Origin of the sequence: Neorhizobium sp. CSC1952 (assembly GCF_030378245.1) — a bacterium.
GTDB classification, from domain to species: domain Bacteria; phylum Pseudomonadota; class Alphaproteobacteria; order Rhizobiales; family Rhizobiaceae; genus Neorhizobium; species Neorhizobium oryzae_A.
This window is the reverse complement of record NZ_CP128416.1, coordinates 3,010,819-3,233,564: the sequence shown is the minus strand read 5'-3', so window position 1 is coordinate 3,233,564 and position 222,746 is coordinate 3,010,819. Positions and strand designations below refer to the sequence as shown.

Here is a 222,746-nt window from a genome sequence, read left to right as displayed (position 1 = left end):
AGATCGTATTGCGCAGCCGGTTCCACTTGACGTAGGTGCCGCCGATGCCGCCGCCGACATAGGGGGTGAAGTAGCCGTAGGTGCCGAGATCGACATAGACGTTGGCCATCAGCGAATAGGCCTGCATGTCCGACCGGTCGCTCGACGTACAGGTGACGCCGCCGCAGATGCCCGTCGTTCCGCCCGAGAACTTGGACTTCGTGAAATAGTCGAAGGTCACGTCGGTGCGCAGGTAGCTGTTGATCTGGTAGCCGACACCGCCGCCGAGCGTGAAGCTGTCGCGAAGCGAGGAGCGCGTGAAATCGGCGAGCGCGATGCCCGGGGTTGCGGAACCCTGGTAGAATTCGACGCCCCGCGACCTCTTGAAGGAATAGCCGACATCGCCGCGCAGATACCAGCCGCTCGCCTCCTGGACGGTGACTTCCGGTGCGTCCAGGATCGGCTCGGGCTGCGGCTCATAAAGATCGGCGGAACTTGCGGTATTCGCCGTCAATGCCAGCGCGAACGCACCGGCCAGGAACTTTCTCATTGCCCCATCTCCACAAAGCTCATCACGTAAGGCAGGCACGACGCGCAGCCAAAGGGTTGATCCGCGACGGATGATGGATGAGAAAGGTTAAGCGCCGCTTAACCATGCTTGTTTACCGGCCGTTTTCCTTAAATTAGCAAAAGATAACAAACCGGAGGCCAGCTTTCACGGAACCCGGCCGGCGCGGCGGCTCCCATTGGCAAACGCTTCCGCAACGTTTAAGGAATCGGCATGCCCGACAACGTCATCAAGTTCCAGCGCCCGCCGACACCCAAGCCCCCGCGGCAGACGCCCCCATGGCTGAAGCGCCTGCTGACCGCTCTCGGGATCGCCGCCTTCTTCGTGGCCGCCTTCGCCTATTTTTCGCTGACGGGTTCGACGCAGCAGTAACGCGGCATATTCGACGGCTCCACAATGCGCGGCGCTCTGCTTCTACCCCCTCTGCCCTGCCGGGCATCTCCCCACAAGGGGGGAGATCGGATAGACGCTTGCTCAACGCTTTCCCTCCAGCGTCCCGAAATCCGCAACGGAATTAGACCCCGGAGACCGTGCCGCTTGTGATCTCCCCCCTTGTGGGGGAGATGCCCGGCAGGGCAGAGGGGGTAAAGGCAAAAGCAGTACGTCGGATACGGAAAGCGGCTCAGGCCGCGTTGCGCACGTTGGCGATGACGCCGACGAGGCCGTCGACGATGCGCTCGATCTGCGTGCGGTCGTCGCCTTCGGCCATCACCCGGATCAGCGGCTCGGTGCCGGACGGGCGGATGACCAGGCGCCCGCGGGAGGCGAGCTCCGCCTCCGCGTCGGCGATAGCCTGACGCACGATCGCGTCCTCCAGAGGCTTGCCGCCCTGGAAGCGGACGTTCTTCAGAAGCTGCGGCACAGGCTCGAAACGGCGGCAGACTTCGCTGACCGGCCTGTCGAGGCGTTTCACGCGCGCGAGAATCTGCAGCGCGGCGACCAGGCCGTCGCCCGTCGTGCCGAAATCGGACAGCACGATATGGCCGGACTGCTCGCCGCCGATATTGATATCGTGGTTGCGCATGTGCTCGACGACATAACGGTCGCCGACCTTGGTGCGGTGAAGGGCAAGCCCCCTGCCATCGAGGAACCGTTCCAGGCCGAGATTGGACATGACGGTGGCGACGATGCCGCCGCCCCTCAGCTTTTCGTCCTCGGCCCAGCTTTCGGCGATGACGGCCATAAGCTGGTCGCCGTCGACGATCTCGCCGCGCTCGTCGACGATGATGACGCGGTCGGCGTCGCCGTCCAGAGCGATGCCGATATCGGCGCGCACCTCGTGCACCTTCTTCTGCAGCTTCTCCGGGCTCGTGGAGCCGCAATCGAGGTTGATGTTCGTGCCGTTCGGCTCGTTGCCGATCGTCACCACCTCGGCGCCGAGCTCCCAGAGCGCGAGCGGCGCCACCTTGTAGGCCGCGCCGTTGGCGCAGTCGATCGCAACGCGCAGGCCGTGCAGCGTGACGTCGCGCGGCAGCGTGCGCTTGGCATGCTCGATATAGCGGTAGATGTCGCCCTCGACGCGCTTCGCCCGGCCGATATCGCCGGACTTGGCGAGCTGCGTGTGCGGGTCCTTGTCCAGCAGGTCCTCGATCTGCATTTCGAGCTCGTCGGAAAGCTTGTAGCCGTCCGGACCGAAGAGCTTGATGCCGTTGTCCTCGTAAGGATTGTGGGAGGCGGAGATCATCACGCCGATGTCGGCGCGCAGCGAGCGGGTGAGCATGGCGACGGCCGGCGTCGGGATCGGGCCGAGCAGGAAGACGTCGAGGCCGGCAGCGGTGAAGCCGGCCACCATGGCGTTTTCCAGCATGTAACCGGAGAGGCGGGTATCCTTGCCGATCACCACGCGATGGCGATGGCTGCCGTTGCGGAAGATCGTGCCGACGGCAATTCCGACGCGCATCGCAAGGTCGGGCGTCATCGGGAAGATATTGGACTGTCCGCGGATGCCGTCGGTGCCAAAGTAGCGGCGGGTCATGTAAGCTCCTTCATCGCGCCTGACATGGCGCGGTCCTCGCAGCGATAGAACTGCGGCCATTCTCTAACGGCAAACCAGCCGGAAAGCCCGGCTCATGCCATAGTTCGAATGCCCAGGCACGTAAATTAGCGTCAAAATCGATTATATCCCGTTACCAAATAAGGTTACACCGCTCACTCATAGGACTGGACCGGCAAGCAAAAACCGCCGCGGATCGCTCCGCGGCGGTTTTAAAAGCATCATGCCGGCCGATCAGTGCGGCTGCGGTTCGAGGCCGCTTTCGGGCTCGCCGCCCTTCGGCTCGTCCTTCTTGGAACCGCCGGCGGACGGAACCGCCGAACCACGGGCGGGCGGCGCGTCGTCGCCGAGATCGCGCGACGGCTTCTGGCCCTTGAGCAGCGCCTTGATCTCGTCGCCCGACAGCGTCTCGTATTCGAGCAGGCCTTCGGCGAGCGTTACGAACTCGTCGTGCTTTTCGGTCAGGATGCGGCGGGCCTCGGTATAGGCCTCGTCGATGAGACGGCGAACCTCGACATCGATCTTCTGGGCCGTCGCCTCGGAGACGTTCTTCGACTGCGAGACGGAATGACCGAGGAAGACTTCCTGCTGGTTCTCGCCATAGGCGACCTGGCCGAGCACATCGGAGAAGCCCCACTGGGTCACCATCGCGCGGGCAAGCTTGGTGGCCTGCTCGATATCGGAAGACGCGCCGGAGGTGATGTTCTCCTTGCCGAAGGTCAGTTCCTCGGCGACACGTCCGCCCATCATGATGACCAGACGGGACACCATCCACTTGTAGCTCATCGAATAGCGGTCGCCTTCCGGCAACTGCATCACCATGCCGAGCGCACGGCCGCGCGGGATGATCGTCGCCTTGTGCAGCGGATCCGCGACCGGAACGTTGAGCGCGGTGATGGCGTGGCCGGCTTCGTGATAGGCGGTGAGCTTCTTCTCCGCCTCGGTCATGGCCGAGGAACGGCGCTCCGCGCCCATCATGATCTTGTCCTTGGCGTCCTCGAACTCCTGCATGGTGACGAGACGCTTGTTGCGCCGCGCCGCCATCAGGGCAGCCTCGTTGACGAGGTTCATCAGGTCGGCGCCGGAGAAGCCGGGCGTACCGCGGGCGAGAACCTTGAGGTCGACATTCGGCGCCAGCGGCACGTTGCGGGCGTGAACCTTCAGGATGCGCTCGCGGCCGACGATATCCGGGTTCGGCACGACGACCTGGCGGTCGAAACGGCCGGGACGCAGCAGCGCCGGGTCGAGAACGTCCGGACGGTTGGTCGCGGCGATCAGGATGATGCCTTCGTTCGCCTCGAAGCCGTCCATCTCGACGAGGAGCTGGTTCAGCGTCTGCTCGCGCTCGTCGTTGCCGCCGCCGAGACCGGCGCCGCGATGGCGGCCGACCGCGTCGATTTCGTCGATGAAGATGATGCAGGGCGCGTTCTTCTTCGCCTGCTCGAACATGTCGCGGACGCGGCTTGCGCCGACGCCGACGAACATTTCGACGAAGTCGGAACCGGAAATCGTGAAGAACGGCACGTTCGCTTCGCCGGCGATGGCGCGGGCGAGCAGCGTCTTACCGGTGCCGGGCGGGCCGACCAGCAGCACGCCGCGCGGGATTCGCCCGCCGAGGCGCTGGAACTTCTGGGGATCGCGCAGAAATTCGACGATCTCCTCCAGGTCCTGCTTGGCTTCATCCACGCCGGCGACGTCTTCGAACGTCACGCGCCCGTGCGCCTCCGTCAGAAGCTTCGCCTTGGACTTGCCGAAACCCATGGCGCCGCGCGAGCCGCCCTGCATCTGCCGCATGAAGAACAGCCAGACGCCGAGAATCAGGAGCATCGGCAGCAACGTGCCGAGATAGCTCAGGAAACCCGAAGACCCGTCCGTTTCCGGACGGGCCACGATGGTGACGTTCTTTTCCTGCAGCCTGGACATCAGGCTGTCGTCAATGACCGGCGAATAGGTCTGAAATCCCGAGCCGTTCTCGGTATAGGTACCGAGCACCCGGTTGCCTGTGACGACGACATCCCTCACCCGCCCCGAATCCACATCCCGCAGGAATTGCGAGTACGGAATCTCACGCGAGCTGGTCTGCGTCGGTGCCGTCTGGAACATGCTGAACAATGCGACCAGCAAGAGGGCTATGATGACCCAGAGGGCGATATTACGAAAGTTTGGGTTCATTGAACTCCCCGGACTACGACGACCAGCTTCTTCAGGCGGCCGCCTTGCTTGCCGCATAACATAGGGTTGCGGCACGTGCTTGCCAAGGCGAACCGGAGCCGCTGCCTACCTTTTCCGCGCGGAATCCTTAATTGGCAGCGGGGGAAAAACGTCGCATCCGAGCAAAACCGCGAACTCACGCCCAAGATTAAGATCGAACTGCGGCAAAAAACGGTCGAAGGGCGCGAGCGTGGGGGTGATGCGGATCTGGCTGGCGGTGGAAGCGATGCCCCTCATCCGGCTGCCGCCGCCTTCTCCCCGCACGCGGGGAGAAGGAAGGATGCCGCTTCGCTCGGCGGCACTCTCCCCGCGAGAGGGAACGGCAGCAGCGCGGCGAACCTCCTTCTCCCCGTCAGATGGGGAGAAGTGCCGAGCGGAAGCGAGGCGATGAGGGGGCGGGACGCCGATACGCTCCTCGTTCCCCTCTTTCGCTTCTCCCCCCTCATCCGACCCTTCGGGCCACCTTCTCCCCGCCGGGGAGAAGGGAGAATTTGCCTCCACGCACGGCATCACCGCCATCGCCCGCATGGCGACAGCCGGCGGTGCGTCCGGAAACAGGGCCAGGGCCTCGTCCCGATCGGGCGCGGTCGGGCCGGCGACGATTTCGGAAGTCCCGTCGTTGACGATCCGGTAGCGGCCGTCCCAGACCGCCGCCTCGCCAGGCGGGATATGCAGCGGGACGAGGCCGCGGTTCTCGCGGGAGAGATAAAGTCCTTCGCGGCGCAGGTCGAAGATCACCCTGCCGGCCGTGATGCGGCCGGGCCGGCCGCCGTCGAGGAAGGCCATCACCCGGTCCATGCTCGCGCGCGCCGGCGCATGCGCCCTCCCCCCGAGCACGGCCGCCAGCAACGACAGCACATGGCGGCGCACGGCCGCCTCGCCTTCGAGCCCCGCCGGAGCAAGATGCGCAAGAACGCCATGGCGGACCGTCAGGTGATCGCGGACGAGACGCGCCGCGGCGTCGGACAAGGCCGTCCGCCTTTCGACCGACCGCGCCAGGGCGGCCCCGTCGAACCGGCTTTCGGCCGCAAGCCGCCCGCGCACCCTCACCCGTTCGTAATGCGGATCGAGGTTGCTGGGATCGTCGATCCAGCCCTGCCCCTCCGCGGTGAGGAAAGCACGGATGTCGGCGCGGCGGGTCTTGAGGAACGGCCGCAGGAGCCAGCGCCGCCGTTCCAGAAGCACGGCTTCGGCCATGCCGGCGAGGCCGAGATTGTCCTCTCCCTCGCTTCGGGCGGCACGCATGAAAACGGTCTCCGCCTGGTCGTCGAGCGTGTGGCCGGTGAGGATCGCGGTCGCGTCGACCTCGTCGGCGACCTCCAGCAGAAGCCGGTAGCGCGCCTCGCGGGCGGCGGCCGAGAGCCCCGTCTTCGGCTTCTCGCCATCCCAGCGGCGGATGACATGCGGGATGCCGATCCTGCCGCAAAGGGCGGCGACGGCGCGCGCCTCTTCGGCCGATTCGGGCCTCAACGCGTGGTCGACGGTCGCCGCGAAGATCAGCACGCCGGAGCCGGAGGGATTGGTTTTCGAAAGGGAGAGAAGGAGGCCGGTCGAATCGCTGCCGCCGGAAATGGCGACGAGAAGGCGGGCCGGTTTCGAAAGATCGTCAAGGAGGCGCCGCACCGCCTCTACGGGCGGCAGGATGGGGGCGCCGGCGGTCACGGGAACGCCGCCTTCAATCGCAGCTCAGGCGCTTCTCTTCGCTGCCGACCTTGGAAAGCACGGCGCGCGGCGCGCTCGGATAGCGCTTGGTCACTTCGCGCAGCGTGGCGCAGGCGGTTTCGGTATTGTCGAGGGCGGCGAGCGACATGCCGAGCTTCAGCAGCATTTCCGGCGCCTTCGCCGATTTTCCGTAGGTCTGGTGCGCGTTCAGGAAAGTCTTCGCGGCCTCGGCGTATTTTTCCTGGGAATACTGCGCCTCGCCGAGCCAGAAATTCGCGTCGGCGATGCGGGCGCTCTTCGGATAGGCCTGGATATAGGCGGCGAACTCCCTCTCCGCGAGCGAATAGTCGCCGGCGAGCACATGGTTGTAGGCGCCCTGATAGGAATCGTTCTCGTTACCGAGCGAGGCGGTCTGCTGCGGATCGGTCCTTGCGGGAGCGGCCGGCCGGCCGGGAACCTGGGCACCCGTGTCCACGCCAGGAAGCCCGGCGGCATTGTTGGCCCGGTCGTTGCGGCTGGCGCCGCGCGGATTGCCGTTCTGGTCGAAATCGATGGAGCCGAGCGTGGTCGGCGGCGGCGCCGTCCGGCTGCCGGCGGACTGGTCCCCGCCGATACCGCCGTCGGAGGGGGACTCGATGATCCTCGCGACATCGTCGGACGACTGAACGGGCGGGGCGGATGGAGCGGCCGGGGCGCGATTGGACGCCACGGCCGGTCTCCCGGCCGTGGTATCGATTTCGCTCCTCTTGTTCTTCTCCAGATCCTGGAAGCGGAATTCGTTATCTTCCTGCGTCTTGCGCATCTGCTCCTGCATCTGCAGCAGCTGATAACTCATTTCCTCGATCCGGCCGTTCAATTGCCGGACCTCTTCCTGGAGTTGCTGGACGCGAACGGCATCGGTGCTCTGCGCGAGAATCACCGGCCGGTCGTCGGCCGAGGGTCTCTCCGCAGCACTCTGATGGCCCTGGAAGAGTTTCGGCAGCGAGAAGGCCCCCGCCGGGCCGCCCGTCGCCATGAGCCCCAGCATCGCTGCCAAGACAAGTTTCCTCATGAGTGTCCGTCCTGCTCTCTTTAATTGCGCCCAATCGGCGCAGGAGGGATTTTTCCAATCTGCCGCCTGAAAAAGCAACCAAGTCGGCGATCAAAAATCCCCGAAATCGGGGCCAAACTATGGAAAAAACAAAAAGGCGGCTCAGAAAGCCGCCTTTTAATGCCGGATCGGTGGCCCGTATCAGGAGCCGGCGCCGCCGAGAACGGTGACGGCGCGGCGGTTCTGCGACCAGCAAGAGATGTCGTCGCAGACCGCGACCGGACGTTCCTTGCCGTAGGAGATGGTCCGGATGCGATTCGCCGGAACGCCGCGGGAGGCGAGATATTCCCTCGCGGCAGCGGCGCGGCGGGCGCCGAGCGCGAGGTTGTATTCACGGGTGCCGCGTTCGTCGGCATGGCCTTCGACGGTGATCGCGTAGTTCGGATAGCGCTGCAGCCACTGGGCCTGGCGGTCGAGCGTCTGCTGGGCGTCGGCGCGGATCGAGGACGAGTCGGTGTCGAAGAAGATGCGGTCGCCGACATTGACGGTGAAGTCCTGCTGCGAACCGGGCGTTGCCGAACCGGCGCCGCCGAGGCCGAGCTCGCCGGCGCTGTTGGGAAGGTTCTTCTTGTTGGCGCAGCCTGCGAGCGCGAGTGCCAGCGTGAGGGCGATGACGGCGGGATTACGGGCGAGGTTCTGCATGCGGCTCATCGCCGGGGTATCGATGCGGCTCATGGCCGGTCTCTCCTTGATCAATAAATTCCGAAATTTCAGAGTTGCCAGACTCTAACCGGGCTCGGTTAACCATGACCAAACACTTATGGTTAACGGAATATTACAGTGTCCCTTATCGAGCCCCTTTCCCAGCAGATTCGGGCGCAAAAGAGGCGAAAAGCCGCCCATCCCCCGGTCGTCCGCCCCTATTCGAGGAGCGGCGACCAGGCCGGGTCGGAGGCATAGGCCGGGGTCTTGATCTGGATCTCGTTGTAGCCCGTCAGGTCGATCGAATAGAGCTGCGGGCCGCCCGCCCCTGCGGGCTGGCGGAAGAACATCAGCACGCGGCCGTTCGGCGCCCAGGTCGGGCCCTCGTTGTGGAAGCCCGTGGTCAGGATGCGCTCGCCCGACCCGTCCGGCCGCATCACGCCGATCGAGAACTTGCCGCCCGACTGCTTGGTGAAGGCGATGAGATCGCCGCGCGGCGACCAGACCGGTGTCGAATAGGAACCGTCGCCGAAGGAGACGCGGGTCTGGCCCGAACCGTCGGCATTCATGACGTAGATCTGCGGACGGCCGCCGCGGTCGCTTTCGAACGCGATGCGCGCCCCGTCCGGCGAATAAGACGGCGAGGTGTCGATCGCCTGCGTCGAGGTGAGCCGGGTCGTGGTGCGCGAACGCAGGTCCATCGTGTAGATGTTGGAATTGCCGTCCTGCTGCAGGCTCATGATCACCTTCTGGCCGTCCGGCGAAAAGCGCGGCGAGAACGTCATGCCCGGGAAATTGCCGACCACCTCGCGCTGCCCGGTCTCGAGCTGCAGCAGGTAGACGCGCGGCTGGTTGCCCTCGAAGGACATGTAGGTGATTTCCTGCCGGCTCGGCGAGAAGCGCGGCGTCAGCACGATGTCCCTGGTGTTCGTCAGCATGCGGACGTTGAAGCCGTCCTGGTCCATGATCGCGAGCTGGCGCTGGCGGGCGTTCTTCGGACCGCTTTCGGAGACGAAGACGACGCGGGTATCGAAATAGCCTTCCTCGCCGGTGATCTGCTTGTAGATCGCGTCGGCGATGATATGGGCCACGCGGCGCCAGTTCTCCGGCTGGGTGTAGAACTGCTGGCCGGTCATCTGCGAGCCCGCGAACGTGTCCCAGAGGCGGAACTCGGCGCGAAGCCGCCCGTCGCCCTCGCGGGTCACGCGGCCCGTCACCAGAGCCTGCGCGTTGATGACCTTCCAGTCCTCGAAGCGCGGCGCGCGGTTGGGATCGGAAATCTTCTCGATGAAGGCGTTCCTGTCGATCGGCGCAAAGAGGCCCGAGCGCTGCAGGTCGGCGGCGACGACTTGCGAAATCTGCGCGCCGAGATCGTTGTTCGACAGGAAATCCGTCACGGCGATCGGCAGCGGCTCGACATTGCCCTTGTTGATGTTGATCTCGACGCGGGCCTGGGCCGGCGCGGAGAACATCACGGCCATGCCGGCGAGCGCGATCATGAGACGGATGAAAGAGCGTTTCATCATGGTGTTAAGGCCTTTCAAAGCAATTCGCTCGGATCGAAGTTGACGACGACTTCGCTCCAGGCGTCGTATTTGTCGGCGGGCAGGTTCTTGAAGGGCGAGGACCGCATGACGGCGCGAAGCGCGCTGCCCTCCAGCGTGCGGCGGGCGGAATCCGAACCGCCGGAGGCCCTGACCTCCGGCCGGCCGACGATCGCGCCGGATTCGTCGAGCTTCATGGTCACGGTGATGATGACCCCGTCGGCGCCCTCGATGCCGGCGATGACGGACCAGTTGTTCTGGATCTGGCCGCGCAGCGCGTCCATCTCGCTCTGGGTGAGCTTCGAACCGCCCGTATCCCGCTTGCCGCCCATCGCCGCCGGCGCGGAAGAACGCTTCGCGCCGCCGCCGGAGGATTCCTGCTTGTTGAGCAGCGCCGCGATTTCGTCGGCGTTGAAATCGCTCTGCTTGGAAGACGAGGATTTGGCGGTCTCCTGCTTCTTGCCTTCCTTCTTGTCGGTCGGCTTTTCCGCAACCTTCGCGGTCTCCGCCGGCTTCGGCGTCTCGGGCTTCTTCTCGGCCGGTTTCTCGACGGGCTTGGCCTCTTGCTTCGGCGGCTCCGGCCTCGGCCGGGCGGCAGGGACCGGCACGGCATCCGGCAGCGGGATTTCCTCGGCCTGCGTTTCAGCCGGCGCGGGTGTCGGATTTGCCTGGGGCTGGGGTTGCGGCTGCGGCGTCGGCTCCGGCTTGGGCGGCGTCACCTCCGGCTTCGGTTCCGGCAGCGCGGCAACCTCGGTCGGCTTCGGCGCGGTCTCCTCCGGCACGATGTCCTTGACGTCGTTTTGCTCCGGCGTGGGCGTCGGCACCGGCTTTTCGACCGGCTTCGGGGCGGCCGCGGCTTCCGCCTGAACAGGCTTCTTTGCGGGCGTCGGCGGCGTCTTCAGGTCGATGTCGTTGTCGCCGCTATTTTCGGCGTTCTCGACGATGTTCGGCTTGGCCGTCGGCTTCGGCGCGGCCTTTTCGGCGACCGGCGCCGTCTTGTCGCCCTGCTGGATCTGGGTGATCGATTCCACCGGGATGATGTCGACCGGCAGCGCTTCCACGTCGGCCACCTCGAAGGAGGCGGGCGCGCTGATGGACACCAGCGCGTAACCGAGCACCAGTGTGTGGAGGACCAGCGATGTGCCGAGACTACCCTTCATGGCGCCCGATCACTTCTCCTGTTCCTGAAGCGTGACGAGGCCGATATTCTTGTAACCGGCGGCGGAAATGCGCGCCATCACCTTCATGACGACGCCATAAGCGGCGGTCGTGTCGCCGCGCACGTAGATGCGCTCGTTGTAGCCCGTGGTGGCGATCGCCTGCAGCTTCGGGACGATCTCGTCGATGCCGATCGGCGTTTCCTGCAGATAGATTTCGCCGGACGGATTGACCGAGACGGTGATCGGCTGGGTGTCCGCATTCATGGCCCGCGCCTGCGTTTCCGGCAGGTCGATCGGCACGCCGACGGTCATCATCGGCGCCGCCACCATGAAGATGATCAGGAGCACGAGCATGACGTCCACGAGCGGCGTGACGTTGATCTCGCTGATCGCACCGTTGCGCCGGCCGCGCCTGCGGCGCCCGCCACCCGATGCCTTTGCTCCTCCGGCCGACATACCCATGATGCGTACTCCTTGGCCTTGCTGGAATTATTGCGCCGCCTGGCGCGGCTGCAGCTTCTCGTCGATCTGGCGCGACAGGATGGCGGAGAACTCGTCCGCGAAACCCTCCATGCGGGCCGAAAGCTTGCCGGCATCGGCGGTGAACTTATTGTAGGCGATAACGGCGGGGATGGCGGCCACAAGACCGATCGCGGTCGCCAGCAGCGCCTCGGCGATACCGGGTGCGACGACCGCGAGATTGGTGGACTTCGAGCCGGCGATCGCCTGGAACGAGGTCATGATGCCGACGACCGTGCCGAAGAGACCGATGAACGGACCGGCCGAGCCGATCGTCGCCAGCGATCCGAGACGGGCCTCGTAGCTCTCGCTCTCGCGCGCCATGGTGACGTCCATCGCCCGGTCGATGCGCATCTGCAGCCCGATCGGCGAGCGCGCGCCGCGCTCGAAGCTCTTCTTCCATTCGCGCATGGCGGCGACGAAGATCGCGGCAAGCCCGTTGTTCTGACGTTCCGAAAGCGTGCGATAGAGCTCTTCAAGCGACTGGCCGGACCAGAAGACCTGCTCGAACTGGTCGAACTGGCGCTTGGCCTTGCCGAAGCTCACGTATTTGTCGATGACGATCGCCCAGGTCCAGACCGACGCGCCGATGAGACCGATCATGACCAGCTTGACGATCAGCCCGGCCTGCATGAACAGCGCCCACAGACTGACATCGTGTGTCGCCGCTTCCAAACCTATCTGTTCCATCTATTCACAATCCCCGAATCCAAACGCCCGGTTTTTTAAGGACCGGGCGGGTTCAAAAGCGCGCTTTCGCGAGAATGTCTTTGATCGCTGGATGCGCTTAGCCTTAACCCCAAGATGCCCTGAGTTTCCAGCTTGGCTTCTCGCTTTCAATTTTGGTCAAAGGAAGGCGTGCGTTGCACAAATTCCTCATGGACCAGTAAGACATCATTATCGTTAAGAATATGTTACAAGCCCTGAATGCACGCGATCCGTAGGGCAGCCATTGTCTGCTCTATGCTCTATTGCCGATATCTGGTGCCGGGGAAGTTTTTATATGAAGGAATCCGACTTGCCTCTCATTTTTAAAGCTGAAGATGAGGGCGACTTTCGCAAGAAAGTCGAAGAAGCCCTGGAAGCCGCTAGCCGAGGCGAGCAGCTGTCGGCGGAGGAGGTTGAGGCGCATTTTGCTGTACGTCGGGCCGAGACCCGGCGCAAACTGGAAGCGAAAGATCCAGAGTAATCTGCCGCTAAAGCGGGTGTCCCAAAAACTTCTCCGCCACGGCCTCCGGCAGCCGGCGCGGGCGGCCGTGCTTGTTGATGACCGCGATCACCACGCGTGCCGCGATGAGCAGCGTTTCGCCGCGGCGGATCTCTTGGTTGAGCACCATCTTGGCGCCGCCCGCCTTCTCCGTCACCGTGTGGATGACGAGGATATCGTCCATGCGGGCCGGCTGCTTGAAGTCGATCTCCATGCGGTGGACGACGAAGACGAGGCCCTCCTCGTCGGTGACGAGAAGCGCGCTCTGCTCGCAGCCGAGGCAGCGCAGATAGTCGGTGCGGCCGCGCTCCAGGAAGTGCAGATAGCGGGCGTGATAGACGAGGCCTGAAAAATCCGTGTCTTCATAATAGACGCGCTGGGCAAGCCTGTGGCCGCCTTCGATCAATTCGCCCGATAACAAAAAATTGTGTTCCTGCATGGCCTTGCCTTGGAAAATTATCGCTGTGCTCTGGATAGTTGTGGAATGCTGACCCAGTTTCGAAGTTCTGTCACACATCCTCCCTATCAGGAAACGTCTCGAAAACCAGCGGAGAGTAGATCATGAAGATTGCAGTCCTGGGCGGCGACGGTTTCGTCGGCTGGCCGACCTCGCTTCACCTGTCCGATGCCGGTCACGAGGTCCATATCCTCGACAATCTCTCGCGCCGCTGGATCGATACCGAGCTCGGCGTGCAGTCGCTCACCCCGATGGACAGCATCCAGGAACGCACCCGAATCTGGCATGCCGAGACCGGCCGGCGCATCCATTTCCATCTCATCGACCTCGCCAGGGATTACGAGCTTCTGAAGGGCTGGCTCGCGAAACACCGGCCGGACGCCATCATCCATTTCGCCGAGCAGCGTGCTGCGCCTTACTCCATGAAGAGCGACCGGCACAAGAACTACACGGTCAACAACAACGTCAGCGCCACCCATAACCTCCTGAACGCGCTGGTCGAGCTCGATCTCGACGCGCATCTCGTCCATCTCGGCACGATGGGCGTCTACGGCTATTCGACCGTCGGCGCGGCGATCCCCGAAGGTTACCTCCCGGTCGGCATCGAGACCGCAGACGGCCGGGCGGTCTCGCAGGAAATCCTCTACCCCGCCAATCCCGGCTCGATCTACCACATGACCAAGTGCCTGGATCAGCTCCTCTTCCAGTTCTACGCGAAGAACGACGGATTGCGCATCACCGACCTGCACCAGGGCATCGTCTGGGGCACCCATACGGAACAAACGCGCCGCCACATGCAACTGATCAATAGATTCGATTATGACGGGGATTACGGGACCGTCTTGAATCGGTTTCTCATCCAGGCGGCGATCGGTTATCCGCTCACCGTGCACGGCACCGGCGGCCAGACGCGCGCCTTCATCCATATCCAGGATTCGGTCCGCTGCATCGAGATCGCGCTGAAGAACCCGCCCGACCGCGGCAGCCGCGTCGAGATATTCAACCAGATGACCGAGACGCACCGGGTGCGCGACCTCGCCGAGATGATCGCGAGGATGACCGGTTCGAAAATCGCCTGGCTGCCGAACCCAAGGAAGGAAGCGCCGGAAAACGAGCTGATCGTGAAGAACGAGAAGTTCCTGGGCCTCGGCCTCGAACCGACCACGCTCGGCGAAGGCCTGCTCGGCGAGATCGTCGACGTTGCGAAGAAATACGCCTATCGCGTTGACAGGACTCGTGTTCCGGCCGTTTCGGCCTGGACGAGAGACATCGCCGCGAAGGTGGAACACGACCCGGAAGGCAAGCGGCTGAAATCGGTCTCGTGAGGAAACACAAGACTTGAGCGCCATTGCATGGTTGTGTCGGACGCGCCCCCTCATCCGCCTGCCGGCACCTTCTCCCCGAGGGGAGAAGAGACTCGCGGATCCGCCTCACTCCACTTGCCCCTGTCTCTGGTTGAGGGAAATGTGTGCAGCATGCTTCTTCTCCCCACCGGGGAGAAGGTGCCGGCAGGCGGATGAGGGGGCGCGCCGAACAATGACTTTTGCCTTGTGGACTCCCATCCTATGACACCCGCTCGCAACGCTTTCGTCACCCTCGTGACCAACCCCGACTACGCGATGGGCGCCACCGCGCTCGCGCGTTCGATCCGGCGGACGGAGACGGCGGCGGACATTGTGGTTCTGCATACGGGTGGGGTTTCCAAAGACGACCTTGCATCACTCGTAACGCTCGATTGCCGCTTGGTCGAGGTCGATCACCTGCCGCTGTCCGACGCGTTCAACGAGCGGCATGCGCGGAAAAACCTGCATGGCGCAGCGCCCTTCACCAAGGGCCGCAAGCCGGACTTCCACACGCCGCTCGACAATTTCTGCAAGCTGCGGCTCTGGCAGCTCACCGAATACGACAAGGCCGTCTTCATCGATGCCGATGCGCTGGTGCTGAAGAACATCGACAAATTGTTCGGCTATCCGGAATTTTCCGCCGCTCCGAACGTCTACGAAAGCCCCGCCGATTTCCACCGGCTGAACTCGGGCGTGTTCGTCGCCAAGCCATCCCCGCAAACCTTCGCACGAATGCTCGCGGCGCTCGACCGGCCGGACGCCTTCTGGCGGCGGACCGACCAGACCTTTCTCGAACACTTCTTTCCGGACTGGCACGGCCTGCCGGTCTTCATGAACATGCTGCAATATGTGTGGTTCAATATGCCGGCGCTCTGGGATTGGAGAAGCATCGCCGTGCTGCACTACCAGTATGAGAAGCCCTGGGAGAGGGATCACCCGAAGGCGGACCGGCTGCGGCCGCTGATCGACCTCTGGCACGCCTTCCATGAAGGCCGGGATATTCCCGACCCCGCCTCGCTGCCGAACCCGGGAGAGCCCGCATGAACGTGCTGGTCTCCGGCGGGACGGGACTGGTCGGCCGCTATATCGTCGAGGGCCTGCTGAGTGCCGGATACCAGGTGATCGTCGGCGGGCGGATGCCGCCTGCCCCGCACCTCTTTCCGAAGCCGGTCCGGTTCGTGCCGCTCTCGCTCGATCCCGATCTCGACCAGATCGAAGCCTTCGACGACGCCTATTTCTTCGTGCACGCCGCGTTCGACCACCTGCCCGGAAGATATCGCGGGGGAGAGGGCGACGATCCCGCCCGCTTCCGCCGGCTGAACCTCGACGGCACGGTGAAACTTTTCGAGACGGCGAAAAAGGCAGGCACGCGGCGCGCGGTCTTCCTCTCCAGCCGCGCGGTCTATGACGGGATGCCGGGCGGAACCCGGCTGACGGAAGACCTCGTCCTCAGGCCGGAAACCCTCTACGGAGAAATCAAGCTCGACGGGGAGCGGGCGCTGGCCGCCCTTTCCGGTCCGGGCTTCGGCACCGCGAGCCTCAGGCTGACGGGTGTCTACGGCCATCTCCGCCCCAACAAATGGGACGCGCTCTTCGGCGATTGTCTTGCAGGCAGGCCGGTGCCGCCGCGGGCCGGCACGGAAGTGCACGGCAGCGACGTCGCCAGCGCCGTCCGCCTGATGCTGGAAACCGAGACGGGGAGGATCGGCGGCCAGGTCTTCAACGTCTCCGACCTCCTGACCGACACGCGGGAAATCCTGGGCTTTCTGCCGGCCTGCCCGCACGAACTGCCGCCGCCGGCGGACCGCGGCGCGGTCAACGTCATGGCAACGGAGAAGCTGGAAGCGCTCGGCTGGAGACCGGGCGGCGTCGCGCTGCTACGGCAGGCGGTCAGGGATTGGGCGGAATTTCCTCCCGCGACCGCTTGAAGCGCCGCATCCTCGCGTCCTGCTTGGCCCTTTCGATCGCCTTCTTGTGCTCCTCGGCCCATTTCCGGCCCGGATCGCCGCCCCAGAGCAGCCAGGCGATATAGCCCGTCGACGGATTTTCCTCGTCGCCGAAATTTTCGGCCCGCTTGTCCGCCTTGTGGCGGTGGAAGTAGCTCACCATCTTCCGGACCGTCTTGTCGGACAGCGGCTTGCGGTTCTTGAGGTCGCGGGCCCGCGCGATGCCGGCCGTCGTCCCGCCGCGGCGGAATTGCGCCCGAAGCTTCAAACCCTTTTCAGCCTCCGCCGCCACCTCGGCGGGCGGAATTCGCTCCGGATGCTCCCGGACCTTGTCGCCGTATTGCATGGATGCCTCCTTCGGCGGGAAAACCGAAAGAAGCCCCGCGAGGTTCCGAAGGGGTCAGGATTTCAGCTGGAGATCCCCGGCTTATTCGTCGTCGAAAGTCATCCGGAACTGCGCCGCTTCGAGATCCTTCGGCGGCTGCATTCCGAGATGTTTCCAGGCGTTGGCTGTCAGGACGCGGCCGCGGGGCGTGCGCTGGATGAAGCCCTGCTGGATCATGTAGGGCTCGATGATGTCCTCGATCGCGTCGCGGGGTTCGGAGAGGCCCGCGGCGATCGTCTCGATGCCGACCGGCCCGCCGCCGAAATTCACCGCGATCATGTTGAGATAGCGCTTGTCGAGCTGGTCGAGGCCCATGTTGTCGACGAGGAGACGGGTGAGCGCCTCGTCGGCGATCTCCTTCGTCACCGCCTCGGCCTTCGCCACCTCCGCGAAATCGCGCACCCGCCGCAAGAGCCGGCCGGCGATGCGCGGCGTGCCGCGAGACCGCCTGGCGATCTCCCTTGCCCCCTCGTCGGTCATGCCGAGCCCCATCAGCCGCGCACCGCGCCGGACGATCAGATCGAGCTCCTCGACCGTATAGAAGGAAAGCCGGACCGGAATGCCGAAACGGTCGCGCAGCGGCGTCGTCAGCAGGCCGAGGCGGGTGGTGGCGGCGACCAGCGTGAATTTCGACAGGTCGATCTTCACCGAGCGCGCCGCAGGCCCCTCCCCGATGATGAGGTCGAGCTGGAAATCCTCCATGGCGGGATAGAGGATTTCCTCGACCGCCGGATTGAGCCGATGGATTTCGTCGATGAAGAGCACGTCGCGCTCTTCGAGATTGGTGAGCAGCGCCGCAAGATCGCCGGCCTTGGCGATGACCGGACCGGAGGTGGAGCGGAAATTGACGCCGAGTTCCTTCGCCATGATCTGCGCCAGCGTCGTCTTGCCGAGGCCGGGCGGACCGACGAACAGCACGTGATCGAGCGCCTCGCCGCGGTTCTTCGCCGCCTCGATGAAGACCTTGAGATTGGCGCGCGCCTCCGCCTGGCCGGTGAACTCGTCCAGCGATTGCGGGCGCAGCGTCACGTCCAGGTCCTCGCCCCGCTTTTCCGGTGATATCAGTCGGGCGGCTTCACTCATGCAAGAAGTTCCATTCCGGGTAGGCGGCTCGCAGCCTTTTTGTCGAAGGTCTTGATGGACTTGCATCCCTCCTCAAGCGAGCGGGCCGCTATGAGGGCATCTGCGAAATCCACGTTCGTGTTTTCAACCTGCCAAAGCGCGGCAACAACAAGCGCATGACTTTCTATGACAAGCCCTCGCGTCCGCAGCAACTTCCCTATGGCAAGTACGACCTCCTTTTTCTTGAAGCCGTACTGCGAACGGAGGGCCCAATCGAGTTCGAGCAGGCTGATGAGGGTTACAAACGCGGTATATTCCCGGCCCAGCCTTTTTCCGAACTCCGCGGCTGCGGTCACCTGCTGCGGGTTATCTCCAACCAATGTCCGCAAGATAACGTTGGTATCCAGCCCCAACATCATCATTCTGCGGCATCCGCTTGCTCATCGTCCCCGGTATCGAGGACGTTGGCTCCCGCTGCGGCCACGATAGCGGCGTCGATTTCCTCCAGTGACGCCGGCCCGTTCGGCGGTTTTCCGAGAAGGCCGGCCAGATCGCCGAAATCGATATTCTTCGGCGTGATGACCAGTTCGTCATTCACGATGGAATAAACAACCTCGTCCCCCGGGTGCAAATTGAGAGCTTCTCGCAAGTCTTTCGGAATAGTCAGCTGCCCCTTGGCAGAAAGCGTCAGCGTCCAACTCATTACAGAATTCTCCGACAAATTTCCGATTGGCGGAAAATATACGACAATTCCGACAAGACGGCAAATCGCCCACTCACCGCGCCAGCTCCTTCAGCCCCAGCCGGATGAGCTTGGCGCTGTCGGCGCCTTCGCCGCCGTTCTTGAGGGCCGCGGCGACCGCATTGGCCGCCTGATCGCGCGAATAGCCGAGGTTGGTGAGCGCCGAGACGGCATCCGACACCGGTGCGGAGGCGACACCCTCGCCGATCTCCTGCTTGAGGCCGATATTGGTCGAGGCCTCGCCCGCAAATGCCGGCGCCTTGTTCTTGAGTTCGGTGACGATGCGCATCGCGACCTTCGGCCCGACGCCCGGGGCGCGCGACACGGCGGTGCGGTCCTGCAGCGCGATCGCATTGGCGAGTTCCGAGGGCGTCAGGGTCGAGAGCACCGCAAGCGCCACCTTGGCGCCGACGCCCTGGACGCTCTGCAACAGGTTGAACCATTCGCGCTCCAGCGCGGTCAGGAATCCGAAGAGCTTGAACTGGTCCTCGCGGACATAGGTCTCGATGAACAGAACCACCGCCTCGCCGAGAGAACCGATCCGCGAAAGGACGCGGGAGGAGCAGAAGACCTCGTAGCAGACGCCATGCACGTCGACGAGCACATAGTCGTCGCCGATCTCGTCGATGGTGCCTTTGAGCTTGCCGATCATGGAAAACAGTCCGCCAACAATAGGTTATAAGGGATGGGTTTCGGGGGAGATGAGCGAAAGCAGAGGAAAATAGGTGCGGTATCGGGCGGTATCGCGGCTCAACAGCTTATGCCCCCTCACCATCGCGTGGGCGCCTATGTAGAAATCCGGCAACGGAGAGCGCTTGTCCCCACCCGTGCGGCGATACTGCAGAAAGGCGTGCCCCGCGGCATAAGCGGCATCCCAGGGGAGTTCCTCCCGCTGGAAGAGCCCCGGAGCGAGTGCTGCATCCAACTCGGTTACGGTCGCGTAACCGGCCGCCATTTCCGCGTATATCAGCGGGTTAATCAACAGCGGACCTTCGAAACGCGCAGCTTCCAGTCGCGCCAGCGACCAATCGGTATAGGTGCCTCGCGTGTGGAAGACGTCAATGAGCACATTGGTATCGATCAGCGTCGCCATGACAATCAATCCCGCAGCAGGCGATAGAATTCCTCGCCGCTCATGTCCCCGAGAGACATCGACCCCTGCTTGCGGCGAAGATGATCGACAAGAACCTGCACCTCGCGCTCGACCTCGTCGCGCGAAGGTTCAACGAGCCGCAACACAGCCTCGCCATCGCGAAGGACGAACTCAACCTCGCTTCCCGTCTCGATGCCGAGATTGGAGCGAACGTTCTTCGGAATCGTAACCTGGCCTTTTTCAGTGACTCGCATGGTAATACCTCTGAGGTATTACTTATGGGCCAAACAAGAACAAGTCAAGAACAAACTAGCCTGCGAGCGCTGCGCGCATGCGGTGGCCGCCGCGATTGTGGGCGTGACAGATGGCGATCGCCAGAGCGTCGGCCGCGTCGTTTCCCTTGAAATCCGCCTTCGGCATCAGGATCTTCAGCATCATGTGGATCTGCTGCTTCTCGCCGTGGCCGACGCCGATCACCGATTTCTTGACGGCGTTCGGCGCATATTCGGAAACCGGCAGCCCGGCCCGCGCCGGCACCAGCATGACGACACCCCTCGCCTGACCGAGTTTCAGCGTGGCCACCGCATCCTTGTTGACGAAGGTCTGCTCGACGGCCGCCTCGTCGGGCTTGTAGGTGTGGACGACATCCGCAAGCCCGTCATGGAGCTGGCAGAGGCGCGAGGCAAGGTCCATGTCGCCGTCCGAGGTCACCGTGCCCGATGCGACGAAACGAAGGCTGTTGCCGAGCGTTTCGATGATGCCCCAGCCGGTGCGGCGAAGCCCCGGGTCGATGCCGATGATGCGAATCGTCTCTGTCATGCGCGCGACCTTAGCGCTTTGCCCTGCGGGGCGCCATGCCGCGGGGTGCCATGCCGGCCCGTTTCAAGGGGCGTCGCTCGAAGGGATCGGCTCCCCCGGCATCGTTAACCATGTCTGAAAGCTTTTGGGTAGAACCGCGCCAAACGGAGCAACCACCTTTCTTTCACCGCGTTGGCTCGCCAGAAAGGGGGGAAGCCGAAGCGTGAAGGAGCCGCCCGAATGATACGGGATCGAGATCGGAATGAACTGGAACTGCGGCATATGCGCACCGTCGTGGACGCGTTGGACGGCGGGTTGAGACGGTTTGCCGCCGGAGATTTGAACGCAGCGGTCGATACGCCCTTCCCCGCCCCGTTCGAAGGCATGCGGCGGGATTTCAACCGGGGCGTCGGCGCATTGGGCGGCACCTTGGACGCCCTTGTCGGAGATGCCCTCGTTCTGCGCAGCGAATCCGATACGCTGCGGAACGCAATGAACGAGAACGCCGCCAACAATGCCGAGGATAGCGATCGTCTTTCCAGGGCAGCCGCAAGCATCGGCCTCATGAGCCAGCATCTTCGCGAGCAGAAAACGCGCGCCCAGCATGCAGCGACGATCGCCTATAACGCCAGGCTAGACATGCGGCGCCCGAAAGAGGCGGTTGCGGCCGCGCTGAAGACCATTGAGGCCATAGGGCGGAAGCCGGACGGACCGGCATCGAAAGCCGATCTGGAAACCCTGTCCCTCGGAACAGAGCAGATCGGCCGCGAACTGGACGCACTCTGCCTCTATCTGGACGCGCTGAACGACCAGCTCGGCATTCTTTCCGAGATGGCCGGAGAACAGGCCGAAATGGCGTCCTCCACATCCGAGGACGTGAAGGACGTCTCCAGGGCGCGGCATGCCGCCAAGCTGAAAACCGACATGGCGACGCTTGCGCTGGACCGCATGGACCGGCAGATCGCGGACATCGACCGGAAAGCCGGCCGCTTCGTACGCGTCAGCGTCGTCACCGAACCGCCGCACGATCCGGCACCGCATGATCCCGGAGCCCGGGGCTCCCATCTGCGGCTCGTCAAGTCGTAATCCGCAAAACGGTCCTGCCGCGGTTTGGCGAAGGGGTCGTATTCATGGACACGGCTGCCTAAATAGGGCGGGATACTTCGTCACCCATCCCGCCCCAAGACAAGACAAGCCGAGACAAGCCGATGATCCCCTTTTCCATCCTCGATCTTTCGCCCATCGGCGAAGGTTATTCCGTGCGCGACGCGCTCGACCAGTCCCGCCGCATGGCGATCAAGGCCGAGGAGCAGGGCTACAAGCGCGTCTGGCTCGCCGAGCACCATGGCATGCCCGGCATTGCGAGCGCCGCCACGTCGCTGGTGATCTCGCATGTGGGCGCCGCGACAAAGACGATCCGCGTCGGCTCGGGCGGCATCATGCTGCCCAACCATTCGCCGCTCGTCATCGCCGAACAGTTCGGCACGCTGGAAGCCCTGCTGCCCGGCCGCGTCGATCTCGGCCTCGGCCGCGCGCCGGGAACCGACATGCGCACGGCAAGCGCGCTGCGCCGCAACCTGGAGGCCGGAGCGGAGAATTTCCCGCACGACATCCTCGAACTGCAGCGCCTGCTCGACGCGCCGGAGAAGGATCAGGGACTGCTCGCCGTGCCGGGCATGGGCGCGCATGTGCCGATCTGGCTGCTCGGCTCCAGCCTCTACAGCGCCCATCTCGCGGCAGCCCTCGGCCTCCCTTATGCCTTCGCCTCCCACTTCGCGCCCGACATGCTGATGGATGCGATCGCCATCTATCGCGAACGCTTCCAGCCCTCGGTGGATCTCGAAAAGCCCTATGTCATGGTCGGCGTCATGGGTGTTGCGGCGGAAACCGACGCGGAAGCCGAACGGTTCTTCACCTCCTCGCAGCAGCAGTTCGTGAACCTGCGCAAGAATGTCCGCACGCCCTTCCCCAAGCCTCTCGACAGCATGGAAGGCTTCTGGACGCCGATGGAGAAGATGAGCGTCGAGCATACGTTGCGCTACGCGGCCGTCGGCTCGGTCGCGACGGTCACGGCGAAGCTCAAGGATTTCCTCGAAGAGACCCAGGCCGACGAGCTGATCATCTCCATGCCGATCCACGACATCGACGCGCGCCTGCGCTCGGTCGAGCTGTTCGCGACGTTGCCGATGATGGAGAAGGTGAAGACGTAAATTTGCAGAATGAGGGCTATTGCCCCTCATCCGCCTGCCGGCACCTTCTCCCCGCTTGCAGGGAGAAGGAAACATGCCGCACCGTTTTCCTCACCCAAAACGCTGCTTAGGGCACGTCCCCTCTCCCCGCTTGCGGGGAGAGGGTTAGGGTGAGGGGCAAAACAGGATCATCAAGCCGAGAGCTTGGCCATGATCTCGTCGGAGACTTCGAAGTTCGAATAGACGTTCTGCACGTCGTCGTCGTCTTCCAGGTTGTCGATGAGCTTGAGGAGCGACTGGGCTCTTTCCTCGTCGACCTCGATCGTGTTCTGCGGCTTCCAGATCGCCTTGACCGTCTCGGCCTCGCCGAGCGAAGCTTCGAGCGCCTTCGAGACTTCGCCGAGGCTTTCGAAGGCGCAGATGATCGTGTGGCCTTCCTCGTCGGAAGTCACGTCGTCGGCGCCCGCTTCGATCGCCGCGTCCATCACCTTGTCCGCGTCGCCGGCGCTCGCCTTGTAGGTGATCTCGCCCACGTGGTCGAAGGAGAAGGAGACCGAACCGGTTTCGCCGAGCGCCCCGCCCGCCTTGGTGAAGATCGAGCGGACGTTGGAGGCCGTGCGGTTGCGGTTGTCGGTCAGCGCCTCGACGATGATCGCCGTGCCGCCCGGGCCGTAACCTTCGTAACGGACGGAATCGTAGGTTTCCGCATCCGCGCCGGACGCCTTCTTGATGGCCCGGTCGATATTGTCCTTCGGCATCGACTGCGCCTTGGCGTTCTGGATTGCCAGACGCAGCGCCGCATTCATGGCCGGGTCGGGAAGGCCCTGCTTGGCGGCAACGGTGATTTCGCGCGCGAGCTTGGAGAACAGCTTCGACCGGATCGCATCCTGGCGACCCTTGCGGTGCATGATGTTTTTGAACTGTGAATGGCCAGCCATGGCACCCCTGATGCTTTAGCTTGTTTGGGAATGGCGCCTTATAATTTCGAAGCCCAGCACGTTCAAGGTTTTTCCGTTCAGGGCATTTTGCTTGAGGCTTTCCGGCCCGCCGGTCCCGGAACAAAGCCAACGGCTTGCCGTTTGTTCAAGAAACGACCAACCAAGGAGACAGCTCATGGCAAGCCTCACCGAAGCCCGCGAAGCACCGGAACGCCAGCTCTGGGACGAGATCAACAGCATTCACGCCGGCATGCTCGGCATCGAAGGCTCGCACATGCATTTCCAGCCGATGGCGCCCAATGCCGACCCGAAAACCGGCACGATCTGGTTCTTCACCAAGACGGATACGGACCTGGTGCGCGCCATCCGCCCCGGCACGCGGGCGCATTTCTGCGTCGTCGGCAAGAACCACGATTATCACGCCTGCCTCGCCGGCACGCTGGAGGTACGCAGGGACCCGGCCAGGATCGACGAATACTGGAGCGCCGTGACGGCCGCCTGGTACGAGAACGGCAAGGAAGACCCGAAGCTCACCATGCTCGCCTTCCGGGTCGACGATGCGGAGATCTGGGCCTCCACGGACAGCTCGCTGAAATTCGGCTGGGAGATCGCCAAGGCCAACCTGAGGGACGAGAAGATGCCGGAGGTCGGCGTCAAGCAGCACCTCGCCTTCCCCCAGCTTCACTGATCCAGGCGGCGGGCGCGGGACGCTCAAAGCCCCTGCGGCACCAGGATGGTCGGTTTCTTCGGCAGGCTGCGCATCGAGACCCGGATGACCGGTTCCTTTGCATAGGCTATGTCGAACCGGCCGTCGAACATGGCGAGGAAATTGTCGAGCGGCGGTCCCCACCGGTGCATCGGCAAGATCAGCGAGGAACGCAGCCGTTGCACGACGCGGCTCATGCTGTCCGCTCCCATCGTCAGCCCGCCGTCGACCGGCACCATCAGCACGTCGAGACGGCCGATCTCCGTATACTGCTCCTCGGTGAGTTCGAAATGCAGGTGGCCGAGATGGCCGATGCAGAGGCCGGCGACCTCGAAGATGAAGATCGAATTGCCGTTTTCCTCCAGTCCGCCGCCCCAGGAGCGGATGTCGGAGACGACGTTGCGGATATAGACATCGCCCACTGTCAGGCGATGCTCCGCCTTTTCGCCTGGCACATCGCTCCAGCCGTGCAGGACATGCTCGATGCCGGGATCGGGGCTCAGCGTATAATGGGTGGAATGGGCCTTGTTCATCGTGACCACGTCCGGCAGCCGCGACGGCTGGTAGGCGCCGCTGTAATCCGTAGCGATCCCGACCCCTTCTGGCGTCTCGATGAAATAGGTGGAGTGGCCGACGAAGGTGATCTTCACCTCTTCCCGTTCGGCCAGCGAAAGCTGCCGGCCGGCCTGAGCAAGCTGCAGGCCGGCCGGTTCGAAGCTCGCGAACATGACGCCGGGCAGCCGGCTCGCGATCGCCTGGCACTGGCTGACGGGGAGACCCGCACCCTGCGCCAGCACCGCGACGGCCGAAAGAAAAAGGCAGGAAAGACCGAATGCGAGAGCCCGTAGCATCATGCTAATCCCAAGAACTGCGCCTATGCTCATTCCGGGCGAGAAGATGCGGCAATGCGAAAAACCGGTCCAGCCGGAATTGTCGGGGCCGGCCTCACAATTCCGTCATTGTGAGGATGGTGGAATTAATGATTGAAAAAGGCGGCCGCCGCCCGAAATGAGGTCGCCGGCATCTGGATCTGGCGCGTGCGGAAAGGATATTTCGATGAAGCAGGATATTGAGATCAGGACGGTGGACGGCACCGCCGGGGCCGCGGTCATCAAGCCGGAAAACGGCGCCGCGCCCGACAGGGGCGTCATCATCTACATGGACGCCTTCGGCCCTCGCGAAGCGCTGTACCAGATGGGTCAACGGATCGCCGATGCCGGCCATGTCGTACTCGTTCCCGATCTTTATTACCGCTCCGGCTCCTATGAACCCTTCGACGCGAAGACCGCCTTCAGCGATGAGGCCACGAAGACGAAACTTCGCGGCATGATGCAGGCGACCTCCCAGGAGCTGACCGCCCGCGACGGCGCAGCCTTCATCGACGCCCTGACGAGGGAAGGCGCCACGGGCGCGATCGGCACCGTCGGCTATTGCATGGGCGGCGCCCGCGCTCTCACCGCGGCGGCGCGCTACCCGGACCGCATCAGGGCGGCCGCGAGCTTTCACGGCGGCAATCTGGCGAGCGACGCGGAAGACAGCCCGCACCGGCTGGCCGACAAGATCAAGGCAAGGGTTTATGTCGGCGTCGCAGGCGTCGACAACTCGTTTCCCCCGGAACAGTCCGCCCGCCTCGCCGAAGCGCTGCGCATCGGCGGCGTCGACCACACGATCGAAAACTATGTCGGCATGGCGCATGGCTGGACGGTGCCGGACCACGGCGTTTACGACAGGACCGGTTCGGAACGGCATTTCAAGCGCCTGCTGACCCTGCTTGAGGAAGCGCTTTAAGAGAGAACAGGATGGGCCGCGCGATGCGGCCTATTGCTCGAAGGCGGGCGCGAATTTCAGGACGCCGGACGGTGCCTCGCCCCGGAGCACGATCCTCTGGACGAACTTCGGGTCGATATCCGCATAGCGCAGGCGGCCGTCGCTTTGGAAGCCGACGCGGCGGTATATTTCCGGGCTGCCGACAAGGGCGCAACCTGCAGCGCCCCTTTCCCTGAGGAGGTCCAGGCCTCTCAGGATCAGCGCCTTGCCGATGCCTTGCCGTTGCCGGTCGGGTTTCACAGAGATCGGCCCGAGCCCGAACCATCCGCCATGGACGCCATCCACCGCAACCGGGGAGAAGGCGACATGGCCGACGACTTCGCCATGCTCTTCGGCAACGAGCGATATCGTCAGGTCTCCCGAGGCGCGCAGATCGTCCACGATGCGGGCCTCAGTGTTGCTGCTGAACGGCATCGGCTCGAAGGCCGCCCGCGTCAGATCGCGGATGGCGTCCACATCGGCGGCGTTCTCGTATCTGATCAGCACGGGCCTCTCCTTCAACACGCGTTTGGGAATGCAGGACCGGCGCCGGCTCCAAGCCGGTTCAACTCCAGAACGCCGGAATCGTCTCCGCAAGCCTTGGGCCGATCCTGAGCGGCGCGATCTTTTCCGCAAGGCCCGTGGCGTCGGAAATCTCGACGCCGAGGCCGCAGAGGGTGGCCGGCCCGGTCGCCGCCTCGAAACGGCCCTTCGGCATTTTCGAGATGAAGCGGTTGAGCGGCTCCTCCTTGTCCATGCCGAGCGAGGAATCGTAGTCGCCGCACATGCCGGCATCCGACATGTAGCCCGTGCCGCCGTTCAGGATCTGGCAATCGGCCGTCGGCACATGGGTATGCGTGCCGACCACGAGGCTGGCGCGTCCGTCCACGAAATGCCCGAAACACTGCTTTTCGCTGGTCGCCTCCGCATGGAAGTCGAAGACGATCGCATCCGCCTGTTCCTTCAGCGGGCAGGCATCGAGGATCGCCTCGGCGCTCTTGAACGGATCGTCGAGCTCCGGATGCATGAAGACGCGGCCCATGATGTTGGCGACCAGCACGCGCGCGCCGTTGCGGGCGTAATAGAGCCCGGAGCCCCGGCCCGGCGTGCCGGCCGGATAGTTGGCGGGCCTCAGGAACTGGTCATGGCGGCCGGCGAAACCGACCGCATCCTTCTGGTCCCAGACGTGGTTGCCGGTCGTCACCACGTCCGCGCCGGCATTGACCGTCTCGAGGAAAATCTCTTCCGTGATGCCGAAGCCGCCGGCGGCATTCTCGCCGTTGACGATGACGAAATCGAGCTTCAGGTCGGCGACGAGGCCGGGCAGCTTTTCCCAGACCGCCGTGCGGCCGGACTTGCCCACCATGTCACCCAGGAACAATAGGCGCATTCTTATCCAATCTCTACGCGATCCCGGCTTCAGGACCCATCGAACTGCCGGTAGCCGCTTTCCGTGAGAACCGCCTCAAGTCTGATATCGTGCGGCTCGAAGGGAACAGATGCCACTTCCTGGCAGTCGAAGGCAATGCCGATCAGCTTCGGCCGCAGGCCTTTTTGATGCAGACGGTGGATAGCACGGTCGTAATAACCGCCGCCATAGCCGATCCGGTGGCCTGCCGCATCGAAGGCCGCAAGCGGCATCAGCATGATCTCGGGATCGAGTTCGGCCGCGTCCGGACCCGGCGCGAACGTGCCGAAAGTGCCGGGCACCAGCTCGGCGCCGCGGACGAGCTCCCGAAAGATGATCGTCCGCTTGTCGAGGATGACGGGGACGCAGAGCCGGGCGCTGCGGTCCCTCAGATGAGCCATCAGCGGCCGCGGGTCGACCTCCGAACGGATCGGCAGGAAGCCGGAGACGGTCGCGCCGGCGTGAAGATCGATCGCGGCCGCTCCATGGGAGGCGATCGCAAGGCTCTTCTCGATCCGCTCGACGGGCGGAATGGCATCGCGGGCGGCAAGCCGCTCCGCGCGCAGTTCCGCCTTGCTCCTGCCGCCGTCCGTCACGCCTTTTCCACCGCCTTCTTCACGAGCAGCTTGTCGATGCGACGGCCGTCGAGATCGACGACCTCGAAAGTCCAGCCATGGGTGGAGAAGCTCTCACCCAGTTCCGGCAGATGTTTCAGCTCATCGAGAACGAAGCCCGCCACGGTCTCGTAGCCGGGGTCTTCTCCGATCGGAACGCCCATCTGCTCGGCGAATTCGTCGACCGGCATCCAGCCGGCGACGAGGAACGAACCGTCGTCGCGCGGCACGATCGCGGGCTCCTCCTCCTCGTCCTCCTGGAAGACGCCGGTGATGGCCTCCAGGACATCGCCGGACGTTATGATGCCTTCGAAATGACCGTACTCGTCATAGACGAGCACCATGTGGGCCGGAGCGCGGCGCAGCGCCTCGATGACATCGAGCGCGCCCGTGAGGTCGGAGACGACCGGCGCCTCGCGCATCAGCGCCTTGATGTCGAAATTCTTGTCGCCGGCGATGAACCCGTAGGCGTCCTTGACGAAAAGCACGCCGAGGATCTCGTCGGAACTGCCCTTGCGCACCGGCAGGCGCGAGCGCTGGGTGGCACGAAGCTGCGTGCGCAACTCCTCCAGATCGTCCTCCGTATCGATGACTTCGACCTCGCGGCGCGGCGTCATCAGGCCGCGCGCGGTACGGTCCGCAAGCCGCATGACGCCGGAGATCATGGCGGACTCCTCCGTCTCGATCACGCCGGCGCTCTGCGCCTCGGCAAGCACGGTGCGGATTTCCTCGTCGGTCACCCGGTCACCCGACTCTCCCTTCTGGCCGAGTATGCCGAGCACGGCGCGGCCGGAAATATCCAGAAACCAGACGATCGGCGCGCCGATCTTCGAAAGCAGCATCATCGCCGGGGCGACGCGGGCGGCGACCGCCTCGGGCGCACGCAGCGCGATCTGCTTGGGAACGAGCTCGCCGACGATCAGCGACAGGTAGGTGATGGCGACAACGACGGTGCCGACGCCGAGCGCATCGGCGACATTGCCGGACACGCCCTGGGCGGCCAGCCAGCCGGAAAAGCGTGCGCCGAGCGTGGCGCCGGAAAAGGCGCCCGACAGAATGCCGACCAGGGTGATGCCGATCTGGACGGTGGAAAGGAAGCGGCCGGGATCTTCGGCGAGGCGCATGGCGGTTGCCGCCCCCCTGTTGCCCTGTTCGGCCATGACCTTCAAACGAACGGGGCGGGATGAAACGACGGCGAGTTCCGACATTGCCAGGACACCGTTCAGAACGGTGAGTGCAATGACGATGATGATTTCGGTTAACAAAAGGGGCTCTTTAGCTAGGACAATATTCCTGCATGCGAAACGGAATGCACCGCCTTTGAGAGCGGCAGCCTGGACACGACCGCGCAAAAAGCGCTTCGCCGGCAAAGTTTCGCGCACAGCTCGAAAAACCGGGACCGGTTCTCGGAGCTGTGCACCTTCACTTGCAACGGGAAATCATAGGGGCCTGTTCCATCCATTGCAATGGCTGGAACAAAATCATGCGGAAGCATCCGGATTTTTCAGGTCAGGCTGACCTTCAGCTCGGCGCGGGTGCCGGAAACATTCGGCACGTACTGGATCGTCGAGCCGAGCGTCGCGGCCATGGATTTGACGATACGGCTGCCGAGCCCCGTGCCCTTCGGCTGGTCGCCCTCGCGCCAGCCGATCCCGTCGTCCTCGACCGCCAGAAGCGCGCTCTCCTCGTCCTGACGTTTGAAGAACACCCGCACCTCCCCCTCGACACCCGTCGGATAGGCGTATTTGAGGGCGTTGGTGAGGAGTTCCGTGACGATCATGCCGATGGAGACGGCCCGGTCGGACGTCAGCGATACCGGTTCGGCCTCCAGCCGGATCGACGGCCTTTGCTGGTCGTTGACCGTGTCCTGAACCTCGCGCACCAGCGTGCCGAGATATTTGTCCATCTCCACGTGGCGGACGTCGTCGGACGTATAGAGGCTGCGATGCATGCCGGCGATCGCCGTGATGCGGGCCTGGGTTTCGGCGAGCGCCGCCTTCACGTCCTCGTTCCTGCTGCTCGAAACCTGCAGGCGGATGAGCGCCGCGACCAGCGCCAGACTGTTCGCGACCCGGTGGTTGACTTCCGCAAGCAGCACTTCGGCGCGCTCCTTGCCGAGGCGGATTTCCCGTTCGGCCTTCTCCTGGGCGCGGCGCAGATCCGCCGTGGCGATGCCCTGCCGGATCGCGCTTTCCATCAGCGGCCAGAACTCGTCGCCGACCGTCTTGATGACATAGTCGGAGGCGCCGCTCTTCAGCGCGTCTATGGCGATCGTCGCGTCGCTGGACCCGGTGACGTAGATGACGGGAACGTCCGAGCCCTGGTCCTTCAGCCGGTGCAGGATGTCGAGCCCGGTACCGGCCTTGAGATAATGGTCGAGCACGACCGCATCGATGCCGCCTCTTTCCATCGCCTCCATCGCCGATGCCTGGTCCGTGGCGTGGACGACCTGGTAGCCGGCACGCCCGAGGTGACGTTCGGCAAGTCTCGCAAGGGCAAGGTCGTCATCGACGTAGAGAATGGTTTGCGGCATCGCGTCTCGTCATTGTCCGGGTATCTGCATCACGGCAAAGAACAGCCCGAGCTGTCTGATGGCATGCGCAAAACTGTCGTAATCGACCGGTTTGGTAATGTAAACGTTGGCGCCGAGGTCGTAACAGCGCTGGATTTCGCGTTCGTCGTCCGTGGTCGTGAGGATGACCACCGGCAGACGTTTCGAGTGGGCGTTGGACTTCACCTTTTCCAGGATGTCAATACCCGACATGTCAGGCAGATTGAGATCGAGAAGGATCAAGAGGTAGCGGTCGTGGTTGGCCATGCCCGAACGGTCCTTGCCGAGGATATAGTCGAGCGCCTCGTTGCCGTTGGTGAAGGGGACGATCTCGTTGTTGACGCCGGCGCGGCGCACGTTCTTCTCGATCAGACGCGCATGGCCCTCGTCGTCCTCGATCATGACGATGGTGACTTCTTTTCCGGCAGCTTTCATTGCCCGTGACTCCTTACATACTGGGACAAATCCGTGGGCAGACGGATGACGAACGTCGCTCCGCCGCCCAATGTGGACGTCACCGTAATTTCGCCCCCTAAATTTCTGACTAACGAACGTACATGCGCAAGGCCTATCCCCTCGCCCGGCATGTTCTGGACACCGGACCGGCGGAAGAGCTCGAATACCCGCTCGTGATCCTCGGGCGCGATCCCGCGGCCGTTGTCGGCGACTTCGATGCGGATCGAATTCCTTCCGGCCGGCATGCTCTTCACCGACAGCACCAGGGGGCGATCCGGGTGCTTGTATTTGACCGCGTTGTCGAAAAGATTGCCGAAAATCTGTTCCATCGAAAATCGGTCGGTAGTAAGGCCGCGCGCCGCGCCGACCGAAATTTTTATCTCGCCGCCCGCCTCGCTGACCTGGTGATAGATGCTGGCGGCCGTTGCATCGAGGAGATCCTGAAGATCGACCCTCTCCGGCTTCAGTTCGCGGCGGCCGTCGCGCGAGATCTTGAGGATCGCGTTGATGAGCCCGTCCATCTTCTTGGTCGAGGAGCGGATGAAGGCGATCGCTTCCGGCAGGTCCTCCTCGACCGCCTGGCGCGCCTCCATCACGTCGCTCTCCGTCAGCGCGGCACCATCGGCCAGCACAAAGGTGGAAACCGCCTTCAGCGTCGCATCGAGCTCGCTCGTGAAGCCCATGATGTTGACGAGCGGCGCGCGCAGGTCGTGCGAGACGATATAGGCATAGCGCTGGATTTCGCGGTTCGCCTGGATGAGGTCCTCGGTGCGCTCGTTGACGCGCTCCTCCAGGCTGGCGTTCAGTTCCTCCACCTCGGCACGCGCCCGCTGCAGCTCGCGGACGTGCTGCGCGATGACCGCGATCGCGCCGCCGAGCACCAGGATGATGAGGATGCCGCCGCCGATCGTGAGCCACTGCAGCGACGAGGCCGAATCATGGAGTTCCTCGATGCCGGAATTGAGCCGGCCATCCATGTCGCGGATCACCTGGCTGAGGATGGCGCTGACGCCGTCCATGACCTGGCGGCCGTAGGCGCCCTTGACGATCGCGACGGCGCCGGCGAAATCGCCTCGTCTGCCGAGAGCGACGGTTCCTTCCATCTCCTGGCGTTTTTCGTCGATCAGGCGACCGAGCTGATCCAGGGGCACGCGGACGGAATCCTGCGCCCCCACCGCCGCTTCGAAGCGTTGCCGCAGACGGGGAAGATTGGCGGCGGCATTCGTATAGAGGGTCAGGAACTGCTCGTCCTGGGTCAGGAGATAGCCGCGCTGGCCGGATTCGGAGGCGCGCAGGTTGAGCAGCACGTCCGAAGCCGCGCTGCGGACATCGCGCAGCTTCACCACGTCCTGAAAATAGGTCTGCGTCATCCGCGCCAGGAAAAAGGAGGAGAGCACGATCGCCACCAGGACGGCGCTGCCGATCACAAGCATCAGGAGCGACGACCGGGCAAAGGTTGTATTCAGAAAACGCATGCGGAGAAGCCGGTAATTGGACGGGACGGCAAGAACTTGGTGGTATGACGCGAGTTGTCAAGCACCCTGACAAGACAAGATGCCCCGCCGAGCGGCCAGGTTTTCGAAAAAACAGGCTGGAAGAGAAAGAGCGCGATCCACGGCGACCGATGGATGTTTACGATCCTGGGCGCCTACAAACGTAGGTGGGCACCGTGTGTCCAGGCCCACGGGCCTGGTCAGGGACAGCTCCCTTTGGATCGAGTATGGCCCCAGGGATTGTGGTTCCTGTCGGGAAGCGCAGACCGCGACCGCCAATATAGGAAGGAAACCGGATTCGCGCCAGTGGCGGTGAGTCTTTTTCTCGACCCGTCAATTCAACGAGGCCGGCGCGCGGCCGTTGAGCCTTGCCGTCAGGTTCTCGAGCCGGGAGGCGAGTTCGCCGAGCGCCGAGACCACGACCTGCTCGTTGTGCTGCTGGGTTTCGAGCGCCCCGTCGCTGTTCGCCTTGAGCGCTGCGACCTCCGCTTCGAGCTTGCCGATCTTGCGCGTCGCCTCCGACAGCTCGTCCATGATCATGATGCCGGCCATGACGGTGATCCTCAGATCGCCGATCTCGCCGAACTGGCCCTTGAGGTGCCCGACATAGCGGTCGAAGCGCGCGGCAAGCTCGGTCAGGTGGTCTTCCTGGCCCTCTTCGCAGGCCATGCGATAGGCCTTGCCGTCGATCGTCACCGTTACCTGGGCCATGGCATTCCCTTCCGATCCAGTTGCCGCATCAGCGGTCGAGCACGGCGCGGATGGTCTCCATCGCCGTCACCAGGCGCCGCGAAACCTCCCGATTCACCTCTTCCAGGCGGTTGGCGCGGAATTGCGACTGGTCGAGCTCCTGGGCAAGCCGCGCCCGGTCCGCATGCACCCGCCGGACCTCGCCTTCCACATCCTGGGCTTCGCGCTGGCGTTCGATCCGCGCGTCGACGGCGCTTTCAAGGTTGCCGATCGCCGCCCTGAGCTCCGAGATCACCGTCTCGATCGTCTTTTCCGCCGGCATGAAAAGCCTTCCCGTCTCCGTGAAGGCAATCGAATCGCATCGACCGCCTTCCCAATAAGCACCGCAGATTATTCGCGGGTCGCGGGCCGGTCAATCAATCCGGGCGGACCCGGCCTGTTCTAGCTGTGGATCGTCTGCCGCCTTTCCCGCCCGTTTCCGGCTGCGGCGGGGTCTGCACGGAATTCGGGCAGAGGCTGCGGGAAACTTCATCATCATGGCGCGATCGGGCCCGTGCTTTTGTTGACTTGCGCGTTGCACCTGCTAAGGATCAGCCGCTCCCCGATGGTCCCTGGTCCACCCCCTGGTGGAACCGGCAGGATCGTGACCGACACTCGGAAAAAGCGGATTAGCTATGACCTCTCGCGACAAACATAACCGGATGGCGAATGCGATCCGATTCCTTGCCATGGATGCTGTGGAAAAGGCCAATTCCGGCCACCCCGGCCTGCCGATGGGCGCCGCCGACATCGCGACCGTGCTCTTCACCCGCTATCTGAAATTCGACCCGAAGAACCCGCTCTGGCCGGACCGCGACCGCTTCGTGCTGTCCGCCGGCCACGGTTCCATGCTCCTCTATTCGCTCCTCTATCTCACCGGCTACGAGGACATGACGATCGAGGACATCAAGCAGTTCCGCCAGCTCGGCTCCAAGACCGCCGGCCACCCGGAATACGGCCATGCCTCCGGCATCGAGACGACCACCGGCCCGCTCGGCCAGGGCATTGCCAACGCCGTCGGCATGGCGATCGCCGAACGCAAGCTGGAGGAGGAGTTCGGTTCCGACCTGCAGAACCATTATACCTATGCGCTCTGCGGCGACGGCTGCCTGATGGAAGGCATCAGCCAGGAGGCGATCGCGCTTGCCGGCCACCTGAAGCTCAACAAGCTGGTGCTCTTCTGGGACAACAACAACATCACGATCGACGGCCCGGTCAGCCTTGCGGACTCGACCGACCAGGTGATGCGCTTCAGGGCCGCCCACTGGAACACGATCGAGATCGACGGCCACGACACCGACCAGATCGCCGCGGCGATCGAGGCCGCCCAGAAGTCCGACCGCCCGACCTTCATCGCCGCCAAGACGATCATCGGCTTCGGCGCTCCGAACAAGGCCGGCACCCACAAGGTGCACGGTTCGCCGCTCGGCGCCGAGGAAATCGCCGCCACCCGCAAGGCGCTGAACTGGGAAGCGGAAGCCTTCGTGGTTCCCTCCGACGTTCTCGATGCCTGGCGGCTGGCCGGCCTGCGCTCGACCACGACCCGCAAGGAATGGGAAGACCGCCTCGCCGCCGCTAACGCCGAGAAGAAGGCGGAGTTCGTCCGCCGCTTCGCCGGCGATCTGCCCGGCAGTTTCGACAGCGCCATCGACGCCTTCAAGAAGAAGATCATCGAGAACAATCCGACGGTCGCGACCCGCAAGGCTTCCGAAGACGCGCTCGAAGTCATCAACGGCTTGGTTCCGGAAATGCTCGGCGGCTCCGCCGACCTGACGCCGTCGAACAACACCAAGACCAGCCAGATGAAGGCGATCACGCCGACCGATTTCTCCGGCCGCTACATGCACTGGGGCATCCGCGAGCACGCGACGGCCGCGGCTTTGAACGGGATCGCGCTGCACGGCGGCCTGATCCCCTATTCCGGCGGCTTCCTGATCTTCTCGGACTATTGCCGCCCCTCGGTCCGCCTTGCCGCTCTCATGGGCATCCGCGTCATTCACGTCTGGACGCATGACTCGATCGGCGTCGGCGAAGACGGCCCGACCCATCAGCCGGTCGAACACCTGGCATCCCTGAGGGCGATCCCGAACCTGCTCCTCTTCCGCCCGGCCGACGAGACCGAGACGGTGGAATGCTGGCAGATCGCGCTCAAGGAAAAGCACCGCCCGTCGGGCCTGGCGCTCACCCGTCAGAACCTCGCGCCGGCCCGCAAGACCTATGAAGAGAAGAACCTCTGCGCCAGCGGCGCCTACGAGCTCGTCTCGGCCGCCGATGCCAAGGTGACGATCTTCGCGTCGGGCTCCGAGGTCGAGATCGCGCTGAAGGCCCAGGCCGCGCTCGACGGCAAGGGCATCGCGACCCGCGTCGTCTCCGTTCCCTGCGTCGAGCTTTTCCTGGACCAGCCGGAAGACTACCAGAACGCCATCATCGGCAATGCGCCGGTCAAGATCGCCGTCGAAGCGGCCGTCCGCGAGGGCTGGGATCACTTCATCGGTCCGAAGGGCATCTTCATCGGCATGAAATCGTTCGGCGCCTCCGGCCCGGCCAAGGATCTCTTCAAGCATTTCGGCATCACCGCGGAAGCGGTCGTCGAAGCAGCCGAGAAAGAGCTCGCCTGAGCCTGAGCCATTCACCAGAGACCTGTAAAAGCGGGAGTATCAAGAAATGACAGTCAAGGTTGCCATCAACGGGTTCGGCCGCATCGGCCGCAACGTTCTGCGCGCCATCGTGGAATCCGGCCGCACCGACATCGAAGTCGTCGCCATCAACGACCTCGGCCCCGTCGAGACCAACGCCCACCTGCTGCGCTACGATTCCATCCACGGCCGTTTCCCCGCCGAAGTGAAGGTCGAGGGCGACACGATCACGGTCGGCGGCGGCAAGCCGATCAAGGTGACGGCGATCAAGGACCCGGCGACCCTGCCGCACAGGGAACTCGGCGTCGACATCGCGATGGAATGCACCGGCATCTTCACCGCCCGCGAGAAGGCCGCCGCGCACCTGACGGCCGGCGCCAAGCGCGTCATCGTCTCGGCTCCGGCCGACGGCGCCGACCTCACCGTCGTCTACGGCGTCAACCACGACCAGCTCACCAAGGATCACCTGGTCATCTCCAACGCGTCCTGCACCACGAACTGCCTGGTTCCGGTCGTCAAGGTTCTCGACGACGCCGTCGGCATCGACCACGGCTTCATGACGACGATCCATTCCTACACCAACGACCAGCCGTCGCTCGACCAGATGCACAAGGATCTGTACCGCGCCCGCGCTGCCGCCCTCTCGATGATCCCGACGTCGACCGGCGCCGCCAAGGCCGTCGGCCTCGTCCTGCCGCATCTGAAGGGCAAGCTGGACGGCACGTCGATCCGCGTGCCGACCCCGAACGTCTCGGTCGTCGACTTCAAGTTCGTCGCCAAGAAGGCGACCACGGTCGCCGAGATCAACGAGGCCATCAAGGCTGCCGCCAACGGCAAGCTGAAGGGCGTCCTCGGCTACACGGAAGAACCGCTCGTCTCGCGCGACTTCAACCACGACAGCCATTCCTCGATCTTCGCGATCGACCAGACCAAGGTCATGGAAGGCAATTTCGTGCGCATCCTCACCTGGTACGACAACGAATGGGGCTTCTCCAACCGCATGTCGGACACGGCGGTCGCGCTTGCGAAGCTGATCTGAGGCAGGAAGTCAGCCCTAACCTTCGCCAAAACCCACGTCGCATCACCCCCTTCTTTCAAAGGAGGGGGTTTTCTTTTTGGCTACCACCAACCATTAGGTCCGGAGCGACCCAAGCCCCCCTCTGCCCTGCCGGGCATCTCCCCCACAGGTGGGGAGATCACAAGCGGCAAGCTCTTCCCATCAAGCGGGCCTAATTCCGTACAGCTACGGCTGTTGTTTGGGAAAGCCGGTGCGCCCAGCCGATCTCCCCACCTGTGGGGGAGATGCCCGGCAAGGCAGAGGGGGGGCCGAAACGGCACGTCTTCAAAAAATTCCCGCCTTCGGCACCAAGGGATGCGTCCACCTTTTTCCTACCCTGCCCTTCTCTTGCCGGAATTGTTCCTCCCTAATCAAACGGTTGTATCGATTCGCCCGGCCTTCGGCCGGGATCTGCCCCATTCTTGCAGAGCCGCATCGCGGCACGGCACAGTTCCGGCTTGCGGGACTGCGGGCGAGGATCGTGCGAGGTGCGAGAGAGGAAGGAACCGCGTAGGTGGAGGCGTTCTACATCATCCTGCTGGTCGGCACGGTCCTCGTGCTGGCAGCTGCGCTTTCGAGCCTCCTCGCCTTCCGCTTCGGCGCCCCCCTCCTCCTGGTCTTCCTCTCGATCGGCCTTGTCGCCGGCGTCGACGGGCTCGGCATCAATTTCGAGAACTATCCCTTCACGTTCATGCTGGGATCGGTGGCGCTGGCGATCGTGCTCTTCGATTCCGGCTTCATGACGCCGGTACATTCCTTCCGCATCGCCGCCGCGCCGTCGCTGACCCTTGCCTCGGTCGGCGTCCTGCTGACAGCCGGCATTTTCGGTCTTGTCGCCGCGCTTTTCCTCGGCTTCTCCTGGCTCGAGGGCCTGCTCCTGGGTTCGATCGTCGCCTCCACCGATGCGGCGGCGGTCTTCTTCCTGCTGCGCATCGGCGGCATCAACATCCGTGACAAGGTACGCTCGACGCTGGAGGTGGAATCCGGCACCAACGATCCGATGGCGATCTTCCTGACGGTGGCGCTTTCCGAACTCATCGCCACCGGCCAGGGCTTTTCCGGCCTCGACCTGCATTTCCTGCTGGGTTTCATCGAGGAAATGGGGCTCGGCCTGATCTTCGGCCTGCTCGGCGGCATGATGATCGTATGGGTGCTGAACCGCTTCACCTCCGACCGTGGCCTTGCGCCGATCTTCGTGCTGACGCTGGCGCTGCTCGTCTTCGCCTTCACCGGCGTCATGGGCGGCAGCGGCTTCCTCGCGGTCTACGTCGCCGGCATCTATTCCGGCAACCGCAAGATGTTCGCCAAACCGCAGATCGTCCGTTTCAACGAGGGGCTGACCTGGCTTGCCCAGATCATCATGTTCCTGGTGCTCGGCCTGCTTGCCACGCCGTCGCAGTTCCCGGCCATCCTGCTTCCGGCGATCGGGCTTGCGGTTTTCCTGATCTTCGTCGCCCGGCCGATCGCGGTCTGGCTGAGCCTCCTGCCCTATGACTTCACGCAGCAGGAGATCGGCTTCGTCGCCTGGGTCGGCCTGCGCGGCGCGGTATCGATCCTGCTCGCGATCATGCCGATCCTGAGCGGCGTCGAGAACGGGCATCTCTATTTCAACACGACCTTCATCATCGTGCTCGTCTCGCTTCTGGTGCAGGGCTGGACGATCAGGCCGGTCGCCGAAAGGCTCGGCCTCATCATCCCGCCGCGCATGGGGGCCGTGGACAAGGTCGAGCTCGACCTGCCCGGCAAGGCGACCCATGAACTGATCTCCTACCGCGTCATGAAGGACAGCCCGATCCTGCAGGGCGAGCGCATTCCCCGCTGGGCCATGCCTTCCCTCGTCATCCGCGACGGCCGCAGCATCCGCTACCAGTATGCCGGACGGCTGAAGGAAGGCGACCAGGTCTATCTTTTCGTCGCGCCGAACTACACCAAGCTGCTCGACCGCACCTTCGCGAGCCAGGTGCCGGTCGACGAGGACGACGCGGAATTCTTCGGCGCCTTCGCGATCTCGCCGACGCGGCCCGCCAAGGAGCTCGACGCGGCCTACGGCCCCGGCCTGCTTTCCCCCAACGAGCAGAACATGACGGTCGGCGACCTGATAACCTCGCGGCTCGGCGGGCGGGCGGATTATGCCGACCGCATCCGTTTCGGCTCGATCGTGCTGATCGTCCGCGAACTCGACGAGCACGAACATATCCGCAGCATCGGCATTTCGCTGGAGCCGGTGGAGCCTGCGACAAACCTGCCGATCTTCATCAACATGCGCGAGATCGCCCACCGCATCCGCGACCTGATCCGCAGATATCGCGGCAGGCCGGCGCCGGAAAACGGAGCGACGCCCCCGAAAGGCCCGACGCCCGCGGCGTGAGGCGTGCCGCCGTCGGCGCGAATATGCGCAAGTTCCACCTGGCGCCTTGCGTCATCGGTCAGGCATAGTATGGTCCGCTCGAACTTTCCTTAAAGCAAGTGGATCAGCATCATGGCGGCCTTCAAAACCCTTGACGACCTCACCGATATCGCAGGCAAGCGCGTTCTCGTGCGCGTCGACCTCAACGTCCCCGTCGCCGGCGGCAAGGTAACCGACACGACGCGTATCGAGCGCGTGGCGCCGACGATCCTCGAACTTTCCAAGAAGGGCGCCAAGGTCATCCTGCTCGCCCATTTCGGCCGCCCCAAGGGCGAGCCGGTCGCCGACATGTCGTTGTCCCTGATCGTCACGGCCGTCAACGAAGTGCTCGGCCGCAAGATCATCTTCGCCTCCGACTGCATCGGCCCCGAGGCCGAGCAGACGATCGCCGGGATGGCGAACGGCGATATCCTGCTGCTCGAAAACACCCGTTTCCACAAGGGCGAGGAAAAGAACGAGGCGGCCTTCACCGAAGCGCTCGCCAAGAACGGCGACATCTTCGTCAACGACGCCTTCTCGGCCGCCCACCGCGCGCATGCCTCGACCGAGGGCCTTGCCCATCACCTGCCCGCCTATGCGGGGCGCACCATGCAGGAAGAGCTGGAGGCGCTGGAAAAGGGCCTCGGCAATCCGGCCCGCCCCGTGGTGGCGATCGTCGGGGGCGCCAAGGTGTCCACCAAGATCGACCTCCTGATGAACCTCGTGAGACAAGTCGACGCGCTGGTGATCGGCGGCGGCATGGCCAATACCTTCCTCGCCGCCAAGGGCGTCAATGTCGGCAAGTCGCTCTGCGAGCACGATCTCGCCGACACGGCCAACCAGATCATGATCGAGGCGGCGTCTGCGGGCTGCGCCATCGTGCTGCCGGTCGACGGCGTCGTCGCCCGCGAGTTCAAGGCGGGCGCGGCCAACGAGGTGGTCGATATCGACAAGATCCCGGCGGACGCCATGGTTCTCGACGTCGGTCCGAAATCGATCGAGGCGATCAACGACTGGATTTCCCGCGCCGCGACGCTCGTCTGGAACGGCCCGCTCGGCGCCTTCGAGATCGAGCCGTTCGACAGGGCGACGGTGGCCGCGGCCAGGCATGCGGCGGACCAGACCAAGGCCGGCAAGCTCACCTCCGTCGCCGGCGGCGGCGATACGGTGGCGGCGCTGAACCATGCCGGCGTAGCCGACGACTTCTCCTATGTCTCGACGGCCGGCGGCGCCTTCCTGGAATGGATGGAAGGCAAGGAACTTCCGGGCGTCTCCGTTCTCTCGAAGACGGCCTGATCGTCGTATGCCTGCCACGAAGCGCACCTATATAGGGCGGCGCGCTTCGTTATTAACCGCCTTGAAAATATTCAGATATTTTAAACGATTGAAATAATTTCAATCGTTTAAACATTTTAATCGAGGATTTCCCTTTAAAAAAACTTCTGTTATCCGCGAATGGCAGCTTAGGGAGATATGCGCGCGTTTGGCGCCAACTTTAGGGACAGGAGTGTAGTATGGTGGACGCGAAGATGTTGAACAAGATGAGTTCTGCGCCCGGATTTATCGCGGCGCTGGACCAAAGCGGCGGTTCAACACCTGGAGCGTTGCGTCTTTATGGCGTGTCCGAGACCGACTATCAGGGCGACGAGGAGATGTTCCGCCTGATACACGCCATGCGCGTCCGCATCATGACCGCGCCCGCCTTCAAGGGCGACAAGGTCATCGGCGCCATCCTGTTCGAGCGGACCATGGACGGCGACGTCGATGGTGAGCCCGTTCCGTCCTATCTCTGGGAAAAGCGCGGCGTCGTGCCTTTCCTCAAGGTCGACAAGGGTCTCAATGCCGAGGAAAACGGCGTTCAGACGATGAAGCCGATGCCCGATCTGGATGCTCTCCTGATCCGCGGTCGCGAAAAGGGTATCTTCGGAACCAAGATGCGCTCGGTGATCGCCCATGCCGACAAGGCCGGGATCGCCGCCGTCGTAAAGCAGCAGTTCGAGGTAGCGCGCCAGATCATCGCCCAGGGCCTCATGCCGATCATCGAGCCTGAAGTTTCCATCAAGAGCCCGACGAAGGAACAGGCCGAAACCATTTTGCGCGACGAGATCGCGCAGCAGCTGGACAAGCTTCCCGCAGGCGAGACGGTCATGCTCAAATTGACGATCCCGACGGTCGCCGATTTCTACGCATCTCTGGTCGCCCACAAATCGGTCGTCCGCGTCGTCGCCCTTTCCGGCGGCTACAGCACCGCGGACGCCTGCGAAAAGCTCAGCCATAACCACGGCATGATCGCGAGTTTCTCGCGCGCGCTGGCGGAAAACCTGCGCGTCTCCATGAGCGACGCGGAGTTCAATGCGAGCCTGGCCGAAACGATCGATCAAATCTACGCAGCAAGCGTCAACAAGTCCTGATGCGATCCCGATGACCGGTTGTGCGCCTTCTCGCGCCGCGCGGAGATCGACAGCCCGACCGCCGCTTCTTCACGGAAACGAAAGCCGCTCCGGCAACGGGCGGCTTTTCGTTTTGGGACCGGCCGGACCGGCAAGCCGCGATGAACCGGATTGGCCGCACAGCGTTCCTTCGGGTGATGGAGGTGAAGCCATGACAGACTTGGAAACGACGGTCCGCGAATTCTTCAACGACTACGGCAGGATCAGCAACGATGCGCTCAAGGATGAGTCGCTGGTCGACATCGACAGGATCACGGCTTTCTTCGCCGCGTATTTTGTCGGTTCGACGCCGCAGGCGGTGTTCGGCGGAGCCAATGACGAAAAACTTCGCGAAGCGATCCCGCAGGGATTTGCGCGCTATCGCGAGGTCGGCGGCAGGCAGATGCTGATGACCGGAATGAAGGTCTCGCCGCTCAACGATCTTCATGCGGTCGCGGAGGTCGGCTGGGATTTCGTCTATGTCGGCAAGGCCGGCGAAAGCGGCAATATCCGCTTCACCAACTTCTACTTCGTGACCCTCGCCGGCGGTCAGCCCAGGATCTTTGCCTATGTCACCGGCGACGAGGAGAAGGCGATGAAGGATCACGGCCTGATCTGACCGGTTGCGAGGCTTCGGTTTTATTGATCGGTGGATCAGAAAGATTGGCTGGCGCCGGGAAAGTTCGTCGGTTAACTAACTAACGAACCAATTCCGGGAGCGCCGCCATGCCGACCGCCGATTTCGTCACCGTCGATGTCTTCACGAGCGAACGCTTTGCCGGCAATCCGCTCGCCGTCGTCCCCGACGCGCGCGGCCTGACGGACCGGCAGATGCAGGCGATCGCCGCGGAATTCGGCTATGCCGAAAGCACCTTCGTGCTGCCGCCGGAGAGAGCGGACAACACGGCCCGGGTGCGCATCTTCACGCCGACGATGGAAATCCCCTTTGCCGGTCATCCGAATGTCGGCACCGCCTTCGTGCTCGGCCGGCAGGCGGAGCTTTTCGGCAGACCTCTCGGCGACAGTCTCCGCTTCGAGGAGATCGCCGGCCTGGTGGAAATCGAGCTCCTCCGCGAGGAGAACACCGTGGTCGGCGCGACGATCCGCGCGCCGCAGCCGCTGACCGTCGGCGACGAAGTGGCGCTGGAACTGATCGCCGGATGCGCCTCGATCAAAACCGGGAACATCCGCACGTCCGGCCACAAGCCGGTGGTCGTCTCGGTCGGCCTTCCCTTCGCCGTCGCCGAACTCGAAAGCCTCGACGCACTGGCCGCGGCAAGGCCGAACATCACAGCTTTCCATGAGGCCGCCGCCCGGCATGCGCGGCCGGACGGCGATTTCTCGCTCTTCCTCTACGTCCGCAGCGCCGAGACCCCGTGGCGTATCCGCGCCCGCATGTTCGCCCCGCTCGACAATGTCATGGAGGATCCGGCGACCGGCAGCGCCTCGGCGGCACTCTCCGCCTTTCTCGCCACCCGCGCAGCGGATGCCGATACGAACGTGCACGTCACCATCGAACAGGGCGTGGAAATGGGCCGCCGCAGCGTGATCGAACTCGATGTCGTGAAGGCCGGCGGCGTGGCCGGCGATGTGCGCATCAGCGGCCGCTGCGTCTCCGTCATGCGCGGCAGCCTGGAGCTCTGATTACATCGTCGTAAATTCCCTGAGGATCAGGGCAACGCTCCAGATCGCGAAGGCGAAGAGCGCCAGCTTCCAGAAATCGCCGCGGCGCCTCAAGCCCGGCAGGCCGAGCGGCTTGACGATCTGGACCAGCATGGCGAGGATCAGCAGGACCGAAATGGCTTTGGTCATTTAACGACGCATCTCCGGACCTTGCGTATCGCGCCACAGGCTGGACATTTTTGCACTCCACCACAGATAGCCATGAACGGATTCGGGGGCATCCGAAAATCCGCTTCGCCTTCGTTAACGCCCGGTTCATCGGCGTGCAACAATGCTTGCGTGCAGGATTCTCCGATTGGCCGCATTCGAAAGATGAGCTGACAGTACCGAAAATGAGACGAAACCTCCTCCCCGTCCTCGCCCTTCTTTGCGGTACGCTTTTCCTCTTCCTGGGCAACGGCCTGCAGGGCCTGCTCCTGCCGGTGCGCGGTTCGCAGGAAGGCTATTCCAACGAGGTGCTCGGCCTGCTCGGCACGACCTGGGCCGCCGGCTTCGTGATCGGCTGCTTCGTAGCGCCGAACGTGGTGCGCCGCATCGGCCATGTACGCGCCTTCTCCGGGTTCCTCTCTCTCATCTGCCTCAACGTGCTGCTGACGGGGCTCATGGTCGACCAGAATACCTGGCTGGTGCTGCGCGCCATAACCGGCTTCTGCACCGCCGGCACCTCGATGATCATCGAAAGCTGGCTGAACGAGCGCGCCACCCCCGAAAGCCGCGGCACGATCTTTTCCTTCTATATTTCCATCACGCTCTTCGGCGTGGTCGGCGGCCAATTGATGGTGCCGTTCGGGGATGTCGCCACGCCGGCGCTCTTCATGGTCTGCGGCATTCTCTACAGCATCGCGGCGCTGCCGACGACGCTTTCGAGGGCCGCCTCCCCGCAACCGCTGAAGCGCGCCCGGCTGGATCTCCCCGCGCTCTTCCGCAATTCGCCGATCTCCTTCGTCGGCATCCTGCTGATCGGCATCGCCAACGGCGCCTACGGCACGCTCGGCGCCGTCTTCGCGACCCGTGCGGGTCTGGACCACGGCGCGGTCGCCGCCATGGTCTCGATCACCATCTTCGCCGGCGCGATCATGCAGTTCCCGGCCGGGCGCCTCTCGGACCGGATGGACCGCCGCCACGTGCTCGCCGCCCTTTCGGCCGCGGCGGCGCTCGCGGGGCTTGCCGTCTTCATCATCCGCCCGCTGGACGTCTACGGCATCGTCGTGCTGGTGGCGATCTATGGGGCGGCCGCCAACGCGCTTTATCCGATCGCCGTCGCGCATGCCAACGACTTCGCCTCCTCGGAGGATTTCGTCAAAGTGTCCGGCGGCCTCCTCCTCCTTTACGGAATCGGCACCATCATCGGCCCGACGCTCGGCGGTCCGGTGATGACCTGGGCGGGCCCGCATGCCCTTTTCGCGGTCACCGCGATGGCCCATATTCTGGTGACGGCCTACGCCATCATACGCAGCCGCAGGCGGGCGCCGGTCCCGGTCGAGGAACGCGAGGCCTACCAGACCGCGCCGGCCTCGACCGCGCCGCTGGCGACGCCGGAAAGCCTGTCGCTCGACCCGCGCGCCAACGCGGAGGCCGCGGCAGAAACCAGTGCCAGGAAGGAGGCATCATGAGCTTTCTCGATGACGATCGCCCGAAGAAGCCGACACCCCATGAGATCGGCTCGGACCTTTCACTGCTCTCCGTCGACGAGCTCGATTCCCGCATCGGGCTGTTGAAGGAGGAGATTGCGCGGCTTGAAGCGGAAAAGGAGAGGAAGGCTGCCGGCAAGCGGGCCGCCGACAGCTTCTTCCGAACATGAAACCCAGGATGCCGCGAGAATGGCAAGTATTTTTCGCTCGTCCTTAAGACGATATTAATCATTAACGGAGAATATAAAAAGCGTTCAGGCCTCCTGGACTCAGACAGTTTCACCGTTCGGCGAATGGTCTGATTTCTCCCTGTTTTACCTTGAGAGCCGCCTTCCGCGGCTCTTCTTTTTCACCCCGCAACGACCTTCCTGAAAGCCGTATCGGGCCGCTGGCGACGGCAGTATTCGCCGGCGAAAATACCTCTCCTTTTCGAGGAGATCGCGGATATTTACCACTTCTTGTGGGTATTAACCCTTCCTTAAGAAACGCCTTGCGGATTTCCGCTATAAGTATCATGTTCAGTCTGGTCAGAACGGCGGCGGAACTTTTAACCGCTGTCTCCATTGCCTGAATGTGATTGCGTTAGCAGGATGAGTTCGATGTCCGAACAGGGATTGAATACCGTCAGTTTTGCCGGCCGCGCCGCTGCCTCGTCGCAGTTCAAGGCGCTTTACTCGGAAGGCATGGCGCTGGTCGAGGAAACCGCGAGCTATCTCGACGGTCCGGGCCGTGCCGCCTCGAAGGTGCTGCCGCGCATGGCGTCCGTCCTCTACGCCGCCGAGTCCATGCGGCTCACCACCCGCCTGATGCAGATGGCTTCCTGGCTGCTCCTGCAGCGCGCCGTCAACAACGGCGAGATGAGCCGCGACCAGGTCCTGTCCGAAAAGAGCAAGGTGCGCCTCGACGGCTTCAATGTCGATCGCAACGCGCCGGGCTGGCTCGACCTGCCGGAAGGTTTCCGCGATCTCGTCGAACGGTCGCTGCGCCTGCAGAACCGCATCGCCCTTCTCGACCGCGAAATCTACCGCCCGTCCGACGCCGCCGTCCTGCCGGACAACGAAAACAGCGTCCGCGCCCAGCTCAACCTGCTGCGCACGGCTTTCGGCAGCTGATTATCCGTTTTGATCGGGCATCGGTGAGCTTTGGAGTCCCTCTTAACTTCAAATCGACGGTGCAACGCGGTTCTCTTTTAAATCGAGCACCGATGTTCCGGGCCGACTTCTGCTCGCTCAACCGCGTCGATGACGACATCAGGCGCATCGGCCGTTCGATGCGCCCGTTGCGCTGCGGCCTGCAACCAGTCGTAAGATCGGTCGAGATCGCCACTAATTCGCTCCGCCTGTGCCGCGTGATCTCGACTGGCTGGCGCTGGATCTGATGTCGATAGTTTAGACATCACACAACACTCTCCCCATACGATGGAGCGTAGTCGGTAAGTTTGGCTGGTTTTCCATTCCGCGCTTCTCCCCCCTATACCGAAAACAAAAAAGCCCGGCTTTCGCCAGGCTCTTCGTTTGGTCCGCCGTGAGGCGACTTAGAGGCCGAGGCCGCCGAAACGCTTGTTGAACTTGGAGACGCGGCCGCCGCGGTCCATGAGCTGCTGGTTGCCGCCCGTCCAGGCCGGGTGGGACTTGGGATCGATTTCGAGGTTCATGGTCGCACCTTCGGAACCCCAGGTGGAGCGGGTCTCGTATTCGGTGCCATCGGTCATGACGACCTTGATCATGTGGTATTCGGGATGAATGTCAGCCTTCATGTCGATATTCCTGCTCTTCGCGAGGTCCATTTGTCGCAATTGCGAGCAAGAACCCTCTTTAATAAATGAAGCCGCAGACCGGTCCGGTCACGGCTTCCCAATTTGATGCGGAGCCTATACAGGAAGGTCGCCGGAAGTACAAGTACCCGCGCGCCCTGAAAAGTGCCACGATATCCGAGGGAAAAATTGGCCGAAGCCCGAGAAACCCAGCCTGGAGAAGCTCAGCCCGGAGAATCCCCGCAAAGAGGCAAAGCGCTCAGACCGCTCGCAAGGCTCCTTCCCTATCTCGCCCGCTACCGGCCGATGGTCGCCGCGGCCGTCTTCTTCCTCGTGGCTGCCGCCGCCACCACGCTGGCGCTGCCGCTTGCCGTGCGCCGCATGGTCGACCACGGCTTCGCCTCGTCGGACGGCCATTTCATCAACAACTATTTCGGCATGCTTCTGGTGCTCGCAGCACTACTGGCCGTCGCCAGCGCCATGCGCTACTACTATGTCATCACCATCGGCGAGCGCGTGGTGGCGGACCTGCGCCGCGAGGTCTTTTCCCATATCACCCGGCTTTCACCCTCCTTCTACGACGTCAACCAGTCGGGCGAGATCGTCTCGCGGCTGACGGCGGACACGACGCAGATCAAGTCCGCGTTCGGCTCGGCCGCGTCGCAGGCGCTGCGCAACACGATCCTCTGTCTCGGCGCCATGGCGATGATGATCTACACGAGCCCGCGGCTTTCCGCGCTGGTGCTCGGCGCGATCCCGCTCATCGTCTTCCCGCTGGTCGGGTTCGGCCGGTCGGTCAGAAGGCGCTCCCGCGCCGCGCAGGATACGCTTGCCGAAACCTCCGCCTTCGCTGCGGAGACGATCGGCGCCACCCGCACCGTCCAGGCCTTCGGCGGCGAAGCGGCAGCCGGCGGCCGCTATGGCGGCGCGGTGGAGAACGCCTATGCCGCCGCCCGTTCGGCGATCAGGGCCCGCGCGCTGCTCACCGGTTTCGGCATCCTGCTCGTCTTCGGCAGCGTCGTCGGCGTGCTCTGGTATGGCGCCCAGAGCGTTCTTGCCGGCACCATGACGGCCGGAACGCTCGGCCAGTTCGTGCTCTATTCGGTGATCGCCGCAAGCTCGCTCGGCCAGCTCTCGGAAGTCTGGGGCGAACTGTCCGCCGCCGGCGGCGCGGCGGAGCGCCTGACCGAGCTCCTGCACGAAGTGCCGGCGATCCGCGATCCCGAAAGTCCTGTCGCCCTTCCCTCGCCGGCACGCGGCGAGGTCGCGTTCGAAAAGGTCTCCTTCGCCTATCCGGCCCGCGTCAGCGCCATCACGCTGAACGCACTTTCCTTCCGCGTGAAGCCGGGAGAGACGGTGGCGATCGTCGGACCGTCCGGCGCCGGCAAGAGCACGATCTTCTCGCTGCTCATGCGCTTCTACGATCCGTCCGCCGGAGCGGTGAAACTCGACGGCGTCGATCTTCGGCAGGCAAGGCTTGCCGATCTCCGCTCCCGCCTGGCGATCGTCCCGCAGGACGTGACCATCTTCGCCGCCTCCATCCACGACAACATCGCCTTCGGCGCACCCGATGCCAGCCGCGAAGCCGTGCGGGCAGCGGCGGTGGCTGCGCAGGCGGACGAATTCATCTCGAAGCTCGACAACGGCTACGACACGCTGGCCGGCGAGCGGGGCATCACGCTGTCCGGCGGCCAGCGCCAGCGCATCGCGATCGCCCGCGCCATTTTGAAGGATGCGCCGGTCCTGCTGCTCGACGAGGCGACATCGGCGCTCGACGCGGAAAGCGAAACCCTGGTGCAGAAGGCGCTCGACGGGCTGATGCAGAACCGCACGACGCTGGTCATCGCCCATCGGCTTGCGACCGTGCTGAAGGCCGACCGCATCCTCGTCCTGGAGGAGGGGCGGATCGTCGAGGAAGGCACGCATCAGAGCCTGATCGCGGCAGGCGGACTCTATGCCAGGCTCGCCCGCCTTCAATTCCACGATATCGAACGGCAGAGCGCGACCGCGCTCTGATCCTTCACGCCAAAGTGTTTCTTATCGGTTTGCGGTCGAAGTGAATCCGGCGCTTCGAGCGCTTACTTAATCTCACCCGTTGCGCGCAAAGCCTAGGATCATGAATTTCAATTCCCCTTCCTCGTCCTCCCTCGAAGACTGCCTCGAACAAGTCCAGGCCCGAACGTTCCGGTTCTTCTGGGACGGTGCGCATCCGGAAAGCGGCCTGCCGTTCGACAAGTGCTTCGTCTCGGGCGATCCCTCCCCCGACATCGTCTCGGTCAGCGGCACCGGCTTCGGCATCCTCGCCATTATCGTCGCCACGGAACGGCATTGGATCAGCCGCGCGGCCGCCTTGGAGCGGCTGACGACCATCTTGCGGCATCTGGAACGCTCGCCGCGCTTCCACGGCGCCTTCGCCCACTTCATCGACGGCGCGACCGGCGCCGCCATGCATTTTTCCGAAAAGGACAATGGCGGCGATCTGGTCGAAACAGCCTTCCTGATGCAGGGCCTCATCTGCGCCCGGGAATATTTCCAGGCCGCGACGAATGAGGAAGAGAAGCTCAGGGCTTGCGTCGACCGGCTGTTCGGCGCCGTGGAATGGGATTGGTACACGCGCGGCGAAAACGGCGCGCTCTACTGGCACTGGAGCCCCGATCACGACTGGATCATGAACCTGCCGATCCGCGGCTGGAACGAGGCGCTGTCGGCCTACGTGCTTGCGGCCGGCTCCGGGACCCACCCGATCGGGCCGGAAAACTACCATAAGGGTTGGGCACGCTCTGGCGAGATGCGCAACGGCGCGAGCTATCTCGGCACCGTGCTTCCGCTCGGCGAGCCTTATGGCGGCCCCCTCTTCATCTCGCATTACAGTTTTTGCGCGCTGGATCCCTGCGGACTGAGCGACCGGTATTGCAGCGACTACCGGGCGCAGGCCGTGGCGCACACGCGCATCAACCACGACTATTGCATGAGCGTGCCCGGCTACCGCAAAGCCGGTGTGTGGGGCCTGACGGCATCCGACGGCCCGAAAGGCTACGGCGCCTTCTCGCCCGCCTACGACAAGGGCGTCATCGCGCCGACCGCCGCGCTGTCGAGCTTCCCCTTCCTCCCCGCCGAGGCGGAGAGCGCCCTGCGGGCCATGCTCGCCTATGAAGACGGCAAACTGCTCGGCCGGTTCGGCTTCGCCGATTCCTTCGTACCGAAGACAGGCTGGGTGGCCGGCACCTATCTCGCCATCGACCAGGGCCCGATCATCGCCATGATCGAGAATTTCCGCTCCGGCCTGTTATGGCGGCTGTTCATGAAGGCGCCGGAAGTGCGCCGCGGGCTCGCGCGGCTTGGCTTTGCGTCCACCACCCATTCTATCGCGCCGGATGCATTAGTTTAGTTCGAACCGCTACCTGGCGCGCTCGAAGACCCATTTCACGACATACTTGCCGTTGCGCTTCATCTTGGTCTTGGTGCGCACCTCGACCGGTCCTCCAAGGAGAGCTTCCGCATTCTCGAAGGCCTGGCGCGCCTCGGCGATCGCCTTGTGATAGGCGCTGTTGTCGCGCCTGGGACTATCGGCGACCGCCTTGAGAATCGCGCTCATGTCCGGCTTGTCATCGGCCATGGATCACCGCTCGGTCAGCTTCAGCTCGATGCGGCGGTTCTGCGATTTCGCCTCCGGCGTATCGCCGGGCGCGATCGGCTGGAACTCTCCGAAACCGGCGGCGACGAGCCGGTTGGCCGGCACGCCCCTGGAGATCAGATATTTGACGACCGACGTGGCGCGGGCGGACGAAAGCTCCCAGTTGTCGCGGTAGCGGCCAATGCCGGACAGCGGCGAATTGTCGGTGTGGCCGTCGACGCGCAGCACCCAGTTGATCTCCGCCGGAATTTCCTTGGCAAGGTCGAGCAGTGCTGCCGCCAGCTTGTCCATCTCGGCGCGGCCGGCATCGTCCAGCTCGCTGCCGCCGACGGGGAAGAGCACTTCCGACTGGAAGACGAAACGGTCGCCGACGATGCGGATATTCTCGCGGTCGGAGAGGATTTCGCGCAGGCGCCCGAAGAAATCGGACCGATAGCGGTTCAGTTCCTGCACGCGCTGCGCCAGCGCCACGTTGAGGCGCCGGCCGAGATCGGCGATCTGCGCCTGGGAGGAGGCATCCTTGGCCTCGGAAGCCTGCAGCGCCTGCTCGATGGCGGCGATCTGGGCCCTGAGCGCGGCGATCTGCTGGTTCAGAAGCTCGACCTGGCTCGCGGCGCGGGCGCTGAGCTGCTGTTCCTGGTTGAGCTGGGTCGTGAGCTCGCCGATGCGGGCATTGGCGGCGTCGCTGCTGCCGGCGCCCTGGCTCAGCAATTGCTGCAGCCGCGATCGCTCGGCCTCGGAAGACGCGAGCGAGGATTGCAGGTTGGCGAGCTGGTCTTCCACATCCTGGCTGTTGCTCTTTTCGAGCGCCAGAAGTTCGGTGAGCTCGGCGATCTGGCTGTTCAGCCGGTTCAGCACCTCGTCGCGGCCGGAAATCTCGCGGCTCAAGAGAAACTGCGCCAGCACGAAGACCGTCAGCAGGAACATGATCGCGAGCAGAAGCGTGGAGAGCGCGTCCACGAAGCCCGGCCAGTAGTCGACACCCCGCTCGCGACGGCGGTTCTTGGCGAGCGCCATCGCTTACTTTCCTCCGATCTTGTCGGAGAGCCGGTCGAGCGTGCGGCGCATGGCCTTGGCTTCTTCCTGCTGCGCCTCGATCCAGTCGCGCAGCATCTGCTGCTCGTTGCGCATGTTCTTGACGAGCCCCTGGATGCCTTCGGCGAGATTGGCCATGGCCGAGAGCGAACGCTCGTTCTGCGGCCCGTCGGGTGCTCTCGATTGCGCGGAGGCAAGCGCCCGGAGCTGTTCGGTAAGCGCCCTTATGTCCTCGGAGGAGCCGTGGGCGATCGTCTCCGCCACCACCGGCATGTCCGAGCCGAGGTCGGTGACCGAGGAGAGCCAGTTCTCGAGCTCCGTGTAGAACCGGTTCTGGGCGCGGCCGGCCTGCAGGTCGAGGAAGCCGAGGATGAGCGAGCCCGAAAGGCCGAGCAGCGAGGACGAGAAGGCCGTGCCCATGCCGGCGAGCGGCTGGGCGAGCCCGCTCTTGATGGCGGCGAGGATGTCGTTCGAATCGCCGGAATTCGGATCGAGAGCGCCGATGACGTTGCTGATCGAGCCGATCGTTTCGATGAGGCCCCAGAACGTGCCGAGCAGGCCGAGGAAGACGAGCAGGCCGATCAGATAGCGCGAAATGTCGCGCGATTCGTCGAGGCGCGTGCCGATCGAATCGAGAATGGAGCGGAAGGCCGTGGTCGAGAGCGCCATCTTGCGGCGGCTGCCGATCAGGGTCCGCATGGGCGCCAGCAGCCGCGGCTCGCGGCCCACCTTGTCGGCGCTGCCGGCGGCGCGGAAGGAATTGAACCAGCGCACCTCCGGAATGAGGCCGACGACCTGGTTGAAGACGAGGATGATGCCGATCAGCAGAACGCCGAGGATCAGCCCGTTGAGGCCCGGATTGGTCTGAAACGCGTGCTGCGCCTGACGGTAGAGGATGGAAGCGACGAAGCCGACGATGATCAGGAAGATCACCATGGTCCACAGGAAGGACGCCGGATTGGAGAGCTTGTAGGCGTAGCCGCTGCGCGTTTCAGCCTCGTCCAGATCGTCCACTCTCGCATTCGCCATGATACGCCTTCCGCCTCCGGTATCCGTCGCGCCGGAGGCTAGTGTAAAATTGCGACGAATTGAAGTGCGGAAGCCGTGGAAAACAGCCGGCTATCCAGCCGTTGTTCGTATAAGCGGCCGGCGATGCGGCAATGCCTCAGCGCGTCGGCACCGGCCGGTTGGCGGCTTCGAGCAGCGCCTTCTGGATCAGCTCGTTGCCGGCGACGATGTTGCCGCTGCCGAAAATGTCCGTCGTGCCCTTCATGTCGCTGACGAAGCCGCCCGCCTCGCGGATGAGCAGGATGCCGGCCGCCATGTCCCAGGGCGAAAGATCGGTTTCCCAGAAGCCGTCCAGGCGCCCGGACGCCACATAGGCGAGGTCGAGTGCCGCGGCGCCGAAGCGGCGGATGCCGGCGACCTCGCCCATGACATGCCTGAGTTCGACGAGGAATTTTCCATGGTTGCCGCGGCCGAGATGCGGCACGCCGCAGCCGATGACGCAGTCGGACAGCACGCGGCGGGCGGCGACCCGGATGCGGCGGTCGTTCATGAAGGCGCCGCCGCCCTTCTCGGCCGTGAAGAGCTCGTCGGTCGCCGGGTTGAAGACGACGCCCGCGACGATCTCGCCGTTGCGTTCAAGCGCGATCGAGACGGCGAACTGCGGAATGCCGTGCAGGAAATTGGTCGTGCCGTCGAGCGGATCGACGATCCAGCGATGCGCCCCGTCCGTGCCCTTCACCTCCTCGCTTTCCTCGCCGAGGAAACCGTAGGTGGGGCGCGCCTTCATCAGCTCGTCGCGGACGATCTTCTCGGCGCGCAGATCCGCCTGGGAGACGAAATCGCTCGGGCCCTTCACCGAAACCTGCAGGTTCTGCACCTCGCCGAAATCGCGGCCGAGCGACTTGCCTGCCTTGAGGGCAGCCTGAACCATGACATTGAGAAGGGCGGAGCGGGCCATGCGGGAAATCCTTGGGCGTTGTCCCGGATTGCATCTGCGCGGGACGGCGTTTTCTGAGCTTTTCTTGATGGGCGGCTTCAAGACCACAAAACAGCGGGAAATTCAAGTCATCCGCGGGAAAGCGGCCTATTGTCGCCGTCGGCTGTGTCTGCGAAACTCCCGAGACCGCCTCGATATTCCGCTGAGGAGCCCGAAATGAGGATCACGCTGCCGCTGACATTGAGCATCGCGCTCACCGCGACCATGGCCGCCGCGTCGCTTACCGCCTGGTCTTCGGTGCCGTCAGGGGCGGAGCTTCCCGTGCATTTCGGTTTCGACGGCACGCCAAACCGATACGCGCCCGCATCTTTCGCACTTTCGGTCGTACCGATCGCGACACTTGCCGCAACGCTGATCTTCGCGCTCGCTCCGCGCCTCGACCGCAAGGTCGAGGCTTTTCCGATCCGCTACACGGTGCTCTGGCTCGTCGTGATCGCCGCGCTGGCGGTAGGCCATTTCCAGATCGTCGGCTACGCCCTTGCGAACTGATCGGAGCGGGCTTTCAGGTGGATATTGATCTGCCGCGCCGTCTCCCGGCCCTTCGCTTGCGCTCCGGGCGTTCGTCGCTGAAATCGATTCACCGGATCGATTTCTCCGGCTTCGCCGGACCGCTCCTCACCCCCGCCGGAATCTGTTTGCTGCCTCGATCGCCTGCTTCCGCGTTTCCTCGCTGATGCCGAGGTAGAAATCCTCGAGCGCGGGGTCCTGCAGGCCCGCCCGGCGCGACAGCACGTACCATTTGGCGGCCTCGACCGGGTTCGGCCGCGTGCCGAGCGCATTGATGTAAAGATGCGAGAGCTTGTTCTGGGCCGCCACGTTGCCGCGATGGGCGGCGATCCGCATCCATTCGAAGCCCTTGTCGTAATCCCGCTCGCCGCCAATGCCGTTGACCAGCCAGACGCCCATGTCGAGCTGCGCGGTGTCGAACCCCGCCTTGGCGGCGCGCTCCAGCCATTCGCGGGCCTTCGCCTTCTTCTCCTGCGGCAGGTCCTTCAGCGCCACGTAAAGCTGCGCCACCGCATATTGCGCGTCCGCGACGCCCTGGCTGGCGGATTTCTCGTAGAAGGGCAGAGCCAGATGCAGGCCCTTTTCGCCCGGATTGTCGGAAACGACGATCTGCGCCCAGTTGAACTGCGCCGAGGAATTGCCGGCCTCGGCCGCCTTGCGCATGAACTCGTCGGCCAGTTTCTTGTCGCGGGGAACGTCGCGGCCGCTCATCAGGAGCAGCGCATACTGGAACATGGCGGCCGGATCGCCGCCTTCCGCCGCCTGCCTGTACCAGAAAGCGGCGGTCTTCGCGTCGCGCTTGATCCCGAGCCCCTTGGTCATCATCTCGGCGACGAGCGTCTGCGCCGCCGCATCGCCCGCGCCGGCGCGAGTCAGCGCCTTGTCGAGCGCGGTCACATAGAACCCGCGCTGATAGGCCCCGTAAGCCTCGTCGATCGGACCGTTATAGGGTTTTTCCGGCGGCGCGGGCGGCAGCGCCGCTCCCATGCGCTGGTAGAGCTCGACGCCGCCTGAGGGTACGATCCCGTCCGGCTGGGTCTGCTCCTCCGCCGCCCCTTGCGCATTTCCTTCCGCCGGCTGCGTCTCGACCCGATCCTTCTTCATCGGCTGGGTATCCGGCTCCAGCGGCCGCGTGACGGCTCTCGTGTTCGCCTGCGCGAGCGCGAAGGACGGCAGCGCCGCCGAGGCGAGAAATGCCGCCAGCAGCCCCTTCAGAATCACGCGATGAAATCGGTTCGAACCCATGGGGAGCCATCAAGCCTCAAACCGTGGCGCTTTTTCGTCCAGGATCGCGTTGACCTCCGCGACAACGGCGGCCGCACCTTTCGGGTTCGAAAAGACCGCCGCCCGGAGCGCCGCGAATTCCGCGCCGGTCTCGGCAACGGCGAGCGCCGAGACCGGATCGCTGCCGCCCATGACGATGCAGGGGATTTCCACCATGGAAGCCCACCATTCGCCAAGCGCGAGGTTCTTCGGATGCGCCTCCGGCTTGATGTCGCCGTCGAGCTTGCCGAAGAAGATATAGTCGGGCCTGAGTTCGCCGATCTCCAGCGCCTGGTGCCTGTCCGCCGCACCGCCGGCGCCGACGATCAGCTTCGGCACGAATTTCCCGATCGCCTCTTCCAGCTCCGTCAGCGTGCCCGCGAGATGCAGCCCGTCGGCCTTCACCCGGCCCGCGACGCGGCTGTCGCCGGCGATCAGGGCCGCGGCACCCGCCGCCTGGACGATCGGCACCAGCGTTTCGGCCCGCTTCTGGAACGCCTGGTCGTCGAGACCGTATTGGGGAAGAACGACCGACGCCACGTCGCCGCCCGAAAGCGCCTCTTCGAGCTGCCTTGCAATCTCTGCGGCATCATCGCCCTCCGGCACGATCAGTACGAGGCGGCAACGGTCTTCCAGTCCGGTCATAATCTTGTCCTGTCAGGCGGATGTTCATGAAATCCGCACTCGTCTTCTGTCCGCAAATTCGATAGACCGGACCGACCGAAGGATCAACCGCCCCGCCTCATCGAACTCTTCATGCCCGATACGCTCAGCCTCGCCTTTTTCGCAGCCGCCATTCCGGCCGTCCTCCTCGTCGGCCTTTCGAAGGGCGGCATCGGCGGCGCGATCGGGCTTCTCGGCGTGCCGCTCATGTCCATGGCGGTCGATCCCGTCAAGGCGGCCGCGATCTTCCTGCCGATCCTGATCGTCATGGATATCGTCGCGCTCTGGTCCTGGCGCAACCACAACGACTGCAAGACGCTTCTGATGATCCTGCCGGGCGGCATCATCGGCATTGCGCTCGGCTGGGCGACGTCGGCTTACGTTTCCGACGATGCGCTCCGCCTCGTCATCGCCACCGCGACCATTCTCTTCACGGTCCGTTATTTCTGGCAGGTCTACGGCCCCCGTTCGGATAGATTCGCGGCGCCCCTGCCCCACCGTCCCGTGGCCGCCACCTTCTGGGGCGCGCTTTCGGGATATGCGAGCTTCGTCGCCCATGCGGGCGGCCCGCCCTTCCAGATCTACGTCCTGCCGATGCGGCTCGACCCGAAATCCTATACGGGCGCCAGCATCCGCTTCTTCGCGATCGTCAATGCCGTGAAGGTCATCCCCTATTTCTTTCTCGGCGCGCTGGACCGCGAGAACCTGACGATCTCCATGACGCTCCTGCCGGTGGCGCTGGCCGCCACCATGCTGGGCGCCGCGATCGTCAAGCATCTGAAATCGGAAGTGTTCTATCCCATGACCTATGGGCTGGCCTTCCTCGCCGGCCTGAAGCTGCTCTGGGACGGCCTGCCCTTCTGACCGGATCCGGCACTCGCGCGATCGCTAAAAAAGCAACGTAAAAATAAGGCGGGGGACTTTGCTGCAACGCACAATAAATCTTGCCGTTACCATGCGTTTACCGTAAGTTCGGTGCATGACGACCGTTGACCCCTTCGCAGCCATCGCTGATCCGAACCGGCGCTATCTGCTGGAAGAATTGCGGCGCGCGCCGAAAACCGTCAACGAGCTCGCCCAGGGCCTGCCGATCAGCCGGCCCGCGGTGTCGCAGCATCTGAAAGCGCTGCTCGACAGCAATCTCGTGACGGTGACGGCAGAAGGCACGCGGCGCATCTATTCCGTCAATGCCAAAGGCTTCGACAGGCTCAACCTGTGGCTGGATCAGTTCTGGTCGTGACGTTGAGGTTTGCAAGTCACATGTGGGATCAACGGACCACGACCAGAACCTAATTTTCAATGTTTCTGGATTGTTTTGCCGCTTCCTGAAATGCCCCTTACTGATCGTTACCGAGGCGTGCGGCGCATTCTCCTGTTTTGGGAATTAGTGACGCGTAGAGGCTTTTAGCCGTTGCATCTCATCTTTGATGCGCAACTTGCGGCGCTTGAGTTCGGCGATTTCACGGTCGTCGGCGGAGGGGGACGCGAGAATTGCCTGGAGCTCCTCCTCCAGAGCGCCGTGCTTCCTTTCAAGCGATGCGATATGAGCCTGGACGGTCATGTGGCATGTTCCTTCCTTGGTCACCTGCCCCGGCTTTTACCCTTGGCCGAGGCTTCAGGTTTGCGACGGAAGTGTGACACGATCGGCCGCGTTTGTCGAAGGAGAAATCATGGTTAGAACGGGGCAAATTCGTGACTTTGTCTAACTAGCCGTTAACGCGGTTTGGTGGTAGAGGCTTGCGGACATTGCCGGCCGCCGCTGATATGGCCGGGCGCGAGAATGGGGACTAAGATGGCTGATCAGGAACAGGCGGATATCCGGCTGGCGCTCGCAAAGCTCCGTCAGGAGCACGAAGATTACGACGCCGCCATCAACGCCATGATCCAGGTCGGCTGCGATGCGCTGAGGGTTCAGCGCATGAAGAAGAAGAAGCTGGCGATCAAGGACAAGATGAGCCAGCTCGAGGATCAGATCATCCCCGACATCATTGCATGAGGGTTACCGATATGGCCGAAAGACCCGCCGTCGCGATCATCATGGGCAGCCAGTCCGACTGGGAGACCATGAAGAATGCCGCCGATACGCTGGATGCGCTCGAGATCGACTACGAGGCGCGCATCATTTCGGCGCACCGCACGCCGGAGCGGATGATGGAATTCGCCAGGGGCGCCCGCGCCGAAGGCTTCCAGGTCATCATCGCCGGCGCCGGCGGTGCCGCGCACCTTCCCGGCATGACCGCCGCCGTGACCCCGCTGCCGGTCTTCGGCGTGCCGGTGCAGTCGAAGGCGCTGTCCGGCCAGGACAGCCTGCTGTCGATCGTCCAGATGCCGGCCGGCATCCCGGTCGGCACGCTTGCGATCGGCAAGGCCGGCGCCATCAACGCAGCGCTGCTCGCCGCGGCCGTGCTGGCGCTCAACGACGACGAGATCGCCGACCGGCTGGACGAATGGCGCGCCCGCCAGACCGCCGCCGTCGCCGATTACCCGATGGACGAGGCCCCATGACGGTCCGCACGATCGGCATCATCGGCGGCGGGCAGCTCGGCCGCATGCTGGCCATTGCCGCAGCCCGGCTGAACTTCCGTACGATCATCCTGGAGCCGCAGGCGGACTGTCCGGCCGCCCAGGTCGCGAACGGACAGATCGTCGCGGCCTATGACGATCCGGCGGCGCTCGCCGAACTCGCCGGCCGCGCGGACGTGGTGACCTACGAGTTCGAGAACGTGCCGGTCTCGGCCGCCGAGGCGCTGCAGCGCTCCGTTCCGGTCCATCCGCCGGCGAAAGCCCTCGACGTCGCGCAGGACCGCCTGACAGAAAAGCGCTTCCTCAACGGCTGCGGCATCGAGACCGCCAGATTCCATGCCGTCGACAGCCAGGCCGACCTCGAAAAGGCGCTCGTCGATTTCGGCGGCAAAGGCGTGCTGAAGACCCGCCGGATGGGTTACGACGGCAAGGGGCAGCGCGTCTTCCGCTCGCCCGGCGAGAGCCCGGCCGGCGCTTACGACGCGCTCGGCGGCGTGCCGCTGATTCTCGAAAGCTTCGTCCCCTTCGAGCGCGAGGTCTCCATCATCGCCGCAAGATCCGCGGACGGCACGGTCCTCTGCTACGATCCGGCCGAGAACGTCCACCGGAACGGCATCCTGCACACCTCCACCCTTCCCGCCCGCATTTCCGATGCGACGGCTAAGACGGCGCGCGAATCGGCCGGGAAACTGCTCGCAGCGCTCGGCTATGTCGGCGTCATCGGCATGGAGTTCTTCGTGATGGCCGACGGCAAGCTGATCGCCAACGAGATCGCTCCGCGGGTCCACAATTCCGGCCACTGGACGGAGGCCGCCTGCGTCGTCTCGCAGTTCGAGCAGCATATCCGCGCCGTCGCAGGCCTGGTCCTCGGCAGCTCTTACCGCCATTCCGACTGCGTGATGACCAACCTCATCGGCGACGACATTCTGCAGGTTCCGGCGTGGCTCGCGAAGAAGGACGTGCTCGTCCATCTCTACGGCAAGACGGAATCCCGCCCCGGCCGGAAAATGGGCCATGTGACGGAATTGAAAGGCCCGAAAACATCGTCACAAGGTTGACATGCAGATTGGCTCGGGTTATCTGCACGGCCAACTTGAGAGCGCGCCCCTCCAAGAAACAGGCGGCGCGCTTTTGATTGATAGGACAAGCGGCTCTCAGAGCCCACAGACTGCTGGACCAGAACAATGAAGATCAAGAACTCGCTCAAGGCGCTGAAGGCCCGTCACCGCGATAACCGCCTGGTTCGCCGCAAGGGCCGCATCTACATCATCAACAAGCAGAATCCGCGCTTCAAGGCTCGTCAGGGCTGATACGGCTGCGGCCCCGACATCCGCGGGGCCGATCAAATTGTCGATAGCGCGATAAATCGGGTTTGAACTTCGGCGCAGGCGGATTACCTTATCCGCATGCGCTATTTTCGTTTCAGCCCCCTCGTTGTCGCCGCGACGCTCGCCGCTTCCTCCGCTCTCGCCCAGACGGCTGCGCCTTCGCCGCCGGCCGCAGCCCCGCCCGCAGGAATCCAGGCCGCCCCGGCATCCGCTCCGAAACCGGCCAATCCGCTCGACCCGCTGTTCGAGGCGCTGAAGCGCGAACGCGATGCGGACAAGGCGCGCGGCATCGCGACCCAGATCATGACCGACATGAACCAGTCGGGAAGCGCCACGGTCGATCTTCTCATGCAGTGGGCGGCGACCGCGATCAAGGAGAAGCGCAATGCCGCAGCGCTCGACTTCCTCGATCAGGTGACGCTCCTCGATCCCGCCTATCCGGAGGGCTGGAACCGCCGCGCGACGCTGCACTACACCATGGGCAACAGCCGCAAATCCATGGCCGACATCGCCGAGGTGCTGAAGCGCGAACCGCGCCATTTCGGAGCGATCGCCGGCATGGCGGGCATCCTGATGGAGAACGGCAGGGACGAACTGGCGCTGAAGGCCTGGGAAGATTACCTCGCCGTCTATCCGGCCGACCGCGATGCCCAGGAAGCCGTGACGAAACTCTCCGAAAAGATCGCCGGCAACCGGACCTGACCAGGGTCGGCAATCGTTCATGGTGATCCTGCCACTCGCCATCATCGGCATCGTCGCCCTGGCTTTCGGCTTCACCGCCTGGAAGGCCAAGGCGATCGAGACGGAATTCCCCAACACCGGCGAACTGATCGATGTCGGCGGCTTTCGTTTGAACTCGCTGCATGTGCCGAAGCCGCCCGGCGCCGACCTGCCGGCGATCGTCTTCATCCACGGCGCCAGCGGCAATCTCCGGGACCAGGAGACAGCCTTCCGCAGAGCGCTCGACGGCCGCGCGGAAATGCTCTTCGTGGATCGGCCGGGCCATGGCTATTCCGAACGCGGCGGCTTAAAGAACGGCTTTCCCGACGGCCAGGCGGACGCCATTGCGCGGCTCATGGAAAAGCGCGGCATCGGGAAGGCCGTCATCGCCGGCCATTCGTTCGGCGGCGCGATCGCCGCAAGCTTCGCGCTTTTTCACCCGGAAAAGACCGCCGGGCTCCTGCTTCTGTCACCCGCCACGCATCCCTGGCCGGGCGGCGTCGACTGGTATTACGATATCGCCGCGAAACCCGGGATCGGCTGGCTTTTCACCCGTCTCTTCAGCCTGCCGGCCGGCCTCATGCTGATGGAGAAGGCCACCAGGGCCGTATTCCATCCGAATCCGCGCCCGGAAAAGTATCTGCAGGAAGGCGCGCCCGCCCTCGTGCTGCGCCCCGAAAACTTCCGCAGCAACGCCGTCGACTGCGTCAACCTCAACGCTTACCTTCACCGCACGGCGCTGCGCTATCGGGAGATCGGCGCACCGACGGTGATCGTCACCGGCGACAGCGACGCGATCGTTTCCACGGAAATCCACTCGCATGGTTTCGCTAATGCCGTCGCCGGCTCGGAACTCGTCGTCATCCGTCATCTCGGCCACAAGCCGGATTACATGGCGACCGACGTGGTGATCGCGGCGATCGAGAAGCTCGCCGGTCTTCCGCGCGATCTTGAGGCCGCCGCGCATATGGCGGAGGCCCGCCTCATGCCGCAGGCGGAGGACGCGCCGCCGGAACTGGACCTGTCGATCGAGAAGACCTGACCTTCCCCGCGAGGTTCCAGCCTGAGGCAAGCCCGTCGCCCCACCCTCTTCGCAGGATGGAATCGGAGCGGGATGCGATGGAGATCGGCGGTATCGGCAGGAACTATCCGGCGCGTCCGGCCAGGGCGGACAGTGCATCCGCATCGACGGATGCGGCCTCTGCCGCCGACGCGCAGAAGACCCCCGTAGAGGAACAATACGACCGCCTGACCCATGGCCTGACGACCCTCAAGAAAGCGACGGACGAGGCCGACGAAGAGGCGAAGGCGCGTGCCAGGAAGAAACTGGAGGAGGCCAAGGAGCAGCTCAAGTTCCTGCAGCGCTGGAATTTCGATCCGGAAACCGTCGCCCGCCAGGCGGCCCTGCTGGGCGTCGTCGTAGCCGGTGCCGCCCGCGAGTTCACCGAGGCCCTGACCGAAGACGGCGCGACCTTCCCCTCCTCCACGAAGAATCGACAGGCATTGACCGACGAGACACAGCAAGCCGGAGCCGAAGACATGTCGAACGAGGAGAAGCCCTATTCGCAGGCAGAACGGGCCTATATGGACGTCATGGACGACGGCGGCTCTGCGGACGAGAAGCCCACGCTGTCTCCCGGCGATATCAGGACGGCAGCGGAATTCAGTGCGGTGGCCCGACAGATCAAGGCGCTTCTGGAGGAAGCCGCGCGCAAGCTGCGGGACGACAGGAATGCCGGCGCCGCTACGAATGCCCAGGGTCTCGACGCTGCCGTCAGCGCGCTCGCAGGCACCGTCTCCAGCATGCCGGCCGTCAGCGTCAGCATCACCGTCTGACCCGCATGCGCCGCAGCCTCAGCGCTGAGAGCGCCGAGCGTCCAATTGGACGCACCAAGGACGCTCTAAAGCATTGAATCTGCTGCGTCGTGCTTTCCGAAAACCGATTCCGGCTTTCGGGCCGATGCAGTAGGATGCCTGTAAACGAGGTCCGCCGGATCTTCGCGAGGCGCCGAGATATCCGGTTCCGCGCCGAGACGCTCCGCCAGCCGGCGGGAACGGATGTTGTCGGGATGGATATAGCTGACGAGCGTCTTAAGGCCGCGCACATCGAAGGCCCAGTCCCGCAGCGCCTTCGCGGCTTCGTAGGCATAGCCCTTCCCCTCGGCCTCCGGGTAGACGAGCCAACCGAGCTCATGCTCGGGAAACAGCGGTCCAGCATTGATGCCGACCTGACCGAGACACAGGCCGGTCTCGCGATGCTCCATCATCAAGGCGCCGTGTCCCATCAGCGCCCATTGGGCGATATCGTGGCAGAACATTCCCCAGGCAGCATGCAGCGAATGCGGCCCTCCCATATAGAGGGCGCGGTCGGAGAGCATCAGCTCCGCATAACGGGGCCAGTCTTCCATCCGTTGCGGACGAAGCAGCAGCCGTTCGGTCTCGATCGTCGGTATTTCGGACATCCGGCTTCGACACCCTGTCTGTTTTCGGCGCAGGCAAATCGGCCGCGGAAATTCAGAATCCTGCGGCCGGTTTTCATGACCGACGGGAACTCCGCATCCGGTGGAGAAACCGCCCGGATGCACTACCGTTCCCTAAACCCCTCAGACGCCCGTCTGCCCGTCCGAGCCGATATAGGCGATGCGCAGCATGTTGGTAGCGCCGGGCGTGCCGAGCGGAACGCCGGCCGAGATGATGATGCGGTCGCCGGGCTTGCCGAAACCTTCCGACACGACGATGCGGCAGGCGCGGTTCACCATATCGTCCAGGTCCGTCGCGTCATGGGTGACGACGCAATGCATGCCCCAGCAGACGGAAAGCCGGCGGGCGGTCTGGATGATCGGCGAAAGCGCGATGATCGGCACTTGCGGACGTTCGCGGGAGGCGCGCAGGCCCGTCGTGCCGGACGACGTATAGGTGACGATGGCCGAAAGCCTGAGCGTTTCGGCGATCTGGCGGGCTGCGAGCGAGATCGCGTCGGCGCCGGTCGCTTCCGGCGTGGCGCGCTGCGCGTAGATGATGGTCGGATAAAGCGGATCCTGCTCGACCTCGCGGGCGATCGACGCCATCATCGAGACGGCCTCGACCGGATATTGGCCGGATGCGGATTCGGCCGACAGCATGATCGCGTCGGCGCCTTCGAAGACGGCGATCGACACGTCGGACACTTCCGCGCGGGTCGGTACCGGCGAGGAGATCATCGATTCCAGCATCTGGGTCGCGACGACGACCGGCTTGCCGGCACGGCGACAGGCGCGGGTGAGTTGCTTCTGGATGCCGGGGACGGATTCGATCGGCATCTCGACGCCGAGGTCGCCGCGCGCCACCATCAGCGCGTCGGAGAGCTCGATGATCTCGTCGATCCGTTCCAGCGCCTGCGGCTTCTCGATCTTCGACATCAGGCCGACGCGGCCGCGGGCGATCTTGCGCACCTCGGCAAGGTCGTCGGGGCGCTGCACGAAGGAAAGCGCGATCCAGTCCACTTCCTCGGTCGCCAGCGCCGCATCGAGATCGACACGGTCCTTGTCGGTCAGGGCGCCGACGGGAAGCAGCGTGTCGGGCAGGCTGACGCCCTTGCGGTCGGATATGCTGGTGCCGGCGATCACGGTGCAGACGATGGTCTTGCCGTCGGCCTTCTCCGCCTTCAGCGCCAGCTTGCCGTCGTCGATCAGCAGGCGGTCGCCGGGCTTCACGGCCTGAAGGATTTCCGGATGCGGCAGGAAGACGCGGGTCTCGTCGCCCGGCTCGTCGCGGTTGTCGAGCGTGAAGGTCTGCCCCACCTTGAGCGTCACCTTGCCGGCCGCGAACTTGCCGACGCGCAGCTTCGGACCCTGCAGGTCGCAGAGGATGCCGATCGGCCGGCCGGAGCGGGCTTCGACGGAGCGGATGCGGGAGATCAGCATGCGCATCACGTCGTGGCTGGCATGGCTCATGTTGATGCGGAAAAGGTCGGCCCCCGCCTCATGCAGCTTCTGGATCATCTCCTCTTCGGACGACGCCGGTCCGAGGGTGGCGAGGATCTTAACTTTGCGGTAACGCCTCATCAATTCTGGCCTTCTTGTGTGCCAGGCGTATCCGAAAGCTGGACCATCCAGCTCCCCTGACGGCCCGTGTCGTATTCCTTGAAGCCCATGCGCTGAAAGCCACGGGCGAAACAATCGTTGACGCCGACGATCTTGAACTCGTTTTCGGCGACGCACATGTTGATGTTGCCGGTCCAGCGGCCGCCGCGGGCCGCATCCTCGGCATAGAGATAGTAATAGCGCGACTGCAGCTCGCCCTCGATCAGCGTCGCGCAGGTGGAGGCGGGCACCTGCCACCAGCCCTCCGTGGTCCAGCCTTCCGCCGCGCGGTAGCCGATCGCCACGCCGACGAGGTTCTGGGTGCCGTTGCAGACGCGGAAATCCGCATGCGCCGAGCCCGCCGCGAAAAGCGGTACGCCTGTAGCCACGATGGCGATGAGCGCCGGAGCGGAAACGAGAGAGCGAAGATAGGCTGTGGGGGATTTTTTCGACACGGTTTCCGTCAGGACTCCATGGTTATTCGTGAAGCACTTTCTTCGCGCGGCAGAGTCGGAAAGTCAACGAAAGTCTAATCGATTAGTCCTCTTCCCACCGGCAACCTTCGACCGTCGGCAGCCGACGCGGCTTGCGCCGGACGCCTCCCCATGCGATCAACGACCTACCCCCGGAGGACACGAGGGGTACTCCGCAAGAAACCATCCGATTTTCCGACAGCGATGCAGGACTTCATACCTTTCGAAATCATAGAAGGCGATTATGACAGCGGCATGGTGCTCCTGGCAGACCATGCGATGAACCGCCTGCCCGCCGCCTATGGCAGCCTCGGCCTGCCGGAAAGCGCCTTCCGCCGCCATATCGCCTTCGATATCGGCGTCGAAGGCCTGACCCGCAGCCTTGCCGCCATGCTGAACGTTCCGGCCGTGCTCGGCTGTTTCTCACGCCTCTTGATCGACCCGAACCGCGGCGAGGACGATCCGACGCTGATCATGAAGATCTCCGACGGCGCGATCGTTCCCGGCAATCATCCGATCACCGAGGAGGAATGGGATTTCCGCCTCGACGCCTATCACCGGCCCTACCACCGCGCGGTCGAGCGCACCATCGCCAAGGCCGGCGCCTCCGGCCGCGCGCCGCTCGTGCTTTCGCTGCATTCCTTCACGCCCTTCTGGAAGGGCGTGCCGCGCCCCTGGCATGCGGCCGTGCTCTGGGACAGCGACCATCGCGCCGTTCTTCCGTTCCTCGAACTCCTGAAAGCACCGGGCGACATCACCGTCGGCGACAACGAGCCCTATGACGGCGCGCTGAAGGGCGACACCATGTATCGCCATTGCATGATGTCCGGCACGCCGCATGCGCTTCTCGAAGTGCGTCAGGACCTGATCGGCGACGAAGCCGGCATCGCCGCCTGGGCGGAAAGGCTGGCGCCGATCTTCAAGACGCTCAACGCCGACCCCACATTGCACGAATACAGGATTTTTCCCTCGCGCACCGGCCCCTACCCAGGCTGACGCGCATATCAGGAGGTGTTCCGATGACCGAACTCACCAGGGAACAGCAGACGGAATTCGAGGCCGCCGCCTTCCGCCGGCTCGTCCAGCATCTGCGCGAGCGCGCCGACGTGCAGAATATCGACCTGATGAACCTCGCCGGCTTCTGCCGCAACTGCCTTTCCAACTGGTATCGCGAGGCGGCCGAGGAGGCGGGCATCGACCTTTCCAAGGATCAGTCCCGCGAGATCGTCTACGGCATGCCCTATGAAGACTGGAAGAATCTGCATCAGGCGGAAGCCAGTGATGCGCAAAAAGCCGCATTCGACGTGAACAAACCCGCCCATGGTTGATCAACGGCCCGATTAGGCTTGACCTCGGTCTTCCTTTTCGGCAGTTGACGACCACTCATTGAAATTTTCTACGATCAGGAGGCCCCGATGTCTGATGCTCATGGCGTCGCCCGCGACCAACTCCGCGCATTTGTCGAGCGCATCGAAAGACTGGAAGAAGAAAAGAAGACGATCGCCGACGACATCAAGGACGTCTACGGCGAAGCCAAATCCATGGGCTTCGACACCAAGATCCTCAAAAAGGTCATTGCGCTGCGCAAGAAGGACGATCAGGAGCGTATGGAAGAGGACCTCATCCTCGATACCTACCTGCAGGCGCTCGGCATGATCGAAGGTCCGTCGGAGCAGGACGCCGCCTGATTTCGCAAGGCAGCCCGGCCATGAAAAAACCCGCCAATGGCGGGTTTTATTTTGCTCATCGATCCGCGGATCATCTGGCCGGGCCGCTGAAGCGGCCGGGATCGACCGCCGCGGCCGCGGTGACCGGCTTGAACCCGCCGCCGGAATAGGCGGCCGAATATTCGCTGTTGAGCGTGCGGCTGACCACGCGCGGCGCCTTCATCGAGGCGGCCGCATCGGGGCGGTTGTTGTTGAGGGCCCATTTCGCCAGCATGTCGCCCGTCAGGGCGCCGGCTGCGGGCTTTGCGGCGGCAGGCTGAGCCGTCCGTCCGCCCTTGCTGGCGACCGGAGCCACGGATGCGGCAACCGGCGCCTTCGGGGCATCGAAACCGTCGCCGAACTGCATGGCCCTGCCCGCGGAGGGATGGATGACCTTCGGAGAGACCGCAGCCGTTTCGACCGGCCGCTGAGCCGGCGCGGGTTTGGCCGCTGCTGTGGCGGGCGGCTGCGGAACCGGTGCCGTCGCTGCAAGCGCAGGCCGGGCCGGCGGCACGATGGGACGCGTTTGCTCGACGCTCTGCGCCAGGGCCGCGACGAGGGCCGGCGTCAGTTCCTGCTCTTCTTCCGTACCGGGCGAGGCCGCGGCAAGCGCCGCAGGAGTGTCGGGACGATGGGCCGGCAGCGGGATGGAGGCCATGTTCTCGAGCACCGGCATCGGATCGACGGAAGCCGTCATCACGCCGTTTTCGGCATCCCCCTTGAGCCCGCGCGGCCCGAGCAGCGTCGGTACCGGAATATTATAGCCGGAAAGATCGGCGAAGGTTTCCGCGCCGGGCTGCTGGGGCGCATTGGCAGGCGCGGATGTCTGCATGGCGAGCGCTTCCTGCGCCGCGTTGCGCGCCGGCGAATAGAGCGCCGTCGCAAGCCCGCCGCCAGGCGCGGCATCCGACCGGAAGGCCGGGCGCGAAAGCGGCACCGGTGCGGCGATGTTCTCGGGCTGCTGCTGCGGAGAAGCGGAAGCGACCATAACCGGCGCAGCGGCATCCTCGTCTTCCTGCGCGGCCGGCCTCTGGGCCGGCGCCGGACGCTGCGCCACGGCGGGCGCGCTGCTTTCCGCGTTGTCCTCTTCCTCGTCGGCACCGCCGCCGCCGAACAGGAAGGCGAGCAGGTTCGGCTGCCGCTTCCGCTCGCTGTCGCCGCGGATGCTGCCGCCGGCCGTGCTGGCGACCTGGATCGAGCTGGAGCTGACGCGCTTCTTGTAGTCCGCCAGCGCCTGTTCGTAGCCCGGCAACGGCTTGCCGTCGGCCGGAAGATGGATCGTGTTGCCCTTCGGGAAGATCTGCACGAGTTCCTGGCGCGTCATGCGCGGCCAGGCGCGCACGCCGCCGACATCGAGATGCACGAAAGGCGAGCCGGACCGCGGATAATAACCGACGCCGCCCACCTGCATCTGCATGGCGAGCGCCCTGAGCGTCGAAAGCTTCACGCCCGGGATGTAGAAATCCATGGCCTTGCCGAGCATGTGCTGGCTGTTCTTGGCGACACCGGTATTGCGCGAGCGGGTGCGCAGCATGTTGTTGGTGGCGGGAGAACGGTAGGCCGAAACCACATGGATATAGTCGGAGGCGCCCGACCGGCGGTAGACTTCCCAGACGAGATCGAAGAGCCGCGGGTCCATCTTGGCCGGCTCGTTCTTGCGCCAGTCGCGCAGGAACTGGTTGATCTGCGCCAGACCTTTCTGGTCGTATCTGCCGTTCCGCTTGAAGGTGATGACCGCCTTCTCGCCGGTATGGACGAAGTAGAGCTTGAGGCTTCTGGTTTCGGCGGCAGCTTCCGCTGCGGAAAGGGAAAGGGCCGGCAGCGCCGTCAGGACCAGCAGGGCGGCAGCTGCAACGCGTCTGGCGAGAGTTTTGAAGAGCCCGGCTTTGCCGCCGCGCGCCTTCTCACCCGAAGGCGTTTCTTTTGCATATTGATCCGGCAAAACGATCCCCGTCCGGTCGACAACGTCCCACGTTGCCTCAAATGACTGTCAAATGCGGTGACACGATGGCAAATGTGCCACACATGTACAAGCTTCTCCCTTATAGTCAACAAATGACTAACCGGAGATTGACAGAAGCTGACAGGACTTCCTTGCGTGAAGGTTAACGATTGCTAATGCACGGCGCCAAATACGAAATCTGTTCTGGCTCAAGGGCATCGGCGGATATCCTGAGACATGGGATGCGCCGCTCCGGTTCGTTTCCGGCGCGACGCGCTCCCTCCGGAAAGTTAACGGTTTATTTCATGCGGCTTCCTTGAGCGGATCGTCGGGATCGATGCCATAATCCTTGAGTTTCCGGTAAAGCGTCGAGCGTCCGATGCCGAGTTTGCGGGCAACCTGGCTCATCTGGCCGCGATAGAACTTCAGCGCGAAACGGATCAGCTCCTCTTCGACATCGGCGAGCTTTCTCACCTCGCCCGCCTCGTCGGTGCTGACGATGACGTTTTCCGAAGGATAGGCGGCGGCGAGCATCGCTCTCGCATCCGGCTTGGCGGCATTCATCCTGCTATCGCTGTTGGCGAAGACGGGTGATTCGGCGAGCGCCTCCCGCACCGCCTGTTCCGATGCCGCAGCCGGCGTCGGCGCCACGGCGGTGGCGGCAAGCTCTGCCGTGCGGAATTCGGGAAGCTGTGCGGCGATCTGCGGGAAATCCGCCTCCGTCAGCTCGTCGCCTTCGGAAAGCACCACCGCGCGGAAGACGGCGTTTTCGAGCTGGCGGATATTGCCCGGCCAGTCGTAGGCGGTGAGAAGCGCCAGCGCGCCGGCCCCGACGGTGAGCGTCCTCGGCAGCTTCTGCTCCACCGAGAAGCGCTCCGCGAAGACGCGCGCCAGGTGCGGAATGTCCTCCTTGCGGCGGCGCAGCGCCGGAATGGTGATCGGGAAGACGTTCAGGCGGTAATAAAGGTCCTCGCGGAAGCGGCCGGCGCGCACTTCCTCGATGAGGTCCTTGTTGGTGGCCGAGATCAGCCGGACATTGACCTTCTGGACGCGTGCCGCGCCGACGGTCTCGATCTCGCCCTGCTGCACCGCGCGCAGGAGCTTCACCTGGACTTCGAGCGGCAGGTCGCCGATCTCGTCGAGGAAGAGCGTGCCTCCGTCGGCCTCCACGAACTTGCCGGTATGGCGTTCGGTGGCTCCGGTGAAGGCGCCCTTCTCATGGCCGAAGAGAATGCTTTCCACAAGATTATGCGGGATCGCGCCGCAGTTGACCGTGATGAACGGCTTGCCGGCACGGTCGCCGTTCGACTGGATCGCGCGGGCGATCATTTCCTTGCCGACGCCGGATTCGCCTTCGAGCACGACCGGAATATTGGAATGGGCGGCGCGCTGTGCGAGGTCGATGACGCGCAGCATGTCGGGGCTCGCCGAAACGATATCGCCGAAACCGACGGCGCCGGCGCGCTGGCGGCGGCTGGTGCGAGACCTCGATTCCTTCTGGTCGAGCTTCAGCGCATTGGCGATCGACGTTCCGATCCGCTCCGGCGACACCGGCTTGACGACGAAATCGAAGGCGCCGGCGCGCATGGCCTGCACGACCGATTCGATACTGCCCTGTCCTGTCTGGACGATGACCGGGATGTCGATCCCGAGCTCGCGGATGGCGCCGAGGAAGGTGAGACCGTCCATCTCCGGCATCATCAGGTCGAGCACGATGACATTGATGTCGTTTGCGGTGCGCTTCAGGAACTCCAGCGCAACAAGGCCGTTTTCGGCGAGGTGTGCGGCGTGGCCATAACGCTCTACCGCATTCTTCAGCAGGCGACGCTGAATCGGATCGTCATCAACGACAAGGATGTGCGCAATCATGCTCTGCTCCCAGCAACGTTCATCGTGCCCCCTTTTCGGGCTTTTACGCTGACGGTTGTCTCAGAAAGGCTTGAACATCCCCTTTTGAGAAAAGCTTGCATTTTAACGGCTGGCGAGGAAAACAGTCCGTCATGACGAAAGCCGGCAATCGAGAAGGAAAGAACCGATGAGACCGTCCGCACCCGCGATCCTGGAAATTCCTGCCGCGACCGATGCTGCCGCCGCCGCGACCGATCCGGCGCTCGGGCTTCTGCCGGTCTGGAAGCTTTCCGATCTCTACCCGGCCAAGGACGCTCCCGCCTTCACCGCGGACATGGCGAAGGCGGAAAAGCTCGCGATCGCCTTCGAGGAAAAGTGGAAGGGCAGGCTTGCCGAGGCCGCGGCGAAAACCGGCGCGGGCGGCATCGGCGAGGCGCTCGGGGAATACGAGGCGCTCGACGATCTTCTCGGCAAGATCGGCTCCTTCGCCGGCCTCACCTATTTCTCCGACACGTCCAGCCCCGCAAACGGCAAGTTCTATGGCGACGTTCAGGCGAAGCTCACCGACCTCTCCTCGCATCTCCTGTTCTTTTCGCTGGAACTCAACCGCATCGACGATGCGGTGATGGACGCCTGCATGGACCGCGATCCGGCGGCCGGGCACTACCGCCCCTGGATCGTCGATCTCAGGAAGGACAAGCCCTTCCAGCTCGAGGACAAGCTCGAACAGCTTTTCCTTGAAAAATCGATGACATCGGCGGCCGCCTTCAACCGTCTCTTCGACGAGACCATGGCGGAGCTGCGCTTCGAGGTGGACGGCGGGAAGCTGCCGCTCGAAGTGACCCTCAACATGCTGCAGGAACCTGAGCCGGAAGTGCGCGCCAAGGCTGCCGCGGCACTTTCGAAGACGTTCGGCGAAAACCTGCGCGTCTTCACGCTGATCACCAACACGCTCGCCAAGGACAAGGAGATTTCCGACCGCTGGCGCGGCTTCGAGGACATCGCCGATTCGCGCCATCTCGCGAACCGCGTCGAGCGGGAAGTGGTCGATGCGCTGGCGGAGGCGGTCAAGCAGGCCTACCCGCGCCTCTCCCACCGCTATTACGCGATGAAGGCGAAATGGCTCGGCATGGAGCAATTGAATTTCTGGGACCGCAACGCGCCCCTGCCGGAAACCCCGACCGCGCTCATCCCCTGGACCGACGCAAAGGAAACGGTCCTTTCCGCCTATCGCGGCTTCGCGCCGGAAATGGCCGACATTGCCGGGCGCTTTTTCGACGAGGAATGGATCGACGCGCCGGTGCGTCCCGGCAAGGCGCCGGGCGCCTTCGCCCATCCCGTTGTGCCCTCCGCCCACCCCTATGTGCTCGTCAACTACATGGGCAAGCCGCGCGACGTGATGACGCTCGCCCACGAACTCGGCCACGGCGTGCACCAGGTGCTTGCCGGCGGCCAGGGCGCCCTGATGTGCCAGACGCCGCTGACGCTCGCCGAAACCGCCTCCGTCTTCGGCGAGATGCTGACCTTCCGCGCATTGCTCGAAAAGACCAGGGACAAGCGCGAGCGCAAGGCGATGCTCGCCCAGAAGGTCGAGGACATGATCAACACGGTCGTGCGCCAGGTCGCCTTCTACCAGTTCGAGCGCAAGGTCCACACGGCCCGCAAGGAAGGCGAGCTCACCGCCGAGCAGATCGGCGAGCTCTGGCTATCGGTGCAGGGCGAAAGCCTCGGCCCGGCGATCAGGATTTCCGAAGGCTACGAGACGTGGTGGACCTATATCCCCCACTTCATCCACTCGCCCTTCTACGTCTATGCCTATGCCTTCGGCGACTGCCTGGTGAATTCGCTGTACGCGGTCTACCAGAACGCGGCTCCGGGCTTCCAGCAGAAGTATTTCGAGCTGCTCAAGGCCGGCGGCACCAAGCATCATTCGGAACTCCTGAAACCCTTCGGTCTCGATGCCACCGATCCGTCCTTCTGGTCGAAGGGGTTGTCGATGATCGAAAGCCTGATCGATGAACTGGAGGCTCTGGATAGGGCATAGCTGAAGCGGAGATAGCGCCCCTCATCCGCCCTGCCGGGCACCTTCTCCGCGCACACGGCGGGGCAACCGCACATGAGGAACCGGGCAGGTTCGGCTTGCGCCCTCTTCTCCCCAGCGGGGAGAAGTGCCGAGCAAAGCGAGGCGATGAGGGGGTGCACACGCGGCAAACGCATCGCCCGATGGTGGCTTCGCCCCCTCATCCGGTCCTGCGGACCACCTTCTCCCCGCTGGGGAGAAGGGGAGAGCGTCCTGCCGTCAGAACCGGAAGAGGGTTGGGGTGAACGGCAAGACAAGAGACAGGCAGAAGCCGAAACGGACATGGCAAAACATCAACCCTATGCGCTCTTTCGCGACGATCCCGCCGGACGGAGCCTCGTCTTCGACCGGCCGAAGGAGATCGTCGCCGCACATGAGGCCGACGAGGTCCTGCCGGCGCTGCGCCGGCTGGAGGAAGCCCGCCGCGCCGGCCACTGGCTGGCTGGCTATATTTCCTACGAGGCAGGGCACGTCTTCGAGGAAAAGCTTCGCCCCCTGATCGTACCCCACCGGCCGACGCCCCTGCTCGCCATGGGGATATTCGACGCCCCCGCCGGCCATGAACACCCCCTCGCCCTTCCGGCGCCTGCGGAAAACGAAGAGCCCTTGCTGAGCGAACCCCATGCCGCCTGGGATTTTGCGACCTACCGGGAACGCTTCGACAGGCTCCACCGGCACCTGCGCCGGGGGGACTGCTACCAGGCCAACCTGACCATGCCGATCACCGCCCGCTGGCGGGGCGATCCGCGCGCGGCCTTCTGGTCCCTCGTCGCGCGCCAGCCCGTGCATTACGGCGCGCTCATCGACTTCACCGGGGATATCGGCGGTCCGATCGTCCTGTCGCGGTCGCCGGAGCTTTTCTTCTCGGTCGATGCCGGCCGTTTCATCGAAACCCATCCGATGAAGGGCACCGCCCCGCGCGGCGCAACGCCGGAGGAGGATGAAACGATCATCGGGGAAATGCTGGCCGACGAGAAGACGCTGGCCGAGAACCGCATGATCGTCGACCTGCTGCGCAACGACATCTCCCTGATCAGCGAGGTGGGGACGCTCTCCGTTCCGAAGCTCTTCGCCATCGAGACCTATCCGACCGTCCATCAGATGGTCAGCCATGTGCGGGCGAAGCTTCTACCGGAGATCGGTTTTCCCGAAATCCTCGCGGCTCTTTTTCCCTGCGGCTCCATTACCGGTGCGCCGAAAATGTGGGCCATGAAAATCCTCGGCGCGCTCGAAACCGGGCCCCGCGACGTCTATTGCGGCGCGATCGGCTATTGTGACCCGGCCGGCCCGATGCGGTTTTCTGTGGCGATCCGCACGATCGCGCTTTTCAACGACGGCAAGGCCGTTTTCAATGTCGGCGGCGGCATCGTCTTCGACTCGACGGCGGAGGCCGAATATGACGAGTGTCTCCTGAAGGCACGGTTTGCGGTGGGCGACCAATGGATTTCTCGCTGATCGAAACGATGCGCTGGGAACCGGACGCAGGCTTCCTGCGCGTGGCGCAGCATCTGCGCCGTCTCAGCCGGTCGGCCGATGCGCTGGGTTTCCGCCAGCCGCCGCCCGATTTGCTGACGCAGCTCGAAGCGGCAGTCTCCGGCGAGGCGGCTCTGCGCGTGCGCCTCGTCATGACCTATCGCGGCAGGATTGAGATCACCACGACGCCCTTCACCCCCTTCCCGGCCGATACCGTATGGCGCGTGCGCGTCGCGGAAACGAAACTCCCGTCCGACGATCCCCTCTTCCGGCACAAGACCTCGCGCCGGGAACTCTACGAAGCCGCGCGCGCCGAATTCTCTCCCGAGGAGGCGGACGAGGTCCTGCTTCTCAACGAGCGCGGCGAACTTTGCGAAGGAACGATCACCAACGTCTTCGTCGCGGAGGCCAATGGCAATCTCGTGACGCCGCCGCTGACGAGCGGGCTCCTGCCCGGGATATTGCGGGCCGAGCTGATCCGAGAGCGGAAGGCGCACAGCCAGGTCCTTCGCCTTGCCGACATAGAGAACCGCCGTTTTTTCGTCGGCAATTCCCTGCGCGGCCTGATCGCGGCGGAACTTGTGGGCCTACCGGAGCACTCGCGGTCATTCATTGCCGCCGACCATGGAGTTGGAGGATCCGGATAATGGCCGAAGCACAATCCCTTGCCGAACACCTGCTCTCGCTTGAAACCGCGTTGCAGAGCCCGGAGATCCGCAGCTCCGAAACGAAGCTGCGTGAGCTTCTGGCTCCCGGTTTCCGCGAATTCGGCCGCTCCGGCCTCAGCTATACATTCGACGACATCATCCCGCGCCTGACCGCCGAGGTCGGACCGAGCAACACCGCGATTGCCGATTTCGCCGTTTCGCTTCTCAGCGATACCGTCGCGCTGGCGACCTATCGCGGCATCCGCGTCGATGACGATGGCGGCAAGCTCTTCACCAACCGCAGCTCGATCTGGCGGCTCGATGCCGATGGCCGATGGCGCATGGTCTTCCACCAGGGCACGCCGGCCGCATGACGACGGCCCCGCTCAGCATTTCCCCATAGGATAATACTGAAACCGTTCCGGATCGCATCCGTCGGGGGAGGCCACCTTGGCTGCCATGGTGCATCCGGCGAGGAACACCATCCAGAACAGGAGCCAGATCGGCCAGTCGTTGCGATTGTTCAAGCCTTCCTGCTGCAGAAGTGAAAGCCGCGTCCAGGCCCTCAAGGCGATCTCCCGCGATCCCTTTGTCTTGAAGGCCGTTCCGACGGCGACATAAAAGGCCCTGCTGATCAATTTCATCAGATTCCCGCCCCGCATGTTGCATTGCGAAATAATTTGTAGGGCGGCGGCGGCGTGTTCCAAGTCTCCGGCGGCGATTTTTACAAGTGGGTGAATTTGGCTTAAACCGATCCTGAAACGGCACATCCTGGACAGCATGAACGACAAGACGCTCACCTACACGCCCTACGACGGCTCTTCGAAGCCGTTCACGATCGGGCTCCTGCAGCTCGATCCGGCCCGCTGGATCGAGCCGGACGGCGATCTCGCCTATCACCTGGCGGAAAAGAGGCGGCTGTTTGCCGAGCATGGCGGTCAAGTGTTCCGCGCCGAGCCGGGCACCGAGGAAGCCCAGCAGGAAATCCTCGATGCGCTCGTCGACTATCTCCCGTCGCATCATCCGGCGATCTATCGCCGCGCCGGCAACGTGATGGAGATGGCGGGCCAGCGCGTCGGTCTCTCGGATGACGCCCTGCCGCCGCTTCTCCGCGCCGGGCTTCTGGTTCAGGACGACCTCGTCGTCATGCGCAAGGGGGAGAAGGGCTGGCGCCTCGCCGCCGCCTTCCTGGCCTTCCCCTCCTCCTGGTCGCTTTCGGAGAAGTTCGGCAAGGTGATGGACGAGATACATGCGCCGGTGCCGGATTTCGAAGGCGGCAGCCGCAATGCCGGCCTCATCAGCCGCATGTTCGACAATCTTCCGCCGGACCGGTTCGTGGTCCGCTGGAACTGGTCGGTCAACTGGGGCTACAGGCTCTATCGCCCGGCCTCGCAGCCGGCGTCCGAAACGAAGGACATCCCGCCGGAAGAGGCTTTCATCCGCGTCGAGCGTCAGACGCTGCGGAAAATGCCGGTCTCGGGCGACATTCTCTTCACCATCCGCATCTATCTCGATCCGGTGACGGCGATCATGGGCCAGCCGAACGTCCCGGAACTGGCCGCCTCGCTTGCCGACCAGCTCGAAGCGCTCAACCCCGCGCAGACCGACTACAAGGGCCTCTCCGCCAAGCGCGCCGAACTCGTGGCGCTGCTGCGGAAATCCGCCGATGCACGCGTTACGATCGAATAAAGCTCATGATTCTGCCTCGAAAAACAGCAGGCTCTTTATTGTGACGACGTTTTATGGTTAGAGCCGGTCACTTCGCCCAGTCATTCGCAATGCCTGCGGCACTCAGAAGAATTCTTCAGGCTGAACGCCTTCGTTCCCTTTCCAAGGAGAAAAGAATGACGGAACAGAACTATCCGGTGTATGGCGAAATCACCGGCCCGATCGTGATGATCGGCTTCGGTTCGATCGGTCGCGGCACGCTGCCGCTGATCGAACGCCATTTCAAATTCGACAAGAGCCGGATGGTCGTCATCGATCCGAGCGACGATCACAAGGATCTCCTCGAGAAGCACGGCGTCCGCTACATCCAGGAATATGTCACCAAGGAAAACTACAAGGACCTGCTGAAGCCGCTGCTGACCGCCGGCGGCGGCCAGGGCTTCTGCGTCAACCTTTCGGTCGATACCGGCTCGCTCGACATCATGAAGCTGTGCCGCAAGCTCGACGCCCTCTACATCGACACCGTCGTCGAGCCCTGGCTCGGCTTCTATTTCGACAAGGACCTGAAGAACGCCGACCGCACCAACTATGCGCTGCGCGAAACCGTCCGCCACGAAAAGAAGAAGAATCCGGGCGGCGCGACGGCCGTTTCCACCTGCGGCGCGAACCCCGGCATGGTCTCCTGGTTCGTCAAGCAGGCGCTCGTCAACCTCGCCAAAGACACCGGCCTGAAGTTCGACGAGCCGGACCAGCACGACCGCGAAGGCTGGGCCAAGCTGATGAAGAAGCTCGGCGTCAAGGGCATCCATATCGCCGAGCGCGATACGCAGCGCACCAAGCACCCGAAGCCGCTCAACGTCTTCTGGAACACCTGGTCCGTCGAAGGCTTCATCTCCGAAGGCCTGCAGCCGGCCGAGCTCGGCTGGGGCACGCATGAAGAGTGGATGCCGAAGAACGCCAAGAAGCACAAGAAGGGCTGCCAGGCCGCCATCTACCTGGAACAGCCGGGCGCCAACACCCGCGTCCGCAGCTGGTGCCCGACCCCCGGCCCGCAATACGGCTTCCTCGTCACCCACAACGAATCCATCTCGATCGCCGACTATTTCACGGTCCGCGACAAGGATGGAGAAGTGACCTTCCGCCCGACCTGCCATTACGCCTACCACCCGGCCAACGACGCCGTGCTTTCGCTGCACGAGATGTTCGGCAACGGCGGCACGCCGCAGCCGGTCCACCACGTTCTCGACGAGGACGAGCTGGAGGACGGCATCGACGAACTCGGCGTCCTGCTCTACGGCCACGAGAAGAACGCCTACTGGTACGGTTCGCGCCTGTCGGTCGAGGAAACCCGCCGCATCGCGCCCTACCAGAACGCCACCGGCCTGCAAGTGACCTCCGCCGTGCTCGCCGGCATGGTCTGGGCGCTTGAAAACCCGAAGGCCGGCATCGTCGAGGCCGACGAGATCGACTACAAGCGTTGCCTCGAAGTGCAGCTTCCCTATCTCGGCCCGGTCGAAGGCCACTATACCGACTGGACCCCGCTCGACGGCCGCCCGGGCCTCTTCCCGGAGGACATCGACGAGAAGGACCCCTGGCAGTTCAGGAACATTTTGGTCCGCTGAGACCAGCCGGACGACCTGTCGAACGACCGCCTGCCCCCCGGCAGGCGGTTTTTGTGTGTTGAAAGCCCCTGCCTTTTCAAGGCCACATCTTGCGTTACATAGGGTCGAGGCGGCATGTTTGTGCCCCCAGGGACGGACCGAATCGCGGGAGACACATCATGAAACTGAAAGCGAGCCTTGCGCTCATCGCCGCAGCCAGCCTTACCGCCTGCGTTTCCGCGCCGCCGCCGCGCCAGCTTCCCCAGCCGACGCAGCCCCGCGGCGTCGAGGGCTCCTGGGTCGATCCGAACGGCATCGTCTCCAGCTTCCAGGGGGGCACGTTCAACACCCGCTCCAGCGACAGCAACACGCTGCTGGCGTCCGGCACCTACGTCAATCTCTCGCCGACGCTCGTCGAGATCAGCATGACCTCGCTCGTGAGGAAGACGCAGTCGCGCGTCAACTGCTCGCTCGTCACGCCGAACCAGCTCAATTGCACGCAGGACAGCGGCGCCCAGTTCTCGCTGATGCGCCGCGGCTGAGAAACCCGGAAAACCGGCATTTTTGAAAACCCCGCCCCGGCGGGGTTTTCGCGTTCTGCGCGCATGAGCTCAAAGCGCGCACCATTGTCATATTTCCCTTGAAACGGCTTTCTCTTGGTGAAAACATGCGTCGCACAACGATTGTCACGGTGGGACAGTAGAACAATCGGAGCAAGGCGGCAGGGACCTGCCGATAAAAACAGGGCCGATAAAAACAGGAGAGAGACCAGATGATGAAGACATTGAGGTTCGGGCTGATGACCGCTTCGGTCCTGGCCCTTTCAGGCGGCGCGGCGCTCGCCGATTTCGAGCTCAATATCCTGCACATCAACGACTTCCATTCGCGCATCGAATCCATCAACAAGACCGATTCCACCTGCTCGGCGGAAGAGGAAGGCAAGGGGGAATGCTTCGGCGGCGCCGCACGCCTGCTCACCGCCATCAACCAGACGCGCGACGGCCTGAAGGCCCAGAACAAGAACGTCATCCTGCTGAACGGCGGCGACAACTTCCAGGGCTCGCTCTTCTACACGACCTACAAGGGCGCCACCGAAGCCGAAATGCTGAACGCCATGAAGTTCGACGCCATGACCGTCGGCAACCATGAATTCGACGACAGCGACGACGTGCTCGCCACCTTCCTCGACAAGGTGCAGTTCCCGGTCGTGACCGCCAATGTCGTGCCGAGCGCTGCCGCCAAGATCGGCGATCGCATCAAGCCTTCGATCGTGCTTGAGGTCGGCGGCCAGAAGATCGGCATCGTCGGCGCCGTCACCAACGACACGCCGGAAATCGCCAATCCCGGCCCGAACATCACGATCGCCGACGATGTCGCCAAGATCACCGAAGCGGTCCAGGCGGTGAAGGCGCAGGGCGTCGACAAGATCATCGCGCTCACCCATGTCGGTTACCCGCGCGACCTCTCGGCCATCGCCAAGATCCCGGATGTCGACGTGGTCGTCGGCGGCCATACCCACACGCTGCTCTCCAACACGGTCCAGAATGCCGAAGGCCCCTACCCGACCTGGGTCGACAATCCCGGCGGCTACAAGGTTCCCGTCGTCCAGGCCTACCAGTACTCCAAATATCTCGGCGACCTGAAAGTCGTCTTCGACGACAGCGGCGTCGTGAAGAGCGCCGAAGGCGAACCGATCCTCGTCGATGCCAAATTCCAGCCGGATCAGGCCATAGCCGCGCGCATCAACGAGCTGAAGGCGCCGATCGAAGAGCTGAAGAAGAAGGTCGTCGGCGCCTCCGACGCCGTCATCGACGGCGACCGCCGCAGCTGCCGCGCCAAGGAGTGCTCGATGGGCAACCTCCTCGCCGACGCGCAGCTCGATCGCGTCAAGGGCCAGGGCATCACCATCTCGATTCAGAACGGCGGCGGTCTGCGCGCCTCGATCGACGCCGGCGAAGTCACCATGGGCGAAGTCTTGACGGTCCTGCCGTTCCAGAACACCATCGCCACCTTCCAGATCAAGGGTTCCGACATTGTCGCCGCCCTCGAAAACGGCGTCAGCCAGATCGACGACGGGGCGGGCCGCTTCCCGCAGGTCGCCGGCCTGAAATTCTCCTTCGACAAGTCGAAGCCCGCCGGCAGCCGTGTCAGCGACGTTCAGGTCAAGGAGGGCGACGGCTTTGCCCCGATCGACCCGAACAAGGTCTACGGCGTGGTCACCAACAACTATGTCCGTTCCGGCGGCGACGGCTATAAGATCTTCGCCACCGGTGCGCAGAACGCCTACGACTACGGTCCGAACCTCGAACAGGCTGTCGCCGATTATCTCGGCGCTCACAATCCCTACAAGCCCTATACGGACGGCCGCATCACCGACCTGACGCCGGCAAGCTACACGCCGCCGGCAAAGCCCGCGCCTGCCGCTCCGCCGGCTGCTCCCGCCGCGTCCCAATCGGCCCAGGCGACACCGGCACCTGCAGCGCCGGCTGCGCCAGCTCCCGCTGCTCCCGCGGCTCCTGCTCCTGCCGCACCGGCCACCCCTGCACCGGCAGCTCCGGCAGCTCCGGCGGCACCGGCGGCACCGTCCGCATCGGCTCCGGCCGGCCCGACCAAGTACACGGTCGTGAAGGGCGACTCGCTCTGGAAGATCGCCGAGGCTCACTACGGCAACGGCGAGGAGTGGACGAGGATTGCCGAGGCCAATGCGCTGCGCAACCCGAACATCATCCATGTCGGCGCCGAACTGGAGCTCCCGGCAAGGTGAAACGGCAGGCATGCCGCCTGCAAGCGGGGACCGATTTCGCGCGGCGGCACGCATGGACGGATGAGAGAAGGACAATTTGTCCCGCTTCTTGCGCCGGCCCGGGGTTTCCCGGGCCGGCTTTTCTTTCTAAATAATCCGCAGCCTCACACGCGTGAACGCACCGGCCTCTTCAATCTGAAAGTGTTCCATGAACCCGACCTCCGTCCCCCTGCCCTCCGACCGTCCGAAGGCGAGCCTCGGCAAGGTCGGCGTGCTGCTCGTCAATCTCGGCACGCCTGACGGCACGGATTACTGGCCGATGCGGCGCTATCTCGCCGAATTCCTCTCCGACCGGCGGGTGATCGAGTGGTCGCGGCTCTACTGGTATCCGATCCTCTACGGCATCGTCCTGAACAAGCGGCCGCAGAAGGTCGGCAAGGCCTATGAGGCGATCTGGAACAAGGATCTGAACGAGAGCTATCTGCGCACCTATACCCGCAATCAATCCGAGCTGATGGGCGGGCGGCTGAAGGATCTGCCGAATGTGGTGGTCGACTGGGCGATGCGTTACGGCCAGCCGTCGATCGCCTCGCGCATCGACGCACTGAAGGAAAAGGGCTGCGACAAGCTCCTGATCTTCCCGCTTTACCCGCAATATTCCGCCTCCACGACCGCCACCGTCAACGACAAGGCTTTCGAGCACCTGATGAAGCTGCGCTGGCAGCCGGCTCTGCGCACCGTGCCGCCCTATCCCGACGATCCCGCCTATATCGAGGCGCTCGCCGCCTCCGTCCGGCAGAAGCTTTCGACGCTCGACTGGGAGCCGGAAATGCTGCTCGCCTCCTTCCACGGCATCCCCCTTTCCTATTCGCAAAAGGGCGATCCCTATCGCGAGCAATGCGAGGCGACCGGCCGCCTGCTGCGCGATGCGCTCGGCCTTTCCGAAAAGAACTTCATGGTCACCTTCCAGTCCCGCTTCGGACCGGAGGAATGGCTGCAGCCCTATACGGACAAGACGGTCGAAAAGCTTGCCGGGGACGGGGTCAAACGCATCGCGGTGATGAACCCCGGTTTCGTCTCCGACTGTCTGGAAACGCTGGAGGAGATCGCCGGCGAGGCCGCCGAAACCTTCCTGCATCACGGCGGCGAGAAATTCGTCCACATCCCCTGTCTGAACGACAGCGAGGGCGGCATGGCGGTGCTGGAAACGGTCGTCCGCCGCGAGCTTCAGGGCTGGGTCTAGGCGCTATCGCACCTCTTCTGCCCTGAACCCTTCGGTCGCCGTCTTCCAGAAATCCGGGTCCTCGTAATCCGTCGGGTCCTCGACGCCCGCCAGATGAAAGGCCTCGCGCCTTTCGACGCAGGTGCCGCAGCGTCCGCAATGGCGTTCGCCGCCCTTGTAGCAGGACCAGGTTTCCGCAAACGGCGTGCCGTGGCGCGCGCCGTCTGCGACGATATCCGCCTTCGAGCCGTCGACGTAAGGGGCGAGCAGCCGGACCGAGGCATACCCGTCGAGCGCATGGTCCTGCATCGTCTGGAAAGCGTCGATGAAGCCCGGGCGGCAATCAGGATAGATGAAGTGGTCGCCGCCATGGACCGCGATCGCCACCGCATCCGCCTGCCTTGCCGCCGCGACGCCGAATGCGACGGAAAGCATGATCGCATTGCGGTTCGGAACGACCGTGATGCGCATCGTCTCCTCGGCATAGTGCCCGTCCGGCACGTCGACGTCGTCGGTCAGAGCCGAACCGGAAAGCTCCCTGCCGATCGATCGCATGTCGATGATCTGATGGAAAACGCCGAGACGCCTGGCGCAGGCGCCTGCGAAATCGAGTTCCTTGCGGTGCCTCTGGCCATAGTCGAAGGAGATGAGGCCGAGGAGTTCATGCTCCGCCACGATCTTATGGGCGAGGGAAACGGAATCCAGTCCGCCGGAGCAGACGACGATGATTTTCATGGGGCTTGTCCTTGTTTTGACCGGGTAGGCTGCGACCGGGTTTCACGCCTGCTATGTAAAGCGGTGAGGCGCCTGTGAAAAGACGTGCCGCGCGACGGGAGCGCGATCGGCGCGGCTGTCATTCCTTCCTTGCGGAGAACGTGCTACTCACGATTTCGATGGGTGGCGCTCGGCGCCGGAAGATGGAGGAAATTCATGGTTCTGGGTGGCTTTGATATCGTCGTTATCGCCTTGGTCATTCTGGTCATCCTGATCCTGTTCGCCGGGATCAAGACCGTGCCGCAGGGCTACCGCTACACGGTGGAGCGCTTCGGCCGCTATACCCGCACGCTGGATCCCGGCCTCAACCTGATCACGCCTTTCATCGAGCGTGTCGGCGCGCGCATGAACGTCATGGAACAGGTGCTCGACATTCCGACCCAGGAAGTCATCACCAAGGACAATGCGAGCGTCTCGGCCGATGCCGTCGCCTTCTATCAGGTACTGAACCCGGCGCAGGCGGCCTACCAGATCTCCAATCTGGAAAACGCCATCCAGAACCTCACCATGACCAACATCCGCTCGGTCATGGGCTCCATGGATCTCGACGAACTGCTTTCCAACCGCGAGGTCATCAACGAGCGGCTGCTGCGCGTCGTCGACGAAGCCGTCGGCCCCTGGGGCATCAAGGTCACCCGCGTCGAGATCAAGGATATCCAGCCGCCGGCCGACCTCGTGGAATCCATGGCCCGCCAGATGAAGGCGGAACGCGAGAAGCGCGCCCAGATCCTGGAGGCCGAGGGCTCCCGCAACGCGCAGATCCTGCGCGCCGAAGGCGCCAAGCAGGCCGCCGTGCTGCAGGCCGAGGGAGAGCGCGAGGCCGCCTTCCGCGAGGCGGAGGCGCGCGAGCGCCTGGCGGAGGCCGAAGCCAGGGCGACGCAATTCGTCTCGCAGGCGATCGCCGCCGGCGACGTGCAGGCCATCAACTATTTCGTGGCGCAGAAATATACCGAGGCGCTGGTCGAGATCGGCAAGGCGACGAATGCCAAGATCGTGCTGATGCCGCTCGAAGCCTCTTCCATCATCGGTTCGCTCGGCGGCATCGGCGCCATCGCGAAGGAGGTCTTCGGCGACGGTTCAGGCCCCGTCGTCCAGCCCCGCCCGCCGGCATCGCCGCGCGCGCCCCGCACCACGCCGGCCGTCAATCCGGCCGCTCCTCCCCTGCCTTCGTCCGAGACCTGAGCCATGCTGCAAGATGCGACAAGCAGCCTCGGCCCCTGGAGCTGGTGGATACTCGGCCTCATCCTGCTGGCTGCCGAACTCGCCGCGCCGGGCGTCTTCCTGATCTGGATCGGCGCCGCCGCGATCGTCGTCGGGGCGCTGTCGCTCATGTTCTGGGATACGGGCTTCTGGAGCTGGCAGATCCAGTTCCTGGTCTTCGCGGTGCTGGCGATCGCCTTCGCGCTTGCCGGCCGCCGCTTCTATGCCAGCCGCAAGGAGACAAGCGACGAGCCGCTGCTGAACCGCCGCGGCGAAAGCCTGGTCGGACGCACGGCGACACTCAGCGAGCCGATCACCGAAGGGCGCGGACGCATCCGCCTGGACGACACCTGGTGGTCGGTGATGGGGCCGGACCTGCCGGCCGGAACGCGGGTGAAGGTAGTAGCGTCAAGCGGCCGCGATCTGACCGTCGAGGCGGCCTGACCCGGCGAACCGGCACGGCGTCAGGCGACGCCGATCCGCAGGAGATCGTGGAAGTGGACGATGCCGACCGGCCGGCGGTCGCCGTCGACGACCATCAGCGCCGAGATATTGTGCTTGTTGAGCACGGCCATGGCTTCCGTCGCCAGGGTTTCCTTGCCGACCGTCTTGGGGTTCTGGGTCATGATGTCGTCGACGACCATCTCACCCAGGTTGAGATTGAGGCCGCGCGCCAGGTCGCCGTCGGTGACGATGCCGCAAAGCCGTCCTTCGTCGTCCAGCACGCCGACGCAGCCGAACCTCTTTTCCGACAGCGTCATCACCGCGACCGGCAGCGGCGTGCCCTTCTCGACAAGCGGAACGCGATCGCCGGTATGCATCAGGTCGCTGACATGGGAGAGCATGGCGCCGAGCTTGCCGCCCGGATGGTAGACGCGGAAATCGGTGGCCGCAAACCCCCGCGCTTCGAGGAGCGCGACGGCGAGCGCATCGCCCATCGCAAGCTGCATCAGCGTCGAGGTGGTCGGCGCAAGCCCGTGCGGGCAGGCTTCCTGCTCCTTCGGAAGCAGGAGCACCAGATCGGCCTCGCGGGCAAGCGTCGAAAGCGCGCCGGAGGTCATGGCGATCAACGGAATGGAGAATCGCCGCGTGAAGGAGACGATGCCCTGCAGCTCGGCGGTCTCGCCGCCCCAGGAAAGCGCCAGCACCACGTCGCCCGCCGCGATCATGCCGAGATCGCCGTGATTGGCCTCGACGGGATGGACGAAGAAGGCGGGCGTGCCGGTCGAGGCAAGGCTTGCTGCGATCTTGCGACCGATATGGCCGCTCTTGCCGACACCGGTCACGATGACCCGGCCATCGATGCCACCTATGATTTCGGCGGCTTTGCGGAAGCTGTCGCCCAGACCATTCCGAAGGGCGATATCCAGCGCGTCAAGCCCTTGTTTTCCAAAGGCAATCGTCCTCAGAGCGGAGTCGACGACATCATGTTCGACGAGTTGCAGGGCTCTCTTGATCATGGCGAAGCCTTAGCGCCTTTCGTCCGTCAAGTCCATCGGCTTCGACTATATCCTGCGAAGTTCCACACCCGACGCAAGACCGAAACCAAACATTAACCACATGGCTTTACGTTTGGGTAAGTATTTCCGATCGGTCCCGGCAGGCTCATGAAGATCATCACAGCGACAGGCAGGACGCGTGGGCGGCGCCGGACGGCGCTCGGCTTCATGCTCGCCTGTTCGGCCCTCGCCCCCCCGGCCGCCGCGCAGACCGCGAGCCCCTTTCCGCCGCAGAGCGGCTCGCTGCCTTCCCTGACCGATGCGACCGCCTCCCCATCTTCGACCGGCCCCTCCTCGACAGGCCCATCTTCGACTGGCCCATCTTCAACTGGCCCGTCTTCAACTGGCTTGAGAGACACGACATCCGCCCAATCGGCAACCGATACGGCCGGCGCCGCGGCGGACCGGAACCAGACGGACCCCAGCGCCACGACCGGCACGATTCCGGCAACCGGGGCAATTCCCGCGAACGGCCCGACCGCAGGCGTGGAGCAGCCCTACGAGGAGGACCTGAACCAGCCGTACGAACAGCCGCTCGATCCCGGCGCCGAACCGATCGACGGGCAGGAGCAGCCGCGCGAGCCCGTCGATCCGACCGGCATCCGCCTCGGAACCTTTCTGCTGCGCCCCTCGGTCAACCAGGGCATCGACACCGAGATCACCCGTTCCAGCGGGAGCCGCACCCGCCGCGACTATCTCTCGACGACGTTCCGGGGCACGCTGTCGTCCGACTGGTCGCGCCATTCGTTGACGGTCACCGGCGAGGGCAGGCTGGAGCGCAATATCGGCGGCAACGCCGAGGGAGAGCGGCCGGAAGCCAATATCGGCGCGGATCTTCGGCTCGATCTCGCCGACGACACGATCGCCCATATCACGGGCGGCTACAGCTTCACCCGCGAGAACGACTACGATCCCAATGCGGTGGGCGGCGCGGCGACCCAGTCGGGGGTCAACGAGTTCACCGGCGGCGTGTCCGTCGAGCGCGATCTGGGCAAGGTGCACGGCACCGTGGCACTCGAACTCTCCCGCACCACCTATACGGACGCCGAGCTTTCCGACGGCACCGTCCTCAGCATGAAGGACCGCAACCGGACAGGCATCGACGGACGGCTGAGGCTCGGCTACGAACTGTCGCCGGCCTTGATCCCCTATGTGGAAGTGGCCACCGGCCATACCTTCTACGACCAGAAACGCGACAATTCCGGCTACGCCCGTTCCTCGCAAAGCTATGCGGCGCGAACGGGCGTGGAATTCGACCTCGGCGAAAAGCTGCGCGGCGAGATCGGCACCGGTTACGAGTTCGTCGACTACGAGGACGGCCGCCTGAAATCGGTGGATGCGATCACCTTCAACGGCAACGCGACCTGGTCGCCGCGGCGCGGCACCGACGTCGATCTCGGCCTGCGCACCACGATCCAGGATTCGACCACGCCCGGCCAGAGCGGCTGGGTGGAATACCAGCTCACCGCCGCCCTCGCCCACGAGATGCGCGACAACCTCGTCGCCCGGCTCACCGGCGGCACCACCTTGCGGGACTTCTCCAGCGGTCAGAGCAACGAAACCGTCTGGGTCGCCGGCGCGGGCATTTCCTGGGCGATCAACCGCTACCTCGACCTGACCGGCGACGTGGAATACGAGCGGGCGAGCGGCGGCGGCGCCGACGACCGCATCCTCCGCGCCGGCGTCGGGCTGACGCTGAAACGGTGACGCCGCAGCGGATGCGATCTATCATCTGATCGCGTCCGCCCCTCATCCGCCCTGCCGGGCACCTTCTCCCCGCAAGCGGGGAGAAGGGATATGCCGCACCGGCTTCCCCAATCTCGAAGGCACGGCGTGGCACATCCCCTCTCCCCGCCTGCGGGGAGAGGGTTAGGGTGAGGGGCTGTTACGCGTTATTTCAACGACGAAATGAGCGCCTTGAGCGGCTCTTCGATCGCGGGGCGGATATCGGCGCGCTGCAGCGCGAATGCGAGGTTCGCCAGAATGAAGCCGTCCTTGGCGCCGCAATCGTAGGTCTCGCCCTTGAAGTGGTAGGCGGCGAATTCCTGGGTCTTGGCAAGCGCCAGCATGCCGTCGGTGAGCTGGATCTCGTTGCCGGCGCCGCGTTCCTGGGTTTCCAGGATCTTGAAGATCTCCGGCTGCAGGATGTAGCGGCCGTTGATGTAGAAGTTCGACGGCGCGGTCCCCTTGGCGGGTTTTTCGACCATCTGGGTGATCTTGAAGCCCTCTCCGACGGCCTCGCCCACACCGACGATACCGTATTTGTGCGCCTGGTCCGGATCGGTTTCCTGCACGGCGAGCACATTGCCGCCGGTCTTGGCATAGAGATCGACCATGCCCTTGAGGCAGCCCTTTTCCGCCGACATGATCATGTCGGGCAGGAGCACCGCAAAGGGCTCGTTGCCGACGATGTCGCGGGCGCACCAGACCGCGTGGCCGAGGCCGAGCGGCACCTGTTGGCGCGTGAAGCTTGCCGTGCCCGCCTTCGGCAGGAGGCCGGCAAGCAGCGTCAGTTCGGCATTCTTGTTGCGCTCGCGCAGCATCTGCTCCAGTTCGAACTGGATGTCGAAATAGTCTTCGATGACGGCCTTGCCGCGGCCGGTCACGAAGACGAAATGCTCGATCCCCGCTTCCGCCGCCTCATCGACCACATATTGGATGACCGGCTTGTCGACCACGGTCAGCATTTCCTTCGGCACAGCTTTGGTCGCGGGCAGAAAGCGCGTACCCAGACCTGCTACCGGAAAGACTGCCTTACGGATCTTTTGTTGTTGTGCCACTCATGCCTCCTGAAAGCACATCCCTGAAAGCACATTTATTGTGCGAATGAAAGTCTACCGGCGTCTAGCCGCCAATTGCTACCGTTTTGCAAAGACTGCCCTCGGCCGGATTTCCATGGTAAAGAATTTGTTGACCCTATTTTGTTATTACATCGTTAAGCCGCATGCCACTCTTGCCTCAGGGCTTGGTTAAAAAGGATGGACACGACTGCCGATGAAGACATTTCGCACCAACCTCTTGCGCGGGTTCGCATTCTTTCTGCTCGCCGGGCTGGCCACGGCGACAATGCCGATAGATGCCCGGGCCGATGCCGGTTTCAAGGCCTGGATCGTACAATTCTACCAAACGGCCGCGAAGAGCGGAATCAGCCGCTCCACCTATGAGAAAGCCTTTGCCGGCATTACCGAACCCGATCGGGACGTGCTCGAGAAAGCCCGTTACCAGCCGGAGTTCAAGTCGAGGATCTGGGATTATCTCGACAGCCGCGTGAACCCCTACACCGTCCGCATCGGCCGCGAAATGAAGGCGCGGCACGGCTCCACGCTGGCCGCTCTGGAGCGGCATTATGGCGTCGACAAACATATCCTGCTTGCCATCTGGTCGATGGAATCGAACTACGGTGCGGTTCTCGACAAGCCCGATCGGCTGCATTACGTGCCGCAGGCGCTTGCAACCCTTGCATGGGGCGATCCGAAGCGCGCGAAATTCGCCCGCAACCAGTTGATCGCCGCGTTGAAGATCCTTCAGGCCGGAGACATTACCCCGAAACACCTGACCGGCTCCTGGGCCGGCGCCATGGGGCACACGCAGTTCATCCCGACCAGCTATCTTCTCTACGCGGTGGATGCCGATGGCAACGGCCGCCGCGATATCTGGAGCTCCATTCCCGACGCGCTTGCGACATCCGCCAACCTGCTCGCCAAGAACGGCTGGCAAGCCGGCAAGACCTGGGGCTATGAAGCGGCCGTCCCGTCCGGCGGCTCCAAATATGAGGGCCAGACCAAGACGCTGGCGCAATGGGCAGCTCTCGGCTTCACGCGTCCCAACGGAAAGGGCTTCCCGCGCGGCTCCGACCGTGCCGAGTTGAAGATGCTGGCCGGTTCCGGCGGCCCGGCTTTCCTGATGCTGAAGAACTTCTTCGTGGTCAAACGCTACAACGCAGCCGACAGCTACGCTCTCGCCGTCGGTCTCCTGGCCGACGAGATCGCCGGCTATGGCGGCGTCCATCAGAGCTGGCCGCGCCCGGAAGGCACGCTCGACATCAGGCAGAAATTCGAGCTGCAGACGCGCATGAAGGAACTCGGCTATTACGACGGCGAGGTCGACGGCAATTTCGGCTCCGGCTCGAAGGCGGCGATCTCCGCGATCCAGAAGCGGCTCGGCATGCAGCAGAGCGGCGAACCCTCGCAGAAGCTTCTCGAAGCTTTGCGTTGACAAGAAGGGGCGATGCCCCACATCGTTCCCCGGATCAGCGCCCGAAGGGCGCGCAGGGCGTCGAAGGCATGAGGACTTTGCGGAATAACGGCGGACAAGGAAGATGGGCTCGTCTGGGCGCAGCCCTTCTCACCCTTCTGCTTGCCCTGCCGGTCCTTCCCACGCCGGCGGGCGCCCAGGAGCCGGCCCCGCGCCGCAACCTCTTCGATTTTCTGTTCGGTGGCCCGCGCTACGAGCGTTACGAACGCTATGACCGTTACGAGCCTTATGAGCGCCCGCCTCGCCGCCGCTACGACCGCAGGGATTCGGTCATCCAGATGGCGCCCCGCCCGCGCAGCAACCGCAGCACGGTCCGGGCCGCCCCGCCGCGCCCTCAGCCTCCGGTCGCCCCGCCCGCGCCGGAGCCCGTCGCCAAGCTCGAGAATGCCAAGCAGATCCTGGTGGTCGGCGATTTCATGGCCGGCGGCCTCGGGGGAGAACTGGAGGCGACCTTCGCCACATCTCCGGGCATTGCGGTCACCCAGCGCAGCGACGGTTCGTCCGGCCTCGTGCGGGAGGACCATTTCGACTGGCCCGCCGAACTGCCGAAGATGCTGGGCGAGGTCAAGCCCGCCGTCATCGTGGTGATGATCGGCGCCAACGACCGCCAGCAGATGGATATCGGCAGAACGAAGGAGAAATTCCGCAGCGACGCCTGGTTCAAGGAATACGAGGCGCGCGTCGCCAGGCTCGTCGACATCGTCACCTCGCAAAAGCTGCCGCTGCTCTGGGTCGGCCTGCCGTCCTTCCAGTCACCGTCCATGATGGCCGACGCGGTGACACTCAACGCCATCTACAGAAACCAGGTGGGCAAGGCAGGCGGCGAATTCGTCGACATCTGGGACGGTTTCGTTGACGAGGACGGCAAGTTCGTTCTCACCGGCTCCGACGTCAACGGCCAGCAGGTGCGGCTGCGCGGGTCCGACGGCATCACCTTCACCAAGGCCGGCAAGAAGAAGCTCGCCTTCTACGTGGAAAAGCTCGTCCGCCGCCATGTCGGCGACATGGCAAGCCCCGACCTCGTCAAGCTCGACGGCAGCAACCTGCCGGCGCTGTCGATCCTTCCGGGCACGCCCGACCAGGCGATACCCACCCAACCGATCAGCCTGTCCGACCCGGAACTCGACGGCGGCAAGGTCCTGCTCGGCGCAGCGCCCCCGCCCACCGTCCTGGTGGAAACGCCGCGCGACAAACTGGTCAGGCGGGGAGAACTCGCCCCCGCTCCTGCCGGCCGCATCGATGATTACCGGGTGCAGACGACGCAGTAGCCCACATCCGGCTGCCGCAGTTCTTGCAGGGATTGCCAAGGGCTTCATCTTGTGGCTTCGGAGTGTGTCGGCCCCCCTCTGGCCTGCCGGCCATCTCCCCCACGGGTGGGGAGATCACAAGCGGCTCGGCTTTCCTACCAAGCGGGCCTTGCGCCGTGTAGCTGCGGTGTTGCTTGGGGAAGCCTGCGCGCCCATCCAATCTCCCCACCTGTGGGGGAGATGGCCGGCAGGCCAGAGGGGGGCGGGCTGGCGCCAACGTTATCGAATTCCGCCCCCCAAATTTGCCAAGCCAGTGGATAAGCCCCCTCACCGCGGCAGGACGGAGCTTCCCATCAGCGCCTCGTCGATCGCGCGCGCCGCCTGGCGGCCTTCGCGGATCGCCCAGACGACCAGCGACTGGCCGCGGCGCACGTCGCCCGCCGTCCAGAACTTGTCGATCGAGGTCTTGTAGTCCCGGTCGTTGGCGACGACGTTGGTCGAGCCGCGGCGGTCGACATTGAGTTCGAGCTTGCCGTCGAGTTCCGTCAGCACGCCCTCCTTCAGCGGACCGGAGAAGCCGATGGCGATGAAGGCGAGATCCGCCTTGATGATGAATTCCGTGCCGGCGATCGGCTTGCGGCGATCGTCCACCTCGCAGCAGCGCACGCCGGTGAGCTGGCCGTCCTCGCCGATGAATTCGAGCGTCGCGACCTGGAATTCGCGCACGGCGCCCTCTGCCTGCGAAGAGGAGGTGCGCATCTTGGTCGCCCAGAACGGCCAGACGGCGAGCTTGTCCTCCTTTTCCGGCGGCTGCGGACGGATGTCGAGCTGCGTCACCTTTACGGCGCCCTGCCGGAAGGCCGTGCCGACGCAGTCCGACGCCGTATCGCCGCCGCCGACCACGACGACATGCTTGGCGCCGGCGAGAATCGGCTCGGCCGCCCAGGCGACGCTGTCGATGTTCTCGCGGCCGATGCGGCGGTTCTGCTGCACCAGATAGGGCATGGCGTCATAGACGCCGTTCAGATCGGCGCCGGGAATGCCGGCCGGGCGCGGGGTCTCCGAGCCGCCGCAGTAGAGCACGGCGTCATGCTCGGCGATCAGCTTCTCGGCCGGGATATCGACACCGATATTGGCGCCGTAATGGAAGGTCACGCCTTCGCCGGTCATCTGTTCGACGCGGCGGTCGATGAAGTTCTTCTCCATCTTGAAGTCCGGAATGCCGTAGCGCAGCAGGCCGCCTGCCTTGGACTCGCGCTCGTAGACATGCACTTCGTGACCGGCGCGGGCGAGCTGCTGCGCAGCCGCCATGCCGGCGGGGCCCGAACCGATGATGGCAACGCGCCTGCCGGTCTTCACCGTCGCCGGCTGCGGCACGATATGGCCGAGTTCATAGGCCTTGTCGGCGATCGCCTGCTCCACGGTCTTGATCGCGACCGGCATGTCTTCGAGGTTCAGCGTGCAGGCTTCCTCGCACGGCGCCGGGCAGACGCGGCCGGTGAACTCCGGGAAGTTGTTGGTGGAATGGAGGTTGCGGATCGCCTCCTCCCACTTGTTGTTGTAGACGAGATCGTTCCAGTCCGGGATCTGGTTGTGCACCGGACAGCCGGTCGGACCATGGCAATAGGGAATGCCGCAGTCCATGCAGCGCGCCGCCTGCTTGGTGACTTCCGCATCCGACATCGGAATGGTGAATTCGCGGAAATGGCGGATGCGGTCGGAAGCCGGCTGATACTTCGCCACGCTCCGGTCGATTTCCAGGAAACCCGTTACCTTGCCCATGTCTAAACCCTTATTCCGCTGTCGCCAGCCAGTTCTCGATCTTCAATCCCGAAATTCGGGAAAACTCACCTTCGTTCGCAGTCACAAGGACCGCGCCCACAGCCAATGCATGCGCCGCGATCCATAGATCGTTCGGCCCGATACCTGCACCTGCTGCTCTCAGCTGATTACGGATATCGCCGTATATTTCCTCAGCAGGTTCTTCCAGCGGCCAAACTGGAATCGCCGAGAGCAGTCGGTCGAGGCGTTCCCTGCCCCGTACGGACCCATTTTTCTTGAGCCCATACACAATTTCGCCTTTTACGATCACGCTGGTTCCGATTTCATCTCCATGCATCGATCGTAACTTGCGCTCTGCCTTACCACCGGAGTTCCGCACGACATCCGAAATGATGTTGGTGTCGAGAAGATACCGGCTCATAGTTTGGGCTCGTCGAGTGGAAGTAGGCCTTCGTCACCTGGATCCTCTGGGAATTCCCCTTCATCCAACGGCTCCTGCTCGGCTAACCAGTCCAACACCTCGACCAACGTCATTTTCTTCTGCGCCGGCCGGATATGAATGATGCCATTCTCATCCTGCGACATGAGCACGCTCTCACCTTCGATCTCAAATTCAGCCGGTATGCGAACCGCTCGGCTGCGTCCGTTACGGAAGATGCTAACTTCTTTCTCAATGGCTTCCATTGGCGCCTCCATCACGTGATATGACATTGTCATATCACGACATCAGCCAAAACCCAATTCACTCCGCCGCGATACCCATCCGCATCCGTTCCATCTCGACCAGCGCGCGGCGGTATTCGACCGGCATGACCTTGCGGAACTTCGGGCGGAACTCGCTCCAGCGGTCGAGGATTTCCTTGGCGCGGTTCGAGCCCGTGTAATGCATGTGGTTGGAGATGAGCTGGTAAAGCCGCTCCTCGTCGTGCCGCGTCATGTCCTCGGAAACGTCGACACGTCCCTTGTGCATGATGTCGCCGCCGCGGTGATGCAGCTTCTCCAGCATGTCGTCCTCTTCCGGAACCGGTTCGAGTTCGACCATCGCCATGTTGCAGCGTTTGGCGAAATCGCCCTTCTCGTCGAGCACGTAGGCGACGCCGCCCGACATGCCGGCCGCGAAGTTGCGGCCCGTCTCGCCGAGCACCACGACGATGCCGCCGGTCATGTATTCGCAGCCGTGGTCGCCGACGCCCTCGACGACGGCGATCGCGCCGGAGTTGCGTACCGCGAAGCGCTCCCCCGCCACACCGCGGAAATAGCACTCGCCGGTGATCGCGCCGTAGAGCACGGTGTTACCGACGATGATCGAGTTCTCCGCGACGAGCCTGGAGTCCTCCGGCGGGCGCACGATGATGCGGCCGCCCGAAAGGCCCTTGCCCACATAGTCGTTGCCGTCGCCCACCAGGTCGAAGGTGATGCCGCGCGCGAGGAAGGCGCCGAACGATTGTCCTGCGGTGCCCGTCAAGGTCACATGGATCGTATCGTCCTTCAGGCCCTTGTGGCCCCAGCGCTTGGCAAGCGCGCCGGAAAGCATCGCGCCGGCGGAACGGTCGACGTTCCTGATCGGCACTTCGAAGACCACCGGCTCCTTGCTTTCGAGCGCAGCTTGCGACTTCTCGATCAGCTTGCGGTCGAGGATGTCGTCGATCGGGTGCTTCTGGCGCTCGGTCCAGTAGGTCGCTTCCTTCGGAGCCTCCACCTTATGGAAGATCTTCGAGAAATCGAGGCCCTTCGACTTCCAGTGCGAGATCGCCTCGTCCTTCTCCAGCAGCTCGGACATGCCGATGATGTCGTCGAACTTGGTGAAGCCGAGCGAGGCGAGGATCTCGCGCACTTCCTCGGCCACGAAGAAGAAGTAGTTGATGACGTGTTCCGGCGTGCCCTTGAAGCGCTTGCGCAGAACCGGATCCTGCGTCGCGACGCCGACCGGACAGGTGTTAAGATGGCACTTGCGCATCATGATGCAGCCGGCGGCGATGACCGGAGCCGTCGCGAAACCGAACTCGTCCGCGCCGAGCAGCGCGCCGACGATGACGTCTCGGCCGGTCTTGAGGCCGCCATCGACCTGCAGCGCGATGCGCGAGCGAAGCCCGTTCAGCACCAGCGTCTGCTGGGTTTCGGCAAGGCCGATTTCCCAGGGGCTGCCTGCATGCTTCAGCGACGTGAGCGGAGAAGCGCCCGTGCCGCCGTCGAAGCCCGCGACCGTGATATGGTCGGCGCGCGCCTTGGCGACGCCCGCGGCAACCGTGCCGACGCCCACTTCCGAGACGAGCTTGACGGAAATGTCCGAGGTCGGGTTGACGTTCTTGAGGTCGAAGATGAGCTGCGCCAGATCCTCGATCGAATAGATGTCATGGTGCGGCGGCGGCGAGATGAGGCCGACGCCCGGCGTCGAATGGCGGGTCTTGGCGACCGTCGCATCCACCTTGTGGCCGGGCAGCTGACCGCCCTCGCCGGGCTTTGCACCCTGCGCCACCTTGATCTGCAGCATGTCCGCGTTGACCAGATATTCGGTCGTCACGCCGAAGCGGCCGGAAGCGACCTGCTTGATCGCCGAGCGCTCGGGGTTCTGCGAACCGTCCGGCAGCGGCATGTAGCGGTCGCTCTCTTCGCCGCCCTCGCCGGTATTCGACTTGCCGCCGATCCGGTTCATGGCGATGGCGAGCGTCGTGTGCGCCTCGCGGCTGATCGAGCCGAAGGACATGGCGCCCGTCGAGAAGCGCTTGACGATGTCCGCCGCCGGCTCGACCTCGTCGATGGAGACGGGCTTGCGGCCGATCGCGTCCGCCGTCCTGATCTTGAAGAGGCCGCGGATCGTGTTCATCCGAAGCGCGCTCTCGTTCACCATCTCGGCGAATTCCCGGTAGCGCTCCTGGCTGTTGCCGCGAACGGCGTGCTGCAGCGAGGCGACCGCATCCGGCGTCCAGGCATGGCTTTCGCCGCGCATGCGATAGGCATATTCGCCGCCGATATCGAGCGTCGAGGCCAGAACCGGATCCTTGCCGAAGGCCGCATGATGGCGGCGGACGGTCTCTTCGGCGATCTCGTTCAAGCCCACGCCTTCGATCGAGGTCGCGGTACCGAAGAAATACTTGGCCACCAGTTCCGACGACAGGCCGACGGCGTCGAAGATCTGCGCGCCGCAATAGGACTGGTAGGTCGAAATGCCCATCTTGGACATGACCTTGAGGATGCCCTTACCGACCGCCTTGATATAGCGGTAGACGACTTCCTGGGCGTCGACCTCTCTCGGGAACTCGCCGCGCATATGCATGTCGGTCAGCGTGTCGAAGGCGAGATAGGGGTTGATCGCCTCGGCGCCGAAGCCCGCGAGACAGCAGAAGTGGTGGATTTCGCGCGGCTCGCCGGATTCGACGACGAGGCCGACCGAGGTGCGGAGCCCCTTGCGGATCAGGTGATGGTGAACCGCGGCCGTCGCCAGAAGCGCGGGAATGGCGATGCGGTCCGGGCCGATCTGCCGGTCGGAGAGCACGATGATGTTGTAGCCGCCCTTGACCGCGGCCTCGGCGCGCTCGCAAAGCCGGTCGAGCATTTCCGGCATGCCTTCGGCGCCACGCTCGATGTCATAGGTGAAGTCGAGCGTCTTGGTGTCGAACCGGTCTTCCGTATGGCCGATCGAACGGATCTTTTCGAGGTCGCCATTGGTCAGGATCGGCTGGCGCACTTCCAGACGCTTGGCGTTCGCCATGCCTTCGTGGTCGAGAATGTTCGGGCGCGGGCCGATGAACGACACGAGGCTCATGACGAGCTCCTCGCGGATCGGGTCGATCGGCGGGTTGGTCACCTGCGCGAAGTTCTGCTTGAAATAGGTGTAGAGCAGCTTCGACTTTTCCGACATGGCCGAGATCGGCGTGTCGGTGCCCATCGAGCCCACGGCTTCCTGGCCGGTGGTCGCCATCGGCGACATCAGGATCTTGGTATCCTCGCTCGTGTAGCCGAAGGCCTGCTGGCGGTCGAGCAGCGAAACGTCGCGGCGCAGCGCCCGCGGCTCCACCGGCTTCAGCTCTTCGAGGATGAGCTGCGTGCGGTCGAGCCACTTCCCGTAGGGATGCTTGGTCGCGAGTTCAAACTTCAGCTCGTCATCGGAGATGATCTGGCCCTTCTCCATGTCGATCAAGAGCATCTTGCCCGGCTGCAGGCGCCACTTCTTGACGATGCTCGCCTCCGGCACCGGCAATACGCCCGCTTCGGATGCGAGGATGACGCGGTCGTCGTCGGTGACGAGATAACGGGCCGGACGGAGACCGTTGCGGTCGAGCGTGGCGCCGATCTGCTTGCCGTCGGTGAAGCAGACGGCGGCCGGACCATCCCACGGCTCCATGAGAGCCGCATGGTATTCGTAGAACGCCTTGCGCTCCTTGGACATCGACTGGTTGCCCGCCCATGCTTCCGGGATCAGCATCATCATGGCATGCGCCAGCGAATAGCCGCCGCGCACGAGGAATTCGAGCGCGTTGTCGAAACAGGCCGTGTCCGACTGGCCTTCGTAGGAGATCGGCCACAGCTTGGAAATGTCGTCGCCGAAGAGCGGCGAGGAAACCGACGCCTGGCGCGCCGCCATCCAGTTGACGTTGCCGCGCAGCGTGTTGATCTCGCCGTTATGGGCGACCATGCGGTACGGGTGCGCGAGCTTCCAGGACGGAAATGTGTTGGTCGAGAAGCGCTGGTGGACGAGCGCCACCGCCGTCTCGAAACGCGGGTCCGACAGGTCCCGGTAATAGGCGCCGACCTGATAGGCCAGGAACATGCCCTTGTAGACGATGGTGGAGGAAGAGAGCGACACCGGATAGAAGCCGGTCTCCTGGCCGCCGAACTGGTCGTAGATGCGGTTGGAGATCACCTTGCGAACCAGGAAGAGCTTGCGCTCGAATTCGAGGTTCGTCGCCGCATCGCGGCCGGCGCCGATGAAGACCTGCAGGTGATAGGGCTCGGTGGCGGCGATGTCCGGCGCCTTGGAGAGCGAGGAATTGTCGACCGGCACGTCGCGGAAGCCCAGGAACTGCTGCCCCTCTTCCGCGATCACGTCGACGATGACCTTCTTGAAGTGCTCGATCTGTTCGGCATCGCGCGGCAGGAAGAAGTGACCGACCGCGTATTCGCCGGCCTTCGGCAGGGTGACGCCCTGCGCCGCCATCTCCTCGCGGAAGAAGCGATCCGGGATCTGTACGAGAATGCCGGCCCCGTCGCCCATCAGCGGATCGGCGCCGACAGCGCCGCGATGGGTGAGGTTTTCGAGGATGAAGAGGCCGTCCTTGACGATCTGGTGCGACTTCTTGCCCTTCATATGGGCGATGAAGCCGACGCCGCAGGCATCGTGCTCGTTGCGGGGATCGTAGAGCCCCTGGGTAGCCGGAATGCCGGAGGCCATGAACGGAACGCGCGCCTTCGTCTCGTCGGACATCGGGGCTCCGGCACCGGACATCTCGGAGATCATCTTCGTCATCGTCATTCCTCCTGTTGGCCGTTTCCATGAAACGGGCAAAGTGGCTCTTCATTGTCTCTTTCGGATGACAGACTGCGCGCCATCCCTTATCCATGCGATGGCGCCGCTCCAGCGTCAGCTGCAGCTTTGCAGCGCAGCATAACCCGGATCGGCGTCCACGTCAGCGGAAAAGAGAGGCGGATCGGCCATTCATTTCCGAAAATTAGGACAGCACTTCTGTCCTAATTCTCACTTTCTATCGCACAGTTGCGGATGCTCCACAAGGGCGCATTCCGAAAAATTCATGGCAATCGCGACAGGAGATTGCGGGGATCTCCGTAAGCGCGAAATTTAATTGCCGGAAAGGCTTTCGCTTATTCGATTGATTGCCGCCGATATAGGTCCGCCACGTGACCACGCCTTTCCCGTTGATTGCCGGCTCAAAACGCTTAATCTCCTGACGCTTCTCAAAAAATCTCCCAAGGTGTCACTTCATGTTTTTCGCTTCCGACAACTGGGCCGGCGCCCATCCCGCCATCAATGACCGTCTCTCGAAGGAATCGACCCGGTTCGCGGCGGCCTATGGCAACAGCGACCTCGACAAGGCGGTGGAAGCCCGCTTCAACGAGATCTTCGAGCGCCAGGTGTCGGTCTATTTCGTCTCCACCGGCACGGCGGCCAATTCCCTGTCTCTGGCGAGCATCGCGCGCGTCGGCGGCGTCGCCTTCTCCCATTCGGAAGCCCATGTGATCGAGGACGAATGCGGCGCGCCGGATTTCTTTTCCGGCATGCGCATGGTTCCTGTCGAAGGTGAAAACGGCAAAATGGACCCGGCAAAGCTCGCGTCCCGCATCGCCGGCTTTCCACAGGATTCGCTGCATCACGGCCGCGCCGCCGCCGTCACCCTCACCCAGGCGACCGAGACCGGCACCGTCTACTCGCTCGACGAGATCGACGCGCTTGCGAAAGTCGCCAGGGCGAACGGCCTGCCGGTTCACATGGACGGCGCCCGCTTCGCCAATGCGCTGGTCGCGCTCGGCTGTACGCCGGCGGAAATGACCTGGAAGCGCGGCATCGATATTCTCTCCTTCGGCGGCACCAAGAACGGCTGCTGGTGCGCCGAGGCGATCGTCTTCTTCAATCCCGAGCTTGCGAAGGATTTTGCCTTCATCCGCAAGCGCGCCGCGCAGCTCTTTTCGAAGACCCGCTTCATCTCCGCCCAGTTCGAGGCCTATCTGCAGGACGATCTCTGGCTCTCCATGGCAAGCCATGCCAACGCCATGGCCGACCGGCTGCGCGCCGGCATCCGTTCGCTGAACAGCACCCGGCTTGCGTGGGACACCACCTCCAACGAGGTTTTTGCCGTGCTCAACAAGGCCTCGGCCGAAGCCGCCCAGGCAGATGGCGCCAAGTTCTACGATTGGCCGGCACCGTCGAACATGCCGGAGCCGGTGAAGGACGACGAGACCCTGATCCGCCTCGTCACGTCGTTCGCCACGACCGAGGACGACATCGACCAGTTCCTGGCGATCTGCAAGGCTGGATAATCCGCGGGCGGAAGCGGGCCGGAACCTCGAACTCCCTTCCCCCGCTTGCGGGGGGAGAAGAAGCGGGCTTGGCATCGTTACGGCGCGATCCGCGCCGCGATCAGGCTCGACAGCGCTTCCGTGAGCGCGGCGTCCGCGCCGCGCCGGGGGATGAGCACGAATTCCACATCCTCCAGAACCGGCAGCCGGTCGGCCGGGATTTCCTTCAGGCCCGAAGGCGCCATGCTGCGCGGCTGCACGAGAACGCCCATGCCGGCCCTTGCTGCGGCAGTAAGGCCGCTGAGGCTGCCGCAGGTGCAGACGATCCGCCATGCCATCTTCTCCCGGTCGAGCGCCTCCTGCGCCACCCGGCGGGTGATCGAGGGTGGAGGAAAGGCGATCAGCGGCAGCGCATCGCCGCGCGACAGCACGAGGTCCGGATCGCGCGCCAGCCAGACGAGCGGCTCGCGATAGAGCAGGCGCCCATGGGTCTCGCCGATATGCCGCTTCGCCAGCACCAGGTCGAGGTGGCCGGCATCCTGCATCTGGTAGAGCACGGCGGAGAGCGCCACGTTGAGTTCCAGGTCGACCAGCGGATAGAGCCGGATGAAATCCTCTAGGATGGAGGTCAGCCGGCTGGCCACCACGTCTTCCGACACACCGAGCCGCAGCCGCCCGCGCAACCGGCTTTCCCCGAACAGCGAGGCGACCTTGCCGTTGAGATCGAGCATGCCGCGCGCATAGCCGAGCAGCGCCTCGCCCTCCGCCGTCAGCCTGACCTGATGCGTATCGCGGAAGACGAGCCGCCGGCCGAGCACCTTTTCGAGCCGCTGGATATGCTGCGTGACGGTGGATTGCCCGATGCCGAGCCGTGCCGCCGCTTCCGTGAAACTGCCGGTCTGCTGCAGCATGACGAAGCTGTTCAGATGCGCGAGGTTGAGCATGGCTATCCGCTTTCATGATAACTGTTAGTGTTTGCATTCTGCTTCATGATAAGCGATGCACAAAGCCTCATTTTCAGGAACTCCGCCCATGAGCCGTTTTCTGCCGGACCGTTTTACGGTTCTTCTGATCTGCACCGTCATTCTCGCCTCGCTCCTGCCGATCCATGGGGATTGGGCCGAGTGGTTCGGCATCGCGACCGACATCGCCATCGGCCTGCTCTTCTTTCTGCATGGCGCGCGGCTCTCGCGCGAGGTGGTGATCGCGGGCATCCTGCACTGGCGCCTGCATCTGACGATCCTGCTGGTGACGTTTGCGGTCTTCCCGATCCTCGGGCTCGCGATCGGCTTCATCCCGGAGGAAATCCTCCCCTCGCCGCTCTATGCTGGCATCCTCTTCCTCTGCGTGCTGCCGTCGACCGTCCAGTCCTCGATCGCCTTCACCTCCATGGCGGGCGGCAACGTCCCGGCGGCGGTCTGCGCCGCCTCCGGCTCCAATATCCTCGGCATGTTCCTGACGCCGCTGCTGGCCGGCCTGCTGCTTTCGACCACCGGCGACGGCGGTTTTTCGTGGGACGCGCTGGAAAGCATCCTGCTGCAGCTTTTGGCACCCTTCGTGGTCGGCCAGATCCTGCAGCCCTGGATCGGCGACTGGATACGCTCGAAGAAGAAACTGCTGGCGCCGGTCGACCGCGGCTCGATCCTGATGGTCGTCTACCTCGCCTTCTCCGAAGCGGTGATGGAAGGCCTGTGGCACACCTTCTCGGCAACCGACATCGCCGTCGTCATCGTCCTCGACATGGCGCTGCTCGCGGTCGTCCTGTGCCTTACCGTGTTCGGCAGCCGGGCACTCGGCTTCTCGAAGGAAGACGAGATCACCATAACCTTCTGCGGGTCGAAGAAGTCGCTGGCGAGCGGCGTGCCGATGGCGAACGCCATCTTCGCCAACCAGTCGTCGTCGATCGGCGCGATCGTGCTGCCGCTGATGCTCTTCCACCAGATCCAGCTCATGGCCTGCGCGGTGATCGCCCAGAAATACGCCAACCGGCTGAAGGAAAAGGAAGCCGCCGCGGAACCGGCCGCGGCGTGAACGGGCGGCGCGGTCAGGGTTTTCCGATCAGCGCCGCGGCTTTCGCTCTTACTTCGCCAAGCTCATGGTCCGAAACACGCCCCTTGCGCTGGGCATTGCGCGCCCGCCAATCCAGGCTTTTGACTTGGTCAGCCAGAACGACGCTTTCCCGATCGCCGGCAATCGCGACCTCGAAGGGATATCCCTTGCGCTTGGTCGTCATGGGACAACACAGCATGAGCCTGAAACGGTTGTAGCTCGCGGGGGTGAGCACGACAGCGGGCCGATGACCGACCTGCCCGTGCCCGGCCTGAGGCGAAAATTGCAGCCAGACGATATCGCCCGCATCCGGAACATAGGATGCCGACGTCATAGGGTTTCCTTGCCGACCGGCCCACCGAAATCGACTTCCTCATGCAGGTTCTCGGGCGTGATGCCCGCAATGAGCTTGTCGAGGTCGAATTCCGCATCCCGTATCGGCTCGATGACGATCCGGCCATTCTCCTCGGATACGTCCACCACCGCGTCGACCTCCAGCCGGGCAGCCTCCATCACCGCTGCAGGAATCCGCACGGACGCGCTGTTTCCCCACTTTTTCACGGTGACGCGCATGATCGCCCTCTATGTAGAAACATTGTCGATACAATAGAGCGCCGACGGTTCAGCGTCAATTCACTCAAACAAAAACGGCCCTTCCCCCAAGAGGAAGGGCCGCGGGCTCGGCTTGCTTCGTCGGCTGGCCGCTTGCGCGGCGCCGGCGCCGAGGGTTAGTTGACCTGCTGCGGGGCGACCTGAGCCTCGATCGTCTTCGCCACGCCGCCGGCTTCGGCAGCGATCGCGATGCGACGGGGCTTCATGGCTTCCGGAATGTTCCGGATAAGGTCGATATGGAGCAGGCCGTTCTTCAGCGAAGCGGACTGGACTTCGACGTGATCGGCGAGCTGGAAGCGGCGCTCGAAGGCGCGCTTGGCAATCCCGCGATAGAGATATTCGCTCTCTCCGGCGGTCTCTTCTTCGCTCTTTTCACCTTTCACGGTCAGGACATGGGCCTGGGCTTCGATCGAAAGTTCCTTTTCGTCGAAACCGGCGACGGCCATGGTGATGCGATAGGTGTTATCGCCGGTCCGCTCGATGTTGTACGGCGGATAGCTCGGCGTCTGATCGGCAACGCTACGGCTGTCGAGCAGGTTGAAAAGGCGGTCGAAACCGACGGTGGACCGGTAAAGCGGGGAAAAATCGACGTGACGCATGGTGTCCTCTCTTGAAGCGACGTTGCGGTTTTCGGTCTGGCTTCCGCATCCCTTTCCGGCGATGGCGGAGCCGTTCAGCGGACCCTTTTCGGCGCCCGCAACCGAAAGATGGGAATTGCGTTTTGCCGCTTCAAGACCCTGTCGGAGAAAGCCTTTTTCCAGCCTGAACTCCGTATGAACGCGCCATTCCGGCTGCGTTCAGGCGGCATCCGATAGAACGGGATCATGGGAAGGCGGACTGCCTCCTAAAGACTGAAGGTCTCTCGTCCCTTCACTTCAGTCCCCGCTCGCCGGAGCCGGACGGTTTCCCCGAACTGCCGGTTCCGGCTTCTTTTTTCTTGACGTCCCGCCACCCTCGCCTATCGCTATCTCATGACCGAAGCGGCAGATTCCATGGACGACGTTCTTCATTCGACCCCCGGCAATCCGTTACCGAAGAATTATACGGCCGGCTATTTCACCGGCCATCGCGGCACGAAGCTGCGCTACGGTCTGTTCCGCTCCGAACGGTCTCCCGCCGTCGGCACCGTGGTGCTCATGCAGGGGCGCAACGAATTCATCGAGAAGTATTTCGAAACGATCCGCGATCTGAACGCCATGGGGCTTTGGGTCGCGACCTTCGACCTGCGCGGCCAGGGGGGCTCCGGGCGCCTGACGAAGGACCCGCGCAAGGGGCATGTGCGCCGCTTCTCCGATTACGAGCGGGACCTTGAAACCTTTCTCGAGCAAATCGTTCTGCCGGATGCCCGCCTGCCCTTCTTCCTCGTCGGACATTCGACCGGGGCGCTGATCGCCCTTTCCGCCGCCCCGCGGCTGTCGAACCGCATCCATCGCATGGCGCTCGCCGGTCCCTATATCGCCCTGACCGGGCAGAGCGTGCCGGAAGGCGTCATCCGCACGGTCGCTCGCCTTGCTTCCTGGACGGGTTTCGGCCGCACCCAGCTCGGCAAGGATCAGAGCCGCCGCCCCTTCGAAGGCAATCCGCTCACCTCCGACATCGAGCGCTTCAAGCGCAATGCGGAGATCATCGCCGCCCATCCGGAACTGACGGTCGGCGCGCCGACGGCCCGCTGGCTGCACGAGACCTTCAAGGCCGCAAGCCGCGTCTCGAACCAGGCGCATCTGACGCAGATCACCATTCCGACGCTGATCCTCGCGCCCGTGCTCGACGGCATCGTGCCCTACCGGGCGCAGGAGGAACTGTCGCGCAATTTCCGGGCCGCCCAGCTCGTCACCGTCAACGGCGCACGCCACGAGCTTTTCCACGACAAGGACATCTACCGGGCCCAGGCACTTGCCGCAATCGAGGCCTTCATGCCCGGCCAGGACGGCGGCTACGGCCTTTCCGAAAGCGCCGCCTGATTCTGGCTCACATGCCCGAGAGAAGCTTCAGCGCCTCTTCGTGCACCGCCCTGCTGCCGGCTGCGACGATGCTGCCGCCATTCTCCGGCCGCCCGCCCTCCCAGGTGGTGATGAAGCCGCCCGCCTGCTCGATGAGCGGGATGAGCGCGCCGACGTCGTAGGGTTTCAGCCCGTTCTCGACGACGAGATCCACATGGCCGGACGCGAGCAGCGCATAGGCGTAGCAGTCGCAGCCGTAGCGGAAGAGCCGCACCTGGCTTTCGACCGCGCGATACCTCTCCCCGTCGCCGCCGACGAAAAGATGCGGCGAGGTGGTGAACAGGATCGCATCGCTTAAGGTTTTGCAGTCGCGGGTGGCGATCTGCCGCTCGCCATCGGGGCCGCGATACCACGACCGCGTGCCGTCCGCGAAATAGCGCTCGCCGGTGAACGGCTGGTCCATCAGCCCCATCGCCGCCCGCCCGTTCGACTGGAACCCGATCAGCGTGCCCCAGACGGGTAGGCCGGAAATGAAGGCGCGCGTGCCGTCGATCGGATCGATCACCCAGATATGCTCGCGGTCGAGGCCTATATTCTCGTGCTCCTCGCCCAGAATGCCATGCTCCGGGAACCTCTCCGCGATCAGCGCCCGGATCGCCGTTTCCGCAGCCCGGTCCCCCTCCGTCACCGGATCGAACCCGCCCTCCATCTTGTTCGTCACATAGGCGCCGGTACGGAAGCGCGGCAGCGTTTCGGCCTTGGCCGCATCGGCCAGCGCATAGAAGAAATTGCGATCGGGAAGCATCGGAGAAATCCCCTCGTGGATTGGAGATTTCTTCTAAATCAGCAAGCAGAGAGTGGGAACCGCTTTCGGCCGGCTGCCGGCAGAAAAACTCTCTGCCGCAAATAGCGCCATCCCGCCTAAAAATGACGCAAATTTAGTCAATCAAAATCGTTGCTTGACAATTGTGCAGCGCACTACTACCGTTTGAGGCACAGTCTTTGACTGTAAATACCCTCCTTGGGTGTTTCCTCCCTAGACTTAGCCGCGCCCACAAGCGCGGTTTTTTTTGCCCTGCGGACAGGCGGGCAAACGTCGAAATCGGGCCTGTGGATAACTTACGGCTTACTCCGCGGCGAGCGCGCTGCCGCTGCCGGAGAAGTCGGTGACGAACTCCGCCATCTGCCGCATGAAGGTGGAGAGCGCCGCGGCGATCATCGGGAATTCCGGTTTCTTGTCGAGCGTCACCTCGTCCACGTAGAGCGAACGGTTGATCTCGATCTGCAGCGCGTGCAGGCCCCTCACCGGGCGGCCGTAATGTTCGGTGATGAAACCGCCGGCATAGGGCTTGTTGCGCACCGCCGAGAAACCCATCGCGTCCAGGAACTGCAGCGCGGCGCGCGAAAGCTCGGCCGAAGCACTGGTTCCGTACCGGTCGCCGATGATGAAATCCGGCCGGATATCGGAACCGGAAAGCCTTATATTGCCCGGCATGGAATGGCAGTCGATGAGGACGGCGAGCCCGAAATGCGCGTGGGTGCGGGCGATCAGCTTCCTCAGGCAGGCGTGATAGGGCTTGTAGATCGTCTCGATGCGGGACATTGCCTCTTCGACGGACAGCCGGCGGCGATAGATCTCCATGTTTTCCGCGACGATGCGCGGAATGGTGCCGAGGCCGCCGGCGACCCGCATCGAGCCGATGTTGACGAAGGGCGGCAAGGGCCCGTCGAACATGCGCGGATCGAGCTCGTAGGGCTCGCGGTTGACGTCCAGATAGGCGCGCGGGAAATGGGCGGCGAGCAGCGGTGCGCCGAGCTCCGGCGCGTCGCCGAAGAGTTCGTCGACATAGTGGTCGGCGGAGCGGCGGATGGCGAGCGCGTCGAGATTGGCCTCGGCGAGGAAGGTAGGCGGATAGCGGCGTCCGCTATGCGGCGAATTGAAGACGAAAGGAATGGTCTGCGTGGCGGGCTCCCTCACGTCGAAATGCTCAAAATCGCCCGCGCTGCAATCCATTCTGCCTTTACCATGTCACGAACTTGTTCGGGAGGTCATGTTGCCAGTTGCCCGGCATGAAGTCCATACTGTCCGGAGCGTCGGATGTTCATTTGAATTCGATTCCGTCGGCTCGAGCCGGTTCGTTCACGAGGAAAAGGGCGCCTTTCGGTCATCGGGTCGGCGATGCCTTTCGGTGACGTGAGCGGCCGGATCGAGCCAGCTCCGGTAAAGCTGGATTTTCGCCACGATCTTCGGCCTTTGCTTCGGACGTACCGGAAGGTATGCCTATGGTAAAGGCGTCGGTTCCGGTAAAAATTCGCTGGCATGGAATGGTTCCAAATGAACGCCCGACGCTCTATATGCCTATCAAACGCTTTCACACACTATTAAACGGATATTTACCGGGTCTTGGCAGTGTGAAAGGCCTCTAAACACTTGAAATCTGCATTGGTGACGGTCCCCGGAGATGATTCAGAAAATCCTTCTCGCCGAAGATGATAACGACATGCGCCGTTTCCTGGTGAAGGCGCTCGAAAAGGCGGGCTACAAGGTCGCTTCCTTCGACAATGGCGCAAGCGCCTACGACCGGCTGCGCGAGGAACCGTTCTCGCTGCTCCTGACCGACATCGTCATGCCCGAAATGGACGGCATCGAGCTTGCCCGCCGCGCCACCGAACTCGACCCGGACTTGAAGGTCATGTTCATCACCGGCTTTGCGGCGGTCGCGCTCAACTCCGATTCCAAGGCTCCGAAGGACGCCAAGGTGCTTTCCAAGCCCTTCCACCTGCGCGATCTGGTGGACGAGGTGAACAAGCTGCTCGCGGCCTGAAGCCGGAAAGCCCGGAAACGCAAGGCCTTCAAAAAACCTTCGCATTTCATGGCAAAAACCAGTTGACGGCCCGACCAGTCCATGGTTTATCCGCCGCCATCGGATGGGCGTGTAGCTCAGCGGGAGAGCACTACGTTGACATCGTAGGGGTCACAGGTTCAATCCCTGTCACGCCCACCATCCTGTTTCCTTGATAGTCGAGATGTCGAAGGCGCCACGCGGCGCCTTTTGCATTTTTACCAAGAAGTTGGCTGAATGGCACCGACCGTTCTCTCGATCATTCAATTTTAGGGACTCCGGCCTTATCTCTTGCGCAGGAAGGGGTTGCATGCTTTAGCTCAGCCAAGGGACGAGAAAGGAAGAGCATGAAAAAGAAGTTTCTCGTGATTGCTCAATGGGACGAAGACGCTGGACTGTGGGTAGCCACCAGCGACGACATTCCCGGTCTCGTGACAGAAGCCAAAAGCATGGATGACTTGATCAAGCGGGTCATGGCGATATCTCCCGAGCTGATTGAGGACAATCTCGGCGGTGCGGGCGAGATGGACGACCTTCTCGAAGTCTGCGTCCAATCCTCCTTCAACCTCCAAGGGACCGCTCTGCATTAAGGGTTCGCGGCTTTTACCAGGACATAGCAGCCGTCTTGAAATCCAAAGGCTGTTATTTCGTCCGGTATGGAAAAGGCGACCATGAAATCTGGCATAGCCCGATCACCGATCGGAACTTCAGCGTCGACAAGAGCTGCATGTCCAGGTTCACGGCCAATGCCATCATAAAGCAGGCCGGAATAGATCATAAGTTCTGAAGTTACCCAAGGACCGGCGAGCCACGACGCCAGCCCTGCGCGCCTCCGCACATTCGCAAATTTCTTTCATCGAGCGTACCGAATCTCCCCGAACCGGCCTCGCGAAGCGACAAAAAATATGCCAGATGCGACCTGCCCGCGTTTTTTGAGTGAGCGCGGATTTTTTCCCCAACTTGCCCTGCTGCGTTGAACGGCAGGGCTTTTTCTTTTCCAGTCGGAGAGTTCGGAGATAACCGGTAGCCCGGGGACCGTGTCCCGTGATCGTCCCGGGACGTCGCAATTGGTTCTGATCCGGTCACATCACCGCGCTGCCGGCCATGAGCGCCAGCACGAGGAAGACCAGGAAGACGACGAGGAAGATGAAGAAGAGGAATTTCGCGATCGTGGCCGTGGCCGCGGAGATGCCGGAAAAACCGAAAAAGCCGGAGATCAGCGAGATGACCAGAAAGATGAGAGCCCATTTCAGCATGGAACTTGTTCCTTCACGTTGATGGCGGGATAACGTGAAGAAAGGTTCCCGGGTTCCAAACTACTGGCGAAAGAGGTGCGCCTTGCCCGAAACGCCGATCGTCACCTGGTCGCCGGCGGCAAGCGCCTCGCGGCTTGGAATGTCGAGCCGGATGGAGATATCCGTGCCGCCGAGCGCGATCCGCACGTCCGAGGTGGGGCCGCAGAAACTGATTTCGGCGATCGTTCCCGACACGCCATTCCCGCCGCCGCCCGTAACGGAGATCTGCTCCGGCCGGAGCATGATCTCGGCACGTCCCCGATAAGCGGCGTCATCCACCGGCAGCACGCCCAGCGGACTTTCCGCCCGCCCCCCGGCGACCGCGGCCGGCAATACGATCGCCTCGCCGAGAAAAGCGGCCGTCGCAGGATCGACCGGCCTGGAATAGACCTCGCGCGGCGAGCCGACCTGCGCGAACCTTCCGGCCCGCATCACCGCCACCTGGTCGGCGAAGGCGAGCGCTTCCGCCTGGTCGTGGGTGACCAGAAGCGTGGTGATGCCGGCCGCCGTCAGCACGTCCGTCACCGCCTTGCGGGTCGCGGCGCGCAGGCCGGTGTCGAGTGCGGAAAACGGTTCGTCGAGCAGCATCAGGCGCGGCTTGCGGGCGAGCGCGCGGGCGAGCGCCACGCGCTGCTGCTGGCCGCCGGAAAGCTGGTCCGGCTTGCGCGACAGCATGGCGCGGTCGAGGCCCACCATGTCCATCAGCTCCGCCGCGCTCGCTTCCTTGACCGCCCTTTCCGCCTCCATCCCGAAGCCGATGTTCTGCGCCACCGTGAGATGCGGGAAGAGGCAGCCGTCCTGCGCCACGATGCCGATGCCGCGCTTGTGGGCCGGCACCTGGAAGGCGCCGTCCGCCAGCACCCGGCCGCCGAACACGATGCTGCCCGCATCCGGCTGGTCGAAACCGGCGACCAGGCGCAGGAGCGTGGTCTTGCCGCAGCCGGAAGGCCCGACGATCGCCGTGCGGCTGCCGGCCGCGACGGAAAGGCCGACGCCGTCGAGCGCGGCGACCGTGCCGTAATGTTTGCGCAAGGAGGTCAGTTGGAGAAGCGTCATCGCCCGGCGATCTTTTTGGACTGGGAATAGAGAAGCCATGTGAGCGGCATGGAGAAGACGACCATCAGCAGTGCATAGGGCGCCGCCCCCGCATAGTCGATCTCGCCGGTCAGCGCCCAGAAGGCCATGGCGAGCGTGCGCGTGCCGTTCGGCGCCAGCATCTGGGTGGCGGTGAGCTCGTTCATGATGCCGAGCGAGGCAAGCGCCACGCCGGCCGCCGCACCCGGCGCCGCGAGCCTCACCGTCGTCGCCCAGAGCGCATTGCCCGGCGAGCGGCCGAGGCTCGCCGCCGCCTGTTCGAGTTCCACCGGCACCTGCGCGATACTGGCGCGCAGGCTCACCAGCGCCCGCGGCAGGAACATCACGACATAGGCGAGCACGATGGTCGCCACCGTCTGGTAGAGCGGCAGCATGACCCGCACGGTGACGGTGACGAGCGCCAGCGCCACGACCACGCCCGGCATGGAGCTTGCGAGATAGTAGCAGCCTTCGAGGAAGCGGCTGGCCCTGGTCGGCCGGCGCACGGAGAGCCAGGCGATCGGCACGGCGGCGGCGGTCGTCGCGATCCCGCCGATCAGGCAGATGACGAGCGTCTGCCAGAGCGCCAGCCCGATCTCGTCCATCCGCCAGATGCCCGCACCTCCGGCGATCAGCCAGCGGCCGAGGGTGAGCGCCGGAATGCCGAGCGAAAAGGCGGCGACCACAAGCGGCAGCAGCAGGCAAAAATATTTCCAGCGGCCGAGCTTCGTGATCTTCGGCCGCCGCGCGACGCCGGGGCCGAGCCGCGCATAACGGCGGCTGCCGCGAAGCCCCGCCTCAAGGCCGAGGAGCACGAAGCAGCAGAGCACGAGCACCAGCGCCAGCATATGAGCGGCAACGCCGTTATAGGTCGACTGGAACTGGTCGAGGATCGCCGTCGTGAACGTGTCGAAGCGGATCATCGCATAGAGCCCGTATTCTGCGAGCAGATGCAGGCCGATCAGCAGCGCCCCGCCGCAAAGCGCCAGCCGGAGCTGCGGCAGCACGACGCGCCGGAAGACGGCGAAAGGCGCGAGCCCCAGCGACGCCGCCTGGTCCTCCAGCGCCGGATCGAGCAGCCGGAAGGCGGCGGAGACGGGAAGATAGAGGAAGGGGAAATAGGCGACCACCGAGATCGCCACGCCGCCGGAAAGCCCGTGAAGGCCCGGCCACAGGCCGATCCAGGCATAGGAATGCACGAAGGCCGGCACGGCGAGCGGCGCCACCGCAAGCCAGGACCAGAGCCGCGCCCCCGGCAGGTCGCTGCGCTCCGTCAGCCAGGCCAGCGAAACCGCGAGCATCGCGCAGACCGGGATGGTGAAGACGACGAGCAGGACGGTGTTGATCATCAGGTCGCCGACCCGCTGGCGGAAGATGAGCTGGAACGCCGTCTCCCAGCCCGTCGCCACGGTCGCCCAGAGCACGAAGCCGAGCGGCAGCAGCGCTGCCAGGGCAACCGCGACCGCGATGGTCAATGTCCAGGACGATGCCGCCGGCAGACGCCGCGGCACGACTGGAACGCTGGTTTCGGCGATGGAACTCATGGAAGACCCGAGAAGCATGAGACATCGCAGGTACGCCCTGCAATGTCTCCGCGCAACATGTTTTGAACCCTCTTAAAGCAGGCCGGCCGCGGTCATCATGTCGGTGACCTTGGCGTTGTTGAGCGTCGAGGCCTCGACCTTCGGCGCCTGCAGGTCGGCGAGCGGAACCAGCGCCTTGTTGGAAGCCTCGCCCTTGCCGACGGCATATTCATAGGACGTGCCGTCCCGCAGCACGGCCTGGCCGCCCTTGCCGGTCACCCATTTCAGGAAGGCCTGGGCCTGTTCCTTGTGCTTGGAGGAGGCAAGGATGCCGCCGCCCGAGATGGAGACGAAAGCGCCCGGATCCTGGTTCTTGAAATAGTGCAGCGAGACGTTGCCGCTGTTTTCGCCGGTCTTCGCCTGATCGCCGAAATAATAGTAGTGATAGATCAGCGCGCCTTCCGTCTGGCCGGCATTGACGGCCTTCATGGCGGTCGAGTTGCCGCGATAGGCGGTGAAGTTCTCCTTCATGCCCTTCAGCCATTCCGCCGTCGTCTCCTCCCCCTTGAGCTGCAGCAGCGCGCCGACGATCGCCTGGAAATCGGCGCCTGACGGAGACGCCGCCCAGCGGCCCTTCCATTCGGGCTTGGCCAGGTCCAGCATGGATTTCGGCAGCTTGTCGGCGGAAAGCTTGGTCTTGTCATAGGCGAAGACGGTCGAACGGGCGGCGATGCCGATCCAATGGCCGTTCGCGGGACGGAACTGTTCCGGAACCTGGTCGAGCGTCGCCTGATCGACGGGCTCGAAGAGGCCCTTGCCGTCGACCAGCGCCATGGCGGGCGAATTTTCGGTGAGGAACACGTCGGCCGGCGAATTGGCGCCCTCCTGGACGATCTGGTTGGCGAATTCGAGGTCGGAGCCGTTGCGCACGGTCACAACGATGCCCGTCTCTTCCGTGAAGGCATCGACCCATTCCTTGGTCAGTCCCTCGTGCTGGGCATTGTAGATCGTGATGCTGTCGGCGACCTGCGCCAAAGCCGGCGTCGAAAGGGCGAGAACGGAAAAGGCGAGCGCGGCAATGCCGGCCGGCAGGGTGGATGAAGTCTTCAAGATCGCCTCCAGGACAAGATTGACGAAGCGTCATTACGAAATGGGGAGAATAGCGGTCAAGTTAAGGCAGGGCCAAAGACGTACCCAAATGCGTGAATGCAGGCGATGGAATGCGAATCAGCTATTGCTCGTTCGAACGCATCGGGAACAGGCCCAATCGAGAGCGGCCATTGGGAACGGGGCATCGGGAATGGGCCAACGGGAACAGGAATGCCAGCAGTCGCCTATCTGGAGAAACTGAACGACGCGCAGCGGCGCGCTGTGGAGCACGGTTCGGATGTGCCGAAGGGCGGTCCGGCCGGCCCTTTGCTGGTGATCGCCGGCGCGGGCTCCGGTAAAACGAATACGCTCGCCCACCGCGTCGCGCACCTGATCGTCTCAGGCGCCGATCCGCGCCGTATCCTGCTGATGACCTTTTCCCGCCGCGCGGCTTCCGAAATGGGGCGCCGCGTCGAGCGCATCTGCGCGCAGGTGCTCGGCAAAAATGCCGGGATCATGACCGATGCGCTTGCCTGGGCCGGCACCTTCCACGGCATCGGCGCCCGGCTCTTGCGCATGCATGCCGCTGAAATCGGCCTGGACCCGGATTTCACCATCCACGACCGGGAAGATTCCGCCGACCTGATGAACCTCGTGCGCCACGAGCTCGGCTTCTCGAAGACGGAAAGCCGCTTTCCCACCAAGGGCACCTGCCTCGCGATCTATTCCCGCGCGGTGAATTCGCAAATGCCGCTCGACGGGGCGCTGAAATCGCATTTCCCCTGGTGCTCCGCCTGGGAAAGGGAGCTTCGCGAACTCTTCGCATCCTACGTGGAAGCCAAGCAGGTGCAGAACGTCCTCGATTACGACGACCTGCTCCTCTACTGGGCGCAGATGATGAGCGAGCCGTCGATCGCCGAGGATGTCGGCGGCCGCTTCGACCATGTGCTGGTCGACGAATATCAGGACACCAACCGCCTGCAGTCGTCCATCCTGATGGCGATGAAACCCGGCGGACGCGGGCTGACGGTGGTCGGCGACGACGCCCAGTCGATCTATTCCTTCCGGGCAGCGACGATCCGCAACATCCTCGATTTCCCCGGCTCCTTCGATCCGCCGGCCGATATCATCACGCTCGACCGCAACTATCGCTCGACCAACACGATTCTTGCGGCCGCCAACGGCGTGATCGAGCTTGCCCGCGAGCGCTTCACCAAAAATCTCTGGACCGAGCGCCAGTCGGAGGAGCGCCCGCGCCTCGTCGCCGTCCGCGACGAAAACGAGCAGGCGAATTACATCGTCGAGAAGATCCTGGAGAACCGCGAGACGGGCATGACGCTGAAGCAACAGGCGGTGCTCTTCCGCTCCTCGCATCATTCCGGCCCGCTGGAAGTCGAACTCACCCGCCGCAACATCCCCTTCGTGAAATACGGCGGCCTGAAGTTTCTGGACAGCGCCCATGTGAAGGACATGCTGGCGGCGCTGCGCTTTGCCCAGAACCCGCGTGACCGCGTCGCCGGTTTCCGGCTGATGCAGCTCATCCCCGGCGTCGGGCCGCAGACGGCCGGAAAGATCCTCGATGCCATCGCCGCCGACCCCGAACCCCTGGCGGCCCTCCAGGAAATCCCCGCCCCGCCGCGCTCCGGGGCCGACTGGCCGGCCTTCGTCGACATGCTCGGCGCGATCCGCAGGGGTGAAGGCTGGCCCTCGGAGATCGGCCTTGCCCGTGAATGGTACGAGCCGCATCTCGCCCGCATCCACGAGGACGCCGAAACCCGCAAGGCCGATCTCCTGCAGCTCGAACAGATCGCCGCCGCCTATACGTCCCGCGAACGCTTCCTCACCGAACTGACGCTCGATCCGCCGGATGCGACGAGCGCGGAATCCGGCACGCCGCTGCTCGACGAGGATTATCTCATCCTCTCGACCATCCATTCGGCCAAGGGGCAGGAATGGCGCTCGGTCTTCCTGCTGAACTGCGTCGACGGCTGCATCCCCTCGGACCTCGGGGTGGGCTCGACTGCCGAGATCGAGGAAGAACGCCGGCTCCTTTATGTCGCGATGACCCGCGCCAAGGATTACCTGCACCTCGTCACCCCGCAGCGCTTCTTCGTACACGGGCAGGTCTCTCAGGGCGACCGCCACGTCTATGCCGCCCGCACCCGCTTCATCCCCGCGACGCTCCTGCAGTTCTTCGAGACGACCTCCTGGCCCGTCGTCGCCCCCATGTCGGACGCCGAACGTCAGGCCCGCCACCAGATCCGCATCGACGTCACCGCCCGCATGCGCGGCATGTGGCGGTAAGGCGGACGGCCCGAGGCGCGTCGCATCGTCATAAGACTCTAACATGACTGTGGAATGAGCTGTCGTCCGACCGATGAACCGGCTGAGACAGGCGGCTCGGACCGAGCCAACACCTTGAGGACGGAACCCTATGGACGATATCCATGTGTTCGACGGGCATAACGACGCAGTTCAGTTCATGTCGGACTACAAGCCGGCCGGCCGGGATTTCCTCGCCCGGTCGGAAGCAGGCCATCTCGATCTCCCCCGCGCCATCGAAGGGCGCCTGGCCGGCGGCCTGTTCGCACTGCATGCCTACCCGGAGCGTAAGCCTGAAAACGATCTCACCATCACCAGCGACGGATACGAGGTCCGTTATGCCGACGCCGTGCCTTTGGACCACGCCCGCCGGCAGATCGACGGCCAGCTTTCCGCCATGCGAGCATTGATCCGGCGTTCCAACGGACGGATGCGCATTGTGGCCAGCGTGGATGAGATCAAGACCGCTCGCGCCGAATCCACCTTTGCCGTCGTGCTTCACATGGAAGGGGCCGAGGCGATCGATCCCGATCTCGACTATCTCCATGTCCTGCACGAAGCGGGTCTCCGATCTCTCGGCCTGGTCTGGAGCCGCCCGAATATTTTCGGCTACGGCGTCCCCTTCGCCTATCCGAGGTCGCCCGACACAGGCCCCGGGTTGACCGATCTCGGCAGGAATCTCGTCAGGACCTGCAACGCTCTCGGAATCATGATCGATGTTTCGCATCTGAACGAACGCGGGTTCTGGGACGTGGCGGCATTGAGCACCGCTCCGCTCGTCGCCACCCATGCCTGCGCTCACGCCGTATGCCCATCGACCCGAAACCTCACCGACCGGCAGCTCGACGCCATTCGCGATACGGAGGGGGTGATCGGCTTCAACCTCGCCGTCAACGACATCCGCGCCGACGCCCATCTCGATGAAAACACCCCGCTCGACGTCGTGGTTCGCCATATCGACTATCTCATCGACCGCGTGGGCGCGGAAAGGGTGGCCCTGGGGTCGGACTTCGACGGCGCCGTCGTGCCGCGCCAGATCAGGGATGCGAGGGGCCTGCCGCGTCTCCTGGACGCCATGCGCAAGGCCGGCTTTGACGAAGAAACGCTGCGAAAATTCGCCTTCGACAACTGGCTCCGCGTCTTCGGCCTGACGTGGCCGGCCTGACATGATCCGCTTGACTGTCCGATTGGCCGCCCTGTCCCCTCGCCTGTCGCATTGACTTGGCTCCTGCCTGATGGAACAACCTCGGCATGTTCTGGTGTCGAGGGAGGGGAAGATGGCCGGCCGCAGGATCGTATTGGTGCAGGGCGCCTGGGGTTCGAGCGCCAGCTGGACGCCGGTGGCGGATATCCTGCGCGGGCTCGGCCATCAGGTCTTCGTGCCGAGCCTGACCGGTCTTGGCGAGCGCACGCACCTCTTTTCCGGCGCGATCAATCTCGATACCCATATCGCCGACATATCGGGTCTGATCGAAGCCGAAGGTCTTGAAGAATTCGATCTCGTCGGCCACTCCTATGGCGGCATGGTGATAACCGGCGTCGCCGACCGGTTCGCGAGCCGCATCCGCAGCCTGATCTATCTCGACGCCTTCCTGCCGTCGGACGGCCAATCGGCGCTCGATCTGCTCGGCCCGGAGGTCGCGCTCGCCAATCTTGCGGCGGCCGGAGAACTGGGCGGCTTCGCCGTCCCGCCGCCTGCCCGCCATGCGACCCGGGTACCGGAGCACCTCAGGCATTACATGGCCAACCGTTCGCCGCACCCGATCGCGACGATGATCCAGAAGATCAGGCTCACCGGCGCCCACAAGGACATAAAAAAACGTCTCTACGTCTCGGCCAGTATCGATCAGTCGGCGATCTTCTCGGGCATCTACGGCAGGGTGAGCACCGATCCCTCCTGGCAATCCCTGGAAGTGCCGAGCGGCCACATGCTGCAGCTCGAAATGCCGGAAGAGGTCGCCCGCATCATCCACGACTTCATCGGGTAACTCTCGCCTGTTCCAGCTTGCGAGTGCGCCACCCCCCTCTGCCCTGCCGGGCATCTCCCCCACAAGGGGGGAGATCGGCAAGAAGTGCAGCCTTCCCCGAACAACAAGCGCTGCTGTTCGGCACACCGTCAGCTTGGCGGGAAAGGTACGCCGCTTGTGATCTCCCCACCTGTGGGGGAGATGGCCGGCAGGCCAGAGGGGGGCCGGCTGCCACCAGCGTCGGTGAGTGAGCCCCCCTAACTCCTGTCCCGCCGCTCCAGCAACTCGATCTGGATCTGCTGGAGTTCCGCCAGCCGCTCCCATTGCCTGGCCATCTGATGGTCGATCTTTTCATGGAGCTGGCGGATTTCGAGTTCGGCGCGCAGGTTGATCATGTAGTCGTTCTCGGAACGCAACCGGTCCTTCTCCTCCTGCCGCCGCTGGCTCATCATGATCACCGGTGCCTGCAGCGCCGCGAGGCAGGAGAGCACGAGGTTCAGCAGGATGAACGGATAGGGGTCGAAGGGCTGCGAGAACAGGCCGATGACATTGATCCCCATCCACATCACGAGGATCGCGATGAAGGTGAGAATGAAGGTCCAGGAGCCGCCAAACGAGGCAACCTTGTCCGCCACCCGCTCCCCGAATGTAGGGTTGCGGTCGAGCAGGTTGGCGGCGCTCGTCTGCACCGTCGAGGCGCCCTTCTCGAAATTGTCGAGCACCTGCCGGTCGAGTTCGGAAAGCTCGCCGCGCTCCTCCTCGAGAAGCTTCTCCACATAGCGGCGACGATAGCGGGCCAGGTCCTCGTCGCAGATCAGGCTGTCGGCGAGGCAGTCCTTCACCTCCTCGCAGATCATCTCGAAGAGATGCGGCCTGAGCTGCCCGACCTTATGCAGCCGTGTCAGCGGAAATGTCCGGCCGCAGACGATGCACTGCCCCGTTTTCAAAGCCGAATGCCTGCCCATCTCACGCCTCTTCCTTCTGGGGTTCCGCAGGCGCCGCAAGCGGTGCCAGATGGAAGAGCCGCGGCGAGAATTTTCTCGAAAACTCCTCCGAGCGGCCGATATAGACCAGCGTCGAGCCTTCGAGGCCGGCAAGCACATCCACGAGCCGCTCGCGCGTTTCGGGCTCCAGCCCCTCCAGCACGTCGTCCATGATCAGCCAGCCCGGCTTGCGCAGCACCGCATTGGCGACCGAAAGCGATGCCTCTTCCTCCTTGTCGAGCAGCCGGTCCCAGCGCTCCACCTCGTCCAAGCGGTGGACAAGGCGCTCCAGTCCGACCTTTTCCAGCGCCCGGATCAACGCGCCGTCGTCCACGTCCGGAAGCCCGTTCGGATACGTCATCACCTCCCGCAGCGTCGCCGTCGGGAGATAGTTTTCCTGCGGCATCAGGATCATGCCGTCGGAAAGCGGCAGGCCGATCTCGCCGTGACCCCAGGGCCAGATGCCCGCAACCGCCTGGAAGAACAGATGCCGGTCGGCGCCCGGATCGCCGTTGATCATCACCCGCTCGCCCGGCCGGATGAAACACTCGCCCTCCCTGACGCGGATGCCGTGCCCCTTCTCGCCGCGATCCGGCTCACCGTAGACGCTGACCCCGCAAAGGCTCATCCCCTCCTCCGCCTTCGCCTCGCGATAGGCGATGACCTCGCCTTCCTTCGCCGGGGTGTCCATGGCAAGCAGCGCGTTGCGGAAAGAAGAAACGCGCGTCAGCGTCGCCCGCCAGTCGGCGATGACGCTGAAATTGACGACATACCAGCGCAGCGCCTGGTTGACCTGGTTGAAGGCCCCCACGGCCATCATCAGCCCGCCGAAGGAAAGCTCCCCGGAAAAATACATGGGCGAGGCGATGATGATCGGCGCGACCAGTGCCAGCCAGCCGAACCCGGCCGAAACCCAGGTGAGGTTGGCGAGCGCCCAGGCGAGCTGGCGGAGCATTTCCAGCACCCCGTCGATCGCCCCGTGGACGCGCTCGCGCTCGTTCGCCTCGCCGCGCGCCAGCGTGATCGGCTTCAGGTTCTCGTTGGCGCGGACGAGCGCGGCCCGCAGGTCCGCTTCCCGGGCGTAACGCTCCGCGTTCAGCCGCGGCAGCCGGGCGCCGACCACATTGCTCAGCACCGAGCCCAGAAGTGCATAGAGGATCGTCGCCCAGACCATGTAGCCGGGGATCGAGATGGTGCTGCCGCCGAGATGGAAGACGAAGTCCGACGAGATCGCCCAGAGCACGCCGATGAAGCTTGCGAGCAGGATGGTGGAGTTGACGAGCCCGATCGCCAGCGCCGTCGTGTTCTCCGCCAGGATGCGGGTATCCTCGTGCAGCCGCTGGTCGGGATTGTTGGCGATCGCTCCTGCCCCGCCGAGCTTCAGCGCCCGCCCCGGCACGAGCCAGACGTCGGAAAGGTCGCGCGCCAACCCTTCGCGCATGCGCATCGCGGTGATCTGGTTCAGCCATTGCTGGATGACGTTGAGCAGCGTCAGCGAGAAGGCGATGACGGCGAAGACGACGAGCTGGTTCAGGAATTCGGGCATGTCGCGCCGCTCCAGCGCGTCGTAGAACGGCCCGTTCCATTCGTTCAGCCGGTATGTCGCGTAAGTCGTCGCGAAGATCACCGCGAGCAGAGCGACCGTCAGCACCAGCACGCGGTTGCGCACGGGCGCATTCCAGAAGGCGCCGCCCATCATGCGGAGCTGGCTGCCCAGGGAAAGCTCGTAAGTCTCAGGCACAACCATACCGTCCGCCATCCTCTGCCTCATTGATAAACCGGAGCCTCGATAACCCGGGCGCTGTAAGATTTAACATAGGAACTCATCTTTACCGCCGCCGCCCCTACCACTGTCCTAATCCTTTTTGTTTGCAAAAAGGCCAATTCGTGATAATGACCGACCAGTCAGTCATAAATGAGAGCCCAAGGAATGGCCGAGAGGAAGAGAGAGAAACGCGATCCGCAGCAGCGCCGGGCGGAAATCCTGGCGGCCGCCTTCGCCTGCTTTGCCGAACGGGGTTTCGCGGCCACCCGCATGGAGGATGTCGCCGCCCGCGCCGGCATCGCCAAGGGCACGGTCTACCTGCACTTTCCGGACAAGGAACGGCTTTTCACCGAACTCGTCTCCGGCATCGCCACGCCCATTCTCGGCGAGATCGACGGACTGGTGCGGAACGAGGCGGTTCCGGCACGCTTCGCGATCTCGATGTTCTACACGCTTTTCCGGCGCGAAGTGCTGGAGACGGAGCGCCGCCACCTCCTTCGCCTGATCCTCGCCGAGGGGCCGATGTTCCCGGCCGTCACGGAATTCTACCACCGCGAGATCATCTCCAGGGGGCTCGGCGTGCTGCGCATCCTCATGAAGCGGGCGGCCGATCGCGGCGAACTCCGCAATCCGGCGCTCGCCGAAATGCCGCAGATCGTCGTTTCGCCGGCCCTCATGACGATCATCTGGACGACGCTCTTCGAGCGTTACGAGCATCTCGACACGCAAAAGCTCTTCGAAACCTTCCTCGATACCCTCTTCGTGCCGGCTGAGAACCCGCCATCGGAAGGAGGCGCGAAATGAAACGGATCCTCGTCATCGTCATCCTGGCCGGAGCAGCGCTGGCCGCCCTTCCCTTCCTGTTTTCCGGCAATGGCCAGCGCCCCTACCGGGGCTGGGTCGAGGCGGATACGCTGTTCATCGGCGCCGAAAGCGCCGGCCGGCTCGAAAGGCTCGACGTCGCCGAAGGCCAGGCGGTCGCGGCCGGCGCGCCGCTCTTCAGGCTGGAAGCATCGGGCGAGGAAGCAGCCGTCGCCGCAGCCCGCGCAGCGCTTGCCCGTTCGCAGGCGGAGCTCGATCTTGCCGAAGCGGCCCAGAAGCGGCCGGAAGAGATCGACGTCCTGCGCGCCTCCGAGCGCGAAGCGGCCGCCCGCCTCGAACTCGCCAAGCAGGACCTCGACCGCACCCGCGTGCTGGTCGAGCGCGGCACCGCCACGCAGGCGAGCCTCGACACGGCAACCGCCACCGAAGCCGCCAACCGCGCGGCACTCGACAACGTCCGCAGCCAGATCATCCTCGGCAACCTGCCCGCCCGGGACGAGCAGCTCCGCCAGGCGAAGGAGGCTCTCGCAGCCGCCAGGGCAGACCTCGCCTCCGCCGAGGCCGCGCTTGCCCGCCGCTCCGTGGCGGCTCCGGGCGAAGGCAGCATCGAGACGGTCTATTATCGGACGGGAGAGGTCGTACCGACCGGCCGGCCGATCGTGGCGCTGCTGCCGCCGCACAATATCCGCATCCGCTTCTTCGTGCCGGAAACCGAGATCGCGAGATTTTCGCTCGGGCAATCCGTCCGCGTCGCCTGCGACGCCTGTGAGCCCACCGAGGCGAAGATCAGCTTCATCGCGAAAAATGCCGAATTCACCCCGCCGGAAATCTACAGCCTCGAAGAACGGGCCAAGCTCGTCTACCGCGTCGAGGCCATCCCGGCGGGTCCGAAGGCGTTGCGCCCCGGCCAGCCGGTCGATGTCTTCGCGGGGGCGCGGCCATGACGGAGACAGGCATAGCCGCCGAACCCTACAGGGTTGACGCCCCCGAAACGGTGATCGACGTCCATCACCTGACGAAGAGCTTCGGCGGCCGCAAGGTGGTCGACGACGTCTCCATGTCCGTGAAGAAAGGCCGCATCCACGGCTTTCTCGGCCCCAACGGCTCAGGCAAGACGACGACGATCCGCATGCTCTGCGGCCTCCTGACGCCCGACAGCGGCGACGGCACCTGCCTCGGCTTCGACATCCTCACCGAAAGCGACCGCATCCGCCGGCGCGTCGGCTACATGACCCAGAAATTCTCGCTCTATCAGGACCTTTCGATCCGCGAGAACCTGGAATTCGTCGCCCGCGTCTACGGTCTTCCCGATCCCCGCGGCAAGGCGAGCGCCGCAATCGAACGCCTCGGCCTCAAGGGTCGCGAGAAGCAGCTTGCGGGAGAACTCTCCGGCGGCTGGAAGCAGCGCCTCGCACTCGGCGCCTGCATCCTGCCCGAACCCGCGCTGCTGCTCCTCGACGAGCCGACCGCCGGCGTCGATCCCAAGGCGCGCCGCGACTTCTGGAACGAGATCCACGCGCTCGCCGCCGAAGGCCTCTCGGTTCTCGTCTCCACCCACTACATGGACGAGGCGGAGCGCTGCCACGAGATCGCCTATATCGCCTATGGCAAACTTCTGGCCGAGGGCACTGTGGACGAGGTGATCGCAGGCACCGGCCTTGTTACCTGGACCGTTTCCGGCCCGGACGTCCATCGTCTCCAGACCGAACTCGAAACGGTGCCGGGCGTCGACATGATCGCACCTTTCGGCACCAGCCTGCATGTCGCCGGCCGCGACGCTGACGCGCTGGAGAAGGCGATCGCGCCCTATCGCGACCGTCCCGGCCTCAGATGGGAAAAAGGCGAAGCGACGCTGGAAGACGCCTTCATCGACCTGATGCGCCGCTCGGAGGACAATTTCCAATGACGGGCACCGCGGCAAACGGCAATGGCAACAACGGCTCCTTCGGCCGCTTCTGGGCGATGACGGTCAAGGAATTCATCCAGATGACCCGCGACCGCATCACGCTCGCGACCATGGTCATGCTGCCGATCATGCAGCTTTTCCTGTTCGGCTTCGCGATCAACACGACGCCGCACAACCTGCCGACCGCGGTGCTGATGCGAGAGAACACCGATGTCGGCCGCTCCATCCTCGCGGCGCTCGAAAACACCGATTTCTTCCGGATCGAGACGGTGATTACCCGCGCCGAAGACATGGACGAGCTGCTGCAATCCGGCAGGGCGCTCTTCGTCGTCGAAATCCCCGAAGGCTTCGAACGGTCGCTCCGCCGCGGCGATACGCCCTCGCTGCTCGTTGCCGCCGATGCGACCGACCCGGTCGCCTCCTCCTCGGCGCTCTCGGCGCTATCCGGCATCGTCACGACCGCGCTTGCCAACGACCGGCAGATCGAATTTTCCGAACCCACGAAACCGGCCTTCTCGATCGTCCAGCACCGCCGCTACAATCCGGCCGGCTCCTCGACGCTCAACATCGTCCCCGGCTTGCTCGGCACGATCCTGACGATGACGCTCCTGATCTTCACCGCGCTCTCCGTTACCCGCGAGGTGGAGCGCGGCACGATGGAAAACCTTCTTTCCATGCCCATCAAGCCGCTGGAGATCATGCTCGGCAAGATCGCCCCTTATGTGCTGATCGGCCTCGTCCAGGCGCTGCTCATCATCGCCGCGGGCTTCCTCGTCTTCCGCGTGCCGATCCTCGGCGATCCGGCGTCGCTCACCGCGGCGACCGCCCTCTTCGTCGTCACCAATCTCTCGATCGGCTACACCTTCTCAACCATTGCCGCCAACCAGCTCCAGGCGATGCAGATGGCGATGATGTTCTTCCTGCCGAACATATTGCTTTCAGGCTTCATGTTTCCCTTCGCCGGCATGCCCAACTGGGCGCAATGGATCGGCGAGGCCCTGCCGCTTACCCACTATATCCGCATCGTCCGCGCGGTCATGCTGAAGGGCGCGAACATCGAGACGCTCGCCTATGACACGGCGGCGCTTGCCGCCCTGATGGCGATCGCCATGCTGATCGCGGTGCGCCGCTTCCGCCGCACGCTGGATTGATTTGCCGCCTCCTCCGCCCAAGATAAACCGGGCCAAGATAAAGCTGGATTGCCGAGGAGGTTGCCATGCCGAAGATCGATATCGCCGCCGTGCCTCAACGCAAGGGCTCCGGCTATCCGCCGCCTTTCGACGCCCCCTGTGCCGACCGGGTGCGGCAGCGGCTGGGCGATGCGGGCGGGCTGACCGATTTCGGCATCAATCTCATGCACCTGCCGCCCGGCAACTGGTCGAGCCAGCGCCATTGGCATTCCCACGAGGACGAGTTCGTCTATGTGCTCGAAGGCGAGCTGACGCTGGTCGAAGATGGTGGCGAAACGCTGCTTCGCGCCGGCGATTGCGCCGCCTTCCCGAAAAATTCGGGCAACGGCCATCACATGATCAACAGGTCGAACGCGGTGGCGGTCTATCTGGAAATCGGCTCGCGGCAGCCCGACGACCTGACCACCTGCTCCGACATCGACATGATGAGCGCCAATGCCGACGGCCGCTTCGTGCACAAGGATGGCACGCCCTACACCGATCCCGCCTGACGCGGAACCGTCACCCCGTCTGCCGCAGCTCGCCATGCTGCGGGATAGGCTTCAAATCCGCCTTGCATTATTTTCGTGCAGCGCACAAAATCCTTGCAATCATCATCGATCGGCCCTGGGCTGAAACCCTTCGAACGGCCGGCAAGGGGAACTATGTCGATCAAGGCGAGCATCTATCACCTCACCCATTACAGATACGACAAGCCAGTCCGCCTCGGACCGCAGATCATCCGGTTGAAGCCCGCCGCCCATTCCCGCACCAAGGTCTTGAGCCATTCGCTGAAGGTCACGCCTTCGAACTATTTCGTGAACCTGCAGCAGGATCCCTACGGCAACTACCTCGCCCGCTACGTCTTTCCCGACCCCGTGACCGAATTCAAGATCGAGGTCGACCTGATCGCCGACATGACGGTCTACAACCCCTTCGACTTCTTCGTCGAGGAAGAGGCGACCAAATGGCCGTTCGCCTATCCGGAAACGCTGGTCGAGGACCTTTCCATCTACCGCAAGCCGGAGCCGGCAATGCCGCGCCTCAGAGCCTTCCTCGATTCGATCGACACCTCACCCGGTCAGCCGACGGTCGACATGGTGGTTGGCCTCAACGCCCGCCTCCAGCGGGAGATCGGTTACGTGATCCGCATGGAGCCGGGCGTGCAGGAGCCGGAAGAGACGCTGACCGTCGCCAAGGGCTCCTGCCGCGACACGAGCTGGCTGCTCGTGCAGGTGCTGCGCCATCTCGGTTTCGCCGCCCGGTTCGTTTCGGGCTACCTGATCCAGCTCACGCCGGACCTGAAGGCGCTCGACGGCCCTTCCGGCACGGAAATCGACTTCACCGACCTGCATGCCTGGGCGGAAGTCTATCTCCCTGGCGCCGGCTGGGTCGGCCTCGACCCGACCTCCGGACTGCTCACCGGCGAAAGCCATATTCCGCTGGCCGCCACGCCGCACTACCGCAATGCGGCGCCGATCTCCGGCGGCTATTACGGCGAGGCCGAGACCACGTTCGCCTTCGACATGAAGGTGTCGCGCGTCGCCGAGCACCCGCGCATCACCAAACCCTTCTCCGACTCTTCCTGGGAAGCCCTGAACGAGCTCGGCGGGGAAGTCGACCGCGTGCTGCAGGCGCAGGACGTTCGCCTCACGATGGGCGGCGAACCCACCTTCGTCTCGATCGACGATTTCGAATCCGACGAGTGGAACACCGCCGCGGTCGGCCCGACCAAGCGCGAGAAGGCCGACATCCTCATCCGCAGGCTTCGCGAGCGCTTCGCGCCGGGCGGCTTCCTGCATTACGGCCAGGGCAAATGGTATCCGGGCGAAAGCCTGCCGCGCTGGACCTTCTCGCTCTACTGGCGCAAGGACGGGGTGCCGATCTGGCGCAATCCGGACCTCGTGGCCGAGGAAGGCCGGGACCATGGCGCCACGGAAGACGACTCCGGCAGGCTTCTGACCGCGATCGCCGGGGAACTCGGCATCGACGCCGAGATGGTGGTTCCGGCCTTCGAGGACCCGGCGGAATGGATCATCAAGGAAGGCAGCCTGCCGGAAAACGTCGATCCGTCGAATTCGAAGCTCAAGGACCCCGAGGAGCGCAGCCGCATCGCCCGCGTCTTCGAGCGCGGCCTGACCCGTCCGACGGGTCACGTCCTGCCGGTGCAGGCCTGGAATGCGCAGGCCGGCGGCCGGCGCTGGGTGAGCGAGAAATGGAAAACCCGCCGCGGCCGCATCTTCCTCGTGCCCGGCGACAGCCCGGTCGGCTACCGTCTGCCGCTCGGCACATTGCCCTATGTGCCGCCGTCGCAATTTCCCTATATCCACGAAGCCGATCCCTCGATCCCACGGAAGCCCCTCCCCGAGGCGATCGTTCCGGCGGGGCGCGCCATGCCGGAAGCGTCTTTCCAGGCGGATGAAACCGTCATCCAGGATCGTGTGGAACAGACGCTCGGCGAGATCGGCGGCGCCGTGCGCACCGCGATCTCGGTCGAGCCGCGCGATGGTCGTCTGTGCGTCTTCATGCCGCCGGTGGAACGCATCGAGGACTATCTCGAACTGATCGCGGCGGCTGAAAACGCCGCTGCAGAACTCGGCCTGCCGGTGCATATCGAGGGCTACGCGCCGCCCCATGACGAGCGCATCAACGTCATCCGCGTGGCGCCCGATCCCGGCGTCATCGAGGTGAACATCCACCCGGCTTCGAGCTGGAAGGAAACGGTCGACGTCACCACCGCGCTTTACGAGGAGGCCCGCCAGAGCCGGCTCGGCGCCGACAAGTTCATGATCGACGGCCGCCACACCGGCACCGGCGGCGGCAACCACGTGGTGGTCGGCGGCGCCAATCCGAGCGACAGCCCGTTCCTGCGCCGCCCGGACCTGTTGAAGAGCATCGTGCTGCACTGGCAGCGTCATCCCTCGCTCTCCTACCTCTTCTCCGGCCTCTTCATCGGCCCGACCAGCCAGGCGCCGCGCATCGACGAGGCCCGCCACGATGCGCTCTACGAACTGGAGATCGCACTGGCCCAGGTGCCGGCGCCCGGCCAGGGCCCACCGCCCTTGCCCTGGCTTGTCGACCGGCTGTTCCGCAACCTTTTGACCGATGTCACCGGCAACACGCACCGCTCGGAAATCTGCATCGACAAGCTCTTCTCGCCGGACGGCCCGACGGGCCGCTTGGGCCTTGTCGAGTTCCGAGGCTTCGAAATGCCGCCGAACGCCCGCATGTCGCTCGCCCAGCAGCTTCTGGTGCGCGCTCTGATCGCCCGCTTCTGGAAGAATCCGATCGAGGGAAAATTCGTCCGCTGGAGCACGGCGCTCGCCGACCGTTTCATGCTGCCGCATTACGTCTGGGCCGATTTCCTCGACGTGCTGGCCGACCTGCGCGAAAACGGCTTTGACCTCCGCCCCGAATGGTTCGCCGCCCAACTCGAATTCCGCTTCCCCTTCTTCGGCGAGGTGGAATACGAGGGTTCGAAGCTGGAGCTTCGCCAGGCGCTCGAACCCTGGCACGTGATGGGCGAGCAAGGCGCGATCGGCGGCACCGTGCGCTATGTCGATTCCTCCGTCGAGCGTCTGCAGGTGCGGCTGGAGACCGCCAACCCCTCGCGCTACACCGTCGCCTGCAACGGCCGCGCCGTGCCCCTGAAGGAAACCGGCGCCTCCGGGGTCTCGGTGGCAGGGGTCCGCTTCAAGGCATGGCAGCCGGCTTCCGGCCTGCATCCGGTCCTGCCGGTTAATTCGCCGCTCACCTTCGACATTTATGATACATGGTCCGGCCGATCGATCGGCGGCTGCATCTACCATGTTGCCCATCCGGGCGGTCGCAACTATGAGACCTTCCCGGTCAACGGCAACGAGGCGGAAGCGCGCCGGCTCGCCCGATTCGAGCCCTGGGGCCATACGGCGGGGCGCTATGCGCTGATGCCGGAAACGCCCTCGACCGAATTCCCGCTGACGCTCGATCTGCGCCGGCCGCAAGGAGTGTGAAACAACCGATGTCCAAGGCACCGGCGACAGAACGTGCAGGCCAGGAGGGGATCTCGACCGATCCCATCCTCGGCTATGCCGCGCTGCCGAGTGTCGCCGACGAGATGCTGGATGCGAACGGCCAGATAAAGCCGGTCTGGCGCAACCTGATCTCGCATCTCGGCCGCATGTCGGAAAGCGAGCTCACCGAGCGTTTCGCCCGCGCCGACCGCTATCTGCGCGATGCCGGCGTCTTCTACCGCACCTACGGCGCCCAAGGCAGCGGCGAGCGCAACTGGCCGATCTCCCATATCCCGGTGCTCATCGACGGCAACGAGTGGGAAGCCGTCTCGAAGGGCCTCGTGCAGCGCGCCGAGCTCCTGGAAGCGCTGATCGCCGACATCTACGGCGAGAACAGGCTGGTGCAGGAAGGCATCCTGCCGCCGGCGCTGATTGCCGGAAATTCCGAATTCCTGCGGCCGCTGGTCGGCATCAAGCCGGTCGGCGGACACTATCTGCATTTCTGCTCCTTCGAGATCGGCCGCGGCCCCGACGGCAACTGGTGGGTGCTGGCCGACCGCACCCAGGCGCCGTCCGGCGCGGGCTTCGCGCTGGAAAACCGCGTCGCCACGACGCGTGCCCTTTCCGATATCTATGCCGAAGCGCATGTGCATCGCCTCGCCTCCTTCTTCGGCGCCTTCCGTGATGCGCTGCAGTCGCACAAGCAGTACGGGGAGGATCGGATCGCGGTCCTCTCCCCCGGCCCCGCCAACGAGACCTATTTCGAGCACGCCTATATCGCCCGCTATCTCGGCTTCATGCTCTTGGAAGGCGAAGACCTGACGGTCGTCAACGATCGCGTCATGGTGCGCACCGTCGCGGGCCTGAAACCGATTGGCGTGCTCTGGCGCCGCCTCGACGCTGCCTACGCCGATCCGCTGGAGCTCAACCAGAACTCCCATATCGGCACGCCCGGCATGGTGCAGGCGCTGCGCTCCGGCTCGCTCGCCATCGTCAACGCGCTGGGCTCCGGCATTCTGGAGACCCGCGCGCTACTCGCCTTCATGCCCACGGTCTGTCGGCGCCTCACCGGCGAGGACCTGCTCATGCCGTCGATCGCCACCTGGTGGTGCGGCCAGAAGGCGGAACGCGAGCATGTCGCCAAGAATGTCGAGCGCATGGTCATCGGCCCGGCCTATTCCAGGCTCCCCTTCTTCGACGACAACGGCCAGTCGGTCCTCGGCTCCTCGCTGCACACCAAGGCGAAGGGCAGGGTCGGCGACTGGCTCGCTGCGGAAGGTTCGAAACTCGTCGGCCAGGAGGTCGTGACGCTTTCGACCACGCCGGCTTACGTCAACGGCAAGCTCATCCCGCGGCCCATGTCGCTGCGCGTCTTCGCCGCCCGCACGGAGCATGGGTGGGAGATCATGCCGGGCGGCTTTGCCCGCATCGGCTCCGGCGACGACGTCGCGGCGATCGCCATGCAGGCCGGCGGCACGGCGGCGGACGTCTGGATCGTCTCCGACAAGCCGGTCGCGAGACCCACCCTGCTGCCGCCGGAAGAGACCTTCACCCGCAACATGCCGGGCAGCCTGCCGAGCCGGGCGGCGGACAACCTCTATTGGCTCGGCCGTTACATCGAGCGGGCCGAAGGGGCGCTGCGCATCCTGCGCGCCTGGCATCTGCGTTATGCCGAATCCGCTGACCCCGACGCGCCGCTGCTGGCCGACATCACCCGCTACCTCAAGGGCATAGACATCGAGATGTCGAAGGCGGTGCCGGCGACGCTATTGCGCAACATCGACAGCGCCATCTATTCGGCAAGCAACATCCGCGACCGCTTCTCGCCCGACGGCTGGCTGGCGCTGACCGACCTCGCCAAGACCGCACGCCGCTTCCACGAAACCGTGCAGCCCGGCGACGACGCCTCGCATGCCATGACCATCCTGCTCCGCAAGCTCGCGGGCTTCGCCGGTCTCGTGCACGAGAACATGTACCGCTTCACCGGCTGGCGCTTCCTCTCGATCGGCCGCCATCTCGAACGCGGCCTGCACATGACCCGCCTGCTCGGCCACATGTCGGGCCCGGACGCGCCGGACGGCTCGCTCGACATGCTGCTCGAAATCGGCGACAGCGTCATGACCCACCGCCGCCGCTACAACGTCAACACGGCGAGACTGACGGTCGCCGACCTCCTGGCGCTCGACCCGTTGAACCCGCGCTCGATCCTCTTCCAGCTGAACGAGATCCGCACCGAGGTGGAGCAGTTGCCGAACGCTTTCGTCAACGGCCAGATGTCGCCCTTCTACCGCGAGGCGATGCGGCTGCATTCCGGCCTTGCGGTCATGACGCCCGAGGCGATGAACGAGGAAGTCTACCGGAAACTCGAACAGGAGATGGAGAAGCTGTCCGATATCCTCGGCCAGACTTACTTCAACTGAGGAGAAGGCGGCGATGCTCTACGACCTTTCCCTCCACATGGGTTATGCCTACGACGTGCCGGCCTCCGGCGCCCGCCACGTGATCCGCGTCCTGCCGCTGTCGCTGCCCGACCGGCAGCGGCTGATCGCCGGCTCCGTCACGGTGACCCCGCACGCCGACGAGAAGACCACGTTCATCGATTTCTTCGGCCAGCAGGCCACTTCGGTACTCGTCCGCGCGCCGCACGAGCGGCTCGATATCCGCATGCAGGCCCGCGTCATGGTCGAAACCCCGTCGATGACCGCCGACCTGTCGCCGGAACTCGACAAGCTCGGGGAAGAGCTGGCGGGCTTCTGGTCGGTCGATGCCCTGTCGCCGCACCATGTTGCGGGTCTGAGCCCCCGCCTCGCCGAAGAGCCGCAGATCGCCGCCTATGCCCGCGAGACCATAAGGCCGGGCCAGACGGTGCGCGAGATCGCGCTTTCGCTCTGCAACCGCATCCACAAGGATTTCACCTACGACACGAAGGCCACCACCGTCGACACGACGCCGAAGGAGGCCTTCCGGCTGAAGCGCGGCGTCTGCCAGGATTTCGCGCATGTCATGATCGTGGCGCTCCGGAGCCTCGGCATTCCCGCGGGCTATGTCTCGGGCTTCCTGCGCACCATCCCGCCGCCCGGCAAGGAACGGCTCGAAGGGGCCGATGCCATGCATGCCTGGGTGCGCGTCTGGTGCGGCGAGACCATGGGCTATGTCGAATTCGACCCGACGAACAACATCCCGGCCGGCAGCGACCATATCGTCGTGGCCTACGGCCGCGATTATTCCGACATCGCCCCCGTCATCGGAGTGCTGAAGGGTTACGGAAATCAGAAGGCCGAACAGGCGGTCGACGTCGTTCCGCTGAAAGGCTGAAAATCCGCCCCGTTTTGACGCTGATTCTTTGAAATCGTTAAGATTTTAAGATTTCGCTTAGCCCTTCCTATACCCGCGCCCGCTAGAAGACGCCCAGTGACTGTCCGAATGAGTTGGACCGGGCGATCGGGGGCGATGATGATGAAGCATACTCTTTTCTCGCGGTTACTGAGAGACCGCGGCGGGAATTTCGGCGTCATGACCGCCGCAATGCTCCCCGTCCTCCTCGGCGTGGCCGGCATGGCCATCGACGTGACGAATGCCATGCAGGAAAAGAACCGGCTTCAGGCGCTCGCCGATTCCGCCACGCTCGCCGCCGCATCGGCGATGGCCGACACGGGCGAGATGAGCGAGGCGGAGGCCGAGACCATGGCTACCGGCTACTTCCTCGGCCAGGAACTCGAGAACGAGAAAGGGAAGGGTGCGAGCGACCCTGAAATCGAGGCAATCAGAAAGGCGCTCGAGGAGGCCATGCAGGTTTCCGCAACGACCACCGCTTCCTCGAACACGGCGGCCAGCTATGAAGTCCGCATGAAGCTGAACTATGACTTGCCGCTCAACGGTTTGACCGGCGTGCTTGGCTTCAAGACGATGAAGATCGCCGTCGAGAGCTACGCCCGGAGCGGCCGCGAGGGCAACGCGCTCTCCATGTATCTGGCGCTGGACGAGTCCGGATCGATGAAGGAGGACACGACCACCGTGAACCCCGCCGCACCGACGAAGCAGGTCCGGAAATCGCGTGAAGAGGAATACAACTGCGGCACCAAAAATTATCCGATTACCTGCAAGCGGACAGTCTATTATTATGAAGCGGTGCCGAACTATCTCACCAAGATGGCCTCATTGAAGGCGGCTGCCGCAGCCATGTTCGCCGAACTCGACAAGGCCGACCCGAACAAGGAGCTGATCCGTGTCGGCGGCGACTCCTACACCCACGAGACCAAGACCGAGCAGAAGATCCAGTGGGGAACCACGGATATCGCGGCCTATGTGAAGAAACTGCCGGAACCGCCGTCGGGCGGCACCGACGCCAGTGGCGCGATGACCAATGCGTTGAACGCATTGAAGAAGGCCAACGCCACCGAAAAGACCGCTCACGACGGCAAGGGAAACACGAACTTCGATCGTTACATCGTCCTCATGACCGATGGCGAAATGACCGGCAACAGCAGTTCGTGGAATTCCACCATCGACAAGAAGGTCCGCGCCCTCTGCGACCAGGCGAAGGCCGACGGCCTCACGGATGCGGAGAAGGCGGACGGGATTTCGGAAGAGGAAAAGGCCCGGGGCATCAAGATTTATGCGATCGCCTTCATGGCGCCGGAAAGAGGCAAGGCGTTGCTGAACTACTGCGCCAGCGGCGAGGACTACTATTACGAGCCGAGCAACATGACGCAGCTCGTGCAGAGCTTCGGCGAGATCGCCCGCAAGGCCGCCAAGACCGGCACCCGCCTGACGAACTGATCTTCCTCCTCACACGGCTCTCATCCGCGCCCCCCTCGGCGGGGGCGGCTTGTTGACAAACCTCCGGCCTTATTCGGCGTCATCCTCGGCCTTGTGCCGAGGATCTATAAACATCAATGGTTTGCAGATGCTCGGGACAAGCCCGAGCATGACGGAAGAGAGGTTCTCGTCTTGCCGGTAGTCCAACCCCGCCCTTGCCGGCGGGGTGTTTTGTTTTGCCGGGGCGCGTCCGGTCGTCCGGAGTTTCAGAAAGATAAAACGACCGTTGCAACAGTGTCATAACGGTGCATAAACTGTGCCTATACATCATGCCAGATGGACTGAACCGGACGCCTCCCTCCCCGCTCCACCAGAAAGTTGGCGACTTATGAACAAAACGTCTTCCACGGTCGAAATCCCGCAGCCCGCTCCCCGCAGTTCCCGCCCCGAAATCATGGCGGAAGAGATCATCGAACGCCTGACCTACCGTATCGGCAAGGACGCCAAGGTGGCCAAGCCGCACGACTGGCTGACGGCGACGATCCTTGTCGTGCGCGACCGCATCATCGACAAATGGATGGAGAGCACCCGCAAGGTCTACCGGACCGGCGACAAGCGCGTCTATTACCTCTCGCTCGAGTTCCTGATCGGCCGGCTGATGCGCGACGCCGTCACCAATATGGGCCTCATGCAGGAAATCCGCGATGCGCTCGGCTCGCTCGGCGTCGATATCGACCTGATCGCCGGGCTCGAGCCGGATGCCGCGCTGGGCAACGGCGGCCTCGGCCGTCTCGCCGCCTGTTTCATGGAGAGCATGGCGACGGTGGACATCCCGGCCTATGGCTACGGCATCCGCTATATCCACGGCCTCTTCCGCCAGCAGATGGCCGACGGCTGGCAGGTGGAACTGCCGGAGACCTGGCTCGCCCACGGCAACCCCTGGGAATTCGAGCGCCGCGAAAGCTCCTACGAGATCGGCTTCGGCGGCGCGGTGGAGACGATCGGCGGCTATGACGAGACGCCCCGCTACGTCTGGAAGCCCGCCGAACGCGTCATCGCCATGGCCTATGACACGCCGATGGTCGGCTGGCGCGGCAAGCGCGTCAACACGCTGCGTCTCTGGTCGGCCCAGCCGATCGACCCGATCCTGCTCGACGCCTTCAATGCCGGCGACCATATCGGCGCGCTGCGCGAGAGCAACAAGGCGGAAAGCCTGACCCGCGTCCTTTACCCGGCCGACGCCAATCCGGCCGGCCAGGAACTGCGCCTGCGCCAGGAATTCTTCTTCTCCTCCGCCTCTTTGCAGGACATCCTGCGCCGCCACCTGCAGCAATATCCGGATTTCACCAACCTGCATGAGAAGGTGGCGATCCAGCTCAACGACACGCATCCCGCAGTCTCGATCGCCGAGCTGATGCGGCTTCTGACCGATATCCACGGCATGGATTTCGCCGAAGCCTGGGAGATCACCCGCCAGACCTTCTCCTACACCAACCACACGCTGCTGCCGGAGGCGCTGGAAAGCTGGCCGGTTCCGCTCTTCGAGCGTCTCCTGCCGCGCCACATGCAGATCATCTACGCGATCAATGCCCAGATCCTCCTCGAAGCCCGCAAGCAGAAGAGCTTTTCCGACACGCAGATCCGCTCGATCTCGCTGATCGACGAAGGCGGCGAGCGGCGCGTGCGCATGGGCAATCTCGCCTTCGTCGGCTCGCACTCGGTGAACGGCGTCTCGGCACTTCACACCGATCTCATGAAGGTCACGGTCTTTTCGGACCTCCACACGCTCTATCCGAAACGCATCAACAACAAGACCAACGGGATCACCCCACGGCGCTGGCTGATGCAGTGCAATCCGGGCCTGACCTCCCTCATCCAGGAAGCGATCGGCGACAGGTTCCTCGACGACACGGAGGCCTTGCGGGAGCTCGATGCCCATGCCGACGACAAGGCCTTCCAGGAGAAATTCGCCGCCGTGAAGCGCGCCAACAAGGTGGCGCTCGCCAATCTCGTCGGCAGCCGCATGGGCGTCCGCCTCGATCCGTCCGCCCTGTTCGACATCCAGATCAAGCGCATCCACGAATACAAGCGCCAGCTTCTGAACATCGTCGAGGCCGTGGCGCTCTACGACCAGATCCGCTCCCACCCGGAAATGGACTGGATCCCGCGTGTGAAGCTCTTCGCCGGCAAGGCGGCGCCGAGCTATCACAACGCCAAGCTCATCATCAAGCTCGCCAACGACGTGGCGCGCGTCATCAACAACGATCCCGCCGTGCGCGGCCTCCTGAAGGTCGTCTTCGTGCCGAACTACAACGTCTCGCTCGCCGAGGTCATGGTTCCGGCCGCCGACCTTTCCGAGCAGATTTCGACGGCCGGCATGGAAGCGTCGGGCACCGGCAACATGAAGTTCGCGCTGAACGGCGCGCTGACGATCGGCACGCTCGACGGCGCGAATGTCGAGATGCGCGACCATGTCGGCGAGGACAACATCGTCATCTTCGGCCTCAAGGCCGACGAGGTGGCCAAGGTCCGCGCCGACGGCCACAATCCCCGCGCCATCATCGAGAAGTCGCGCGAGCTCGCCCAGGCGCTGAACGCGATCGCGACCGGCGTCTTCTCGCCGGACGACCGCTCCCGCTTCACCGACCTGATCGACGGCATCTACAATCACGACTGGTTCATGGTCGCCGCCGATTTCGACACCTATGCGGAAGCGCAGCGTTATGTTGACCAGATATGGACCGACCCTAAATCCTGGTATTCCAAGACCATACGCAATACCGCCCGGATGGGATGGTTCTCCTCTGACAGAACTATTCGCCAGTACGCGTCGGAAATCTGGAGAGCCTGATGAAGAAATCGCCGCGCGTCGCCGATGACGGAAGAGCCCCGGGGGAAATTCCGTTATCCGAGATCGAGGCGATTCTGGAAGGCAGGCACACCAATCCCTTCGCCGTCCTCGGGCTCCACAAGCTCGGGGACGGGTTCAGGGCCCGCTGTTTCGTTCCGGGTGCCGAAGCGGTCACCGCCCTGGCGCTCAACGGAACCGAACTCGGCGAGCTCACCCGCCGCCACGAGGCCGGATATTTCGAAGGCCTCGTCAACGCCTCGCACCTCCAGCCCGTCCGTTACCGCGCCCGCCGCGGCGACGATGAATGGGCGGTGACCGACCCCTACTCGTTCGGCCCCGTGCTCGGCCCCATGGACGATTATTTCGTCCGCGAAGGTTCGCACCTGCGTCTGTTCGACAAGATGGGCGCCCATCCGATGAAGCACGAGGGCGTCGAGGGTTTTCATTTCGCCGTCTGGGCCCCGAACGCCAAGCGCGTCTCCGTCGTCGGCGATTTCAACAACTGGGACGGCCGCCGGCACGTGATGCGGCTCAGGGTCGATACCGGCATCTGGGAAATCTTCGCCCCGGATGTGCGCGCCGGCTCCGCCTACAAGTTCGAGATCGTCGGCAAGAACGGCAAGCTCCTGCCGCTCAAGGCCGATCCCTATGCCCGCCGCGCCGAGCTCAGGCCGGACACCGCCTCCGTCACGGCGCCCGAGCTTGCGCAGAAATGGGAGGATGCGGCCCACCAGGAATTCTGGTCGAAGGCCGATCATCGCCGCCAGCCGATCACCATCTACGAGGTGCATGCCGGCTCCTGGCGGCGCAAGCCGGACGGTTCCTTCCTCACCTGGGACGAGCTCGCCTCCGAACTCATCCCCTATTGCACAGACATGGGCTTCACCCATATCGAGTTCCTGCCCATCACCGAGCACCCGTTCGATCCGTCCTGGGGTTACCAGACGACCGGGCTCTTCGCGCCGACGGCCCGCTTCGGCGAGCCGGAAGGCTTTGCTCGCTTCGTCAACGGCTGTCACAAGGTCGGCATCGGCGTCATTCTCGACTGGGTGCCGGCGCATTTCCCGACCGACGAGCATGGCCTTCGCTGGTTCGACGGCACCGCCCTTTACGAGCATGCCGACCCGCGCAAGGGCTTCCATCCCGACTGGAATACGGCGATCTACAATTTCGGCCGTATCGAGGTCCTCTCCTACCTCGTCAACAACGCCCTCTACTGGGCGGAGAAATTCCATCTCGACGGCCTGCGCGTCGATGCCGTCGCCTCCATGCTCTACCTCGATTATTCGCGGAAAGAGGGCGAATGGGTGCCGAACGAATATGGCGGGCGCGAGAACCTGGAGGCGGTCCGCTTCCTGCAGAAGATGAACTCCCTCTCCTACGGCGCCCATCCCGGCGTGATGACGATCGCCGAGGAGAGCACGTCCTGGCCGAAGGTCTCGCACCCGGTCCACGAAGGGGGCCTCGGCTTCGGTTTCAAGTGGAACATGGGCTTCATGCACGACACGCTCTCCTATCTGAAGCGCGAGCCCGTGCATCGCAAGCACCACCACAACGAGATCACCTTCGGCCTTCTCTATGCATGGTCGGAGAACTTCGTGCTGCCGCTGTCCCATGACGAGGTGGTGCACGGCAAGGGCTCGCTGATCGCCAAGATGGCCGGCGACGACTGGCAGAAATTCGCCAATCTCCGCGCCTATTACGCCTTCATGTGGGGGTACCCCGGCAAGAAGCTGCTCTTCATGGGCCAGGAATTCGCCCAGTGGGCCGAATGGAGCGAGAGCCGCGAGCTCGACTGGAACCTGCTTCAATACCATCCGCATGAAGGCGTGCGCCGCCTGGTGCGCGATCTGAATTTCTGTTACCGCTCCAAGCCCGCATTGCACGCCCGCGACTGCGAGGGCGACGGCTTCCGCTGGCTGATGGCCGACGACGCGGAAAATTCCGTCTTCGCCTGGCTCCGGATGGCGCCGGGAGAAAAGCCGGTGGCGGTTATCAGCAACTTCACCCCCGTCTATCGTGAGAATTTTCGGATCCCCTTGCCAAACGAGGGAAGATGGCGGGAAATCCTGAATACCGACGCCGAGATCTACGGCGGCAGCGGCAAGGGCAATGGCGGTCGCGTTCAGGCGGTGAACGCGGGAGGTACCGTCTACGCCGAAGTGACGCTGCCGCCGCTCGCGACGCTCATGCTGGAACTGGAACAACAGGCATAGGGAGGAAAGAATGAACGAGAAGAGAATCCAGCCCCTGTCGCGCGATGCGATGGCCTATGTGCTGGCCGGCGGCCGGGGAAGCCGCCTCAAGGAATTGACCGACCGTCGCGCCAAGCCCGCCGTCTATTTCGGCGGCAAGGCGCGCATCATCGATTTCGCCCTTTCCAACGCGCTGAATTCCGGCATCCGCCGCATCGGCGTCGCCACCCAGTACAAGGCCCATTCGCTGATCCGCCACATGCAGCGCGGCTGGAACTTCTTCCGCCCCGAACGCAACGAGAGCTTCGACATCCTGCCCGCCTCGCAGCGCGTCTCCGAGACGCAGTGGTACGAGGGCACGGCCGACGCGGTCTACCAGAACATCGACATCATCGAGGCCTATGCCCCGGAATACATGGTCATCCTCGCCGGCGACCACGTCTACAAGATGGACTACGAATACATGCTCCAGCAGCATGTGGACAGCGGCGCGCAGGTGACGGTCGGCTGCCTGGAAGTGCCGCGCATGGAAGCGACCGGCTTCGGCGTCATGCATGTCAACGAGAAGGACGAGATCATCGATTTCGTCGAGAAGCCCGCCGATCCTCCCGGCATCCCCGGCAATCCGGAATTCGCGCTTGCCTCGATGGGCATCTACGTATTCCACACCAAGTTCCTGATGGACATCCTGAAGCGGGATGCCGATACGCCGGGCTCCAGCCGCGACTTCGGCAAGGACATCATCCCCTACATCGTCAAGCACGGCAAAGCCGTCGCCCACCGTTTCGCCAGTTCCTGCGTCCGCTCCGATTTCGAGCGCGAGCCCTACTGGCGCGACGTCGGCACGATCGATGCCTATTGGCAGGCCAATATCGACCTGACCGCCGTCACCCCGGAGCTCGACATCTACGACAAGTCCTGGCCGATCTGGACCTATGCGGAGATCAGCCCGCCGGCGAAATTCGTCCATGACGACGAGGACCGCCGCGGCTCGGCGATCTCCTCCGTCGTTTCGGGCGACTGCATCATCTCCGGCTCGACGCTCTATCGAAGCCTGCTCTTCACCGGCGTGCGGGCCAATTCCTATTCCCGCCTCGAGGGCGCCGTCGTCCTGCCGAATGTCCGCATCGGCAGGCGCGCCCAGCTTCGCGATGTTGTCATCGATCACGGTGTAACCATCCCGGAAGGTCTGGTTGTCGGCGAGGATCCGGAACTCGATGCGAAACGCTTCCGCCGCACCGAGAACGGCATCTGCCTGATCACCCAGACGATGATCGACAAGTTGGATTTGTAATGCAGGTTCTTTCGGTTGCGTCCGAAGTCTATCCGCTGGTCAAGACAGGCGGACTGGCCGATGTGGCAGGCGCCCTGCCGCTTGCCCTGAAGGGTCATGGCGTTTCGGTGAAGACGCTGATGCCGGGCTATCCGGCGGTCATGGGCACGATCAGAAATGCCACGCTGCGCATGAGCTTCGAAAGCCTCCTCGGCGCGAAAGCCGACGTGCTGGAAGTCGAGCACCAGGGACTCGATCTCCTGATCCTCGATTCGCCGACATTCTTCGACCGGCCCGGCGGCCCTTACGCGGATGCCGCCGGCAAGGACCATGTCGACAACTGGCGGCGGTTTGCGGCTCTCTCGAAGGCGGGAGCGGTCATCGCTCAAGGGGGAATGGCCGAAGGGAAAACAGGCTGGCAGCCGGATGTCGTGCATCTGCACGACTGGCAGTCGGCCATGGTATCCGCCTACATGCGCTATGCGGCGGAACCGGAAATCCCGAGCCTCATCACCATTCACAACATCGCCTTCCAGGGCCGTTTCGGCGCCGACATCTTCCCCTATCTCGAATTGCCGCCGCATGCGCTCGATATCGACGGCATCGAATATTTCGGCGGCGTCGGCTATCTAAAGGCCGGGCTGCAGACGAGTTCGGCGATCAGCACGGTAAGCCCTTCCTACGCGGAGGAAATCCTCACGCCCGAATTCGGCATGGGGCTCGAAGGCCTGCTTGCCTATCGTGCCGCCGATCTCCACGGCATCGTCAACGGCATCGACCCCGACATCTGGAATCCCGCCACCGACCGAGCCGTGAAGAGCAACTACACCGCCGCCACCCTGAAAGCCCGCGCCGAGAACAAGCAGGCGGTCGCCGAGCGCTTCCGGCTGGACCAGGACGAGGGGCCGCTCTTCTGCGTCGTCTCCCGGCTCACCTGGCAGAAGGGCATGGATATCCTGGCCGAAGCCGTCGACGATCTCGTCGCTCTCGGCGCAAGGCTTGCCGTGCTCGGCTCCGGCGACAAGGTGCTCGAAGACGCCTTCCACGCCGCCACCGCCCGCCATCCCGGCCGCGTCTCGGTGCTTTCCGCCTATGACGAGCCGCTGTCTCATCTCATGCAGGCGGGCTGCGATGCCATCATCATCCCGTCCCGCTTCGAACCTTGCGGGCTGACGCAGCTTTACGGGCTCCGTTACGGCTGCATTCCTGTGGTCGCCCGCACCGGCGGCCTTAATGATACCGTAATAGACGCCAATCCAGCGGCTCTCGCCGCGCGTACGGCAACCGGAGTGTCCTTCGGTCCCGTGACCGCGGAGAGCCTGCGCCGGGCGCTGCGCCGCGCGGTCCGTCTCTATTCCGAGCCGAAAGTGTGGACGCAGATGCAGAAGCAGGGCATGAAATCCGATGTCTCCTGGGAAAAGAGCGCCGGCCTTTATGCCGGGCTCTTTCAGAATCTCCTTGCAAGAAAAGGTTCCTGACCATGATCAAGACCGTCCGCACCGCCCCGTATCAGGATCAGAAGCCCGGCACCTCCGGCCTGCGCAAGAAAGTCCCCGTCTTCGCCCAGGAGAACTATGCGGAGAACTTCATCCAGTCGATCTTCGACAGTCTGGAAGGCTTCGAAGGCAAGACGCTGGTGATCGGCGGCGACGGCCGCTACTACAACCGCGAGGTCATCCAGAAGGCGATCAAGATGGCCGCGGCCGCCGGTTTCGGCAAGGTCATGGTCGGCAAGGGCGGCATCCTTTCGACCCCCGCCGCTTCCAACATCATCCGCAAATACAGGGCCTTCGGCGGCATCGTGCTCTCGGCCAGCCACAATCCCGGCGGCCCGACCGAGGATTTCGGCATCAAGTACAATATCGGCAACGGCGGCCCGGCGCCGGAAAAGATCACCGACGCGATCTTCGCCCGCTCGAAGGTCATCGACATCTACAAGATCGCCGATGTGGACGACGTGAACCTCGACGAGATCGGCTCCTTCAAGGTGGCCGGCATGGAGGTCGAGGTGATCGATCCGGTCGCCGACTATGCCGAGCTGATGGAACAGCTCTTCGATTTCCCGGCGATCCGTGCGCTGATCGCGAGCGGCGTCCGCATCGCGATGGACAGTATGGGCGCCGTCACCGGTCCCTATGCCAAGGAGATCTTCGAAAACCGGCTCGGCGCGCCGGAAGGCTCGGTGCGCAATTTCACCCCGCTGCCGGATTTCGGCGGCCACCATCCGGATCCGAACCTCGTCCACGCCAAGGAACTCTATGACGACGTCATGAGCCCGGACGGCCCGCACTTCGGTGCCGCCTCCGACGGCGACGGCGACCGCAACATGATCGTCGGCAAGGGCATGTTCGTGACGCCGTCCGACAGCCTGGCGATCATCGCGGCGAATGCCACCGTCGCTCCCGGCTATGCCAAGGGCATCGCCGGCATCGCCCGCTCCATGCCGACCAGCGCCGCCGCCGACCGCGTCGCCGAAAAGCTGAAGATCGGCATGTACGAGACGCCGACCGGCTGGAAGTTCTTCGGCAATCTGCTCGACGCCGGCAAGGCGACCGTCTGCGGCGAAGAGAGTTTCGGCACCGGCTCCGACCACGTGCGCGAGAAGGACGGCCTCTGGGCGATCCTCTTCTGGCTGAACATCATGGCCGCTCGCAACGAAAGCGTCGCCGAGATCGTCAAGAAGCATTGGGCCGAATACGGCCGCAACTACTATTCCCGCCACGACTACGAGGAAGTGGATTCGGATGCGGCAAACGGCCTGATGACCGCATTGCGCGAGAAGCTTGCCACCCTGCCCGGCCAGACCTTCGGCGGCCTCAAGGTCGGATCTGCCGACGACTTCGCCTATCACGACCCGATCGACGGTTCGGTCTCGAAGAACCAGGGCATCCGCATCCTCTTCGAGGGCGGCTCCCGCATCGTCTTCCGCCTCTCCGGCACCGGCACGTCCGGCGCCACGATCCGCGTCTATGTGGAACGGTACGAGCCCGACGCCTCCCGCCATGCGATCGACACGCAGGAAGCACTCGCCGACCTCATCGCCATCGCCGACCGGATCTCCGATCTGAAGAAGCGCACCGGTCGCGACAAGCCGAGCGTGATTACGTGATCGTTTAATGCAGTATCCGAAAGGCGAAGATGCATTTGCTCCCTGCCCTGCCGGGCCTCTCCCCCACAAGGGCAGGGCCAATGCATATGGAATTGTGTCGGCAGTGCGTGGAGCCCCTCCCCCTTGTGGGGAGGGGTTGGGGAGGGGACTTCACTGCGAGTGAAAACCCCTCCCGCCTGCCGGCCCCCACAAGGGGGAGGGTTAAGGATGCCGCACCGCCTGACATTCTATATGCGTTGGCTCCCCCCTTGTGGGGGAGATGTCCGGCAGGACAGAGGGGGGTGATCCCAACTGCCCGCAGGCCTCACGCAGCCCTGACGATTTCCACCAGTTCGACGTCGAAGACGAGATCCTTGCCCGCGAGGGGATGGTTGGCGTCGACGGTGACGACCTGATCGCTGACCTCGGTGACGACGAGCGGGATCGTGTTGCCGTCCGGCGTTCTGCTCTGCAGTTGCAGGCCTGGATGCACGTCGATATTGGACGGCACGGCCGAGCGGGGAAGCGCATGGACCTTGGCCGGATCGTGCGCCCCGTAGGCCGCATCGGCCGGCACGGTCACCGTCTGGTGCGCACCGAGCTCCATTCCGTCGATCTCTCTGTCGAGCCCCGAAATGATCTGCCCGGCGCCGACCACGAACTCCAGCGGAGGCCGTCCGTTCGACGAGTCGAACTCGGTGCCGTCGGTGAGTTTTCCGATATAGTGAATCCGGACTGTGTCGCCGCTTTTTGCTTGCGTCATCTGTCTGGCCCTCTTGTTTGAGGTTTGAAGGTGACCGCATACGGATGATTGATACGGCCGGCGAAACGGCCTTTCCTTCGACCGGCCCCAAGCCTAGGGAAATCGGCCGTCAAATGCAAATTAGGGCGGCGGAGCCTTCGGTACAGGGGACGGCAGGTGCATTTTCACGATGAATTCACCATAAGGAGGGATGCTGGTCACAGGCATGGCCCGCCGGTTTTCGCCGGATGATCGGGGCGCAACAGGGGCGGACGACGGCATGGCTTCTTCATCGCTCGGAGCGACACTGACCGCAGACGGTTGCGATTTCGCCGTCTGGTCGCATCACGCCGAGCGGATCGAGCTCTGTCTTTTCGACGCCGAGGGGAAGCGGGAAACCGCCCGCCACCGCCTGATCCGCGGCCGCGACGATATCCACCGCGCCTCGGTCCCCGCCGTAACGGCCGGCCGGCGTTACGGCTACCGCGCCTGGGGCGCCTACGATCCCGACAATGGCGCCTGGTTCGACCCGTCGAAGCTGCTGGTCGATCCCTACGCCCGCGAGCTCGATCGCCCTTTCCGGCACGACGCGAAGCTTTCCCTGTTCGGCGTCGACACGGCCGATCTCGTGCCGAAAGCGATCGTCACCCGCGATCCGCTCGTCCGGATCGGCAAGCCGCTGCTCCCGCCCGGCGGCTTCATCTATGAGGTCGCGGTCAAACCCTTCACCATCCTGCATCCGGCGATCCCCGAAAAACAGCGCGGCACGGTGGCGGCCCTCGCCCATCCCTCGATTGTCGCCCATCTGAAAAACCTAGGCGTCGATGCGATCGAGCTGATGCCGGTCACCGCCTGGATCGACGAACGCCATCTGCCGGCGCTCGGCCTCACCAACGGCTGGGGTTATAATCCCGTCGCCTTCATGGCGCTCGATCCTCGCCTCTGCCCGGGCGGTGTGAAGGAGCTGCGGGAAACGGTTGCGACGCTGCACCAGGCCGGCATCGGCGTCATCCTCGACCTCGTCTTCAACCACACGGGCGAAAGCGACCGCTACGGCGCGACGCTTTCCATGCGCGGCCTCGACAACCTCTCCTATTACCGCCATGTGCCGGGCGAGCCCAAGGGGAAACAGGTACATCTCGTCAACGACACGGGCACAGGCAATACGGTCGCCTGCGACCAGCCGCATGTCCGCCGGCTGATCGTCGATACGCTCCGGCATTTCGTCGTGCATGCCGGTGTCGATGGCTTCCGCTTCGATCTCGCCCCCGTCATCGGCCGCACGGCGGATGGCTTCGATCCGCGGAGCGAGACGCTGAGCGCGATGACTGCGGACGAGGCGCTGAAAGACCGTGTCCTGATCGCCGAACCTTGGGATATCGGCCCCGGCGGCTACCAGCTCGGTAATTTTCCCGAGCCTTTCCTCGAATGGAACGACCGCGCCCGCGACGATATCCGCCGCTACTGGCGCGGCGACCAATGGACCACCGGCGCACTCGCGACAAGGCTCGCCGGCTCATCGGATATTTTCGAAAAATCCGGCCGCACCCGTTCCGTCAACTTCCTTGCCGCCCATGACGGCTTCACGCTGATGGACCTCGTCTCCAACGAGGGAAAACACAACGAAGCGAACGGCGAACAGAACCGCGACGGACACAACGAGAATTTTTCCTGGAACAACGGCGTCGAGGGAGAGACGGACGATCCGGCCGTCCTCGAAATGCGCCGCCGCGACGTTGCCGCACTCCTCTCCACGCTCTTCGCCAGCCGCGGCTGGATCATGCTCACCATGGGGGATGAAGCCGGCCGCTCGCAACGGGGCAACAACAACGCCTATGCCCAGGACAACGAGATCACCTGGCTCGACTGGTCGAAGATCGACAAGGCGCTGATCGAACATACCGCATCGCTCGCCGCCATCCGCAAGCGGTTTTCGGCTTTCTCCGAGACCGGCTTCTTCGCCGGGAATGGCGATATCGAATGGCTGGCGGCCTCCGGCGAGCCGATGCAGGTCGGCGATTGGGAGAACCCGGATAATCCCGCCCTCGGCATGGCGCTGAAGACGCCCGACCGCCAGACCGGCAGGGAGACCCGCCTCGCCATCCTCTTCAACCGCGGCGTCCAGCCGGTCACCTTCGTGCTGCCCGGCTGGGGCTGGAAGCATTTCCCCTCCGGCGAGCTCTGGAATCAGGTCCTGCCTCCCCGCTCCGTCCGCTTCTGCATCGAAGAATGACGCACTGCAAAAATCGCTCGCCAACCTGCCCAACTCCTGTAAAGTCCGGCAGCCATCGGAGCAGTTCCAGGAAAAGTGCGAAGCGGTTTTCCGTCCGGAATTGCGTCAAACTTTCTGAAGGAAATCAGTGAGGTCGCATGCGTGAAATTTCGCTCGCCGAAGTCGAGAGCCTGGTCGGGACGGAGGTTGGCGTTTCGGAATGGATCACCGCCGACCAGCCGACGATCGACATGTTCGCCGACGCAACGCACGACCACCAGTTCATCCATGTCGATGAAGCCCGTGCCGCCGCCGAAAGCCCTTTCGGCGGCACGATCGCGCACGGTTTCCTGACGCTGTCGCTGCTGTCCGCGATGAATTTCGATTGCGTGCCGAAGATCCGCGAGCAGACCATGGGCATCAATTACGGTTTCGACCGGGTGCGCTTCATGTCGCCGGTGAAAAGCGGCGGCCGCATCCGCGGCCGCTTCACGCTCGCCGACACGCGCTTCCGCGGCGCCGGCATGCTGATGACCACCTACGAGGTCACGGTCGAGATCGAGAACGAGAAGAAACCGGCGCTGACGGCCACCTGGATCACCATCGTCCAGTTCGACCCCAAAGACCGGCCGGAAGGCGTCTGAACATGGCCTCCGAAGCTGAAATCCTGCAGGCTTTCCGCGATCAGGCGGTCGCGGGCAACACGCTCGGCTCGCCCTTCACGGCAAGGCTCTGCACGCTGGCGGCCGAGCGCCTCGACCGCTCGACGACGGTCAGTGGGATGGTCCTGAACTGGGAAGGCGATCCGGGCGTCAGGGGCGACCTGCTGCCCGCCCGCCTTGCCGGCGCGCTGCATGCGCTTGTCCTCGACGGCAGGGACGATGCGCTGAAATCCGTTTACCCGCCGAACGCCGCCAGCGACGACGCGCTCTGGTCGGAAATCCTGCGTGCCTTCAACGAGCATGAAGGCTTCATTCTTGAGCGCCTTCGCTTCGCGCCGCAGACCAACGAGGTTCGCCGGTCGAGTGCGCTGCTTGCCGGTTTCCTTGCGATTGCGGACCTGTTCGGGAAGCCGCTGATCCTGTCGGAATTCGGCGCCAGCATGGGCCTCAACCTCAACTGGGACCGATACCATCACGATCTCGGCGGCTTGCTCTGGGGCGATCCCGCGTCGCCGGTCAGGCTCAGGCCCGATTGGCAGGGCCCGCCGCCCCCGCGCACCGAAATCGCCGTGCAGGACCGCGCCGGCTGCGACCTCAACCCGCTCGATCCGCATTCGCCGGAAGATACCTCACGCCTCCTTTCCTATCTCTGGGCCGACCAGGCCGACCGGGTGGAACGGACCCGCGCAGCACTGGAAATCGCCCGCGCCAACCGTGTCCTCGTCGAAAAGGGCGATGCGCTGGTCTGGCTGAAGGAAAAACGGCTCGCGCAGCGCACGCCCGGCGCCGTGCACGTCGTCTACCACTCGATCGCCTGGCAATACCTGCCGCCGGAAGCCCGCGCGAAGGGCGAAGCGATCATTGCCGAGGCCGGCGCCCGAGCGACGGAAGAAGCACCGCTCGCCCGCCTGCAGATGGAGGCCGACGGCAATCCGGACGGCGTGACCCTCAGCCTCCAGGTCTGGCCGACCGGCGAGGCCAAAGAACTCGGCCGCACCGATCCCCACGGCCGCTGGGTCAAGTGGAAGGGCTGGAAGCCGTGAGCGACCTGAACCCGGCCGAGATCGAGCAGACGAAGCTTCTGGCGAACGCCCTGGATCGCGCCTCTACGGCTTGCTTCACGGTCGGCATAGCGACGCCGCTCGCCGGCTACGTCTATAGCCTTGCCGTCTTCGATACGATCTCCGGCTCTCGCATGATTGTCAGCCTCGTCGGTTGGCTTTTAAGCGCCGTGCTACTACATTATCTGGCGAGACGGGTACTCAGGAGATTGGCCTGATGGACTTCTGGTTTTTATATTCCGTGGTCTTGCCTGCGGTCATCGTTCTGATCGGCTACATAGCCGTGCGCCTGCACGAATGGGATCTCGACCGCAAGCACAAGAATCGCCAGCCTGGCGAGTGATCTGCCGCGCCTAGAGGCCCATTTCCATCAGCACGAAACCGAGAAGCGGCGGCAGCGCCGCGCCGATTGCGATATTGGCGGTGCGCGCCGGCGTCAGCCCGACCGCCGAACCCGAAATTCCGGCAGCGATAAGCCCCGCCATCGGCATGCTGAGGCTCCTGTCCACGCCCGGCGCGAAGGACGCAAGCACGGCGGCGACAGCCGCGCAGCCGCCGACCAGCACACCCTTCCACACCTCGATCTTCGCAAGTCTGGCCGCGATCGCCCCGCCGATCACCGCCGCGACGACGGCAATCGCCATCAGTTGAAATTCGCTCATCGAAACCCTCCCGTTTCGAGGGGAGAGTGCGGGTCTTACGCCGCAAGTCAAGTTAGGCGATCGTCTTAGGACCTAGAGAGCCGCATCCTGCGCGCCTTCGGCCAGCAACCCGAAGGCATAGTCGGAGAAGGAACGCCAGACTTCCACCCGGAAGGCATCCTCCGCCGTCCGCAGAAGCACGATCTCCACTTTGGCCAGAACCGTTCGGGAGCATGCTCCGACCGGGAAACCTTTGAGCGACAGGTCCTGCGGGCAGCCCGCATTGATGGCCCTCGCCGCCCCCGGGCCGGAAACCAGGATCGCCGCGTTGCGATGGGAGACGTCGACAGCGGAATGCAGCACGCCGGAAGAGGCCGCGGCCTGCATCAGTCCGCCCTTCCCCTCGTCGATCACCAGCCACTCGTCCGGCCCCAGCCACAGCGCCGTGCGCCCCTTGGCCGCGGCGGAGGTCTTCGGCCTCACCGGGAGATCGAGCCCGAGAGATTGAGAAAGGGCGGCCACGTCCTCAGCACCAGCGCGCAGGGAAATGCGTTCAGCCGGCGGAGCGGCTTCCAGCCGAACGGCCGAGGAGCCGCCATGAAAGCCCGCCAGCGGGAGTGTACGGATCGAGCCGGCTCCAAGTTTAGCCATTGATGCGGCCTCCTTCCTTGTCGAAGAACACCATGTCGGTGACTTCCACCGCGATCGTCCTGTCCTTCATCGGCACGTAGAGCGTCTGGCCGATGCGCGCCCTGCCGCCGGCCACCAGTGCGATGGCGATGGAGCGGCCGCAATTCTCCGACCAGTAGGCGGACGTGACGTGCCCGAGCATGGTCATCGGCTTCGGCTGGTTCGGATCGGCGACGATCTGCGCCCCCTCCTCCAGCACGTCGCTCGGCTTGTTGGTCAAAAGCCCGACGAGCTGCTTGCGGCCGTCCCGCACGAGGTCCGGGCGCTTGAGACCGCGAATGCCGACGAAATCGGTCTTCTTCTTCGAGACGGCCCAGCCGAGGCCCACATCGTCCGGCGTCACCGTTCCGTCCGTATCCTGGCCGACGATGATATAGCCCTTCTCGGCGCGCAGCACGTGCATGGTCTCGGTGCCGTAGAGGCAGGCGCCCATGGCTTCGGCGCGCTCCCAGATCGCCTTCCAGACCGCCGGACCGTAATCGGCCGGCACGTTGATTTCGAAGCCGAGCTCGCCGGTGAAGGAGACGCGGAAGAGCCGCGCCGGCACGCCCGTCACCGTGCATTCCGCCACGCTCATATGCGGGAAGGCTTCGTTGGAAATATCGACGCCTTCCACGAAAGGCTGGATGATCTCACGCGCCTTTGGCCCCTGCACCGCGATCACCGCCCATTGCTCGGTGGTCGAGGTGAGCCAGACCTTGAGATGCGGGAACTCCGTCTGGATATAATCCTCCATATGGTGCAGCACGCGCGGCGCGCCGCCGGTCGTGGTCGTCACATGGAAACGGTCCTCGGCAAGCCGCCCCACGACGCCGTCGTCATAGATGAAGCCGTCCTCGCGGGTCATGATGCCGTAGCGGCATTTTCCCGGCTTCAGCGTATCCCAGGCGTTGGTGTAGATGAGGTTGAGGAACTGCGCCGCATCCGGCCCCACCACCTCGATCTTGCCGAGCGTCGAGGCGTCGAACACGCCCGCCACCTCGCGCACGGTGCGGCACTCGCGGTTGACGGCGGCCGCCATGTCTTCGCCGCGCTTCGGGAAATACCATACGCGCTTCCAGTTGCCGACATCCTCGAACTCCGCACCCTCGGCCGCCTCCAGCCCGTGCATCGGCGTCTTGCGCGCGGGGTCGAAGAGGTCGCCGCGCGAGTGGTTGATGAGCGTGCCGTAGGTCACCGGCGTATAGGGCGCGCGGAACGTCGTCAGCCCCACCTGCGGGATCGGCCGGTCGAGCACTTCCGCCGCGATGGCCAGACCGTGCATGTTGGAAAGCTTGCCCTGGTCGGAGGCCATGCCGTTGGTCGTGAAGCGCTTGATATGCTCGATCGAATGCATGCCTTCGCGCACTGCAAGGCGGATGTCCTTGGCGGTCACGTCGTGCTGGAAATCGATGAAGGCCTTCACCACCGTATCCGGCCCGGCGCCTTCCGCAGCACCGATCATGCCGCCCGTCCAATCGAAACGGTTCTCGCCGGCAAGCGCGACCGAGCCGCCGCCCGCCGCGATCGCCTCGTCGATCAGCTCGGCCAGGTCGTCGGTGCCGTTGCAGCCGCCGACCGAAACGCAATCCTGCGCATAGATGTCCGGCAGGAAGCGCTGCCCCTTCTCGTCGAAGCGCAGCTTGCCGCGCGACTGGGAGAAAAGGTGCACCGAAGGCGTCCAGCCGGCCGAAACGATCAGCGCGTCCACCTTGATCTTGCGGGCGTTCGAGCCGCCGTTGCGCACCACCGTCATGGACGAGATGCGCAGACGGCCGAACGTGTCGGTCACCGAATGGCCGGTCAGCACGTCGATGCCGAGCGACCGCGCCTCCGCCAGCACCGCCTCGCCCGGCTCGGCGCGGCAATCGACGATCGCAGCGATCGAAACGCCGGCCCGTTTCAGGTCGAAGGCGGCTTCATAGGCCGAATCATGGGCCGTATAGACGCCGACATTGCGGCCGACCGCGACCCCGTGATGGTTGAGGAAGGTGCGCGCGGCGGACGCCAGCATGATGCCCGGCCGGTCGTTGTTGGAAAACACCATGTGCCGCTCGATCGAGCCGGTGGCGAGCACCACCCGCTTGGCGCGCACCTGCCACAGCCGCTCGCGGGGCAGGCTCTTGCCCGGCCGCGCCAGGTGATCCGTCGCCCGCTCCGCAAGGCCGAGGAAGCCGTGATTGTAATAGCCGAACACCGTCGTGCGGGTCAGCACCGTCACGTTCGGCATGGCCTTGAGCTTCGCGGCCGCGGCCTGTGCCCAGTCATACCCGTTCCGGCCGTCGATTTTGGTCGAGGCATCGAAATGCAGCGCCCCGCCCACGTCGGCCTGTTCGTCCACGAGGATCACGGAAGCGCCCGTCGCAGCCGCCGAAAGCGCTGCCGTCAGCCCCGCCACGCCCGCGCCGGCGATCAGCACGTCGCAATGGGCGTAGCGATTGGCATAGTGGTCCGGGTCTTCCTCCTTCGGCGCGACGCCGAGACCGGCGGCGCGGCGGATGAAGGGCTCGTAGACCCTCGTCCAGGCTTCCTTCGGCCACATGAAGGTCTTGTAGTAGAAGCCCGCCGCGAAGAAGGGCGATAGCAGGTCGTTGAAGGCCCCGACATCGAACTTCAGCGAGGGCCAGCAGTTCTGCGATGAGATCTTCGCGCCGTCGAACACTTCCTGCACGGTCGCCCGCACGTTCGGCTGGCGGCGGGCGGCATCGCGCGAAACGTCGATCAGCGCGTTCGGCTCCTCGGCACCGGCCGAGAGAATGCCGCGCGGCCGGTGATATTTGAACGAGCGGCCGACGAGGTGCACCCCATGCGCCAGCAACGCGGAGGCGACGGTATCGCCTTCCATCGCCGTATAGGTCTTGCCGTCGAAGGTGAATCGCGCCGTGCGGGCAGGCGTATGACGCCCGACGCCCTTGATGCGGAAGGCCCCGGTATTGCTCGAAGAAGCGCTCATCGTGCGTCTCCTTCCGTCGCTTCCCAGGTCTCGACGGTCTTTTCCTCGGCGATCGCCGAGACTTTTTCCGCCGGCGGAACCGGCTGCTTGGGCAAGCCCGCCTTGTAGGTCATCACGAACCTGTCGCTCACGGTGTCGCGCGCCGCATTGAAGAACCGGCCGCAGCCGTGAATGTGCCGCCAGCGCTCATAGGTGAGGCCCTTCTCGTTGTTGCGCAGGAAGAAGTATTCGGCGAACTCCTCGTCGGTGATCGCCGCGATGTTTTCCGGCCGCGCGATATGGGCCTCCCCGGCCCAGCGGAATTCGAGCTCCGAGCGCGCTTCCTCGCAATAGGGGCAGTGGATCAGAAGCATGCGGAACTCCGGCGTTGGAAAGAGGCAGGTAAACGAGGCTGGCTCCACCTTCTTCCCCGCGGGGAGAAGATGGTCCGAAGGACCGGTTGAGGGGGCCGACGCGAAGATCCCCTCCCCAACCCCTCCCCACAAGGGGGAGGGGCTTCCCCGGAAGCGCCCTCATTGGACGGCAGGCGAAGCGTTGCAGCGGGTCTTCTCCCCCCTTGTGGGGGAGATGACCGGCAGGCCAGAGGGGGAAACCAGGAAAGCATCTCCCTCACCCCCTCAATGCGCAACCGCCGCAGCCGCAGCCTCGTCGATCAGCCGTCCGGTGCGGAACCGGTCGAGGTTGAGCCCCGCCGCCAGCCGGTGCGGTTCGCCCTTGGCGATCAGATGCGCGAAGAGGTTGGCCGAGCCCGGCGTCGCCTTGAAGCCGCCCGTGCCCCAGCCGCAGTTGACGAACAGGCCCGGCACCGGCGTGACACCCTGGATCGGCGAGCGGTCCGGCGTGTTGTCCGTGATGCCGCCCCATTGGCGCATCATCTTCACCCGGCGGAAGATCGGGAAGAGCTCGCAGATGGCATCGAGCGTATGGGTGATGATCTGCAGCCCGCCCGTCTGCGAATAGGAATTGTACTGGTCCGTCCCGGCGCCGATGACGAGCTCGCCCTTGTCGGATTGCGAGATATAGGCATGCACGGTGTTCGACATCACCACGCAGGGGAAGATCGGCTTCAGCGGCTCGGACACCAGCGCCTGCAGCGGATTGGAATGAAGCGGCACGCGCACGCCCGCCATCTCCATGACCACCGAGGAATGGCCGGCGGCGGAAACGCCCACTTTCTTCGCGCCGATGAAGCCGCGCGTCGTCTCGACGCCCTGCACTTCGCCGTTCGGTCCGCGGCGGATGCCGGTCACCTCGCAGTTCTGGATGATGTGGACGCCGCGGTCGGAAGCGGCGCGCGCATAGCCCCAGGCGACGGCATCGTGCCTTGCCGTGCCGCCGCGGCGCTGCAGCGCCGCCCCGTTGATCGGATAGCGCGCCGTCTTGGATATATCGAGCGGCGGGCAATAGGCCTTCGCCTCAACTGGCGTCAGCCATTCGTTGTCGATGCCGTAGAGCCGGTTGGCATTGATATGCCGCTTGAACGACTGCTGGTCGTGGACATTGTGCGACAGCATCATCACGCCGCGCGGCGAATACATGACATTGTAGTTGAGCTCCTGGCTCAGGCCCTCCCAGAGCTTCAGCGAGTGCTCGTAGATGTCCATGCTCTCTTCGTAGAGATAGTTGGAGCGGATGATGGTGGTGTTGCGGCCGGTATTGCCGCCGCCGAGCCAGCCCTTCTCGATCACCGCGACATTGGTGATGCCGTGCTCCTTGGCGAGATAATAGGCGGCGCCCAGGCCATGCCCGCCCGCGCCGACGATCACGACATCGTAGGAAGACCGCGGCTCCGGCGAGGTCCACTGCGCCTCCCAGCCCTTGTGGGCACGCATAGCCTCGCGGGCTATGGCGAAAACCGAATACTTGCGCATCTCGCCTTCCGAACTCCTTGAATGATTGGGGTCAGGCCCTGGGCATCTGGGTAGAGCCATACCCATGGCAAATCAATATGCGCCGCAATGGCTGTTTTGCGACGCATGAGGCGATTGTTTCGACACGGTGCGAAACGGCGGCTCGCGATGCGAATTTCGCGAGAGTTTGAACGGCGACGTCTGGACTTCCCCCATCTCTTCTGCTATCTGCGTTCCCCAATCGCACGGCTTCAGGCCGGGCGGATGTTATCTTTTCGCCTCGAATCGTACCGATCCAGGCGAACAACCAAACCAAAGGAACGGGATTCACGTGCAGGTACTAGTCCGCGACAACAATGTCGATCAGGCGCTCCGCGCTCTCAAGAAGAAGATGCAGCGCGAAGGCATTTTCCGTGAAATGAAGATGCGCGACTACTACGAGAAGCCGTCGCAGAAGCGCGCCCGCGAAAAGGCCGAAGCTGTTCGTCGCGTCCGCAAGCTGGCCCGCAAGCGCGCCCAGCGCGAAGGCCTCGTCGCCGGCGGTCGCACCGGTCGTTGATCGGCCGCTTTTTCGACGTTTTCCTGTGCTTTCAGGGCGGTGGCGACATGGGCGCCGCCGCTCTTTTGATTTGGTCCTGACCGAACTGCATGTCGCCCGAAGCAGAAACCGATTTCGAGGTAACGGCATGCAGGAAAACGAAAAAACGCTTTTGCCCGATATGAGGAACAGTGCCTGATGGCCGTCAAAACTGCCGTTCTGATTCGCGGAACCCAAATTTCCGGCCTCTCGACTATCGTTCCTCCCATGCGCCGCAAAATCGCCATTTCCGCTGCGCTGATGGCGATCACCGCCCTTGCCGGCTGCTCGACGACCACATCCATAGACACGATCACGGTCGACCGCGCGCAGGGATCGGAAGAAAACATCGCCTCGCTTTCCTCCGTCATCAACGCCAATCCGCAGGATCCGGAGGGCTATAACGTGCGCGGTTCGGCTTACGGCCGCGCCGGCGAATTCCGCCGCGCGCTGGACGACTTCAACCGCGCCATCCAGATCAATCCGCAGTTCTATCAGGCCTATGCCAACCGCGCTCTCGTCTACCGCAACATGGGCAAGCCGGTCGAAGCCGCGAACGACTACAATCGCGCGCTGCAGATCAACCCGAACTACGACGTCGCCTATATCGGCCGCGGCAATATCTACCGTCAGGCGGGCCGCACCAATGAGGCCTTCAACGATTTCTCCAAGGCGATCGAGCTTGAAACGACCGATGGCCGCGCCTGGCACAACCGTGGCCTGATCTATCAGCAGCGCGGCCAGCATGCGCAGGCGATCGAGGATTTCTCCAAGGCGATCTCGCTCTCGCCCAATTCGGCCGAGCCTTATAACGGCCGCGGCATTTCCTACGTGGCGCTGAACGACGACGACAACGCCTTCGCAGACTTCAACCACGCGATCGAACTCAACGACAAGCTCGCCGAATCCTGGGCGAACCAGGCGCTGGTCTACGAGCGCCGCGGCGACAAGACCCGCGCCTATCGCTCCTATTCGCACGCCGTGCGCCTCGACCCCAACTACAAGCCGGCCCAGGATGGCGTCGCCCGCACCCGGCCGACGAGCTGACCGGCGGCCGGAATGTCAGGTTCGCAGCAACACAGCGAACGTGATGGACTATATTTGTCGCGGCTTTGGCTAACAGCCATAAACTATACTGCCTAGCAAAGGCGTTACTGTTTCCAGCTATTCTGTTCCCCTAAAAATTAGGGGGCGCAGAATGCTTTTGAAATTCCTGAACGACAGATCCGGCAATTTCGGCATCATGAGTGCCATCGTGCTCGTGCCGCTGATCGGCGTCGCGGGACTGGCCATCGACGTTACCGACGCCTTGTCGGTCCGAAACCGGCTTCAGGGCGCCGCTGATGCGGCCGCGCTGGCGGCCGTCGCGGAAAGCTCGATCGGCGCGGCGGAAGCCATGAAGATGACCGACAACGGCGAGATCGCCCCCGCCATCGAAGATGCCGAAAAGGTCTTCAACGCGCAGCTTGCTGCCGCCACCGGCTATTCGCTGAAGAGCAGCAAGGCCAGCGTTGTCCGCCAGGATAACCAGTTGAAAGCCGTATTCACCTATTCCGCGACCGTGCCCACCACATTGCTGAGGGTGCTCGGCAAGCAGGAGATGACCGTGGCCGGCCAGGCGACGGCGGTGTTCCAGACGGAAACGTTCCGGGATTTCTACCTGCTCCTCGACAACACGCCATCCATGGGCGTAGGCGCCACGACCGCCGACATCGACAAGATGGTCGCCAACACGCCGAACGCATGCGCCTTCGCCTGCCACATCGTGAAAGATGGGGTCGAGGACAAGAACAGCTACTACAATCTCGCCAAGAAGCTCGGCGTGACGATCCGCATCAACGTCGTGGCCAAGGCGACCGCCGCGCTGATGGACACCGCCGTGAAGGTACGCAAGAGTGCCAACCAGTTCCGGATGGCCGTCTACACGTTCGGCAAGAAGGCGGAAGACACCAGGCTCCTGGAAGTCTCGTCCCTGACCGACAATCTCGCCGTCGCGAAAAGCAACGCGTCGCTGATCGATCTGATGTCCATCCCCTACCAGAACTACGACGACGACCAGCAGACGGATTTCGACCGCGCCCTGAAGGCGATCGGCGAGAAGATGGGAGCGCCCGGAACCGGCCTCTCGGCCGCCAGTCCCGAAAAGATCGTCTTTTTCGTATCCTATTCGCTATTCGCTATTCGCGCCTTGCCGCATTCAGTGCTTCATGGCCTTGACGATGTCCTCGGTCATCTTCTTGGCGTCGCCGAGCAGCATCATGGTGCCGTCCTTGTAGAACAGCGTGTTGTCGATGCCGGCATAGCCGGAGCCGAGCGAGCGCTTGACGAAGAGGCAGGTCTTGGCCTTGTCGACGTCGAGGATCGGCATGCCGTAGATCGGCGAGGCCTTGTCGTCGCGCGCCGCCGGATTGGTGACGTCGTTGGCGCCGATGACGTAGGCGACGTCCGCCTGCGCGAACTCCGCATTGATGTCTTCCAGTTCGAAGACCTCGTCATAGGGCACGTTCGCCTCGGCGAGCAGCACGTTCATGTGGCCGGGCATGCGGCCCGCGACCGGGTGGATCGCGTATTTCACCTCGACGCCATGCTCCTTCAGCGTATCGGCGAGTTCGCGCAGTGCATGCTGCGCCTGCGCGACCGCCATGCCGTAGCCGGGCACGATGATCACCTTCGAGGCGTTCTGCATCAGGAAGGCCGCATCGTCGGCCGAACCCTGCTTCACCGTCCGCTGCACGCCGTCGTCGCCGCCGGCCGAAGCCGTCTCGCCGCCGAAGCCGCCGAGGATGACGGAGACGAAGGAGCGGTTCATGCCCTTGCACATGATGTAGGACAGGATCGCACCCGACGAGCCGACCAGCGCGCCGGTGATGATCAGCGCCAGGTTGCCGAGCGTGAACCCGATGCCGGCGGCCGCCCAGCCGGAATAGGAGTTCAGCATCGAGACCACGACCGGCATGTCGGCGCCGCCGATCGGCACGATCAGAAGCACGCCGAGCGCCAGCGCCAGCGCCACGATCAGCCAGAAGTCCATGTGGCTTTCCGTCTGCACCAGGCCGACGACGAAGACCACCGTCAGGACGAGCAGGCCGATATTGATGGCATGCCGGTAGGGCAGCAGGATCGGCTTGCCGGACATGCGCCCGTCGAGCTTCAGGAAGGCGATCACCGAACCGGTGAAGGTGACCGCGCCGATCGCCGCGCCCAGCGCCATTTCGACGAGCGCCTGGCCGTGGATTTCGCCGATCTCGCCGATGCCGAAGGAATGCGGCGCGTAGAGGGCTGCCGCCGCCACCATGACGGCGGCAAGGCCGACCAGCGAGTGGAAGGCGGCGACGAGCTGCGGCATCGCCGTCATCGGGATGGTGCGGGCGATATAGGCCCCTGCCCCGCCGCCGATCGCGAGCGCCAGCACGATCAGGACGAAGCCGCCGAAGTTCGGCGTGGCGAGCAGGAGCGTCGTGCCGATGGCAATCCCCATGCCGACCATGCCGTAGACATTGCCCTTGCGGCTGGTGGTGGGATGCGAAAGCCCCCTGAGCGCCATGATGAACAGCACGCCGGAGACGAGATAGAGAAAGGCTGCGAGATTCTGCGACATAATTCCCCCCAGAAACCCGTCAGCGGTCTTTTTTCTTGTACATGGCGAGCATCCGGCTGGTCACCAGGAACCCGCCGAAGATGTTCACCGACACGAGCACCAGCGCGACGAAGCCGAAGCCGGTCGCAAAGCCGGCCGCCGAGACGCCGACCGCGAGCAGCGCGCCGACGACGATGACCGACGAGATGGCGTTGGTGACCGCCATCAGCGGCGTATGCAGCGCCGGCGTCACCGACCAGACGACGTAGTAACCGACGAAGATCGACAGAACGAAGATCGCGAACCGGAAGACGAAGGGATCGATCGCCCCACCGGAAACCCCGTGGGCCGCGGCACTCGCGGCCTCCGGCGCCTGGGCGGCTGCGGCGATCACCGCGTTGACGGCCTGGTCGAGCTGTTCCAGCGCCTTGTCCATAGCTTCACTGGCCATCAAAGCTCCTCCTTCCTTGCGGGCGTATCATCCGCCGCGACGCCTGCGCTCGCCGCGGCACCGTCTGCGGCAGGTTTCCTGCGTGGTTTGGCAGCAGCCTTGACGGGTTTCGCAGGCCCGTCCGCCGTCCTGGCGGCCTTGGCCGGCCTGGTCTTGGCGGCCGGCTTTTCCGCCGCGTTCCCCGCCGGTGTTTGAGCCGGCAGGGCGGCCGCAGCCGCCGCGAAGGTCGGATGCACGACCGCGCCGCCATTCGTCAGCATCGTCGCCTTGACGAGCTCGTCCTCGGCATTGACGGAAAATTCCTTCGTGCCCTTGTCGACCATGGTCTCGATGAAGGCATGGAGGTTGCGGGCGTAGAGCGCCGAGGCGGATGCGGCGATGCGACCCGCGACATTGGCGTAACCGATGACGGCGACCCCTTCGACCGTCGCCACCCTGCCCTTTTCCGAGCCCTCGATATTGCCGCCGCGCTCGACCGCGAGGTCGACCGCCACCGAACCCGGCTTCATCGAGGAAAGCATGGCGCGCGTCACGAGCCGCGGCGCCGGCCGGCCGGGGATGAGGGCCGTGGTGATGACGATGTCCTGCTTGGCGATATGCTCGGCGACCAGCGCCGCCTGCTTGGCCTGATAGGCTTCCGACATCGGCTTGGCATAGCCCGCGGCGGTTTCGGCCGCCTTGAACTCGTCGTCCTCGACCGCGATGAACTTCGCCCCCAGCGAGGCGACCTGCTCCTTGGCCGCCGGACGCACGTCGGTCGCGGAGACCACGGCGCCGAGGCGGCGGGCGGTCGCGATCGCCTGCAGGCCGGCGACGCCGGCCCCCATGACGAAGACCTTGGCCGCAGGCACTGTCCCTGCTGCCGTCATCATCATCGGCAGGGCGCGGCCGTATTCGTGGGAAGCGTCGATCACCGCGCGGTAGCCGGCAAGGTTCGCCTGGGAGGAAAGCACGTCCATCGACTGGGCGCGGGTGATGCGCGGCATCAGTTCCATGGCGAAGGTGGTGAGCCCGGCTTTCGCCATCGCCGCCAGCGCCGCTTCGTTGCCGTAAGGGTCCATGACCGCAAAGACGACAGCCCCGGATTTGTAGGAGGCGATTTCCGCCGCCGCCGGCCGGTTGACCCTCAGCACGATATCCGCCGTGCCGGCATCGCCGGCCTTGCCGATCCTTGCGCCGGCCGCCTCGAAATCACCGTCCGGAATGCCGGACCGCTCCCCGGCGCCCTGTTCCACGAGCACCGAAAAACCGAGCCCCACAAAGCGCTTCACCGTTTCCGGCGAAGCCGATACACGTGGTTCTTCCGAACCCTCGCGGCTTATGAAAATGATCTTTGCCAAATGTTTCCTCCTCCCAGTCGGCGTCGCAGGCGGGCGAAAAGATTCGCCCCGCCTCATGCCAGTGACAAAGCTGTTCCACGAGCACGGTGAGAACGATGAAGAGAATGAGGCTGCCGATGAAGCCGGCGCCTCCGAAGAAGCCCGCGGCCATGGCGATCATCAGCACGACGATGATAAAAGGCGGCGTGCGCGGGGCGTATGTGCTGCAGGACCCTGTCGGCGTCGAAATGTATGGCCGCCATGACGGTGGGCCTCAACGTCAGATAGGGAATGGCGGGTAGCTCGTCGATGATTTCGGGATCGGCGGCGAAGCGGGCCGGATCCACGAGCGTCATGCCGGCATCGAGAAACGCATCGACGGCGTCCGGAAAGATTCCGCTCGACTGGCACACGCGATGCTCCGCGGTGACGTGGTGGACGCGTATCGTGCTCACCAGCTCTTCATAATAATAGACGCCGAAAACATAGGCGTGGTCGTCGAAATCGATATCGTCGAGCATGCTGCTGGCGGCGACGGGAAGCACGCCCCGCGCCTTGTAGGCCTTGAAGCGGAGGCGGGCGATATCCTCGAAATCCTCATGGCTCTCGATCCGCCGGTATTCGACGCGGTCCAAGGTTGCCAATAGTCTGCTGGAAAAGTCTTCGTCTGAAAATGTCTTGTCGTTTGGCATCGGGTTTGTTCCATGGCGTTAACCAAGGATTAACCCTACAAAGCAGGACACCCGCAACAGACATATATAAAATTAATAAACTTCTAAATATTATGGTTAACAAATGGTTAACCTGACCTTTCCGTGTGCGGATTCGGTTAACTTCTGACCGGAAATTGAGCAGGTTCTTTCAGCGGACGATGGCGGTCAGCGGCGGGTTCTGAGAGCTCTTCGGGCCGCGCCGCGCCGCGGAGAGCTTGCCTGCGCTCTCGGCCGCGAGCTCGCCGATCCTGTCGGCGCCCACCGGTGTGGAAAACACGTAGCCCTGCACGAGGTCGGCGAGCCGGTGGCGATTGATGAGCGCGAGCTGCTCCCTGGTCTCCACGCCTTCCACGACGATCTTCAGTCCGAGTTCCCGCGACAGGTGGACCGTGCCGCGCAAGAGCTTCAGCTTGCGCTGGTCCTCGCCGATATTGCGGATGAACGCGCGGTCGATCTTGACGACGTCGAGCGGCAGGGAATCGAGATAGCTGAGGCTCGAGAAGCCGGTGCCGAAGTCGTCGATGGCGATCGTGACGCCCGTCGCCCGGAACTGGTTGAGAATGGCGCTTACCGCCACCGGCTCGTCCATGAAGCAGCTTTCCGTCACCTCCAGATGCAACCTGGAGGGATCGAGCGAATGGCGCTTCAGCACATCCGCCACGTAGCCGACGATCTCGTCGTTGCGCAGATCCTGTATCGAGAGGTTGACGGAAACCGCCATCGGCTCGGGCCAGGCCGCGCAATCGCGGCAGGCCTGGTCGATGACGAAACGCGTGATATGGGAGACCAGGCCCATATCCTCCGCCATCGGAATGAAGATGTTCGGACCGACCACGCCGCGCTCCGGATGCCGCCAGCGCACCAGCGCCTCGCTGCATTCGATGGCGGAGCCGTCGGGACGGTACATGGGCTGGTAGAGGACGTGCAGGCCGCGGTTCTCGACCGCGAGGCGAAGATCGGCGCGCAGCCTCTGCTCCTCGATATATTGCGCATCCATTTCCGAACGGAAGACGGTGAGCGTGCCGTTGCCCTTCGATTTCGCGTCGTTGAGGGCGAGGTCCGCCTTGATCTGCCAGTTCTGCATGTCGAAATCCTGCGAGGGCAGGATGGCGCAGCCGCTGTTCATGGAAACGGCAAGGCGAATGCCTTCGATCTGGTAGTCGCCCTGGATTTTCGCATGGACATCGCGGATCTGCGTCTCCAGTTCGTAACTGTCGTCGTCGCCCAGGAGCAGGAGCACGAATTCGTCGCCGATCAGGCGGCCCGCCAGCAGCCGGTCGCTTTCGAGCGATGAAAGCCGTGTGGCAATCGCCGCAAGCAGCCGGTCGCCGACCACGTGGCCGCGCATGTCGTTGACATGCTTGAAACCGTCGACGTCGAACACGGCAAGCGCTGCCAGCGCCTCGCCGCGCCCCCGCACCTTCTCCGCCGCCAGCGCGGCGAAATGGCCGCGGTTCGGCAGGCCGGTCAGATCGTCGAAGCGCACCATGTGCAAGATCTTCTCCTCGGCCGCGACGCGGGCGCTGACGTCTTCGAAGATCAGCACGACGCCGCCGTCGGAACGCGGGCTGGCGGAGAATTCCATGTGCAGCCGGTCGCCGAAGCTCAGGAGTGCCCGGTGGAGCCTGCCGTCCGCAAGCTGGCCGATCTTCGTCAGGATGGCCGCCGAGGGCAAACGCGCGCTTTCCTCCAGAACGGAGACGAATGCATTGTCCTTGATGTCCTTGCCGGCATCGAGCCCCAGAAGCTCGTAGGCGCGGCGGTTGGCGACCTGAACCCTCCCCTCGCCGTCCAGCATGACGAGCCCGTGCGCCATCGTTGCCAGCGCCGTGTCGAGACGGCCTGCGAGCAGGGTCACCTCCTGCGAAGCCTTGACGTTCTCATAGAAGAACTCCCGCACGCCGGCGGCCATCGACTGCGTCGTCAGGCCGAAGGGAATGAGGAACAGCGACATGATCATCAGATAGATGTCGCCGGTGAGCAGACACCCGAGGATAATGGGAACGCAGCAGCCGAGCGTCTGCAGCTCGACCGCGAGCCGCGAGCCGTAATTGCGGCCGACGATCGACACCATGGAGGCCATGGTGACCGCGATCCACAGGAAGGCGGCAAGCATGTTCTGCAGCACCAGCACGGCATAACCGCTCGCCACGCCGAGGATCAGGGCGGTGGTCGCCGCGCCATAGACGTAGCGGACCTCCCATGCCTCGATCTCCGCACGCGTCAGCGACGCCTTGTCGAGCCTGTCGAACCGGTGAAACCAGTAGAGCCGGTAACCGAAGACGGAGATGAAGACCGCAACCAGCAGAAGGTAGAAAAGAGAACCCGTATTGCTGGAAATCAGCACGCACGACAGGATATGGACGACCATTCCCGTGAAAAGCGTGCCGCGATTGCCAAACAGCGAGGTGACGAACGACAGATAGACATCTGTCGGCAACGTCTTCGCTTCGATCTCTTTCATCGGGTTCATCCCTTTGGTTCCGGCCGACAGTGAGGAAAACCCTTTAAGAATTGCTTGTTCCAATACACCCTACCCCCAGACATAGGGGGGTTGTTGAGAGTTTGCTCAATAAATTCCAAACGCCACAGCGAAAATTTTCCAGGAACATCTCCCCTCGCGCTGGCGGGAGCCGTCCGTCAGGCTGAACGGATCCCCTGTAAATCCGGCTTTTTACGGGTGAAAACCCGGTTTATTAGGACTTTCCTTTTTTTAGACCTTGGTTTACATCGCCTTCCCAGGACGGGCGGGATAAGAGAGACCCGTTGGAATTGGGGAAACCATGTCTCTACTGTTGAAGATCAGCGGTCTGATCGACCGCATCAGCGAAATCATTGGCAAATTTTCCGGATATCTCGTTCTCGCCTGCTGCCTCATCAGCGCCGGCAACGCCTGCATCCGCTATCTCTTCAATTACAGCTCGAACGGCTGGCTCGAAATCCAGTGGTATCTCTTCGCCTTCATCGTGCTGCTCGGCGCCTCGCACACGTTGCGGCTCAACGAACATGTGCGCGTCGACCTGATCTACGGCGCGGTTTCGGATAGGGCCCGCCTCTGGATCGACGCGATCGGCCTGGTCGTCTTCCTCATTCCGGCCTGCCTCTATCTCGCCTGGCTGTCCTGGCCGTTCTTTGCGCTTTCCTATGTCCAGGGCGAAGTGTCGTCGAATGCCGGCGGCCTCATCCGCTGGCCGGTCAAGCTCGTCATCGTCGCGGGCTTCAGCCTTCTGGCCCTCCAGGGCATTTCCGAATTGATCAAGCGCATAGCCGGCCTCCTGGGCGTCCTCCGGGTCGATACGACCTACGAAAAGCCGTTGCAATAACAATAAGTTCTGGGGAACACACCACTCATGTTCGAATACGGTATAATGCCGCCGGCAATGTTCCTGGGCATGATCATCTTCATGCTCTACGGGTTCCCGGTCGCTTTTTCGCTCTCCGCCGTCGGCCTCTTCTTCGGCCTTCTCGGCATCGCCACGGGCCATTTCGAATTCGCCTTCCTGCAGGCGCTGCCGTTTCGCATCTTCGGGATCGTCTCGAACGATCTCCTGCTCGCCATCCCCTTCTTCACCTTCATGGGCGCCGTGCTGGAACGCTGCGGCCTGGCGGAGGACCTGCTGGAGGGAACCGGCAAGCTGTTCGGCGCCATCCCCGGCGGCCTTGCCTATGCGGTCATCCTCGTCGGTGCGATCCTCGGGGCCATCACCGGCACGGTCGCGGCCTCGGTCATCACCATGGGCGTGATCTCGCTGCCGATCATGCTGAAATACGGCTATAATCCGCGGCTCGCGACGGGCGTCATCGCCGCCTCCGGCACGATCACCCAGGTCATTCCGCCGTCTCTCGTGCTGATCGTGCTCGCCGACCAGCTCGGCCGCTCCGTCGGCGACATGTATCTCGGTGCGATCGGCCCCTCGATCCTCCAGGTCACCATCTTCATGCTCTTCATCCTCGGCCTGTCGATCTTCCGGCCGAAGGACGTGCCGCCGCTTCCGCCGGAAGCCCGCGGCGAGCTGAATGCGGCTCTGATCATCAAGGTCCTCTGGGGCATGATCCCGTCGATCGTGCTGATCTTCCTCGTGCTCGGCACCATATTCATGGGTCTGGCGACCCCGACGGAAGCCGGCGCCCTCGGCGTCGTCGGCGCCATGGTGCTTGCCGCCCTGCATCGCCGCCTCACCTGGGATCTCATCCGTCAGGGCATGCATTCGACCATGACGATCACTTCCATGGTGGTCTTCATCCTGGTCGGCGCCACCTGCTTCAGCCTCGTCTTCCAGGGCATGGACGGCGGCCTGTGGATCGAATATCTGCTCAGCCACGTTCCCGGCGGCGCGGTCGGCTTCCTGATCTTCGTCAACATCTTCATCTTCTTCCTGGCCTTCTTCCTCGATTTCTTCGAAATCGCCTTCATCGTCCTGCCGATGCTGGCGCCCGTCGCACAATCGCTGGGGATCGACCTGATCTGGTTCGGCGTGCTGCTCTGCGTCAACATGCAGACCAGCTTCATGCACCCGCCCTTCGGCTTCGCGCTGTTCTATCTCCGCTCGATCGCGCCGAAGACGGTCAAGACGAAGGATATCTATCTCGGCGCCATTCCCTGGCTCTGCATGCAGCTCATCCTCGTCGCCATCATCATCTTCTGGCCCGAGTCCGTGACCTATTGGCTGGACAAGGGCCCCGATGTGGACCTGAATTCGATCAAGATCGAGATACCCGGCTTCGGCAATGGCGGAGGCAATCAGATGCCGAACTTCGGCCTGCCGCCGATCGACGGCGCGCCCGCCCAGCCCGGCCAGCCTGCTCCGCCCGCCATGCCGAACTTTGGCGAGCCGCCGAAGATCAACCCGTAAGGGCGCGTTTCTCTTGTCACTTTGCTGATGGGAGAGTATATTTCCGAAGTGGAGGGCAGAGTTGACGCTCTGCCCTCCTTTGCTACTTAGTTAGGAAACTGAATCGGACGGAGATTGACCAGCCCGTCCGATTTTTCCTTACCAAAAGCGCAATGCTCAGTGGCTTCCACATCGCATTACCTCCGGTTCGAGAGCAAGGCCTTTGCCAAGGTCAGCGTGGCCCGTCCCCGCTGATGCTCCGGCTGGTCTCGGAGCGTGCTGCTTCTGCTCGCGAACATTTCGATCATAGACAAGCGCGTGTAGTTGTCGAGCCGGCTCAACCTGCCGCAACCAACCAGCTTTAAGCCGCTAAGGCTGCTTCTCTTGCCAGCCTACCGATGGGAGGGTATATTTCCGGAGTGGAGGGCAGAGTTGACGCTCTACCCTCCGTTTGCCTATCTCTTTAGGATGATGAACCGGACGGCGACTGACCAGCCCGTCCGGTTTTTCCTAACTGATAACGTAATGCTCAGTGGTTTCCACATCGCATCACCTCCGGTTCGAGAGCAAGCCTTTGCCAAGGTCAGCGTGGCCCGTCCCCGCTGATGCTCCGGCCGGCCGCGGAGCGTGCTGCTTCTGCTCCCGAACATTTCGATCATAGAAAAGCGCGTGTAGCTGTCGAGCCGGCACAACCTGCCGCAACCGCTAATTTCGCAAAGAAAAACCCCGGGCTTTTGGCCCGGGGTTCTATCACTTTACTTGGATGACGGATCAGAGCTTGCCGTTGCGCTGCTGGATCATCATGAACGTATCGAACGTATATTCCGAAAGCTGCATCCAGAGGTAACCTTCCTTCTTGAAGGCCACCTGATCCTCGTAGATCTTCTTGAAATCCGCATTCGAAGCCGAGATTTCCTTATAGACTTCGAGGGTCGCGTTGTAGCAGGCTTCCAGGATTTCCTGGCTGAACGGACGCAGGGTCGTGCCCTGCGAAACGATCTGCTTGATCGCCGTCGGGTTCTTCAAATCGTACTTCGCCATCATGTTGGTGTTGGCGTAAGCGCAGGCATCCGTCAGAACGGCCTGATAGGCTTTCGGCAGGCTGTTCCATTTTTCCAGATTGATGAAAGCATGGATGGTCGGGCCGCCTTCCCAGAAGGCCGGGTAGTAGTAGTATTTCGCGACCTTGGCGAAGCCGAGCTTGTAGTCATCGTAGGGACCGACCCATTCGGCCGCGTCGATCGTACCCTTCTCGAGCGCAGGATAGATGTCGCCGCCGGCGATCTGCTGCGGCACCGCGCCGAGCTTTTCGAGCACCTTGCCGGCGATGCCGGCGATGCGCATCTTGACGCCCTTGAAGTCGTCGACCGTGTTGATTTCCTTGCGGAACCAGCCGCCCATCTGGGCCCCGGTATTGCCGGCCGGCAGGCCGTAGATATTATGCTTGGCGTAGAATTCGTTCAGCAGGGTATTGCCGTTGCCCTGGTAGAACCAGGCATTGGAAAGCCGTGCATTGAGGCCGAAGGGGATCGCCGTACCGATGGCGAAGGTCGGATCCTTGCCGACGAAATAATAGGAGCAGGTGTGGCACATCTCGACGGTCGAGTTGCTGACCGCATCGGCCGCCTGCATGCCCGGTACGATTTCGGCGGCGGCGAACGGCTGAATGGTGAAATTGCCGTCCGTTGCGGCGGCGACATGCTTGGCGATGTCTTCCGCGCCGCCATAGATGGTGTCGAGCGACTTCGGGAAAGAAGACGTCAGACGCCAGGTGATCTTCGGGTTCGACTGCGCGATGGCCGGTGCGGCGAGCGCCGTCGCGGCGGCGGCACCGGCGCCGGTCACGGCTGCCTTTTTAAAGAATGAACGACGATCCATGAATTACCTCCCAGTAAGATGAAACCGCAGGGTTATCCGTTCCCATTTCCCCCCGGGTCTGCGGCGAGGTAACCATTTTGCTCAATGGGTTGCAAGCGGCGGCGCTAATATTCCTTAATGCGGGAAGACCTTTTGATCTTAGACTTTGGTATCACTTTGCTTCAAACGAGATTCATAAAGAATTTCAAGGAGGAAATGCTTATTCTTTGTGCATCCTCTCACCTGCGGCGGGCGTGGCGAACTTGACTTGATACGGCTTGCGGCCCCACATCAGATGAGTAAGCTGCTCGTCGCCCAGACTGGAGAATCCCATGCCCAAACCGATCGTCGCATTGCCTGCCGATATCCGCCAGCTCGACGGAGCGGTCTGGCATGCGACGCCGAACCAATATGTGCAGGCGGCGCTGAAGGTGGCGGGGGTGATGACCTTCATCATCCCGGCTTTCGAAGACGGCAACGAGATCGACGAAATTCTCGACCGGGTCGATGGCGTGCTGGTCTCCGGTTCCGCGACCAATGTCCATCCGTCCCTTTATGGCAGGCAGGCTCAGGACGGCGACGGTCCGTTCGATCCTGCGCGGGACGCGACATCGCTGCCGCTCATCCGGCGGGCGATCGACCGCGGCATTCCGCTGCTCGCCATCTGCCGGGGCATTCAGGAATTGAACGTCGCCCTGGGCGGCACGCTCGCCAGCGAGATCCAGGACCAGCCGGGCATCTGGGATCACCGCAAGCCCGACGTGCCGGAGCGTGACGGCATGTATGCGATCCGTCAGCCGGTCTTCGTTGCCGAAGGTTCCTGCATCGCGAACTATCTCGGCCTCGCCGGCGAGGTGCAGGTGAACTCCCTGCACCGTCAGGCGATTGCCGAAACGGCGCCGCGGCTGAAGGTCGAGGCGACGGCGGCGGACGGCACGATCGAGGCCGTTTCGGTGATCGACGCGAAGAATTTCGCGGTCGGCGTCCAATGGCATCCGGAATATTGGGCCGAAACCGACGCCCCGTCGCGGGCGCTTTTCGAAGCGTTCGGAGATGCGGTGCGCGCCTATGCCGCCCGCAAGACGCTCACCAACGCTGCGGCGTGAGAGCCTTCAAGCCCGCGGCTTGTAGAGCCCCGTCGACTGGCGGATGCGCATTTCCGGCTTGATCAGGTGAAGACCATCCGGCTCGTGGCTGCCGGCGAGCCTGTCGAGCAGCGCGCGCGCCGCAAGCCTTCCCACTTCCGTCTGGCCGTTCCAGACGGTCGTCAGTGCCGGCGTGGCGATCGAGGCCTGCTCCAGGTCGTCGTAGCCGGTGACGGAAATGTCCCGGCCCGGCACGAGCCCGGCGCGCGCGATGCCGTTCATCAGGCCGATCGCCACCAGGTCGTTCCAGCAGACCGCTGCCGTCGGCTTCTGCGGCAGGGAAAGGAAATTGACGGCCGCCTCGAAACCGCCCTGCATGGAGCGCGGCCCGGGAATGCGCAGGTTGGGGTCCACCTCGATGCCCGCCTTGCGCAGCGCATTGACGTAACCCTGATATCGGTCGCGGCCGGTCGAGGTCTGGTCGGTGCCGCCGATCATGGCGATCACCCGGTGCCCGAGCCCGATCAGGTGGTTGGTGGCAAGCGAAATGCCGTAGCTGTCGTCGCCGCGATAGGTCGGCAGATCCACCCCCTCGATCGAACGCGCGACGAGAATGGCCGGCATGCCGTTCTGCTCCGTCAGCTTCACGTCCTCGACGGGCGTGCCGATCGCCGGCGACATGATGACGCCGTCGCCGCCGAGCTGCAGCAGGGTCTCGATGAAGGTCCGCTGCTTGTCGACGGAATCGTAATGGTTGGAGAGGATGAAGGTGTGGCGGCTGCGGTCGAGCTCGCTTTCGATGGCTTTGAGGATTTCCCCGTAGAACGGGTTCATGATGTCGTGCACCACGACGCCGATGATGCCCGAACGGGACGTCCTCAAACTGGCTGCGCGGCGGTTGTAGATATAACCGAGCGCGCGGGCCTGTTCCTTGATCTTCTCGCGCGTATCGATCGCAACCAGCGGACTGTCGCGAAGGGCGAGCGAAATGGTGGCGGTGGAAAGACCGAGGCTCTCGGCAATCGTCGACAACTTGATCTTTTGCGCCATTTCCCCCCACCCGCACCGGCGGATTATCACTTTCTGACGCCGGAATTAAACTTTAAATAAACAATTTAATTCCGTACGACAATCCTGTGACAGAAAATTTCCCGGAGACTCGGGCAGAGGCCCGCTAGTCGTCGGCGAGTGCGGGCTGGAGATTGTGCTCGATCGTCTTGAGCAGCTTGAGGAGCGTTCGCACCTCCTTGTCGGAGAGGCCCTTGGCGGCAAGCGAGCCACAATCGGCGACCGTACGGCCGATCTGCTCGACGCTTTTCAGTCCGGTTTCCGTCAGGTGCACCTTGGTCAGCCGCCCGTCCGTGCCGTCGGGGCGGCGCTCCAGGAAACCCTGGGCTTCCATGCGGCCGATCGTGCGGGTCATGGTCGGCGCCTTCACGCCGAGCCTCATCGCAAGCTGGCCGGGCGTCAGACCGTCCTCCTCCGCGAGCATCAGGATGACGCCGTCCTGACCGGCATAAAGCCCGCTCTCGCCGAGGCTGCGGCTGAGCACCGTGCGCATGGAACGGGCGGCCTGCGTGATCGCCGGCGCCAGATCGGCGGCCGAGAGACCTTCCAGATCCTTCTTCTTGCCCGATTTGGCTTTCTTGTCACCCTTCTTCTTGCTCATAGGCTCCGCCCGTTTTGTCTCAATGAAGTAGGCGCTATATGTGTGCCGCGCAACCCATATCGAAACCGGGAAGTGATCGCCAGATGCCGCACCCCTCGCCGCGCTATCATGACAATGATCTGACACTCGCATCCACAGAAAGACACGGCTGGATAGCCGTCTTGCCGTTGGGCGCCCACGAACAGCACGGGCCGCACCTGCCGTTCGAGACGGACACGCTGATCGCCGAAGGCCTCGTCGCGCGGCTCATCCCCGCCCTGCCCGCCGATCTGCCGGTGACCTTTCTGCCGGTCGAGCCGGTCGGCTACTCCGTCGAGCACATGGATGTCGCCGGCACCAGGACGCTTCGCTTCGACGAGGCGGTCTACCGCTGGCTCGGCATTGCCGAGGACCTTTACCGGAAAGGCATCCGCAAGCTGGTGCTGCTCAATGCCCACGGCGGCAATTCCCCCCTGACGACCATCGTCGCGACAGAGGCGCGGGTGCGGTTCGGCATGCTGGCGGTGACGACGAGCTGGACCCGCTTCGATCAGCCGGACGGCTGGATCGCCCCCGAGGAAAAGGCGCTCGACATCCATGGCGGCGACATAGAGACCTCCGTGATGCTAGCCCTTCATCCCGACAGGGTCGATATGGCGAAGGCCGAAAACTTCGGCTCGCGCCAGGCCGATTTCGCCCGCGAATTCAAGCATCTGCGCGCCTACGGCCGGCACGCCTTCGGCTGGAAGATGTCCGATCTCAATGAAAAAGGCGTCGCCGGCAATGCGACGGCCGCGACGGCGGAACGGGGCGAACAGCTTGTGTCTCACGCAGTCAAAGGCATCGTCGAATTGCTGGAGGATGTCGCGAGATTCGATGTTGAAAGCCTGAGGTGAGCACGCTTGTATCCGCAAGGCACATGTCACATATTACCTGAAGTTGATCGCCGCAGGAGGCGGACATGCGGATATCCATCGCGGAAGCAGAAGGGCAGCTCACGGAACTGGTGCGGCTCGCCAACCAGGGCGAAGAAGTCGTCCTGACGCAGGATGGCCTCGCCTCAGTGCGATTGGAGCCGGTGAAGAAGCCGATCAGTCGCGAGGAAAAAGCCAGACTTCTCGATCGACTCCAGGAGGAGGTAAGAAAGAAGAACCTCCCCCCAGGCCCCGACGCCGCAAGGAGCCAGGATTTCCTCTACGATGAATACGGCTTGCCCAAGTGATCGTGATCGACACTTCGGCGCTCGTAGCAATGCTTGCCAATGAAGTGCAAGGCCCGGCCTGCCGGTCGGTGTTTGAAACAGAGGATCAGATATTCATTTCCGCCGGAACGGTTCTTGAAGCGCTCATTGTCGCAACGCGGCGTGGCTTCCGCTCAGAGATGAGGGAGTTGATAGCAGATCCTTCCATGAGCATCGTTCCGGTGACTGAAGCGCGGGCCGAGCTTGCCAGCGTTGCCTATGCCCAGTGGGGCAAGAGCTTCCACAAGGCCTCCCTCAACTTCGGCGATTGCTTCGCCTATGCCACGGCGAAGGAATTCGATTGCCCGCTGCTCTATGTCGGCGATGATTTCGCTCGGACCGACATCAAATCCGCCATTGCACCGTCTGTCGCCTGATGTGATCTTATAACATTCAAAACCCTTTGAACTCGCCCCGGCTTGCCCTTATATGAGGCGGACCAGCTTCCGCGTTCCGCGCCCCCGGGCGCTTCAAAGGCCCATCGAGGTTTCCCCATGACCGAAACAAAGACCGAAACAGCCACCCAGAAGCCCGTTCCCGTCACCGTGCTCACCGGTTATCTCGGCGCCGGCAAGACGACGCTGTTGAACCGCATCCTTTCCGAAAGCCACGGCAAGAAATACGCGGTGATCGTCAACGAATTCGGCGAGATCGGCATCGACAACGACCTGATCGTCGAATCGGACGAGGAAATCTACGAGATGAACAACGGCTGCGTCTGCTGCACCGTGCGCGGCGACCTGATCCGCGTCGTGGAGGGCCTGATGCGCCGCCCCGGCCGTTTCGACGGCATCATCGTCGAGACCACCGGCCTTGCCGATCCCGTGCCGGTCGCCCAGACCTTCTTCATGGATGACGACGTTCGCGCCAAGACCGAGCTCGATGCCGTCGTCGCGCTGGTCGATGCCAAGCACCTGCCGCTGCGGCTGAAGGACAGCCGCGAGGCCGAAGACCAGATCGCCTTTGCCGACGTCGTGATCGTCAACAAGACCGACCTCGTGAGCCCGGAAGAGCTGGCCCAGGTGGAAGACGTGGTGCGCGCCATCAATCCGACCGCCCGCGTCTACAAGACGAGCCGTTCCGGCGTCGATCTCGCCCGCGTGCTCGACCAGGGCGCCTTCAACCTGGAACGCGCGCTGGAAAACGACCCGCATTTCCTGGAGCACGGGCACGAGGACCATGTGTGCGGCCCGGATTGCGATCACGATCATCACCATCACCATGATCACGACCATCATCATCATGATCATGATCATGATCATGATCACCACCACCATCATCACCATGGCGAGATGTCGCCGATCCATGACGTGACGGTGAAGTCGATTTCGCTGCGGGGCGGCGAGATGAACCCGGAACGCTTCTTCCCCTGGATCCAGAAGATCACCCAGACGGACGGCCCGAATATCCTGCGCCTCAAGGGCATCATCGCCTTCAAGGGCGATGAGGAGCGTTATGTCGTCCAGGGCGTCCACATGATCGTCGAAGGCGATCACCAGCGCCCGTGGAAGGACGGCGAGAAGCGCGAATCCCGCCTCGTCTTCATCGGCCGCGATCTCGACGTCGAAAAGATCGAGAAGAGCTTCAAGGCTTGCGAGGCAGCGGCATGACGCCGAAAAGTGCGAAGCGGTTTTCGGAAAACGTCATGTCTGAAAGAAATACAGCATAATGCCCACAGTCGCACCGGTTGATTTGCAAGGCCATGTCGTCGCGGCCCATTTCCTCGGCGACATTCCGTTCTTCGCCACCGCCGCCGGCACGATCCATCGCCTGGATGGCGGCGAAAAGGTCACCGAGGCCCACCAGGGCCTTTTGACCTGCATTCGCGATCCTTTCAGCCCCACCCTCCTCACCGGCGGCGAAGACGGCAAGGTCTTCCGCATCGGCAAGGATGGGGCGGCCACCCTCCTGGCCGAGGCGCCGCGCAAGTGGATCAACGTGGTGGCCGGCGGACCGCAGAACGCGATCGCCTATGCCTATGGCAAATCGAGCTTCGTGCGCCAGAACGACGGCACGGTGAAGGAGTTTCCCGAGGAGCGCAGCGTCGAAGGCCTCGCGTTCGCGGGCAAGGGGCTCCGCATCGCCGCCGCCCGCTACAACGGCGTCTCCCTGCATTGGGTCGGCACCAATGCGCCGCCGGTCGATCTCGAATGGAAGGGCGCCCATACCGGCGTCACCTTCTCGCCGGACGGCCGTTTCCTCGTCACCAGCATGCAAGAAAACGCGCTCCACGGCTGGAAACTGGACGGCAAGCCGGGCGAGAACCGGCACATGCGGATGACCGGTTATCCGGCCAAGGTGAAGTCGCTGTCCTGGTCGCCGAAGGGCAAATGGCTCGCCTCCTCCGGCGCGCCGGCGGCGATCGTCTGGCCGTTTTCGTCGAAAGACGGGCCGATGGGCAAGGCGCCGCTGGAGCTCGGCACCCGCGCCAACATCATGGTCACGCAGGTGGCCTTCCATCCGGCCGAGGAAGTGCTGGCGATCGGCTTCGTCGACGGCATGATCCTGGGCGTCAGGATCGCCGACGCGAAGGAGGCGCTTCTGCGCCGCCCAGGCAAGGGTGCCATTACGGGATTGAGCTGGAGTGCCGGCGGCAAGCTGCTTGCCTTTTCGTCCGAAGCGGGCGATTGCGGCGTGGTCGACATATCCGCGTGAGCGGCGATCAGGCCTGTCATCGTCTGCCCATCGGGCAGACATTCAGGCGGCCCTTCCTGAGAGGGGGGACTTCAGAAAGACAATCCCGCTTCCGCAAGCGATAGCGGTGTGATCGATACGACCGCCTGAATGCCCTCGAGGAGGGGGCCGTCACACGGCCCCGCTCTTCTTTGAATCAACGGCGCACGTACTTCTTGGAAACGTTGCCGTTGCCGAGAATGCCGAGGCCCAGCAGCCCGTTGTTACCCGACAGGATAGCGTTTCCGTTCAGGATGCTGTTGCCGGACAGGATACCGTTGAGGACATTGACATTGCTGCCGTTGAGCACGCCGACGTTCGGCGCGACAACGATCGAGCCGTTGCCAAGGCTGATGCCGAGCCCGAGGTTGAGGCCTCCCTTGTGGCCGCCACCGCCCAGGAGGCCGCCTGCGGACGCCTGAGAAATTGCAGCGACAGAGAGGGTTGCAGCTAAGCAGATTACCTTGATAGTCATGTTAGTCTCCCAAGTTGATTGCGCTTCATTGCGCGACAACCAACTTATTATTAGTATTTTATAAAGCAATAATATAAGTGTCTTATAATAAACCATTAACCATAATACTTCGGGTTTTATTAAAACTGTTCTCTTTCCCACCAGCGTTGCTTTCGCTGCAATTCGCATTGCCGGATCGGCAACTCCCGGTCGAATAAATCCTTCGTTAAGCATCTATATATAAGATTTTCCTCAATTAGAGGTGCCTGTTGGGAATGCGATGCCCAAGCTGTTTCTGCCCATTGCGACCTGCCTCGCCGCCCTGCCTTTGCCGGCGGCCGCCGCGGACACGTTTTTCGACTATTCCCTGCGTGTGGGGCACAACAGCAATCTCTTCGAGGATGCCAACGACCTTGGCGGCGGTTTCGCCCAGGCGGAGGCGAAGCTGCGCGGCAGCTTCGACATCGAGGGATCGGGCATCACCTACGCGCTCTGGCACCGGGAAAAGCGGCTGGAGCGCTACGATTTCGGCAACGAGCATGTGACGGGCATGACCCTCGGCCACAAGATGAAGCTCGCCGATACGGTCGAGTGGACGGTGGAAGCGGGTATCCAGCGCAAGGCGGCCGGCGACGTGTTTCTCGCCGTGCCCGGCACCGTCATCGGCTACCGCATGACCGACATGACCTACGAGATGGCTTCCAGCCTCGCCGCGCAATTCCTCGGCGGCCAGAACACGCTGAAGGCAGGCGTCAGCCATCTCGACCGTGGCAAGGCAAGGTTCACGACCGACCTCCTGCTGCCCACGAAACTGGAAGCCGACGTGACGGCACTGGACCTGACGGCGTCCCATATCCGGCCGGGACTTGACGGCGAGATCGGCTTCACCCTCGCCTACCGCTCCACCTTCATTCCAGATTCGGAACAGGAGACGCTCCTGCGCTTTCCCGCCTCGACGCTGCGCGGCTCGGTCGCCTATGGCCGCAAGATCGGTGAGACGATGACGATGATTGCCGAGATCGGCGGGGCGACGATCATGGCCGACGACCTCGGCGACGACGTCAAAAGGCTGCGGCCCTATCTCCGTTCGTCGCTGGAATGGAAGCCTACGGAAAGCCTCGGCTTCGGCATCGGCTACGACCAGGACTACGCGATCGCCGACATCGACGATCCGCAGGCCGAGTTCATCCAGACCTGGAAGTTCGCCGCAAGCGCGAAACTGCTGCCGAAGATCGAGGCGAAGGTGACCTATGAAATCGCCTCCAGCGAATGGATCTATTATCTCTACGACAGCGAGACGCGGAGGTTCGCGGGAACGCTCACCTTCGATATCGGCAAGGATCACAAGCTGGAGATCGGCTACCGCCATGTGGACCGCAGGGAAAAGGACCCGGCCGAGAACTACGACGGGCACGAATATTTCGCCAGCATGAGCGGGACTTTCTGACCGCAGCACGAATGTCCGCGGCGGAGGGGTCTCCGCCACGGCCTGGTCCATCGGGATGGGCAGGCAGTTGGGTATCGGGTTGGTATGGGTGTCAGACTGGTCCGCCTGCCCCGCCGCCTCGGCTTTTCCGCAAGACATGGGTTCCGCGCCAAGAAACCCTTCCTTCCGGCGGTTGGCGCCCTGACGGCGCGTCCCCTGCCTCAACGACCATCACCGGACGCCGGATTGCTCCCCAGATGGGTGACCGGTTCGCGACCCGGCTCCCTGCCCGATGACGCGGTCAGGATAGGCCCTGCAGACCGGGCGTGGACGACGCGGGGATATTTTTCCGGTCCTCCCGCTGAAACGGAAGCAGGATTTCTTTCACTACCGCCGGTTTCGTCCCCGCCTTCAGGCTGCCAGAATGTTGTCGCGGAAGGCATCCACGCCGTTGCGGCCCTGCCGCTTGCGCGCATAGAGCGCCTGGTCTGCCTTGTGAAGCAGGGCTTCGAGATCGGCGGCGCCGGACGCCTCGGCAGCCGCGCCGATGCTGAGCGTCGGCAGGACCGACAGCGGCTGGTTCAGGCGGCCGAGCGAGGCGGTGAAGGCAAGGCGGATATGTTCGGCTGCCTCCACCGCCTGTTCGAGCGATCGCTCCTTCAGCACGATCACGAATTCGTCGCCGCCGTAACGGGCGATGAGATCGCCGGCATGGATCTCCCTCGCCGCCGAGGATGCGAATGCCCGCAGCACCTCGTCCCCCATGGCGTGGCCGTGGGTATCGTTGAGCTGTTTGAAATAGTCGATATCGACCACCAGGGCCGCCACCGGCTTGGAGGGGAGACTGGCGAACGACCGCACCAGGCCGCTGCGGTTGAGTACGCCGGTCAGGGGATCGCAATGGGCCGCGGCCTTCAGCTGGGCGCCCGTCCGCTCCGCCGCCATCAGCATGATGACCATGCTGCGGAGCATGAGGAACACCATGGCCGACAGCGCCATCCAGGCATGCACCGCATTGCTGCTGCTGAACAGGTTTCCATCGCCGAGGATGCCGGTTCCCGCCATCACGGAGCGGCTGGCGAAAACGGCGGCGGTCAGCACGAACAGGCCGACGGCGAGCTTCGCGGAATGGAGCTTCTCGTCACGGGCAAGACGGTAGGCCTCCCGGGCGACGGCAAGATCGAGCAGGCAATAGATCGCCGAGCCATAGGCGAGTCGCTCGAGCGATTCGCCGGGCGCATCGAAAACGAACACCAACGGCATGCTGAGGATGGCGATCAAGAGACAGCAACGGGAGAGGTTGACCGTACGTCCCACGAAGATGCGCATTGCTGCCGCCAGGAGCACGCAACCGGCGATGGTCATGACATTGCCGAGGTGAACGGTGATGAAATCAGGCGCCATGCCGCGAAGGGCAATGCAGAAGGAGCCGATCCCGACAAGGATGTTGCTGGCGCTCCACCAGACGAGCCAGCGTTCGAAACGGCCGGTGAAATAGGCGGCGCCCTGGAGCAGGCCCAGCACCATGCAAGCGACCGCTGTCATCGCATATATCGTCCGGAGATCGAACGTCATGTGGTTCCCCGCCTCATCAGGGAAATATAACAGAGGCTCCCTTTCGATATGGTACGCGCGGTCGTTACGATTTTATCGATCGCGGCTCAGACCTGCTTCACCGTTCCGATGATCTCCGCGAGCAGGTTGTGCAGGTCGTCGCGGTAGCCGCTGCGGGCGGACGGGCCGCTGTCGTCGGAGGTCATCACGACGGTCAGTCCCAGCGACGGGACGATGTAGAGCATCTGGCCGCCGTAACCCCAGCCGAACCTGACGTCCTCGCCGCCGATATGCCTGAGGAACCAGCCGTAACCGTATCCATCGCCGGAGAAGCGCGAATTGGTGCGCGGCGTCCAGGACTGGTCGATCCAGCTTCTGGAGACGACCTGCACGCCGTCCTTCGTCCGGCCGCCGTTGCGGTAGAGCTCGCCGAAGGCGAGAAGCGAACGGGCCGTCATCGCCATGTTGTTGCCGCCGAGATAGATGCCCTGCGGATCGCGGTCCCAGGAGCCGATGCGGAAATTTTCCACCGGCTCCAGCCATTCGCGGGCGAGCGCCAGCGTCGATTTCCGCCCGACCCTTGTCAGGATCGCCGAAAGAAGATGCGTCGAGGCGGTAGAATAGAGCATCGAGCCGCCCGGCTCGCCGTCGAAGGGTTCCGAGAGCGCGAAACGCACCCAGTTGCGGCTTGCGACCCAGCGCCCGTAATTCGGCCCCGACATGCGCGAAAGCCCCGCCTGCATGGAGAGCAGATTGCCGATGGTGATGTCGTGGATGCGCGGATCGGGATCTGCGGGAAGATCCGCCTTCAGGATCGGCGCGACCTTCTGGTCCGGCCCTTCGAGCAGCTTTTTGTCAATGGCGATGCCGACCAGGCAGGAGACGATCGATTTCGAGGCCGATTTGATGTTGGTCGACGCGTTGACCGAACGGCCGTTGAAGGCCCGTTCGGCGAGCGTTTCGCCGTTGCGGCTGACGAGCACGACCTTCAGCGGCTCCAGTTCCGCGGCGGCGTCGAACACGGTATCGAGCGTCGCCGGCGGCTGCGGCACGGGCAGCTGCGGCGCGCCCTGAGCAAAGCCGCGGCCGGCGGAAAGCACGAACGGAAGGGAAAGGAGTGTTGCCCGGCGTGTGATCATGCCTGGCAAGTTAGGGCATCGAATCGTATGGGAATATGGCGGAAAAGCTGGATTCACGCCATGGTGATGGGATGTGAGCCAGCATCCGTTGCCGGACAGGATCGGCCGCGGCGTCGACGGAAACCTACTCCTCGTAGCGCGCCAGATCCCCGAACCTGTAGCCGCGTGCCTTCAACTGCCGGATGAATGTCTCCAGGTTCTGCTTGCCGTCGAATTTGTCCTGGAACATCTGGTCGTGCATGAGAAGGATCATCTTGTCCGGCCTCGCGAACCGGTTATAGCGGAAAAGATGGTCGATCTCGCTGACGAGCCGGTCCACCGACTGCACCGGTTTTCCGTCGTCGCTGTGCACCCATTCATGATCCCATCCATAGAGCCGGAAACCGGCTTCGCCGACCAGTTCGTAGTCGAGCCATTCGCGTTGCCACTCCCGCACATCGATCGAGAGGTCGTCGGCGAAGAGGCGGGTGAGCCGGAAGACGTTGCGTCCGGGCAGCCTTGCCGGAACCGGCGGCTTGAATCCCAGAACCTGGTTGGCGCGTTGCATGTCGGCGACCACGCCGGCCGTGTCGGAGTAAAAATTCCGGTAGCGGCTGTTGGCGTGGCTATAGCTGTGATTGCCGAGCGTCGCGAGTGGAATCGATCGTGCGTCATCCAGCAATTTCCGGCCATGCGGCTGCGTCTCGACATGCAGGCCGACCATGAACAACGCGGCCGGCACGTTCTCCTGCCTGAGAACCGCATGGACATTCTCCGTCCCGGGCAACGGACCGTCATCGAAGGTGAGATAGATCGTCCGGTCCGACGCCCGCGCCGGCATCGGGCTGGAAAAGGCAAGCATGCCGGCCGCCAGCATGGCGATCAGGAAAGACGGCAGGAAATGTCGTGCGCTCAAATCACCCTCGTCTGGTTGCTTTCAACGATCAGAGCACGGCCCGCCCTGCAAGAAAAGCCGCCTGCGCCCCAAAGCGTCCGCGCCCGTTTCAAAGCTCCGCTTCCGCAAACACCTTGACGACCCAGTCGATGAAGACGCGCACCCGCGGCGAAAGCTGGCGGTTCTGCGGATAAAGCGCCGAAAGCGGCGTCGGGGATGGCGGAAAGTCGGCGAGCACCTGGACGAGGACGCCCCGGTCTATATCGGGCTGCAGCCGATGGCGCGGCGCCTGAACGAGGCCGTAGCCTCGTCTTGCGAGATCGACCATCGTGTCGGAATTGTTGACCGTCAGCCGGCTCGGCAGCGTGACGTAACGCACCTCGTTCCCCACCGTGAATTCGAGCGGCATGATCTGGCCAGTGCGTGACGAGATGAAGCCGACGGCGGCATGCCCGTCCAGCGCATCGGGCGATTGCGGCATGCCGTGTTTCTCGATGTAGGCCGGGCTGGCGCAGGTGAGCTCGGTGATGGTCCCGAGCCGCCGCATGATCAGCCCGCTGTCGGTTATCTCGCCGGCGCGGATGACGCAGTCGACCCCTTCCCGCACCAGGTCCACCAGCCGGTCGCCCTGGCCGATCTGCAGGTCGAGCAGAGGGTAGCGGTCGAGGAATTCGTCGAGCCGCGGCAGAAGGAAGGTGCGGGTCAGGAAGCCGTGCGCATCGACCCGCAGCAGGCCGCGCGGCTGCGCATCGCGAAAGATGCTCTCCGCCTCGTCCACCTCCGCAAGGATCGCCAGACAGCGCTGGTAGAAGGCCTGGCCGTCGAGCGTCGGCGTGACGTGGCGGGTCGTCCGCTCCAGGAGGCGCGCGCCGACATCGTCTTCCAGTTGCTTGACCGCCTCGGTGACGGTCGAACGGGCGAGGCCGAGATCGGATGCCGCGGCGGCAAAGCTGCCTCGTTCGACGATCCGGGTGAAGAGCTGCATGCGGTCGAGCCGATCCATGGCTTTGTTCACCACAGGCGAATTCTCATGTCAATTCACCTGTAATTGTTCTCCAGCGGTGTCAGAAATATCTACGGCTCATCAATCAAGGAGAGATAAGCCATGACCACGAACGGGCAACGCGTCGCAATCGTCACGGGCGCTTCGAAAGGTATCGGAAGGGCGATTGCGCTTCGCCTGGCCAAGGACGGCATCGCCGTCGTGGTGAACTACGCGACGAACCGTGAAGCCGCCGACACGGTCGTCGCCGAAATCGAGGCGGGTGGAGGCAGGGCGGTCGCCGTGCAGGCGGATGTCGGCCTCCCGAGCGCCGCCGCCGACCTGTTCGACGCTGCGGAGAAGAGCTTCGGCGGCGTCGATATCCTCGTCAACAATGCCGGGATAATGAAGCTCGCACCGCTTGCCGAGATGGACGACGCGAGCTTCGAGAAGCATATCGCCGTCAACCTGACCGGCACCTTCCGCGGCATCCGCGAAGCGGGCCGGCGGCTGCGCGACGGCGGCCGCATCATCAACTTCTCCTCCAGCGTCGTCGGCGTCTATGGTCCCACCTACGGCGCCTATGCCGCCAGCAAGGCGGGTGTGGAAGCGATGACCCATGTCGCCTCCAGGGAACTCGGCCGGCGCGGGATCACCGTCAACACCGTCGCGCCCGGCCCGGTGGAGACGGACATGTTCATGACCGGCAAATCCGACGAGCTGGTCCAGAGGATCGTCGGAACGATCCCGCTCGCCCGCCTCGGCCAGCCCGACGAGATCGCCTCGGTCGTCGCCTTCCTCGCAAGCCCGGACGGCGGCTGGGTGAACGGCCAGGTGCTCCGCGCCAATGGCGGCATGATCTGAGCGAAAGTTGAGATCGCTTACCCTCTCTGCCCTGCCGCGCAGAGGGGGTGCCAACTGAACGTGCACCACATGCTTATCCCAATCTGCAGCGACAAGGAGAAGGACCAATGCCATTCGTGAACATCAAGACGCCGGAAGGCGCGCTCAGCCGCGCCCAGAAGGAAGAGATCGTGCACCGCACGACGGACATGCTCGCCGAATATTTCAGCGAGGCGGCACGGCCGCACACCATGGTGCTGATCGAGGAGGTCAAGGACGGCGGATACGCCCGCGCCGACGAGGTCTTCGTCATCCCGGAAGCCTATCGGGCGAAGGATGGCGCTTAGAGCTTCCCAGGCCCGATGTCGCTGGAGAGGAGGCGAGCCCTTTAGCCGGGGTCGTCGGGGTTGTCGACCAGGCAGCCCACCCCGTGGCATCCCTGGTAATTGCCATGGGTATCGAAATTCGGCTCGCCGTTTTTGTCGAACTGCGGGGTCATGTCGATATTCGCATCGGAATCGGGCCGGTCCACCGTGCATCCAATCCCGTGGCAGCCGTTATAGCCGTCGTCATCATTGAAATTGCTGGTGGTATGGCGGTGCTTGTGTTTGCTGTCCTCGGCTATTCCTTCAATGATCGATCCAAGCACTGCGCCCGCGACGACGCCACCGACGTCACGACCGCGGTGATCGTACATGCGCGCACCCGGATCGAAATCATCCCCACGGCCATAGTGATAGCCGCCGACATCGGCAAACACGCCTGAGCACCCTTGAGCGACCCAGACATATCGGCTCTTTGGATTGTATCCCCAACTACGGTTCAAAATGCAGGGCGCGCTTGAAGTCTGATGGATGAGTTGCGGCCGGGAAAGCGGCCCCGCATAGCATTCATCGTATTGATAATGCCGCGACCGGCATTCGACGGTCGCCTGAGCCCGCGCTTCAAGCGCAAATTGGGGAACGAATAAAGCACCGGAAAGACCGAGGCTCACCGCAACCATGGTTCTGATCATTTCCCTTCTCCCTTGATTTGCGGTCGGTGCTTTATACCCCGCGGATGCGGACACCGCCGGCTTAATCCGGCGCCATCTGGCAGTTGGGCCCTACCCACTTGCCCGTTGTAATGTCCAGCTCGGCATCCATGTTTGCGGCGCTGCATACGGGATAGCGGTCGTCACCCTGCCGGGCCAGGCTGCGGCTTCTGTATTGATTGACAAGGGTATCGTGATCGGGCTGCTGCGTGCCTCCCTGCCGCATTGAAAGACGCATCATGCAATTGGCAAAAGCATCCGTACCTTCCTCAAAGCCGAAGCCGGCACATTGCGCTTCGTTCTTAGAGCTTTGCCCTGCATCTCCATTGCTTGTCGTGCAGCCCACCAGAAAACCGGTAAGCATTGAAAATGCAATAAAGGCTGGTACGCGCATGCCGTGCTTCCTTCGCCCGTTTTCTCCTTTTAGAACTAACAATTATCAACACAATTGACAATTCATGTCCGCGCGTTTCCGGCTCCCCTTATGGGACCGGTTTCGGCTCAAGGCGAATGGCAGGTAAATCGTTGGCCTCCTTGGCCGGAGACATTCGCCGGACCCGGTCCATTCCGGCACACCGTTGCTCCGGAAACTCGCATCCGGAGGAGCATAAAAGACTGAGGACCCTGCGTAGCTCCATCTGGAAACGGATGGATGACAGTTGGACAATGATCTTCCGTCAGGGAACGCCCGTTCCGGGTCAATGTCCCCTTCGCGCTGGAAGGGGACCAGGATAAGCCGGCGAACGTCAGGCCAGCTTGCGGCCGCTCGGCACGATCATGCCCGCGGCACCTTCCAGCCAGCCGGCCTTCAGTTCGAGCGCCAGGAAACGGGCGCGCTCGAAGGGGCCGGGCATGACGAGATGCCGGGCCTTGTCGGCAAAGAAGCCGAAGCGCTCGTAATAGGCGGCATCGCCGACGAGCAAGATGGCGCCATGGTCGCGTTTGTGGGCTTCGGCGATCGCCGCCCGCATCAGCGCGCCGCCGATCCCCTTGCCCTCGTGGGCGCCGTCGACCGCGAGCGGACCGAGGAGCAGCGCCTCGATCGCCTGGCCGTCCGGCGCAATGCCCGCCTCGACGCTCCAGAGCCGCACCGTGCCGATCACGTGGCCGTGCGCATCGCGGGCGACGAGCGCCAGCCCCTCCGCCGGCACGCGGCCGCGGCGGATCTTTTCAGACGACTTCTTGCGCCGATCCGGGCCCATGGCGCGGTCCAGCAGGTTTTCGCGGGCCACCACGTCCGCCGGCGTTTCGGCGTCGATGGTGAAGGTGGTGTTCGGCGCAAAGAGTGCGCGGACAGAATCAAGAACAGTGGCCATGGCGGCCTCCCGAACCCAAAACCGTTCAAGGCGGTACTACGGAGAATTGTGGATTTGCCGCCCCGGCTGGTTACGGGGCCGGCGGGATCAGATGACGCCGATCAGATCACATACGCCTTCAAGGGGTCGAAGCCGTTGAAGGCGACGGCCGAATAGGTCGTCGTATAGGCGCCGGTGCCTTCGATCAGAACCTCGTCGCCGATGGTGAGCGTCACCGGCAGCGGATACATGTTCTTCTCGTAGAGCACGTCCGCGCTGTCGCAGGTCGGGCCGGCGAGCACGCAGGGCTCCATCTCGTCGGCATCGCGCTCGGTGCGGATCGGGTAGCGGATCGCCTCGTCCATGGTCTCTGCGAGACCGCCGAACTTGCCGATGTCGAGGAAGACCCAGCGATGGTTGTCGTTGTCGGACTTCTTCGAGACGAGAACGACTTCCGCCTTGATGACGCCCGCATTGCCGACCATGCCGCGGCCCGGCTCGATGATCGTCTTCGGCAGGTTGTTGCCGAAATGCTTGCGCAGCGAAGCGAAGATCGCCTGGCCGTACTCTTCCGCCTTCGGCACGTCGCGCAGGTACTTGGTCGGGAAGCCGCCGCCCATGTTGACCATCTGCAGGAAGATGCCCTGCTTGGCGAGCTGCGCAAAGACGCGCTTGGCATCGGCCAGAGCCGAATCCCAGGCATCGACCTTGGTCATCTGCGAGCCGACATGGAAGGACACGCCGTAGGACTCCAGGCCCAGCTGGTGCGCGTAGACGAGCACGTCGACGGCCATCTGCGGCACGCAGCCGAACTTGCGCGAAAGCGGCCATTCAGCACCTTCGCCATCGGTGAGCACGCGGCAGAACACCTTCGCACCCGGAGCGGCGCGGGAGATCTTCTCGACTTCCTCATGGCTGTCGACGGCGAAGAGATTGACGCCGAGCGCGAAGGCGCGCGCGATGTCGCGCTCCTTCTTGATCGTGTTGCCGAAGGAGATGCGGTCGGCGGTGGCACCTGCATCGAGCGCCATCTGGATTTCGGCGACCGAAGCGCAATCGAAGCTCGAGCCGAGGGAGGCGAGCAGCTTCAGGATTGCCGGTTCCGGGTTGGCCTTGACCGCGTAATAGATCGCGCTGTCCGGCAGGGCATGGCGGAAGGCGTGAAAATTGTCGCGCACGACATCGAGATCGACCACAAGGCACGGTCCTTCCGGACGTCGGGTCTTGATGAAGTCGAGGATACGAGCAGTGGTCATCGGTCAGTCCCTTCGAAATCTCAAAGCTCCGGCGAACCGGAGGACAAAGGACGGATGAGAATGCGCTCGGGCCCAGTCGGTGGAGACACTGGTACCGTGACACGCTCATACGCGCGAACTTTGGATCAAGGCCCTGCCACGGGCTTCGATCCGGCTTTGTCTGCCTTGGATTGGAGGGAATTACCCAACCGCACTTCCGGCAATGATGGTGTGCCTCTTCAGTATTGCAGGCTGATGGAAAGCCTGCAGAGACCAGAAAGGCCCGCACCGTCGTTGCTTCAAGATGTCCTCGCATTTCCCGGTTGGCCGGAATAGCGACTGGAGCGGTTAGTTCCAGGTACCTTACCGATGACCTCACCTTAGGGATATTTCCCAGTTCGAGGGTCGGCGGACACCCACAGGCACGTGCGACTTTGGGCAGCCCGGGAGATAAGAATATTCGCCGTCATAATCAAGAGATTTTTTGGCCCTCGCCGAAAATTCGCATTGCACAACGGGAGAGGCGTATTTGCACAAAGCCGGTGTGCCTCCTACATTGGGGCGAATGCAGACCGGAAGGAATATTTGACATGCCGACGGCAAGGAAGAAGAGGGTTGTGAGGGACGAGCGCACCGGCCTGCCGATGCGGGAAGTACGCTTGCTGGCGCTCGACGCGCGTGATCCGGAAGTCAGAAAGCGGATTGCCGAACAGGTCGCCGCGCTTGATCCTGAACACGAAGCCGAGTCCATCCGCTGGATTGAAGCTGTCTCCGAGTTTGACGATCCCGATACGTGGACCGAATGAAACGCGGCGAGATAGTCATTGTCTCCGCACCCGGCGATTACGGAAAACCTCGTCCGGCGGTCGTCGTACAGACCAACGGTATCCCGGAAACTTATCCATCCGTCATCGTTTGCCAGATCACGTCCACAATTGAAGCCGTTACCGATTTCCGCATCATTGTCGAACCAAGCGAGCGGAACGGCTTGCGGGCGCGATCGCAAATCATGACCGATAAAATCATCGCAGTTAACCAACGACGAATCGGGCAGCGCATTGGAAGTCTCGAAGAAGCAGAGTTGCGCCAGTTAAATGCGGCTCTTCTGTTTGTCTTGGGATTGACCGACTAAGCTGCGGCAAACAGAAAAGAGCATACATGGATACACTGACGCGCATGCGGGCCTTCATCGACGTGGTTGAAGCGGAGGGCTTTTCGGCCGCCGCCAGGCGCACCGGCCGATCGAAGGCGCTGCTGTCGAAATACGTGCGCGAGCTCGAGGACGATCTCGGCGCGCTGCTCCTCAACCGCACCACCCGCCAGTTCTCGCTGACCGAGGCGGGACATACCTATTACCGCACGGCCGCGGACATCCTGAAGGAAATCGACAACCTCGCCGATCTGGTGCGCGAGAACAATGCCGATCTCAAGGGCCGCCTGCGCGTCTCCGTGCCGCGCACCTTCGTCGATGCGGACGTCGGCCAGTCGCTGATCGATTTCGCCAAGGGGCATCCCGAGGTTTCGCTGGAAATCGTCGCGGAGGACCGGTTCGTCGATCTGATCGAGGAGAATTTCGATCTCGCCATCCGCATCACCAAGCTGGAGGATTCCGGCCTGATCGCCCGAAAGCTCTCCGATTTCCGTGTCTATGCCTGCGCGACGGCGGATTTCGTCGCGAAATACGGTCCGCTCGAACATCCGCAGGATCTGAACCGCGTCCCCTTCATCATCGACACCAATTCCCGCTGGCACAACAACGTCCGCTTCACCGACACGAACGGCTCGATGATCTCGGTCGCCGTCAGCGGCCCGATCGAGGTGAACAGTCCGCAGGCGACGCTGCGCGCCGCGCGCGCCGGCCTCGGGGTGGCGATCATCCCGGATTTCATCGCCAACTCCTCGATCCAGTCCGGCGAGCTCGTGACCCTGTTCGACGACTACATCACCAAGGACCGGGGCATCTACGCGGTCTATCCGCACCGCCGCTACCTGCCCGCGAAGGTGAGAAGCTTCGTCGACTTCCTCTCCGCGTGGTTCCGCCGGCAGCACTGAACCGTTAGGTTCGCGCATGGACCTGAGTCGAAATTCCGTCTCATTTGCGCGGCACAGCACGGGGACGAAGCGGGGAGCCTTGCGGGCGAATGCGATATAGAATCCTCACCATTGCGACGCTCGCGGCAGCCTGTCTGCCGCTCCCGGCGCTCGCCCACCCGCATATCTTCGCCGAGGCCCGGCTGGAGGTGGTGGCCGGCAACGACGGCAACCTCGCCGAACTGCGCAACGTCTGGCGCTTCGACGAGGTCTTCTCCTCCAGCGTGCTGCTCGATTTCGACAAGAACACCGACCTGAAGCTCGACGAGAAGGAACTCGCCGAGCTCGGCGAGGTGATGCGCACCTCGCTCGCCGACTTCCACTATTTCACGACGATCACGCTGAACGGCGCCGCCGTCGGCGTGCAGAAGCCGGACGCCATCCACGTCTCGATCGACGATTCCAACCAGCTTCTGGTCATCTTCGCGGTCAAGCCCGAAAAGCCGGTGCCGCTCAAGGGAAAGCTCACCTTCGGCATCTACGATCCCTCCATGTACACATCGATCGACTTCCCGACCGACGGCGACCTGGTCGCCCAGGGCGCGGGCTTTTCCAAATGCCAGCACAAGGTCGTGCGGCCCGATCCCGACGAGGTGATCGCCCAGAACAGCTCGACCCTGACGGACGCCTTCTTCAACGATCCGACCGGCACCGACATGACGAAGCTTTTCGCCACCAGACTGGAAGTGACATGCTGAGAAACCACCGAGCCCTGGCGCCCGCCGTCCTCGCGGCGCTGGCGATCGCCGTCGTCATGACGGGCGCGGCCCATGCGCAGTCGCCGCTCGGCGTCGGCTCGGCCGAACCCTCGTTCTCGATCGGCGGTCCGCTCGGCCCCTTCTTCGCCTGGATCAATTCCTACCAGCAGGCTTTCTATCGGTCGCTGACCGGCGCGCTGAAGGCGATGCGCGAGGATCCTTTCGCGCTGTCCGGCCTCATCGGCCTCTCCTTCGCTTACGGCGTCTTCCATGCCGCAGGCCCCGGCCACGGCAAGGCGGTGATCTCCTCCTACATGATCGCCAACGAGATCGCGCTGAAACGCGGCATCGTCATTTCCTTCGTCTCCGCGCTGCTGCAGGGCCTCGTTGCCATCCTACTCGTCGGCGCGGCCTTTCTCGTGCTGCGCGGCTCGGGCATCACCATGACCCAGGCGACCCAGGCGATGGAGATCGCGAGCTTCGCGCTGGTGGCCCTCTTCGGCGCCTGGCTGCTCGTCAAGAAGATCCGCGCGCTCAGGATGCGCGTCGTCTCCTTCCCCGCGGCCGTGCCCGCCGGTGTCGCCTCCCACGGAGGCCGCGGCTCCACCGGGCTCAATTTCCAGGCGGTCGAGATCGACGACCACGAGCATCGGGGGGCCGGCGAATATTGCGAGACCTGCGGCGTCAGCCACATGCCCGATCCGGCCATGCTGAAGGAGAAGGATTTCAGCCTGCAGGAAGCCTGGTCGGCGATCATCGCCGTCGGCCTGCGTCCCTGCTCGGGCGCGATCCTGGTGATGAGCTTCGCGCTTCTGAACAGCCTCTATCTCGGCGGCGTGCTTTCGGTGCTGGCCATGTCGCTCGGCACGGCGATCACCGTGACCATCCTCGCCATCCTCGCCGTCGCCGCCAAGGACCTGGCGGTCCGCTTCGCCGGCCCCGGCTCGCGGACGGGACGGCGCATCACCCACGCGATCGAGATCGGCGGCGCGCTTTTCGTGCTGCTGATCGGGCTGTCGCTGCTCGGCGCATCCCTGCAGGCATCGCGCCTGATCGGCGGCTGAGCGGTTATTTCCGCCGCTGGTAACGCGCCCTCAGCCAGAAGACCGCGAAGAAGCAGAGCAGCAGCGCCGCGCCGACCACGACGGCCAGGGCCGGCGAATAATTGCCGATCGCAAGCACGACCGTCGGCAGGAAATAGATCACCACGATGGCGCAGACGAGGATGACGGCGGCGGCGATCGCCTGGGATTTTGCCTCCGGCGTCATTGCACCGCCTCCCGGGCCACCGCTTCCTTTGCGAGCTCGGCGCGGATGTCTTCAAGGCGCCGCTTCTGCCGGCCGTCCGCATCGAAATTCTCCGGCGCAAGCCAGGCTTCGAAAGCGGCCTTCTGCATGGGCCATTCGGCATCGATCATCGAGAACCAGGCCGTGTCGCGATTGGCGCCCTTGGAGATGACGTGCTGGCGGAAGACGCCCTCGAAGGTGAAGCCGTAGCGCCGCGCGGTCGTCTTGCTCGCCTCGTTCTCGTTATGGCACTTCCATTCGTAGCGGCGGTAGCCGAGATCGTCGAAGACGTGCTTCGCCATCAGGTAATGCGCTTCGGTCGAAAGCGGCGAGCGCTTCATGGCAAGCCCGTGGGCGACGGAGCCGACCTCCACCACGCCGTTCTTCGGGTCGGGCCGCATGTAGCTCGCCATGCCGACCACCTTGCCGGTGGCGTTTTCGCGGAAGATCAGCGTCACCCAGTTCGAGGCGGAGCGTGCGTTTTCGATCCAGGCGCCCAGCTCTTCGGCTTCGGCGAACGCGTCGTTGGGGAAATATTTCAGCAGCTCGTTGATGCCCGCCTTGCCGCCCAGCGCATCCCACAGCGCCTGAAGGTGCTTTTCCTTCTCATAGGGTTCGAGCGTCACGAACCGGCCCTTGAGGGTGACCGGAGCCGGGGCGGCCACTTTGTAGTTCTTGAGATCGCGCATGTATGCCTCTGGATTGACGCCAAGAGGCTTAGGCCAGCGAAAGGGGAAAGGCAACGGGAGAGATCGGCGTAGATATCTATGCCCCTCACCCTCACCCTCACCCTCACCCTCGCCCTAACCCTCTCCCCGCAGGCGGGGAGAGGGGACGTGCCCCACACATCGCTGAAGATGAAGGAAAGCGGTGCGGCATATCACTTCTCCCCGCTGGGGAGAAGAAGGAGCCAGCGGCTTGCTCAGGCCTTCACCTTCGCCGCCGAAACAGTGGCGTCGATATGGTCGATCAGCGCGTCGGCCAAGCCGAGGCGGCCGGCGAGCAGGTCGAGATAGCCGCGTTCGGCCCGCGTATCGGGATCGATCGTCATGCGGGTTGCCGTATAGAGCTCCACCTTCTGCTCTTCCGTGCGCGCGGCGGCGACGAGATCGTCCATGTCGACCGGGTTCGCCAGCTCGTTCTCGATGAAGGCTTCCGCTTCCGCCCCGAGATCGACCGCATGGACCTTGTCCATGATGTTGGCGCGTTCGGAAGCGTCGATATGCCCGTCGGCCTTGGCGGCGGCGATCATGGCGCGCAGCAGCGTCAGCGCGAAATCGTTGGAAAGCTGCGGCGACTGCGGATGGAAGGGCGAATCGGCAGGCGGCAGGAGCGGCGTCTCGGTCTGCGGAGCCGGCTGCGGCGCGGCCTCGGGCGACTGGCCGGACTTGTAGTTCTTGTAGGCGAGATAGCCGAGCCCGGCGATCGCTGCGAGCCCGCCGGCCGTCGCCACGTTGCCCGCGAGCTTGCGGCCGGTCTTGGTGCCGAGAAGGGCCGCGACGATCGCGCCGGTGGCAAGCGGATTGTCCTTGGCGAGCTGGCCCGCCTGCCCTGCCCTGTCCCTGACCGTTCCCGAAAGCCCGGGCACCTGCGAACCCAGGAACTGGTCGAGAAGCTTCTTGGCGTCAAACATCGCACGATCTCCCTGTTGCGCTTCGGGAACAACATAGGAATGCGATTGTGAATTTACAAAGACAGGTTGCGGAAAGGCGTTGCCGGGGGGGCTTACGCCTTCAGCGCCGCCGCTTCCGAGGCGAGCTTCGTGATACCGGCCCAATCGCCCGCCGCGACCAGTTCCTTCGGCGCCACCCAGGAGCCGCCGACGCAGACGACGTTCGGCAGCGAGAGATAGTCGTTGGCGTTCTTCAGCGAAACGCCGCCGGTCGGGCAGAAGAGCGTGCCGGAGAGCGGCGAAGACAGTGCCTTGAGATAGGCCGCACCGCCGGCCTGCTCGGCCGGAAAGAACTTCATCACGTCGTAGCCGGCCTCGCGAAGCGCCATGACCTCGCTCGCGGTCGCCGCACCCGGCAGAAGCGGAATTTCGGAACCCTCGGCGGCGGCGGCGATGCCGGGCGTCACGCCGGGGCTGACGATGAAGGTCGAGCCCGCCTTGACGGCCGCGTCGAAATCCTTCGCGTTGAGGATGGTGCCGGCGCCCACATTGGCGCCCTCGACTTCGGCGGCCACCGCCCTCACCGCATCGAGGGCTGCCGGCGTGCGCATGGTGATCTCGATCGCCTTCAGCCCGCCGGCGACGAGCGCTTTCGCGAGCCCCACCGCCGACTTCGCGTCGTCCACGATCAGCACCGGCACAACGGGCTGCAGCTTCAGGATGGAAAGCAGCTTTTCGGTCTTGCCGGACATGGCGCATAACTCCGCTAAAACGATTGAAAACCGAAGGGGGAGATAGCGCCCAAGCCTGCCGTTGTCGAGAAAAAACCGGGCGGACCGCATGACGGGTTTGCCAAGGAGCGAGTTTGCACTAGGTTGCGGCAAGGGGTTGTAAAAGTTCCCGGAGTGGCGGACCCGCGCATGGCCAAGGAAATCGAACGGAAGTTTCTCGTAAAGGACGATGGCTGGCGGGCGGCGGTCTCGTCATCCTCGGATTTCCTGCAGGCCTATGTCGCTTCCGGTGACGACCGCTCGGTCCGCGTCCGGATCATGGACGGCGCCCGCGCCAGGCTCACCATCAAGCTCGGCAGGAACCTCCTCGCCCGCGACGAATTCGAATACGACATTCCTCTCGCGGATGCGCAGGAAATGGCCGCGAACGCCGTCGGCATCGTGCTCGAGAAGACCCGCCACGAGGTCGTGCACGAAGGCTATACCTGGGAGGTGGACGTCTATGAAGGCACCTACAAGGGGCTTGTCGTGGCTGAGGTGGAGATAGAGGATGAGGACGCGGAGCCGGAATTGCCCGATTGGGTGGGCCAGGAGATCACCGGCGACCGGCGATATTCGAACGTGGTGATGGCGACAGAGGATTTGAGCGGGGAGCTGTGTCATGGCCTATCGTCTGCGGCCCGCTAAACCCTTCACCGCCGAGTTCCGCTCGGTGGCGGAAAGCCAGTTCTCGCACGCGATCCGGCTTCTCGAAGAACAGCCCGACGGCCCCCACGAGGCCGTGCACGACGCCCGGAAACGCTTCAAGCGGCTGCGCGCCCTCTACCGGCTGGTCCAGCCGGACGCTAAGGAATTCCGTCGGCGGGAGAACGACCGCATCCGGGAGATGGCGAAGACGCTGTCCGCCGTGCGCGACGCGACCGCTCTGGTCGAGACCGTGAACTATCTCGCGGAGCACGCGGGTTCGCCGGAGGAGATGGCAGCGCTTGCCGTCGCCTCCAAGGCGCTGACGGAGCGGCGCGACCGGATCGCTTCCGAGGAACACGACCTGCCCGCCAAGATGGCCGCCGCCGCGAAGACCTGCCGCGAGGCGATCGCGGCCCTGCAGGACCTCGATCTCGACGACAATCCGCACAGGACCGCCAAAAGGCTGGCGAAGGCCTGGAAGAAGCAGCGGCTGAAGGCGCATGGCGCGCTTGCCGCCTGCGAAGCGCACGCGGATGCCGAGGCCTATCACGAGCTTCGCAAATGCGGCCAGACCTATTGGATGCATCTGTCGCTCGCCGGCGGGATCTGGCCCTCCGCCATGCTCGCCAAACAGAGAGAGGCAAAGGAGCTCGTCGACCTCCTCGGCCATGAGCACGACCTTTCCGTGCTGACGGGGCTCGTCAACGAGAACCCGGAGCTTTTCGGCGACGGCGATACGCTGGCGCTCATCCTCGGCGCGATCATCGCGCGCCAGCAGACGCTGAGACACGAGGCGCTGGAAAAGGCCCGCGAAGTCTTCGCCGACGGCGCGGATGCCGAAAGCGGCTTCGTCTCCCTGCTCTGGGAGAAGGCGGCGACCGCGTCCCGCAGGAAGCGAAAGGCCGGGGCCTACAAAGCCAACGGCAAGGCCGACAAAGAAACGGCGTTGCGCGGATAGGCGTCAGCCTGTATTTCAGCGCCATGACAGACAACCTGACCCAACCCCGCCCGGAGGCGACCGGCGCCTTCCTCGTGGCCGCGCTCTACCATTTCGCGCGCTTCGAACGCTTCGAGGCCTTCCGCGAACCGCTGCAGGCGCTGTGCGACGAGAACGGCATCAAGGGCACGCTGCTGATCGCCCGCGAGGGCATCAACGGCACGGTCGCCGGCTCCGATGCGGCGATCGCCCGCCTCATCGCCTATCTGCGCGCCCAGCCGGAATTCGCCACTCTGGAGCACAAGGAAAGCCGGGCATCGAAGATGCCCTTCCTGCGCATGAAGGTGCGGCCGAAGAAGGAAATCGTGACGATGGGCGTCGAGGACATCGACCCCAACCGCATCGTCGGCACCTATGTCGATCCGAAGGACTGGAACGCACTGATCTCCGATCCGGACACGATCGTCATCGACACGCGCAACGACTACGAGACGGCGATCGGCATCTTCAAGGGCGCCGTCGATCCGAAGACCAGGACCTTTCGCGAATTTCCGGACTGGGTCAAGAACAATCCCGGCCTGCACAACAAACCGAAGATCGCCATGTACTGCACCGGCGGCATCCGCTGCGAGAAGGCGACCGCCTTCATGAAGGAACAGGGTTTCGACGAAGTCTACCACCTCAGGGGCGGCATCCTGAAGTACCTGGAGGAGGTGCCTCAAGAGGAAAGCCTCTGGGAAGGCGCCTGCTTCGTCTTCGACGAGCGCGTCTCGGTCGAGCACGGCTTGAAGGAAGGCAACCACAAGCTCTGCCACGCCTGCCGCAACCCGATCACCGCCGAAGAAGTCACCTCGCAATATTACGAGGAAGGCGTCTCCTGCTCGAACTGCTACCACACGCGCACCGAAGAGGACCGGCTCCGCTACCGTCAGCGCCAGCACCAGATCGCGCTCGCCAAAAAGCGCGGCCAGAAGCATATCGGCGGGTGAGTGCGAAGAATTGAAGAACGTTCTGTTCGTATGCAGTCAGAACAAGCTTCGTAGCCCGACGGCAGAACAGGTCTTTGCGGATTGGCCGGGTATCGAAGTTTTATCCGCAGGCACCAACAATGGTGCAGAGAACCCTCTATCGCACGAACTGATAGACTGGGCCGACGTCATCTTCGTCATGGAAAAGGCCCACCTGACAAAGGTGCGGCACAGGTATCGATCCGCACTCAGGGACAGCAGGCTGATTTGCCTGGACATTCCGGACGATTACGACTTCATGGACCCTGCACTGATCCAGATCCTGAAAGCCAAGGTGCCGCGATACCTCTAAACTTCGTGCCGAAAAAAGCCGGCCCCTTTTGAGAGCCGGCTCGTTACTTGACAAAGACAGGTGTTCGCTTACCAGGCGGCGATGACCGCGCCGTTGAACGTGGTGTTGACGAAGTCCTTTACCGCATCGCTGTGATAGGCTTCGATCAGCGTCTTGACCCAGGCCGCGTCCTTGTCCTTGGCGTTGACGGCGATCACGTTGATATACGGAGCCTTTTCGCCTTCGCGGGCGATGGGGTCGGTCTTCGGGTTGAGGCCGGCTTCCAGCGCATAGTTGGTGTTGATCACCGAAGCGTCCACATCGTCGAGCGAGCGCGGAAGCTGGGCGGCGTCCAGCTCGGCGAACTCGATGTTCTTCGGGTTCTCGGTAACGTCGGCCGGGCCGATCTTCAGGCCCTTGGCGGCATCCACCTTGATGAGGCCCTGATCGGCGAGGATCAGGAGCGCGCGGCCGCCGTTCGTCGGATCGTTCGGGATGGCGATCGTGGCGCCGTCCTTCAGCTCGGAAAGGCTCTTCGCCTTCTTGGAATAGACGCCCATCGGGAAGTTGACGGTCTGGGCGACGCTGACGAGATCGAACTTGCGGTCGGCCACCTGGTTGTCGAGATAGGGCTGGTGCTGGAAGGAATTGGCGTTGAGCTCGCCGTCCGCCAGCGCCTGGTTCGGCACGACATAGTCGGAGAATTCCAGGATTTCGATATTGAGGCCCTTGGCGGCCGCGATTTCCTTCACCTTTTCCATGATCTGGGCATGCGGACCGGGCGTCACGCCGATCTTGATGTCTTCGGCGAAGGCCGTGGCGACGGAGAAGGCGGCGAAGGCGGCCGCCAGGATGAGCTTCTTCATGGATGTCTCCTTTTATCGTTTGAACGGTTTGTCATGCGGCCAGTCTTGGGAGGCTGGATTTCGGGGATACTGCAATCAGGTCTTGCGGCTGCGCTTGTCGAAACGGCGGGCGAGCGCATCGCCGAGGCTCTGGATCGCCTGCACGAGCACGATCAGCACCACGACGACGGCGAGCATCACGTCCGGCATGAAGCGCTGATAGCCGTAGCGGATGCCGAGATCGCCAAGACCTCCGCCGCCGACCGCGCCGACCATGGCCGAATAGCCGACCAGGCTGACGAGCGTGAGGGTGAGCGCCAGGGTGAGCCCCGGCTTCGCCTCGGCGAGCAGCACCTTGAAGACGATCTGCAGCGGCGTGGCGCCCATGGCGCGGGCGGCCTCGATCAGCCCCTTGTCCACCTCGCGGATCGCCGCCTCCGCAAGCCGCGCGACGAAGGGAATGGTCGCGACGGTGAGCGGCACGATCGCCGCATAGGTGCCGATCGACGTGCCGGTGACGAGGCGGGTGAAGGGAATGATCGCCACGACCAGGATGATGAAGGGCGTCGAACGCGCCGCATTGACGATCGCGCCGATGATGCGGTTGCTGACCGGCGCGGGAAAAAGCTCGCCCTTGCCGCTGGTCGCCAGGAACACGCCGATCGGCAGGCCGATCAGGGAACCGATCAGACCGGCGGCGGCAACCATTTGAAGGGTTTGCGAAAGCGCCTTGAGGAGCAGGTTGAAGAGCATGTCAGGCGACATAACCGAGCACCTCCGTTTGAAGTCCGGTTTCACGGTAGAAGCGCTCGGCGCGGGCCAGCACCTCCGGCGTCGCCGCATAGGAGATGACCAGCGAACCGTAGGGCTCGCCGGCGATCTCGTCGATCGTGCCGGCGATGATGTTCACTTCCGAGCCGAGCTCCTGGATGAGCTTCGAGATCAAAGGCTGCTGCGCCGTCTCGCCGAAGAAGGTGACGCGCACCACGGCGCGCGAGACGGCCTGCGGTGTGGCGGCAAGCTTGCGGGCGATCGCTTCCGGCAGCTTGGCGCCGGCAAGCCCGGACAGCAGCGCCCGGGTCGTCTCATGCTTCGGGTCCGTGAAGACGTCGAAGGTGCGGCCCTTCTCGATGATCTTGCCGCGGTCGATCACCGCGACATCCGAGGCGATGGTCTTCACCACCTCCATCTCGTGGGTGATGAGCAGAACGGTGAGCCCGAGTTCGGCATTGATCTGCTTGAGGAGCGCCAGGATCGACTGGGTGGTTTCCGGATCGAGCGCCGAGGTCGCCTCGTCGGACAGGAGCAGCTTCGGCGAGGTGGCGAGCGCCCGGGCGATGCCGACGCGCTGCTTCTGGCCGCCGGAAAGCTCCGAAGGATAACGCCCCGCCTTGTCGCCGAGGCCGACGAGATCGAGGAGCGGCCCGACCTTGTCCTTGATCGCCTGCCTGCCGAGACCGGCGATTTCGAGCGGCAGCGCGACGTTCTCGAACGCCGTGCGCGAGGAGAGCAGGTTGAAATGCTGGAAGATCATGCCGATCTGGCGGCGCAGGTCCCGAAGCCCGCTTTCGGCAAGTCCGCCGACTTCGACGCCGTCCACGACGACGCGGCCGGACGTCGCTTTTTCGAGGCCGTTGACGAGACGGATCAGCGTCGACTTGCCGGCGCCGGAACGGCCGATAATACCGGTGATGGCGCCCCGGGCGACGGAAAGATCGATGCCGTCGAGCGCGGTGAACTGGTTCTGGCCGTTGCTGCCAAAGCGCTTGGTCACCGCTTCGAAGGCGACCATGGGTGCGGCCTCTGCCTGGGGCAGCGGGGCGGAACGGGCCGCGGCATGTGCGAGTTTCATTTCAGGCTCTCAGAGTTCAGTCAGGTCATCCCGGCGACAGGATCGCCGTTTCCGTTCATGCGGCCCAGTTACAGGACTACGCGGCACATTCGATGACAGGTGACTTTCCGGAGCATTGCGATCGGCTTTCGTCTGAGACCGGGCGGCCTCTTTTCGATGCCGCATAAATGCCCGGACACGCCTCCGTTTAACAGGGATGATTTTTCAATTATCCTGAAGTACAGGAAAATCTTTCTCGCAGCTGCGAAATCAGGCCCGTTTGTGGTTGCCTTTCGGGAATTGCGAGGCGAGCTCGCGATACCACTTGCCGCTCTTCTTGATCGTCCGCTCCTGGGTCTCGTAATTCACGTGCACGAGACCGAACCGCATGCGGTAGCCTTCGGCCCATTCGAAATTGTCCATCAGGCTCCAGGCGAAGTACCCCTTCATCGGATAGCCGTCCTCGATGAGGTCTGCCACCACGTTGAGGTGCTCGATATAATAGTCCAGACGCGGCTGGTCATCCACCTCCCCGTTCACCGGCGACCTGTTGTAGCAGGCGCCGTTCTCGGTGATGTAGCAATCCGGCAGGTCGTAGCGGCGGTAGAGATCCTCGACGAGCAGCTTGAGGCCGGGCGCATAGACTTCCCAGCCGATATCCGTCTTGACGTCGCTGGCGCGCTTGGCTTCCGCCGTCCAGGGAAAATCGCCCCTGCGCTCCGGATCGTCGTGGACGCGCGTCGGCGTGTAATAGTTGAGACCCCACCAGTCGAGTTTCTGGTTGATGATCTTGAGGTCGCCCTCCTCCACCGCCGGCATGCGGTCTCCGAGCGCCTCCAGGAATTCCTTCGGGTATTCGCCCTTGAAGACCGGATCGAAGAAGGCGCCGTTGTGGAACTGGTGGGCGCGTTCGCTGGCGGCGAGATCGGCCGGGCTGTCGGAACCCGGAATGACCGAGCTCGCATTGATGACGATGCCGGCCGGTACGTTCGGCGTCACATGGCGGATCGCCTCGACGCCGAGGCCGTGGGCGAGGTTGACATGGTGCATGGCGGCGAGCGCTGCTTCCATGTTCCGCTCGCCCGGCGCATGGATGCCGTAGAGGTGGCTGAGCCAGACGATGCACCAGGGCTCGTTGAAGGTCGCGACGGCGTCGAGCCGGTCCCCGAGCCGGGCCATCACCACCTTGGCATAGCGCTGGAAGGCATAGGCGGTCGAACGCGCGGCCCAGCCGCCCTCGCCCATCAGCGAAAGCGGCAGGTCCCAATGGTAGAGGGTCGCATAGGTCTTGATGCCGCGCGCCTTGCAGCCGTCGATCAGCCGGTCGTAGAAATCCAGGCCTTTCTCGTTGATACGGCCGGTGCCTTCCGGAATGATGCGCGGCCAGGCGATCGAAAACCGATAGGCCTCGACGCCCATGTCCTTGATCAGGTCGAGATCCTCTTCCCAGCGGTTGTAGTGGTCGCAGGCGACATCCCCGTTGTGGCGCTGATAGACCCGGCCCGGCATGTTCGAGAAGGCATCCCAAATGGAAGGCTTGCGGCCGTCCGCCTTGGTCGAACCTTCGATCTGGTAGGAAGCGGTCGCGACGCCGAACAGGAAATCGCCGGGGAAGCGGGCTGCGAGGGTCTTGGGGTCAGAGACCTGAGGATCGGGAGCTTGAGGATCGGTCATGGTTGCCAGCCTGTCTGTTTCTCGGCCTGAGCCATCGTTGCGCGGCGGTTTAACCAAGGCAGACCCGGTTGTACAGGGTTTTGGGCAGATTTCTGCAACGTTGCAGAGATAACGAGGCGCTTGTTTCCAAATTGGGAACCCGCTATATGAACAGCAATGCGCGTCATTGCAAAGTCTACGCTCGTGAAGTTCTGCCAGCGGCTACCGAAGGGACAACGAGCGGCGGCTGAAACTGCCATGGCGGACTGGCATACGACGATCTCGAATGCCGAATGGAAGAATTTCGGGGATGTGAAGGCGACGTTCAATTCGGCGGACTACGTGTCCGGCGGCAAAATCGTCTTTGATGTCGGTGGCAACAAATACCGGATCGTCGCGCTCATCGGCTTTCGGACCCAGCGAGTTTTCATCCTCTTCGTCGGGACGCACGCCGAATATGACCGCATCGATGTCGCAAAGCTTTGAAGAGGCCGGAAATGGATATCGGTTCTGTACGCACCCTGCTCGATGAGGCGGAATACGAGGAAGCCCTGAAAGCGGTGCGGCCCTATTTCGAGAGCGAACCCGAGGACGGCACGATCGAGGCCGCCCATTTCGACGCGCTCGTGCTCTTGATCGAAGAGTATGAGGCCAAGCACTATCCGATACCGCAGGCTTCGCCGGTCGAGGTGCTGAAGTCGGTCATGGAGGCGAACAACTACACCCGCGCCGACCTGATCGAGATCGTCGGCTCGAAATCCCGCGCCGCCGACCTGTTGAACGGACGGCGCGAGATCAATCTCGACCAGATCAAGAAGATCAGCCGGGCGTGGAATATCCCGGCTGGTGCGCTTGTTGGTCAGATTTCCCGCTAAAGGCTTGAGCTCCTACAGCTTCACCCAGGCGCCGTTCTTCTTCGAGGACGCCACGCAGGCTTCGACGAAGGCCACACCCTTCACCCCATCGTCGACGGTGGGATAGATGACGCCCTTGTCCAGCTTGGCGCCCTTCTTCTTCGCGTTGATGGCGTGGGCCGCTTCCGTATAGATCGTCGCGAAGGCTTCGAGATAACCTTCCGGATGGCCGGACGGAATGCGGGACACACGGGCGGCGGCGGGACCGGCGCCGGCGCCGTTGCGGGTAATCAGCCGCTTCGGCTCGCCGAAGGGCGTAAACCACAGGTAGTTCGAATCGGCCTGCACCCATTCGATGCCGCCTTTCGTGCCGTAGACGCGGATCTTCAGGCCGTTCTCGTGGCCGGGCGCCACCTGGCTGCACCAGAGCATGCCCTTGGCACCGCCTTCGAAGCGCAGCAGCACATGCGCGTTGTCGTCCAGCCGGCGGCCCTCGACGAAACTGTCGAGATCGGCGGCCAGGCTTTCCAGCGTCAGGCCGGTGATGAAGGAGGCGAGGTTATAGGCATGCGTGCCGATGTCGCCGGTCGAGCCACCCGCACCCGACTGGGCCGGATCGGTGCGCCAGACGGCCTGCTTGGCGCCGGTCTGCTCGACGGCTTCCGTCAGCCAGTCCTGCGGATATTCCACCTGCACCACCCGGATCTTGCCGAGATCGCCGTTCTGCACCATCTCGCGGGCCTGCCGCACCATCGGATAGCCGGTGTAATTGTGGGTGAGGATGAAGAGCGCGTCGCTTTCGTCCGCCACCTTCTTGAGCTTCTTCGCATCGGCAAGATTGGAGGTCAGCGGCTTGTCGCAGATGACATGGATGCCGCGCTTCAGGAACTCCTTGGCCGCATCGTAATGGACATGGTTCGGCGTGACGATCGACACCGCCTCGATGCCGTCCTTCAGGCGGGCTTCGCGGATCGCCATCTCCTTGTAGCTGCCATAGGTGCGCGACGGATCGAGCCCGAGATCGCGGCCGGACGCGATCGCCTTTTCCGGCGTGGAGGAAAGCGCTCCCGCCACCAGATCGAACTGGTCGTCCAGCCGCGCCGCGATGCGATGCACCGCGCCGATGAACGCGCCGGCCCCGCCGCCCACCATGCCGAGCCGGATGCGCGGCTCACGCGCCTGTTCGTCTTTGCCTTCGATTGCCATGAAATATCCTCTCCTCGAAAAATTATCTGCCGGTCAGCAAAGGTGTGCCGTCAGGAGCCGTTCGCCGTCTTCCGGGGGCGGCCGCCCTTTGCTCCATTCGCACGGCTTGCTGCCACTTTCGCCGATGATCTGGATTGCCCGCCCTTGCGCTGCGCTTCCATAAAGGTTCGACTACCGAAAATACCGCTCATAAGACCGGAGATCGAATAATCGACATCCAGGCTTTCCCAGTGCAGACCGGTCTCGCCGAGAAGCTCCACCTCTGCCAGCTGTTCGTCGGTGGCATCTGTCAGGCCTTCCAGCGAACGCGCCGGGACCATGAAGGCAGCGCCGTTCGCAAACTCGACGACGATGCGGCCGGACAAGGCATCGAAACGAACGGAGACCGGAATCGGTCTCTGCGACCGCTCCGTTTCCCATCGCCGTTTGGCCTCGGCGAGTTCTGTGTCCGTGACTTCAACCATGGTATTTCCTCCAGGTCTCCTGGAATAATTGCCGGTTCGCCTCGATGACCGCTACCGCCCGCCGGACATCCCGGTCGGACATCCCACCCTGGGTCAGAACCTTCAGCGTCACGATATCGATGCGCGCTTCGCCGTCGCCGTAGACATGGACGTGAGGCGGCTCGTGATCCGCGGTGTAGATGACGAACCGCAGTCCATGCTGCCTAAGGACGGTGACCATGCAATAAATAACCCAACAAGTTAGGTTTTTCAAGCATCAACGGCACCGCCTCTATTCCAGTTTTCAGCTTCAAAGCCCCAGCATCCGCCGGTTCGCTGCCTGATCCGTACCGCCCGAGGCGAAGTCGTCGAAGGCCTTTTCGGTGACGCGGATGATATGCGCCTTCACGAACTCGGCGCCCTCGCGCGCTCCGTCTTCCGGGTGCTTCAGCGCGCATTCCCATTCGACCACGGCCCAGCCGTCGAAGTCGTTGGCCGCCATCTTGGAGAAGATCGCGCCGAAATCGACCTGGCCGTCGCCCGGCGAACGGAACCGGCCGGCGCGCTCAACCCAGCCCTGATAGCCGCCATAGACGCCCTGCCGGCCGGTCGGGTTGAATTCCGCGTCCTTGACGTGGAACATCTTGATCCGGTCCTTGTAGATGTCGATGTTGTCGAGATAATCCAGGCACTGCAGCACGTAGTGCGACGGGTCGTAGAGCATGTTGGCTCTGCTGTGGTTCTTCACGCGCTCCAGGAACATCTCGAAGGTGACGCCGTCATGCAGGTCCTCGCCCGGATGGATCTCGTAAGCGACGTCCACACCGCACTCTTCGGCATGGTTGAGGATCGGCAGCCAGCGCCTGGCGAGTTCGTCGAAGGCGGTCTCGACAAGGCCGGCGGGGCGCTGCGGCCAGGGATAGATGAACGGCCAGGCAAGCGCGCCGGAAAAGGTCGCATGCGCCTTGATGCCGAGGTTCTTCGAGGCGGTCAGCGCCATCTTCACCTGCTCGACCGCCCATTCCTGCCGGGCCTTCGGGTTGCCGCGCATCTCCGGCACGGTGAAACCGTCGAAGGCCTCGTCATAGGCCGGATGGACGGCGACGAGCTGGCCCTGCAGATGGGTGGAAAGCTCGGTCACCTCGACGCCGTTCTGGCGCGCGATGCCGGCGAATTCGTCGCAATAGTCCTTGGAGGTCGCGGCCTTCTGGAGGTCGATGAGCTGGCCGGCCCAGGTCGGCACCTGAACGCCGATATAGCCTTTCTCGGCCGCCCATTTGGTGATCCCGTCCCAGGAATTGAACGGCGCGGCGTCTCCCGCGAACTGGCCGAGAAAAATGGCAGGACCTTTGATCGTCTTCATGATTTTCCTCCCTGGGAATGGGTGAGAATATTAACAGGCATGAAAAAGGGCGCGCCCGCGAAGGCGCGCCCCTCCGATGGTCAGAACGGAGAGTCCGGGAAGTAGAACTGCTCCGCGTTGTCCTTGGTCACCAGCGTGGCGTCGAGGATGTATTCGCCGCTCACCGGAACCTGGTCGTAGAAATTGGCGGCGGTAAGCTGCATGGCGGTCGCCACCATCGCCGGCGGATAGAGCACGTCGACCGGCACCATCTTGTCGCCGTCCATGACGCGCTTGATCATGTCCTTGGAGCCGGCGCCGGCGACGATATACTGGATGTCAGTGCGCTTGGCCTGTTCGATCGCTTCGAGAACGCCGACGGCCATGTCGTCGTCCTGACACCAGACCACGTCGATCTTCGGGTACTTGGTGAGATAGTCCTGCATGACGCGGAAGGCGTCGTCGCGGTTCCAGTTGCCGTACTGGCGTTCCAGGATCTTGACGCCCGAACCGGCGATGCCCTTGTCGAAACCGTCCTGGCGCTGCTGGTCGATCGGGATCGGCAGGCCGCGGATGACGACGACCTCGGCATTCGGCGTGGTCTCGGCGATATACTTGCCGGCGACTTCGCCGAGCGCCGGGTTGTTGCCGGCGACGTAGAGATCGCGGATCGAGTTGTCGTTGACGGAAGGCGCGCGGTCGACCAGCGCCACGAAGGCGCCCGAGTCCTTGACCTGCTGGATGGCGTTGACCAGCGGATCCGGGTCGGACGGCAGGATGACGAGCGCATCGAGCCCCTGGACCGCGAGGTCCTGCACCGCGTTCGCCTGGCTTGCCGCATCCGGCGAGGTCTTGACGATGACGTTGAGGCCCGGATGCTCCTGCATCAGGAGCTTTGCGACGCGTTCGGCGTGGAACACGACACCGGCGGTCCAGCCGTGGTCGGCGGCAGGAATGGAGACGCCGATCGTCACCTTTTTCTGCTCCTGCGCCCAGCCGAGGCTGGGGCCGGCGGCAACCGAAGCGGCAAGCGCCGCAGCGGCCAGCCCGAAAGTTCTTCTACGCATGTTCTCTCTCCCACAAGTGTTTCTAGGTCTGTTGATTGCGAGACCGGACGCGACCCTTCAGCCCGGCCAATTTCCTAAGCGACGGCTGCGCTATTTCCGCATCAGCGACCGCTGCACCAGCATGGCGATGATGATGATCGCTCCCTGGATCGCACCGATGAGATATTCGCTGACGAAGTTGGAAAGCAGCATGATGTTGCCGACGATTTCGAGAATGAATGCGCCGCAGACCGTGCCCCAGATGCGCCCGACGCCGCCACGAAGCGCCGTGCCGCCGACGACGACCGCGGTGATCGCCTGCAGTTCCCACAGAATGCCGGTCGTGGCCGAGGTGGAGCCGAGGCGCGGCACGTAGAGCAGCACCGCGACCGCGACGCAGAGACCCTGGACGACATAGGCGATGGTGCGCACCCGCTTGACCGAGATGCCGGAATAGCGGGCGACCTCCTCGTTGGAGCCGACGGCGATCACGTGCCGGCCGTAGCGGGTGCGGTAGAGCACGAAGGCGGCGATCGCGGCCGTGACGAAGATGATGACGATCGGCACCGGAATGCCGAAAACATCGCCGAAATAGACCGGCCGGTAGAGCGCCTGCAGTTCGCGGTCGCGCAGCGTGATCGCCCCGCCCTGGGAAAGCCAGGTCGTCAGCCCTCGATAGATGCCCATCGTGCCGAGCGTGGCGATGAAGGGCTCGATCCCGCCGACGGTGGTGATGAGGCCGTTGAAAAGCCCGCAGGCGGCGCCGAGCGCGATCGCCAGCAGCATCGCCGTGATCAGCATGAACATCGGATCGGCGATCGCACCGGAATTCATGAACAGGATCATCAGGCTCGCCACGAAGGCGACCATCGAGCCGACCGAAAGGTCGAGCCCGCCCGACGAGATCACATAGGTCGCGCCGAGTGCGATGATCGCGATGAAGGCGCTGCGGGTGATGACGTTCATCAGGTTCGCGACCGAAATGAAGTTCGGATTGGCGAAATAGCCGAGCACCAGGAGCAGCGCGAGCGCGATGAACGGCGCGATCGCCGCCATGTCCCAGTCCTTCGAAGTCTTCGGCGTCTTGGCCGTCTCGGTGGCGACGGTGCTCATCACGCGGCCTCCCCGGATTTGACGCCTGTCGCGAACTGGACGATCTCGTTCTCGTTCATATGCTCTCCCGTCACCTCGCCGACGATCCGGCCGGACCGCATGACGAGGATGCGGTCGCAGATGCCGATCAGTTCCGGCATTTCGGAGGAGACGACGATGATCGAGCGCCCCTCCTCCGCCAGCCTGGCGATGAATTTGTAGATCTGTTCCTTGTTGCCGATGTCGATACCACGCGTCGGCTCATCGATGATGACGATCGAGGGATCGAGCATCATCATCTTGGCGAGCAGCAGCTTCTGCTGGTTGCCGCCGGAAAGCTGGCCAGCCAGGATATCCTTGCGGCCGGTGCGGATGTCGAAATCGCGGATCGCCTGGTCGAGCGCATCGCTCTCCCTTTTCCGGTCGATCTGCAGCGCGCCGGCGAACCTGCCGAGCGAGGCGAGCGTCAGGTTGACGCGCAGGTCCTTGGCGAGCAGCAGGCCCTTGCCCTTCCGGTCTTCGGAAAGATAGGCGATGCCGGCTTTCAGGCTCGCATGCACGTCGCGGAAATTGACCGGCTGGCCGTTGAGGCGAACGCTGCCCCGGCTCGAGCGCAGGCCGACGAGCCCCTCCATGAGCTCCGTGCGGCCGGCGCCGACGAGACCGGCGAAGCCGAGGATCTCTCCCTTGCGCAGCTCGAATGACGCGTCCTGCGCGTAGCCCGGCACACTGAGGTGCCGGACCTCCAGCACCACCTCGCGGGCTTCCGCCGCCTGGCGGTCCGGATAGAGCTTCGCGACGTCGCGGCCGACCATCAGGCGGGCCATGTCGGCGGGTTCGAGCTCGCTCGCCTCGTGCGAGGCGACGAGCCGTCCGTCGCGCAGCACCGTCACGCGGTCGGCGATCTCCTTCACCTCCGGCAGGCGGTGGGAGATGTAGAGCACGCCCACGCCCTTGGCGCGGATATCCTTGATGACCTTGAGCAGCGCCTCGGTCTCGTGCGGCGTCAGCGACGCGGTCGGCTCGTCGAAGATGACGATGCGGTGCGGCACGAGCAGCACGCGGGCGATCTGCACGAGCTGGCGCTGGGCGATCGACAGGCGCGAGACGATGGCGTTCGGATCGATGTCGCCGCCGAGGTCGCGGATCGCTTGTCGCGCACCCTCGTTCATCGCCCGGTCGTCGACGGAGAGACCGCGCCTGAGTTCGCGGCCGAGATAGATGTTCTGCGCGACGGTGAGGTCCGGCGCGAGCAGGATTTCCTGGTGCACCAGCACGATGCCGCGATGTTCCGCATCCACGGGGCCGGAAAAGGTGACGGCCTCGCCGTCCATCCTGATCTCGCCCCTTGTCGGCGGCTGGTTGCCGGCGAGGATCTTCATCAGCGTCGACTTGCCGGCGCCGTTCTCGCCGATGATGGCATGCACCTCGCCGGCCTGGACCGTGAGATTGATGTCCTTCAGGACCTCGACGATGCCGAATGTCTTGGAAAGGCCCGTCGCCTCGAGAAGCGGGGCGGACGAGCTGGATGAGGCGGCGTTCATCGCCGGCCACCTGCGAAACGACAGTCGCGCACAGCCCGGCACCGGACCGCCCTGAGACCGACAGCGTGTATGGAAACGATGGACTGCACCCGAACTCCTCCCGACGGAAACGCTAGCCTAGATTCTGAGGTACGTAAAGCAGGATTCAACCCACAGGCGGCGGTTGGCATCGCGACTGTCATCACAAATAAGGGTATATTGATCCGGCGGCGGGCGACCGGCTCATTCGGGCCCCAATCCGAGGAATGCCCGCCGGACTTGAGGGGAGAACCCTTGGGGGGAGAAGCCATGACCACCGAGACACTGTTTTCGAACGCGGCGCGCCTCGCATCCCGGTTTCGCGAATCGGCTTCCGGGCGCCCTCACCGCCCGCTGCAGGATTATGCCGATGCGGTCCGGGCCTTTTCCGAGGACCTGCCGGATCGGGGAACCGATATGGAGGAGGTCCTCGAACTGCTTGTGGAAAAGGCGGACCCTGGGCTCCACCTGATGACCGGCCCCCGTTTCTTCGGCTGGGTCATCGGTGGTTCCCATCCGATGGGCGTGGCGGCCGATTTCCTGACGAGCGCCTGGGGACAGAATGCCGGCAACCACACGGCCTCTCCGGCCGCAGCCGCGGCCGAGCTGATCGCCGCGCGCTGGCTGCTCGACGTCCTTTCCCTGCCGCGCGGCTGCTCCGTCGGTTTCGTGACCGGCGCGACGGTCGCCAATTTCACGTGCCTCGCTGCCGCGCGGGGCGAAGTGCTGCGGAATGCCGGCTGGGACTGCGATGCCGACGGCCTGTTCGGCGCGCCGCCGATCACCGTGCTGATCGGAGACGATGCGCATACCACCGTCTTCTCCGCCCTTCAGTTCCTGGGACTCGGCCATGACCGCGTGGTCCGGGTTGCGACGGACGATCAGGGCAGGATCGACAACGCATCCTTTGCCCGGTCCGTTGCACGGGTGGACGGCCCGGTGATCGCCATTCTTCAGGCTGGCCAGATCAATACCGGCGCCTTTGACGACTTCGCCACGCTTATACCGCTGGCGAGGGAAAAGAACGCGTGGGTGCATGTCGACGGGGCATTCGGGCTCTGGGCGGCCGCTTCGCCGCGAACACGCCATCTGGCCCGCGATATCGGGGATGCCGACAGCTGGGCCACCGACGGCCACAAATGGCTGCAGACCCCCTACGACAGCGGTTATGCGATCGTGAGAAAGGAAGAAGCCCACCGGCGCGCCATGACGATCGCCGCCAGCTATCTGCCGCTCGCCGGGGAAGGCGAGCGCGATCCTTCCCATTACGTGCCGGAACTTTCCCGGCGGGCGCGGGGATTTGCAACCTGGGCGATGATGAAGCATCTGGGGCGCGACGGAATAGCCGCCCTGGTCGAAAACGCCTGCGATGCCGCCGCCGTGCTGGCCGACAGGCTCTCGACCGAACCCGGAATTGCGATTGCCAACAAGGTGGTGCTCAATCAGGTCGTCGTGCGTTTCGGAAGCGGCCTGCCGCAGGAAGAGGGCGACCGGCTGACGAAAAGAACGGTTTCCAGGCTGCAGCAGGAAGGATCGATCTTCGCAGGAGCAGCGACCTGGCGGGGCCGGCAGGTAATGCGCCTGTCGGTCTGCAACTACCAGACGACGGCGGCCGAGGCGGCGAATGCCGCCCGGACGATCATCGAGGCCTACCGCGCCGAAAAGATCGGCTGAGCCTTGACGAAGTCGATGAACGCCCTGAGCGGCGCCGGAACCAGCCGCCGGCCGGGATAGTAGAGGAACGGGCCTGAAAACCGCAGCCACCAAGGCTCCAGCACCGGCTCCAGCGCACCGCTGTCGAAGTGCGGACGCAGCCATTCCTCGAACAGGGCCACGACGCCGAGCCCCGACACCGCCGCGTCGATCGCGAGATCGCTTGCTCCCCCCGCCTGGACGATGAGCGGGCCTGTCGGATCGACGACGACGAGCTCGCCGTCCTTCTCGAACTCCCAGGGAGGCATCCGGCCGCTTGAGAAACGGTGGCGCAGGCAGGTATGGCGCAAAAGGTCACGGGGATGCTCGGGCCGCCCGTGACGATCCAAATAGGCGGGCGATGCGGCGGCGGCAAAACACTGAACCCTCGGGCCGATCGGCACGGCGATCATGTCCTGTTCCAGCCGCTCTTCATAACGGATGCCTGCGTCGCAGCCCGCCTTCAGGACATCGACGAAGTTCTCGTCCGTCATCACCTCCAGACGCACATCGGGATAGGCCTTGAGAAATTCCGGCACGATATGCGGCAGCACGAGCCGGGCGGCGCTGGCGGGCACGTTGAGGCGAAGCGAACCGACCGGCCGGTCGCGATAGCCGTTCACCACGTCGAGCGCCGCTTCCATCTCGTCGAACGCCGGGCCGACCCGCTCCAACAGCCCTTGACCGGCTTCGGTGGCGATGACGCTGCGCGTGGTTCTGTTCAGCAGCCGCACGCCGAGCTTCGTTTCAAGACGCCTGACGGCCTCGCTGAGGCTGGAGGCGCTGGCGTCGGATGAGCGCGCCGCCTCCCGAAAGCCACCGGCCCGCGCCACCGCAACGAAAGCCTCAAGATCGCTCGTCTCGATTTTCATTGTTCGCCGCTCCGCACAACCCGTCCGAATTGTAGCGCCTTATCCCGCCTATCACCAACCTCTATCTTTTGCCCATCAGCAAAGGAGACTCCCATGACCCTCGACACCGTCGGAACATTTTCACTCGGCGACCGCACCGTGAAACGGCTCGGCTATGGCGCCATGCAGCTCGCAGGCCCCGGCGTTTTCGGGCCGCCCAAGGACCGCGCCGCCGCCGTTGCCGTGCTCCGCGCCGCGATCGAGGCAGGCGTCGACCATATCGACACGAGCGACTTCTACGGGCCGCACGTCACCAACCAGATCATCCGCGAGGCCCTTCATCCCTATCCGGATAATCTCACCATCGTCACCAAGGTATCGGCCAGGCGCGGTCCGAATGCCGAATGGCTCCCGGCCATGTCCAAGGAAGAACTGACCGCTGCCGTCCACGACAACCTCCGCAATCTTGGCGTGGACGTCATCGACGTGGTCAATTTCCGCTCCATGCTCGACGTGCACGGCCCGGCGGAAGGCTCGATTGAGGAGCAGGTGACGGTGCTCGCAGACCTGCAGCGTCAGGGCCTGATCCGCCATATCGGCCTTTCCAACGTCACCGCGAAGCAGGTCGCCGACAGCCGCAAGATCACCGAGATCGTCTGCGTCCAGAACATGTACAACGTCGCCCAGCGGCAGGACGACGCCCTGATCGACCAGCTTGCCGAGGAAGGCATTGCCTACGTGCCCTTCTTCCCGCTCGGCGGCTTCTCGCCGCTCCAGTCCTCGACATTGAATGCCGTCGCCGAGGGGCTCGGCGCGAAGCCGATGCAGGTGGCGCTCGCCTGGCTCCTGCGCCGGTCGCCGAATATCCTGCTGATCCCCGGCACGTCTTCCGTCGCGCACCTGAAGGAAAACCTCGCGGCCGCGGTACTCGACCTGCCGGACGACGTCGTTCGCGAACTGGATGGGATTGGCGGCAAGTAGGCTGCGTGATGAGCCTACCCTCCCCTTGAGGGGGAGGGTCGGACCGAAGGTCCGGGGTGGGGTGACGGGCGCGCTCTACAACGTGTCACCCCCACCCATCGCTACGCGATGACCTCCCCCCTCAAGGGGGAGGTGTCTGCTCCCTCACACGTACCTGTTGACGACGTTTTCCAGATATTCCTGGCGGCCGGAGACCGGCTCCGGGTTGATGTTGTTCTTCTCCACCCAGGAGGCGATGTCGTCGAGCTTGTACTCGCCGCGCAGCATCTTCTGGTATTCGGGGCTGTCCCACTTCTCGTAGCGGGCGTCGAGCGGGGTCTTCAGCGCGCCGTCGTCCAGCATCCTGACCGCTGCCTTGAGGCCGCGGGCGCAGCAATCCATGCCGCCGATATGGCCGATCAGCAGGTCCTGCGGATCGAGCGACTGGCGGCGCAGCTTGGCGTCGAAGTTCGTGCCGCCGTTCCTGAAGCCGCCGCCGGCAAGGATGTGGTAATAGGCGAGCGCCATTTCCGGCACGTTGTTCGGGAACTGGTCGGTATCCCAGCCGGACTGCATGTCGTTGCGGTTCATGTCGATCGAACCGAAGATGCCGAACGTGTTCGCCATGGCGATCTCGTGCTCGAAGGAATGGCCGGCAAGGATCGCGTGGCCCTGTTCGATATTGACCTTAACCTCCTTTTCGAGCCCGTTCTTCTGCAGGAAGGCATAGACGGTCGAGACGTCGTAGTCGTACTGGTGCTTGGTCGGCTCCTGCGGCTTCGGCTCGATCAGGATCGTGCCTTCGAAACCGATCTTATACTTGTATTCGACCACCAGGTTCAGGAAGCGGCCGAGCTGGTCGAGCTCGCGGGTGAAATCGGTGTTGAGAATGGTCTCGTAGCCCTCGCGGCCGCCCCAGAGCACGTAATTGACGCCGCCGAGGCGCTTGGTTGCATCGAGGCAGGTCTTCACGGTCGCCGCGGCGAAAGCGAAGACGTCGGGGTCCGGATTGGTGGCGGCACCCGCCATGTAGCGGCGGTTGGAGAAGAGGTTCGCCGTGCCCCAAAGCAGCTTCACGCCGGTTTCCGCCTGCTTCTTCTCGAAGTAATCAACGATTTCGTTGAGGTTCTTCGTGTTTTCAGCGAAGTTGTTGCCTTCCGGGCGAACGTCGGCGTCGTGGAAGCAATAGAACGGCGCGCCGAGCAACTGGAAGAATTCGAAGGCGACGTCAGCCTTCATCTTGGCCGCTTCCATCGTGTCGGAAAACCAGGGGCGCAGGAAGGTCTGGCCGCCGAACGGATCGCCGCCCGGCCATGTGAAGGTGTGCCAATAGGCGACCGCGAAGCGCAGATGATCCTCCATGCGCTTGCCGGCGACGACCTCATCCGGATTGTAATGACGGAAAGCGAGCGGATTGGTGCTCTCCGGCCCTTCGTATCTGATCTTCTGGATGTCTCCGAAAAAGCCTGTGGTCATGGTAGGTTCCTCCTTGGGATAAGATTGTCGGTTGGTGAGCAGGCCCCCTCATCCGCCTGCCGGCACCTTCTCCCCGCCGGGGAGAAGGGATTTGCAGCGGCGCCTCCGTCCCCTTCTCCCCTCGGGGAGAAGGTGGCCCGAAGGGCCGGATGAGGGGGCCTTTCAAATTCTCAATGCGCCAGCGCCTTCAGCGCCGGATAAGCCGCCCGATACCGCCCGTAAGCGACCTCGTAGGCATCCGAGAGAGCCGCGACCGGCTCGATCGTCTCCTCCGTCTTCGGCGCCGTGCAGACCGCGAGCGGATCGGCGCCGGTCGCGGCGATCAGGCCGAGCCGGGCCGCACCGAAAGCCGCGCCGAAATCGCCGTCCGCCGGGATGTCCACCGGCACGCCGAGCGAGGTCGCGATCGATTGCAGCCAGTAGCGCGAGCGCGAGCCGCCACCGATCGCGGTGACGCGGGAAATCGAGGTGCCGGCGGATTTCAGGGCCTCCAGGTTGTCGCGGATCGCGAACGTCACGCCTTCGAGCACCGCCTGGGTCAGCACCGCACGGCTCGATTCGTGCCCGAGGCCGATGAAGGCGCCGCGGATCTCCGCATCGTTGTGCGGCGTGCGCTCGCCGGAAAGATAGGGCAGGAAGGTGACGCCGGTCGGCGCCTTGAGCGTGTCGCCCAGCTCCCCGGCAAGCTCGGCGGCGGATTTTCCCGCGACATGCGAATACCAGTTGAGCGCGTCGGTCGCCGACAGGATGACGCCCATCTGGTGCCAGGTCTTCGGCAGGGCGTGGCAGAAGGCGTGCACAGCGCTTTCCGGCTTCGGCAGATAGGAGGCGTTGGCGGCGAAAAGCACGCCGGACGTACCGAGCGAGACGAAGGCATGCCCCTCGCCCACCGTGCCCATGCCGCAGGCGGACGCGGCATTGTCGCCCGCCCCGCCGGCGATGACCACATCACCGGAAATGCCCCAGGCCGCGGCGAGCTCCCGGCTCAGCTTGCCGGCCTGCTCTGTGCCTTCCACCAGCGACGGCATCTGTTTCTCCGAAAGGCCGGTGGCGGCTAGAAGCTCGGGCGACCATTTTCTGGCACCCGTGTCGAGCCATGAGGTGCCCGCCGAATCCGACATTTCGGAAATGTGCTCGCCGGTCAGCCAGAGGCGCAGAAAATCCTTCGGCAACAGGACCTTGGCGACTTTAGCGAAGATTTCAGGTTCGTGCTTCTTCACCCAGACGAGTTTCGGCGCCGTGAAACCCGGAAAGACGATGTTGCCCGTGATCCTGCGGAACCGGGGATCGGCATCGAGGGCAGCAGCTTCTTCATGGGAGCGCGTGTCGTTCCAGAGGATGCAGGGGCGCAGCACCTTGTCCTCGGCGTCGAGCAGCGTGGCGCCATGCATCTGGCCGGACAGGCCGATGCCCTTCACGGCGGCAAGCTCCTTCGGGAACTTCGCCTTGAGGCCCGCGACGGCCTCCTCGGTCGCGCGGATCCAGTGGGCCGGGTCCTGTTCCGACCAGCCGGAATGCGGGCGGGAGACGTCGAGCGCGCCGCTCGCCGAGCCGACGATCTTCTGATCGCCGCCGATCAGCATCGCCTTGACGCCCGACGTGCCGAGATCGAGACCCAGATACATGGTGCTTCTCCTTTGTGCCTCTGCTTCTCAGGGCAGATTGTCCTTCAAGAATATGTCGATGCGGATGCGCTCCTGCGCTGCGATCACCGGCAGCCCGTCCGCCTTGGCCTTCAGGACGCGGATGGCGCTGCGCACCTCGTGACCCGCATCCTGGTTCAGCACCGCGTCGATGACGCCGTCCATCAGCGCCGCGCGGGTCGAGGCAGTCAGCTCATGGGCGATGACGACGGGCCGCCTCGGTGTTCCCGCCTTCTGCACCGCGCGGATGAGGCCGCGGTTTCCCGCACCGAGACTGTAGATGCCGGCCATGTCCGGATGACGGCGGAGCGCATCGTAAATCGTCGTCTCGGCGAGCGCCGGGTCGTCGCGCCCTTCCAGCACCGGCAGGATACGGATATCCGGGTAATTGTCCTGGATGACGGTCGAAAAGCCTTCCAGCCGCTCGCGATGGTCTCGCACCAGCATGGAGCCGGCGAGCACCGTGACGTAGCGCACGTGTCCCCCAGTCAAGGGGTCGCTGAGGAACCGCCCCATCAGGCTGCCCGCCGTGCGGCCCGCGGCGATATTGTCGATGCCCGCATAATGGTCGCGCGGAGAGTCCGGCAGGTCGGAGACGAGCGTGACGATCGGAATGCCCGCTTCCCTGAGGCGCCCCGCCGCGGCGCGGACGTCCGGCGCATCGATGGCGACGAAGGCGACGCCTGCGGGCTTTTCCGCAAGCACCTTGTCGAGCGCTGCGACCAGCGCCTCCGGATCGAAGGGCGGCACGTCGACGATGCGGATGTCGGTGCGCTCGGCGCTCGACCGGGCGATCGCGCCGCGCACCTCCTCATGCAGGCCGATCATGAAGGAATTGTCGTTGGCGGGCAGGATGAAGGTGAAGGAATAGGTGCGGCCCTTGGCGAGGTTGGCGGCGGCGAGATCGCGCACGTAACCGAGGGACGCGATCACCTCTTCGACCTTCGAGCGGGTGACGGCCCTCACGCCCGGCCTGTCGTTGAGAACCCGGTCGACGGTCGCGAGGCTGACGCCTGCGATCTTCGCGATGTCGTGGACAGTGGGCTTCATGAATTCCTCCGTAAGAGGTCGTAGCCCAATTTTTGAGGTACGTAAATCAGAATTTGCGAAGGCTTGCGGAATCCTGTCCCTCGAAGAAAAAGGGCCGCTGCTTGCGCAGCGACCCCTTTCCGGCGGTGGAACCTGTAAACTCTCTGTTTCCGCATGCCGCCGTCCGAAACCGGTTCCATGTCCGGACGGCATGCGCGGGATCAATGGCCGCCGCCGCCGCCTCCCGGCCGCGCGGGCTTGGCGATCAGGAAGACGAAGAAGATCAGGCTGCCGAACAGCGCCGTCAGGATGACGAAGACGTCCATGAAGGACAGCAGCCAGGCCTGCTGGGTGATCATCTCCGAAATCCTCTTCAATGCCGCCGAATCCCCGTCCATGCCATAGGAGTTGAAATTGCCGGCAACGCTGTTCAGCCACTCGAGCGCAGCGGGATTGCCGTAGTTCACGTGTTCGGCAAGCCGCGCATAGTGGTCGTCGGTGCGCTGGGTCAGGATGGTGTTGATGATCGCAAGGCCGACGGCGCCGCCGAGGTTGCGGGTCAGGTTGAAGAGACCCGACGCGCCCTGGATGCGCTGCGGCGACAGCGTGCCGAGCGCGATATTGCTGATCGGCACCATGCACATCATCATGCCGAAGCCGCGCAGGATCTGCGGCAGGAACAGTTCCCAGAAATCCCAGTCCGCGGTGATGCCGGTCATCAGCCAGGTTCCGAGCGCAAACGCGCCGAAGCCGATCGCCATCATGATGCGCAGGTCCACGATGTTCGACAGCCGGCCGACGATCGGCGCGGAGACGAACATGGCAATGCCCGAGACGAACATGGTCTCGCCGATCATCAGCGAATCGTATCCGCGGATACGGCCGAGATAGAGCGGATAGAGATAGGTGAGCCCGTAAAGGCCGACGCCCATGATGAAGGAGAACAGGGAGCCGAAGGCGAAGTTCGCATTGGTGAAGGCTCTCAGATCCACGACCGGGAACTCGACCTTGAAGGCGCGCCAGAAGAAGACCACGGCCCCGATGGCGATGAAGACGGTGCCGACGACGATCCTCTCGTCGCTGAACCAGTCCTTGTTGTTGCCCTCTTCCAGCACGTATTCCAGCGAACCCAGGAAAACGGCCATGGAGATGAGCCCCCACCAGTCGAACCGCTTCATGAGCTGCAATTGCGGCTTGTCGAAGTCGATCATCGTGAAGGTGACGGCCGTGACGAGGATGCCCGGAATGATGTTGACCAGGAACAGCCAGTGCCAGGAGAAGGAATTGCTGAGGTAGCCGCCGACGGTCGGGCCGATGGTCGGCGCGAGCGTCGCGACGAGGCCGATGATCGGCGAGACGATGCTGCGCTTCGACGGCGGGAAGATGGTGAAGGCGGCCGCGAAGACGGAGGGGATCATGCCGCCGCCGATGAAGCCCTGCAGCGCCCGGTAGACGATCATCTGCTCGATATTGGTCGCGGTCGCGCAGAGCGCGCTGGCGATGGTGAAGCCCGCCGCGCATATGGAAAAGAGATAACGCGTGGAAATGATGCGCGCCAGCGTGCCCGACAGCGGGATCATGATCACTTCGGCGATCAGATAGGAGGTCTGCACCCAGGCGATCTCGTCCGAGCCGGCGGAGAGTCCGGCCTGGATCTCCGCGAGCGACGCGGAGACGATCTGGATGTCGAGGATCGACATGAACATGCCGAAGACCATCGCGAAGAAGGCGATGAGCTTGCGCCGGTCCATGGGTTGGTCGGCGGGCATTGCCAGGGGTGGGGTGCCCGCCACGGCCGTTGCGTTTGCCATGGCCGTTCTCCTTGAAGCTTACTTGACCGCCGCGACCGCGCTGTCGCTCGGCGCCGTGCGGGTATCGACGTCGACCACGACGCTGAGCCCCGCCCGCAGGTGCTCGCGTTCCAGCACGTCCTTCGGGATTGCGATGCGGACCGGCACGCGCTGCACGACCTTGGTGAAATTGCCCGTGGCGTTTTCCGGCGGCAGCATCGAGAAGACGGCGCCCGACGCCGGAGCGATCGAGACGACGGTGCCTTCGACGGTGTGGTCGTCATAGGCGTCCACATGCACGCGCACCTTCGAGCCCGGCTGCAGGTGGCCGATCTGCGTCTCCTTGAAATTCGCCTCGATATAGAGCTCGGTGAGCGGCACCAGCGAGGCCAGCCGCTTGCCGACGGAGACGAGGTCGCCCGTCTGGACGGCGACATTGCCGATGACGCCGTCATAGGGCGCCTTCAGAACCGTGAAGTCCAGGTCGCGCTGCGCCTGGTTGCGGGCGATCTCCTGGGTGCGGACGGTGTTGACCGCTTCCTTGCGCTGCGCCTGCAGGAGGCCGAGATTGGCCTCGGCCGAGGCGACGGCCGCCTGGCCGGCGACGAGGTTGGCGCGGGCCTGTTCGAGAGCGATCTGCGCATTGTCGAGATCGGCCGCGGTGCCGACGGATTTCGCCGCCAGTTCGCTCGCCCGCTTGTAGGTGATCTCGGCGCCGCGGACGGCGGCTTCGAGTGCGCCCTGCTGGGCCTTGGACTGGTCGAGCGCCGCCTGGCCGCCGACGATCTGCGCGTCGATGCGCGAAACGGCGAGGTTGGCAGCTTCGACGTCGGCCTCCGCCTTTTCGAGCGCCAGCCTGTAATCGCCGTCGTCGAGCGTCACGAGCGGATCGCCGGCCTTGACAGACTGGTTCTCGATGACGTTCACCTTGGCGACGTAACCTGATACCTTGGGCGAGATGACGGCGATATCGCCTTCAATATAGGCGTCGTCGGTCGAAACCAGGAACCGACCGTCGATCCACCAGTTGTAACCGTACCAGGCAGCGCCGCCGAGGAGGGCAAGCGCGATGATCGGCAGCAGCAGACTGCGCCGCTTTTTGGGAGGAGCCGGGACGGCCGCAGGCGCCGCAATCGCTTCGGCTGCCGCGGGCTGTTCCGCAGCAGGCGTGTTTTCGCGCGCTTCGGCTTCCACCAGGCGAGCATTATCCGTCGTCACGGCGCGCAGTGCGCCCGCATTCTGAGAGGCCGTCATCTTCATGTACCGTCTTGGGAGCTTGCTATTCCATCGAACCGAACGGTTCAGTGCGCTTGACATAGACCTTTCAATGACACATATCAAGAGCAATCGAACCACTCGGTTCGAAAAGGTTAAAAAAAGGCATTGAAATGGCGAGGCAGACAAGGAAGCTGGAAAAATCCGATCCGGGCCCAGCCGGACGTTTCGCAGCGGGCGAGGACCCTGCGAAGCGCGAACAGATCATCGACGGCGCCAAGGCCGTCTTCATGAAGCTGGGCTTCGATGCGGCCAGCATGAACGACATCACCCGCGAGGCGGGCGTCTCCAAGGGCACGATCTACGTCTATTTCCAGAACAAGGAAGACCTCTTCGGCGCGATCGTGGCGCGCGAGAAGGAGCGCATCACGGCCCGCATGCGCGATATCCTCGCAGGCAGCGAAGAGGTCGAGGACGGTCTCTATCGTTTCGGCATCGGCTTTACCACCCATATCACCTCTCCCTCGGTGATCAACGCCATGCGCACGGTGATCGGCGTCGTCGACCGCATGCCGAGCCTCTGTCGGTATTTCTTCAATTCGTCTTCGATCAACGTCCGCACCGTGCTGGACGACTTCATCAAGCGGCACGTGTCGCTCGGCAATCTCAAGGTGGAGGACACGGATCTGGCGGCCCGCCAGTTCATCGACATGACGAGCGGCACCTTCTTCAAGTTCCGGCTGTTCGGCGATCTCGACGACGTGCCGCCGCGGGACGAGATGGATCGGACCGTCAAGGGCGCGATCCGGGTCTTCATGGCGGCTTACGGCAACCATGATGCATCCGTGACTGCAAAAACTCCGGAACCAGCCTGATTTCAGGAGGTTGCGCGCAATCTCCCCTTGTCTTTGCGTCTCCAGCTCTTAAATCGGACGGGGCAATTACGCCTTGAGATTGAAAAGGGGATATGGGGATGGACATTGCAGCGCTCGTAGCAGACCCGGCGGCCTGGGTAGCGCTCGTTACACTCGTGGTCATGGAGGTCGTGCTCGGCATCGACAACCTGATCTTCATCTCCATCCTCACCAACAAACTGCCGGCGGAGCACCGCGAGAGAGCCCGCAAGATCGGCATCGGTCTGGCGCTCGTCATGCGGCTCGCGCTGCTCGGCACCGTCGCCTGGATCGTGCAGCTCACCACGCCGATCTTCACGGCCTTCGGCCACGGCTTCTCGTGGAAGGACCTGATCCTGATCGCCGGCGGCCTCTTCCTCGTCTGGAAGGCGACCAAGGAAATCCATCACAGCGTCGATCCCGTCGACCACAAGGAGGATATGGTGGGCGGCGCGGCCTCCATCACCTTCGGCTCGGCGATCGGCCAGATCCTGCTACTCGACCTCGTCTTCTCGATCGACAGCATCATCACCGCCGTCGGCATGACGCCGCACCTGCCGATCATGATCATCGCCGTCATCGCCGCCGTGACCGTCATGCTGCTTGCGGCCACCCCGCTTGCCAATTTCATCGAGCGCAACCCGACGATCGTGATGCTGGCGCTCGCCTTCCTGCTGATGATCGGCACGACGCTGATCGCCGAAGGCATGGGCTTCCACGTGCCGAAGGGCTACGTCTACGCGGCGATGGCCTTCTCGGCACTCGTCGAATTGCTGAACATGTGGGCCCGCAATGCCCGGGAGCGGAAGAAAACGGCCGGGCAGACGACGGTGCATTGAGGTCTCCCACCTCCCCCTTGAGGGGGGAGGTCGCCGCAAAGCGGCGGGTGGGGGTGACAAAATCCATAGACCGCAGCTCGCACGTATTACGGATCACCCCACCCCGGACCTCCGGTCCGACCCTCCCCCTCAAGGGGAGGGTGAAGGCATTCAGCCCTTCGCCAGTTCCCGGTCGACCGCCGCGACGAGCCGGCCGTCATCCGCCGTCACATCCGGCGCGAAGCGGGCGACGATCTCGCCGTTGCGGCCGATCAGGAATTTTTCGAAGTTCCAGAGGATTTCGTCATCGTCTTCGACCTGCATGCCGAAGCCGCGCAGGCGTTCCTTCATCGGGCCGTCGCCGGTCACCGGCACGCCGGAGCCGGTGAGCTCCCGATAGAGCGGATGCTTGTCCTCGCCCTTGACGGAAATCTTCGAGAAGATCGGGAATTTCACGTCATAGGTGAGCGTGCAGAACTCGACGATCTCGGCATCGGTGCCCGGCTCCTGCCCCTTGAAATTGTTCGCCGGAAAGGCGGTGACGACGAAACCCTGATCGCGCTTGTCCTCATAGAGCTTCTCGAGACCCTCGTACTGCTTCGTCAGGCCGCATTTGGAGGCGACGTTGACGACAAGCATCACCTTGCCCTTGTATTCGTTGAGGGAAGTCTCGCGCCCGTCGGCCAGCTTGACTGGAATGTTCAGAACACCGCTCATCTGCAAATCTCCAAGAATGTGAAATCGTTAGGCCGCCACAAACTATTCCAGCTGACCGGATTGTCCAGTGGACAAGTGTCCCTTTCGCGGAACTTTGCCGAGCCGCCGGGATTGATACGCCGCGGGAGAGCGGCAACTAATTGCGTTGCGGCAGATGGCCTTCCGTCCGCCGACCCGCCTCATACCCGCCGGAGCCACATGACCACGCAGCAGATCCTCGCCTTCTCCGTCATCGCCGTCATGATGGCGGTCTTCATCTGGGATCGGTTCCGTTACGACATGGTCGCCTGCTGCGCGCTGGTGCTGGCCGTGGCACTCGGCGTCGTGCCGGTGGACAAGGCCTTTTCCGGCTTTTCGGACGACATCGTCGTCATCGTCGGCAGCGCGCTCGTCGTCAGTGCCGGCGTGGCGCGGTCCGGCATCGTCGACACGGCGATCAAGAAATTCTTCCCGAACCTCGACACGCTGCACACCCAGCTTGCGCTGCTGATGATCGTCGTCGCCCTCCTGTCCGCCTTCATCAAGAACATAGGGGCGCTGGCGATCATGATGCCGGTCGCCTTCCAGTTCGCGCGCAAGTCCGGGGCCTCGCCGTCGAAATACCTGATGCCGATGTCGTTCGCCGCCCTTCTCGGCGGGCTGATGACCCAGATCGGCACCTCGCCCAACATCGTCGTCTCGCGGCTGAGGGAAGAGCTGACCGGCACCTCCTTCACCATGTTCGATTTCACGCCGATGGGCGCCATCCTGACCCTCGTCGGCATCACCTTCCTGCTTTTCTTCCACTGGCTGGTTCCGAGCCGCACCAAACAGAGCAACTCGATCGAGGAAGCGGTCGAAATCACCAACTACACATCCGAAGTCTCGGTCACCGAACAGTCCGTCGTGCGCGAAAAACCGATGAGCGAGCTCCTGAAGCTCGGCGACGGCGAAGTGATCGCCACTGCCGTGCTGCGTGGCACGACCCGCATGTCGCCCTTTCCGGATCTCGTGCTGCGGGAAGGCGACGTGGTGCTGCTGGAAGGCCCCTCCAAGGCCCTCGACCGGATCGCGTCCGGCGGGAGGCTGAAGCTTTCCGGAAAGCCGATCAGGGAGAACGGCCAGGTTCAGGCGGACGTGATCTCCGTCGAGGCGATCGTCAGCCAGGAATCCCCGTTGCAGGGACTTTCCGCCAGGGAACTGGCGCTCTCCTATACCCGCGGCGTCAATCTTCTGGCGATCAGCCGGCGCGGCGAGCGCCTGAAGGAACGGCTCGGCGAACTGACGCTCGCGGCCGGCGACGTGCTGGTGCTGCAGGGAAGCCGCAAGAACCTGCCGGCCGTGCTGCAGGATTTCGCGCTCCTGCCGCTTGCCCAGCGGGAGGTGCTGCTCGGCACGCACCGGCGCGCCTTCATTCCGCTGATCATCCTGGCGCTCGCCATGGCCGCGACGGCGGTCGGCATAGCGCCGGTGCCGGTGGCCTTCTTCGCGGCCGCACTCGGCATGGTCGTCTTCCGGGCGATCCCGCTCGCCGACATTTATAAATCGGTCGACGGACCGATCCTCGTCATGCTGGCAGCACTCATTCCGGTATCGGATTCGCTGCGCACCACCGGCGGCAGCGAACTGATCGCCGGCTGGCTGGGCGATGCCGCGGCGAGCCTTCCCGCCTGGGGCGCGCTCGGCCTGATCCTCGTGACGGCGATGGCGGTGACGCCCTTCCTCAACAATGCCGCGACCGTGCTCGTCATGGGGCCGATCGCCGCGAGCTTTGCGACAAACCTCGGCTTCAGGCCGGAAGCCTTCCTGATGGCGGTGGCGATCGGCGCGGGCTGCGATTTCCTGACCCCCGTCGGCCACCAGTGCAACACGCTGGTCTTCGGCCCCGGCGGCTACAAGTTCTCCGACTATCCGCGCCTCGGGCTGCCGCTTTCCTTCCTCATCGTGCTCGTCAGCGTGCCCGCCCTGCTCTATGTCTGGCCGGTAAGATAAGGGTTGCGGGCAAAAACCTTGACGCTTCCGGCTGAATATGGCCTAAGCCTGCGCCAATCCGCATTCCCAAGACAGGCTTGGCGCCCACCGGAGCGCCTTGAGACAGAGCATCGTTCATGACCGCCACGAAGCCCCGCGTCCGCATCGCCCCCTCGCCCACCGGCGAACCGCATGTCGGCACCGCCTATATCGCGCTTTTCAACTATCTCTTCGCCAGGAAGCATGGCGGCGAATTCATCCTGCGCATCGAGGATACCGATGCCACCCGCTCGACGCGGGAATTCGAACAGAAGGTGCTGGACGCGCTGAAATGGACGGGGCTGACCTGGGCGGAAGGCCCGGATGTCGGCGGCCCCTACGGCCCCTACCGCCAGTCCGACCGCAAGGCGATGTACCAGCCCTACGCGCAGGAGCTGCTCGACAAGGGCCATGCCTTCCGCTGCTTCTGCACGCCCGAGCGGCTGGAAGAGATGCGCGAGGCGCAGCGCGCCGCCGGCAAGCCGCCGAAATACGACGGTCTCTGCCTGAACCTCAAGGCCGAGGAAGTGACGGCGCGCATGGCGGCGGGCGAGGCCTCCGTCATCCGCATGAAGATACCGGCCGAAGGCAATTGCGAATTCCATGACGGCGTCTATGGCGACGTGTCGATCCCGTGGGATTCCGTCGACATGCAGGTGCTGATCAAGGCCGACGGCATGCCGACCTATCACATGGCAAACGTCATCGACGACCATCTGATGAAGATAACCCATGTGGCGCGCGGCGAGGAATGGCTGGCGTCGGTGCCGAAGCATATCCTGCTCTACCGCTATTTCGGCTGGGATGAACCGGTCTTCATGCACCTCTCCCTCATGAGGAATGCCGACAAGTCGAAGCTGTCGAAGCGCAAGAACCCGACTTCGATCTCCTATTATTCCGCGCTCGGCTACCTGCCGGAAGCGCTGATGAACTTCCTGGGCCTGTTCTTCATCCAGATCGCCGAGGGCGAGGAACTGCTGACCATGGACGAGCTGATCGAAAAGTTCGATCCGGAAGCGCTGTCCAAGGCCGGTGCGATCTTCGATCTGCAGAAGCTCGACTGGCTGAACGGCCGCTGGCTGCGCGAGAAGCTTTCGCCGGAAGAGTTCATCTCCCGCACGCTGGAATGGGCGATGGAGAACGAGCGCCTGACGGAAGGCCTCAAGCTCTCGCAGAGCCGCGTTTCCAGGCTCGGCGAACTGCCGAACCTCGCGGGTTTCCTGCTGGCAGCCGATGTCGGCCTGACGCCGGCCTCGTTCGCGGGCCTCAAGGCGACCCCGGCCGAGACGCTGGAGATCATCAACACGGTCCAGGCCGATTTCGAGAAGATGCCCGACTGGAACGTGGAATCGATCGACCAGGAACTGCGTGCTATCGCCGACAAGCTCGGCAAGAAGCTGCGCGTCGTCACTCCGCCGCTCTTCATCGCCATGTCCGGCTCGTCCCGTTCGCTGCCGCTGTTCGACAGCATGGCGCTGCTCGGCCGTTCCGTCGTAAGGCAGCGGCTGAAGATCGCCGCGGCAGTGGTGGCGTCCATGGTGGGCGACGGAAAGTAATATCCAGTGCTGCCGGCAACGGCGGCATGCTGAAATACCCCCCTCTGCCCTGCCGGGCATCTCCCCCTCAAGGGGGGAGATCACAAGAGGTACAGCCTCCGCCTTCATCCATGTAGAATGCTGAGCATTCGACAGTATATTTGGGGGCGATGAGCGTGCTCCATCCAATCTCCCCCTTGAGGGGGAGATGTCCGGCAGGACAGAGGGGGGTAATCCCAACGACAGCCCTTAAAGGCGAAACACGATGACCGACACGACCAACGAAACCGCCCTCTCCTCCGACGCCACGCAGGTGCGCGCCCAGAAGCTCGCCCTGCTGCGCGACAAGATCAGCGACGTCTATCCGGCGCATTTCCACCGCACCATGACCAATGCGGAGCTGGCCGAGAAATACAAGAACCTGGAAGCGGATGTCGAAACGCAGGACGTCGTCACCGTCGCCGGCCGCGTCTATTCCTCGCGCAATTCCGGCATGTTCATGGACATCCATGACGCCTCGGGCAAGATCCAGATCTTCTCCCACAAGGATGTGACCGGCGAGGAGGCGCGCGACCTGCTGCCGCTGATCGATATCGGCGACATCATCGGCGTCACCGGCGTCGTGCGCCGCACCAAGCGGGGCGAGCTGACGATCAACGCCCAGTCGATCATCATGCTGACCAAGTCGCTTCTGCCCATGCCGGAAAAGTGGCACGGCCTTTCCGACATCGAGCTGCGCTACCGCAAGCGCCATCTCGACATCATGACCAACGAGGAATCGAAGCTCCGCTTCCAGCAGCGCTCGAGGATCGTCTCCGGCATCCGCCGCTTCATGGAGAACGACGGCTTCATGGAAGTCGAGACGCCGATGCTCCATTCGGTCTATGGCGGGGCCACCGCCGAGCCCTTCAAGACGCATCACAACACGCTGAAGCTCGACATGTACCTGCGCATCGCGCCGGAACTGTTCCTGAAGCGCACGCTGGTCTCCGGCCTCACCGACAAGGTGTTCGAGATCAACCGCAACTTCAGGAACGAAGGCGTTTCGACCCGGCACAATCCCGAATTCACGATGATGGAGTGCTACTGGGCCTATGCCGACTACGAGGACATCATGGACCTCGTGGAGCGGATGTTCGCGCAGCTCGCCATGACCGTCCACGGTTCGACGGAATTCAAGTTCCAGGACAAGGAACTCTCCTTCAAGGGGCCATTCAAGCGCGTGCCCATGCCCGCCGCCGTGATGGAAGCGACCGGCATCGATTTCCTAGCGATCAAGACGGACGAGGAGGCCCGCGCCGCGGCACAAGCCGCCGGGTTCGAGGTGGAGAAGGACTGGACCTGGGGCGAATGCCTCGCCTTCATCTTCGAAGAGAAGGTCGAGCCGACGCTGATCCAGCCATGCCACGTCATCCACTTTCCGAAGGACATCTCGCCCTTCGCCAAGGAAGTGCCTGACGAACCGCGGTTGGTGGAGCGCTTCGAGACCTATTGCAACACCTGGGAACTCGGCAACGCGTTTTCGGAGCTCAACGACCCGGAAGAACAGCGCCGCCGCATGGTGGAGCAGCTCGAACAGGCGCATGCCCGCGGCGAGAAGGAAAAGCAGCTCGACGAGGAATTCCTCGACGCCATGGACCAGGGCATGCCCCCCGCCGGCGGCCTCGGCATCGGCGTCGACCGGCTGGTGATGTTGCTGACGGATTCTCCGTCGATCCGCGACGTCATCCTGTTCCCGGCACGGCGCGCCAAGGCGGATTGACGCAATTGCCCCTCACTCTAACCCTTTCCCCGTAAGAACGGGGAGAGGGAACCTGCCCCGAACATGGCATCGATGGGAAACCGATATCCCGCAGGTTCTTTTCCGGGGCTGAGGGTGAAGGAAACCCGTGCCGCATATTTCCTTCTCCCCAGCGGCGAGAAGGTGCCCGGCAGGGCGGATGAGGGGCTGAAGAGTTAATGCCCCGAATCCGTCTTCTGCCCGGTCGCTGAGGCATCGCCATCGGCCTTCGCCGGCGCGGCTGCCGATTGTCCGCGGAACTTGGCGAGCCAGGCCGCGCCGGCCGCGTCCGCGGC

Annotated in this window: 217 protein-coding genes, 1 tRNA gene, 1 other RNA gene and 1 pseudogene (2 of these 220 only partly in view); 109 read left to right on the top strand and 111 right to left on the bottom strand. The window is 63.7% G+C overall.

Annotated features, from left to right (window positions below; genetic code table 11):
- Positions 1-529: the 5' portion of an outer membrane protein gene (locus QTA58_RS15715; protein WP_085420099.1), read on the bottom strand. The gene continues 305 nt to the left of window position 1, outside the view; the window shows 529 of its 834 coding nt (coding positions 1-529); the start codon lies at positions 527-529; its stop codon lies off the left edge, out of view.
- 231 nt (positions 530-760) lie between these two features.
- Here QTA58_RS15715 and QTA58_RS15710 point away from each other — a divergent pair, with 231 nt between their 5' ends.
- Positions 761-919: a hypothetical protein gene (locus tag QTA58_RS15710; protein WP_200814014.1), complete on the top strand. Its 159-nt coding sequence runs from the start codon at positions 761-763 to the stop codon at positions 917-919.
- A 250-nt stretch (positions 920-1,169) separates the two neighbouring features.
- On the opposite strand, the gene glmM is transcribed toward QTA58_RS15710, so the two are convergent.
- From glmM to tolQ, 9 genes are all read right to left on the bottom strand, one after another.
- Positions 1,170-2,522: a phosphoglucosamine mutase gene (glmM, locus tag QTA58_RS15705; protein WP_085420100.1), complete on the bottom strand. Its 1,353-nt coding sequence runs from the start codon at positions 2,520-2,522 to the stop codon at positions 1,170-1,172.
- Between the two features lie 252 nt (positions 2,523-2,774).
- Positions 2,775-4,712: an ATP-dependent zinc metalloprotease FtsH gene (ftsH, locus tag QTA58_RS15700; RefSeq protein ID WP_085420101.1), complete on the bottom strand. Its 1,938-nt coding sequence runs from the start codon at positions 4,710-4,712 to the stop codon at positions 2,775-2,777.
- 105 nt (positions 4,713-4,817) lie between these two features.
- Complete coding sequence (gene tilS, locus QTA58_RS15695) at positions 4,818-6,413, bottom strand: tRNA lysidine(34) synthetase TilS (protein ID WP_159457591.1); 1,596 nt, start codon at positions 6,411-6,413, stop codon at positions 4,818-4,820.
- 13 nt (positions 6,414-6,426) lie between these two features.
- Positions 6,427-7,464, bottom strand: a complete 1,038-nt coding sequence (gene ybgF / locus QTA58_RS15690; protein WP_085420103.1) for a tol-pal system protein YbgF — start codon at positions 7,462-7,464, stop codon at positions 6,427-6,429.
- Positions 7,465-7,644: 180 nt separating this feature from the next.
- Positions 7,645-8,178 carry a peptidoglycan-associated lipoprotein Pal gene (pal, locus tag QTA58_RS15685; protein ID WP_289669559.1) on the bottom strand — a complete coding sequence of 178 codons (534 nt, stop codon included), beginning with the start codon at positions 8,176-8,178 and terminating at the stop codon, positions 7,645-7,647.
- 185 nt (positions 8,179-8,363) lie between these two features.
- Positions 8,364-9,671 carry a Tol-Pal system beta propeller repeat protein TolB gene (tolB, locus tag QTA58_RS15680; RefSeq protein WP_085420105.1) on the bottom strand — a complete coding sequence of 436 codons (1,308 nt, stop codon included), beginning with the start codon at positions 9,669-9,671 and terminating at the stop codon, positions 8,364-8,366.
- A 14-nt stretch (positions 9,672-9,685) separates the two neighbouring features.
- Complete coding sequence (locus QTA58_RS15675; protein ID WP_289669558.1) at positions 9,686-10,849, bottom strand: hypothetical protein; 1,164 nt, start codon at positions 10,847-10,849, stop codon at positions 9,686-9,688.
- A gap of 9 nt (positions 10,850-10,858) precedes the next feature.
- Positions 10,859-11,311 carry a protein TolR gene (tolR, locus tag QTA58_RS15670; protein WP_085420107.1) on the bottom strand — a complete coding sequence of 151 codons (453 nt, stop codon included), beginning with the start codon at positions 11,309-11,311 and terminating at the stop codon, positions 10,859-10,861.
- A gap of 27 nt (positions 11,312-11,338) precedes the next feature.
- Complete coding sequence (tolQ, locus tag QTA58_RS15665; protein ID WP_085420108.1) at positions 11,339-12,058, bottom strand: protein TolQ; 720 nt, start codon at positions 12,056-12,058, stop codon at positions 11,339-11,341.
- 313 nt (positions 12,059-12,371) lie between these two features.
- Here tolQ and QTA58_RS15660 point away from each other — a divergent pair, with 313 nt between their 5' ends.
- Positions 12,372-12,557: a hypothetical protein gene (locus QTA58_RS15660; protein WP_289669557.1), complete on the top strand. Its 186-nt coding sequence runs from the start codon at positions 12,372-12,374 to the stop codon at positions 12,555-12,557.
- 7 nt (positions 12,558-12,564) lie between these two features.
- Here QTA58_RS15660 and ybgC read toward each other — a convergent pair whose 3' ends face one another.
- A complete protein-coding gene (gene ybgC, locus QTA58_RS15655; protein ID WP_289669556.1) occupies positions 12,565-13,014 on the bottom strand; it encodes a tol-pal system-associated acyl-CoA thioesterase in 450 nt (149 codons plus the stop codon).
- 122 nt (positions 13,015-13,136) lie between these two features.
- On the opposite strand from ybgC, the gene QTA58_RS15650 reads away from it, so the two are divergent.
- From QTA58_RS15650 to QTA58_RS15640, 3 genes are all read left to right on the top strand, one after another.
- Positions 13,137-14,357, top strand: coding sequence for an NAD-dependent epimerase/dehydratase family protein (locus tag QTA58_RS15650; protein WP_289669555.1), 1,221 nt, complete (start codon positions 13,137-13,139; stop codon positions 14,355-14,357).
- A gap of 240 nt (positions 14,358-14,597) precedes the next feature.
- On the top strand, positions 14,598-15,419 hold the full coding sequence (locus tag QTA58_RS15645) for a glycosyltransferase (protein WP_289669554.1): 822 nt from the start codon (positions 14,598-14,600) through the stop codon (positions 15,417-15,419).
- Positions 15,416-16,303, top strand: coding sequence for an NAD(P)-dependent oxidoreductase (locus tag QTA58_RS15640; RefSeq protein WP_289669553.1), 888 nt, complete (start codon positions 15,416-15,418; stop codon positions 16,301-16,303). The genes QTA58_RS15645 and QTA58_RS15640 overlap by 4 nt, the downstream gene beginning before the upstream one ends.
- Here the strand turns inward: QTA58_RS15640 and QTA58_RS15635 are convergent.
- The 8 genes from QTA58_RS15635 to ruvC all read right to left on the bottom strand — a co-directional run bounded on the left by QTA58_RS15635 (position 16,266) and on the right by ruvC (position 20,422).
- Positions 16,266-16,667 (bottom strand): hypothetical protein, encoded by a 402-nt coding sequence (locus tag QTA58_RS15635; RefSeq protein ID WP_289669552.1) that lies wholly within the window; start codon positions 16,665-16,667, stop codon positions 16,266-16,268. The two genes, QTA58_RS15640 and QTA58_RS15635, sit on opposite strands and share 38 nt — an antisense overlap.
- Positions 16,668-16,748: 81 nt before the next feature.
- Positions 16,749-17,789: a Holliday junction branch migration DNA helicase RuvB gene (gene ruvB, locus QTA58_RS15630; protein ID WP_085420116.1), complete on the bottom strand. Its 1,041-nt coding sequence runs from the start codon at positions 17,787-17,789 to the stop codon at positions 16,749-16,751.
- Complete coding sequence (locus QTA58_RS15625) at positions 17,786-18,190, bottom strand: type II toxin-antitoxin system VapC family toxin (RefSeq protein WP_289669551.1); 405 nt, start codon at positions 18,188-18,190, stop codon at positions 17,786-17,788. The genes ruvB and QTA58_RS15625 overlap by 4 nt, the downstream gene beginning before the upstream one ends.
- Entirely contained in the window at positions 18,187-18,471 is a 285-nt protein-coding gene (locus QTA58_RS15620; RefSeq protein WP_085420118.1) for an AbrB/MazE/SpoVT family DNA-binding domain-containing protein, read from the bottom strand. Before QTA58_RS15620 ends, QTA58_RS15625 begins: the two co-directional genes overlap by 4 nt.
- Before the next feature lie 73 nt (positions 18,472-18,544).
- Positions 18,545-19,162, bottom strand: coding sequence for a Holliday junction branch migration protein RuvA (gene ruvA / locus QTA58_RS15615; RefSeq protein WP_289669550.1), 618 nt, complete (start codon positions 19,160-19,162; stop codon positions 18,545-18,547).
- A gap of 24 nt (positions 19,163-19,186) precedes the next feature.
- Complete coding sequence (locus QTA58_RS15610) at positions 19,187-19,603, bottom strand: type II toxin-antitoxin system VapC family toxin (protein ID WP_085420120.1); 417 nt, start codon at positions 19,601-19,603, stop codon at positions 19,187-19,189.
- A 5-nt stretch (positions 19,604-19,608) separates the two neighbouring features.
- Entirely contained in the window at positions 19,609-19,857 is a 249-nt protein-coding gene (locus tag QTA58_RS15605) for an AbrB/MazE/SpoVT family DNA-binding domain-containing protein (RefSeq protein ID WP_085420121.1), read from the bottom strand.
- Between the two features lie 55 nt (positions 19,858-19,912).
- Positions 19,913-20,422 (bottom strand): crossover junction endodeoxyribonuclease RuvC, encoded by a 510-nt coding sequence (gene ruvC / locus QTA58_RS15600; protein ID WP_289669549.1) that lies wholly within the window; start codon positions 20,420-20,422, stop codon positions 19,913-19,915.
- Positions 20,423-20,641: 219 nt separating this feature from the next.
- On the opposite strand from ruvC, the gene QTA58_RS15595 reads away from it, so the two are divergent.
- The gene (locus tag QTA58_RS15595) at positions 20,642-21,487 is read left to right on the top strand and encodes a methyl-accepting chemotaxis protein (protein WP_289669548.1); all 846 of its coding nucleotides are present in this window, start codon (positions 20,642-20,644) and stop codon (positions 21,485-21,487) included.
- Positions 21,488-21,609: 122 nt separating this feature from the next.
- Positions 21,610-22,611, top strand: coding sequence for an LLM class flavin-dependent oxidoreductase (locus QTA58_RS15590; protein ID WP_085420124.1), 1,002 nt, complete (start codon positions 21,610-21,612; stop codon positions 22,609-22,611).
- A gap of 170 nt (positions 22,612-22,781) precedes the next feature.
- Here the strand turns inward: QTA58_RS15590 and QTA58_RS15585 are convergent, their stop codons facing one another.
- Entirely contained in the window at positions 22,782-23,528 is a 747-nt protein-coding gene (locus QTA58_RS15585) for a YebC/PmpR family DNA-binding transcriptional regulator (RefSeq protein WP_085420125.1), read from the bottom strand.
- A gap of 175 nt (positions 23,529-23,703) precedes the next feature.
- On the opposite strand from QTA58_RS15585, the gene QTA58_RS15580 reads away from it, so the two are divergent.
- On the top strand, positions 23,704-24,216 hold the full coding sequence (locus QTA58_RS15580; RefSeq protein ID WP_085420126.1) for a pyridoxamine 5'-phosphate oxidase family protein: 513 nt from the start codon (positions 23,704-23,706) through the stop codon (positions 24,214-24,216).
- 23 nt (positions 24,217-24,239) lie between these two features.
- Here the strand turns inward: QTA58_RS15580 and QTA58_RS15575 are convergent, their stop codons facing one another.
- Positions 24,240-25,088 carry an MBL fold metallo-hydrolase gene (locus QTA58_RS15575; RefSeq protein ID WP_289669547.1) on the bottom strand — a complete coding sequence of 283 codons (849 nt, stop codon included), beginning with the start codon at positions 25,086-25,088 and terminating at the stop codon, positions 24,240-24,242.
- A 202-nt stretch (positions 25,089-25,290) separates the two neighbouring features.
- On the opposite strand from QTA58_RS15575, the gene QTA58_RS15570 reads away from it, so the two are divergent.
- On the top strand, positions 25,291-26,022 hold the full coding sequence (locus tag QTA58_RS15570; protein WP_289669546.1) for a dienelactone hydrolase family protein: 732 nt from the start codon (positions 25,291-25,293) through the stop codon (positions 26,020-26,022).
- A 30-nt stretch (positions 26,023-26,052) separates the two neighbouring features.
- Here QTA58_RS15570 and QTA58_RS15565 read toward each other — a convergent pair whose 3' ends face one another.
- The 10 genes from QTA58_RS15565 to QTA58_RS15520 form a co-directional block, all read right to left on the bottom strand.
- Positions 26,053-26,547, bottom strand: coding sequence for an N-acetyltransferase (locus QTA58_RS15565; protein ID WP_289669545.1), 495 nt, complete (start codon positions 26,545-26,547; stop codon positions 26,053-26,055).
- Between the two features lie 58 nt (positions 26,548-26,605).
- A complete protein-coding gene (locus QTA58_RS15560; RefSeq protein WP_289669544.1) occupies positions 26,606-27,430 on the bottom strand; it encodes a YmdB family metallophosphoesterase in 825 nt (274 codons plus the stop codon).
- A gap of 29 nt (positions 27,431-27,459) precedes the next feature.
- Positions 27,460-28,044 carry a 5-formyltetrahydrofolate cyclo-ligase gene (locus QTA58_RS15555; RefSeq protein WP_289669543.1) on the bottom strand — a complete coding sequence of 195 codons (585 nt, stop codon included), beginning with the start codon at positions 28,042-28,044 and terminating at the stop codon, positions 27,460-27,462.
- On the bottom strand, positions 28,041-29,312 hold the full coding sequence (locus tag QTA58_RS15550) for a hemolysin family protein (RefSeq protein WP_289673180.1): 1,272 nt from the start codon (positions 29,310-29,312) through the stop codon (positions 28,041-28,043). The genes QTA58_RS15555 and QTA58_RS15550 overlap by 4 nt, the downstream gene beginning before the upstream one ends.
- A gap of 254 nt (positions 29,313-29,566) precedes the next feature.
- Complete coding sequence (locus QTA58_RS15545) at positions 29,567-30,595, bottom strand: histidine kinase dimerization/phosphoacceptor domain -containing protein (RefSeq protein ID WP_085420132.1); 1,029 nt, start codon at positions 30,593-30,595, stop codon at positions 29,567-29,569.
- Between the two features lie 9 nt (positions 30,596-30,604).
- Entirely contained in the window at positions 30,605-31,048 is a 444-nt protein-coding gene (locus QTA58_RS15540; RefSeq protein WP_085420133.1) for a response regulator, read from the bottom strand.
- Complete coding sequence (locus QTA58_RS15535) at positions 31,045-32,544, bottom strand: CHASE3 domain-containing protein (RefSeq protein WP_289669542.1); 1,500 nt, start codon at positions 32,542-32,544, stop codon at positions 31,045-31,047. The genes QTA58_RS15540 and QTA58_RS15535 overlap by 4 nt, the downstream gene beginning before the upstream one ends.
- A 130-nt stretch (positions 32,545-32,674) precedes the next feature.
- A non-coding RNA gene (gene ssrS / locus QTA58_RS15530) (6S RNA) lies at positions 32,675-32,833 on the bottom strand.
- Between the two features lie 62 nt (positions 32,834-32,895).
- Complete coding sequence (locus QTA58_RS15525; protein ID WP_085420135.1) at positions 32,896-33,273, bottom strand: cell division protein ZapA; 378 nt, start codon at positions 33,271-33,273, stop codon at positions 32,896-32,898.
- A gap of 28 nt (positions 33,274-33,301) precedes the next feature.
- Positions 33,302-33,574, bottom strand: a complete 273-nt coding sequence (locus QTA58_RS15520; protein ID WP_085420136.1) for a DUF4164 domain-containing protein — start codon at positions 33,572-33,574, stop codon at positions 33,302-33,304.
- Between the two features lie 352 nt (positions 33,575-33,926).
- Between QTA58_RS15520 and tkt the strand changes: the two genes are divergently transcribed.
- The 7 genes from tkt to QTA58_RS15485 all read left to right on the top strand — a co-directional run bounded on the left by tkt (position 33,927) and on the right by QTA58_RS15485 (position 43,443).
- Entirely contained in the window at positions 33,927-35,909 is a 1,983-nt protein-coding gene (gene tkt, locus QTA58_RS15515) for a transketolase (protein WP_289669540.1), read from the top strand.
- 46 nt (positions 35,910-35,955) lie between these two features.
- Positions 35,956-36,966, top strand: a complete 1,011-nt coding sequence (gap, locus tag QTA58_RS15510) for a type I glyceraldehyde-3-phosphate dehydrogenase (protein ID WP_085420138.1) — start codon at positions 35,956-35,958, stop codon at positions 36,964-36,966.
- Between the two features lie 532 nt (positions 36,967-37,498).
- Complete coding sequence (locus QTA58_RS15505) at positions 37,499-39,352, top strand: potassium/proton antiporter (protein ID WP_289669539.1); 1,854 nt, start codon at positions 37,499-37,501, stop codon at positions 39,350-39,352.
- 111 nt (positions 39,353-39,463) lie between these two features.
- On the top strand, positions 39,464-40,666 hold the full coding sequence (locus QTA58_RS15500) for a phosphoglycerate kinase (protein WP_085420140.1): 1,203 nt from the start codon (positions 39,464-39,466) through the stop codon (positions 40,664-40,666).
- Positions 40,667-40,884: 218 nt separating this feature from the next.
- Positions 40,885-41,781: a fructose bisphosphate aldolase gene (locus QTA58_RS15495; protein WP_289669538.1), complete on the top strand. Its 897-nt coding sequence runs from the start codon at positions 40,885-40,887 to the stop codon at positions 41,779-41,781.
- Positions 41,782-41,971: 190 nt separating this feature from the next.
- Positions 41,972-42,418, top strand: a complete 447-nt coding sequence (locus QTA58_RS15490; protein ID WP_289669536.1) for a hypothetical protein — start codon at positions 41,972-41,974, stop codon at positions 42,416-42,418.
- 107 nt (positions 42,419-42,525) lie between these two features.
- Complete coding sequence (locus tag QTA58_RS15485; RefSeq protein WP_289669535.1) at positions 42,526-43,443, top strand: PhzF family phenazine biosynthesis protein; 918 nt, start codon at positions 42,526-42,528, stop codon at positions 43,441-43,443.
- On the opposite strand, the gene QTA58_RS15480 is transcribed toward QTA58_RS15485, so the two are convergent.
- Positions 43,444-43,611, bottom strand: a complete 168-nt coding sequence (locus QTA58_RS15480) for a hypothetical protein (RefSeq protein ID WP_200814015.1) — start codon at positions 43,609-43,611, stop codon at positions 43,444-43,446.
- Positions 43,612-43,814: 203 nt separating this feature from the next.
- Here QTA58_RS15480 and QTA58_RS15475 point away from each other — a divergent pair, with 203 nt between their 5' ends.
- The 3 genes from QTA58_RS15475 to QTA58_RS15465 all read left to right on the top strand — a co-directional run bounded on the left by QTA58_RS15475 (position 43,815) and on the right by QTA58_RS15465 (position 46,225).
- A complete protein-coding gene (locus QTA58_RS15475) occupies positions 43,815-45,095 on the top strand; it encodes an MFS transporter (RefSeq protein WP_289669534.1) in 1,281 nt (426 codons plus the stop codon).
- On the top strand, positions 45,092-45,283 hold the full coding sequence (locus tag QTA58_RS15470; protein WP_289669533.1) for a DUF1192 domain-containing protein: 192 nt from the start codon (positions 45,092-45,094) through the stop codon (positions 45,281-45,283). The genes QTA58_RS15475 and QTA58_RS15470 overlap by 4 nt, the downstream gene beginning before the upstream one ends.
- 429 nt (positions 45,284-45,712) lie before the next feature.
- Complete coding sequence (locus tag QTA58_RS15465) at positions 45,713-46,225, top strand: DUF1465 family protein (RefSeq protein ID WP_085420146.1); 513 nt, start codon at positions 45,713-45,715, stop codon at positions 46,223-46,225.
- Between the two features lie 422 nt (positions 46,226-46,647).
- Here the strand turns inward: QTA58_RS15465 and rpmE are convergent, their stop codons facing one another.
- Positions 46,648-46,869 (bottom strand): 50S ribosomal protein L31, encoded by a 222-nt coding sequence (rpmE, locus tag QTA58_RS15460; protein WP_085420769.1) that lies wholly within the window; start codon positions 46,867-46,869, stop codon positions 46,648-46,650.
- Positions 46,870-47,031: 162 nt separating this feature from the next.
- Here rpmE and QTA58_RS15455 point away from each other — a divergent pair, with 162 nt between their 5' ends.
- The gene (locus tag QTA58_RS15455; protein WP_341850265.1) at positions 47,032-48,882 is read left to right on the top strand and encodes an ABC transporter transmembrane domain-containing protein; all 1,851 of its coding nucleotides are present in this window, start codon (positions 47,032-47,034) and stop codon (positions 48,880-48,882) included.
- 100 nt (positions 48,883-48,982) lie between these two features.
- Positions 48,983-50,254, top strand: a complete 1,272-nt coding sequence (locus QTA58_RS15450) for a glucoamylase family protein (RefSeq protein ID WP_289669530.1) — start codon at positions 48,983-48,985, stop codon at positions 50,252-50,254.
- 9 nt (positions 50,255-50,263) lie between these two features.
- Here the strand turns inward: QTA58_RS15450 and QTA58_RS15445 are convergent, their stop codons facing one another.
- From QTA58_RS15445 to QTA58_RS15430, 4 genes are all read right to left on the bottom strand, one after another.
- Positions 50,264-50,482 (bottom strand): hypothetical protein, encoded by a 219-nt coding sequence (locus tag QTA58_RS15445; RefSeq protein WP_085420149.1) that lies wholly within the window; start codon positions 50,480-50,482, stop codon positions 50,264-50,266.
- 3 nt (positions 50,483-50,485) lie between these two features.
- Positions 50,486-51,517, bottom strand: coding sequence for a peptidoglycan -binding protein (locus QTA58_RS15440; protein WP_085420150.1), 1,032 nt, complete (start codon positions 51,515-51,517; stop codon positions 50,486-50,488).
- A 3-nt stretch (positions 51,518-51,520) separates the two neighbouring features.
- Positions 51,521-52,564 (bottom strand): flagellar motor protein MotA, encoded by a 1,044-nt coding sequence (locus QTA58_RS15435; RefSeq protein WP_289669529.1) that lies wholly within the window; start codon positions 52,562-52,564, stop codon positions 51,521-51,523.
- Positions 52,565-52,700: 136 nt separating this feature from the next.
- Positions 52,701-53,501 carry an inositol monophosphatase family protein gene (locus QTA58_RS15430; protein ID WP_085420152.1) on the bottom strand — a complete coding sequence of 267 codons (801 nt, stop codon included), beginning with the start codon at positions 53,499-53,501 and terminating at the stop codon, positions 52,701-52,703.
- A gap of 195 nt (positions 53,502-53,696) precedes the next feature.
- Here QTA58_RS15430 and QTA58_RS15425 point away from each other — a divergent pair, with 195 nt between their 5' ends.
- The gene (locus QTA58_RS15425) at positions 53,697-54,029 is read left to right on the top strand and encodes a DUF1648 domain-containing protein (RefSeq protein ID WP_289669527.1); all 333 of its coding nucleotides are present in this window, start codon (positions 53,697-53,699) and stop codon (positions 54,027-54,029) included.
- 126 nt (positions 54,030-54,155) lie between these two features.
- Here the strand turns inward: QTA58_RS15425 and QTA58_RS15420 are convergent, their stop codons facing one another.
- Positions 54,156-55,292 (bottom strand): tetratricopeptide repeat protein, encoded by a 1,137-nt coding sequence (locus tag QTA58_RS15420; protein ID WP_143531475.1) that lies wholly within the window; start codon positions 55,290-55,292, stop codon positions 54,156-54,158.
- Between the two features lie 9 nt (positions 55,293-55,301).
- Positions 55,302-55,955: a thiamine phosphate synthase gene (locus QTA58_RS15415; protein WP_289669526.1), complete on the bottom strand. Its 654-nt coding sequence runs from the start codon at positions 55,953-55,955 to the stop codon at positions 55,302-55,304.
- 111 nt (positions 55,956-56,066) lie between these two features.
- On the opposite strand from QTA58_RS15415, the gene QTA58_RS15410 reads away from it, so the two are divergent.
- Together QTA58_RS15410 and QTA58_RS15405 are read left to right on the top strand one after the other, a co-directional pair.
- Positions 56,067-56,837, top strand: a complete 771-nt coding sequence (locus QTA58_RS15410; RefSeq protein WP_289669525.1) for a sulfite exporter TauE/SafE family protein — start codon at positions 56,067-56,069, stop codon at positions 56,835-56,837.
- A gap of 115 nt (positions 56,838-56,952) precedes the next feature.
- The gene (locus tag QTA58_RS15405; protein WP_085420156.1) at positions 56,953-57,213 is read left to right on the top strand and encodes a metalloregulator ArsR/SmtB family transcription factor; all 261 of its coding nucleotides are present in this window, start codon (positions 56,953-56,955) and stop codon (positions 57,211-57,213) included.
- Positions 57,214-57,357: 144 nt separating this feature from the next.
- On the opposite strand, the gene QTA58_RS15400 is transcribed toward QTA58_RS15405, so the two are convergent.
- On the bottom strand, positions 57,358-57,534 hold the full coding sequence (locus QTA58_RS15400) for a DUF465 domain-containing protein (RefSeq protein WP_085420157.1): 177 nt from the start codon (positions 57,532-57,534) through the stop codon (positions 57,358-57,360).
- Between the two features lie 231 nt (positions 57,535-57,765).
- Between QTA58_RS15400 and QTA58_RS15395 the strand changes: the two genes are divergently transcribed.
- From QTA58_RS15395 to QTA58_RS15365, 7 genes are all read left to right on the top strand, one after another.
- Positions 57,766-57,969 (top strand): DUF465 domain-containing protein, encoded by a 204-nt coding sequence (locus QTA58_RS15395; RefSeq protein ID WP_085420158.1) that lies wholly within the window; start codon positions 57,766-57,768, stop codon positions 57,967-57,969.
- Positions 57,970-57,980: 11 nt separating this feature from the next.
- Positions 57,981-58,478, top strand: a complete 498-nt coding sequence (purE, locus tag QTA58_RS15390) for a 5-(carboxyamino)imidazole ribonucleotide mutase (protein ID WP_085420159.1) — start codon at positions 57,981-57,983, stop codon at positions 58,476-58,478.
- The gene (locus QTA58_RS15385; RefSeq protein ID WP_289669524.1) at positions 58,475-59,554 is read left to right on the top strand and encodes a 5-(carboxyamino)imidazole ribonucleotide synthase; all 1,080 of its coding nucleotides are present in this window, start codon (positions 58,475-58,477) and stop codon (positions 59,552-59,554) included. The genes purE and QTA58_RS15385 overlap by 4 nt, the downstream gene beginning before the upstream one ends.
- Positions 59,555-59,680: 126 nt before the next feature.
- Complete coding sequence (ykgO, locus tag QTA58_RS15380) at positions 59,681-59,806, top strand: type B 50S ribosomal protein L36 (protein ID WP_006726873.1); 126 nt, start codon at positions 59,681-59,683, stop codon at positions 59,804-59,806.
- Positions 59,807-59,902: 96 nt separating this feature from the next.
- Positions 59,903-60,526 (top strand): hypothetical protein, encoded by a 624-nt coding sequence (locus QTA58_RS15375; RefSeq protein WP_085420161.1) that lies wholly within the window; start codon positions 59,903-59,905, stop codon positions 60,524-60,526.
- Between the two features lie 19 nt (positions 60,527-60,545).
- Positions 60,546-61,586: an alpha/beta hydrolase gene (locus QTA58_RS15370; RefSeq protein ID WP_289669520.1), complete on the top strand. Its 1,041-nt coding sequence runs from the start codon at positions 60,546-60,548 to the stop codon at positions 61,584-61,586.
- 77 nt (positions 61,587-61,663) lie between these two features.
- On the top strand, positions 61,664-62,380 hold the full coding sequence (locus QTA58_RS15365) for a hypothetical protein (protein ID WP_289669519.1): 717 nt from the start codon (positions 61,664-61,666) through the stop codon (positions 62,378-62,380).
- Positions 62,381-62,445: 65 nt separating this feature from the next.
- Here QTA58_RS15365 and QTA58_RS15360 read toward each other — a convergent pair whose 3' ends face one another.
- The 3 genes from QTA58_RS15360 to QTA58_RS15350 all read right to left on the bottom strand — a co-directional run bounded on the left by QTA58_RS15360 (position 62,446) and on the right by QTA58_RS15350 (position 65,003).
- The gene (locus QTA58_RS15360; RefSeq protein WP_289669518.1) at positions 62,446-63,006 is read right to left on the bottom strand and encodes a GNAT family N-acetyltransferase; all 561 of its coding nucleotides are present in this window, start codon (positions 63,004-63,006) and stop codon (positions 62,446-62,448) included.
- Between the two features lie 141 nt (positions 63,007-63,147).
- Entirely contained in the window at positions 63,148-64,587 is a 1,440-nt protein-coding gene (gene pyk, locus QTA58_RS15355) for a pyruvate kinase (protein WP_085420165.1), read from the bottom strand.
- Positions 64,587-65,003, bottom strand: a complete 417-nt coding sequence (locus tag QTA58_RS15350) for a DUF1036 domain-containing protein (protein WP_085420771.1) — start codon at positions 65,001-65,003, stop codon at positions 64,587-64,589. The genes pyk and QTA58_RS15350 overlap by 1 nt, the downstream gene beginning before the upstream one ends.
- A gap of 279 nt (positions 65,004-65,282) precedes the next feature.
- Here QTA58_RS15350 and QTA58_RS15345 point away from each other — a divergent pair, with 279 nt between their 5' ends.
- From QTA58_RS15345 to QTA58_RS15335, 3 genes are all read left to right on the top strand, one after another.
- The gene (locus QTA58_RS15345; RefSeq protein WP_289669517.1) at positions 65,283-66,074 is read left to right on the top strand and encodes an N-formylglutamate amidohydrolase; all 792 of its coding nucleotides are present in this window, start codon (positions 65,283-65,285) and stop codon (positions 66,072-66,074) included.
- A 23-nt stretch (positions 66,075-66,097) separates the two neighbouring features.
- Positions 66,098-66,406: a DUF1244 domain-containing protein gene (locus QTA58_RS15340; RefSeq protein WP_085420167.1), complete on the top strand. Its 309-nt coding sequence runs from the start codon at positions 66,098-66,100 to the stop codon at positions 66,404-66,406.
- Positions 66,407-66,493: 87 nt separating this feature from the next.
- Positions 66,494-66,766, top strand: coding sequence for a DUF2312 domain-containing protein (locus tag QTA58_RS15335; protein ID WP_085420168.1), 273 nt, complete (start codon positions 66,494-66,496; stop codon positions 66,764-66,766).
- A 70-nt stretch (positions 66,767-66,836) separates the two neighbouring features.
- Here QTA58_RS15335 and QTA58_RS15330 read toward each other — a convergent pair whose 3' ends face one another.
- On the bottom strand, positions 66,837-68,726 hold the full coding sequence (locus QTA58_RS15330; protein WP_289669516.1) for a DUF882 domain-containing protein: 1,890 nt from the start codon (positions 68,724-68,726) through the stop codon (positions 66,837-66,839).
- Positions 68,727-69,029: 303 nt separating this feature from the next.
- Entirely contained in the window at positions 69,030-70,595 is a 1,566-nt protein-coding gene (locus QTA58_RS15325; RefSeq protein WP_085420170.1) for a sigma-54 dependent transcriptional regulator, read from the bottom strand.
- Between the two features lie 166 nt (positions 70,596-70,761).
- Here QTA58_RS15325 and QTA58_RS15320 point away from each other — a divergent pair, with 166 nt between their 5' ends.
- The 4 genes from QTA58_RS15320 (at position 70,762) to QTA58_RS15305 (ending at position 75,148) form a co-directional block, all read left to right on the top strand.
- Entirely contained in the window at positions 70,762-72,618 is a 1,857-nt protein-coding gene (locus tag QTA58_RS15320) for a M3 family oligoendopeptidase (RefSeq protein ID WP_289669515.1), read from the top strand.
- A 318-nt stretch (positions 72,619-72,936) separates the two neighbouring features.
- Entirely contained in the window at positions 72,937-74,109 is a 1,173-nt protein-coding gene (locus tag QTA58_RS15315; RefSeq protein WP_289669514.1) for an aminodeoxychorismate synthase component I, read from the top strand.
- Entirely contained in the window at positions 74,094-74,774 is a 681-nt protein-coding gene (locus QTA58_RS15310) for an aminotransferase class IV family protein (protein WP_289669513.1), read from the top strand. The genes QTA58_RS15315 and QTA58_RS15310 overlap by 16 nt, the downstream gene beginning before the upstream one ends.
- Positions 74,774-75,148, top strand: a complete 375-nt coding sequence (locus QTA58_RS15305) for a DUF4440 domain-containing protein (RefSeq protein WP_289669512.1) — start codon at positions 74,774-74,776, stop codon at positions 75,146-75,148. Before QTA58_RS15310 ends, QTA58_RS15305 begins: the two co-directional genes overlap by 1 nt.
- A gap of 12 nt (positions 75,149-75,160) precedes the next feature.
- On the opposite strand, the gene QTA58_RS15300 is transcribed toward QTA58_RS15305, so the two are convergent.
- Positions 75,161-75,565 (bottom strand): hypothetical protein, encoded by a 405-nt coding sequence (locus QTA58_RS15300; protein ID WP_289669511.1) that lies wholly within the window; start codon positions 75,563-75,565, stop codon positions 75,161-75,163.
- Here QTA58_RS15300 and QTA58_RS15295 point away from each other — a divergent pair.
- The 5 genes from QTA58_RS15295 to hemH all read left to right on the top strand — a co-directional run bounded on the left by QTA58_RS15295 (position 75,555) and on the right by hemH (position 82,029).
- Complete coding sequence (locus QTA58_RS15295; RefSeq protein ID WP_289669510.1) at positions 75,555-76,463, top strand: DUF3445 domain-containing protein; 909 nt, start codon at positions 75,555-75,557, stop codon at positions 76,461-76,463. The two genes, QTA58_RS15300 and QTA58_RS15295, sit on opposite strands and share 11 nt — an antisense overlap.
- A gap of 155 nt (positions 76,464-76,618) precedes the next feature.
- Positions 76,619-78,064: a homospermidine synthase gene (locus QTA58_RS15290; protein WP_289669509.1), complete on the top strand. Its 1,446-nt coding sequence runs from the start codon at positions 76,619-76,621 to the stop codon at positions 78,062-78,064.
- Positions 78,065-78,222: 158 nt separating this feature from the next.
- Entirely contained in the window at positions 78,223-78,585 is a 363-nt protein-coding gene (gene omp10, locus QTA58_RS15285; RefSeq protein WP_085420177.1) for an outer membrane lipoprotein Omp10, read from the top strand.
- Between the two features lie 230 nt (positions 78,586-78,815).
- On the top strand, positions 78,816-80,807 hold the full coding sequence (locus QTA58_RS15280) for a 5'-nucleotidase C-terminal domain-containing protein (protein ID WP_289669508.1): 1,992 nt from the start codon (positions 78,816-78,818) through the stop codon (positions 80,805-80,807).
- A gap of 187 nt (positions 80,808-80,994) precedes the next feature.
- Positions 80,995-82,029: a ferrochelatase gene (gene hemH / locus QTA58_RS15275; RefSeq protein ID WP_289669507.1), complete on the top strand. Its 1,035-nt coding sequence runs from the start codon at positions 80,995-80,997 to the stop codon at positions 82,027-82,029.
- Between the two features lie 3 nt (positions 82,030-82,032).
- Here the strand turns inward: hemH and queC are convergent, their stop codons facing one another.
- Positions 82,033-82,743, bottom strand: coding sequence for a 7-cyano-7-deazaguanine synthase QueC (gene queC, locus QTA58_RS15270; protein ID WP_289669506.1), 711 nt, complete (start codon positions 82,741-82,743; stop codon positions 82,033-82,035).
- A gap of 195 nt (positions 82,744-82,938) precedes the next feature.
- On the opposite strand from queC, the gene QTA58_RS15265 reads away from it, so the two are divergent.
- Together QTA58_RS15265 and QTA58_RS15260 are read left to right on the top strand one after the other, a co-directional pair.
- Positions 82,939-83,964 (top strand): SPFH domain-containing protein, encoded by a 1,026-nt coding sequence (locus QTA58_RS15265; protein ID WP_289669505.1) that lies wholly within the window; start codon positions 82,939-82,941, stop codon positions 83,962-83,964.
- Positions 83,965-83,967: 3 nt separating this feature from the next.
- Positions 83,968-84,426: an NfeD family protein gene (locus tag QTA58_RS15260; RefSeq protein WP_289669504.1), complete on the top strand. Its 459-nt coding sequence runs from the start codon at positions 83,968-83,970 to the stop codon at positions 84,424-84,426.
- 20 nt (positions 84,427-84,446) lie between these two features.
- Here the strand turns inward: QTA58_RS15260 and QTA58_RS15255 are convergent, their stop codons facing one another.
- Positions 84,447-85,442: a KpsF/GutQ family sugar-phosphate isomerase gene (locus QTA58_RS15255; RefSeq protein ID WP_289669503.1), complete on the bottom strand. Its 996-nt coding sequence runs from the start codon at positions 85,440-85,442 to the stop codon at positions 84,447-84,449.
- A 387-nt stretch (positions 85,443-85,829) separates the two neighbouring features.
- Here QTA58_RS15255 and QTA58_RS15250 point away from each other — a divergent pair, with 387 nt between their 5' ends.
- Positions 85,830-87,188 (top strand): outer membrane beta-barrel protein, encoded by a 1,359-nt coding sequence (locus QTA58_RS15250; RefSeq protein WP_289669502.1) that lies wholly within the window; start codon positions 85,830-85,832, stop codon positions 87,186-87,188.
- A gap of 185 nt (positions 87,189-87,373) precedes the next feature.
- Here QTA58_RS15250 and galU read toward each other — a convergent pair whose 3' ends face one another.
- Positions 87,374-88,261 (bottom strand): UTP--glucose-1-phosphate uridylyltransferase GalU, encoded by an 888-nt coding sequence (gene galU / locus QTA58_RS15245; RefSeq protein WP_085420187.1) that lies wholly within the window; start codon positions 88,259-88,261, stop codon positions 87,374-87,376.
- Positions 88,262-88,475: 214 nt separating this feature from the next.
- Here galU and QTA58_RS15240 point away from each other — a divergent pair, with 214 nt between their 5' ends.
- Together QTA58_RS15240 and QTA58_RS15235 are read left to right on the top strand one after the other, a co-directional pair.
- Positions 88,476-89,696, top strand: a complete 1,221-nt coding sequence (locus QTA58_RS15240) for a lytic murein transglycosylase (protein WP_289669501.1) — start codon at positions 88,476-88,478, stop codon at positions 89,694-89,696.
- 68 nt (positions 89,697-89,764) lie between these two features.
- Positions 89,765-91,003, top strand: a complete 1,239-nt coding sequence (locus tag QTA58_RS15235; protein ID WP_289669500.1) for a DUF459 domain-containing protein — start codon at positions 89,765-89,767, stop codon at positions 91,001-91,003.
- A 306-nt stretch (positions 91,004-91,309) separates the two neighbouring features.
- Here the strand turns inward: QTA58_RS15235 and QTA58_RS15230 are convergent, their stop codons facing one another.
- Genes QTA58_RS15230 through gltB form a run of 4 tightly spaced genes read right to left on the bottom strand, consistent with a single transcriptional unit; the run spans position 91,310 to position 98,186 of the window.
- Positions 91,310-92,764, bottom strand: a complete 1,455-nt coding sequence (locus tag QTA58_RS15230) for a glutamate synthase subunit beta (RefSeq protein ID WP_085420190.1) — start codon at positions 92,762-92,764, stop codon at positions 91,310-91,312.
- Positions 92,765-92,774: 10 nt separating this feature from the next.
- Positions 92,775-93,185: a type II toxin-antitoxin system VapC family toxin gene (locus QTA58_RS15225; RefSeq protein WP_289669499.1), complete on the bottom strand. Its 411-nt coding sequence runs from the start codon at positions 93,183-93,185 to the stop codon at positions 92,775-92,777.
- Complete coding sequence (locus QTA58_RS15220; RefSeq protein WP_289669498.1) at positions 93,182-93,448, bottom strand: AbrB/MazE/SpoVT family DNA-binding domain-containing protein; 267 nt, start codon at positions 93,446-93,448, stop codon at positions 93,182-93,184. Before QTA58_RS15220 ends, QTA58_RS15225 begins: the two co-directional genes overlap by 4 nt.
- A 58-nt stretch (positions 93,449-93,506) precedes the next feature.
- Complete coding sequence (gene gltB / locus QTA58_RS15215) at positions 93,507-98,186, bottom strand: glutamate synthase large subunit (RefSeq protein WP_289673178.1); 4,680 nt, start codon at positions 98,184-98,186, stop codon at positions 93,507-93,509.
- A gap of 515 nt (positions 98,187-98,701) precedes the next feature.
- Between gltB and QTA58_RS15210 the strand changes: the two genes are divergently transcribed.
- Positions 98,702-99,754 carry a low specificity L-threonine aldolase gene (locus QTA58_RS15210; protein WP_289669497.1) on the top strand — a complete coding sequence of 351 codons (1,053 nt, stop codon included), beginning with the start codon at positions 98,702-98,704 and terminating at the stop codon, positions 99,752-99,754.
- A 77-nt stretch (positions 99,755-99,831) separates the two neighbouring features.
- On the opposite strand, the gene QTA58_RS15205 is transcribed toward QTA58_RS15210, so the two are convergent.
- Entirely contained in the window at positions 99,832-100,677 is an 846-nt protein-coding gene (locus QTA58_RS15205; protein WP_289669496.1) for a LysR family transcriptional regulator, read from the bottom strand.
- Between the two features lie 88 nt (positions 100,678-100,765).
- On the opposite strand from QTA58_RS15205, the gene QTA58_RS15200 reads away from it, so the two are divergent.
- Positions 100,766-101,764, top strand: coding sequence for a bile acid:sodium symporter family protein (locus QTA58_RS15200; protein WP_289669495.1), 999 nt, complete (start codon positions 100,766-100,768; stop codon positions 101,762-101,764).
- 13 nt (positions 101,765-101,777) lie between these two features.
- Here the strand turns inward: QTA58_RS15200 and mazF are convergent, their stop codons facing one another.
- The 3 genes from mazF to QTA58_RS15185 form a co-directional block, all read right to left on the bottom strand.
- Positions 101,778-102,116 (bottom strand): endoribonuclease MazF, encoded by a 339-nt coding sequence (gene mazF / locus QTA58_RS15195; RefSeq protein WP_289669494.1) that lies wholly within the window; start codon positions 102,114-102,116, stop codon positions 101,778-101,780.
- Positions 102,113-102,355 (bottom strand): AbrB/MazE/SpoVT family DNA-binding domain-containing protein, encoded by a 243-nt coding sequence (locus QTA58_RS15190; RefSeq protein ID WP_289669493.1) that lies wholly within the window; start codon positions 102,353-102,355, stop codon positions 102,113-102,115. The genes mazF and QTA58_RS15190 overlap by 4 nt, the downstream gene beginning before the upstream one ends.
- Positions 102,356-102,510: 155 nt before the next feature.
- Entirely contained in the window at positions 102,511-102,993 is a 483-nt protein-coding gene (locus QTA58_RS15185) for an Hsp20 family protein (protein WP_085420772.1), read from the bottom strand.
- A 393-nt stretch (positions 102,994-103,386) separates the two neighbouring features.
- On the opposite strand from QTA58_RS15185, the gene QTA58_RS15180 reads away from it, so the two are divergent.
- Positions 103,387-104,355, top strand: a complete 969-nt coding sequence (locus QTA58_RS15180; RefSeq protein ID WP_289669492.1) for an alpha/beta hydrolase — start codon at positions 103,387-103,389, stop codon at positions 104,353-104,355.
- Between the two features lie 7 nt (positions 104,356-104,362).
- Here QTA58_RS15180 and hisN read toward each other — a convergent pair whose 3' ends face one another.
- Complete coding sequence (gene hisN / locus QTA58_RS15175; protein WP_085420198.1) at positions 104,363-105,139, bottom strand: histidinol-phosphatase; 777 nt, start codon at positions 105,137-105,139, stop codon at positions 104,363-104,365.
- 321 nt (positions 105,140-105,460) lie between these two features.
- Positions 105,461-106,348, bottom strand: a complete 888-nt coding sequence (locus tag QTA58_RS15170) for an N-formylglutamate amidohydrolase (protein WP_289669491.1) — start codon at positions 106,346-106,348, stop codon at positions 105,461-105,463.
- Between the two features lie 448 nt (positions 106,349-106,796).
- On the opposite strand from QTA58_RS15170, the gene cpdR1 reads away from it, so the two are divergent.
- From cpdR1 to QTA58_RS15150, 4 genes are all read left to right on the top strand, one after another.
- Positions 106,797-107,159 (top strand): response regulator CpdR1, encoded by a 363-nt coding sequence (gene cpdR1 / locus QTA58_RS15165; RefSeq protein WP_037077221.1) that lies wholly within the window; start codon positions 106,797-106,799, stop codon positions 107,157-107,159.
- A gap of 105 nt (positions 107,160-107,264) precedes the next feature.
- Positions 107,265-107,339: transfer RNA gene (locus tag QTA58_RS15160), tRNA-Val, on the top strand.
- 185 nt (positions 107,340-107,524) lie between these two features.
- The gene (locus tag QTA58_RS15155) at positions 107,525-107,767 is read left to right on the top strand and encodes a DUF1902 domain-containing protein (protein ID WP_289669489.1); all 243 of its coding nucleotides are present in this window, start codon (positions 107,525-107,527) and stop codon (positions 107,765-107,767) included.
- On the top strand, positions 107,722-107,964 hold the full coding sequence (locus tag QTA58_RS15150) for a type II toxin-antitoxin system HicA family toxin (protein ID WP_341850282.1): 243 nt from the start codon (positions 107,722-107,724) through the stop codon (positions 107,962-107,964). Before QTA58_RS15155 ends, QTA58_RS15150 begins: the two co-directional genes overlap by 46 nt.
- 295 nt (positions 107,965-108,259) lie before the next feature.
- Here QTA58_RS15150 and QTA58_RS15145 read toward each other — a convergent pair whose 3' ends face one another.
- The 4 genes from QTA58_RS15145 to QTA58_RS15130 all read right to left on the bottom strand — a co-directional run bounded on the left by QTA58_RS15145 (position 108,260) and on the right by QTA58_RS15130 (position 112,179).
- Positions 108,260-108,433 (bottom strand): DUF1328 domain-containing protein, encoded by a 174-nt coding sequence (locus tag QTA58_RS15145; protein WP_085420201.1) that lies wholly within the window; start codon positions 108,431-108,433, stop codon positions 108,260-108,262.
- A gap of 60 nt (positions 108,434-108,493) precedes the next feature.
- On the bottom strand, positions 108,494-109,528 hold the full coding sequence (locus QTA58_RS15140) for an ABC transporter ATP-binding protein (protein WP_289669488.1): 1,035 nt from the start codon (positions 109,526-109,528) through the stop codon (positions 108,494-108,496).
- On the bottom strand, positions 109,525-111,090 hold the full coding sequence (locus tag QTA58_RS15135) for an iron ABC transporter permease (RefSeq protein WP_289669487.1): 1,566 nt from the start codon (positions 111,088-111,090) through the stop codon (positions 109,525-109,527). Before QTA58_RS15135 ends, QTA58_RS15140 begins: the two co-directional genes overlap by 4 nt.
- Positions 111,091-111,162: 72 nt before the next feature.
- Positions 111,163-112,179 carry an iron ABC transporter substrate-binding protein gene (locus QTA58_RS15130; protein WP_289669486.1) on the bottom strand — a complete coding sequence of 339 codons (1,017 nt, stop codon included), beginning with the start codon at positions 112,177-112,179 and terminating at the stop codon, positions 111,163-111,165.
- Positions 112,180-112,389: 210 nt separating this feature from the next.
- Here QTA58_RS15130 and QTA58_RS15125 point away from each other — a divergent pair, with 210 nt between their 5' ends.
- From QTA58_RS15125 to QTA58_RS15115, 3 genes are all read left to right on the top strand, one after another.
- On the top strand, positions 112,390-114,462 hold the full coding sequence (locus QTA58_RS15125; protein ID WP_289669485.1) for an ATP-dependent helicase: 2,073 nt from the start codon (positions 112,390-112,392) through the stop codon (positions 114,460-114,462).
- A 130-nt stretch (positions 114,463-114,592) separates the two neighbouring features.
- On the top strand, positions 114,593-115,645 hold the full coding sequence (locus QTA58_RS15120) for a dipeptidase (protein WP_289669484.1): 1,053 nt from the start codon (positions 114,593-114,595) through the stop codon (positions 115,643-115,645).
- 112 nt (positions 115,646-115,757) lie between these two features.
- Positions 115,758-116,468, top strand: coding sequence for an alpha/beta hydrolase (locus QTA58_RS15115; RefSeq protein WP_289669483.1), 711 nt, complete (start codon positions 115,758-115,760; stop codon positions 116,466-116,468).
- A 236-nt stretch (positions 116,469-116,704) separates the two neighbouring features.
- On the opposite strand, the gene QTA58_RS15110 is transcribed toward QTA58_RS15115, so the two are convergent.
- Complete coding sequence (locus QTA58_RS15110) at positions 116,705-117,412, bottom strand: DUF1003 domain-containing protein (RefSeq protein ID WP_289669482.1); 708 nt, start codon at positions 117,410-117,412, stop codon at positions 116,705-116,707.
- A gap of 1 nt (position 117,413) precedes the next feature.
- Entirely contained in the window at positions 117,414-119,177 is a 1,764-nt protein-coding gene (locus tag QTA58_RS15105; protein ID WP_289669481.1) for an ABC transporter ATP-binding protein/permease, read from the bottom strand.
- 183 nt (positions 119,178-119,360) lie between these two features.
- Between QTA58_RS15105 and QTA58_RS15100 the strand changes: the two genes are divergently transcribed.
- From QTA58_RS15100 to QTA58_RS15035, 14 genes are all read left to right on the top strand, one after another.
- Positions 119,361-119,999: a TetR/AcrR family transcriptional regulator gene (locus QTA58_RS15100; protein WP_289669480.1), complete on the top strand. Its 639-nt coding sequence runs from the start codon at positions 119,361-119,363 to the stop codon at positions 119,997-119,999.
- Positions 119,996-120,961, top strand: coding sequence for an HlyD family efflux transporter periplasmic adaptor subunit (locus QTA58_RS15095; protein WP_289669479.1), 966 nt, complete (start codon positions 119,996-119,998; stop codon positions 120,959-120,961). The genes QTA58_RS15100 and QTA58_RS15095 overlap by 4 nt, the downstream gene beginning before the upstream one ends.
- Entirely contained in the window at positions 120,958-121,923 is a 966-nt protein-coding gene (locus tag QTA58_RS15090) for an ABC transporter ATP-binding protein (protein WP_289669478.1), read from the top strand. The genes QTA58_RS15095 and QTA58_RS15090 overlap by 4 nt, the downstream gene beginning before the upstream one ends.
- On the top strand, positions 121,920-123,074 hold the full coding sequence (locus QTA58_RS15085; protein ID WP_289669477.1) for an ABC transporter permease: 1,155 nt from the start codon (positions 121,920-121,922) through the stop codon (positions 123,072-123,074). Before QTA58_RS15090 ends, QTA58_RS15085 begins: the two co-directional genes overlap by 4 nt.
- 65 nt (positions 123,075-123,139) lie before the next feature.
- Positions 123,140-123,604, top strand: coding sequence for a cupin domain-containing protein (locus QTA58_RS15080; RefSeq protein ID WP_289669476.1), 465 nt, complete (start codon positions 123,140-123,142; stop codon positions 123,602-123,604).
- A gap of 153 nt (positions 123,605-123,757) precedes the next feature.
- Positions 123,758-127,084, top strand: a complete 3,327-nt coding sequence (locus tag QTA58_RS15075) for a transglutaminase family protein (RefSeq protein ID WP_289669474.1) — start codon at positions 123,758-123,760, stop codon at positions 127,082-127,084.
- Positions 127,085-127,092: 8 nt separating this feature from the next.
- Positions 127,093-129,504, top strand: coding sequence for a circularly permuted type 2 ATP-grasp protein (locus QTA58_RS15070; protein ID WP_289669473.1), 2,412 nt, complete (start codon positions 127,093-127,095; stop codon positions 129,502-129,504).
- 13 nt (positions 129,505-129,517) lie between these two features.
- Positions 129,518-130,399 carry a transglutaminase family protein gene (locus tag QTA58_RS15065; protein WP_289669472.1) on the top strand — a complete coding sequence of 294 codons (882 nt, stop codon included), beginning with the start codon at positions 129,518-129,520 and terminating at the stop codon, positions 130,397-130,399.
- 108 nt (positions 130,400-130,507) lie between these two features.
- On the top strand, positions 130,508-131,863 hold the full coding sequence (locus tag QTA58_RS15060) for a TadE/TadG family type IV pilus assembly protein (RefSeq protein ID WP_341850264.1): 1,356 nt from the start codon (positions 130,508-130,510) through the stop codon (positions 131,861-131,863).
- Between the two features lie 367 nt (positions 131,864-132,230).
- Positions 132,231-134,693, top strand: coding sequence for a glycogen/starch/alpha-glucan phosphorylase (locus QTA58_RS15055; protein ID WP_289669471.1), 2,463 nt, complete (start codon positions 132,231-132,233; stop codon positions 134,691-134,693).
- The gene (gene glgB / locus QTA58_RS15050; protein ID WP_289669470.1) at positions 134,693-136,909 is read left to right on the top strand and encodes a 1,4-alpha-glucan branching protein GlgB; all 2,217 of its coding nucleotides are present in this window, start codon (positions 134,693-134,695) and stop codon (positions 136,907-136,909) included. Before QTA58_RS15055 ends, glgB begins: the two co-directional genes overlap by 1 nt.
- Before the next feature lie 10 nt (positions 136,910-136,919).
- Complete coding sequence (gene glgC, locus QTA58_RS15045) at positions 136,920-138,182, top strand: glucose-1-phosphate adenylyltransferase (RefSeq protein WP_085420222.1); 1,263 nt, start codon at positions 136,920-136,922, stop codon at positions 138,180-138,182.
- Positions 138,182-139,639, top strand: a complete 1,458-nt coding sequence (glgA, locus tag QTA58_RS15040; RefSeq protein WP_289669469.1) for a glycogen synthase GlgA — start codon at positions 138,182-138,184, stop codon at positions 139,637-139,639. The genes glgC and glgA overlap by 1 nt, the downstream gene beginning before the upstream one ends.
- 2 nt (positions 139,640-139,641) lie before the next feature.
- Positions 139,642-141,270 carry an alpha-D-glucose phosphate-specific phosphoglucomutase gene (locus tag QTA58_RS15035; protein ID WP_289669468.1) on the top strand — a complete coding sequence of 543 codons (1,629 nt, stop codon included), beginning with the start codon at positions 139,642-139,644 and terminating at the stop codon, positions 141,268-141,270.
- A 304-nt stretch (positions 141,271-141,574) separates the two neighbouring features.
- Here the strand turns inward: QTA58_RS15035 and QTA58_RS15030 are convergent, their stop codons facing one another.
- Positions 141,575-142,012, bottom strand: a complete 438-nt coding sequence (locus QTA58_RS15030) for a peptidylprolyl isomerase (RefSeq protein WP_289669467.1) — start codon at positions 142,010-142,012, stop codon at positions 141,575-141,577.
- A 259-nt stretch (positions 142,013-142,271) separates the two neighbouring features.
- On the opposite strand from QTA58_RS15030, the gene glgX reads away from it, so the two are divergent.
- The 5 genes from glgX (at position 142,272) to QTA58_RS15005 (ending at position 146,269) form a co-directional block, all read left to right on the top strand.
- Positions 142,272-144,224: a glycogen debranching protein GlgX gene (glgX, locus tag QTA58_RS15025; protein WP_289669466.1), complete on the top strand. Its 1,953-nt coding sequence runs from the start codon at positions 142,272-142,274 to the stop codon at positions 144,222-144,224.
- Positions 144,225-144,361: 137 nt separating this feature from the next.
- The gene (locus tag QTA58_RS15020; RefSeq protein ID WP_289669465.1) at positions 144,362-144,847 is read left to right on the top strand and encodes a MaoC family dehydratase; all 486 of its coding nucleotides are present in this window, start codon (positions 144,362-144,364) and stop codon (positions 144,845-144,847) included.
- 2 nt (positions 144,848-144,849) lie between these two features.
- Complete coding sequence (locus QTA58_RS15015) at positions 144,850-145,908, top strand: DUF2332 family protein (RefSeq protein ID WP_289669464.1); 1,059 nt, start codon at positions 144,850-144,852, stop codon at positions 145,906-145,908.
- The gene (locus QTA58_RS15010; protein WP_289669463.1) at positions 145,905-146,144 is read left to right on the top strand and encodes a hypothetical protein; all 240 of its coding nucleotides are present in this window, start codon (positions 145,905-145,907) and stop codon (positions 146,142-146,144) included. Before QTA58_RS15015 ends, QTA58_RS15010 begins: the two co-directional genes overlap by 4 nt.
- Positions 146,144-146,269, top strand: coding sequence for a hypothetical protein (locus tag QTA58_RS15005; RefSeq protein ID WP_289669461.1), 126 nt, complete (start codon positions 146,144-146,146; stop codon positions 146,267-146,269). The genes QTA58_RS15010 and QTA58_RS15005 overlap by 1 nt, the downstream gene beginning before the upstream one ends.
- Positions 146,270-146,279: 10 nt before the next feature.
- On the opposite strand, the gene QTA58_RS15000 is transcribed toward QTA58_RS15005, so the two are convergent.
- The 5 genes from QTA58_RS15000 to QTA58_RS14980 all read right to left on the bottom strand — a co-directional run bounded on the left by QTA58_RS15000 (position 146,280) and on the right by QTA58_RS14980 (position 152,060).
- Positions 146,280-146,588 carry a hypothetical protein gene (locus QTA58_RS15000; protein ID WP_085420229.1) on the bottom strand — a complete coding sequence of 103 codons (309 nt, stop codon included), beginning with the start codon at positions 146,586-146,588 and terminating at the stop codon, positions 146,280-146,282.
- A gap of 72 nt (positions 146,589-146,660) precedes the next feature.
- Positions 146,661-147,218 (bottom strand): sarcosine oxidase subunit gamma, encoded by a 558-nt coding sequence (locus QTA58_RS14995; RefSeq protein ID WP_289669459.1) that lies wholly within the window; start codon positions 147,216-147,218, stop codon positions 146,661-146,663.
- The gene (locus tag QTA58_RS14990; RefSeq protein ID WP_289669458.1) at positions 147,211-150,189 is read right to left on the bottom strand and encodes a sarcosine oxidase subunit alpha; all 2,979 of its coding nucleotides are present in this window, start codon (positions 150,187-150,189) and stop codon (positions 147,211-147,213) included. Before QTA58_RS14990 ends, QTA58_RS14995 begins: the two co-directional genes overlap by 8 nt.
- A complete protein-coding gene (locus QTA58_RS14985; protein ID WP_085420232.1) occupies positions 150,186-150,542 on the bottom strand; it encodes a sarcosine oxidase subunit delta in 357 nt (118 codons plus the stop codon). Before QTA58_RS14985 ends, QTA58_RS14990 begins: the two co-directional genes overlap by 4 nt.
- A gap of 264 nt (positions 150,543-150,806) precedes the next feature.
- Entirely contained in the window at positions 150,807-152,060 is a 1,254-nt protein-coding gene (locus QTA58_RS14980) for a sarcosine oxidase subunit beta family protein (protein WP_085420233.1), read from the bottom strand.
- A gap of 310 nt (positions 152,061-152,370) precedes the next feature.
- Between QTA58_RS14980 and rpsU the strand changes: the two genes are divergently transcribed.
- The 3 genes and pseudogenes from rpsU to QTA58_RS23990 all read left to right on the top strand — a co-directional run.
- The gene (rpsU, locus tag QTA58_RS14975) at positions 152,371-152,598 is read left to right on the top strand and encodes a 30S ribosomal protein S21 (RefSeq protein ID WP_071004399.1); all 228 of its coding nucleotides are present in this window, start codon (positions 152,371-152,373) and stop codon (positions 152,596-152,598) included.
- A gap of 246 nt (positions 152,599-152,844) precedes the next feature.
- A complete protein-coding gene (locus QTA58_RS14970; RefSeq protein WP_143531479.1) occupies positions 152,845-153,663 on the top strand; it encodes a tetratricopeptide repeat protein in 819 nt (272 codons plus the stop codon).
- 151 nt (positions 153,664-153,814) lie between these two features.
- Positions 153,815-153,925 (top strand): annotated as a pseudogene (locus QTA58_RS23990) (hypothetical protein); the annotation flags it as partial.
- 888 nt (positions 153,926-154,813) lie between these two features.
- On the opposite strand, the gene QTA58_RS14960 reads toward QTA58_RS23990, so the two are convergent.
- The 5 genes from QTA58_RS14960 to QTA58_RS14940 all read right to left on the bottom strand — a co-directional run bounded on the left by QTA58_RS14960 (position 154,814) and on the right by QTA58_RS14940 (position 161,140).
- Entirely contained in the window at positions 154,814-156,214 is a 1,401-nt protein-coding gene (locus QTA58_RS14960; protein WP_085420237.1) for an NAD(P)(+) transhydrogenase (Re/Si-specific) subunit beta, read from the bottom strand.
- Between the two features lie 19 nt (positions 156,215-156,233).
- Complete coding sequence (locus QTA58_RS14955; RefSeq protein WP_085420238.1) at positions 156,234-156,644, bottom strand: proton-translocating transhydrogenase family protein; 411 nt, start codon at positions 156,642-156,644, stop codon at positions 156,234-156,236.
- On the bottom strand, positions 156,644-157,984 hold the full coding sequence (locus QTA58_RS14950) for a Re/Si-specific NAD(P)(+) transhydrogenase subunit alpha (protein WP_289669457.1): 1,341 nt from the start codon (positions 157,982-157,984) through the stop codon (positions 156,644-156,646). The genes QTA58_RS14955 and QTA58_RS14950 overlap by 1 nt, the downstream gene beginning before the upstream one ends.
- 53 nt (positions 157,985-158,037) lie before the next feature.
- Complete coding sequence (locus QTA58_RS14945) at positions 158,038-158,655, bottom strand: hypothetical protein (RefSeq protein ID WP_289669456.1); 618 nt, start codon at positions 158,653-158,655, stop codon at positions 158,038-158,040.
- A 169-nt stretch (positions 158,656-158,824) separates the two neighbouring features.
- Positions 158,825-161,140 carry a GGDEF domain-containing phosphodiesterase gene (locus QTA58_RS14940; protein ID WP_289669455.1) on the bottom strand — a complete coding sequence of 772 codons (2,316 nt, stop codon included), beginning with the start codon at positions 161,138-161,140 and terminating at the stop codon, positions 158,825-158,827.
- A gap of 319 nt (positions 161,141-161,459) precedes the next feature.
- Here QTA58_RS14940 and QTA58_RS14935 point away from each other — a divergent pair, with 319 nt between their 5' ends.
- Together QTA58_RS14935 and QTA58_RS14930 are read left to right on the top strand one after the other, a co-directional pair.
- Entirely contained in the window at positions 161,460-161,999 is a 540-nt protein-coding gene (locus QTA58_RS14935; protein ID WP_085420241.1) for a TRAP transporter small permease subunit, read from the top strand.
- A gap of 27 nt (positions 162,000-162,026) precedes the next feature.
- Positions 162,027-163,529 (top strand): TRAP transporter large permease subunit, encoded by a 1,503-nt coding sequence (locus tag QTA58_RS14930; protein WP_289669454.1) that lies wholly within the window; start codon positions 162,027-162,029, stop codon positions 163,527-163,529.
- A 750-nt stretch (positions 163,530-164,279) separates the two neighbouring features.
- Here QTA58_RS14930 and QTA58_RS14925 read toward each other — a convergent pair.
- Positions 164,280-165,386, bottom strand: coding sequence for a TRAP transporter substrate-binding protein (locus QTA58_RS14925; protein WP_085420243.1), 1,107 nt, complete (start codon positions 165,384-165,386; stop codon positions 164,280-164,282).
- A gap of 311 nt (positions 165,387-165,697) precedes the next feature.
- On the opposite strand from QTA58_RS14925, the gene QTA58_RS14920 reads away from it, so the two are divergent.
- Complete coding sequence (locus QTA58_RS14920; protein ID WP_289669453.1) at positions 165,698-166,471, top strand: gamma-glutamyl-gamma-aminobutyrate hydrolase family protein; 774 nt, start codon at positions 165,698-165,700, stop codon at positions 166,469-166,471.
- 6 nt (positions 166,472-166,477) lie between these two features.
- On the opposite strand, the gene QTA58_RS14915 is transcribed toward QTA58_RS14920, so the two are convergent.
- Together QTA58_RS14915 and QTA58_RS14910 are read right to left on the bottom strand one after the other, a co-directional pair.
- Positions 166,478-167,500: a LacI family DNA-binding transcriptional regulator gene (locus QTA58_RS14915; RefSeq protein ID WP_085420245.1), complete on the bottom strand. Its 1,023-nt coding sequence runs from the start codon at positions 167,498-167,500 to the stop codon at positions 166,478-166,480.
- A gap of 124 nt (positions 167,501-167,624) precedes the next feature.
- Complete coding sequence (locus QTA58_RS14910) at positions 167,625-168,119, bottom strand: MarR family transcriptional regulator (protein WP_085420246.1); 495 nt, start codon at positions 168,117-168,119, stop codon at positions 167,625-167,627.
- 83 nt (positions 168,120-168,202) lie between these two features.
- Between QTA58_RS14910 and QTA58_RS14905 the strand changes: the two genes are divergently transcribed.
- The 5 genes from QTA58_RS14905 (at position 168,203) to QTA58_RS14885 (ending at position 171,993) form a co-directional block, all read left to right on the top strand.
- Positions 168,203-168,994 carry a creatininase family protein gene (locus tag QTA58_RS14905; RefSeq protein ID WP_289669451.1) on the top strand — a complete coding sequence of 264 codons (792 nt, stop codon included), beginning with the start codon at positions 168,203-168,205 and terminating at the stop codon, positions 168,992-168,994.
- Positions 168,995-169,059: 65 nt separating this feature from the next.
- Positions 169,060-169,320 (top strand): type II toxin-antitoxin system prevent-host-death family antitoxin, encoded by a 261-nt coding sequence (locus tag QTA58_RS14900; protein WP_289669450.1) that lies wholly within the window; start codon positions 169,060-169,062, stop codon positions 169,318-169,320.
- Entirely contained in the window at positions 169,317-169,715 is a 399-nt protein-coding gene (locus QTA58_RS14895) for a type II toxin-antitoxin system VapC family toxin (RefSeq protein WP_289669449.1), read from the top strand. The genes QTA58_RS14900 and QTA58_RS14895 overlap by 4 nt, the downstream gene beginning before the upstream one ends.
- A 117-nt stretch (positions 169,716-169,832) precedes the next feature.
- A complete protein-coding gene (locus QTA58_RS14890) occupies positions 169,833-170,948 on the top strand; it encodes a GTP-binding protein (RefSeq protein WP_289669448.1) in 1,116 nt (371 codons plus the stop codon).
- A 58-nt stretch (positions 170,949-171,006) separates the two neighbouring features.
- Entirely contained in the window at positions 171,007-171,993 is a 987-nt protein-coding gene (locus QTA58_RS14885; protein WP_289669447.1) for a WD40 repeat domain-containing protein, read from the top strand.
- A gap of 175 nt (positions 171,994-172,168) precedes the next feature.
- Here QTA58_RS14885 and QTA58_RS14880 read toward each other — a convergent pair whose 3' ends face one another.
- The gene (locus QTA58_RS14880; RefSeq protein ID WP_085420252.1) at positions 172,169-172,486 is read right to left on the bottom strand and encodes a hypothetical protein; all 318 of its coding nucleotides are present in this window, start codon (positions 172,484-172,486) and stop codon (positions 172,169-172,171) included.
- Between the two features lie 259 nt (positions 172,487-172,745).
- Between QTA58_RS14880 and QTA58_RS14875 the strand changes: the two genes are divergently transcribed.
- On the top strand, positions 172,746-173,912 hold the full coding sequence (locus QTA58_RS14875) for a hypothetical protein (RefSeq protein ID WP_085420253.1): 1,167 nt from the start codon (positions 172,746-172,748) through the stop codon (positions 173,910-173,912).
- Positions 173,913-174,302: 390 nt separating this feature from the next.
- Here QTA58_RS14875 and QTA58_RS14870 read toward each other — a convergent pair whose 3' ends face one another.
- From QTA58_RS14870 to QTA58_RS14855, 4 genes are all read right to left on the bottom strand, one after another.
- Positions 174,303-175,466: a GGDEF domain-containing protein gene (locus tag QTA58_RS14870; RefSeq protein ID WP_289669446.1), complete on the bottom strand. Its 1,164-nt coding sequence runs from the start codon at positions 175,464-175,466 to the stop codon at positions 174,303-174,305.
- Positions 175,467-175,552: 86 nt separating this feature from the next.
- A complete protein-coding gene (locus QTA58_RS14865) occupies positions 175,553-176,584 on the bottom strand; it encodes a serine hydrolase (protein WP_289669444.1) in 1,032 nt (343 codons plus the stop codon).
- A 124-nt stretch (positions 176,585-176,708) separates the two neighbouring features.
- Positions 176,709-177,479 (bottom strand): polysaccharide deacetylase family protein, encoded by a 771-nt coding sequence (locus QTA58_RS14860; RefSeq protein WP_289669443.1) that lies wholly within the window; start codon positions 177,477-177,479, stop codon positions 176,709-176,711.
- An 88-nt stretch (positions 177,480-177,567) separates the two neighbouring features.
- Entirely contained in the window at positions 177,568-178,461 is an 894-nt protein-coding gene (locus QTA58_RS14855) for a LysR family transcriptional regulator (RefSeq protein ID WP_085420778.1), read from the bottom strand.
- Positions 178,462-178,563: 102 nt separating this feature from the next.
- Between QTA58_RS14855 and QTA58_RS14850 the strand changes: the two genes are divergently transcribed.
- Together QTA58_RS14850 and QTA58_RS14845 are read left to right on the top strand one after the other, a co-directional pair.
- Positions 178,564-179,304, top strand: a complete 741-nt coding sequence (locus QTA58_RS14850; protein ID WP_289669442.1) for an SDR family oxidoreductase — start codon at positions 178,564-178,566, stop codon at positions 179,302-179,304.
- Positions 179,305-179,411: 107 nt separating this feature from the next.
- Positions 179,412-179,630, top strand: a complete 219-nt coding sequence (locus QTA58_RS14845; RefSeq protein WP_289669441.1) for a 4-oxalocrotonate tautomerase family protein — start codon at positions 179,412-179,414, stop codon at positions 179,628-179,630.
- A 41-nt stretch (positions 179,631-179,671) separates the two neighbouring features.
- On the opposite strand, the gene QTA58_RS23985 is transcribed toward QTA58_RS14845, so the two are convergent.
- From QTA58_RS23985 to odc2, 4 genes are all read right to left on the bottom strand, one after another.
- Positions 179,672-180,298 (bottom strand): DUF3011 domain-containing protein, encoded by a 627-nt coding sequence (locus tag QTA58_RS23985; RefSeq protein ID WP_341850263.1) that lies wholly within the window; start codon positions 180,296-180,298, stop codon positions 179,672-179,674.
- A gap of 61 nt (positions 180,299-180,359) precedes the next feature.
- The gene (locus QTA58_RS14835) at positions 180,360-180,710 is read right to left on the bottom strand and encodes a hypothetical protein (RefSeq protein WP_085420259.1); all 351 of its coding nucleotides are present in this window, start codon (positions 180,708-180,710) and stop codon (positions 180,360-180,362) included.
- Between the two features lie 352 nt (positions 180,711-181,062).
- Complete coding sequence (locus tag QTA58_RS14830) at positions 181,063-181,632, bottom strand: N-acetyltransferase (RefSeq protein ID WP_289669440.1); 570 nt, start codon at positions 181,630-181,632, stop codon at positions 181,063-181,065.
- Positions 181,633-181,733: 101 nt separating this feature from the next.
- A complete protein-coding gene (gene odc2, locus QTA58_RS14825; RefSeq protein ID WP_085420261.1) occupies positions 181,734-182,867 on the bottom strand; it encodes an ornithine/lysine decarboxylase in 1,134 nt (377 codons plus the stop codon).
- A 569-nt stretch (positions 182,868-183,436) separates the two neighbouring features.
- On the opposite strand from odc2, the gene QTA58_RS14820 reads away from it, so the two are divergent.
- From QTA58_RS14820 to QTA58_RS14800, 5 genes are all read left to right on the top strand, one after another.
- The gene (locus QTA58_RS14820; RefSeq protein WP_085420262.1) at positions 183,437-183,652 is read left to right on the top strand and encodes a hypothetical protein; all 216 of its coding nucleotides are present in this window, start codon (positions 183,437-183,439) and stop codon (positions 183,650-183,652) included.
- Positions 183,649-183,978, top strand: coding sequence for a type II toxin-antitoxin system PemK/MazF family toxin (locus QTA58_RS14815; RefSeq protein WP_289669438.1), 330 nt, complete (start codon positions 183,649-183,651; stop codon positions 183,976-183,978). The genes QTA58_RS14820 and QTA58_RS14815 overlap by 4 nt, the downstream gene beginning before the upstream one ends.
- 26 nt (positions 183,979-184,004) lie before the next feature.
- Positions 184,005-184,898: a LysR family transcriptional regulator gene (locus tag QTA58_RS14810; protein WP_289669437.1), complete on the top strand. Its 894-nt coding sequence runs from the start codon at positions 184,005-184,007 to the stop codon at positions 184,896-184,898.
- An 89-nt stretch (positions 184,899-184,987) separates the two neighbouring features.
- On the top strand, positions 184,988-185,635 hold the full coding sequence (locus QTA58_RS14805; protein ID WP_085420264.1) for a DUF1007 family protein: 648 nt from the start codon (positions 184,988-184,990) through the stop codon (positions 185,633-185,635).
- Entirely contained in the window at positions 185,629-186,699 is a 1,071-nt protein-coding gene (locus tag QTA58_RS14800; RefSeq protein WP_085420265.1) for a nickel/cobalt transporter, read from the top strand. Before QTA58_RS14805 ends, QTA58_RS14800 begins: the two co-directional genes overlap by 7 nt.
- 4 nt (positions 186,700-186,703) lie before the next feature.
- Here the strand turns inward: QTA58_RS14800 and QTA58_RS14795 are convergent, their stop codons facing one another.
- The 4 genes from QTA58_RS14795 to QTA58_RS14780 all read right to left on the bottom strand — a co-directional run bounded on the left by QTA58_RS14795 (position 186,704) and on the right by QTA58_RS14780 (position 189,286).
- Entirely contained in the window at positions 186,704-186,904 is a 201-nt protein-coding gene (locus tag QTA58_RS14795) for a hypothetical protein (protein WP_289669436.1), read from the bottom strand.
- A complete protein-coding gene (locus QTA58_RS14790; RefSeq protein WP_289669435.1) occupies positions 186,901-187,611 on the bottom strand; it encodes a GNAT family protein in 711 nt (236 codons plus the stop codon). The genes QTA58_RS14795 and QTA58_RS14790 overlap by 4 nt, the downstream gene beginning before the upstream one ends.
- A 233-nt stretch (positions 187,612-187,844) precedes the next feature.
- Positions 187,845-188,555 (bottom strand): tellurite resistance TerB family protein, encoded by a 711-nt coding sequence (locus tag QTA58_RS14785; protein ID WP_085420268.1) that lies wholly within the window; start codon positions 188,553-188,555, stop codon positions 187,845-187,847.
- 92 nt (positions 188,556-188,647) lie between these two features.
- Complete coding sequence (locus QTA58_RS14780) at positions 188,648-189,286, bottom strand: 2-dehydro-3-deoxy-phosphogluconate aldolase (protein WP_085420269.1); 639 nt, start codon at positions 189,284-189,286, stop codon at positions 188,648-188,650.
- Positions 189,287-189,454: 168 nt separating this feature from the next.
- On the opposite strand from QTA58_RS14780, the gene QTA58_RS14775 reads away from it, so the two are divergent.
- Genes QTA58_RS14775 through QTA58_RS14760 form a run of 4 tightly spaced genes read left to right on the top strand, consistent with a single transcriptional unit; the run spans position 189,455 to position 192,209 of the window.
- Positions 189,455-189,952, top strand: coding sequence for a CYTH domain-containing protein (locus QTA58_RS14775; protein WP_289669434.1), 498 nt, complete (start codon positions 189,455-189,457; stop codon positions 189,950-189,952).
- A complete protein-coding gene (locus QTA58_RS14770) occupies positions 189,927-190,910 on the top strand; it encodes a CHAD domain-containing protein (protein ID WP_289669433.1) in 984 nt (327 codons plus the stop codon). Before QTA58_RS14775 ends, QTA58_RS14770 begins: the two co-directional genes overlap by 26 nt.
- A 23-nt stretch (positions 190,911-190,933) precedes the next feature.
- Positions 190,934-191,878 carry a rhodanese-related sulfurtransferase gene (locus tag QTA58_RS14765; RefSeq protein WP_289669432.1) on the top strand — a complete coding sequence of 315 codons (945 nt, stop codon included), beginning with the start codon at positions 190,934-190,936 and terminating at the stop codon, positions 191,876-191,878.
- Between the two features lie 10 nt (positions 191,879-191,888).
- Positions 191,889-192,209 (top strand): low molecular weight protein tyrosine phosphatase family protein, encoded by a 321-nt coding sequence (locus tag QTA58_RS14760; protein WP_289669431.1) that lies wholly within the window; start codon positions 191,889-191,891, stop codon positions 192,207-192,209.
- A gap of 68 nt (positions 192,210-192,277) precedes the next feature.
- On the opposite strand, the gene QTA58_RS14755 is transcribed toward QTA58_RS14760, so the two are convergent.
- The 4 genes from QTA58_RS14755 to QTA58_RS14740 form a co-directional block, all read right to left on the bottom strand.
- The gene (locus tag QTA58_RS14755) at positions 192,278-193,054 is read right to left on the bottom strand and encodes a MetQ/NlpA family ABC transporter substrate-binding protein (protein ID WP_085420274.1); all 777 of its coding nucleotides are present in this window, start codon (positions 193,052-193,054) and stop codon (positions 192,278-192,280) included.
- 75 nt (positions 193,055-193,129) lie between these two features.
- The gene (locus tag QTA58_RS14750) at positions 193,130-193,798 is read right to left on the bottom strand and encodes a methionine ABC transporter permease (protein ID WP_289669430.1); all 669 of its coding nucleotides are present in this window, start codon (positions 193,796-193,798) and stop codon (positions 193,130-193,132) included.
- On the bottom strand, positions 193,788-194,825 hold the full coding sequence (locus tag QTA58_RS14745) for an ATP-binding cassette domain-containing protein (protein WP_289673172.1): 1,038 nt from the start codon (positions 194,823-194,825) through the stop codon (positions 193,788-193,790). Before QTA58_RS14745 ends, QTA58_RS14750 begins: the two co-directional genes overlap by 11 nt.
- A 309-nt stretch (positions 194,826-195,134) precedes the next feature.
- Positions 195,135-196,538, bottom strand: coding sequence for a GH1 family beta-glucosidase (locus QTA58_RS14740; protein WP_289669429.1), 1,404 nt, complete (start codon positions 196,536-196,538; stop codon positions 195,135-195,137).
- 156 nt (positions 196,539-196,694) lie between these two features.
- Here QTA58_RS14740 and QTA58_RS14735 point away from each other — a divergent pair, with 156 nt between their 5' ends.
- Complete coding sequence (locus tag QTA58_RS14735; RefSeq protein WP_289669427.1) at positions 196,695-197,003, top strand: type II toxin-antitoxin system HigB family toxin; 309 nt, start codon at positions 196,695-196,697, stop codon at positions 197,001-197,003.
- Between the two features lie 11 nt (positions 197,004-197,014).
- The gene (locus QTA58_RS14730) at positions 197,015-197,392 is read left to right on the top strand and encodes a helix-turn-helix domain-containing protein (protein WP_289669426.1); all 378 of its coding nucleotides are present in this window, start codon (positions 197,015-197,017) and stop codon (positions 197,390-197,392) included.
- Positions 197,393-197,404: 12 nt separating this feature from the next.
- Here the strand turns inward: QTA58_RS14730 and QTA58_RS14725 are convergent, their stop codons facing one another.
- The 7 genes from QTA58_RS14725 to QTA58_RS14695 all read right to left on the bottom strand — a co-directional run bounded on the left by QTA58_RS14725 (position 197,405) and on the right by QTA58_RS14695 (position 204,044).
- Entirely contained in the window at positions 197,405-198,577 is a 1,173-nt protein-coding gene (locus QTA58_RS14725; protein WP_289669425.1) for a Gfo/Idh/MocA family oxidoreductase, read from the bottom strand.
- A gap of 50 nt (positions 198,578-198,627) precedes the next feature.
- Positions 198,628-199,041: a DUF2442 domain-containing protein gene (locus QTA58_RS14720; protein WP_289669424.1), complete on the bottom strand. Its 414-nt coding sequence runs from the start codon at positions 199,039-199,041 to the stop codon at positions 198,628-198,630.
- Positions 199,034-199,261 (bottom strand): DUF4160 domain-containing protein, encoded by a 228-nt coding sequence (locus tag QTA58_RS14715; RefSeq protein WP_289669422.1) that lies wholly within the window; start codon positions 199,259-199,261, stop codon positions 199,034-199,036. The genes QTA58_RS14720 and QTA58_RS14715 overlap by 8 nt, the downstream gene beginning before the upstream one ends.
- A gap of 69 nt (positions 199,262-199,330) precedes the next feature.
- Positions 199,331-200,383: a sugar phosphate isomerase/epimerase gene (locus tag QTA58_RS14710; protein WP_289669421.1), complete on the bottom strand. Its 1,053-nt coding sequence runs from the start codon at positions 200,381-200,383 to the stop codon at positions 199,331-199,333.
- Positions 200,384-200,463: 80 nt separating this feature from the next.
- Positions 200,464-201,429, bottom strand: a complete 966-nt coding sequence (locus tag QTA58_RS14705) for a substrate-binding domain-containing protein (protein WP_085420282.1) — start codon at positions 201,427-201,429, stop codon at positions 200,464-200,466.
- A gap of 90 nt (positions 201,430-201,519) precedes the next feature.
- Entirely contained in the window at positions 201,520-202,521 is a 1,002-nt protein-coding gene (locus QTA58_RS14700; RefSeq protein ID WP_289669420.1) for an ABC transporter permease, read from the bottom strand.
- Positions 202,521-204,044, bottom strand: coding sequence for a sugar ABC transporter ATP-binding protein (locus tag QTA58_RS14695; RefSeq protein WP_289669419.1), 1,524 nt, complete (start codon positions 204,042-204,044; stop codon positions 202,521-202,523). Before QTA58_RS14695 ends, QTA58_RS14700 begins: the two co-directional genes overlap by 1 nt.
- 288 nt (positions 204,045-204,332) lie before the next feature.
- Between QTA58_RS14695 and QTA58_RS14690 the strand changes: the two genes are divergently transcribed.
- Positions 204,333-205,736: an aspartate aminotransferase family protein gene (locus tag QTA58_RS14690; protein ID WP_289669418.1), complete on the top strand. Its 1,404-nt coding sequence runs from the start codon at positions 204,333-204,335 to the stop codon at positions 205,734-205,736.
- Here the strand turns inward: QTA58_RS14690 and QTA58_RS14685 are convergent.
- Positions 205,712-206,626, bottom strand: a complete 915-nt coding sequence (locus tag QTA58_RS14685) for a LysR family transcriptional regulator (RefSeq protein WP_289669416.1) — start codon at positions 206,624-206,626, stop codon at positions 205,712-205,714. The genes QTA58_RS14690 and QTA58_RS14685 overlap by 25 nt on opposite strands.
- A gap of 93 nt (positions 206,627-206,719) precedes the next feature.
- Here QTA58_RS14685 and QTA58_RS14680 point away from each other — a divergent pair, with 93 nt between their 5' ends.
- Complete coding sequence (locus QTA58_RS14680; protein ID WP_289669415.1) at positions 206,720-207,586, top strand: aldo/keto reductase family oxidoreductase; 867 nt, start codon at positions 206,720-206,722, stop codon at positions 207,584-207,586.
- A gap of 144 nt (positions 207,587-207,730) precedes the next feature.
- Here QTA58_RS14680 and xylA read toward each other — a convergent pair whose 3' ends face one another.
- From xylA to QTA58_RS14655, 5 genes are all read right to left on the bottom strand, one after another.
- Positions 207,731-209,041 carry a xylose isomerase gene (gene xylA, locus QTA58_RS14675; protein WP_289669414.1) on the bottom strand — a complete coding sequence of 437 codons (1,311 nt, stop codon included), beginning with the start codon at positions 209,039-209,041 and terminating at the stop codon, positions 207,731-207,733.
- A 170-nt stretch (positions 209,042-209,211) separates the two neighbouring features.
- Positions 209,212-210,666, bottom strand: a complete 1,455-nt coding sequence (gene xylB / locus QTA58_RS14670; RefSeq protein ID WP_289669413.1) for a xylulokinase — start codon at positions 210,664-210,666, stop codon at positions 209,212-209,214.
- Positions 210,667-210,693: 27 nt separating this feature from the next.
- Positions 210,694-211,734 (bottom strand): LacI family DNA-binding transcriptional regulator, encoded by a 1,041-nt coding sequence (locus tag QTA58_RS14665; RefSeq protein ID WP_289669412.1) that lies wholly within the window; start codon positions 211,732-211,734, stop codon positions 210,694-210,696.
- Between the two features lie 200 nt (positions 211,735-211,934).
- On the bottom strand, positions 211,935-213,524 hold the full coding sequence (locus QTA58_RS14660) for a DHA2 family efflux MFS transporter permease subunit (RefSeq protein ID WP_289669411.1): 1,590 nt from the start codon (positions 213,522-213,524) through the stop codon (positions 211,935-211,937).
- Between the two features lie 18 nt (positions 213,525-213,542).
- Complete coding sequence (locus tag QTA58_RS14655) at positions 213,543-214,757, bottom strand: HlyD family secretion protein (protein ID WP_085420779.1); 1,215 nt, start codon at positions 214,755-214,757, stop codon at positions 213,543-213,545.
- A 134-nt stretch (positions 214,758-214,891) separates the two neighbouring features.
- On the opposite strand from QTA58_RS14655, the gene QTA58_RS14650 reads away from it, so the two are divergent.
- Both QTA58_RS14650 and QTA58_RS14645 read left to right on the top strand, forming a co-directional pair.
- A complete protein-coding gene (locus QTA58_RS14650; protein ID WP_085420292.1) occupies positions 214,892-215,593 on the top strand; it encodes a TetR/AcrR family transcriptional regulator in 702 nt (233 codons plus the stop codon).
- A 98-nt stretch (positions 215,594-215,691) separates the two neighbouring features.
- A complete protein-coding gene (locus QTA58_RS14645; protein ID WP_085420780.1) occupies positions 215,692-216,450 on the top strand; it encodes a TerC family protein in 759 nt (252 codons plus the stop codon).
- A 150-nt stretch (positions 216,451-216,600) separates the two neighbouring features.
- Here the strand turns inward: QTA58_RS14645 and QTA58_RS14640 are convergent, their stop codons facing one another.
- Positions 216,601-217,146 carry a glutathione peroxidase gene (locus QTA58_RS14640; RefSeq protein WP_289669410.1) on the bottom strand — a complete coding sequence of 182 codons (546 nt, stop codon included), beginning with the start codon at positions 217,144-217,146 and terminating at the stop codon, positions 216,601-216,603.
- A 198-nt stretch (positions 217,147-217,344) separates the two neighbouring features.
- Between QTA58_RS14640 and QTA58_RS14635 the strand changes: the two genes are divergently transcribed.
- From QTA58_RS14635 to lysS, 3 genes are all read left to right on the top strand, one after another.
- Positions 217,345-219,117, top strand: a complete 1,773-nt coding sequence (locus tag QTA58_RS14635) for an SLC13 family permease (RefSeq protein WP_085420294.1) — start codon at positions 217,345-217,347, stop codon at positions 219,115-219,117.
- A 116-nt stretch (positions 219,118-219,233) separates the two neighbouring features.
- The gene (gene gltX / locus QTA58_RS14630; protein WP_289669408.1) at positions 219,234-220,691 is read left to right on the top strand and encodes a glutamate--tRNA ligase; all 1,458 of its coding nucleotides are present in this window, start codon (positions 219,234-219,236) and stop codon (positions 220,689-220,691) included.
- A 244-nt stretch (positions 220,692-220,935) separates the two neighbouring features.
- Entirely contained in the window at positions 220,936-222,432 is a 1,497-nt protein-coding gene (lysS, locus tag QTA58_RS14625) for a lysine--tRNA ligase (RefSeq protein WP_289669407.1), read from the top strand.
- A gap of 194 nt (positions 222,433-222,626) precedes the next feature.
- Here the strand turns inward: lysS and QTA58_RS14620 are convergent, their stop codons facing one another.
- Positions 222,627-222,746: the final stretch of a hypothetical protein gene (locus tag QTA58_RS14620; RefSeq protein ID WP_200814017.1), read on the bottom strand. Its footprint extends 1,068 nt past the window's final position; the window shows 120 of its 1,188 coding nt (coding positions 1,069-1,188); its start codon lies off the right edge, out of view; it ends in the stop codon at positions 222,627-222,629.

What these genes read in the sequence shown, in the direction of transcription:
- QTA58_RS15660 (WP_289669557.1), top strand. Translation starts at nt 12,372, where the DNA reads ATGAAGGAATCCGACTTGCCTCTCATTTTTAAAGCTGAAGATGAGGGC.
- QTA58_RS14870 (WP_289669446.1), bottom strand. Translation starts at nt 175,466, where the DNA reads ATGACGTTCGATCTCCGGACGATATATGCGATGACAGCGGTCGCTTGC.
- QTA58_RS14900 (WP_289669450.1), top strand. Translation starts at nt 169,060, where the DNA reads ATGCGGATATCCATCGCGGAAGCAGAAGGGCAGCTCACGGAACTGGTG.
- pal (WP_289669559.1), bottom strand. Translation starts at nt 8,178, where the DNA reads ATGAGCCGCATCGATACCCCGGCGATGAGCCGCATGCAGAACCTCGCC.
- ykgO (WP_006726873.1), top strand. Translation starts at nt 59,681, where the DNA reads ATGAAGATCAAGAACTCGCTCAAGGCGCTGAAGGCCCGTCACCGCGAT.
- QTA58_RS15060 (WP_341850264.1), top strand. Translation starts at nt 130,508, where the DNA reads ATGAGTTGGACCGGGCGATCGGGGGCGATGATGATGAAGCATACTCTT.
- QTA58_RS15535 (WP_289669542.1), bottom strand. Translation starts at nt 32,544, where the DNA reads ATGCGTTTTCTGAATACAACCTTTGCCCGGTCGTCGCTCCTGATGCTT.
- QTA58_RS15005 (WP_289669461.1), top strand. Translation starts at nt 146,144, where the DNA reads ATGGACTTCTGGTTTTTATATTCCGTGGTCTTGCCTGCGGTCATCGTT.
- QTA58_RS14680 (WP_289669415.1), top strand. Translation starts at nt 206,720, where the DNA reads ATGACCCTCGACACCGTCGGAACATTTTCACTCGGCGACCGCACCGTG.
- QTA58_RS14725 (WP_289669425.1), bottom strand. Translation starts at nt 198,577, where the DNA reads ATGGCAATCGAAGGCAAAGACGAACAGGCGCGTGAGCCGCGCATCCGG.
- QTA58_RS14805 (WP_085420264.1), top strand. Translation starts at nt 184,988, where the DNA reads ATGCGATATAGAATCCTCACCATTGCGACGCTCGCGGCAGCCTGTCTG.
- ybgC (WP_289669556.1), bottom strand. Translation starts at nt 13,014, where the DNA reads ATGCAGGAACACAATTTTTTGTTATCGGGCGAATTGATCGAAGGCGGC.
- QTA58_RS15205 (WP_289669496.1), bottom strand. Translation starts at nt 100,677, where the DNA reads ATGCTCAACCTCGCGCATCTGAACAGCTTCGTCATGCTGCAGCAGACC.
- QTA58_RS15635 (WP_289669552.1), bottom strand. Translation starts at nt 16,667, where the DNA reads ATGCAATACGGCGACAAGGTCCGGGAGCATCCGGAGCGAATTCCGCCC.
- rpmE (WP_085420769.1), bottom strand. Translation starts at nt 46,869, where the DNA reads ATGAAGGCTGACATTCATCCCGAATACCACATGATCAAGGTCGTCATG.
- gltX (WP_289669408.1), top strand. Translation starts at nt 219,234, where the DNA reads ATGACCGCCACGAAGCCCCGCGTCCGCATCGCCCCCTCGCCCACCGGC.
- QTA58_RS14765 (WP_289669432.1), top strand. Translation starts at nt 190,934, where the DNA reads ATGACAGACAACCTGACCCAACCCCGCCCGGAGGCGACCGGCGCCTTC.
- lysS (WP_289669407.1), top strand. Translation starts at nt 220,936, where the DNA reads ATGACCGACACGACCAACGAAACCGCCCTCTCCTCCGACGCCACGCAG.
- QTA58_RS15240 (WP_289669501.1), top strand. Translation starts at nt 88,476, where the DNA reads ATGAAGACATTTCGCACCAACCTCTTGCGCGGGTTCGCATTCTTTCTG.
- QTA58_RS14855 (WP_085420778.1), bottom strand. Translation starts at nt 178,461, where the DNA reads ATGGATCGGCTCGACCGCATGCAGCTCTTCACCCGGATCGTCGAACGA.
- QTA58_RS15580 (WP_085420126.1), top strand. Translation starts at nt 23,704, where the DNA reads ATGGCAAGCCTCACCGAAGCCCGCGAAGCACCGGAACGCCAGCTCTGG.
- QTA58_RS15370 (WP_289669520.1), top strand. Translation starts at nt 60,546, where the DNA reads ATGGTGATCCTGCCACTCGCCATCATCGGCATCGTCGCCCTGGCTTTC.
- QTA58_RS15345 (WP_289669517.1), top strand. Translation starts at nt 65,283, where the DNA reads ATGCAGGACTTCATACCTTTCGAAATCATAGAAGGCGATTATGACAGC.
- QTA58_RS14920 (WP_289669453.1), top strand. Translation starts at nt 165,698, where the DNA reads ATGCCCAAACCGATCGTCGCATTGCCTGCCGATATCCGCCAGCTCGAC.
- QTA58_RS14745 (WP_289673172.1), bottom strand. Translation starts at nt 194,825, where the DNA reads ATGGTCGCCTTCGAAGCGGTGACCAAGCGCTTTGGCAGCAACGGCCAG.
- ftsH (WP_085420101.1), bottom strand. Translation starts at nt 4,712, where the DNA reads ATGAACCCAAACTTTCGTAATATCGCCCTCTGGGTCATCATAGCCCTC.
- QTA58_RS15080 (WP_289669476.1), top strand. Translation starts at nt 123,140, where the DNA reads ATGCCGAAGATCGATATCGCCGCCGTGCCTCAACGCAAGGGCTCCGGC.
- QTA58_RS15605 (WP_085420121.1), bottom strand. Translation starts at nt 19,857, where the DNA reads ATGCGAGTCACTGAAAAAGGCCAGGTTACGATTCCGAAGAACGTTCGC.
- QTA58_RS14820 (WP_085420262.1), top strand. Translation starts at nt 183,437, where the DNA reads ATGCCGACGGCAAGGAAGAAGAGGGTTGTGAGGGACGAGCGCACCGGC.
- glgX (WP_289669466.1), top strand. Translation starts at nt 142,272, where the DNA reads ATGGCTTCTTCATCGCTCGGAGCGACACTGACCGCAGACGGTTGCGAT.
- QTA58_RS15290 (WP_289669509.1), top strand. Translation starts at nt 76,619, where the DNA reads ATGACGGAACAGAACTATCCGGTGTATGGCGAAATCACCGGCCCGATC.
- QTA58_RS15305 (WP_289669512.1), top strand. Translation starts at nt 74,774, where the DNA reads ATGGCCGAAGCACAATCCCTTGCCGAACACCTGCTCTCGCTTGAAACC.
- QTA58_RS15475 (WP_289669534.1), top strand. Translation starts at nt 43,815, where the DNA reads ATGAGACGAAACCTCCTCCCCGTCCTCGCCCTTCTTTGCGGTACGCTT.
- QTA58_RS15335 (WP_085420168.1), top strand. Translation starts at nt 66,494, where the DNA reads ATGTCTGATGCTCATGGCGTCGCCCGCGACCAACTCCGCGCATTTGTC.
- QTA58_RS14890 (WP_289669448.1), top strand. Translation starts at nt 169,833, where the DNA reads ATGACCGAAACAAAGACCGAAACAGCCACCCAGAAGCCCGTTCCCGTC.
- QTA58_RS15675 (WP_289669558.1), bottom strand. Translation starts at nt 10,849, where the DNA reads ATGAAGGGTAGTCTCGGCACATCGCTGGTCCTCCACACACTGGTGCTC.
- QTA58_RS14925 (WP_085420243.1), bottom strand. Translation starts at nt 165,386, where the DNA reads ATGGATCGTCGTTCATTCTTTAAAAAGGCAGCCGTGACCGGCGCCGGT.
- glmM (WP_085420100.1), bottom strand. Translation starts at nt 2,522, where the DNA reads ATGACCCGCCGCTACTTTGGCACCGACGGCATCCGCGGACAGTCCAAT.
- QTA58_RS14980 (WP_085420233.1), bottom strand. Translation starts at nt 152,060, where the DNA reads ATGCGCAAGTATTCGGTTTTCGCCATAGCCCGCGAGGCTATGCGTGCC.
- QTA58_RS15595 (WP_289669548.1), top strand. Translation starts at nt 20,642, where the DNA reads ATGATACGGGATCGAGATCGGAATGAACTGGAACTGCGGCATATGCGC.
- QTA58_RS14785 (WP_085420268.1), bottom strand. Translation starts at nt 188,555, where the DNA reads ATGTTTGACGCCAAGAAGCTTCTCGACCAGTTCCTGGGTTCGCAGGTG.
- QTA58_RS14780 (WP_085420269.1), bottom strand. Translation starts at nt 189,286, where the DNA reads ATGTCCGGCAAGACCGAAAAGCTGCTTTCCATCCTGAAGCTGCAGCCC.
- glgC (WP_085420222.1), top strand. Translation starts at nt 136,920, where the DNA reads ATGAACGAGAAGAGAATCCAGCCCCTGTCGCGCGATGCGATGGCCTAT.
- omp10 (WP_085420177.1), top strand. Translation starts at nt 78,223, where the DNA reads ATGAAACTGAAAGCGAGCCTTGCGCTCATCGCCGCAGCCAGCCTTACC.
- tolR (WP_085420107.1), bottom strand. Translation starts at nt 11,311, where the DNA reads ATGGGTATGTCGGCCGGAGGAGCAAAGGCATCGGGTGGCGGGCGCCGC.
- QTA58_RS15180 (WP_289669492.1), top strand. Translation starts at nt 103,387, where the DNA reads ATGGACGACGTTCTTCATTCGACCCCCGGCAATCCGTTACCGAAGAAT.
- QTA58_RS15620 (WP_085420118.1), bottom strand. Translation starts at nt 18,471, where the DNA reads ATGAGTTGGACGCTGACGCTTTCTGCCAAGGGGCAGCTGACTATTCCG.
- QTA58_RS14655 (WP_085420779.1), bottom strand. Translation starts at nt 214,757, where the DNA reads ATGACGGCCTCTCAGAATGCGGGCGCACTGCGCGCCGTGACGACGGAT.
- QTA58_RS15325 (WP_085420170.1), bottom strand. Translation starts at nt 70,595, where the DNA reads ATGATTGCGCACATCCTTGTCGTTGATGACGATCCGATTCAGCGTCGC.
- ruvA (WP_289669550.1), bottom strand. Translation starts at nt 19,162, where the DNA reads ATGATCGGCAAGCTCAAAGGCACCATCGACGAGATCGGCGACGACTAT.
- QTA58_RS14830 (WP_289669440.1), bottom strand. Translation starts at nt 181,632, where the DNA reads ATGGCCACTGTTCTTGATTCTGTCCGCGCACTCTTTGCGCCGAACACC.
- QTA58_RS15400 (WP_085420157.1), bottom strand. Translation starts at nt 57,534, where the DNA reads ATGACCGTCCAGGCTCATATCGCATCGCTTGAAAGGAAGCACGGCGCT.
- QTA58_RS15430 (WP_085420152.1), bottom strand. Translation starts at nt 53,501, where the DNA reads ATGGCCCGCTCCGCCCTTCTCAATGTCATGGTTCAGGCTGCCCTCAAG.
- QTA58_RS14730 (WP_289669426.1), top strand. Translation starts at nt 197,015, where the DNA reads ATGGATATCGGTTCTGTACGCACCCTGCTCGATGAGGCGGAATACGAG.
- QTA58_RS15110 (WP_289669482.1), bottom strand. Translation starts at nt 117,412, where the DNA reads ATGGGCAGGCATTCGGCTTTGAAAACGGGGCAGTGCATCGTCTGCGGC.
- QTA58_RS15610 (WP_085420120.1), bottom strand. Translation starts at nt 19,603, where the DNA reads ATGGCGACGCTGATCGATACCAATGTGCTCATTGACGTCTTCCACACG.
- QTA58_RS14640 (WP_289669410.1), bottom strand. Translation starts at nt 217,146, where the DNA reads ATGAGCGGTGTTCTGAACATTCCAGTCAAGCTGGCCGACGGGCGCGAG.
- QTA58_RS15405 (WP_085420156.1), top strand. Translation starts at nt 56,953, where the DNA reads ATGACGACCGTTGACCCCTTCGCAGCCATCGCTGATCCGAACCGGCGC.
- QTA58_RS15480 (WP_200814015.1), bottom strand. Translation starts at nt 43,611, where the DNA reads ATGACCAAAGCCATTTCGGTCCTGCTGATCCTCGCCATGCTGGTCCAG.
- QTA58_RS15065 (WP_289669472.1), top strand. Translation starts at nt 129,518, where the DNA reads ATGCTCTACGACCTTTCCCTCCACATGGGTTATGCCTACGACGTGCCG.
- QTA58_RS14955 (WP_085420238.1), bottom strand. Translation starts at nt 156,644, where the DNA reads ATGGCCAGTGAAGCTATGGACAAGGCGCTGGAACAGCTCGACCAGGCC.
- purE (WP_085420159.1), top strand. Translation starts at nt 57,981, where the DNA reads ATGGCCGAAAGACCCGCCGTCGCGATCATCATGGGCAGCCAGTCCGAC.
- ruvC (WP_289669549.1), bottom strand. Translation starts at nt 20,422, where the DNA reads ATGACAGAGACGATTCGCATCATCGGCATCGACCCGGGGCTTCGCCGC.
- QTA58_RS15000 (WP_085420229.1), bottom strand. Translation starts at nt 146,588, where the DNA reads ATGAGCGAATTTCAACTGATGGCGATTGCCGTCGTCGCGGCGGTGATC.
- QTA58_RS15435 (WP_289669529.1), bottom strand. Translation starts at nt 52,564, where the DNA reads ATGGCGAATGCGAGAGTGGACGATCTGGACGAGGCTGAAACGCGCAGC.
- QTA58_RS14665 (WP_289669412.1), bottom strand. Translation starts at nt 211,734, where the DNA reads ATGAAGCCCACTGTCCACGACATCGCGAAGATCGCAGGCGTCAGCCTC.
- glgB (WP_289669470.1), top strand. Translation starts at nt 134,693, where the DNA reads ATGAAGAAATCGCCGCGCGTCGCCGATGACGGAAGAGCCCCGGGGGAA.
- QTA58_RS15545 (WP_085420132.1), bottom strand. Translation starts at nt 30,595, where the DNA reads ATGCCGCAAACCATTCTCTACGTCGATGACGACCTTGCCCTTGCGAGA.
- QTA58_RS15420 (WP_143531475.1), bottom strand. Translation starts at nt 55,292, where the DNA reads ATGGGTTCGAACCGATTTCATCGCGTGATTCTGAAGGGGCTGCTGGCG.
- QTA58_RS14970 (WP_143531479.1), top strand. Translation starts at nt 152,845, where the DNA reads ATGCGCCGCAAAATCGCCATTTCCGCTGCGCTGATGGCGATCACCGCC.
- QTA58_RS15320 (WP_289669515.1), top strand. Translation starts at nt 70,762, where the DNA reads ATGAGACCGTCCGCACCCGCGATCCTGGAAATTCCTGCCGCGACCGAT.
- QTA58_RS15465 (WP_085420146.1), top strand. Translation starts at nt 45,713, where the DNA reads ATGTCCGAACAGGGATTGAATACCGTCAGTTTTGCCGGCCGCGCCGCT.
- QTA58_RS15260 (WP_289669504.1), top strand. Translation starts at nt 83,968, where the DNA reads ATGCTGCAAGATGCGACAAGCAGCCTCGGCCCCTGGAGCTGGTGGATA.
- queC (WP_289669506.1), bottom strand. Translation starts at nt 82,743, where the DNA reads ATGAAAATCATCGTCGTCTGCTCCGGCGGACTGGATTCCGTTTCCCTC.
- tolB (WP_085420105.1), bottom strand. Translation starts at nt 9,671, where the DNA reads ATGATGAAACGCTCTTTCATCCGTCTCATGATCGCGCTCGCCGGCATG.
- QTA58_RS15235 (WP_289669500.1), top strand. Translation starts at nt 89,765, where the DNA reads ATGAGGACTTTGCGGAATAACGGCGGACAAGGAAGATGGGCTCGTCTG.
- QTA58_RS14650 (WP_085420292.1), top strand. Translation starts at nt 214,892, where the DNA reads ATGGCGAGGCAGACAAGGAAGCTGGAAAAATCCGATCCGGGCCCAGCC.
- QTA58_RS15445 (WP_085420149.1), bottom strand. Translation starts at nt 50,482, where the DNA reads ATGGCCGATGACAAGCCGGACATGAGCGCGATTCTCAAGGCGGTCGCC.
- QTA58_RS15495 (WP_289669538.1), top strand. Translation starts at nt 40,885, where the DNA reads ATGGTGGACGCGAAGATGTTGAACAAGATGAGTTCTGCGCCCGGATTT.
- QTA58_RS14985 (WP_085420232.1), bottom strand. Translation starts at nt 150,542, where the DNA reads ATGCTTCTGATCCACTGCCCCTATTGCGAGGAAGCGCGCTCGGAGCTC.
- pyk (WP_085420165.1), bottom strand. Translation starts at nt 64,587, where the DNA reads ATGAGGCGTTACCGCAAAGTTAAGATCCTCGCCACCCTCGGACCGGCG.
- tolQ (WP_085420108.1), bottom strand. Translation starts at nt 12,058, where the DNA reads ATGGAACAGATAGGTTTGGAAGCGGCGACACACGATGTCAGTCTGTGG.
- QTA58_RS15640 (WP_289669553.1), top strand. Translation starts at nt 15,416, where the DNA reads ATGAACGTGCTGGTCTCCGGCGGGACGGGACTGGTCGGCCGCTATATC.
- QTA58_RS14995 (WP_289669459.1), bottom strand. Translation starts at nt 147,218, where the DNA reads ATGGCTAAACTTGGAGCCGGCTCGATCCGTACACTCCCGCTGGCGGGC.
- QTA58_RS15145 (WP_085420201.1), bottom strand. Translation starts at nt 108,433, where the DNA reads ATGCTGAAATGGGCTCTCATCTTTCTGGTCATCTCGCTGATCTCCGGC.
- QTA58_RS15255 (WP_289669503.1), bottom strand. Translation starts at nt 85,442, where the DNA reads ATGATCAAGAGAGCCCTGCAACTCGTCGAACATGATGTCGTCGACTCC.
- QTA58_RS15645 (WP_289669554.1), top strand. Translation starts at nt 14,598, where the DNA reads ATGACACCCGCTCGCAACGCTTTCGTCACCCTCGTGACCAACCCCGAC.
- QTA58_RS15585 (WP_085420125.1), bottom strand. Translation starts at nt 23,528, where the DNA reads ATGGCTGGCCATTCACAGTTCAAAAACATCATGCACCGCAAGGGTCGC.
- QTA58_RS14945 (WP_289669456.1), bottom strand. Translation starts at nt 158,655, where the DNA reads ATGCCAAACGACAAGACATTTTCAGACGAAGACTTTTCCAGCAGACTA.
- QTA58_RS15225 (WP_289669499.1), bottom strand. Translation starts at nt 93,185, where the DNA reads ATGAGCCGGTATCTTCTCGACACCAACATCATTTCGGATGTCGTGCGG.
- QTA58_RS15280 (WP_289669508.1), top strand. Translation starts at nt 78,816, where the DNA reads ATGATGAAGACATTGAGGTTCGGGCTGATGACCGCTTCGGTCCTGGCC.
- QTA58_RS14740 (WP_289669429.1), bottom strand. Translation starts at nt 196,538, where the DNA reads ATGACCGATCCTCAAGCTCCCGATCCTCAGGTCTCTGACCCCAAGACC.
- QTA58_RS14935 (WP_085420241.1), top strand. Translation starts at nt 161,460, where the DNA reads ATGTCTCTACTGTTGAAGATCAGCGGTCTGATCGACCGCATCAGCGAA.
- QTA58_RS15015 (WP_289669464.1), top strand. Translation starts at nt 144,850, where the DNA reads ATGGCCTCCGAAGCTGAAATCCTGCAGGCTTTCCGCGATCAGGCGGTC.
- QTA58_RS14635 (WP_085420294.1), top strand. Translation starts at nt 217,345, where the DNA reads ATGACCACGCAGCAGATCCTCGCCTTCTCCGTCATCGCCGTCATGATG.
- QTA58_RS14845 (WP_289669441.1), top strand. Translation starts at nt 179,412, where the DNA reads ATGCCATTCGTGAACATCAAGACGCCGGAAGGCGCGCTCAGCCGCGCC.
- QTA58_RS15125 (WP_289669485.1), top strand. Translation starts at nt 112,390, where the DNA reads ATGCCAGCAGTCGCCTATCTGGAGAAACTGAACGACGCGCAGCGGCGC.
- QTA58_RS15185 (WP_085420772.1), bottom strand. Translation starts at nt 102,993, where the DNA reads ATGCGTCACGTCGATTTTTCCCCGCTTTACCGGTCCACCGTCGGTTTC.
- QTA58_RS15230 (WP_085420190.1), bottom strand. Translation starts at nt 92,764, where the DNA reads ATGGGCAAGGTAACGGGTTTCCTGGAAATCGACCGGAGCGTGGCGAAG.
- QTA58_RS14990 (WP_289669458.1), bottom strand. Translation starts at nt 150,189, where the DNA reads ATGAGCGCTTCTTCGAGCAATACCGGGGCCTTCCGCATCAAGGGCGTC.
- QTA58_RS15155 (WP_289669489.1), top strand. Translation starts at nt 107,525, where the DNA reads ATGAAAAAGAAGTTTCTCGTGATTGCTCAATGGGACGAAGACGCTGGA.
- QTA58_RS14775 (WP_289669434.1), top strand. Translation starts at nt 189,455, where the DNA reads ATGGCCAAGGAAATCGAACGGAAGTTTCTCGTAAAGGACGATGGCTGG.
- QTA58_RS15520 (WP_085420136.1), bottom strand. Translation starts at nt 33,574, where the DNA reads ATGCCGGCGGAAAAGACGATCGAGACGGTGATCTCGGAGCTCAGGGCG.
- xylA (WP_289669414.1), bottom strand. Translation starts at nt 209,041, where the DNA reads ATGACCACAGGCTTTTTCGGAGACATCCAGAAGATCAGATACGAAGGG.
- QTA58_RS15120 (WP_289669484.1), top strand. Translation starts at nt 114,593, where the DNA reads ATGGACGATATCCATGTGTTCGACGGGCATAACGACGCAGTTCAGTTC.
- mazF (WP_289669494.1), bottom strand. Translation starts at nt 102,116, where the DNA reads ATGACGTCGGCATCCTATGTTCCGGATGCGGGCGATATCGTCTGGCTG.
- QTA58_RS15315 (WP_289669514.1), top strand. Translation starts at nt 72,937, where the DNA reads ATGGCAAAACATCAACCCTATGCGCTCTTTCGCGACGATCCCGCCGGA.
- QTA58_RS15415 (WP_289669526.1), bottom strand. Translation starts at nt 55,955, where the DNA reads ATGACCGGACTGGAAGACCGTTGCCGCCTCGTACTGATCGTGCCGGAG.
- QTA58_RS15710 (WP_200814014.1), top strand. Translation starts at nt 761, where the DNA reads ATGCCCGACAACGTCATCAAGTTCCAGCGCCCGCCGACACCCAAGCCC.
- QTA58_RS15385 (WP_289669524.1), top strand. Translation starts at nt 58,475, where the DNA reads ATGACGGTCCGCACGATCGGCATCATCGGCGGCGGGCAGCTCGGCCGC.
- QTA58_RS15365 (WP_289669519.1), top strand. Translation starts at nt 61,664, where the DNA reads ATGGAGATCGGCGGTATCGGCAGGAACTATCCGGCGCGTCCGGCCAGG.
- QTA58_RS14835 (WP_085420259.1), bottom strand. Translation starts at nt 180,710, where the DNA reads ATGCGCGTACCAGCCTTTATTGCATTTTCAATGCTTACCGGTTTTCTG.
- gltB (WP_289673178.1), bottom strand. Translation starts at nt 98,186, where the DNA reads ATGTCCGACGAGACGAAGGCGCGCGTTCCGTTCATGGCCTCCGGCATT.
- QTA58_RS15575 (WP_289669547.1), bottom strand. Translation starts at nt 25,088, where the DNA reads ATGATGCTACGGGCTCTCGCATTCGGTCTTTCCTGCCTTTTTCTTTCG.
- QTA58_RS15140 (WP_289669488.1), bottom strand. Translation starts at nt 109,528, where the DNA reads ATGACGCTTCTCCAACTGACCTCCTTGCGCAAACATTACGGCACGGTC.
- QTA58_RS14700 (WP_289669420.1), bottom strand. Translation starts at nt 202,521, where the DNA reads ATGAGCACCGTCGCCACCGAGACGGCCAAGACGCCGAAGACTTCGAAG.
- QTA58_RS15470 (WP_289669533.1), top strand. Translation starts at nt 45,092, where the DNA reads ATGAGCTTTCTCGATGACGATCGCCCGAAGAAGCCGACACCCCATGAG.
- QTA58_RS14940 (WP_289669455.1), bottom strand. Translation starts at nt 161,140, where the DNA reads ATGAAAGAGATCGAAGCGAAGACGTTGCCGACAGATGTCTATCTGTCG.
- QTA58_RS14815 (WP_289669438.1), top strand. Translation starts at nt 183,649, where the DNA reads ATGAAACGCGGCGAGATAGTCATTGTCTCCGCACCCGGCGATTACGGA.
- QTA58_RS15425 (WP_289669527.1), top strand. Translation starts at nt 53,697, where the DNA reads ATGAGGATCACGCTGCCGCTGACATTGAGCATCGCGCTCACCGCGACC.
- hisN (WP_085420198.1), bottom strand. Translation starts at nt 105,139, where the DNA reads ATGCTTCCCGATCGCAATTTCTTCTATGCGCTGGCCGATGCGGCCAAG.
- QTA58_RS15100 (WP_289669480.1), top strand. Translation starts at nt 119,361, where the DNA reads ATGGCCGAGAGGAAGAGAGAGAAACGCGATCCGCAGCAGCGCCGGGCG.
- QTA58_RS14705 (WP_085420282.1), bottom strand. Translation starts at nt 201,429, where the DNA reads ATGCGTAGAAGAACTTTCGGGCTGGCCGCTGCGGCGCTTGCCGCTTCG.
- QTA58_RS14720 (WP_289669424.1), bottom strand. Translation starts at nt 199,041, where the DNA reads ATGGTTGAAGTCACGGACACAGAACTCGCCGAGGCCAAACGGCGATGG.
- QTA58_RS23985 (WP_341850263.1), bottom strand. Translation starts at nt 180,298, where the DNA reads ATGATCAGAACCATGGTTGCGGTGAGCCTCGGTCTTTCCGGTGCTTTA.
- QTA58_RS14715 (WP_289669422.1), bottom strand. Translation starts at nt 199,261, where the DNA reads ATGGTCACCGTCCTTAGGCAGCATGGACTGCGGTTCGTCATCTACACC.
- QTA58_RS15525 (WP_085420135.1), bottom strand. Translation starts at nt 33,273, where the DNA reads ATGGCCCAGGTAACGGTGACGATCGACGGCAAGGCCTATCGCATGGCC.
- QTA58_RS15070 (WP_289669473.1), top strand. Translation starts at nt 127,093, where the DNA reads ATGTCCAAGGCACCGGCGACAGAACGTGCAGGCCAGGAGGGGATCTCG.
- QTA58_RS15375 (WP_085420161.1), top strand. Translation starts at nt 59,903, where the DNA reads ATGCGCTATTTTCGTTTCAGCCCCCTCGTTGTCGCCGCGACGCTCGCC.
- QTA58_RS15500 (WP_085420140.1), top strand. Translation starts at nt 39,464, where the DNA reads ATGGCGGCCTTCAAAACCCTTGACGACCTCACCGATATCGCAGGCAAG.
- QTA58_RS15030 (WP_289669467.1), bottom strand. Translation starts at nt 142,012, where the DNA reads ATGACGCAAGCAAAAAGCGGCGACACAGTCCGGATTCACTATATCGGA.
- tkt (WP_289669540.1), top strand. Translation starts at nt 33,927, where the DNA reads ATGACCTCTCGCGACAAACATAACCGGATGGCGAATGCGATCCGATTC.
- QTA58_RS14930 (WP_289669454.1), top strand. Translation starts at nt 162,027, where the DNA reads ATGTTCGAATACGGTATAATGCCGCCGGCAATGTTCCTGGGCATGATC.
- QTA58_RS14710 (WP_289669421.1), bottom strand. Translation starts at nt 200,383, where the DNA reads ATGAAGACGATCAAAGGTCCTGCCATTTTTCTCGGCCAGTTCGCGGGA.
- QTA58_RS15450 (WP_289669530.1), top strand. Translation starts at nt 48,983, where the DNA reads ATGAATTTCAATTCCCCTTCCTCGTCCTCCCTCGAAGACTGCCTCGAA.
- QTA58_RS14690 (WP_289669418.1), top strand. Translation starts at nt 204,333, where the DNA reads ATGACCACCGAGACACTGTTTTCGAACGCGGCGCGCCTCGCATCCCGG.
- QTA58_RS15440 (WP_085420150.1), bottom strand. Translation starts at nt 51,517, where the DNA reads ATGGCGCTCGCCAAGAACCGCCGTCGCGAGCGGGGTGTCGACTACTGG.
- QTA58_RS15570 (WP_289669546.1), top strand. Translation starts at nt 25,291, where the DNA reads ATGAAGCAGGATATTGAGATCAGGACGGTGGACGGCACCGCCGGGGCC.
- QTA58_RS14755 (WP_085420274.1), bottom strand. Translation starts at nt 193,054, where the DNA reads ATGAAGAAGCTCATCCTGGCGGCCGCCTTCGCCGCCTTCTCCGTCGCC.
- QTA58_RS14880 (WP_085420252.1), bottom strand. Translation starts at nt 172,486, where the DNA reads ATGACTATCAAGGTAATCTGCTTAGCTGCAACCCTCTCTGTCGCTGCA.
- QTA58_RS14795 (WP_289669436.1), bottom strand. Translation starts at nt 186,904, where the DNA reads ATGACGCCGGAGGCAAAATCCCAGGCGATCGCCGCCGCCGTCATCCTC.
- QTA58_RS15090 (WP_289669478.1), top strand. Translation starts at nt 120,958, where the DNA reads ATGACGGAGACAGGCATAGCCGCCGAACCCTACAGGGTTGACGCCCCC.
- QTA58_RS14685 (WP_289669416.1), bottom strand. Translation starts at nt 206,626, where the DNA reads ATGAAAATCGAGACGAGCGATCTTGAGGCTTTCGTTGCGGTGGCGCGG.
- QTA58_RS15490 (WP_289669536.1), top strand. Translation starts at nt 41,972, where the DNA reads ATGACAGACTTGGAAACGACGGTCCGCGAATTCTTCAACGACTACGGC.
- QTA58_RS15105 (WP_289669481.1), bottom strand. Translation starts at nt 119,177, where the DNA reads ATGGTTGTGCCTGAGACTTACGAGCTTTCCCTGGGCAGCCAGCTCCGC.
- QTA58_RS14875 (WP_085420253.1), top strand. Translation starts at nt 172,746, where the DNA reads ATGCCCAAGCTGTTTCTGCCCATTGCGACCTGCCTCGCCGCCCTGCCT.
- QTA58_RS15590 (WP_085420124.1), top strand. Translation starts at nt 21,610, where the DNA reads ATGATCCCCTTTTCCATCCTCGATCTTTCGCCCATCGGCGAAGGTTAT.
- QTA58_RS14645 (WP_085420780.1), top strand. Translation starts at nt 215,692, where the DNA reads ATGGACATTGCAGCGCTCGTAGCAGACCCGGCGGCCTGGGTAGCGCTC.
- QTA58_RS15115 (WP_289669483.1), top strand. Translation starts at nt 115,758, where the DNA reads ATGGCCGGCCGCAGGATCGTATTGGTGCAGGGCGCCTGGGGTTCGAGC.
- ruvB (WP_085420116.1), bottom strand. Translation starts at nt 17,789, where the DNA reads ATGAGTGAAGCCGCCCGACTGATATCACCGGAAAAGCGGGGCGAGGAC.
- QTA58_RS15265 (WP_289669505.1), top strand. Translation starts at nt 82,939, where the DNA reads ATGGTTCTGGGTGGCTTTGATATCGTCGTTATCGCCTTGGTCATTCTG.
- cpdR1 (WP_037077221.1), top strand. Translation starts at nt 106,797, where the DNA reads ATGATTCAGAAAATCCTTCTCGCCGAAGATGATAACGACATGCGCCGT.
- QTA58_RS15190 (WP_289669493.1), bottom strand. Translation starts at nt 102,355, where the DNA reads ATGCGCGTCACCGTGAAAAAGTGGGGAAACAGCGCGTCCGTGCGGATT.
- odc2 (WP_085420261.1), bottom strand. Translation starts at nt 182,867, where the DNA reads ATGACCACTGCTCGTATCCTCGACTTCATCAAGACCCGACGTCCGGAA.
- gap (WP_085420138.1), top strand. Translation starts at nt 35,956, where the DNA reads ATGACAGTCAAGGTTGCCATCAACGGGTTCGGCCGCATCGGCCGCAAC.
- QTA58_RS14695 (WP_289669419.1), bottom strand. Translation starts at nt 204,044, where the DNA reads ATGAACGCCGCCTCATCCAGCTCGTCCGCCCCGCTTCTCGAGGCGACG.
- xylB (WP_289669413.1), bottom strand. Translation starts at nt 210,666, where the DNA reads ATGTATCTGGGTCTCGATCTCGGCACGTCGGGCGTCAAGGCGATGCTG.
- QTA58_RS14865 (WP_289669444.1), bottom strand. Translation starts at nt 176,584, where the DNA reads ATGATCACACGCCGGGCAACACTCCTTTCCCTTCCGTTCGTGCTTTCC.
- QTA58_RS15035 (WP_289669468.1), top strand. Translation starts at nt 139,642, where the DNA reads ATGATCAAGACCGTCCGCACCGCCCCGTATCAGGATCAGAAGCCCGGC.
- QTA58_RS15055 (WP_289669471.1), top strand. Translation starts at nt 132,231, where the DNA reads ATGAACAAAACGTCTTCCACGGTCGAAATCCCGCAGCCCGCTCCCCGC.
- QTA58_RS15560 (WP_289669544.1), bottom strand. Translation starts at nt 27,430, where the DNA reads ATGCGCCTATTGTTCCTGGGTGACATGGTGGGCAAGTCCGGCCGCACG.
- QTA58_RS15135 (WP_289669487.1), bottom strand. Translation starts at nt 111,090, where the DNA reads ATGAGTTCCATCGCCGAAACCAGCGTTCCAGTCGTGCCGCGGCGTCTG.
- QTA58_RS15395 (WP_085420158.1), top strand. Translation starts at nt 57,766, where the DNA reads ATGGCTGATCAGGAACAGGCGGATATCCGGCTGGCGCTCGCAAAGCTC.
- QTA58_RS14810 (WP_289669437.1), top strand. Translation starts at nt 184,005, where the DNA reads ATGGATACACTGACGCGCATGCGGGCCTTCATCGACGTGGTTGAAGCG.
- QTA58_RS15485 (WP_289669535.1), top strand. Translation starts at nt 42,526, where the DNA reads ATGCCGACCGCCGATTTCGTCACCGTCGATGTCTTCACGAGCGAACGC.
- QTA58_RS15410 (WP_289669525.1), top strand. Translation starts at nt 56,067, where the DNA reads ATGCCCGATACGCTCAGCCTCGCCTTTTTCGCAGCCGCCATTCCGGCC.
- QTA58_RS15085 (WP_289669477.1), top strand. Translation starts at nt 121,920, where the DNA reads ATGACGGGCACCGCGGCAAACGGCAATGGCAACAACGGCTCCTTCGGC.
- QTA58_RS15170 (WP_289669491.1), bottom strand. Translation starts at nt 106,348, where the DNA reads ATGGATTGCAGCGCGGGCGATTTTGAGCATTTCGACGTGAGGGAGCCC.
- QTA58_RS15075 (WP_289669474.1), top strand. Translation starts at nt 123,758, where the DNA reads ATGTCGATCAAGGCGAGCATCTATCACCTCACCCATTACAGATACGAC.
- ybgF (WP_085420103.1), bottom strand. Translation starts at nt 7,464, where the DNA reads ATGAGGAAACTTGTCTTGGCAGCGATGCTGGGGCTCATGGCGACGGGC.
- QTA58_RS14750 (WP_289669430.1), bottom strand. Translation starts at nt 193,798, where the DNA reads ATGTCGCCTGACATGCTCTTCAACCTGCTCCTCAAGGCGCTTTCGCAA.
- QTA58_RS15295 (WP_289669510.1), top strand. Translation starts at nt 75,555, where the DNA reads ATGAACGACAAGACGCTCACCTACACGCCCTACGACGGCTCTTCGAAG.
- QTA58_RS15310 (WP_289669513.1), top strand. Translation starts at nt 74,094, where the DNA reads ATGGATTTCTCGCTGATCGAAACGATGCGCTGGGAACCGGACGCAGGC.
- QTA58_RS14790 (WP_289669435.1), bottom strand. Translation starts at nt 187,611, where the DNA reads ATGCGCGATCTCAAGAACTACAAAGTGGCCGCCCCGGCTCCGGTCACC.
- QTA58_RS14960 (WP_085420237.1), bottom strand. Translation starts at nt 156,214, where the DNA reads ATGTCGCAGAATCTCGCAGCCTTTCTCTATCTCGTCTCCGGCGTGCTG.
- QTA58_RS15360 (WP_289669518.1), bottom strand. Translation starts at nt 63,006, where the DNA reads ATGTCCGAAATACCGACGATCGAGACCGAACGGCTGCTGCTTCGTCCG.
- QTA58_RS14735 (WP_289669427.1), top strand. Translation starts at nt 196,695, where the DNA reads ATGCGCGTCATTGCAAAGTCTACGCTCGTGAAGTTCTGCCAGCGGCTA.
- QTA58_RS14850 (WP_289669442.1), top strand. Translation starts at nt 178,564, where the DNA reads ATGACCACGAACGGGCAACGCGTCGCAATCGTCACGGGCGCTTCGAAA.
- QTA58_RS15340 (WP_085420167.1), top strand. Translation starts at nt 66,098, where the DNA reads ATGACCGAACTCACCAGGGAACAGCAGACGGAATTCGAGGCCGCCGCC.
- QTA58_RS15020 (WP_289669465.1), top strand. Translation starts at nt 144,362, where the DNA reads ATGCGTGAAATTTCGCTCGCCGAAGTCGAGAGCCTGGTCGGGACGGAG.
- glgA (WP_289669469.1), top strand. Translation starts at nt 138,182, where the DNA reads ATGCAGGTTCTTTCGGTTGCGTCCGAAGTCTATCCGCTGGTCAAGACA.
- QTA58_RS15625 (WP_289669551.1), bottom strand. Translation starts at nt 18,190, where the DNA reads ATGATGATGTTGGGGCTGGATACCAACGTTATCTTGCGGACATTGGTT.
- hemH (WP_289669507.1), top strand. Translation starts at nt 80,995, where the DNA reads ATGAACCCGACCTCCGTCCCCCTGCCCTCCGACCGTCCGAAGGCGAGC.
- QTA58_RS15540 (WP_085420133.1), bottom strand. Translation starts at nt 31,048, where the DNA reads ATGAAAGCTGCCGGAAAAGAAGTCACCATCGTCATGATCGAGGACGAC.
- QTA58_RS14885 (WP_289669447.1), top strand. Translation starts at nt 171,007, where the DNA reads ATGCCCACAGTCGCACCGGTTGATTTGCAAGGCCATGTCGTCGCGGCC.
- QTA58_RS14660 (WP_289669411.1), bottom strand. Translation starts at nt 213,524, where the DNA reads ATGGCAAACGCAACGGCCGTGGCGGGCACCCCACCCCTGGCAATGCCC.
- QTA58_RS14910 (WP_085420246.1), bottom strand. Translation starts at nt 168,119, where the DNA reads ATGAGCAAGAAGAAGGGTGACAAGAAAGCCAAATCGGGCAAGAAGAAG.
- QTA58_RS14770 (WP_289669433.1), top strand. Translation starts at nt 189,927, where the DNA reads ATGGCCTATCGTCTGCGGCCCGCTAAACCCTTCACCGCCGAGTTCCGC.
- QTA58_RS14915 (WP_085420245.1), bottom strand. Translation starts at nt 167,500, where the DNA reads ATGGCGCAAAAGATCAAGTTGTCGACGATTGCCGAGAGCCTCGGTCTT.
- QTA58_RS15210 (WP_289669497.1), top strand. Translation starts at nt 98,702, where the DNA reads ATGTTTTTCGCTTCCGACAACTGGGCCGGCGCCCATCCCGCCATCAAT.
- QTA58_RS15200 (WP_289669495.1), top strand. Translation starts at nt 100,766, where the DNA reads ATGAGCCGTTTTCTGCCGGACCGTTTTACGGTTCTTCTGATCTGCACC.
- QTA58_RS14905 (WP_289669451.1), top strand. Translation starts at nt 168,203, where the DNA reads ATGCCGCACCCCTCGCCGCGCTATCATGACAATGATCTGACACTCGCA.
- QTA58_RS15650 (WP_289669555.1), top strand. Translation starts at nt 13,137, where the DNA reads ATGAAGATTGCAGTCCTGGGCGGCGACGGTTTCGTCGGCTGGCCGACC.
- QTA58_RS14800 (WP_085420265.1), top strand. Translation starts at nt 185,629, where the DNA reads ATGCTGAGAAACCACCGAGCCCTGGCGCCCGCCGTCCTCGCGGCGCTG.
- QTA58_RS15220 (WP_289669498.1), bottom strand. Translation starts at nt 93,448, where the DNA reads ATGGAAGCCATTGAGAAAGAAGTTAGCATCTTCCGTAACGGACGCAGC.
- QTA58_RS15095 (WP_289669479.1), top strand. Translation starts at nt 119,996, where the DNA reads ATGAAACGGATCCTCGTCATCGTCATCCTGGCCGGAGCAGCGCTGGCC.